At 72.8% G+C, this 227757-nt stretch carries 205 protein-coding genes, 4 tRNA genes, 3 rRNA genes and 6 pseudogenes (2 of these 218 running past the window's edge); 103 read left to right on the forward strand and 115 right to left on the reverse strand.

All coding sequences use genetic code 11. From position 1 onward, the window contains the following. Together ACHZ99_RS11430 and ACHZ99_RS11435 are read left to right on the forward strand one after the other, a co-directional pair. Positions 1-31, forward strand: a tRNA-Asp gene (locus ACHZ99_RS11430); it begins 44 nt to the left of the window's first position. Between the two features lie 144 nt (positions 32-175). Next, positions 176-436 (forward strand): DUF6274 family protein, encoded by a 261-nt coding sequence (locus ACHZ99_RS11435; RefSeq protein WP_420304355.1) that lies wholly within the window; start codon positions 176-178, stop codon positions 434-436. Positions 437-777: 341 nt separating this feature from the next. Here the strand turns inward: ACHZ99_RS11435 and bldC are convergent, their stop codons facing one another. Both bldC and ACHZ99_RS11445 read right to left on the reverse strand, forming a co-directional pair. Next, positions 778-984 carry a developmental transcriptional regulator BldC gene (gene bldC, locus ACHZ99_RS11440; protein ID WP_003949541.1) on the reverse strand — a complete coding sequence of 69 codons (207 nt, stop codon included), beginning with the start codon at positions 982-984 and terminating at the stop codon, positions 778-780. Between the two features lie 604 nt (positions 985-1588). Then, a complete protein-coding gene (locus ACHZ99_RS11445) occupies positions 1589-2422 on the reverse strand; it encodes a hypothetical protein (protein WP_420304356.1) in 834 nt (277 codons plus the stop codon). Positions 2423-2618: 196 nt separating this feature from the next. On the opposite strand from ACHZ99_RS11445, the gene ACHZ99_RS11450 reads away from it, so the two are divergent. After that, positions 2619-3701, forward strand: a complete 1083-nt coding sequence (locus tag ACHZ99_RS11450) for a Leu/Phe/Val dehydrogenase (protein WP_420304357.1) — start codon at positions 2619-2621, stop codon at positions 3699-3701. 352 nt (positions 3702-4053) lie between these two features. Beyond that, on the forward strand, positions 4054-4317 hold the full coding sequence (locus tag ACHZ99_RS11455; RefSeq protein ID WP_420304358.1) for a DUF3073 domain-containing protein: 264 nt from the start codon (positions 4054-4056) through the stop codon (positions 4315-4317). 110 nt (positions 4318-4427) lie between these two features. Here the strand turns inward: ACHZ99_RS11455 and purM are convergent, their stop codons facing one another. Both purM and purF read right to left on the reverse strand, forming a co-directional pair. Continuing rightward, positions 4428-5546 (reverse strand): phosphoribosylformylglycinamidine cyclo-ligase, encoded by a 1119-nt coding sequence (purM, locus tag ACHZ99_RS11460; protein WP_420304359.1) that lies wholly within the window; start codon positions 5544-5546, stop codon positions 4428-4430. A 104-nt stretch (positions 5547-5650) separates the two neighbouring features. Then, a complete protein-coding gene (purF, locus tag ACHZ99_RS11465; protein ID WP_420304360.1) occupies positions 5651-7186 on the reverse strand; it encodes an amidophosphoribosyltransferase in 1536 nt (511 codons plus the stop codon). A 168-nt stretch (positions 7187-7354) separates the two neighbouring features. Between purF and ACHZ99_RS11470 the strand changes: the two genes are divergently transcribed. Beyond that, complete coding sequence (locus ACHZ99_RS11470; RefSeq protein ID WP_420304361.1) at positions 7355-7708, forward strand: hypothetical protein; 354 nt, start codon at positions 7355-7357, stop codon at positions 7706-7708. Positions 7709-7983: 275 nt separating this feature from the next. Here ACHZ99_RS11470 and ACHZ99_RS11475 read toward each other — a convergent pair whose 3' ends face one another. Then, the gene (locus tag ACHZ99_RS11475; RefSeq protein ID WP_420304362.1) at positions 7984-8475 is read right to left on the reverse strand and encodes a GNAT family N-acetyltransferase; all 492 of its coding nucleotides are present in this window, start codon (positions 8473-8475) and stop codon (positions 7984-7986) included. Between the two features lie 224 nt (positions 8476-8699). Next, complete coding sequence (locus tag ACHZ99_RS11480) at positions 8700-9761, reverse strand: hypothetical protein (RefSeq protein ID WP_420304363.1); 1062 nt, start codon at positions 9759-9761, stop codon at positions 8700-8702. Between the two features lie 61 nt (positions 9762-9822). Between ACHZ99_RS11480 and ACHZ99_RS11485 the strand changes: the two genes are divergently transcribed. Continuing rightward, positions 9823-9948, forward strand: a complete 126-nt coding sequence (locus tag ACHZ99_RS11485; RefSeq protein WP_420304364.1) for a hypothetical protein — start codon at positions 9823-9825, stop codon at positions 9946-9948. A 7-nt stretch (positions 9949-9955) separates the two neighbouring features. Here the strand turns inward: ACHZ99_RS11485 and ACHZ99_RS11490 are convergent. The 3 genes and pseudogenes from ACHZ99_RS11490 to ACHZ99_RS11500 form a co-directional block, all read right to left on the reverse strand. Continuing rightward, positions 9956-10148 (reverse strand): annotated as a pseudogene (locus ACHZ99_RS11490) (SDR family oxidoreductase); the annotation flags it as partial. A gap of 66 nt (positions 10149-10214) precedes the next feature. Next, positions 10215-10973, reverse strand: a complete 759-nt coding sequence (locus ACHZ99_RS11495; protein WP_420304365.1) for an SDR family NAD(P)-dependent oxidoreductase — start codon at positions 10971-10973, stop codon at positions 10215-10217. 78 nt (positions 10974-11051) lie between these two features. Then, entirely contained in the window at positions 11052-11318 is a 267-nt protein-coding gene (locus ACHZ99_RS11500; RefSeq protein WP_420304366.1) for an Atu4866 domain-containing protein, read from the reverse strand. 141 nt (positions 11319-11459) lie between these two features. On the opposite strand from ACHZ99_RS11500, the gene ACHZ99_RS11505 reads away from it, so the two are divergent. Beyond that, positions 11460-12308, forward strand: coding sequence for a helix-turn-helix transcriptional regulator (locus ACHZ99_RS11505; protein WP_420304367.1), 849 nt, complete (start codon positions 11460-11462; stop codon positions 12306-12308). A gap of 84 nt (positions 12309-12392) precedes the next feature. Then, positions 12393-13019, forward strand: coding sequence for a TetR/AcrR family transcriptional regulator (locus tag ACHZ99_RS11510; RefSeq protein WP_420304368.1), 627 nt, complete (start codon positions 12393-12395; stop codon positions 13017-13019). Positions 13020-13148: 129 nt separating this feature from the next. Here ACHZ99_RS11510 and ACHZ99_RS11515 read toward each other — a convergent pair whose 3' ends face one another. The 3 genes from ACHZ99_RS11515 to ACHZ99_RS11525 all read right to left on the reverse strand — a co-directional run bounded on the left by ACHZ99_RS11515 (position 13149) and on the right by ACHZ99_RS11525 (position 15568). Further along, complete coding sequence (locus ACHZ99_RS11515) at positions 13149-14057, reverse strand: RNA polymerase sigma-70 factor (protein WP_420304369.1); 909 nt, start codon at positions 14055-14057, stop codon at positions 13149-13151. Positions 14058-14088: 31 nt separating this feature from the next. Continuing rightward, on the reverse strand, positions 14089-14856 hold the full coding sequence (locus ACHZ99_RS11520; protein WP_420304370.1) for an SDR family NAD(P)-dependent oxidoreductase: 768 nt from the start codon (positions 14854-14856) through the stop codon (positions 14089-14091). Between the two features lie 142 nt (positions 14857-14998). Further along, the gene (locus ACHZ99_RS11525) at positions 14999-15568 is read right to left on the reverse strand and encodes a YciI family protein (protein ID WP_420304686.1); all 570 of its coding nucleotides are present in this window, start codon (positions 15566-15568) and stop codon (positions 14999-15001) included. Between the two features lie 195 nt (positions 15569-15763). Here ACHZ99_RS11525 and ACHZ99_RS11530 point away from each other — a divergent pair, with 195 nt between their 5' ends. From ACHZ99_RS11530 to ACHZ99_RS11540, 3 genes are read left to right on the forward strand one after another with little or no spacing between them, the layout of a single operon-like run. Next, a complete protein-coding gene (locus ACHZ99_RS11530; RefSeq protein ID WP_420304371.1) occupies positions 15764-16489 on the forward strand; it encodes a hypothetical protein in 726 nt (241 codons plus the stop codon). Then, a complete protein-coding gene (locus ACHZ99_RS11535) occupies positions 16489-18030 on the forward strand; it encodes a hypothetical protein (RefSeq protein ID WP_420304372.1) in 1542 nt (513 codons plus the stop codon). The genes ACHZ99_RS11530 and ACHZ99_RS11535 overlap by 1 nt, the downstream gene beginning before the upstream one ends. Further along, complete coding sequence (locus tag ACHZ99_RS11540; RefSeq protein WP_420304373.1) at positions 18017-19321, forward strand: hypothetical protein; 1305 nt, start codon at positions 18017-18019, stop codon at positions 19319-19321. Before ACHZ99_RS11535 ends, ACHZ99_RS11540 begins: the two co-directional genes overlap by 14 nt. Positions 19322-19470: 149 nt before the next feature. On the opposite strand, the gene ACHZ99_RS11545 is transcribed toward ACHZ99_RS11540, so the two are convergent. After that, positions 19471-20316, reverse strand: a complete 846-nt coding sequence (locus tag ACHZ99_RS11545; protein WP_420304374.1) for a sterol carrier family protein — start codon at positions 20314-20316, stop codon at positions 19471-19473. Positions 20317-20370: 54 nt separating this feature from the next. Between ACHZ99_RS11545 and ACHZ99_RS11550 the strand changes: the two genes are divergently transcribed. Further along, complete coding sequence (locus ACHZ99_RS11550) at positions 20371-20907, forward strand: PH domain-containing protein (protein WP_420304375.1); 537 nt, start codon at positions 20371-20373, stop codon at positions 20905-20907. A gap of 39 nt (positions 20908-20946) precedes the next feature. Here ACHZ99_RS11550 and purL read toward each other — a convergent pair whose 3' ends face one another. From purL to purS, 3 genes are read right to left on the reverse strand one after another with little or no spacing between them, the layout of a single operon-like run. Beyond that, positions 20947-23205, reverse strand: a complete 2259-nt coding sequence (gene purL, locus ACHZ99_RS11555) for a phosphoribosylformylglycinamidine synthase subunit PurL (protein WP_420304376.1) — start codon at positions 23203-23205, stop codon at positions 20947-20949. Beyond that, complete coding sequence (gene purQ, locus ACHZ99_RS11560; protein WP_420304377.1) at positions 23202-23882, reverse strand: phosphoribosylformylglycinamidine synthase subunit PurQ; 681 nt, start codon at positions 23880-23882, stop codon at positions 23202-23204. Before purQ ends, purL begins: the two co-directional genes overlap by 4 nt. Then, complete coding sequence (gene purS / locus ACHZ99_RS11565) at positions 23879-24148, reverse strand: phosphoribosylformylglycinamidine synthase subunit PurS (RefSeq protein WP_420304378.1); 270 nt, start codon at positions 24146-24148, stop codon at positions 23879-23881. The genes purQ and purS overlap by 4 nt, the downstream gene beginning before the upstream one ends. Before the next feature lie 323 nt (positions 24149-24471). On the opposite strand from purS, the gene ACHZ99_RS11570 reads away from it, so the two are divergent. The 8 genes from ACHZ99_RS11570 to ACHZ99_RS11605 all read left to right on the forward strand — a co-directional run bounded on the left by ACHZ99_RS11570 (position 24472) and on the right by ACHZ99_RS11605 (position 30187). Continuing rightward, positions 24472-24789, forward strand: a complete 318-nt coding sequence (locus ACHZ99_RS11570) for a histone-like nucleoid-structuring protein Lsr2 (RefSeq protein WP_420304379.1) — start codon at positions 24472-24474, stop codon at positions 24787-24789. Between the two features lie 151 nt (positions 24790-24940). Next, positions 24941-25012 (forward strand) — tRNA-Gly (locus ACHZ99_RS11575). A 72-nt stretch (positions 25013-25084) separates the two neighbouring features. Further along, positions 25085-25157: transfer RNA gene (locus ACHZ99_RS11580), tRNA-Gly, on the forward strand. A 153-nt stretch (positions 25158-25310) separates the two neighbouring features. Further along, a complete protein-coding gene (locus ACHZ99_RS11585; RefSeq protein WP_420304380.1) occupies positions 25311-26282 on the forward strand; it encodes an ABC transporter ATP-binding protein in 972 nt (323 codons plus the stop codon). Beyond that, the gene (locus tag ACHZ99_RS11590) at positions 26279-27100 is read left to right on the forward strand and encodes an ABC transporter permease (RefSeq protein WP_420304381.1); all 822 of its coding nucleotides are present in this window, start codon (positions 26279-26281) and stop codon (positions 27098-27100) included. The genes ACHZ99_RS11585 and ACHZ99_RS11590 overlap by 4 nt, the downstream gene beginning before the upstream one ends. A gap of 95 nt (positions 27101-27195) precedes the next feature. Continuing rightward, positions 27196-28443, forward strand: coding sequence for a sensor histidine kinase (locus ACHZ99_RS11595; RefSeq protein WP_420304382.1), 1248 nt, complete (start codon positions 27196-27198; stop codon positions 28441-28443). Further along, on the forward strand, positions 28440-29045 hold the full coding sequence (locus ACHZ99_RS11600) for a response regulator (protein WP_420304383.1): 606 nt from the start codon (positions 28440-28442) through the stop codon (positions 29043-29045). The genes ACHZ99_RS11595 and ACHZ99_RS11600 overlap by 4 nt, the downstream gene beginning before the upstream one ends. A gap of 191 nt (positions 29046-29236) precedes the next feature. Then, entirely contained in the window at positions 29237-30187 is a 951-nt protein-coding gene (locus tag ACHZ99_RS11605; protein ID WP_420304384.1) for an A/G-specific adenine glycosylase, read from the forward strand. Between the two features lie 41 nt (positions 30188-30228). Here the strand turns inward: ACHZ99_RS11605 and ACHZ99_RS11610 are convergent, their stop codons facing one another. From ACHZ99_RS11610 to ACHZ99_RS11620, 3 genes are all read right to left on the reverse strand, one after another. Continuing rightward, positions 30229-30669 (reverse strand): VOC family protein, encoded by a 441-nt coding sequence (locus tag ACHZ99_RS11610; RefSeq protein WP_420304385.1) that lies wholly within the window; start codon positions 30667-30669, stop codon positions 30229-30231. 38 nt (positions 30670-30707) lie between these two features. Then, entirely contained in the window at positions 30708-31115 is a 408-nt protein-coding gene (locus ACHZ99_RS11615; protein ID WP_420304687.1) for a helix-turn-helix transcriptional regulator, read from the reverse strand. A gap of 223 nt (positions 31116-31338) precedes the next feature. Continuing rightward, positions 31339-32925 carry an MDR family MFS transporter gene (locus ACHZ99_RS11620; RefSeq protein ID WP_420304386.1) on the reverse strand — a complete coding sequence of 529 codons (1587 nt, stop codon included), beginning with the start codon at positions 32923-32925 and terminating at the stop codon, positions 31339-31341. A 101-nt stretch (positions 32926-33026) separates the two neighbouring features. Between ACHZ99_RS11620 and ACHZ99_RS11625 the strand changes: the two genes are divergently transcribed. After that, positions 33027-33587: a TetR/AcrR family transcriptional regulator gene (locus ACHZ99_RS11625; RefSeq protein WP_420304387.1), complete on the forward strand. Its 561-nt coding sequence runs from the start codon at positions 33027-33029 to the stop codon at positions 33585-33587. A gap of 113 nt (positions 33588-33700) precedes the next feature. On the opposite strand, the gene ACHZ99_RS11630 is transcribed toward ACHZ99_RS11625, so the two are convergent. After that, on the reverse strand, positions 33701-36229 hold the full coding sequence (locus ACHZ99_RS11630; RefSeq protein ID WP_420304388.1) for an ATP-dependent Clp protease ATP-binding subunit: 2529 nt from the start codon (positions 36227-36229) through the stop codon (positions 33701-33703). Positions 36230-36690: 461 nt separating this feature from the next. Between ACHZ99_RS11630 and ACHZ99_RS11635 the strand changes: the two genes are divergently transcribed. Beyond that, positions 36691-37398: a hypothetical protein gene (locus ACHZ99_RS11635; protein ID WP_420304389.1), complete on the forward strand. Its 708-nt coding sequence runs from the start codon at positions 36691-36693 to the stop codon at positions 37396-37398. On the opposite strand, the gene ACHZ99_RS11640 is transcribed toward ACHZ99_RS11635, so the two are convergent. From ACHZ99_RS11640 to ACHZ99_RS11685, 10 genes are all read right to left on the reverse strand, one after another. Continuing rightward, entirely contained in the window at positions 37337-37663 is a 327-nt protein-coding gene (locus ACHZ99_RS11640) for a histone-like nucleoid-structuring protein Lsr2 (protein WP_420304390.1), read from the reverse strand. The two genes, ACHZ99_RS11635 and ACHZ99_RS11640, sit on opposite strands and share 62 nt — an antisense overlap. A gap of 120 nt (positions 37664-37783) precedes the next feature. Then, the gene (locus ACHZ99_RS11645) at positions 37784-38302 is read right to left on the reverse strand and encodes an amino-acid N-acetyltransferase (protein ID WP_420304391.1); all 519 of its coding nucleotides are present in this window, start codon (positions 38300-38302) and stop codon (positions 37784-37786) included. Between the two features lie 15 nt (positions 38303-38317). Continuing rightward, a complete protein-coding gene (locus ACHZ99_RS11650; RefSeq protein ID WP_420304392.1) occupies positions 38318-38722 on the reverse strand; it encodes a BlaI/MecI/CopY family transcriptional regulator in 405 nt (134 codons plus the stop codon). Between the two features lie 111 nt (positions 38723-38833). Then, positions 38834-39004: a hypothetical protein gene (locus ACHZ99_RS11655; RefSeq protein ID WP_420304393.1), complete on the reverse strand. Its 171-nt coding sequence runs from the start codon at positions 39002-39004 to the stop codon at positions 38834-38836. A gap of 274 nt (positions 39005-39278) precedes the next feature. Continuing rightward, positions 39279-40163 (reverse strand): hypothetical protein, encoded by an 885-nt coding sequence (locus tag ACHZ99_RS11660; RefSeq protein ID WP_420304394.1) that lies wholly within the window; start codon positions 40161-40163, stop codon positions 39279-39281. Between the two features lie 95 nt (positions 40164-40258). Then, positions 40259-41056 (reverse strand): type III pantothenate kinase, encoded by a 798-nt coding sequence (locus tag ACHZ99_RS11665; protein WP_420304395.1) that lies wholly within the window; start codon positions 41054-41056, stop codon positions 40259-40261. Continuing rightward, a complete protein-coding gene (gene nadC / locus ACHZ99_RS11670) occupies positions 41057-42088 on the reverse strand; it encodes a carboxylating nicotinate-nucleotide diphosphorylase (protein ID WP_420304689.1) in 1032 nt (343 codons plus the stop codon). It abuts the gene before it with no gap. 32 nt (positions 42089-42120) lie between these two features. Further along, positions 42121-43854: an L-aspartate oxidase gene (locus tag ACHZ99_RS11675; protein ID WP_420304396.1), complete on the reverse strand. Its 1734-nt coding sequence runs from the start codon at positions 43852-43854 to the stop codon at positions 42121-42123. Beyond that, positions 43851-44756 carry a pantoate--beta-alanine ligase gene (panC, locus tag ACHZ99_RS11680; RefSeq protein WP_420304397.1) on the reverse strand — a complete coding sequence of 302 codons (906 nt, stop codon included), beginning with the start codon at positions 44754-44756 and terminating at the stop codon, positions 43851-43853. The genes ACHZ99_RS11675 and panC overlap by 4 nt, the downstream gene beginning before the upstream one ends. Positions 44757-44768: 12 nt before the next feature. Further along, positions 44769-45677, reverse strand: a complete 909-nt coding sequence (locus tag ACHZ99_RS11685; RefSeq protein ID WP_420304398.1) for a Rossmann-like and DUF2520 domain-containing protein — start codon at positions 45675-45677, stop codon at positions 44769-44771. Positions 45678-45840: 163 nt separating this feature from the next. Between ACHZ99_RS11685 and ACHZ99_RS11690 the strand changes: the two genes are divergently transcribed. After that, positions 45841-46998 carry a threonine aldolase family protein gene (locus ACHZ99_RS11690; RefSeq protein WP_420304399.1) on the forward strand — a complete coding sequence of 386 codons (1158 nt, stop codon included), beginning with the start codon at positions 45841-45843 and terminating at the stop codon, positions 46996-46998. Positions 46999-47012: 14 nt separating this feature from the next. Continuing rightward, positions 47013-48101, forward strand: a complete 1089-nt coding sequence (locus ACHZ99_RS11695) for a DUF5937 family protein (protein WP_420304400.1) — start codon at positions 47013-47015, stop codon at positions 48099-48101. A gap of 81 nt (positions 48102-48182) precedes the next feature. Here the strand turns inward: ACHZ99_RS11695 and ACHZ99_RS11700 are convergent, their stop codons facing one another. Beyond that, entirely contained in the window at positions 48183-48857 is a 675-nt protein-coding gene (locus tag ACHZ99_RS11700; protein WP_420304401.1) for a response regulator, read from the reverse strand. An 81-nt stretch (positions 48858-48938) separates the two neighbouring features. Beyond that, the gene (locus ACHZ99_RS11705) at positions 48939-50165 is read right to left on the reverse strand and encodes a sensor histidine kinase (RefSeq protein ID WP_420304402.1); all 1227 of its coding nucleotides are present in this window, start codon (positions 50163-50165) and stop codon (positions 48939-48941) included. Positions 50166-50259: 94 nt separating this feature from the next. Here ACHZ99_RS11705 and ACHZ99_RS11710 point away from each other — a divergent pair, with 94 nt between their 5' ends. Then, a complete protein-coding gene (locus ACHZ99_RS11710) occupies positions 50260-51363 on the forward strand; it encodes an SAM-dependent methyltransferase (protein WP_420304403.1) in 1104 nt (367 codons plus the stop codon). A gap of 41 nt (positions 51364-51404) precedes the next feature. On the opposite strand, the pseudogene ACHZ99_RS11715 reads toward ACHZ99_RS11710, so the two are convergent. Next, positions 51405-52566 (reverse strand): annotated as a pseudogene (locus tag ACHZ99_RS11715) (ABC transporter ATP-binding protein). Between the two features lie 83 nt (positions 52567-52649). Between ACHZ99_RS11715 and ACHZ99_RS11720 the strand changes: the two are divergent. From ACHZ99_RS11720 to ACHZ99_RS11730, 3 genes are all read left to right on the forward strand, one after another. Next, complete coding sequence (locus ACHZ99_RS11720; protein ID WP_420304404.1) at positions 52650-53396, forward strand: ABC transporter permease; 747 nt, start codon at positions 52650-52652, stop codon at positions 53394-53396. Further along, positions 53396-54184, forward strand: a complete 789-nt coding sequence (locus tag ACHZ99_RS11725) for an ABC transporter permease (protein WP_420304405.1) — start codon at positions 53396-53398, stop codon at positions 54182-54184. The genes ACHZ99_RS11720 and ACHZ99_RS11725 overlap by 1 nt, the downstream gene beginning before the upstream one ends. A gap of 155 nt (positions 54185-54339) precedes the next feature. Continuing rightward, the gene (locus tag ACHZ99_RS11730) at positions 54340-55278 is read left to right on the forward strand and encodes an ABC transporter substrate-binding protein (RefSeq protein WP_420304690.1); all 939 of its coding nucleotides are present in this window, start codon (positions 54340-54342) and stop codon (positions 55276-55278) included. A gap of 239 nt (positions 55279-55517) precedes the next feature. Here the strand turns inward: ACHZ99_RS11730 and ACHZ99_RS11735 are convergent, their stop codons facing one another. The 7 genes from ACHZ99_RS11735 to ACHZ99_RS11765 all read right to left on the reverse strand — a co-directional run bounded on the left by ACHZ99_RS11735 (position 55518) and on the right by ACHZ99_RS11765 (position 61053). Then, entirely contained in the window at positions 55518-56162 is a 645-nt protein-coding gene (locus ACHZ99_RS11735; protein WP_420304406.1) for a hypothetical protein, read from the reverse strand. Continuing rightward, entirely contained in the window at positions 56159-57040 is an 882-nt protein-coding gene (locus tag ACHZ99_RS11740; protein WP_420304407.1) for a hypothetical protein, read from the reverse strand. The genes ACHZ99_RS11735 and ACHZ99_RS11740 overlap by 4 nt, the downstream gene beginning before the upstream one ends. Positions 57041-57104: 64 nt before the next feature. Further along, complete coding sequence (locus ACHZ99_RS11745; protein WP_420304408.1) at positions 57105-58487, reverse strand: WXG100 family type VII secretion target; 1383 nt, start codon at positions 58485-58487, stop codon at positions 57105-57107. A 1-nt stretch (position 58488) separates the two neighbouring features. Then, positions 58489-58791 carry a hypothetical protein gene (locus ACHZ99_RS11750; RefSeq protein WP_420304409.1) on the reverse strand — a complete coding sequence of 101 codons (303 nt, stop codon included), beginning with the start codon at positions 58789-58791 and terminating at the stop codon, positions 58489-58491. Between the two features lie 76 nt (positions 58792-58867). Further along, the gene (locus ACHZ99_RS11755) at positions 58868-59281 is read right to left on the reverse strand and encodes a hypothetical protein (protein WP_420304410.1); all 414 of its coding nucleotides are present in this window, start codon (positions 59279-59281) and stop codon (positions 58868-58870) included. Between the two features lie 84 nt (positions 59282-59365). Beyond that, positions 59366-60181, reverse strand: a complete 816-nt coding sequence (locus tag ACHZ99_RS11760; RefSeq protein WP_420304411.1) for a hypothetical protein — start codon at positions 60179-60181, stop codon at positions 59366-59368. A 224-nt stretch (positions 60182-60405) separates the two neighbouring features. Next, complete coding sequence (locus tag ACHZ99_RS11765) at positions 60406-61053, reverse strand: hypothetical protein (protein WP_420304412.1); 648 nt, start codon at positions 61051-61053, stop codon at positions 60406-60408. 322 nt (positions 61054-61375) lie between these two features. On the opposite strand from ACHZ99_RS11765, the gene ACHZ99_RS11770 reads away from it, so the two are divergent. After that, complete coding sequence (locus ACHZ99_RS11770; protein WP_420304413.1) at positions 61376-62344, forward strand: hypothetical protein; 969 nt, start codon at positions 61376-61378, stop codon at positions 62342-62344. A 24-nt stretch (positions 62345-62368) separates the two neighbouring features. On the opposite strand, the gene ACHZ99_RS11775 is transcribed toward ACHZ99_RS11770, so the two are convergent. The 11 genes from ACHZ99_RS11775 to ACHZ99_RS11825 all read right to left on the reverse strand — a co-directional run bounded on the left by ACHZ99_RS11775 (position 62369) and on the right by ACHZ99_RS11825 (position 74792). Continuing rightward, positions 62369-63463, reverse strand: a complete 1095-nt coding sequence (locus ACHZ99_RS11775; protein ID WP_420304691.1) for an NADH-quinone oxidoreductase subunit D — start codon at positions 63461-63463, stop codon at positions 62369-62371. A gap of 171 nt (positions 63464-63634) precedes the next feature. Further along, complete coding sequence (locus tag ACHZ99_RS11780; RefSeq protein ID WP_420304414.1) at positions 63635-64123, reverse strand: DUF3180 domain-containing protein; 489 nt, start codon at positions 64121-64123, stop codon at positions 63635-63637. A gap of 59 nt (positions 64124-64182) precedes the next feature. Continuing rightward, complete coding sequence (folK, locus tag ACHZ99_RS11785) at positions 64183-64776, reverse strand: 2-amino-4-hydroxy-6-hydroxymethyldihydropteridine diphosphokinase (RefSeq protein ID WP_420304415.1); 594 nt, start codon at positions 64774-64776, stop codon at positions 64183-64185. A gap of 2 nt (positions 64777-64778) precedes the next feature. Beyond that, complete coding sequence (gene folB, locus ACHZ99_RS11790) at positions 64779-65147, reverse strand: dihydroneopterin aldolase (protein WP_420304416.1); 369 nt, start codon at positions 65145-65147, stop codon at positions 64779-64781. Positions 65148-65823: 676 nt separating this feature from the next. Then, entirely contained in the window at positions 65824-66690 is an 867-nt protein-coding gene (gene folP, locus ACHZ99_RS11795) for a dihydropteroate synthase (RefSeq protein ID WP_420304417.1), read from the reverse strand. A gap of 601 nt (positions 66691-67291) precedes the next feature. Beyond that, positions 67292-68404 (reverse strand): formylglycine-generating enzyme family protein, encoded by a 1113-nt coding sequence (locus tag ACHZ99_RS11800; RefSeq protein ID WP_420304692.1) that lies wholly within the window; start codon positions 68402-68404, stop codon positions 67292-67294. Beyond that, the gene (gene folE / locus ACHZ99_RS11805) at positions 68401-68979 is read right to left on the reverse strand and encodes a GTP cyclohydrolase I FolE (protein WP_420304693.1); all 579 of its coding nucleotides are present in this window, start codon (positions 68977-68979) and stop codon (positions 68401-68403) included. The genes ACHZ99_RS11800 and folE overlap by 4 nt, the downstream gene beginning before the upstream one ends. Before the next feature lie 186 nt (positions 68980-69165). Continuing rightward, positions 69166-71241 carry an ATP-dependent zinc metalloprotease FtsH gene (gene ftsH / locus ACHZ99_RS11810; protein ID WP_420304418.1) on the reverse strand — a complete coding sequence of 692 codons (2076 nt, stop codon included), beginning with the start codon at positions 71239-71241 and terminating at the stop codon, positions 69166-69168. A 300-nt stretch (positions 71242-71541) separates the two neighbouring features. Continuing rightward, the gene (hpt, locus tag ACHZ99_RS11815; RefSeq protein WP_420304695.1) at positions 71542-72081 is read right to left on the reverse strand and encodes a hypoxanthine phosphoribosyltransferase; all 540 of its coding nucleotides are present in this window, start codon (positions 72079-72081) and stop codon (positions 71542-71544) included. A 143-nt stretch (positions 72082-72224) separates the two neighbouring features. After that, positions 72225-73442: a tRNA lysidine(34) synthetase TilS gene (tilS, locus tag ACHZ99_RS11820; RefSeq protein ID WP_420304419.1), complete on the reverse strand. Its 1218-nt coding sequence runs from the start codon at positions 73440-73442 to the stop codon at positions 72225-72227. Between the two features lie 195 nt (positions 73443-73637). Continuing rightward, on the reverse strand, positions 73638-74792 hold the full coding sequence (locus ACHZ99_RS11825) for a zinc-dependent metalloprotease (protein WP_420304420.1): 1155 nt from the start codon (positions 74790-74792) through the stop codon (positions 73638-73640). 546 nt (positions 74793-75338) lie between these two features. Here ACHZ99_RS11825 and pstS point away from each other — a divergent pair. From pstS to pstB, 4 genes are all read left to right on the forward strand, one after another. Beyond that, positions 75339-76469, forward strand: a complete 1131-nt coding sequence (pstS, locus tag ACHZ99_RS11830; RefSeq protein WP_420304421.1) for a phosphate ABC transporter substrate-binding protein PstS — start codon at positions 75339-75341, stop codon at positions 76467-76469. Between the two features lie 164 nt (positions 76470-76633). Further along, entirely contained in the window at positions 76634-77632 is a 999-nt protein-coding gene (gene pstC, locus ACHZ99_RS11835; RefSeq protein WP_420304696.1) for a phosphate ABC transporter permease subunit PstC, read from the forward strand. Continuing rightward, positions 77629-78702, forward strand: a complete 1074-nt coding sequence (gene pstA / locus ACHZ99_RS11840) for a phosphate ABC transporter permease PstA (protein ID WP_420304422.1) — start codon at positions 77629-77631, stop codon at positions 78700-78702. Before pstC ends, pstA begins: the two co-directional genes overlap by 4 nt. Positions 78703-78731: 29 nt before the next feature. Beyond that, positions 78732-79508: a phosphate ABC transporter ATP-binding protein PstB gene (gene pstB / locus ACHZ99_RS11845; RefSeq protein WP_420304423.1), complete on the forward strand. Its 777-nt coding sequence runs from the start codon at positions 78732-78734 to the stop codon at positions 79506-79508. A gap of 49 nt (positions 79509-79557) precedes the next feature. Here pstB and ACHZ99_RS11850 read toward each other — a convergent pair whose 3' ends face one another. After that, positions 79558-80556, reverse strand: a complete 999-nt coding sequence (locus ACHZ99_RS11850) for an inorganic phosphate transporter (RefSeq protein WP_420304424.1) — start codon at positions 80554-80556, stop codon at positions 79558-79560. Between the two features lie 6 nt (positions 80557-80562). Further along, positions 80563-81183 carry a DUF47 domain-containing protein gene (locus ACHZ99_RS11855; RefSeq protein WP_420304425.1) on the reverse strand — a complete coding sequence of 207 codons (621 nt, stop codon included), beginning with the start codon at positions 81181-81183 and terminating at the stop codon, positions 80563-80565. Positions 81184-81374: 191 nt separating this feature from the next. On the opposite strand from ACHZ99_RS11855, the gene ACHZ99_RS11860 reads away from it, so the two are divergent. Then, entirely contained in the window at positions 81375-81725 is a 351-nt protein-coding gene (locus ACHZ99_RS11860; RefSeq protein WP_420304426.1) for a metal-sensitive transcriptional regulator, read from the forward strand. Positions 81726-81824: 99 nt separating this feature from the next. Here the strand turns inward: ACHZ99_RS11860 and ACHZ99_RS11865 are convergent, their stop codons facing one another. Further along, the gene (locus ACHZ99_RS11865; protein WP_420304427.1) at positions 81825-81998 is read right to left on the reverse strand and encodes a hypothetical protein; all 174 of its coding nucleotides are present in this window, start codon (positions 81996-81998) and stop codon (positions 81825-81827) included. A gap of 203 nt (positions 81999-82201) precedes the next feature. Further along, a complete protein-coding gene (locus tag ACHZ99_RS11870; RefSeq protein WP_420304428.1) occupies positions 82202-83113 on the reverse strand; it encodes a hypothetical protein in 912 nt (303 codons plus the stop codon). A 91-nt stretch (positions 83114-83204) separates the two neighbouring features. Here ACHZ99_RS11870 and ACHZ99_RS11875 point away from each other — a divergent pair, with 91 nt between their 5' ends. Together ACHZ99_RS11875 and ACHZ99_RS11880 are read left to right on the forward strand one after the other, a co-directional pair. After that, positions 83205-83435, forward strand: a complete 231-nt coding sequence (locus tag ACHZ99_RS11875; RefSeq protein ID WP_420304429.1) for a hypothetical protein — start codon at positions 83205-83207, stop codon at positions 83433-83435. Positions 83436-83506: 71 nt separating this feature from the next. After that, positions 83507-85078, forward strand: coding sequence for an FAD-binding oxidoreductase (locus ACHZ99_RS11880; RefSeq protein ID WP_420304430.1), 1572 nt, complete (start codon positions 83507-83509; stop codon positions 85076-85078). 158 nt (positions 85079-85236) lie between these two features. On the opposite strand, the gene ACHZ99_RS11885 is transcribed toward ACHZ99_RS11880, so the two are convergent. From ACHZ99_RS11885 to ACHZ99_RS11895, 3 genes are all read right to left on the reverse strand, one after another. Continuing rightward, positions 85237-85971 (reverse strand): phosphatase PAP2 family protein, encoded by a 735-nt coding sequence (locus ACHZ99_RS11885; protein ID WP_420304431.1) that lies wholly within the window; start codon positions 85969-85971, stop codon positions 85237-85239. 163 nt (positions 85972-86134) lie between these two features. After that, positions 86135-87121, reverse strand: coding sequence for an NlpC/P60 family protein (locus tag ACHZ99_RS11890; RefSeq protein ID WP_420304432.1), 987 nt, complete (start codon positions 87119-87121; stop codon positions 86135-86137). Positions 87122-87182: 61 nt separating this feature from the next. Further along, complete coding sequence (locus ACHZ99_RS11895; protein WP_420304433.1) at positions 87183-88322, reverse strand: serine hydrolase domain-containing protein; 1140 nt, start codon at positions 88320-88322, stop codon at positions 87183-87185. A 219-nt stretch (positions 88323-88541) separates the two neighbouring features. Between ACHZ99_RS11895 and ACHZ99_RS11900 the strand changes: the two genes are divergently transcribed. From ACHZ99_RS11900 to ACHZ99_RS11930, 7 genes are all read left to right on the forward strand, one after another. Then, positions 88542-89249, forward strand: coding sequence for an SDR family oxidoreductase (locus ACHZ99_RS11900; RefSeq protein WP_420304434.1), 708 nt, complete (start codon positions 88542-88544; stop codon positions 89247-89249). Positions 89250-89675: 426 nt separating this feature from the next. Next, positions 89676-89984 (forward strand): hypothetical protein, encoded by a 309-nt coding sequence (locus ACHZ99_RS11905; protein ID WP_420304435.1) that lies wholly within the window; start codon positions 89676-89678, stop codon positions 89982-89984. Positions 89985-90198: 214 nt separating this feature from the next. Next, complete coding sequence (locus ACHZ99_RS11910) at positions 90199-91056, forward strand: hypothetical protein (RefSeq protein ID WP_420304436.1); 858 nt, start codon at positions 90199-90201, stop codon at positions 91054-91056. Continuing rightward, positions 91046-92395 carry a hypothetical protein gene (locus ACHZ99_RS11915; protein WP_420304437.1) on the forward strand — a complete coding sequence of 450 codons (1350 nt, stop codon included), beginning with the start codon at positions 91046-91048 and terminating at the stop codon, positions 92393-92395. The genes ACHZ99_RS11910 and ACHZ99_RS11915 overlap by 11 nt, the downstream gene beginning before the upstream one ends. 6 nt (positions 92396-92401) lie before the next feature. Beyond that, entirely contained in the window at positions 92402-93937 is a 1536-nt protein-coding gene (locus ACHZ99_RS11920) for an SCO6880 family protein (RefSeq protein ID WP_420304438.1), read from the forward strand. A 127-nt stretch (positions 93938-94064) separates the two neighbouring features. Then, the gene (locus ACHZ99_RS11925; protein ID WP_420304439.1) at positions 94065-95444 is read left to right on the forward strand and encodes an ATP-binding protein; all 1380 of its coding nucleotides are present in this window, start codon (positions 94065-94067) and stop codon (positions 95442-95444) included. Between the two features lies 1 nt (position 95445). After that, positions 95446-97035 carry a type VI secretion protein gene (locus tag ACHZ99_RS11930; protein ID WP_420304440.1) on the forward strand — a complete coding sequence of 530 codons (1590 nt, stop codon included), beginning with the start codon at positions 95446-95448 and terminating at the stop codon, positions 97033-97035. Positions 97036-97102: 67 nt separating this feature from the next. Here the strand turns inward: ACHZ99_RS11930 and rrf are convergent. From rrf to ACHZ99_RS11945, 3 genes are all read right to left on the reverse strand, one after another. Next, positions 97103-97219: ribosomal RNA gene (gene rrf, locus ACHZ99_RS11935) — 5S ribosomal RNA — on the reverse strand. Positions 97220-97298: 79 nt separating this feature from the next. Beyond that, positions 97299-100427, reverse strand: a 23S ribosomal RNA gene (locus ACHZ99_RS11940). Positions 100428-100599: 172 nt separating this feature from the next. Next, positions 100600-102132 (reverse strand): 16S ribosomal RNA (locus ACHZ99_RS11945). The 16S, 23S and 5S rRNA genes sit together here, the layout of an rRNA operon. A 644-nt stretch (positions 102133-102776) precedes the next feature. On the opposite strand from ACHZ99_RS11945, the gene trpS reads away from it, so the two are divergent. Continuing rightward, on the forward strand, positions 102777-103847 hold the full coding sequence (trpS, locus tag ACHZ99_RS11950; protein WP_420304441.1) for a tryptophan--tRNA ligase: 1071 nt from the start codon (positions 102777-102779) through the stop codon (positions 103845-103847). Positions 103848-103859: 12 nt separating this feature from the next. Here trpS and ACHZ99_RS11955 read toward each other — a convergent pair whose 3' ends face one another. Then, positions 103860-105587 carry a sensor histidine kinase gene (locus ACHZ99_RS11955; protein ID WP_420304442.1) on the reverse strand — a complete coding sequence of 576 codons (1728 nt, stop codon included), beginning with the start codon at positions 105585-105587 and terminating at the stop codon, positions 103860-103862. A 110-nt stretch (positions 105588-105697) separates the two neighbouring features. On the opposite strand from ACHZ99_RS11955, the gene ACHZ99_RS11960 reads away from it, so the two are divergent. Further along, positions 105698-106420 (forward strand): DedA family protein, encoded by a 723-nt coding sequence (locus tag ACHZ99_RS11960; RefSeq protein WP_420304443.1) that lies wholly within the window; start codon positions 105698-105700, stop codon positions 106418-106420. A 187-nt stretch (positions 106421-106607) separates the two neighbouring features. On the opposite strand, the gene ACHZ99_RS11965 is transcribed toward ACHZ99_RS11960, so the two are convergent. The 8 genes from ACHZ99_RS11965 to ACHZ99_RS12000 all read right to left on the reverse strand — a co-directional run bounded on the left by ACHZ99_RS11965 (position 106608) and on the right by ACHZ99_RS12000 (position 114235). Further along, on the reverse strand, positions 106608-107357 hold the full coding sequence (locus ACHZ99_RS11965) for a response regulator transcription factor (protein ID WP_420304444.1): 750 nt from the start codon (positions 107355-107357) through the stop codon (positions 106608-106610). A 10-nt stretch (positions 107358-107367) separates the two neighbouring features. Beyond that, positions 107368-108195, reverse strand: coding sequence for a pyrroline-5-carboxylate reductase (proC, locus tag ACHZ99_RS11970; protein ID WP_420304445.1), 828 nt, complete (start codon positions 108193-108195; stop codon positions 107368-107370). Positions 108196-108240: 45 nt separating this feature from the next. Continuing rightward, positions 108241-108978 carry an ABC transporter permease gene (locus ACHZ99_RS11975; RefSeq protein WP_420304446.1) on the reverse strand — a complete coding sequence of 246 codons (738 nt, stop codon included), beginning with the start codon at positions 108976-108978 and terminating at the stop codon, positions 108241-108243. Then, complete coding sequence (locus tag ACHZ99_RS11980; protein ID WP_420304447.1) at positions 108975-109766, reverse strand: ABC transporter ATP-binding protein; 792 nt, start codon at positions 109764-109766, stop codon at positions 108975-108977. Before ACHZ99_RS11980 ends, ACHZ99_RS11975 begins: the two co-directional genes overlap by 4 nt. Positions 109767-109882: 116 nt before the next feature. Then, complete coding sequence (locus ACHZ99_RS11985) at positions 109883-112042, reverse strand: MMPL family transporter (RefSeq protein WP_420304448.1); 2160 nt, start codon at positions 112040-112042, stop codon at positions 109883-109885. 162 nt (positions 112043-112204) lie between these two features. Further along, positions 112205-112495, reverse strand: a complete 291-nt coding sequence (locus tag ACHZ99_RS11990) for a hypothetical protein (protein WP_420304449.1) — start codon at positions 112493-112495, stop codon at positions 112205-112207. Further along, entirely contained in the window at positions 112492-112905 is a 414-nt protein-coding gene (locus ACHZ99_RS11995) for an ArsR/SmtB family transcription factor (protein ID WP_420304450.1), read from the reverse strand. The genes ACHZ99_RS11990 and ACHZ99_RS11995 overlap by 4 nt, the downstream gene beginning before the upstream one ends. A 112-nt stretch (positions 112906-113017) precedes the next feature. Then, positions 113018-114235 (reverse strand): MFS transporter, encoded by a 1218-nt coding sequence (locus ACHZ99_RS12000; protein ID WP_420304451.1) that lies wholly within the window; start codon positions 114233-114235, stop codon positions 113018-113020. A 119-nt stretch (positions 114236-114354) separates the two neighbouring features. On the opposite strand from ACHZ99_RS12000, the gene ACHZ99_RS12005 reads away from it, so the two are divergent. After that, a complete protein-coding gene (locus ACHZ99_RS12005; protein ID WP_420304452.1) occupies positions 114355-114966 on the forward strand; it encodes a TetR family transcriptional regulator in 612 nt (203 codons plus the stop codon). A gap of 30 nt (positions 114967-114996) precedes the next feature. Here ACHZ99_RS12005 and ACHZ99_RS12010 read toward each other — a convergent pair whose 3' ends face one another. Further along, positions 114997-115500: a hypothetical protein gene (locus ACHZ99_RS12010; RefSeq protein WP_420304453.1), complete on the reverse strand. Its 504-nt coding sequence runs from the start codon at positions 115498-115500 to the stop codon at positions 114997-114999. A gap of 99 nt (positions 115501-115599) precedes the next feature. Next, entirely contained in the window at positions 115600-117453 is a 1854-nt protein-coding gene (ilvD, locus tag ACHZ99_RS12015; RefSeq protein WP_420304454.1) for a dihydroxy-acid dehydratase, read from the reverse strand. A gap of 461 nt (positions 117454-117914) precedes the next feature. On the opposite strand from ilvD, the gene radA reads away from it, so the two are divergent. Continuing rightward, positions 117915-119393, forward strand: a complete 1479-nt coding sequence (radA, locus tag ACHZ99_RS12020) for a DNA repair protein RadA (RefSeq protein ID WP_420304455.1) — start codon at positions 117915-117917, stop codon at positions 119391-119393. A gap of 109 nt (positions 119394-119502) precedes the next feature. Further along, positions 119503-120627, forward strand: a complete 1125-nt coding sequence (gene disA, locus ACHZ99_RS12025; RefSeq protein ID WP_420304456.1) for a DNA integrity scanning diadenylate cyclase DisA — start codon at positions 119503-119505, stop codon at positions 120625-120627. Between the two features lie 96 nt (positions 120628-120723). Here the strand turns inward: disA and ACHZ99_RS12030 are convergent, their stop codons facing one another. Beyond that, the gene (locus tag ACHZ99_RS12030; RefSeq protein WP_420304457.1) at positions 120724-121578 is read right to left on the reverse strand and encodes a hypothetical protein; all 855 of its coding nucleotides are present in this window, start codon (positions 121576-121578) and stop codon (positions 120724-120726) included. A gap of 127 nt (positions 121579-121705) precedes the next feature. Between ACHZ99_RS12030 and ACHZ99_RS12035 the strand changes: the two genes are divergently transcribed. Both ACHZ99_RS12035 and ACHZ99_RS12040 read left to right on the forward strand, forming a co-directional pair. Beyond that, positions 121706-122281: a phosphatase PAP2 family protein gene (locus ACHZ99_RS12035; RefSeq protein WP_420304458.1), complete on the forward strand. Its 576-nt coding sequence runs from the start codon at positions 121706-121708 to the stop codon at positions 122279-122281. A gap of 77 nt (positions 122282-122358) precedes the next feature. Continuing rightward, positions 122359-124143: a sigma-70 family RNA polymerase sigma factor gene (locus ACHZ99_RS12040; RefSeq protein ID WP_420304459.1), complete on the forward strand. Its 1785-nt coding sequence runs from the start codon at positions 122359-122361 to the stop codon at positions 124141-124143. A 138-nt stretch (positions 124144-124281) separates the two neighbouring features. Here ACHZ99_RS12040 and ACHZ99_RS12045 read toward each other — a convergent pair whose 3' ends face one another. After that, positions 124282-125178, reverse strand: a complete 897-nt coding sequence (locus ACHZ99_RS12045; protein WP_420304460.1) for a hypothetical protein — start codon at positions 125176-125178, stop codon at positions 124282-124284. A gap of 46 nt (positions 125179-125224) precedes the next feature. Here ACHZ99_RS12045 and ACHZ99_RS12050 point away from each other — a divergent pair, with 46 nt between their 5' ends. The 3 genes and pseudogenes from ACHZ99_RS12050 to ACHZ99_RS12060 all read left to right on the forward strand — a co-directional run. Then, the gene (locus ACHZ99_RS12050) at positions 125225-126151 is read left to right on the forward strand and encodes a Ppx/GppA family phosphatase (protein ID WP_420304461.1); all 927 of its coding nucleotides are present in this window, start codon (positions 125225-125227) and stop codon (positions 126149-126151) included. Between the two features lie 206 nt (positions 126152-126357). Continuing rightward, positions 126358-127164, forward strand: coding sequence for a sugar phosphate isomerase/epimerase family protein (locus tag ACHZ99_RS12055; protein WP_420304697.1), 807 nt, complete (start codon positions 126358-126360; stop codon positions 127162-127164). Beyond that, positions 127161-127790: pseudogene (locus ACHZ99_RS12060) on the forward strand (TetR family transcriptional regulator); the annotation flags it as partial. The gene ACHZ99_RS12055 and the pseudogene ACHZ99_RS12060, both read left to right, overlap by 4 nt. A gap of 145 nt (positions 127791-127935) precedes the next feature. Here ACHZ99_RS12060 and ACHZ99_RS12065 read toward each other — a convergent pair. Beyond that, positions 127936-128853 carry a phosphoribosylaminoimidazolesuccinocarboxamide synthase gene (locus ACHZ99_RS12065; protein ID WP_420304462.1) on the reverse strand — a complete coding sequence of 306 codons (918 nt, stop codon included), beginning with the start codon at positions 128851-128853 and terminating at the stop codon, positions 127936-127938. Positions 128854-128939: 86 nt separating this feature from the next. After that, on the reverse strand, positions 128940-130073 hold the full coding sequence (locus ACHZ99_RS12070; RefSeq protein ID WP_420304463.1) for an alkene reductase: 1134 nt from the start codon (positions 130071-130073) through the stop codon (positions 128940-128942). Positions 130074-130161: 88 nt separating this feature from the next. On the opposite strand from ACHZ99_RS12070, the gene ACHZ99_RS12075 reads away from it, so the two are divergent. Further along, complete coding sequence (locus ACHZ99_RS12075) at positions 130162-132888, forward strand: ATP-binding protein (protein WP_420304464.1); 2727 nt, start codon at positions 130162-130164, stop codon at positions 132886-132888. Between the two features lie 79 nt (positions 132889-132967). Here ACHZ99_RS12075 and ACHZ99_RS12080 read toward each other — a convergent pair whose 3' ends face one another. Beyond that, positions 132968-133846 (reverse strand): alpha/beta fold hydrolase, encoded by an 879-nt coding sequence (locus ACHZ99_RS12080; RefSeq protein WP_420304465.1) that lies wholly within the window; start codon positions 133844-133846, stop codon positions 132968-132970. Positions 133847-133927: 81 nt separating this feature from the next. On the opposite strand from ACHZ99_RS12080, the gene ACHZ99_RS12085 reads away from it, so the two are divergent. Together ACHZ99_RS12085 and ACHZ99_RS12090 are read left to right on the forward strand one after the other, a co-directional pair. Further along, positions 133928-134425, forward strand: coding sequence for a CGNR zinc finger domain-containing protein (locus ACHZ99_RS12085; protein WP_420304466.1), 498 nt, complete (start codon positions 133928-133930; stop codon positions 134423-134425). Between the two features lie 72 nt (positions 134426-134497). After that, positions 134498-135700, forward strand: coding sequence for an epoxide hydrolase family protein (locus ACHZ99_RS12090; protein WP_420304467.1), 1203 nt, complete (start codon positions 134498-134500; stop codon positions 135698-135700). Between the two features lie 132 nt (positions 135701-135832). Here ACHZ99_RS12090 and ACHZ99_RS12095 read toward each other — a convergent pair whose 3' ends face one another. From ACHZ99_RS12095 to ACHZ99_RS12110, 4 genes are all read right to left on the reverse strand, one after another. Further along, positions 135833-136432, reverse strand: a complete 600-nt coding sequence (locus ACHZ99_RS12095; protein ID WP_420304468.1) for a hypothetical protein — start codon at positions 136430-136432, stop codon at positions 135833-135835. Between the two features lie 193 nt (positions 136433-136625). Further along, positions 136626-138743: a tetratricopeptide repeat protein gene (locus ACHZ99_RS12100; RefSeq protein ID WP_420304469.1), complete on the reverse strand. Its 2118-nt coding sequence runs from the start codon at positions 138741-138743 to the stop codon at positions 136626-136628. Positions 138744-139174: 431 nt separating this feature from the next. Next, positions 139175-139396, reverse strand: coding sequence for a DUF397 domain-containing protein (locus tag ACHZ99_RS12105; protein WP_420304470.1), 222 nt, complete (start codon positions 139394-139396; stop codon positions 139175-139177). After that, the gene (locus ACHZ99_RS12110) at positions 139389-140198 is read right to left on the reverse strand and encodes a helix-turn-helix domain-containing protein (protein ID WP_420304471.1); all 810 of its coding nucleotides are present in this window, start codon (positions 140196-140198) and stop codon (positions 139389-139391) included. The genes ACHZ99_RS12105 and ACHZ99_RS12110 overlap by 8 nt, the downstream gene beginning before the upstream one ends. A 208-nt stretch (positions 140199-140406) precedes the next feature. Between ACHZ99_RS12110 and ACHZ99_RS12115 the strand changes: the two genes are divergently transcribed. Both ACHZ99_RS12115 and ACHZ99_RS12120 read left to right on the forward strand, forming a co-directional pair. Beyond that, positions 140407-140985, forward strand: a complete 579-nt coding sequence (locus tag ACHZ99_RS12115; RefSeq protein ID WP_420304472.1) for an ATP-binding protein — start codon at positions 140407-140409, stop codon at positions 140983-140985. Next, positions 140979-141386 (forward strand): ATPase, encoded by a 408-nt coding sequence (locus ACHZ99_RS12120; protein WP_420304473.1) that lies wholly within the window; start codon positions 140979-140981, stop codon positions 141384-141386. The genes ACHZ99_RS12115 and ACHZ99_RS12120 overlap by 7 nt, the downstream gene beginning before the upstream one ends. A 113-nt stretch (positions 141387-141499) precedes the next feature. On the opposite strand, the gene ACHZ99_RS12125 is transcribed toward ACHZ99_RS12120, so the two are convergent. After that, on the reverse strand, positions 141500-142672 hold the full coding sequence (locus ACHZ99_RS12125) for an epoxide hydrolase family protein (protein WP_420304474.1): 1173 nt from the start codon (positions 142670-142672) through the stop codon (positions 141500-141502). 83 nt (positions 142673-142755) lie between these two features. On the opposite strand from ACHZ99_RS12125, the gene ACHZ99_RS12130 reads away from it, so the two are divergent. Then, entirely contained in the window at positions 142756-143343 is a 588-nt protein-coding gene (locus ACHZ99_RS12130) for a CGNR zinc finger domain-containing protein (RefSeq protein ID WP_420304475.1), read from the forward strand. Between the two features lie 163 nt (positions 143344-143506). On the opposite strand, the gene ACHZ99_RS12135 is transcribed toward ACHZ99_RS12130, so the two are convergent. The 9 genes from ACHZ99_RS12135 to purD all read right to left on the reverse strand — a co-directional run bounded on the left by ACHZ99_RS12135 (position 143507) and on the right by purD (position 151608). Next, complete coding sequence (locus tag ACHZ99_RS12135; RefSeq protein ID WP_420304476.1) at positions 143507-144154, reverse strand: class I SAM-dependent DNA methyltransferase; 648 nt, start codon at positions 144152-144154, stop codon at positions 143507-143509. A 65-nt stretch (positions 144155-144219) separates the two neighbouring features. Then, positions 144220-144480 (reverse strand): hypothetical protein, encoded by a 261-nt coding sequence (locus tag ACHZ99_RS12140; RefSeq protein ID WP_420304477.1) that lies wholly within the window; start codon positions 144478-144480, stop codon positions 144220-144222. A gap of 334 nt (positions 144481-144814) precedes the next feature. Next, the gene (locus tag ACHZ99_RS12145) at positions 144815-145177 is read right to left on the reverse strand and encodes a Scr1 family TA system antitoxin-like transcriptional regulator (protein ID WP_420304698.1); all 363 of its coding nucleotides are present in this window, start codon (positions 145175-145177) and stop codon (positions 144815-144817) included. A 6-nt stretch (positions 145178-145183) separates the two neighbouring features. Then, positions 145184-145651, reverse strand: coding sequence for a helix-turn-helix domain-containing protein (locus ACHZ99_RS12150; protein WP_420304478.1), 468 nt, complete (start codon positions 145649-145651; stop codon positions 145184-145186). Next, positions 145635-146159, reverse strand: a complete 525-nt coding sequence (locus tag ACHZ99_RS12155) for a DUF6879 family protein (RefSeq protein WP_420304479.1) — start codon at positions 146157-146159, stop codon at positions 145635-145637. The genes ACHZ99_RS12150 and ACHZ99_RS12155 overlap by 17 nt, the downstream gene beginning before the upstream one ends. Continuing rightward, on the reverse strand, positions 146143-146349 hold the full coding sequence (locus ACHZ99_RS12160) for a hypothetical protein (RefSeq protein WP_420304480.1): 207 nt from the start codon (positions 146347-146349) through the stop codon (positions 146143-146145). Before ACHZ99_RS12160 ends, ACHZ99_RS12155 begins: the two co-directional genes overlap by 17 nt. Positions 146350-146497: 148 nt before the next feature. Beyond that, positions 146498-147949 (reverse strand): N,N-dimethylformamidase beta subunit family domain-containing protein, encoded by a 1452-nt coding sequence (locus tag ACHZ99_RS12165; RefSeq protein ID WP_420304481.1) that lies wholly within the window; start codon positions 147947-147949, stop codon positions 146498-146500. A gap of 148 nt (positions 147950-148097) precedes the next feature. Then, positions 148098-150065 carry a hypothetical protein gene (locus tag ACHZ99_RS12170; protein WP_420304482.1) on the reverse strand — a complete coding sequence of 656 codons (1968 nt, stop codon included), beginning with the start codon at positions 150063-150065 and terminating at the stop codon, positions 148098-148100. 274 nt (positions 150066-150339) lie between these two features. Further along, positions 150340-151608, reverse strand: coding sequence for a phosphoribosylamine--glycine ligase (purD, locus tag ACHZ99_RS12175; RefSeq protein ID WP_420304483.1), 1269 nt, complete (start codon positions 151606-151608; stop codon positions 150340-150342). Between the two features lie 248 nt (positions 151609-151856). On the opposite strand from purD, the gene ACHZ99_RS12180 reads away from it, so the two are divergent. After that, entirely contained in the window at positions 151857-152750 is an 894-nt protein-coding gene (locus ACHZ99_RS12180; RefSeq protein ID WP_420304484.1) for an SLATT domain-containing protein, read from the forward strand. Positions 152751-152768: 18 nt separating this feature from the next. On the opposite strand, the gene ACHZ99_RS12185 is transcribed toward ACHZ99_RS12180, so the two are convergent. Both ACHZ99_RS12185 and ACHZ99_RS12190 read right to left on the reverse strand, forming a co-directional pair. Next, on the reverse strand, positions 152769-153419 hold the full coding sequence (locus ACHZ99_RS12185) for a hypothetical protein (RefSeq protein WP_420304485.1): 651 nt from the start codon (positions 153417-153419) through the stop codon (positions 152769-152771). Positions 153420-153581: 162 nt separating this feature from the next. Next, positions 153582-154262, reverse strand: coding sequence for a GntR family transcriptional regulator (locus ACHZ99_RS12190; protein ID WP_420304486.1), 681 nt, complete (start codon positions 154260-154262; stop codon positions 153582-153584). 113 nt (positions 154263-154375) lie between these two features. Here ACHZ99_RS12190 and ACHZ99_RS12195 point away from each other — a divergent pair, with 113 nt between their 5' ends. From ACHZ99_RS12195 to ACHZ99_RS12205, 3 genes are all read left to right on the forward strand, one after another. Further along, positions 154376-155032 (forward strand): MarR family winged helix-turn-helix transcriptional regulator, encoded by a 657-nt coding sequence (locus tag ACHZ99_RS12195; protein ID WP_420304487.1) that lies wholly within the window; start codon positions 154376-154378, stop codon positions 155030-155032. A 231-nt stretch (positions 155033-155263) separates the two neighbouring features. After that, positions 155264-155620 carry a hypothetical protein gene (locus ACHZ99_RS12200; protein WP_420304488.1) on the forward strand — a complete coding sequence of 119 codons (357 nt, stop codon included), beginning with the start codon at positions 155264-155266 and terminating at the stop codon, positions 155618-155620. A gap of 30 nt (positions 155621-155650) precedes the next feature. Next, the gene (locus ACHZ99_RS12205) at positions 155651-157501 is read left to right on the forward strand and encodes a protein kinase domain-containing protein (RefSeq protein ID WP_420304489.1); all 1851 of its coding nucleotides are present in this window, start codon (positions 155651-155653) and stop codon (positions 157499-157501) included. A gap of 7 nt (positions 157502-157508) precedes the next feature. On the opposite strand, the gene ACHZ99_RS12210 is transcribed toward ACHZ99_RS12205, so the two are convergent. Beyond that, the gene (locus ACHZ99_RS12210) at positions 157509-158792 is read right to left on the reverse strand and encodes an adenylosuccinate synthase (RefSeq protein WP_420304490.1); all 1284 of its coding nucleotides are present in this window, start codon (positions 158790-158792) and stop codon (positions 157509-157511) included. 145 nt (positions 158793-158937) lie between these two features. Here ACHZ99_RS12210 and ACHZ99_RS12215 point away from each other — a divergent pair, with 145 nt between their 5' ends. Beyond that, positions 158938-160275 carry a diacylglycerol kinase family protein gene (locus ACHZ99_RS12215; protein WP_420304491.1) on the forward strand — a complete coding sequence of 446 codons (1338 nt, stop codon included), beginning with the start codon at positions 158938-158940 and terminating at the stop codon, positions 160273-160275. Between the two features lie 104 nt (positions 160276-160379). Here ACHZ99_RS12215 and ACHZ99_RS12220 read toward each other — a convergent pair whose 3' ends face one another. Then, positions 160380-160613, reverse strand: a complete 234-nt coding sequence (locus tag ACHZ99_RS12220) for a DUF397 domain-containing protein (protein ID WP_420304492.1) — start codon at positions 160611-160613, stop codon at positions 160380-160382. 332 nt (positions 160614-160945) lie between these two features. Here ACHZ99_RS12220 and ACHZ99_RS12225 point away from each other — a divergent pair, with 332 nt between their 5' ends. From ACHZ99_RS12225 to ACHZ99_RS12265, 9 genes are all read left to right on the forward strand, one after another. Further along, complete coding sequence (locus ACHZ99_RS12225) at positions 160946-161593, forward strand: hypothetical protein (RefSeq protein ID WP_420304493.1); 648 nt, start codon at positions 160946-160948, stop codon at positions 161591-161593. 44 nt (positions 161594-161637) lie between these two features. Then, positions 161638-162621 (forward strand): hypothetical protein, encoded by a 984-nt coding sequence (locus tag ACHZ99_RS12230; protein ID WP_420304494.1) that lies wholly within the window; start codon positions 161638-161640, stop codon positions 162619-162621. A gap of 74 nt (positions 162622-162695) precedes the next feature. Beyond that, the gene (locus ACHZ99_RS12235; protein ID WP_420304495.1) at positions 162696-163010 is read left to right on the forward strand and encodes a hypothetical protein; all 315 of its coding nucleotides are present in this window, start codon (positions 162696-162698) and stop codon (positions 163008-163010) included. Continuing rightward, positions 163007-164287, forward strand: a complete 1281-nt coding sequence (locus tag ACHZ99_RS12240) for a putative T7SS-secreted protein (RefSeq protein WP_420304496.1) — start codon at positions 163007-163009, stop codon at positions 164285-164287. The genes ACHZ99_RS12235 and ACHZ99_RS12240 overlap by 4 nt, the downstream gene beginning before the upstream one ends. Further along, positions 164284-165003 (forward strand): hypothetical protein, encoded by a 720-nt coding sequence (locus ACHZ99_RS12245; protein WP_420304497.1) that lies wholly within the window; start codon positions 164284-164286, stop codon positions 165001-165003. Before ACHZ99_RS12240 ends, ACHZ99_RS12245 begins: the two co-directional genes overlap by 4 nt. Next, positions 165000-165713 carry a hypothetical protein gene (locus ACHZ99_RS12250; protein WP_420304498.1) on the forward strand — a complete coding sequence of 238 codons (714 nt, stop codon included), beginning with the start codon at positions 165000-165002 and terminating at the stop codon, positions 165711-165713. The genes ACHZ99_RS12245 and ACHZ99_RS12250 overlap by 4 nt, the downstream gene beginning before the upstream one ends. Before the next feature lie 219 nt (positions 165714-165932). After that, a complete protein-coding gene (locus tag ACHZ99_RS12255; RefSeq protein WP_420304499.1) occupies positions 165933-166697 on the forward strand; it encodes a hypothetical protein in 765 nt (254 codons plus the stop codon). A gap of 1025 nt (positions 166698-167722) precedes the next feature. After that, entirely contained in the window at positions 167723-168457 is a 735-nt protein-coding gene (locus ACHZ99_RS12260; RefSeq protein ID WP_420304699.1) for a hypothetical protein, read from the forward strand. Positions 168458-168590: 133 nt separating this feature from the next. After that, positions 168591-169301, forward strand: a complete 711-nt coding sequence (locus ACHZ99_RS12265; RefSeq protein WP_420304500.1) for a hypothetical protein — start codon at positions 168591-168593, stop codon at positions 169299-169301. Between the two features lie 633 nt (positions 169302-169934). Here the strand turns inward: ACHZ99_RS12265 and ACHZ99_RS12270 are convergent. From ACHZ99_RS12270 to ACHZ99_RS12280, 3 genes are all read right to left on the reverse strand, one after another. Next, the gene (locus ACHZ99_RS12270) at positions 169935-170573 is read right to left on the reverse strand and encodes a DUF305 domain-containing protein (protein ID WP_420304501.1); all 639 of its coding nucleotides are present in this window, start codon (positions 170571-170573) and stop codon (positions 169935-169937) included. A gap of 117 nt (positions 170574-170690) precedes the next feature. Beyond that, the gene (locus ACHZ99_RS12275) at positions 170691-172082 is read right to left on the reverse strand and encodes an LVIVD repeat-containing protein (protein ID WP_420304502.1); all 1392 of its coding nucleotides are present in this window, start codon (positions 172080-172082) and stop codon (positions 170691-170693) included. A gap of 127 nt (positions 172083-172209) precedes the next feature. Next, positions 172210-172731 (reverse strand): GbsR/MarR family transcriptional regulator, encoded by a 522-nt coding sequence (locus ACHZ99_RS12280; RefSeq protein ID WP_420304700.1) that lies wholly within the window; start codon positions 172729-172731, stop codon positions 172210-172212. Between the two features lie 234 nt (positions 172732-172965). On the opposite strand from ACHZ99_RS12280, the gene ACHZ99_RS12285 reads away from it, so the two are divergent. Next, positions 172966-173889 (forward strand): ATP-binding cassette domain-containing protein, encoded by a 924-nt coding sequence (locus tag ACHZ99_RS12285; RefSeq protein WP_420304503.1) that lies wholly within the window; start codon positions 172966-172968, stop codon positions 173887-173889. Beyond that, the gene (locus ACHZ99_RS12290) at positions 173889-175556 is read left to right on the forward strand and encodes an ABC transporter permease (protein ID WP_420304504.1); all 1668 of its coding nucleotides are present in this window, start codon (positions 173889-173891) and stop codon (positions 175554-175556) included. The genes ACHZ99_RS12285 and ACHZ99_RS12290 overlap by 1 nt, the downstream gene beginning before the upstream one ends. Before the next feature lie 126 nt (positions 175557-175682). Here the strand turns inward: ACHZ99_RS12290 and ACHZ99_RS12295 are convergent, their stop codons facing one another. Further along, on the reverse strand, positions 175683-176696 hold the full coding sequence (locus ACHZ99_RS12295) for a 2-hydroxyacid dehydrogenase (RefSeq protein WP_420304505.1): 1014 nt from the start codon (positions 176694-176696) through the stop codon (positions 175683-175685). A 162-nt stretch (positions 176697-176858) separates the two neighbouring features. Next, the gene (locus ACHZ99_RS12300; protein WP_420304506.1) at positions 176859-178028 is read right to left on the reverse strand and encodes a pyridoxal phosphate-dependent aminotransferase; all 1170 of its coding nucleotides are present in this window, start codon (positions 178026-178028) and stop codon (positions 176859-176861) included. 121 nt (positions 178029-178149) lie between these two features. Here ACHZ99_RS12300 and ACHZ99_RS12305 point away from each other — a divergent pair, with 121 nt between their 5' ends. From ACHZ99_RS12305 to ACHZ99_RS12355, 11 genes are all read left to right on the forward strand, one after another. Beyond that, on the forward strand, positions 178150-178401 hold the full coding sequence (locus tag ACHZ99_RS12305) for a hypothetical protein (RefSeq protein WP_420304507.1): 252 nt from the start codon (positions 178150-178152) through the stop codon (positions 178399-178401). 223 nt (positions 178402-178624) lie between these two features. Continuing rightward, entirely contained in the window at positions 178625-179143 is a 519-nt protein-coding gene (locus ACHZ99_RS12310) for a DUF2617 family protein (protein WP_420304508.1), read from the forward strand. Between the two features lie 116 nt (positions 179144-179259). Beyond that, positions 179260-180834 carry a polyamine aminopropyltransferase gene (locus ACHZ99_RS12315; RefSeq protein WP_420304509.1) on the forward strand — a complete coding sequence of 525 codons (1575 nt, stop codon included), beginning with the start codon at positions 179260-179262 and terminating at the stop codon, positions 180832-180834. Positions 180835-180969: 135 nt separating this feature from the next. Beyond that, a complete protein-coding gene (locus ACHZ99_RS12320) occupies positions 180970-181956 on the forward strand; it encodes a hypothetical protein (RefSeq protein ID WP_420304510.1) in 987 nt (328 codons plus the stop codon). Positions 181957-182398: 442 nt separating this feature from the next. After that, a complete protein-coding gene (locus tag ACHZ99_RS12325) occupies positions 182399-183154 on the forward strand; it encodes an aldose 1-epimerase (protein WP_420304701.1) in 756 nt (251 codons plus the stop codon). Positions 183155-183243: 89 nt separating this feature from the next. Beyond that, entirely contained in the window at positions 183244-183807 is a 564-nt protein-coding gene (gene pyrE / locus ACHZ99_RS12330; protein ID WP_420304511.1) for an orotate phosphoribosyltransferase, read from the forward strand. A 209-nt stretch (positions 183808-184016) separates the two neighbouring features. Next, positions 184017-185039, forward strand: a complete 1023-nt coding sequence (gene fbaA / locus ACHZ99_RS12335) for a class II fructose-bisphosphate aldolase (RefSeq protein ID WP_420304512.1) — start codon at positions 184017-184019, stop codon at positions 185037-185039. A 149-nt stretch (positions 185040-185188) separates the two neighbouring features. Next, positions 185189-185602, forward strand: a complete 414-nt coding sequence (locus tag ACHZ99_RS12340; protein ID WP_420304513.1) for a DUF3151 domain-containing protein — start codon at positions 185189-185191, stop codon at positions 185600-185602. A 199-nt stretch (positions 185603-185801) separates the two neighbouring features. Further along, complete coding sequence (locus ACHZ99_RS12345) at positions 185802-186656, forward strand: tryptophan 2,3-dioxygenase family protein (protein WP_420304514.1); 855 nt, start codon at positions 185802-185804, stop codon at positions 186654-186656. Then, positions 186649-188046 (forward strand): kynureninase, encoded by a 1398-nt coding sequence (gene kynU, locus ACHZ99_RS12350; protein WP_420304515.1) that lies wholly within the window; start codon positions 186649-186651, stop codon positions 188044-188046. Before ACHZ99_RS12345 ends, kynU begins: the two co-directional genes overlap by 8 nt. Continuing rightward, a complete protein-coding gene (locus ACHZ99_RS12355) occupies positions 188033-188812 on the forward strand; it encodes an alpha/beta hydrolase family protein (RefSeq protein WP_420304516.1) in 780 nt (259 codons plus the stop codon). Before kynU ends, ACHZ99_RS12355 begins: the two co-directional genes overlap by 14 nt. Before the next feature lie 31 nt (positions 188813-188843). Here the strand turns inward: ACHZ99_RS12355 and ACHZ99_RS12360 are convergent, their stop codons facing one another. Then, entirely contained in the window at positions 188844-189392 is a 549-nt protein-coding gene (locus tag ACHZ99_RS12360; RefSeq protein WP_420304517.1) for a YbjN domain-containing protein, read from the reverse strand. A gap of 113 nt (positions 189393-189505) precedes the next feature. Beyond that, complete coding sequence (gene clpB, locus ACHZ99_RS12365) at positions 189506-192112, reverse strand: ATP-dependent chaperone ClpB (RefSeq protein ID WP_420304518.1); 2607 nt, start codon at positions 192110-192112, stop codon at positions 189506-189508. Between the two features lie 900 nt (positions 192113-193012). Between clpB and ACHZ99_RS12370 the strand changes: the two genes are divergently transcribed. The 4 genes from ACHZ99_RS12370 (at position 193013) to ACHZ99_RS12385 (ending at position 197058) form a co-directional block, all read left to right on the forward strand. Next, on the forward strand, positions 193013-194014 hold the full coding sequence (locus tag ACHZ99_RS12370) for a hypothetical protein (RefSeq protein WP_420304519.1): 1002 nt from the start codon (positions 193013-193015) through the stop codon (positions 194012-194014). 27 nt (positions 194015-194041) lie between these two features. Next, positions 194042-195016, forward strand: a complete 975-nt coding sequence (locus tag ACHZ99_RS12375) for a helix-turn-helix transcriptional regulator (protein ID WP_420304520.1) — start codon at positions 194042-194044, stop codon at positions 195014-195016. Between the two features lie 122 nt (positions 195017-195138). Next, positions 195139-196104 carry a helix-turn-helix transcriptional regulator gene (locus ACHZ99_RS12380; protein ID WP_420304521.1) on the forward strand — a complete coding sequence of 322 codons (966 nt, stop codon included), beginning with the start codon at positions 195139-195141 and terminating at the stop codon, positions 196102-196104. A gap of 3 nt (positions 196105-196107) precedes the next feature. Further along, complete coding sequence (locus ACHZ99_RS12385) at positions 196108-197058, forward strand: helix-turn-helix transcriptional regulator (protein ID WP_420304522.1); 951 nt, start codon at positions 196108-196110, stop codon at positions 197056-197058. A 157-nt stretch (positions 197059-197215) separates the two neighbouring features. Here ACHZ99_RS12385 and ACHZ99_RS12390 read toward each other — a convergent pair whose 3' ends face one another. Further along, complete coding sequence (locus ACHZ99_RS12390) at positions 197216-197533, reverse strand: helix-turn-helix domain-containing protein (protein ID WP_420304523.1); 318 nt, start codon at positions 197531-197533, stop codon at positions 197216-197218. 221 nt (positions 197534-197754) lie between these two features. Between ACHZ99_RS12390 and ACHZ99_RS12395 the strand changes: the two genes are divergently transcribed. Next, positions 197755-201015: an NACHT domain-containing protein gene (locus ACHZ99_RS12395; protein ID WP_420304524.1), complete on the forward strand. Its 3261-nt coding sequence runs from the start codon at positions 197755-197757 to the stop codon at positions 201013-201015. A 9-nt stretch (positions 201016-201024) separates the two neighbouring features. Here the strand turns inward: ACHZ99_RS12395 and ACHZ99_RS12400 are convergent, their stop codons facing one another. From ACHZ99_RS12400 to dnaK, 4 genes are all read right to left on the reverse strand, one after another. Continuing rightward, positions 201025-201498 carry a heat shock protein transcriptional repressor HspR gene (locus tag ACHZ99_RS12400; protein ID WP_420304525.1) on the reverse strand — a complete coding sequence of 158 codons (474 nt, stop codon included), beginning with the start codon at positions 201496-201498 and terminating at the stop codon, positions 201025-201027. Between the two features lie 5 nt (positions 201499-201503). Next, on the reverse strand, positions 201504-202694 hold the full coding sequence (gene dnaJ / locus ACHZ99_RS12405; RefSeq protein ID WP_420304526.1) for a molecular chaperone DnaJ: 1191 nt from the start codon (positions 202692-202694) through the stop codon (positions 201504-201506). Positions 202695-202772: 78 nt separating this feature from the next. Then, on the reverse strand, positions 202773-203570 hold the full coding sequence (grpE, locus tag ACHZ99_RS12410; protein WP_420304527.1) for a nucleotide exchange factor GrpE: 798 nt from the start codon (positions 203568-203570) through the stop codon (positions 202773-202775). After that, the gene (dnaK, locus tag ACHZ99_RS12415; protein WP_420304528.1) at positions 203567-205459 is read right to left on the reverse strand and encodes a molecular chaperone DnaK; all 1893 of its coding nucleotides are present in this window, start codon (positions 205457-205459) and stop codon (positions 203567-203569) included. Before dnaK ends, grpE begins: the two co-directional genes overlap by 4 nt. Before the next feature lie 340 nt (positions 205460-205799). Here dnaK and ACHZ99_RS12420 point away from each other — a divergent pair, with 340 nt between their 5' ends. Together ACHZ99_RS12420 and ACHZ99_RS12425 are read left to right on the forward strand one after the other, a co-directional pair. Next, entirely contained in the window at positions 205800-208124 is a 2325-nt protein-coding gene (locus tag ACHZ99_RS12420) for a heterodisulfide reductase-related iron-sulfur binding cluster (protein WP_420304529.1), read from the forward strand. A 375-nt stretch (positions 208125-208499) separates the two neighbouring features. Then, entirely contained in the window at positions 208500-209396 is an 897-nt protein-coding gene (locus ACHZ99_RS12425; RefSeq protein ID WP_420304530.1) for a Yip1 family protein, read from the forward strand. Positions 209397-209402: 6 nt separating this feature from the next. Here the strand turns inward: ACHZ99_RS12425 and dcd are convergent, their stop codons facing one another. Next, positions 209403-209978: a dCTP deaminase gene (gene dcd, locus ACHZ99_RS12430; RefSeq protein WP_420304531.1), complete on the reverse strand. Its 576-nt coding sequence runs from the start codon at positions 209976-209978 to the stop codon at positions 209403-209405. A 402-nt stretch (positions 209979-210380) separates the two neighbouring features. Here dcd and ACHZ99_RS12435 point away from each other — a divergent pair. After that, positions 210381-210454: transfer RNA gene (locus tag ACHZ99_RS12435), tRNA-Gly, on the forward strand. Positions 210455-210583: 129 nt separating this feature from the next. Here the strand turns inward: ACHZ99_RS12435 and ACHZ99_RS12440 are convergent. The 3 genes from ACHZ99_RS12440 to ACHZ99_RS12450 form a co-directional block, all read right to left on the reverse strand. Beyond that, on the reverse strand, positions 210584-211462 hold the full coding sequence (locus ACHZ99_RS12440) for a cyclase family protein (RefSeq protein WP_420304532.1): 879 nt from the start codon (positions 211460-211462) through the stop codon (positions 210584-210586). Between the two features lie 90 nt (positions 211463-211552). Next, entirely contained in the window at positions 211553-212560 is a 1008-nt protein-coding gene (locus ACHZ99_RS12445; protein WP_420304533.1) for a methyltransferase, read from the reverse strand. Positions 212561-212773: 213 nt separating this feature from the next. Beyond that, positions 212774-213577: an SDR family NAD(P)-dependent oxidoreductase gene (locus ACHZ99_RS12450; protein WP_420304534.1), complete on the reverse strand. Its 804-nt coding sequence runs from the start codon at positions 213575-213577 to the stop codon at positions 212774-212776. 122 nt (positions 213578-213699) lie between these two features. Here ACHZ99_RS12450 and ACHZ99_RS12455 point away from each other — a divergent pair, with 122 nt between their 5' ends. After that, a complete protein-coding gene (locus ACHZ99_RS12455) occupies positions 213700-214641 on the forward strand; it encodes a helix-turn-helix transcriptional regulator (RefSeq protein ID WP_420304535.1) in 942 nt (313 codons plus the stop codon). Between the two features lie 297 nt (positions 214642-214938). On the opposite strand, the pseudogene ACHZ99_RS12460 reads toward ACHZ99_RS12455, so the two are convergent. Beyond that, a pseudogene (locus tag ACHZ99_RS12460) lies at positions 214939-215123 on the reverse strand (alpha/beta hydrolase); the annotation flags it as partial. Between the two features lie 235 nt (positions 215124-215358). Here ACHZ99_RS12460 and ACHZ99_RS12465 point away from each other — a divergent pair. The 3 genes from ACHZ99_RS12465 to ACHZ99_RS12475 all read left to right on the forward strand — a co-directional run bounded on the left by ACHZ99_RS12465 (position 215359) and on the right by ACHZ99_RS12475 (position 218455). Next, on the forward strand, positions 215359-216219 hold the full coding sequence (locus ACHZ99_RS12465) for an enoyl-CoA hydratase/isomerase family protein (protein WP_420304536.1): 861 nt from the start codon (positions 215359-215361) through the stop codon (positions 216217-216219). Positions 216220-216373: 154 nt separating this feature from the next. After that, positions 216374-216808, forward strand: coding sequence for an HIT family protein (locus ACHZ99_RS12470; RefSeq protein ID WP_420304537.1), 435 nt, complete (start codon positions 216374-216376; stop codon positions 216806-216808). 21 nt (positions 216809-216829) lie between these two features. Beyond that, entirely contained in the window at positions 216830-218455 is a 1626-nt protein-coding gene (locus tag ACHZ99_RS12475; RefSeq protein WP_420304538.1) for a GMC family oxidoreductase, read from the forward strand. A 79-nt stretch (positions 218456-218534) separates the two neighbouring features. Here ACHZ99_RS12475 and ACHZ99_RS12480 read toward each other — a convergent pair whose 3' ends face one another. Then, a complete protein-coding gene (locus tag ACHZ99_RS12480) occupies positions 218535-220622 on the reverse strand; it encodes a UvrD-helicase domain-containing protein (RefSeq protein WP_420304539.1) in 2088 nt (695 codons plus the stop codon). 74 nt (positions 220623-220696) lie between these two features. On the opposite strand from ACHZ99_RS12480, the gene ACHZ99_RS12485 reads away from it, so the two are divergent. The 4 genes and pseudogenes from ACHZ99_RS12485 to ACHZ99_RS12500 all read left to right on the forward strand — a co-directional run bounded on the left by ACHZ99_RS12485 (position 220697) and on the right by ACHZ99_RS12500 (position 223725). Beyond that, positions 220697-221017: a hypothetical protein gene (locus ACHZ99_RS12485; RefSeq protein WP_420304540.1), complete on the forward strand. Its 321-nt coding sequence runs from the start codon at positions 220697-220699 to the stop codon at positions 221015-221017. A gap of 200 nt (positions 221018-221217) precedes the next feature. Then, positions 221218-221946: pseudogene (locus ACHZ99_RS12490) on the forward strand (serine/threonine-protein kinase); the annotation flags it as partial. Positions 221947-222144: 198 nt separating this feature from the next. After that, positions 222145-222675 (forward strand): annotated as a pseudogene (locus tag ACHZ99_RS12495) (DUF3710 domain-containing protein); the annotation flags it as partial. Positions 222676-223032: 357 nt separating this feature from the next. Next, entirely contained in the window at positions 223033-223725 is a 693-nt protein-coding gene (locus ACHZ99_RS12500; protein ID WP_420304541.1) for a nucleotidyltransferase family protein, read from the forward strand. A gap of 116 nt (positions 223726-223841) precedes the next feature. Here ACHZ99_RS12500 and ACHZ99_RS12505 read toward each other — a convergent pair whose 3' ends face one another. Both ACHZ99_RS12505 and ACHZ99_RS12510 read right to left on the reverse strand, forming a co-directional pair. After that, complete coding sequence (locus tag ACHZ99_RS12505; protein WP_420304542.1) at positions 223842-225497, reverse strand: AMP-binding protein; 1656 nt, start codon at positions 225495-225497, stop codon at positions 223842-223844. 47 nt (positions 225498-225544) lie between these two features. Then, entirely contained in the window at positions 225545-226492 is a 948-nt protein-coding gene (locus ACHZ99_RS12510) for a fatty acid desaturase family protein (protein WP_420304543.1), read from the reverse strand. A gap of 350 nt (positions 226493-226842) precedes the next feature. On the opposite strand from ACHZ99_RS12510, the gene ACHZ99_RS12515 reads away from it, so the two are divergent. Further along, positions 226843-227757, forward strand: partial view of a S1 family peptidase gene (locus tag ACHZ99_RS12515; RefSeq protein WP_420304544.1) — the 5' portion only. Its footprint extends 207 nt past the window's final position; the window shows 915 of its 1122 coding nt (coding positions 1-915); it begins with the start codon at positions 226843-226845; the stop codon falls past the right edge of the window.

Consider the following 227757-nt stretch of genomic DNA (forward strand, 5'->3'; position numbering starts at 1 on the left):
GAGGCCGCGGGTTCAAATCCCGTCAGGACCGCCCTGCATCTCGTCCGACCTCACCGGCCTCCGTCGTCACGGCGGAGGCCTTCCGTCACTCCCGTGTCGCTCCGCCGCTGGTACGCGGTCTAGACCGGCTGCCCGTTTCCTTGACGGGCGTCCGGCCACCCGTTACCCAAGGTCTATGACGACGACCGTGCGGCACGAGACGAAGGCCCTTCTGCGCGCCCACCTGTCCGCCGCGTCGTCGTACGGGCACCTCACCCCCCACTGCGCCGTCTGCAGCCGGCTGCTGCGGCTGGCGATGGAGTCGGCGCCGCCGGAGATCGCAGACGCGAACGGCGCGGAGCACGCGGACCGCACGGACGGTGCGGACGGTGCGGACGACCCGCAGGGGGCGGCCGCGGCCGGTGAGGCGGCGCCGCCGGACCGGGGCACGAGGTGACGGGGGTCAATATCGCAGCATTCCCGACGCCGCAAGCCACCGCGCATGTGACGGGGATCACTGATTCGGTTTCGAATCGGGGGGATTTACACCCCCCTTAGGTCGGGTCAATTTTGTATGTGCCATTGCACCCGTGCCCGGACGGGCACCGGCCCGCCGTCGCCGCGTACGCGAACGGCCCCCGGCAACCGCCCTGGGGAGGGCGGTCACTGGGGGCCGTACATCACCTCGCGCCGGACCCGGCGGAGTCCAGCGCGATCGACGACGCTGCGTCGTCCCGCGTGGCGAAGGCGGTGGGCCGGGCTAGGGGGTCCCGGCGTGCGCCCCGGCGACGCGGCTGGTCAGGCTTCGCTGCGCTGCTGCGGAATGCCCGCCAGCAGTGCGCGGACCTCCGCCTCGCGGTAGCGGCGATGCCCGCCGAGCGTGCGGATCGACGTGAGCTTGCCGGCCTTCGCCCAGCGCGTGACCGTCTTCGGGTCAACGCGGAACATCGTGGCTACTTCGGCGGGGGTCAGCAGCGGCTCGGCGTCAGGGGTGCGAGCGGTCATGAGCGGCCTCCTCGGGAGAACCGAACCTTCTCGGTTCTTTCCTCTAAATTCTGCACCTTGACCCTCGTTGACCGATATGGCCGACGGGGGTCGAGTCGGTAATAGGACGAACGGCTTGTCCTCGGCACTACAACTACACCATCTGTCCAGCGGCGTCGGCCAAACCGATGGAATTGCCCTCTGAGGTGTTCAACCTCGACGGATCCCGCTGGACCGGGCCATAGCGGACAGTCACGCCATCGTGACGATCAGTCACAGCACCACCAGAGGTCACAAGGTCTCCCACGAGAGGATCAATGCTCGGCATTCCACCCTAAGTTGGACGGAACATACCCCATCTGGACTCCTTGCCCTATATCGTCACCCAGGCTACGCGGTGACGGCAAGACCCGGGTACGTGCTTTCCATCACGGTTGACCAATTAGCCGGGTTCGGGACCTTCGTCCGGGACGGAGGTCCCGGGGTGCAGGGGCCGAACGGCCCCTTCCGCGCCGGGGCATGGCGGGACACTAGTCCGGATTTGTTCGTCGCACTAGTGAGCGCTTGTTCAGCGCCCGGCCTCCGGACCCGCCCCGCGGGCCCCGGCGCCAGGGGCGTTCGGCGGCTAGCTCGCGAACTGCCGCTCGCGCACCGCGCCCCAACGGTCCGTCAGCCGCTGGTACGCCCGCCCGGCCCGCTCCTCGTCCCCCTCCGCCAGCGCCGCCAGGCCCTCCGCGACCTCCGCCGCCGACCGGTCCTCCGCCAGGTGCTCCTGCGGCAGCACGTGCACGAGCCCGCCGTAGTCCAGCTCCACCAGCGACCGCGGATGGAACTCCTCCAGCCACTTCCCCACGTCCACCAGCCCCTCGACCAGCGGCGCCTGCCCCACCGCCGACCGCAGCGCCTTCAGCCCGCGCGCCACCCGCCGCCGGGCCTGCACCATCGGCGTGCGGTAGCGCAGCAGCGTGCGCGGCCCCGTCTCGTACTCCCGCTCCTCGTCGGCGAAGAGCACGAACCAGCGCATCGGCACCGTCCACACCGCGGACCTGATCCACGGCCGCGCGTCCGGGTTGTCCACCCGCCAGCGCGCGTGGTCGGCGAGCGCCTGTTCCCGTACGACCTCGGGCAGCGCCGCCTCCAGCACCGGCCGGGGCAGCTCCTCGACCAGCTCGTCCAGCGCCATCCAGCTGCGCAGCCGGGTGCGCCAGGGGCACACGCACGTCACGCCGTCCACCTCGGTCACGAAGGCGTCGCCGCTCTCGTGCGCCGGGGCCGCCGTCGGCGGGGTGCCGGCCAGCCCGGCCAGGGCGCGGAGCAGCTCGTCCTGGCTGGTGGGGGTGGCCTCGCGGGCGGCGTAGCGGTACCAGTGGGTGCGTTCCGGTTCGGGGAAGGCGGCCAGTGGTTCGTACACGCGCAGGTACGTCGCGTACGGGATCACCAGTGACGACACCACGGCCAACGCCCTCTCCCCTCTCCCACGTACGTATCCGAGTCTCCCGCAGACTATGGTGCTGAGTCCTCCCGGGGGACGCTCCCGGGAGCCGAGACCCCGCCGGGGGTCCCCGGAGGCGGGCGCCGTTCTACGCTTGTGCCACCTACCTGCCCTCCCCCACCCCTGGAGGGCAGCAGCCCGCGACCAAACCGGAGTCACCACCGTGACCGACGTTCTCTCCACACTCTTCCGCTCCGACCAGGGCGGCCATGAACAGGTGGTCCTGTGCCAGGACCGCGAGACCGGCCTCAAGGCGGTCGTCGCCATCCACTCCACCGCCCTCGGCCCGTCCCTGGGCGGCACCCGCTTCCACGCCTACGCCACGGCGGACGACCCCGAGCAGGCCGCGGTGCTGGACGCGCTGAACCTCTCCCGCGGCATGTCGTACAAGAACGCCATGGCCGGCCTCGGCCACGGCGGCGGCAAGGCCGTCATCATCGGCGACCCGGAGACCGACAAGACCGAGGACCTGCTGCTGGCCTACGGCCGCTTCGTCGCCTCGCTCGGCGGGCGCTACGTCACGGCGTGCGACGTCGGCACGTACGTTCACGACATGGACGTCGTCTCCCGTACGAACCGCTGGACCACCGGCCGCTCCCCCGGGAACGGCGGCTGCGGCGACTCCTCCGTACTGACGTCGTTCGGCGTCTTCCAGGGCATGCGCGCGGTGGCCGAGCACCTGTGGGGCACGCCGTCGCTGCGCGGGCGGCGCGTCGGCGTCGCCGGGGTCGGCAAGGTGGGGCACATCCTGGTGGACCACCTGGTCGGGGACGGTGCGGAGGTCGTGATCACGGACGTGCGGGCGGCGTCCGTGGACCGGGTGCGGGCGGCGCACCCGGAGGTGGCGGTGGCGGCGGACACGGCCGCGCTGATCCGCGAGCCGCTGGACGTGTACGCGCCGTGCGCGCTGGGCGGCGCGCTGAACGACGACACCGTGCCGGTGCTGGCCGCGAAGGCCGTCTGCGGCGCGGCGAACAACCAGCTCGCGCACCCGGGCGTGGAGAAGGACCTGGCCGACCGCGGCATCCTCTACGCCCCGGACTACGTGGTGAACGCCGGCGGCGTCATCCAGGTCGCCGACGAGCTGCACGGCTTCGACATGGACCGGGCGCGCGCCAAGGCCGCGGGGATCTTCGACACGACCGGGGAGATATTCCGCCGGGCGGCGTCCGACGGGGTACCGCCGGCGGTGGCGGCGGACCGGATCGCGGAGCAGCGCATGGCGGACGCCAAGCGCCCCGCCTGAGTGCCGTACGCCCCTTTGCCCGCCCGGGTGCGCCGGGGCGGGCAAAGAGGCCGTTCGCGCGCCCGCGGAAGCATTCACCAAGGCAAAGGAACGGCGTAGCGTAACGCATGTCACCACCGTGCGGCGGGTCGCTCCTCGTCAGACGATAGAATCGGGTCCTGACCAGCGGGGACGCGGACCTCACCGGGATCGGCGGCGGGGCCCGTACTGCCAGCGACGTACCGTCAGGGTGCAGAAACAGGTACCGTTGAACCCCGATGGACGGTCCCTCACTCAGGAGGGTCCGCTTCCGATCATGAACGCGTGTCAGACTCTGGGGCCACCGAGCCCCGTCGTTTGAGGGGGTCGACCCATGGGGCGCGGCCGGGCCAAGGCCAAGCAGACGAAGGTCGCCCGCCAGCTGAAGTACAACAGCGGTGGGACTGACCTCTCACGCCTTGCCGAAGAGCTGGGCGCATCGACGGCGAAGCCGCCGTCGAACGGACAGCAGCAGCAAGTCGAGGAAGAGTCGCCCGACGACGACCTGTACTCGCGCTACGCGGAGCTGTACGAGGACGAGGACGACGAAGACGGCGAGGACTCGGCCGGCTCGTCGGAGCAGCGACGCGGCGCCTGAACCGCAGGCAGCAAATCGGAGCTCGGCTCGGGGACACCCCCGGACGGGCCCTTTTTGCTGCCCGGAACCGGCGGCCGGCGGGTCGCTGACCGGGCCCCGGGGCGACGGCCTCAGCGGGCATGGTCCCCCGTGAGCTCGACGACACCGGAGCCCGAGCCCGAGCCCGGGCCCTCCTGCCCGTCGCCCACGGCACGCACCTCGCCGGCGACCCAGGCGTCCACCCCGCGGTCCGCGAGCAGCGCGAGCGCCACGTCGACCGACTCCGGCGGCACCACGGCCACCATGCCGACGCCCATGTTCAGCGTCCGCTCCAGCTCCGCCCGCTCCACCCGGCCCACCTCCCCGACCACGTCGAAGACCGCGCCCGGCGCCCACGTCCCGCGGTCGACCACGGCACGCAGCCCCTCCGGGACGACCCGGGCCAGGTTGCCCGCGAGGCCGCCGCCGGTGACGTGCGAGAAGGCGTGCACCGCGGTGGCGCGCAGCAGCGCCAGGCAGTCCAGCGAGTAGATCTTCGTCGGCTCCAGCAGCTCCTCGCCGAGCGTGCGGCCGAACTCCGGCACCGCCCGGTCCAGCGCCCAGCCGGCGCGGTCCAGCAGGACGTGCCGTACGAGCGAGTACCCGTTGGAGTGAAGGCCGGAGGACCCCATCGCGACGACCACATCACCCGAACGGACGCATTCGGCGCCCAGCACGGCGTCCGCCTCGACGACACCGGTACCGGCGCCGGCCACGTCGTACTCGTCCGGGCCCAGCAGCCCCGGGTGCTCCGCCGTCTCCCCGCCGACCAGCGCGCAGCCGGCCAGGACGCAGCCCTCGGCGATGCCCTTGACGATCGCCGCCACCCGCTCCGGCACCACCTTGCCGACGCAGATGTAGTCCGTCATGAACAGCGGCTCGGCGCCGGTGACGACCAGGTCGTCGACGACCATGCCGACCAGGTCGTGCCCGATGGTGTCGTGCACGTCCATGCGCTGCGCGACCGCGACCTTCGTGCCCACGCCGTCGGTCGCGGAGGCGAGCAGCGGGCGCTCGTAGCGCTTGAGGACGGAGGCGTCGAAGAGCCCGGCAAAGCCGCCGAGGGCGCCGACCGACTCCGGCCGCCGCGCCTTCTTCACCCACTCCTTCATCAGCTCGACGGCACGGTCGCCGGCCTCGATGTCGACGCCGGCGGCCGCGTAGGAGCCGGCGGCGGGGGCCGGGGCGGGGGGCTGGCTGGCACCAGACATGGCGTTGGGGTCCTCCGGGTGTGCGGTGCGTCGATGCGATGCGATGCGTCGGGCGTCAGGGCGTCGGGCTTCGGGGCGCGTACGTCGTACGCGTCCGGGAGCGGCTACGGGCGGCGCAGGGGGTCGGCGGCGTCCCGTCCGGCGGCGTCGCGCCCGCCGGCGACCTCGGTCTCCAGCAGGTGCTTGCCCAGCAGCTCGGGGTCGGGCAGCTCCATCGGGTACTCGCCGTCGAAGCAGGCCCGGCACAGGTTGGTCTTCGGGATGCCCGTCGACTCGATCATCCCGTCGGTGGAGATGTACGCGAGCGAGTCCGCACCCAGCGACTGCCCGATCTCCTCCACCGCCAGGCCGTTGGCGATCAGCTCCGCGCGGGTGGGGAAGTCGATGCCGAAGAAGCACGGCCACTTGATCGGAGGCGCCGAGATGCGCACGTGCACCTCGGCGGCGCCGGCCTCGCGGAGCATCCGTACCAGCGCGCGCTGCGTGTTGCCGCGGACGATGGAGTCGTCCACGACGACGAGACGCTTGCCGCCGATGACCTCCTTGAGCGGATTCAGCTTCAACCGGATGCCGAGCTGCCGGATGGTCTGGGACGGCTGGATGAAGGTCCGGCCGACGTAGCTGTTCTTGACCAGCCCGGCACCGTACGGGATGCCGCTGGCCTCCGCGTACCCGATGGCGGCGGGGGTGCCGGACTCGGGCGTCGGTATGACGAGGTCGGCGTCGGCGGGAGCCTCGGCCGCCAGCCGGCGGCCCATCTCGACGCGGGAGAGGTACACGTTCCGGCCGGCGATCTCGGAGTCGGGGCGGGCCAGGTACACGTACTCGAAGACACACCCCTTGGGCTTTGCTTCGGCAAAACGACGGGACCGCAACCCGTTCTCGTCGATCGCGATCATCTCGCCCGGCTCCACCTCGCGGATGAAGCTCGCCCCCACGATGTCCAGCCCGGCGGTCTCCGACGCCACCACCCAGCCCCGGTCCAGCCGCCCGAGCACCAGCGGCCGGACACCCTGCGGGTCACGGGCGGCGTAGAGCGTCTGCTCGTCCATGAACACCAGGCTGAACGCGCCCTTGACCCGCGGCAGCACCAGCGGCGCGGCGTCCTCCACGGTCAGCGGCTTGCCGTCGTCGTCGACCTGCCCGGCCAGCAGCGCGGTGACGAGGTCGGTGTCGTTGGTCGCCACCGGCCGCGGGGCGCGCGAACCGTTCTCCCGGGGCAGGTCCGCGGCCAGCTCCGACAGCTCGGCGGTGTTGACGAGGTTGCCGTTGTGGCCGAGCGCGAGCGAGCCGTGCGGGGTGGCCCGGAAGGTGGGCTGCGCGTTCTCCCACACGGAGGCACCGGTGGTCGAGTAGCGGGCGTGACCCACGGCGATATGGCCCTGGAGGGAGCCGAGGGAAGTCTCGTCGAAGACCTGCGAGACCAGGCCCATGTCCTTGAAGACGAGGATCTGTGAACCGTTGCTCACCGCGATGCCCGCGGACTCCTGTCCCCGGTGCTGCAGTGCGTACAGTCCGAAGTAGGTGAGCTTGGCGACCTCCTCGCCCGGGGCCCAGACGCCGAAGACGCCGCAGGCGTCCTGGGGGCCCTTCTCGCCGGGAAGCAGGTCGTGGCTGAGTCGTCCGTCACCACGTGGCACGTATTCGAGTCTAAGGCAGATCGGCCCGGGCACCCGAACGGTGCACACGTGGCGGGAATCACGTCCCGGCCGCCGGCGGGGGCGGGGGCGGTGGGGCAGGCCCGGGCGGCATAACCCGGTGCGGCGGCGCGGGCGCGGCGGCTACGGTCGCCGGACGAGGAGGGTGAAGTGCCGCAAACAGAAGCCGCCGCCGCCGAACGCGGGGTGTACGAGATCCGGATCCTCACGGACACCGAGGCCGAGGAGACACCGGGCCTGCGGGAGCCGGTGGAGCGCCTCCTGTGCCCGGACCCCGACCACGCGCCCCCGTGCGAGATCCCCTGGAGCATCACGCTGGACGACGACCCCGCGGCGCTGGTCGTGGGGGTGTACGCGACCCGCGAGCAGGCCACGGAGGTGACGGAGCGGGTACGCGCCCTGGCGGGCGGGCGGCGGCCTGTATCGCTGCGGGAGGGGGACGCGGGGCGGTTCGAGGAACTGGTGGAGCAGTACGAGATCGAGAGCGGCGGACGCGGGGTCTGACCCGCGGTAGGCCCGGGCGGGGACACCTGCGCCGCACGGTGGTGTTCGCGCGGTGGTGTAGCCGGTACCGGCGGGCCGCGTGGCGCGGCGCCGGGGTGGGCGGAGCGGCGCCGGAGTGGGCGCCCGTGCGTGAGGGGCGGCGACGGGGAGTCTCCGCCGGTGCGCCGCTTCGCCTCCCGGTAGACGTCGGGGGCGGTGGCGCTCATCTCACCAGGGCACTTCAGATCGTGTTCTGGCTCCAGCTCATCGCTCCGTCAGCAGTTCTGCTGTGGGAGCTACGCGAGGGTCTTGGCGTACCAGTGGTCCGCTTTGCCGTGGCCCTCGTACGGCGCCGTCTCCTCGTATCCGTACCGCGTGTACAGCGCGCGCGCCTCGGTGAGCCCGGTGTTGGTCTCACACACGATCCGGGTGGCGCCCAGCCTCCTGGCCGCCTCCTCCACGGCGACGAGCAGCCCCCGCCCCAACCCCGCACCGCGTCCGGCGGGGTCCACGTACATCCGCTTCAGCTCCGCGGTCGCCGGGCTGCCGCCCAGCAGCCGGACGCCGGCGCAACCCAGAAAGCCGCCGCCGGCGTCGCGGGCGACGAGGAACTCGCCGCGGGGCGGGCCGAGGTCCCGGTGCGGGTCGTCCGCGAGGACGGCCCGCATCTCGGCCTCGGTCGCGGAGCGCCCGAGGACCCGGCGCCCCATCTCGGTGAAGTACTGCCGCATCACGCTGTCCACGTCCGGGCCGGTGACGGGCTCGGCCCGGATCGTCCACGTCTGCATGGGCGCCATGCTCCCGAACCCGCCGCGAGCTGTCGACCGCTTCGTCCGCGCGGCCGGTCACTGGACGCGCTCGACCGCCGCGTACGTCTCCCGGGCCTCCCCCAGCCGCGCCAGGGCGCGCCCCAACGCGCCGGTCGATTGCCTGGTTACGAGCACTTGCCCTCCCGCCTGCCCCCATGCCGGGGAGACGAACGTGGCGGACGATGCACGGGGGCGCGGTGAGTTCAGCCCTGTGGCGCCGCCGGGGGCGTTTCCGCGCCGCGGCGGGCGTGGCCGTACCGCGCGAGGGCGTGGAAGGCGGCCTTCGGTTCCCAGGGCAGGCCCGGGTACGTCGTGCCGGGGCTGCCGTCCGTCAGGACCTTGACCACCCCGTACGACGCCTTGTCGAAGTCGCGGTCGTCGTCGGCGGGCGCGTGCGGGAGGTCGTAGCGGGCGAAGGTGTTGACGAAGGCCGCGTCCAGGGCGGATGCGTCGCAGACGTCGAGGAGTCTCCGCAGGTGGTCCGCCTGCTCCTGTTCGTCGCGTACGACGTGCCCGGTGAACCGCGCCGGGCGGGCGCGCTCGTCCCACTCGACGACCGCCTCGCCGCGTCCGCCCGCCGCCGCGGCCCCGCGGTACGTGGTGCAGCCGAGCTCCGTGACGGCGGCCGGCTTTCCGTGTGCCGTCAGGGCGCGCAGGCCCGCGGCGAGGCTGTCGGCGGATCCGGCCTCGGGGTAGCCGGCGTCGGTGGCGACGACGTCGAACGGGGTCCAGTCGACGCCTTCGAACGGCAGCGAGGCGTACCCGATCCGGCCGCCGAACCGGGCGCGTACCGCCGTGGCCGCCTCGCCGAGGAGGGCGTTGACCCGCGCGGGGAGTGCGGGCAGGGCGGCCCGCAGCCGTTCGCGGTCGGTGAGGAGTGCGGCGCGTTCCGTGTGCGTGTCGCCGGGGAGCAGCCCGGTGGTGAAGAGGGAGACCTCCGAGCCGGTGAGGAAGACGACCTCGGCGCCTCCGCGGCGCAGGCGTTCGGCGCGTGCGGCGCTGTCGGTGAGGAAGTCGAGGAGCTCGGCGGTGGTGAGGCCGTTGGTGAACGGGGAGTACCACACCTCCAGCCGGGCGTCGGCCGCGAGGCGCGCGGCGGTCTCCAGGCGGTCCCGGTCGCCGCCGGTGACGCGTACGGCGTCGCAGCCCAGGTCGTCGCGGATGATCTGCATCTCGCGGCGGACGACGGCGGGGTCGAAGGGTTCGCGGGTGGTGGTTCCGGCGGTGGTAAAGCCGGTGTCGTAGGTGATGCCGAAGATGCGCACCGTTGCCGCTCCTCATTTAGGGTACGGCTCGTACCCTAAACCGGAAGGCCGGTTTCCCGAGGTGCTGGAGGAGGTCCCGCCGGTCACGGTGGAGTACGTCGCCGGTCCGGTGAAGGCCCCGGCCACCGGCATCGCGAAGTACACGCTGCACCTTGAGCCGCCGGGCGGGACCCGGGTGGCCGGCTGATGCGTCGCTAGATCGCGGTGAAACCGCCGTCGGCGGCGACCACGGCTCCCGTGACGAAACGGGAGCGCGGCGAGACGAGGAAGCACAGGACCTCGGCGATCTCCTCGGGCTGCGCCACACGTCCCAGGGGCGCGGCTGTCGGGGCGGATCGTGTCGAGGAAGTCCGCGGCCACGAGGTTGGCGCGGATGCCCAGCGGGCCGCACCGGTGGGCCGCGCTGTTTCGCATTCACGGCAGGCCCACGTGGACGTGGTAGCGCCGGGGTGTTCAGTGCGCGGTGAGCCCGCCGTCGACCACCAGCTCCGCGCCGGTGATGAAGGAGGATTCGTCGCTGGCCAGGAAGAGGATCGCGGGTGCGATCTCGTCGGCGCGGCCGGCTCGGCGCATGGGGGTGCGTTGGATGTCCGGCTGCTGGTCGCCCTGGTCGTCCAGGAGGTCTTGGATCATCGGGGTGGCGATCACCCCGGGGTGCAGTGAGTTGATCCGTACTCCCTGCCGGGCGTACTCGACCGCGGCGGTCTTGCTCAACAGGCGCACGGCCCCCTTGGACGCCTGGTAGGCCGCAGCCGCACCGCTTCCCACCAGGCCGAGCACGGACGACGTATTGATCACCGACGCGTTGCCGCTCGCGCGCAGGAGCGGCATCGCCGCCTTCATGCCGAGCCATGCGCCCTTCTGGTTCACGTCGATGACGCGGTCCCACGCCTCTTCCCGCGTGTCCTCGATACCTGGCCAGTCCAGGATGCCGGCGAGGTTCACGAGCACGTCCAGCGTTCCGAACCGGTCGCGTACGACGGTGATCACTTCGTCCCACTCCCGCGCGGAGGAGACATCGAGGCGGGCAGCGACGACGTTCGCGCCGCGTGCCCCGATCCGGCCGGACAGGTCCCGCAGGGGGCCTTCGGCGATGTCGGTGATCACCAGCCGGGCGCCTTCGCGGGCGAAGAGTTCGGCGGTCGCGGTGCCGAGGCCGCCGGTCGCGCCCGTGATCAGCGCGACCTTGCCGTCAAGCCGTTGTCCTGTCATGGAGATGACCCTTGGTTCTCGTTGCTGCTTGCTTGCTGGCTGCCTGGCTGTGCCGAGGCGGCCGTAGCCGGGCCTCCGCTACGACGGCTTCTGCTCCCGGTAGAGCACGAGGTGCTCGTGATAGAGGACTCCGTCCCGGATGTCGCCCGTGGCGGTGAACCCGGTGTCGTCGACGTAGTCCAGGTGGCTGCCGGTCACCGTGTACCGGCCGGTGTACGCGCTGCGCCGCTCGCCGCGGGCTTCGTCGTAGCGGCCGTCCGGCAGCAGTTCCTGCCGGATGTGACCATCCGCGGTCACCCACATCCCGACCACGTCGACGCGGTCGCCCTCAACGGTCCCGGCCATGGCGGACTCCTTTCCTCGAACGGTGCGGTCCGTCCCGCTCCACCGAGTCTGGGCAGGTCAGCGGCCATCAACCAGGACGCGTGCTGCCTGGGTGCGGCACACCCGGGCAGCACACCGCGCCGCCGCCTAGCCTGGGGGCACATGGACGACAACCACCTGGGAGACTTCCTGCGCGCACGCCGCGCCGGCCTGCGGCCGGAGGACGTCGGCATGGCGAGCTACGGGGCCCGCAGAGTCGCCGGACTGCGGCGCGAGGAGGTCGCCGTCCTGGCCGGGGTGAACGCCGACTACTACACCCGGCTGGAACAAGGCCGCGAGCGCAACCCCTCACCCCAGGTGGTCGACGCGCTCAGCCGCGCGCTGCGCCTCGACGCGGACGCACGCGCGCACCTGTACCGGCTGGCCGGGGCCGCGCCGAACGGCCAGCCCTCCGTCCACGCCGCCGAGCGGGTCAGCCCTTCGCTGCGACAGCTGATGGACGGCTACCCGAACACTCCGGCGTTCGTCATGAGCCGGACCCTGGACCTCCTCGCCGTCAACGCCCTGGCCGACGCCCTCTACGCCCCCTTCGAGCCGGCGGACAACCTGGCCCGCATGACCTTCCTCGACGCCGCGGGCCGCAACTTCTACGCAGACTGGGACCGGGCAGCACAGGCCACCGTCGCCAACCTTCGCGAGGCAGCCGGATTCGACCCGGACAACCCACGGCTGCGCGAACTCGTCCGCACCCTGACCGAGCACAGCGCGGACTTCACCCGCCTCTGGAATGCCCACACCGTGCGCGGCAAGACCCAGGACGCCAAACACCTCCTCCACCCGGACGTCGGCCCCCTCACCCTCACCTACCAGGCTTTCGACGTCCGCGACGCCCCCGGCCAGCAGCTCGTCATCTACCACGCCGAACCGGGCAGCCCCAGCGCCCAGTCCCTCAGCCTGCTCGGTTCCAGCCACGCCACCCGGCGCCGGCCCGCCCCGCGGCCCCACGGCTGATCAGCCGACGAGCGCGTGATCATCCGGCTGGTTCGCGGCTGGTGTCCGAGCCGGGACTTCAGGGCCGGAACGTACGATGCGCTCGTGGCACCGGACGGCAGCAGACGGCCCCCCGCCCCGCGACGCCGCGGGGCCGTGCTGGAGGACGCCATCCTGCGCGCCGCCGCCGAGATCCTGACGGAGTCCGGCGTCCCGGCCCTCACGATGGACGAGGTGGCCCGGCGGGCCGGGACGAACAAGAACGCCCTGTACCGGCGCTGGCCGAACCGCGTCGCGCTCGGCGTGGCCGCGTACCGCCGGCTGGCCGCCGCGGAGACCGCGCCGCCGGACACCGGCTCGCTGCGCGGCGACGCGCTGGAGATGCTGCGGCGCGCGAACAGCACCTGGTCGTCGCCGTACGGGGAGATCCTGCGCGGCCTGATCGCCGCGGCCGGCGGCGCTCCGGAGCTGCTGGCCGAGCTGCGCGACCCGGCGGCGGAGGACGCGCAGGGGGCGGCGTGGCTGGCGCTGCTCGGCCGGGCGGTGGAGCGCGGCGAGGCCGCGCCGGGGGCGGTGCACCCCCGGGTCGCGTCCGCGCCGCTGGCGCTGCTGCGCAACGAGTACGTGCTGCTGGGTTTCCCGGCCGTGTCCGACGACATCCTTACTGAGATCGTCGACGAGGTGTTCCTGCCGCTGGTCCGCGGGCGCGGCCCGCGTCCGGGCGGGACTTGATCCCCCCGGTGGTCCAGGACGTCGACAAGCTCCTACGCGCGCGTGATGCTCGTCCTCGCCCGCGCGACCGGCCGCGCGGAGCGGGCCCGGCTGCGGGAGGTCCCGGGCTGACCCCGCGGGTGCGCGCGCTCAGTCTCCGGTCGCCTCGCGCAACGCCGCCCAGGCGTCCGCCGGCGGGCCGATGTGCCTGAGCTTGTCGGGGTTGTTCACCGCGTGGATCGTCTGGAGTCGCCCGTCGCGCACGTCCAGCGCCCACGTGCTGAGGACCTGGCCCTCCCGGTCCCGGAAGACCGCGCCCGGGCGGCCGTTCACCTGCCGCGGCTCCACGGCCCCCGCCCCCCTGACGACCAGCGGGACGAACACCGCGAGCACCCCTGCCACCTGCTCGGCGCCGCTGACGACGGGCTGGAACCGGGGGGCCTTGCCGCCGCTGTCGCCGATCATCCGCACGTCGGCGGCCAGCAGCTCCGTCAGCGCGTCGACGTCGCCCTCCCGGAACGCGCCGAAGAACCGCTCGGCCAGCTCCTCGCGCTCGCGCCGCCCGGCCTCGAACCGGGTCCGGCCCGCGTTCATGTGCCGGCGCGCCCGTACCGCCAGCTGGTGACACGCCGCCTCCGACCGGCCCACGGCCGACGCGATCGCCGGGAAGTCGAAGGCGAACACCTCGCGGAGCACGAAGACCGCCCGTTCGAGCGGGGAGAGCCGCTCCAGGAGCAGCAGGGCCGCCGTCGACAGCGAGTCCGCCAGCTCCGCCGAGCGCGCCGGGTCCTCGTACGGGTCGGTCAGCAGCGGCTCCGGCAGCCACGGGCCGGCGTACTCCTCGCGCCGGACGCGGGCCGAGCGCAGCACGTCGATGGAGATGCGCGTGACCACGGTCGACAGGAACGCCTTCGCCGACTCGGGCTCGCTGCCGGCGGCCTGGTAGCGCAGCCAGGACTCCTGGACGGCGTCCTCGGCCTCGCTCACGCTGCCGAGGATCCGGTACGCGATCGAGAACAGCAGCGGCCGCAGCTCCTCGAACTCCTCGGTCCTCGTCACGCCGGGCTCTCCTCCGTCTCGTGGGCCACCGTCACCAGGGCACCGGGCCCTCCGCGGCGAAGAACCCGGCGGTCGGCCCGTCGTCGCCCAGGGTGGCCAGCCGCACCACGACCGCGGCGCCCTCCGCGACCGTGAGGAAGCCGGTGTGGTCGTTGCTGTCGGTGTCGACGTAGCCGGGGGCGGCCGCGTTGACGAGAACGCCGTCCTTGCGCAGCTCGTTCGCGTACTGCACGGTCAGCGCGGTGAGCGCGCTCTTCGACGGCGTGTACGCCGCGGAGGGCAGCAGGGCCGCGAAGGGCCCCTCGGGGTCGCTGGAGAGGGTCTGGGAGGCGGCATGCGTACTGACGTTGACGATGCGCGCCGCCGGGGACCGCCGCAGCAGCGGCACCATGGCGTTGGTCACGGCGATCACCCCGAACACGTTGGTCTCGAACACCGCCCGGACCATGTCCAGGTCGACGGTGGTGGGGATCTGGTCGCGCGCGTCGGCGGGCGAGACCTGGCCCGAGCCGGTGATGCCGGCGTTGTTGACCAGCACGTCGAGGCGGCCGTAGCGCTCCTCGACGTGCTGCGCGGCCGCGCGGACGGAGGTCTGGTCGGTGACGTCCAGGGCGACCGGGTGCGCGTCGCCGCCGGCCGCGCGCCGCGCGGCCGCCGCCTCGGCGCCGCGCCCCGGGTCCCGGGCGCCGAGCAGGACGGTCATGCCGAGGGCGGCGAGTTGTTCGGCGACGCCGCGGCCGATGCCCTTGTTCGCGCCGGTGACCAGTGCGATCCCGCGCGGGGGGTGGTGCTCGCTCACGGTGGGCTCCTTGCCTCGAAGGTGGCTTCACCCCCTGGGACGAGACAGCGGGGCCGGGACTGACATCCGGGCGGAATCCCCTGGTCAGGGTCCCGGTCCGGGGACCCGGGCCCGAGGCCCCGGTCGCGGTCCCGGCCCCGGGTCAGGACGGCCGGCCGCCGAACTGCCAGTGGTGCACCTCGACGGCCGCGTACTCCTCGGCGGTGAGCACCGTCCGCGCCGCCGCCGGGTCCGGGGCCCGCAGCAGCGCCGCGGTGCCCAGCCAGGCGGAGCCGTCGTCGGAGAGCAGCGGCCCGTACGCGATCAGCTCGTCCAGGTCCGGCAGCCGGTCGACGTCGACGGCCGGTTCGGCGCCGGTGCCGGGGCCCGGGCCGAGGCCCAGGACGAGGTAGCGGCTGCCGCCCGTGCGGCCGCCGGGGAAGTCCCACATCGTCCGGCCGAGGGAGTTGTGCCAGCGGCGCAGCAGCACGTCGCGGTACGCGCCCGCCTGGTAGCCGGGCTCGTCGAAGGCGAAGGCGCGGGCGGCGGCCGCGTCCGGGAGGTCGAGGATGTGCACGCTGCCGGTGGGCACCTCGCCGTCGTCGGCCAGGGTCGGGCCGCGGGCGATCATCCCGGCCGCGTACCGGTCCATGTACGACCAGTGCTCCTCCAGCAGCTCGTACCGCAGCGCGAAGGACCCGGGCCGGTCACGGTGGTAGCAGAAGAACTCCATGCCCCCAGTCTTCAGCACCGGCCGGGCCGGGAGGGTGCCGGAAGGGTGCCGGAAGGGTGCCGGAACAGGCAATCAGGTCCGCGCCCGGAACCGTCGCGGCTGTCAGGGCCGCGAAGTACAGTCGGGTACCGGAACGCCGGGGAGGGGCACGGGGAGGGCGGGAGGGGTCGAGTCGTGCGAGGGCGCAGGCGTGGGTTGGCGGGGGTCGTGGCCGGGCTGGTGCTGGCCCTGGGGTTCGGTGCCGGGCAGGCCGCCGCCGACGGGGACACCCCGGACGGGGAGACCCAGGCCGCCTATCTCGCCGAGCAGCTGCGCGACGACCCCGTCTACATCTCCGATCAGGTGCCCCGCGAGGTCCCGCGCTCCGCGGCCGCGGAGTTCGCGAGGACGGCGGAGCGGACCGGCGTGCCGACGTACGTGCTCGTCCTGCCGAACGACCCGCTGTACGGCGAGCAGTTGCTCGCCGCCGTGCACGACCGGGTGGGCGAGGACGGGTTGTACGTACTGATCGACGCCGGCCTGCCCACGATCAGGGCCACGTCGTACGGGGTGGACGTCCCCGTACGGGACGCCGTCGCGGTGACGACCTTCGAGCTGCCCTTCGACGCCTGGCCGATCGAGACGTTCCGGCTCTTCGTCGAGGCGCTGAACGACGAGGACGTCGCCGAGCGGGCGGAGGCCGCGCGGGAGAAGTACGGCGGGTCCGACGGGCAGGAGCCGACCGCCACGCCCGAGCCTCTCCACCACGCCCCCCGGGAGACGCCGGAGGACGACGACGAGGTGTCGATCACCGACCGGAAGAACCAGAGCTTCCTCACCGGGATCTCGCTGGCGGGGCTGCCGCTGCTCATCCTCCTCATCGGCGTGTACGTCCGGCGGCTGCGCCGGCTTCCGCACCCGGGCCCGCGGGGGTGGCGCTGATGGTCGCGTGGCTGCGCGGACGGCCGGAGATCGTCGTCGCCGTCCTGGCCGCGGTGCTGGTCGCGGTGCTGATCGCGGTGTTCGCGGCCCTGCGGTTCGGAGACGGCTCCTCGGGCACGGCCGACTCCGGGCCCACGTCCGGACCGACCGCGGCGCACACGCCGACCAAGGCGGACCTGCGGCTGCGGGTGGAGCGGGTCGGCGCGGGCCTCGCCGAGGAACCGCTCTACGAAGACCCGGAGAGCGAGCGGGCGCTGGACGACGCGGAGCGCCGCAGGCTGCTCGACCGGATCCGCGGCCTCGACCACAAGGTCTTCATCGCGATCCTCCCGACGCAGCAGGGGGACGAGTCCGGTGGCGACCCCGTGGAGCTGATGCGGCGGCTGCACGGAGAGGTCCGCCAGGACGGTGTCTACGTCGTCGCCGACGCGTTCACCGGCAGCATCCATCTCGCCAACCACGGCAGCCTCCTGGACAGCGACTACCTCCACTACGACCTGCCGGAGCGGCTGCCGAGCCCCGACGAGGACTCCGGGGTCGGCGACACGATGATCCCCGAAGGGCTCGACACGCTGCTGACCCTGCTGGAGCAGGCGCCGTCGACCGGCACGCCGGGCGAGCCGCCGTACCAGCCGGGCCGCGGGCTGGACGAGGAGGACTACGAGCCGGAGCCGCTGCCGTCGGTGTTCGGCGCGGACTTCGGGCCCGGCCTGGCCATCGGCGCCGGCCTGGCCCTGGCCCTGTTCGGCCTGGTGGTCGCGGCGACCACCCCGCTGCGGACGCGGCGGCGGCACCGCGCCGCGCTGTGGATTCCGCTGCCCGCCCAAGGGCCGGGATGGCCGGGCGGGCCGGGCGCGGCGGACTTCCGCGCGCCGGAGCGGGCGGTGCTGCACCGGGCCGCGCAGGACGCGCTGCGGTCGCTCGCCCAGCGGTACGCGGACGTGGCGGACGGCCCGGGGGGCAAGGGCGTGCCGGGCGGCCACGCCGGGCACGGCGGTCCCGTGGGGGCCGGCGGTCCCGGGGGGCCCGGCGGTCCCGGGGGGCCCGGCGGTCCCGGGGGGCCCGGCGGTCCCTGGGCGACCGGCGCCGTTGACGCCGCCGCTGCCGCGGGCGCCGCCGGCGCCGCCGGCCTCGTACGGGCCGCCGACTGCCTCGATGCCGCGCTGCTCGCGGTGGACGGGCGGCAGGACGGGCGCGTCGACCGCGACGCCGCCGCCCCGGCCCTGGTCTGCGCCCTGGTGCTGGCCCGCGCCGGGCACACCGCGCTCGACGGCGGCCCGCACGCCGTCGGCGACTACCGCTGCTGCTGGACCAACCCGCTGCACGGGCCCGAGGCCGCCGGCTGGCCGCCGGGCTCCGGGCCGCCGCTCTGCGCCGGCTGCCGGCACGCCTCCGTGCCGCTGCCCGGGGTACGGCTGCTGTTGCCCACCGACCAGGGGCCCGTCCCGTACGACGCCGTACCCGGGCCGCTGGCCGCGGCCTCGACCGGGATCACCGAACTCATCCGCCAGGTCCGGGAGTACACCGGTGTGCCGCACTGACTCCGCCGGGCGCCTGCTCGGCGCCGCCCTCGCCGCTCTGCTCGCCGGGGCCCTCGCCGTGCTGCCCGGCTCCGGGACCGCCTCGGCGCAGCCCAGCCCCGCCGAGGAGATCGCCGACGCGCTGCGCCGGTCGCCGGTGTACGTGGACGACGCGTACGAGACCGCGTTCCCGCCCGCCCGGCAGCGGGAGCTGGCCGAGCAGATCGAGGACACCGGGCTGCCGCTGTACGTGGTGGCGGTGCCGCTCACGAAGGGCGACGCCTTCGGCGGCGAGGCCCGGCAGCTCGCCGGTGCGGTGCACGACCGGCTGAACCGGGACGCCGTCCTGCTCACCACCGGTGAGCTCCCCGACGACGTGGAGGGCTGGGAGTGGCCGTACGGCAAGCACCAGGCCGGGTCGGCCGCGGCCGCCGTCTACCACCTCGACGAGATGCAGGACGCCGGCCTCGGCACCCGGATGGCCAAGGCCGTCGAGATCGTCGCCGCGGGCAACGGGGACGAGGTCTACGAACGGGCCACCGAGCACCTGCGCACCCCGACGCCGACGCCGACGGCCACCCCGGAGACCGGGGCGCCGGCCGATGCCGGGTCCGCGGAGGCCGCCGGGGGCGACGGCGGCGTCGGGACCGGCACCGTGGCGCTGATCGCGGCCGCCGCTCTCGCGCTGGCCGTACTCGCCGGGCTGCTGGCGGCGCGCCGCCGCCGGCGGACCGCCGGCCCGGCTCCGTTCACCTTTCCCCGGGCGGTGTTCGCCGCGGCCGCGGCCGCCGACGAGGCGGACCTGCGCCGCCGCGCGGAGGCCGAGGTCGTCGCCCTCGGCGAAGCGGCGCAGGCCCACCCGCACGACACCGCCCCGGCCGCCCTGCGGAGCGCCCTGGACGCGTACGCCGCCGCGGGCACCGTGCTCGACGCCGCCCGCGGCCGCGCCGACCTGGCGGGCGTCCTGGCGCTGGTCCTCGAAGGCCGCGACGCGCTACAGGACTCGCGTACCGCCCTGCCCCTGTGCTTCTTCAACCCCCTGCACGGCCGCGGCACACGCCGCCTCAAGTGGCGCCCCCTCGGCCGCCGCGACCACATCCGCGTCTCGGCCTGCGCCGCGTGCGCCGCGGCCGTCCAGGCCCGGCGGGCCCCGGAGGTGCTGACCGAACGGGTGGACGGCCGCGACCTGCCGTACTTCGAGGTCCCCGCGGAGCGCAGCCTGTGGGCCGCCACCGGCTACGGCTCGCTGGTGAGCGACTCGCTGGCGGCGCGGGTGGCCCGCGGCGACTTCACCCGCGCCCTGGGGCGCTGACCCCGGCACCGGCCCCGCCGGGGCCTCCCCGGCGACGGCCGGAACGCCGGGTGCCGCCGCGTACGCGCCGCGGAGGCACCGCGCCGCCGCGCGTACGCACCGCACGCCCCCCGCACCGCGCCCCCGCGCCGCTGCCCCCGCGCCCCGCGTCAGGCGAGCACCGGGAGGACCTCCGTCAGGTCCGCACGGTCCCCGCTCGCCGTCACCGTCCCCTCCTCCCGCGCCGCCTCCCAGCTCATACGCCCCGTCGCCAGCCGGATCCACGTCAGCGGGTCCGCCTCCACGACGTTCGGCGGCGTGCCGCGGGTGTGGCGGGGGCCCGCTATGCACTGGACCGCCGCGAACGGCGGGATCCGCACCTCCACCGCCGCCCCCGGGGCCTTCGCCGCCAGGGCGTCCGCGAGGACGCGGACGACGGCGGCCGTCGCGCCCCGGTCCAGGGGGACGGCGGCGCCGGTGGCGCGGGTCAGGTCGTCGCTGTGGACGACCAGCTCGACGAGGCGGGTGACCGTCATGTCGAGCGCGGTCATCGGGCCGAAGCGGTGCGGCAGGAGGCGGTCGGTCCGTACGGCCTCGGGACGGGCCGCCGCCAGCCGCTCCGCCGCCGCGTCCACCGCCGCGGCGTACGCCGCCGGGCCGGTCCCGTACTCCGCGGCGATGCGCTCGGCCTCCCGCCGGGCCCGCTCGTCCAGCCGGTCGGCGATGCCCGCCGTCGACACCGCCCACGCCGGCAGGCCGACCACCGCCCGCCCCGCGAGCCCGGGCGGCGCCGGCTCGGCGAGCAGCCGCGGCGTCGCCTCGATCTGGTCGACGACGTGCGCCAGCAGCAGCCCCACGTCCCAGCCCGGCAGCCCCGACGGCAGCGCCGGCGCGCCCTCGTCGAGCCCGCGCGCCGCGGCGCTCACCGCGCGGACCTGCGCCGTGAGCGCCGTCCACGTCTTCTCCGGGTCGTACGTGCGCGCCCTGCGGGCGGCGCTGCGCTTGGCGGTCGGCATGACAGGAGCCTACGACCGAGGTCCGACAACGCCGACCTGTGCCACCATGCGCCCATGCCTATCGCCGACCGCTACCTCGCCGAAGACGAGTCGCTGGTGTACGTGACCCGCCAGCACTGGACCACGCTGGTCAACGAGTTCCTCGCGCTCTGCGTGATCGCGGTGGCCGCCGGGGTGCTCGCGTGGTGGCTCCCCACGGACGAGGACTGGGGGAAGTACACGACGTTCGGGGTGCTGGCGGTGGCGGCGATCTTCGCCTGCTACTTCTGGCTCATCCCGCTGCTGCGGTGGCGCAGCACGATGTACATCCTGACCACCAAGCGGCTGCACAAGCGCAGCGGCTTCCTGTCCAAGTCGGGCCGCAGCATCCCCCTCGCGCGCGTGAACGACGTGTCGTTCCGCGCCAACCTGTGGGAGCGGATCATGCGCTACGGGACGCTCAACGTGCAGTCCGCGTCCGAGCAGGGCGTGATGACGCTCCGGCACGTACCCGACCCGGAGGGGCTGAAGGCCGAGATCTACCGGGCCGTGGACTCCCTCGGGAGCGGGAACGCGGGCGGGGCCGGGGCCGGCCGGCCGCCGGCCCACTGACCCGCGTACCGCGTTGGTGAACCTCTTCAGGAGAGCAGCTCAGGAGAACAGCTGCGGGATCGTCCGCTCGTACGTCTCCCGGAGTTCCGCCAGCGGCAGGGTGAACTCGCCCTGGAGCTCGACGGCGTCCCCGTCGACCACGCCGATCCGCGTCGCCGGCAGCCCCCGCGCGCCGCACATGTCCGTGAACCGCGTCTCCTCGCTCCGCGGCACCGCCACCACCGCGCGGCCCTGCGACTCCGAGAACAGGAACACCGCCGGCTCCAGCCCCTCCGGCACCACCAGCCGCGCGCCGTGGCCGCCCTTCAGGCAGGACTCCACCACCGCCTGCGCCAGGCCGCCGTCCGACAGGTCGTGCGCCGCGTCGATCATGCCGTCGCGCGAGGCGGAGATCAGGATCTCGGCGAGCAGCCGCTCCCGCTCCAGGTCGACCGCCGGCGGCAGCCCGCCCAGGTGCTCGTGGACGACCTGCGACCAGGCGGAGCCGCCCAGCTCCTCCCTCGTCTCGCCGAGGAGGTAGAGCAGCTGGCCCTCCGTCGCGAACGCCATCGGCGTGCGCCGCGCGACGTCGTCGATCACCCCGAGCACGCCGACGACCGGCGTCGGGTGGATCGGCTGGTCGCCGGTCTGGTTGTAGAGGGAGACGTTGCCGCCGGTGACCGGGGTGCCCAGGACGCGGCAGGCGTCGGCCAGCCCGCGGCACGCCTCGGCGAACTGCCACATGCCCGCCGGGTCCTCCGGCGAGGGGAAGTTGAGGCAGTCGGTGACCGCGAGCGGGCGGGCGCCGGTGGCGGCGACGTTGCGGTACGACTCCGCCAGCGCCAGCTGGGCGCCCGCGTACGGGTCGAGCTTGGCGTAGCGGCCGTTGCCGTCGGTGGCGAGCGCGACGCCGAGGCCGGTCTCCTCGTCGATGCGGATCATGCCGGAGTCCTCGGGCTGGGCGAGGACGGTGTTGCCGAGGACGAACCGGTCGTACTGCGAGGTGATCCACGACTTGTCCGCCTGGTTCGGCGAGCCGGCCAGCTGGAGCACCTGCGCGCGCAGGCCGGCGCCGTCCGCGGGGCGCGGGAGCTTCGCGGCGTCGTCGGCCCGGAGGGCGTCGAGCCAGCCGGGGCGGGCCATCGGGCGCTCGTAGACCGGGCCGTCGTGGGCGACGGTGCGCGGCGGCACGTCGACGATCTGCTCGCCGTGCCAGTAGATCTCCAGCCGGTCGCCGTCGGTGACCTCGCCGATGACGGTGGCGGTGACGTCCCACTTCTCGCAGACGGCGAGGAAGCGGTCGACCTTCGCGGGCTCGACCACCGCGCACATGCGCTCCTGCGACTCGCTCATGAGGATCTCCTCGGGCGAGAGCGTCGCGTCGCGCAGCGGTACGACGTCGAGTTCGACGCGCATGCCGCCGGTGCCGTTGGAGGCCAGCTCGGACGTGGCGCAGGAGAGCCCGGCGGCGCCGAGGTCCTGGATGCCGACGACGAGGTCCTCGGCGAACGCCTCCAGGGTGCACTCGATGAGCAGCTTCTCCTGGAACGGGTCCCCGACCTGGACGCTGGGGCGCTTGCTCGGCTTGGCGTCGTCGAACGTCTCCGAGGCCAGGATGGACGCGCCGCCGATGCCGTCGCCGCCCGTGCGGGCCCCGTAGAGGATCACCTTGTTGCCGACGCCGGCGGCCTTGGCGAGGTGGATGTCCTCGTGCCGCATGACGCCGACGCAGAGGGCGTTGACCAGCGGGTTGCCCTGGTAGCAGGGGTCGAAGACGACCTCGCCGCCGATGTTGGGCAGGCCGAGGCAGTTGCCGTAGCCGCCGATGCCGGCGACGACGCCGGGCAGGACGCGCTTGGTGTCGGGGTGGTCGGCGGCGCCGAAGCGCAGCGGGTCCATCACGGCGACGGGGCGGGCGCCCATGGCGATGATGTCGCGCACGATGCCGCCGATGCCGGTGGCGGCGCCCTGGTAGGGCTCCACGTACGAGGGGTGGTTGTGCGACTCGACCTTGAACGTGACGGCGTAGCCCTGGCCGACGTCCACGACGCCCGCCTGCTCGCCGATGCCGACGAGGAGGGCGTCGGACGGCGGGGCCTTGTCGCCGAACTGCTTCAGGTGCACCTTGCTGGACTTGTACGAGCAGTGCTCGGACCACATGACGGAGTACATGGCGAGTTCGGCGCCGGTCGGGCGGCGGCCGAGGATCTCGCGGATCCGGTCGTACTCGTTCTCCTTCAGGCCGAGTTCGGCCCAGGGCTGCTCGGCGCCGGGGGTGCCGGAGGCGTGCTTGACGGTGTCGAGGGGGGTGCGCGTCATGCGTGGACCAGCCTCTTGAGGATGGAGGTGAAGAAGCCGAGGCCGTCGGTGCGGCCGGTGCCGACGAGGGGTTCGACGGCGTGCTCGGGGTGGGGCATGAGGCCGACGACGTTGCCCGCCTCGTTGGCGATGCCGGCGATGTCGCGCAGCGAGCCGTTGGGGTTGCCGTCCCGGTAGCGGAAAACGACGCGGCCGGTGGCCTCCAACTCGTCGAGCGTGGGCTCGTCGGCGGTGTAGCGGCCGTCGATGTTCTTGAGCGGGATGTGGATGTCCTGGCCGGCGGTGTAGTCGGCGGTCCAGGCGGTGCCGGCGTTCTCCACCCGCAGCTTCTGGTCCCGGCAGATGAAGTGCAGGTGGTTGTTGCGCAACATCGCGCCGGGCAGCAGATGAGTTTCCGTGAGCACCTGGAAGCCGTTGCAGATGCCGAGGACCGGCATACCGGACCGGGCCTGCTCGATGACCGTTTCCATCACGGGTGCAAAGCGCGAAATGGCACCGGCGCGCAGATAGTCGCCGTAACTGAAACCACCGGGGAGGACGACGGCGTCCACCTGCTGCAGGTTCTTGTCCCGGTGCCAGAGCGGAACCGGCTCGGCGCCCGCCAGCCGGACGGCGCGCAGTGCGTCGCGGTCGTCAAGGGAGCCCGGAAAGGTGACGACGCCGATACGAGCGGTCACTTCGGCTCTCCCGTGCGTGCGACTTCCTCGACACGTACCGTGAAGTCCTCGATCACGGTGTTCGCAAGGAAGGTCTCGGCCATCGTGTTGATCTGCGCGAGGGCGGTGTCGTCGACCGGGCCCTCCACTTCGAGCTCGAAGCGCTTGCCCTGGCGGACGTCGGCGATCCCGGCGAAGCCGAGGCGCGGCAGCGCACGCTGCACCGCCTGCCCCTGCGGGTCGAGGATCTCCGGCTTGAGCATGACGTCGACTACGACGCGGGCCACTGGCTACTCCCGGTAAGGGTTGTGAAGAAGCGGTGACGACAGCGTACCTTGCGGACAAATCTACCCGGGTAGATATCCGTCGGGACGGTTACGGTTCCGCATCGCCCGTGATATCCACTTGGGTAAAGACCCAATTAAACGTAGGGTCCGCATTGCGACGTGACACGCGGGCCCAATTGCCCGGCTTCCGCATCAAAAGCCGTCGCGATACAAATGTCAACGCACTGATCAAATGAGCCGGCGCTCCCGCAGCCCCGGCCGGCCGCGCAGGTCGCGCGGCCGGTGGGAAAGCGGCAGGCGCGACCGACGGAAGGACCCGTTTCGTGGCGCAGCGCGTAGTGGTCAGCCTCTTCGACGACATCGACGGCGGAGAAGCGACCGAGACGGTCAACTTCGGACTCGACGGGAAGTCGTACGAGATCGATCTCAATGCCTCGAACGCCAAGAAGCTGCGCAGCTCCCTCGCCCCCTTCCTGCGGGCCGGGCGGAAGCGGGCCGCGACCGGCCGGACGTTCACCCGCACCGACGTCGCGCCCAACCCCGCCACCGTGCGCGCCTGGGCCGGATCGCAGGGCATGGAGGTGCCGGCCAGAGGGCGCATCCCGAAGAAGGTCTACGAGGCGTTCGAAGCCGCGCACTGAGACCCCGCGGGGCGGTTTCCGGCCGCCCGGGGGCGGTCCGGCGGGTCTCCGGCCGTCGCGCGTACGGCCGTTCGGCGACCCGGCTTGCCATCCGCCCCCCGGGATCCGATAGAGTCTGGCTACGCGCCAAGGGGCGACCCCCCGAGGCCACGCGGGTGTAGCTCAGTAGTAGAGCGCCCTCTTTCCAAGAGGGAGGCGCAGTGTGCGATTCCTGTCACCCGCTCCGCCACAGAAGCCCTGTCGTCATGGGGTAGAGTGGAGCAAGCGCCGGATGGTGAGAGCTGTCCGGATGCGTGCGGACGTGGCTCAGTTGGTAGAGCATCACCTTGCCAAGGTGAGGGTCGCGAGTTCGAATCTCGTCGTCCGCTCGGTGAGAGCCCCGGCTTCGGCCGGGGCTCTTTTCGTGTTCCGTACCCCCGGGTACTCCTGGCATCGGCGCCGGTGACACCGATGACAGATGTCATCGCGTCCGATGACAGCGTGCACTGCTCCGGCGTCCGCCGCGGCGGAAGTCTGAAGACATGGTCAGTGCAGAGGAGAACGTGATCAGCGCCACGGCGCTGCGGCGCGCGTACGGGGACTTCGAGGCGGTGCGCGGCGTCGACTTCGCGGTGCGCCGGGGCGAGTTGTTCGCGCTGCTGGGCACGAACGGCGCCGGCAAGACCTCCACCGTCGAGCTGCTGGAGGGGCTGGCGCCGCCCAGCGGGGGCGAGGTGCGGGTGCTCGGGCGGGATCCGTACCGCGAGCGCGGGCGGGTGCGCCCGTACACCGGCGTGATGCTCCAGGAGGGCGGGATGCCCGCGCAGCTGACGGTCGCCGAGACGGTACGGATGTGGGCCGGCTGCACGGCGCGGCCGCGGCCCGCGGCGGAGGCGCTGGAGCTGGTCGGGCTCGCCGGCCGCCGGGACGTACGGGTCGCGCACCTGTCCGGCGGCGAGCGGCGGCGGCTCGACCTGGCGCTCGCGCTGCTCGGCCGGCCCGAGGTGCTGTTCCTCGACGAGCCGACGACCGGGCTGGACGCCGAGGGGCGGCACGCGACGTGGGAGCTGGTGCGCGAACTGCGCGCCGACGGCACGACGGTGCTGCTCACCACGCACTACCTGGAAGAGGCGGAGGAGCTGGCGGACCGGCTGGCGATCATGGCCGGCGGGCGGATCGCCGCGGCCGGCACCGTCGGGGAGATCGTCGGCGCCCACCCGGCGACCGTCTCGTTCCGGCTGCCGCCCGGCTGGCTGCCGGGCGACCTGCCGCCGCTGCCGGCGCTGGGCGTGACCGGGCACGAGCTGGCGGGGACAAGCGTACGGCTGCGTACGACCGCGCTCCAGCGGACGCTCACGGGGCTGCTGCTGTGGGCCCAGGACAACGCGGTGGAGCTGGCCGGGCTCGACGCCAGGTCGGCGTCGCTGGAGGAGGCGTTCCTGAGGATCGCGGGCGCCGTGCACGACGACCGCGCCGCCGGCGCGGCCCGTACCGACGAGAGGAAGACCCGATGACCGCCCCCGCCGTCACCGCTCCCCCACCGCACCTCGACGGCCGCGCCGCCGACGTCCCCGGGCCGCTCGCCCGGCTGGCCGCGATCGGCCGCGCCGAGCTGACGCTGATGTGGCGCAGCAAGCTCGTGCTCTTCGGCGCGCTCGTCACCCCGGCGGGCTTCGCGTTCGCCACCCGGTCGGCCGTCGAGGAGATGGACCTGTCCGACACGGGGCTCACCGCGGCCACCGTGGTGCTGCCGAGCGCCGTCGTCTTCGCGCTGGTCTTCGTCGTCTACGCGAACCTCGTCATCGTCTACGTCGCCCGCCGCGAGGAACTCGTCCTCAAGCGGCTGCGCACCGGGCTGCTCACCGACCGCGAGCTGCTCGCCGGCGCCGCGCTGCCCGCGCTGTGCGTGGCGCTGGCGCAGTGCGCGGTGCTGGCGGTGACCGTGAGCGTGGCGATGGGCGCGCCGGCGCCCCGGGCGCCGCACCTGGCGGTGCTGGGGGTGCTGTCGGGGATGGCGGTGCTGACGGTGCTGGCGGCGGCGACCGCGGCGGTGACGAAGTCGGCGGAGAGCGCGCAGCTGACGAGCATGCCGCTGCTGCTGGTGTCGATGTTCGGGTCGGGGCTGTTCGTGCCGTTCGAGGTGCTGCCGGACTCGGTCGCGGAGGTGGCGCGGCGGCTGCCGCTGTCGCCGGTGGTGGAGCTGGTGCGGGGCGGCTGGACCGGGGAGCTGGGCGGCGGCGGGGCCGTCGGGGCGTTCGCGGTGGCGATGGCGTGGACGGCGGCGGGGGCGTGGGCGGTGCGGCGGTGGTTCCGGTGGGAGCCGCGGGGCTGAGCCCGGAGGCGTACGGTACGGCCGGGGTGTGCGGGACGTAGGAGACGGGCGGGCCGGGGCCGGACCCCGGGCCGGGGACGAGGAGAGGAGGCGGCGTGATCCGCTGGATGCAGCGCGCCCGGCGCATGAGCGGACCCGAGCGCTGGCGCCGCTACACCGTCTCCACCATGTACTTCCTCGCCGTCTTCGAGGCCGTGCTGATGAGCGTGTGGCTGCGCGACATCCGCGAGGACGTCGGCGCGGGCCCGTTCGCCGTCGTCGCCGTGCTGCTCGTCGGGCACCTCACGCTCCAGATCAAGCTCTCCCTCACCGCCCCCTACCTCGGCGCCGCCGGCCCCACCCGCCGGCTGCTCGCCCTGCACCTCGCCGTCGTCTCGGCGCTGCTGGCCGCCGGCCTCGCGCTGCGCGCGGCGGACCGGCTGGAACCGACGCAGCTCGGGCCGTTCCTCGTCTGGGTGCTGATGTTCGCCGCCGGGCCCCTCGTGCTGGCGCTGCCACTGCGGCGCGGCGGCGCCGTCGTCGGCGCCCTGTGCGCCGCCACGCTGCTCGCCGCGCTGGTGATCGGGCCGCGCGGGGAGTGGCTGGCGATCACCGCGCTCACCTGCGCCCTGGGCGCGCCCTTCATGGGGCTCACCTACCGCGCCTCCGCGTGGGGCGTAAAACTCGTCGACGAGCTGGACGCGGCCCGCGCCGTGCAGGCCCGGCTGGCCGTCGCCGAGGAGCGGCTTCGCTTCGGCCGCGACCTGCACGACGTACTCGGCCGGAACCTGTCCGTCATGGCGCTCAAGAGCGAGCTGGCGGTGCAGCTGGCGCGGCGCGGACGGCCCGAGGCCGCGGACCAGATGGCCGAGGTGCAGCGCGTCGCCCAGGAGTCGCAGCGCGAGATCCGCGCGGTCGTGCGCGGCTACCGCGCCGCCGACCTGCACGCCGAGCTGGCCGGCGCCCGCGCGGTGCTGCGCGCGGCCGGCGTCGACTGCGCGGTGGACGAGGCGGACGTGCCGGCCCCGGAGGAGGCGCGGTCGGCGCTGGCGTGGGTGGTGCGGGAGGGGACGACGAACGTGCTGCGGCACGCGGACGCCCGGATGTGCACGATCGTGCTGCGGACCGAGGCCGGCCGCGCCGAGCTGACCATGGACAACGACGGCGCCGCCGGGCCCGCCGAGCCCGGCACCCCCGCCGACGGCGCCGGGCTCGCCGGGCTGCGGGAGCGGCTGGCGGCGGTCGGGGGGACGCTGAGCGCGCAGCGCCGGACCGGCGGGCGGTTCCGGCTGGCGGCGCGGATCGACCTGGCGGCCCCGGAGGACCCCGGGCCGCGGCCGCGGACCGAACGGGAGGCATCGTGATCCGGGTACTGCTCGCCGACGACGAGCATCTGATCCGCGGCGCGCTGGCGGCGCTGCTGGCGCTGGAGGACGACCTGACGGTCGTCGCCGAGGCGGCGGGCGGCGACGAGGCGCTGGCCATGGCGCGCGCCCACCGGCCGGATGTCGCGGTGCTGGACCTCCAGATGCCGGGGCTCGACGGCGTCTCCGTGGCGGCCTCGCTGCGTACGGCGGCGCCCGGCTGCGCGGCGATGATCGTCACCAGCCACGGGCGGCCGGGCGCGCTGAAGCAGGCGCTGGCCGCGGGGGTGCGGGGCTTCGTGCCCAAGACGGTCTCGGCGCAGCGGCTGGCGGAGGTGATCCGCACGGTGCACGGGGGCGGCCGGTACGTGGACCCGGAGCTGGCGGCGGACGCCATCGCGGCCGGGGACTCGCCGCTGACGCCGCGGGAGGCGGAGGTGCTGGAGCTGGCGGCGGACGGGGCGCCGGTGTCGGACATCGCCCGGCGCGCGTCGCTGACGCCGGGGACGGTACGGAACTACCTGTCGTCGGCGATGACGAAGCTGAACGCCGGGAACCGCCACGCGGCGGCCCGGATCGCCCGGGAACGCGGCTGGCTGTAGCTCCGGCACGCCCCGCGCCCCCGCCCGCGCACGCGCCCCCGCCCCGAGCCCGAGTTCCGAGCCCCGCGCCGTCCGCCGTCCGCTCCGCGGGCCCCGCGTATCACCCTCTCAGCGTCTCCCCGCGTCACAACACGCAACGCCCCGGGCGCTGCCGGGGCCGCCGCCCCTTTCTGTGCCAGGATCGGGGTGCCATGACTGCGACCACAGCAAGTACCGCATCCGCGCCGCCCACCGCCGGCGCCGCGCCCGCCCACGCTCCCGCGCCCGAGCCCGCGGCGCTGCACGGGCCAGTCCTCCAGTGGTTCCACGAGCACGCCCGCGACCTGCCGTGGCGCCGGCCGGAAGCGGGTCCCTGGGGCGTCATGGTCAGCGAGTTCATGCTGCAGCAGACGCCGGTGAGCCGCGTGCTCCCCGTCTACACGCAGTGGCTCAAGCGCTGGCCCCGCCCCGCCGACCTGGCCGCCGAGGCGCCCGGCGAGGCCGTACGCGCCTGGGGCCGCCTCGGGTACCCGCGCCGCGCCCTGCGGCTGCACGCCGCGGCCACCGCGATAAAGGAGCGGCACAACGGCGACGTGCCCAAGCGGCACGCGCAGCTCCTCGCGCTGCCCGGCATCGGCGAGTACACCGCGGCGGCCGTGGCGTCCTTCGCGTACGGGCAGCGGCACGCCGTGCTCGACACCAACGTCCGCCGGGTCTACGCCCGGCTGGTCGGCGGCACCGAGTTCCCGCCCGGCGCGACGACCGCCGTGGAGCGGCGCGTCGCGCGCGAGCTGCTCCCCGAGGGCGACGCCGAGGCGGCCCGCTGGGGCGCGGCGACGATGGAGCTGGGCGCGCTCGTCTGCACGGCCCGCAAGCCCGACTGCGGCAGCTGCCCGGTGGCGGCGCTCTGCGCCTGGCGGCTCGCCGGCCACCCCGCGCACGCGGGCCCGCCGCGCCGTACGCAGTCGTACGCCGGCACGGACCGGCAGGTCCGCGGGCGGCTGCTGGCGGTGCTGCGGGACGCGGACGGGCCGGTGCCGCAGCAGCGGCTGGACGCCGTGTGGCACGAGCCGGTGCAGCGGGCGCGGGCGCTGGACAGCCTGGTGTCGGACGGGCTGGTGGAGCCGCTGGCGGACGGGCTGTACCGGCTGCCGCAGGGCTGACCCGGGCGCGCCGGGGCCGGCGCACCCGGAGGGCGGGCGCGTCAGCCCCAGGGCTTGCTGTAGTCCAGGCCGCCCTCCCGCAGCTGCGTCAGCGAGTACCAGTTGCCGCTGTCGTCGCGGAATATCGCCTCGGTCCCGTACGGGCGCTCCTGCGGCTCCTGGATGAAGTCCACGCCCCGGTCCCGCAGCTGCTCGTACGTCGCCCGGCAGTCGTCGGTGTGGAACGCGCCGGCGCCCAGCACGCCCTTGCTGACGAGCTTCGTCAGCGCCTCGGCCGACTCCGGGTCGAGGCCGGGGCCGGTGGTGCGCATGAGCGCCAGCATGACCTCGGGCTGGCCCGGGACGCCGACGGTGAGCCAGCGCATGCCCTCACCCAGCTCGATGTCGTCGCGGATCTCGAAACCGAGCTTGTCGGCGAAGAACTCCCGGCTGCGCTCCTGGTCCGTGGTCCACACGGTGCTGATGGCAAGGTTGGTGATCATGACGTTCTCCCTGGTGGGGGCGGTACTCGGTACGGCGATCACGGTAGGCGGGGCGGCCTGTCGCCCGCTTCCTCAGAATTGCGCTCCCCGATGCGCGGGTCGAAGCCGCCGGCCCAGAGCAGCGCGAAGCAGCCGGGTATGAGCGCGGTGCCGCGGCCCACGTGCGCGTCGCGGTAGGCGCTGGGCGACAGGCCCGTACGGCGCTTGAAGCTGGCGGAGAACGTGCCGAGGGCGGAGAAGCCGACCAGGTGGCAGACCTCGGTGACGGTGAGGTTGCAGGTGCGCAGCAGGTGCTCGGCGCGCTCCAGGCGGCGGCGGGTCAGATACTGGCCGGGGGTCTCGCCGTAGGCGGCCTTGAAGGCCCGCAGGAAGTGGTACCGGGAGTAGCCGGCGTGCGTCGCCACCGCGTCCAGGTCGACGGTCGGGTCGGCCCAGTCGCGGTCCATGGCGTCCTTGGCGCTGCGAAGTGCGCGCAGATCGGGGCGAAGCACTCTTCGAGCATGGCACGGGCCACTGACAACGGCCCGGGGCCGCCGGGCCCGGGTTCCGCCCGCGGCCCCCGCCCCGGGGCCGCCCGGGCCCGTACCCGGCACGGACGGGCCGCGTGCCTCCCGCCCGCTACCGCGGGAGGCTCGCGGCCCGTCGTCGGAGCCCGGTCCGGTCTCGCTCTCAGACCTTCGCCGGGGCCTCCGCCTCCGCTTTCGCGGAGTCCGGACCGGCGTCCCCGGCCGGTCCGGCGTCCTTCGGGCCGGCCCCGCGCAGCGGGACCTCCTTGACGAACCAGGCCGCGGCGAACGCGAGCACCGCGACCGCCGCGCCGCAGAGGAAGACCTGGTGGGTGCCGTCGGAGACGGCGTTGAGGTACGCCTCCTTGAGCTGCGCGGGCAGCTGCTCGATCCGCTCCGGGGTGAGCTGCCCGCCGCCGCCCGCGGCCCGCTCGCCCGCGGGCCCGGCCTCCTCGGCCATGGTGTCGGCGACCCGGCTGCTGAAGAGGGCGCCCATCAGCGCGACGCCGAAGGAGCCGCCGATGGTGCGGGTCAGGGTGATCGTCGAGCTGCCGGCGCCCATGTCGCGCATCTCCAGGCTGTTCTGCCCGACGAGCATCGACATCTGGATCATGAAGCCGAGGCCGGCGCCCATCACCGCCATGTAGAGCCCGGAGGTCAGCCGGGAGGTGCCGGTGTCCATCGTGGACAGCAGGTACATCCCGATGATCAGGGCGGCGCCGCCGACGATGGGGTAGACCTTGTACCGCCCGGTCTTCGTCACGGCCCGGCCGACGAACAGCGAGACGACCATGACGGGCAGCATCATCGGCAGCAGCAGCAGGCCGGAGTTGGTGGCCGAGGCGCCCTGGACGCTCTGCTGGAACAGCGGCAGGAAGGTCACGCCGCCGAACATCACGAAGCCGACGATGAACCCGATCATGTTCATCAGCGTGAAGTTGCCGTTGCGGAAGATGCGCAGCGGGATGATCGGCTCGGCGGCCCGGGTCTCGGCCCACCCGAAGGCCGCCAGCGCGGCGGCGCCGAGCAGCGACAGGCCGACGATCTGCGCCGACGCCCAGTCGTACTCCGTACCGCCCCAGGAGGTCACCAGCACCAGGGCGGTCAGCCCGACGGAGAGCAGGGCCGCGCCCGTGTAGTCCACCCGGGCCTTGATCCGCTTCTTCGGCAGGTGCAGCACGGCGGAGATGACGAAGAGCGAGACGGCGCCCAGCGGGAGGTTGATGTAGAAGGCCCAGCGCCAGCCGAGGTGGTCGGTGATCGTACCGCCGACCAGCGGGCCGCCGATGGTGGCGATGCCCATGACGGCCGCCATCATGCCCTGGTACTTGCCGCGCTCGCGGGGCGGCACGAGGTCGCCGATGATCGCCATCACGCCGACGATGAGGCCGCCGCCGCCCAGGCCCTGCACCGCGCGGAAGGCGATGAGCTGGCCCATGTCCTGAGCCATGCCGGAGAGCGCGGAGCCGATCAGGAAGAGGACTATGGAGGACATGAAGATGCCCTTGCGGCCGTAGAGGTCGCCGAACTTGCCCCACAGCGGGGTGGAGACGGCGATGGCCAGCGTGTACGCGGTGACCACCCAGGCGAGGTGGTCGAGGCCGCCCAGCTCGCCGACGATCGTGGGCATCGCGGTCCCGACGATCAGGTTGTCGAGCATCGCCAGCATCATCGTGATCATCAGGCCGAGCATGATCAACCTGATGTTGCGCGGGGGCTCCGGAACCGCCTCCTGGTCCTTCTCCGCCATGGCCCTCTCCCTACTTACTTGCCGCCCGGCTAGTGGGTACCATGTGAAGGTACGCCGCAACTTGCCGGGCGTCAAGTAAGTCACTGACGGAAGCAGGGATCATGGGTACGACCAGGAGCGACACCCGCCAGCGCATTCAGGACGTCGCGCTGGAACTGTTCGCCGACAAGGGCTACGACAAGACCTCCCTGCGCGAGATCGCCGAACGGCTCGACGTCACGAAGGCGGCGCTCTACTACCACTTCAAGACGAAGGAGGACATCCTCGTCAGCATCGTCCGGGACCACTTCGGACGGGTCGACGAGCTGATCGCCTGGGGCCGGGACCAGCCGCCCACGCTGGAGACGCGGCTGGAGCTGCTCGCGCGCTACAGCGCGCTGCTCGCGGGCGGCAGCACGCTCTTCCGCTTCATGCAGGAGAACCAGGCCAGCATGCGCGAGCTGAGCCTCGGCGAGAACTTCAAGGCGCGCATGGGCGACCTCATCGGGATGCTGCGCGACAAGGACGCCGACCTCAAGGACCAGGCCCGCTCCATCTCCGCGATCTTCACCATGCACGCCGGGATGTTCGCCCTCGACGACGCCCCGGGCGACGCGGAGGAGAAGCGGCTCGCCTGCCTGGAGGTCGCCCAGGAGCTGGTGACCGCGGCCTCCCGGGGGTGACGGGCGGCCGCGGGCCCGCACGGCCCGTACGGGCCGGAGAAGCACGACAGAGCCGCCCCTGACCGTACGGTCAAGGGCGGCTCCGGTCGTGCTACGGGGCGCAGGCCGACGCCCTACGCCTCCTTGCTCAGGTTCGGGCCCGCGCCGCCGGCGGCGGCGTCGACCGGCGGGGCGTCGGGCAGCGCCGACTTCTCCTCGCCGCGGAAGGTGAACGTCGCGTCGTCACCCTCGCCCTCGGTGTCGACCACCACGATGTGGCCCGGACGCAGCTCGCCGAAGAGGATCTTCTCCGAGAGCACGTCCTCGATCTCCCGCTGGATCGCGCGGCGCAGCGGCCGGGCGCCCAGCACCGGGTCGAAGCCCCGCTTGGACAGCAGGTCCTTGGCCTCGGTGGACAGCTCGATGGCCATGTCGCGGTCCTTGAGCCGGTTGTCCAGCTCGGACAGCCGCAGGTCGACGATCTCGATGATGTCGTCCCGGGTCAGCTGGTGGAAGACCACGATGTCGTCCACACGGTTGAGGAACTCCGGCCGGAAGTGCTGCTTCAGCTCCTCGCTGACCTTGGACTTCATCCGCTCGTAGCCGGTCTTGACGTCGCCCCCGGCGGCGAACCCCAGGCCGAAGCCCTTGGAGATGTCCTTCGTGCCGAGGTTGGTCGTCATGATGATGATCGTGTTCTTGAAGTCCACGACCCGGCCCTGGGAGTCGGTCAGCCGGCCGTCCTCCAGGATCTGCAGCAGCGAGTTGAAGATGTCCGGGTGGGCCTTCTCGACCTCGTCGAAGAGGACGACCGAGAACGGCTTCCGGCGCACCTTCTCCGTCAGCTGGCCGCCCTCCTCGTACCCGACGTAGCCGGGCGGGGAGCCGAACAGCCGCGAGACGGTGTGCTTCTCGCTGAACTCCGACATGTCGAGCTGGATGAGCGCGTCCTCGTCGCCGAAGAGGAACTCCGCCAGCGTCTTCGACAGCTCCGTCTTACCGACGCCGGACGGGCCGGCGAAGATGAACGAACCGCCGGGGCGCTTCGGGTCCTTCAGCCCGGCGCGCGTACGCCGGATGGCCTGGGAGAGCGCCTTGATGGCGTCCTCCTGCCCGATGACGCGCTTGTGCAGCTCGTCCTCCATGCGCAGCAGCCGCGAGGACTCCTCCTCGGTCAGCTTGAAGACCGGGATGCCCGTGGAGGCGGCCAGGACCTCGGCGATCAGCTCCTCGTCCACCTCGGCGACGACGTCCATGTCGCCGGCCTTCCACTCCTTCTCCCGCTGCGCCTTCTGCGCCAGGAGCTGCTTCTCCTTGTCGCGCAGCCCGGCGGCCAGCTCGAAGTCCTGCGAGTCGATCGCGGACTCCTTCTCGCGCCGCACGTCGGCGATCTTCTCGTCGAACTCCCGCAGGTCCGGCGGCGCGGTCATCCGGCGGATGCGCATCCGCGAGCCGGCCTCGTCGATCAGGTCGATCGCCTTGTCCGGCAGGAAGCGGTCGGAGATGTACCGGTCGGCGAGCTGGGCGGCGGCGACCAGCGCGGCGTCCGTGATGGACACCCGGTGGTGCGCCTCGTACCGGTCGCGCAGACCCTTGAGGATCTCGATCGTGTGCTGCAGGGACGGCTCCGCGACCTGGATCGGCTGGAAGCGGCGCTCCAGGGCCGCGTCCTTCTCCAGGTGCTTGCGGTACTCGTCGAGCGTGGTGGCGCCGATGGTCTGCAGCTCGCCGCGGGCCAGCATCGGCTTGAGGATGCTCGCCGCGTCGATCGCGCCCTCGGCGGCCCCCGCGCCCACCAGGGTGTGCAGCTCGTCGATGAACAGGATGATGTCGCCGCGGGTGCGGATCTCCTTGAGCACCTTCTTCAGGCGCTCCTCGAAGTCGCCGCGGTAGCGGGAGCCCGCGACCAGCGCGCCGAGGTCCAGGGTGTAGAGGTGCTTGTCCTTCAGCGTCTCGGGCACCTCGCCCTTGACGATGGCCTGCGCCAGCCCCTCGACGACGGCGGTCTTGCCGACGCCGGGCTCGCCGATGAGGACGGGGTTGTTCTTCGTCCGGCGGGACAGCACCTGCATGACCCGCTCGATCTCCTTCTCGCGCCCGATGACCGGGTCGAGCTTGGACTCGCGGGCCGCCTGCGTGAGGTTCCGGCCGAACTGGTCGAGCACCAGGGACGTCGACGGCGTGCCCTCCGCGGGGCCGCCGGCGGTGGCGGTCTCCTTGCCGCCCTGGTAGCCGGAGAGCAGCTGGATCACCTGCTGCCGCACCCGGTTCAGATCGGCGCCCAGCTTCACGAGGACCTGGGCGGCGACGCCCTCGCCCTCGCGGATGAGGCCGAGCAGAATGTGCTCCGTACCGATGTAGTTGTGCCCGAGCTGAAGGGCCTCGCGGAGCGACAGCTCCAGGACCTTCTTCGCCCGGGGGGTGAAGGGGATGTGGCCGGAGGGGGCCTGCTGGCCCTGGCCGATGATCTCCTCCACCTGCTGACGGACCGCCTCGAGCGAGATCCCGAGGCTCTCCAGTGCCTTTGCGGCGACACCCTCACCCTCGTGGATCAGGCCCAGGAGGATGTGCTCGGTGCCGATGTAGTTGTGGTTGAGCATCCGGGCTTCTTCCTGAGCCAGGACGACAACCCGCCGCGCGCGGTCGGTGAACCTCTCGAACATCGTTAATCGCTCCTCAGAGCGGTCAGGCAGATCGGGGACGTTCCCCTCCCTGTCCTTCCGCAGCTTAGTCCCGCAAGCGGGGACCGCTCATTCCAACTGCCGACACCCGGACGCTGACTCCCTCAGTCTCCTGCACCGAACAGCCGGCTACTGCTCCAACCCGATGGTGCGAGACGATGTTCCCGCAGGCCAGGCGAATACGCTCAATGCCGCTACGCCCATGGCGAACGCCGCCGCCGAAGACCGCCGGGGCCCGCCGAAGCCACCGCTCCCACCAGCGCCACTAGCCAAGTCTTACCCGCGCCACGGGCGGTGCCATCAGATTTTCCGGCCTCTTCACTGCGCTGACGGCGAACACGGCGGAACGTCTGGGAGAGCCGATGCGGGGAAGAAGAAGCGCGCTATGCGACCGGGGCGCCACATGTCGTAACCAACGCGGGTTCGACCCCGTTGCTCAGGGTGTGACCGGCACCGTGATCCCGCGCCAGACCGGCCCCCGCGGGGAGCCCGCCCCGGCGGGCGGCCACGGCCGGAGCGGGCCGGCGGCGGATCCGGCCGCGGAGCCGGGTCCGGACCGGCCCGGGGCGCTGCGCTGCGACGTGCTGGAGATGCCCGCGGAGGCCGGCTGGGCGGTGCTGCGCGGGCGGCCCGCCACCGGGCCGGTGGCGCTGGGCGCGGGCCGGATGCGCTTCCTCATCGCCGAGGGCGGCGCCGCCGAGCTGCCGGGGCTGCTGGACTGGCTGGAGTGGGGCGGCATCCCGCTGGACCTGAGCGCGGCGCCGGCGGCGCTGCGGACCTGGCCGCCGACGCTGTGGCTGCGGCCGCCGGGCAGGGCCGCGCTGGCACGGCTCCCCGCGGTACGGCTGCCCGTGGGTTCGGGCGCCGGCCGCGGGGGCGGAGTCGTGGACGGGGATGGAATGGATGGGGATGGAGTGGACGGCACGGATGTCCGTGCCGCCGGAGGCGTCGCCCGGTCCGCCGCCGGAGCCGGCGGGAACGGGACGGACGGCGCCGTGGCTCCGGCGCGGCACCGCGGTGCGGACCGGCCGGACCTGGTACGGCTGGTGAGCGCGGCGGCGACGGCCTGCCACCGCCTCGCCCTGAACGTCAGCCGTTCGCCTTTTCGTATGCCTCGCGGATGTTCGCCGGAACACGGCCACGCTCGCTGACCTCGTAACCCTGCTCCTTCGCCCACGCGCGGATCTTCGCCGTGTCCTGGCTGCCGGACGCCCCGCCGCGAGAACGCTTCGTGGCGCGGCCGCCGGTCTTGCGCCCGCTCTTCACGTACTGCTCAAGCGCGCCGCGCAGCTTTTCCGCGTTGGAGGCGGTGAGGTCGATCTCGTAGGACTTGCCGTCGAGAGCGAACGTCACGGTCTCGTCTGCCTCGCTGCCATCGAGATCATCGACGAGAAGGACATGAACCTTCTGAGCCACCGGGCTTCCCTTTCATCGGAACAATGTGTGCTGGCGAAAGCAAACCGCTTTTCAGCGGAAAACTCAAACCCTGCCGGAGAACTTGCTGAACAATATCTTCGCGATTCGGACATAGCGCCATCAGAGATGCAGCAGCATCCTGCTGTTGCCGAGGGTGTTGGGCTTCACCCGCTCCAGGTCCAGGAACTCGGCAACGCCCTCGTCATACGAGCGCAGCAGCTCGCTGTAGACGTCCCGGTCCACCGGAGTCTCACCGATCTCGACGAAGCCGTGCTTCGCGAAGAAGTCCACTTCGAACGTGAGGCAGAAAATGCGGCCGACACCGAGCCAGCGGGCGGTGTGCAGCAACCTGTCAAGGAGTTGGTGGCCGATGCCGGTGCCCTTGCGGGCCGGATCCACCGCGAGGGTGCGTACCTCCGCGAGGTCCTCCCACATCACGTGCAGCGCCCCGCAGCCGACCACGGCGGCGTCCGCGTCCCGCTCCGCCACCCAGAACTCCTGGATGTCCTCGTAAAGGGTCACGGTGGCTTTGCCGAGAAGGATGTCGCGGTGCACGTAGGGGTCGAGCAGCCGCCGGATGGCGGGGACATCCGTGGTGCGGGCGCGCCGGACGGTGACCCCGTAAGAATCGCTGGACATGACAGGACGCTATCGTCACGCGCCGGCTTCGGTGTCACCGGCTTCGGTGTCACCGGGTGAGTCCAGCGACACGACGCGTAGCGCGTCGCGCAGGGCGTCGAGCTGGGCCGGGGACATCATGCCGAAGAAGGCGACGAGCGCGGCGGCGGGATTGTCGCTGGCGGTCCACGCCTCGTTCATGAGTGCGGCGGAGTACGCGGCCCGGGTCGACACCGCTTCATATCGATAGGCGCGGCCTTCGGGAGCACGCCGCAGCCAGCCCTTCTGGTGGAGGTTGTCCATTACGGTCATGACGGTGGTGTACGCGAGAGGGCGTTCCTGCCGGAGGTCTTCCAGCACTTCCCGGACGGTGACCGGGCGGTTCCACTCCCACACCCGGGTCATGACCGTGTCTTCGAGCTCTCCCAATGGCCGGACCACGCCAGCACAATACCCGTGGGAGGGTGAACAATGGGGCGTTTGGGACGGGGAAGGCAGCGGCGGGCGTGGCGATTCGGGGGCCGGAGAGCGCCCCTTACCGGTGGGGCGGGCTTACTCGGCCGACTTCCGCCCCGGCCCCTCGGCCTGCGCGATCGCGGCGTCGACGACGGCGTCTTCCTTGGCCTTGTTCGGGCCGCCCTGGTTCTTGACGATCGTCACGATCATCACGGTGAAGGCGACGGCCATGACGGTCGACGGCAGCAGCGCGGAGAGGTAATCCATGAGAGCCATCCATCGTTGCGGGCTACTGGGCGCGGGCGCCGCGGAGGTGCCGCGGCCTCCAGCGTAGCCCGCCCTCGCCCGGGCGGCGGAGGTGGGTGAGGACCTGCCTTCCGTCCCCCGTCCGCGTCCGGCTCTCCGCCCCGCGGTCGCACGCACCGGCCTCCCCCCGCGCCCGGGGGCGTGGGCGGCACCCCGGCGCCGTCCGCCCCGCGCGTGAACCACGCGCGCGTGAAGGCAGGCCCCCGGGGAGGGGAGGGGACGTACGCCCGGGGGGTCAGGCGGTACGGGCCGCGGGGGGCCGGAGCAGGTGCTCGGCGGGCGGGGCGGGGCGGCGGCGCGGCGGGAAGACCTCCGCGGGCGTGGGCACCGGCCGGTTCGGGGACGCGGGTTCGCGGTCGCGGTCGCTGTCGCGGTCCGGGGGGTTCTCGCGGGGCGGGCGCTGCGGCTGGCCGCCGGGCTTGCGGGGCCGCCGGTCCGGCGCGGGCTCCGACTCCTCGGATCCCCGTACGCCCCGGGCCCCGCGCGTCTCCCTCGCCTGCCGTGTCTCCCGCGTCTCGCGTGCCTCCCGGCCGCCGGGCAGCGCCCGCAGCGCGGGCCGCGGCAGCAGCGCCGGCGGCACGGTGGGCACGGGCGGCGCCGAGGGCCCGGCGGGTCGCGCGGGTGCCGCGGGTCCCGCGGGCGCCGGGCGGCGGCGCGGCGGCACCTGGGCCGCCGTCAGCGCCTCGCAGCGCCGCAGCAGCCGCCGGCGGCGCTCCGCCACGACCGGGTCCGCCGCCTCCGCGCACAGGGCGCGCAGCGCGGCGACGTCCGCCTGCCGCGGCACGTAGCCGGTGGCGAGCGCCTCGTGCAGCAGCTCCGCGTACCCGGACGCGCTCCCGGGCAGCGCGGCGCGGTAGCGGGCGAGGTCGGCGTTGCGGAACAGGCGCATCCGGTCCGCCTCCGCCGCCGTCTCGTCCAACGCCGCGGCCAGCTCCGCGCAGTCCCGTGCGACGGCACCGCGCCGCACCGCCGGCGCGGCGGCCGGATCCGTTCCGTCCCCCCTGGCGGGCCTGGGCAGGCCCCAACTCGACTCGATGGCGATGGCCAGCGCGTCACGCACGACGCGGAGCTCGTCGGCGCTGAGCGCCACACCGCCTCGGGAACCGTATGGCGTAGGCATAATCCGACTTTAGGCCCTGAAAGGTGCTCATGCCGCGAAGGCGCGCGGAACGGGCCATCGCTACGGAGGCGGGCTTTCGGGGCGTACGCGCGCGGTCAGGTGGTCGAGACGTTCCGCTCGTAGACCAGGCGGAGGCCGATCAGGGTCAGCCACGGCTCGTGCTCGTCGATCACCGAGGAGTCGGCCAGCATCATCGGCGCCAGCCCGCCCGTGGCGATGACGGTGACCTCGTCCGGGTCGTCGGCCAGCTCCGCCGCCATGCGGTTCACGACGCCGTCGACCTGCCCCGCGAACCCGTAGAGGATGCCGGACTGCATCGCCTCGACGGTGTTCTTGCCGATCACCGCGCGCGGCCGGGCCAGTTCGATCTTGCGCAGCTGCGCGCCGCGCACCCCGAGCGCCTCCGTGGAGATCTCGATGCCCGGCGCGATGACCCCGCCGACGTACTCGCCGCGCTCGCTGACCGCGTCGAACGTCGTGGCCGTGCCGAAGTCGACGACGACGGCCGGGCCGCCGTACAGCTCGGCCGCCGCCAGGGCGTTGATGATCCGGTCGGCGCCGACCTCCTTGGGGTTGTCCATCAGGACGGGCACGCCGGTCTTCACGCCGGGCTCGACGAGCACGGAGGGGACGTCGCCGTAGTAGCGGCGGGTGACCTCGCGCAGCTCGTGCAGCACCGAGGGGACGGTGGAGCAGACGGCGATGCCGTGGATGCCGTCGCCCAGCTCCTCGCCGAGCAGCGGGTGCATGCCCATCAGGCCCTGCAACAGCACCGCCAGCTCGTCCGCGGTGCGGCGCGGGTCGGTGGAGATGCGCCAGTGCTCGACGATCTCCTCACCGTCGAAGAGACCGAGGACGGTGTGGGTGTTGCCGACGTCGATGGTGAGGAGCATCTAGCCGTCGCCCTCCTCACGGAGGTCGAGGCCGATGTCGAGGATGGGGGTGGAATGGGTGAGCGCCCCTACGGCGAGGTAGTCGACGCCTGTCTCGGCGTACACGCGCGCGTTGTCGAGCGTCAGCCGCCCGGAGGATTCGAGGCGGGCGCGGCCGGCGACGAGCGCCACCGCCTCCTCGGTCTCGCCGGGCGTGAAGTTGTCCAGCAGGATCAGGTCGGCGCCCGCGTCGACGGCCTCGCGGACCTGGTGCAGGGTGTCCGCCTCCACCTCCACGTCCAGGTCCGGGAACTCGTCCCGCACCAGGCCGAACGCCGCCGCCAGACCGCCCGCCGCGACCACGTGGTTGTCCTTGACCAGCGCCGCGTCCGACAACGACATGCGGTGGTTGACGCCGCCGCCGCAGCGCACCGCGTACTTCTCCAGCGCGCGCAGGCCGGGCGTCGTCTTGCGGGTGTCGCGGACCCGCGCCGCGGTGCCGTCGAGGGCGTCGGCCCAGGCGCGGGTGGCGGTGGCGATGCCGGAGAGGCGGCACAGGAGGTTGAGCGCGCTGCGCTCGGCGGTGAGCAGGTCGCGGGTGCGGGTACGGACCGTCAGCAGCCGCTGTCCGGCCGCGACCCGGTCGCCGTCCTCGGCGTGCCGCTCGACCTCCATGTCGTCGGTGCAGACGACGGAGAGCACCGCCTCGGCGACCCGCAGGCCGGCGACCACGCCGGCCTCGCGGGCGGTGAAGTCGCCGGTGGCGACGGCGTCCTCGGGGACGGTCGCGACGGTCGTCACGTCGACGCCGTGGTCGAGGTCCTCCTCGACGGCGAGGTGGGCGACGTCCTCGACGTAGACGGGGTCGAGGCCCGCCTCGGCGAGGAGCTGGGCGAGGCCCGGGTCGAGGCCGCACTCCAGGGGGTCGTGGCCGTACGCCCCCTCGGCGCCGCCGTCCGCGCCGCCCGCGCCGCAGCCGCAGGCGTCGCCGCAGCCGCCGCCGGCGTCGGCGCCCGGGTCCGGGCCGCCGAGGGGCAGGAGGGTCAGCTCCACGGGCTGAGGTCGGTCGGGCTCTGGGGTACTGCTCACGGGGTCTCCCGGTGGAAGGCGGTGCCGGCGGTGGTCCGGACGGCGAGTGCGGGGTCTGCGAGGGCTGCGGGGTCTGCGGGGTCTGCGGGTGCCGCGGGGTCTGCGGGGCGTACGGGACCGGGGGTGAGGGTGACGAGGAAGTGGCGGGCCCAGCGGGCGTCGTCCCGGTCGGGGTGGTCCTCGCGCCAGTGCGAGCCGCGGGTCTCGGCGCGCCGCCGCGCGCACTCGACGAGGACCTCCGCGACGAGCAGCAGGTTCGTGGCCTCCCAGGTCTCCACGCACGGCGCCGCGGCGGCGGGCCGCGCGGTGTCGCGTACCGCGCGCAGCTCGGCGGCGGCCCCGGCGAGGCCGGCAGCGGAGCGGAGGACCCCGGCGCCGACGGTCATCACGCGCTGGATCTCCGGGCGGGCGCCGGGCGGGACGAGGGGGGTCTCCCGGGGCGGATCGTCCTTCTCCGTCAGGAGAGCCGCTCCGCCGGGTGCGGCCGCGGCGGCGACGTCCGCCGCGATGCGCTCGGCGAAGACCAGGCCCTCCAGCAGGGAGTTGGACGCCAGCCGGTTCGCCCCGTGCACGCCCGTGCAGGCGACCTCGCCGCAGGCGTACAGCCCCGGGACGCTCGTCCGCCCGTGCAGGTCCGTGACGACGCCGCCGGAGGCGTGGTGGGCCGCCGGGGCGACCGGGACCGGCTCGTGGACCGGGTCGAAGCCGTGCGCGCGGCAGGCCGCGAAGATCGTCGGGAAGCGCTGCTTCCACATCTCCGCGCCGAAGTGCCGTCCGTCCAGGTACATGTGGTCGGCGCCGCGCTCGGCCATGCGCCGCACGATGCCCTTCGCCACCACGTCGCGGGGCGCCAGCTCCGCCATCTCGTGCTGCCCCACCATGAACCGCACGCCGTCCGCGTCGACGAGGTGGGCGCCCTCGCCCCGTACCGCCTCGGAGATCAGCGGCTGCTGGCCCTGCGCGTCCGGGCCCAGGAACATCACCGTCGGGTGGAACTGCACGAACTCCAGGTCCGACACCTCCGCCCCGGCGCGCAGCGCGAGCGCGACGCCGTCGGCGGTGGAGACCGGCGGGTTGGTGGTCGCGGAGAAGACCTGGCCCATGCCGCCGGTGGCGAGCACCACCGCGGGGGCGTGCACGGCGCCCACGCCGTCGCGCGCGCCCTCGCCCATGACGTGCAGCGTGACGCCGGCCGCGCGCCCTTCCGCGTCCTTGATCAGGTCGAGTACGAGCGCGTGCTCGACGGTCTCGATGCCCGCCGCGCGCACCGCCTCGACCAGCGCGCGGGAAACCTCCGCGCCGGTCGCGTCGCCGCCCGCGTGGGCGATGCGGCGGCGGCGGTGGCCGCCCTCGCGGGTCAGCTCGATGGCGCCGCTGGCGGGGTCGGTGTCGAAGGCGGCGCCGGTCGCGATGAGGCGGCGTACGGCGGCGGGGCCCTCGGTGACGAGGGTGCGTACGGCGTCCTCGTCGCACACCCCGGCGCCGGCGACGAGGGTGTCGGCGAGGTGCTGCTCGGGGCTGTCGCCGTCGCCGAGGGCGGCGGCGATGCCGCCCTGGGCCCAGCGGGTCGAGCCGTCGTCGAGGTTGGCCTTGGTGACGACGACGACCCGCCGGCCCGTCTCCGCGCAGCGCAGCGCGGCGGTGAGGCCGGCGACGCCGGAGCCCACCACGACGACGTCGGTGTGCAGCGCCCAGCCGGAGGCGGGGGCGCCGAGCCGTATCGCGGTCACGGTGTTCTCCCGAAGGTGAGGCGGATGTTGTCGATGAGGCGGGTGGCGCCGACCCGGGCGGCGACGGCGAGGACGGCCTCGCCGTCGTACGGCGCTCCGTCCGCCGCCACCGGCGTGAAGTCCGCCGGGTCCACGAGCGCCACGTAGTCCAGCTCCAGCGGCGGCGTCGCCCCGCCCGCGTCGTGCAGCACCCGCTCCGCCGCCGCCAGCGCCGCCCGCGGGCCGCCGGCCGCGGCGCCGGCCCGGTCGCGCGCCGCGAACAGCGCGCGGGACAGCGCGAGCGCGGTGGTGCGCTCCGGCGCGGAGAGGTACACGTTGCGGCTGGACCGCGCGAGCCCGTCCGGTTCGCGGACGGTCGGCACGCCGACGATCCGTACCGGGAAGTCGAGGTCCCGCACCATGCGCGTGATCAGCGCGAGCTGCTGCGCGTCCTTCTGCCCGTACAGCGCCACGTCCGGCCGGGTCAGGTGCAGGAGCTTCGCGACGACGGTCAGCACGCCGTCGAAGTGCCCGGGGCGGAAGGTGCCCTCCAGCCGCTCCCCCATCGGCCCGGCGCTGACGCGCACCTGCGGCTCGCCGCCCGGGTAGACCTCGTCGCGCGCCGGCGCGAAGACGACGTCCGCGCCCTCCTTGCCCGCGAGCAGGACGTCGGCGTCGAGGGTGCGCGGGTAGCGGTCCAGATCCTCGCCGGGGCCGAACTGCAGCGGGTTGACGAAGACGGTGACCACGACCTGCCCGTACGGGCCCACCTCGGCGCGGGCCGCGCGGACCAGCGCGGCATGCCCCTCGTGGAGCGCGCCCATGGTCATCACCACGGCGCGCGCCGGGCGCCCGGAAGAATCCCCGGGCGCCCCCGGCGGCTCCGGCAGCAGCGCGGCTTCGTGTACGAGCAGAGCGGTCATCGTCGCCGTCCTTCAGCGTGCTCCGTCGGCGAGGACCCCCAGCAGGTCCTCGGCGAGCTCCGGCTTGAGCAGCCCGCCCGCGAGCGCGCGGTCCGCCGTCGCCCGGGCCATCGCGACGTACGCGGGCACGGCCTGCGGCGCGTGCGCGCGCAGCTGTTCGATGTGCGCCGCGACCGTGCCCGCGTCGCCGCGCGCGACCGGCCCGGTGAGGGCCGCGTCGCCGCTGCGCAGCGCGTTGTCGAGGGCGGCGCCGAGCAGCGGGCCCAGCATCCGGTCGGGGGCGCCGACGCCCGCCTTGTCCAGCAGCTCCATCGACTGCGCGACGAGCGTGACCAGATGGTTGGCGCCGATGGCCAGCGCCGCGTGGTACAGCGGCCGGGCGGATTCCTCCACCCACTCCGGTTCCCCGCCCATCTCCACGACCAGCGCCTCCGCCGCCATCCGAAGCTCGCCCGGCGCGGTGACGCCGAAGGAGCAGCCGGCGAGCCGCTGGACGTCGACGGCGGTGCCGGTGAACGTCATCGCGGGGTGCAGCGCGAGCGGCAGCCCGCCGGCGCGGGTGGCGGCCTCCAGCACCCCGGCCCCGTACCGGCCCGACGTGTGGACGAGAAGCTGCCCGGGGCGTACGGCACCCGTGCCGGCGAGGCCCTCGACGAGCCCGGGCAGCACGTCGTCCGGCACGGTGAGCAGCACGAGGTCGGCCCGCGCCAGCACCTCCGCCGGCTCGGTGACGGGCACGTCGGGCAGCATCTCCCCGGCCCGGCGGCGGGCGCCGTCGGAGACGGCGTGCACGGCGACGGGCCGGTGGCCCGCGAGCGCGAGCGCGGCGGCGAGCGGCGGGCCGACCCGGCCCGCGCCGACCACGCCGACGTCGAGCCGGGCGGGCTTCTCCCGCGGCTCGGGGGTGGGGCTGGGGTTCACGGCGCCTTCCGTTCCAGTCCGCTTCGGGTACCGGACGTACGGCTTCATGGTACTTGCGGCGCCGCCGCCCGCCGGTGTGTGTCCGGCCACGCTCTACGGCGCCCGCCGGGCCGGCGCGTAAACCGCTGGGCCGCGGCGGCCGCGGCGGGCATGATCGGGGCCCATGACGGACGCGGACGACCCCATGACCCGCAGGCGCGCGACTTGGGCGGCGGCAGAGCGCACCCTCGCGCCCTCCCTCCCGACCATCTCCGCGCGCCTGTCCCGCCTCGCCACCGCCCGCCCCGGCGGCGTCGACCTCGACCGGACGGTCGACGTCTACGCGGGCGGGATCGTCGCCGAGCTGGAGCAGCGCACGGCCGGGCTGCTCGGCCACGAGGACGCGGCGTTCTTCCCCACCGGCACCATGGCGCAGCAGGTCGCGCTGCGCTGCTGGGCGGAGCGCACCGGCAGCCGCGTCGTCGCCTCGCACCCGCTGGCCCACCTGGAGGTGCACGAGCGCGCGGCGTACGCGGTCGTCAGCGGGCTGCGCGCCGTCCACCCCACGCGCGAGCCGCGGACCGCCACGGCGGCGGAGGTACGGGCGCTGGACGAGCCCTTCGGCACGCTGATGCTGGAGCTGCCGATGCGCGAGCCGGGGTTCGTGCTGCCTCAGTGGGAGGAGCTGGCGGAGACCGTCGCGGCGGCGCGGGAGCGGGAGGCGGTCGTGCACGTGGACGGCGCCCGGCTGTGGGAGTGCACGACGCACTTCGGGCGCGGGCTGGCGGAGATCGCCGGGCTCGCGGACAGCGTCTACGTCTCGTACTACAAGTCGCTGGGCGGGCTGTCCGGCGCGGCGCTGGCGGGTCCCGCGGGGTTCGTCGACGAGGCGCGCGCGTGGCGGCACCGGTACGGCGGGCTGCTGTTCCAGCAGTGGCCGGCGGCGCTGGCCGCGCTGGAGGGGCTCCAGCTGGAGCTGCCGCGGCTGCCGTCGTACGTCGCGCACGCGCGCGTGGTCGCCGAGGCGCTGCGGGAGGGGTTCGCGGCGGCGGGGGTGCCGTTCTTCCGGGTGCACCCCGGGGTGCCGCACACGCACCAGTTCCAGGTCTGGCTGCCGTACGGGGCGGAGGCGCTGATGGACGCGGGGACGGCGCTGGCGGAGGAGACCGGGACGTGCCTGTTCCGGGTGTGGACGGAGCCCGGCGACCCGCCGGGGCTGTCGATGACGGAGGTCACGGTGACGGAACCGGGGCTGGCGTGGACGGCGGCGGACGTGGCGGCGGAGGCGGCGGCGCTGATCGGGCGGGTGGCGGGCGCGGACCCCGCGATGTCGGTGCCGTAGCGGATCATGGCCGCATGAGCGTCACCCTCGACATCACCGGCCTCCCGGCCGAGCGCATCGGCTTCGTGCCGTCGCCGCTCGCCGAGCTGGGCGCCGCGCTGCACGCGCTCGCCTCGCCCGCGCACCACCCGGGCGCGGCCGGCTGGACGGCCGCGACCGCCGCCGGGCTCGACCCCGGGCTCGCGGACCGGCTGAGCGAGGCGGAGTTCCTGTGGAGCGCCGGGCGGGCCGACATCCTGCTGCCCGCCGCGCCGGGCGCGACCCTCGCCGAGGAGCTGGACGCGCTCGACGGGATACCGGACGACCTGTTCGTCACCGCCGCGTTCGAGATCGTGTGCAACCCGACGTACCAGCACGGCAACCCGTCCCCGCTCACCGACCCCGCCACCCGCCGCGCGGCCGTCGAGCGCGCGGCCGCGCGCGGCCCGCGGCAGGCGGCGTTCGTCGACCGGATGCTCACCGACCCCGACGGGCTGCGGGTCTGGCTGCGCCGGCTGCTGGAGGACTGCGCGGACGCGTTCTTCGACGAGACGTGGGAGCGCGTCCGTCACTCCCTGGCCGCCGACGCCCGGCACAAGACGGACCTGCTGCGGCGCAAGGGGCTCAAGGCGGCGCTGGCGGACGTGTCGGGGGCGCTGCGGCTGGACGAGGGCGAGGACGGCTCGGTGCGGATCGTCGCCGACAAGCTGAGCACGGGCCGCGCCGTCGCGCGCGAGAGCGTGACGTTCCTGCCGACGGCGTTCGGCTGGCCGCACATGCTGGTGGTGTACGCGCCGGGCTGGCGCCCGGTCGTCCAATACCCGATACCGGCGCCGGACCTGCCCCGGGCCCCGGCGCTGGACACGTTGCAGCTGCGGCTGGAGGCGCTGGCCCACCCGGTGCGGCTCCGGCTGTGCCGCACGATCTCGCGCACGCCGACGACGACGGGCGAGCTGGCCGCCGTGCACGAGCTGACGGCGCCGGAGGTGTCCCGGCACCTGGCGGTGCTGAAGAAGGCGGGCCTGGTCGTCACCCGGCGCCGCGGGCGGTACGTGCAGTACGAGCTGTCGCTGCCCGAGGTGGCCCGGCTGGGCGGGTCGCTGCTGGAGGGCCTGCTGCGCTGAGCGGACGGCCTGCCGCGTGCGGCCTGCTGCGCCGGCGCGGGGCCCCGGCGGCCGGGGGTCCCGCGCGCGTGCCCGTACGCCTCAGCCCCCGGCCCGTACCAGACCCGTCTCGTAGGCCAGGACCACCGCCTGCACCCTGTCCCGCAGCTCCAACTTCGTGAGGATCCGCCCCACATGCGTCTTCACCGTGGCCTCCGACAGCACCAGCCGCGCCGCGATCTCCCCGTTCGACAGCCCCTGCGCGATCAGCAGCAGCACCTCGCGCTCCCGGTCCGTCAGCCGTTGCAGCTCCGGGTGCGCCCGCTCGCCCGCGGGCGCGGGCATCACGGCGGTGAACCGGTCGATGAGCCGCCGCGTCGTGCTCGGCGCGACGACCGCGTCGCCGCTGTGCACGGCCCGGATGGCGCTCAGCAGGTCCCCCGGCGGCACATCCTTGAGCATGAAGCCCGACGCCCCGGCCTGGAGCGCGGAGAAGGCGTACTCGTCGAGGTCGAAGGTGGTCAGTATCAGCACCTTCGGCGGCGCCTCCGGCGGCTTGTCCGCGCAGATGCGCCGCGTCGCCTCGACGCCGTCCAGGCGCGGCATGCGCACGTCCATCAGGACGACGTCCACCTTCGTGACGCCGAGCAGTTGCAGCGCCTCGTCGCCGTCCCCGGCCTCCGCGACGACGTCCATGTCGGGCTGGGCGGCCAGCACCATCCGGAAGCCGGTGCGCAGCAGCGCCTGGTCGTCCACGAGCATGACCCGGATCGTCACGTGCGTCCCTTCTCTTTACGAAGAGCAGCCTGGGCCGCCCTGGGTTCCCGCCTCTTCCCGCGTCCGGCCGTAGGCCGTCGGTCAGGCGGCCGTCTTCAGCGGCAGCACCGCCCGTACCCGGAAGCCGCCGCCGGGCCGCGGGCCCGCGTCCAGCTCGCCGCCGGTCATCCCCACGCGCTCGCGCATGCCGATGAGCCCGTGGCCCTGGCCGTCGGCGCCACCCTCCTCGTACAGCTCGGGCAGCGAGCCCCGGCCGTCGTCCTCGACCAGCACCTCCAGCTCGCCGTCCCCGTACGTCAGCCGCACCGCCGCGCCCGCCTGCGGCCCGCCGTGCTTGCGCGTGTTGGTCAGCGCCTCCTGCACGATGCGGTACGCCGCCAGCTCGATGCTGCTCGGCAGCTCCCGCGGCGACCCGGCCACCTCGAACGACACGGTGAGCCCCGCGCCGCGCACCTGCTCGACCAGCTCCGCGAGCTGCTCCACGCCGGGCTGCGGCACGTACTCGCCGCCCGCGCCCGGGTCGCCGGTGCGCAGCACGCCGAGCAGCCGACGCATCTCCGCCAGCGCCTGCCGGCCGGTGCCGGAGATGGTGGTGAGCGCCTCCTTGGCCTGCTGTGGCGCGCTGTCCAGCACGTACGCGGCGCCGTCGGCCTGCACGACCATGACCGACACATTGTGCGCCACGACGTCGTGCAGCTCGCGGGCGATCCGCGCGCGCTCGGCCGCGACCGCGATCCGCGACTGCGTCTCCCGCTCCCGCTCCAGCCGGGCGGCGCGCTCCTCCAGCTGCGCGTAGTAGGCGCGGCGGGTGCGCAGCGAGTCGCCGAGCACCCAGGCGAGCAGGAACGGGACGGTCAGAAAGGCGAGGGCGACGACCTGCCCGACGACGGTCTCCTCGGTCTCCCGCCAGCGCAGCGCGTTGATCGCGGGCGCGGCGGCGGCGCCGACGAGCGCCAGCCGCGACGCCCAGGGCACGTCGCCGGCGGCGACGGTGAAGATGACGACGAGCATGGCGAAGTTCGCCGGGCCCGGGGCCGAGTCCAGCGCGACCTGGGCGACGCCGAGGGCGCCGGCGAAGAGCAGCATGCGCTCGGGCCTGCGGCGGCGCAGCGCGACGACGACGGCGTAGCCGATGCCGATGACCAGCGCCACCGTCTTCTCGACGTCGGTGACGGGGGCGTGCGGGTTGCCCTCTTCGGTCATGTCCACGGTGACCAGCCAGCCACCCGTCATCACGACGAGGCAGACAGCCCAGAAGCTGTCGACCAGCGTCGGATGCCGGCGGAGGAAGTCGTAGACACGTTGCACGTCACCCAGCGTAGGCATGCGCGCGTAAGCGGGAGTCAGTCCCCGGGGCGATCCCTGGTCGATGCAACTACTCCGCAGGGTGGAGGATGCGCCTGTGGAGAACGGTGGGACGCGGGGACGGGACGCGGGGGCCGAACCGGGCCGGGCGGGCGAGGCGGGCACCACGCGCGCGGGAGGCCCGCTGCGCTGGCGGGAGGCCATGCGGCGGGCGCTGTACGGGCCGGAGGGCTTCTACCGCCGGCCCGGGCCCGGCGCCGGGGCGGCGGGCCACTTCCGTACCTCGGTGCACGCGTCACCGCTGTTCGCGGCGGCGGTGGCGGAGCTGGCGGAGCGGGTGGCGGTCGCGCTGGGGCGGCCGGCGGAGCTGGACGTGGTGGACGTCGGCGCGGGGCGGGGCGAGCTGCTGACGGGGGTGCTGGCGGCGTACGAAGGGCCGGGGCGGCTGCGGGCGTACGCGGTGGAGGTCGGCCCGCGGCCGGCGGGGCTGGACGAGCGGATCACCTGGCGGGCGGAGCTCCCCCACAGCGCTCCGCGCGTGGGCGGTACCCCCACCGCGGGGATACGGGGGCTGCTGTTCGCCAACGAGTGGCTGGACAACGTGCCGGTGGACGTCGCGGAGACGGACGGGCGGGGCGTCGCGCGGTACGTGGAGGTCGCGGCGGACGGCACGGAGCGGCTGGGCGCGGAGGTCGGCGGCGCCGACGCGGAGTGGCTGCGCCGCTGGTGGCCGCTGGACGGCGCGCCGCCGGGCAGCCGGGCGGAGATCGGCGCCCCGCGCGACGCGGCGTGGTCGGCGGCGGTCGCCGCGGTGACCGCCGGTCTCGCCGTCACCGCGGACTACGCCCACACCCGGGCTGCCCGGCCCCCGTACGGCACGCTGACGGGCTTCCGCGACGGGCACGAGGTGCCCCCGCGGCCGGACGGCGAATGCGACGTGACGGCGCACGTGGCGCTGGACGCGGTGGCGGCCGCGCCGGAGCGGGACGGGCGGCCGCTGCTGCTGTCGCAGCGGGAGGCGCTGCGGGGGCTCGGGCTCGACGGCACCCGGCCGCCGCTGGCGCTGGCCTCCAGCGACCCGGCCGGCTATCTGCGGCGGCTGGCCGCCGCCGGGCAGGCCGCAGAGCTTCTCGACCCGGCGGGGCTCGGCGGCTTCACCTGGCTGGCCCACCACGTCGGCATCGCCCCGGTCCTGCCCTGACGCGGCGGGCACCGCCCGGCCCGTACGCCCGCGCCCGCATCTCACCCCTGCGGCAGCGAGTCCAGCTCCACCTCGGCCCGGTCCACCGCCCGCGCGTCCGCGTCGATCGACCGCCGCAGCGCCTCGTGCAGGCTGGCCGGCGTCAGCACCCCGGCGAACCGCCCCGTCTCCTCGTCGTCCAGCACCGCGATCCACCCCGCGTCGTACTGCAACATCGTCGCGAACGCCTTCTTCAGGCTCGCCCCCAGCGGCAGCCAGGCGTCCATCCGCCGCGCGTAGTCCGAGACGATGCCGCCCCGGGCGATCTCGTCCGCCCCGACCCAGCCGTGCAGATCGCCCGCCTCGTCCAGCACGACCGCCCAGCGCGCGCCCCGGGCCCGGAGCGCCGCGGACGCCTCCCGGGCGTCGTCGTCGAGCCGGACCACCGGCGGCTCCTCCAGGTCGCCGCGCTCGATCTCCGTGACCGACAGCCGCTTCAGCCCCCGGTCGGCGCCGACGAAGTCGGCGGCGACGGGTCGCGGGCGCGCCCAGGACCGCGGCCGGCGAGTCGAACTGCTCGATGCTCCCCGTCCCGAACACCGCGATGCGGTCGCCGAGCCGGACCGCCTCCTCGATGTCGTGCGTGACGAAGAGCACGGTCTTGCGCATCCGCGCCTGTAGCTTCAGGAACTCGTTCTGGAGGTGCTCCCGCACCACCGGGTCCACCGCCCCGAACGGCTCGTCCATCAGCAGCACCGGCGGATCCGCCGCCAGCGCCCGCGCCACGCCGACGCGCTGGCGCTGGCCGCCGGAGAGCTGGTCGGGGTAGCGGCGGCCGTGTTCGTCCGGGTCGAGGCCGACCAGGTCCAGCAGCTCCGCCGCCCGCTCCCGCCGCTTGGCGCGCGGCCAGCCGAGCAGGTGGGGCACGGTGGCGGTGTTGTCGAGGACGGTCTTGTGCGGGAAGAGGCCGACGCTCTGGATGCAGTAGCCGATGTGGCGGCGCAGCTCGACGGGGTCGGTGGCCATGACGTCCGCGCCGTCGACCTCGATGCGGCCGGCGGTCGGCTCGATGAGCCGGTTGACCATCTTCAGGGTGGTCGTCTTGCCGCAGCCGGACGGACCGACGAGCGTCACCAGCTCGCCCTCGGCGGCGTCGAACGACAGGTCGCTCACCGCGTCGGTCCCGTCGGGGTACCGCTTGGTCACGTGCTCGAATCGGATCATGTTTCCTCATTCTGCCCCGCCGTCCGGCCCTGCTGTCAGCGGTGGAGGGTCTAATGGAGCTGCCTACGGGAAGGAGGGGTGGCGTGAAAGCCTCCAGCTGCCTGGCAGCGAACGAGTGGATCTGCGGGGAGTACGTCCGCAGCCGCAGCGACGAGCTCGTGGACGCCACGGTCCAGCACGTCTGGATCACGCTGGCCTCCGTGGCGATCGGCCTGCTGATCTCCTTCCCGCTGGCGCTGGTCGCCCGCCGCTGGCGGGTCCTGACGGGCCCGGTGCTCGGCCTGACGACGGTGCTGTACACGATTCCGTCGCTCGCCATGTTCTCGCTGCTGGTCCCGCTGATGGGTATTTCGGCGTCCGTCGTCGTCACCGGTCTCGTTCTCTACTCGCTGACGATCCTCATCCGCAACCTCCTGGCGGGACTCGACTCCGTACCGGCCGAGACCCGGGAAGCGGCCCGCGGGATGGGGTACGGGCAGACGCGCCTGCTCTTCGCCGTCGAGCTGCCGCTCGCGCTGCCCGCCGTCATGGCCGGGCTGCGGATAGCGACGGTGTCGACGATCGCGATGACGACGGTCGGCGGCATCATCGGCTACGGCGGCCTGGGCAACCTCATCGTCGAGGGCATGCGCAGCCTGTTCAAGGCCCAGGTGCTCACCGCGTCGGTCCTCTGCGTGCTGCTCGCGGTGCTGGCCGACCTGCTGCTCCTGGGGCTCCAGCGGCTCCTCACGCCCTGGGCGCGGACACGGCGGCGCGGGAGCGGTGACGGCGGCGGGGTCCGCGCGCGTGCGCGGGCGGCCGCCGGGCGGCGGCAGAAGGAGGCGGCCTGATGGGGACCATCGCGGACGCGTGGACGTGGCTGACCACCGGGTCGAACTGGTCGGGGCCGAGCGGCGTCGGCGTACGGCTGGGCGAACACCTGTACCTGACCGGCATGTCGCTCGCCATAGCCTGCGCCGTCGCGCTGCCCGTCGCGTTCTGGCTGGGCCACATCGGCAAGGGCGGCACCCTCGCGATCAACATCTCGAACGTCGGCCGGGCCGTGCCCACGCTCGCGGTCCTCGGGCTGCTCATGCTCACCCCGCTGCGGATGCACGGGGACTGGCCGACGGTCATCGCGCTCGTGCTGTTCGCGATGCCGCCGCTGCTGACCAACGCGTACGTGGGCATCCGCGAGGCCGACCGGGACGTGGTGGAGGCGGCGCGGGGCATGGGCATGTCCGGGCCGCAGCTGCTGGGCCGGGTGGAGCTGCCGCTGGGCTACCCGCTCGTGATGACCGGCCTCCGGTCGGCGACGGTGCAGGTCGTCGCCACGGCCACGCTGGCGGCCATCGCGGGGGGCGGCGGCCTCGGCCGGATCATCACCGCCGGCTTCCGCACGTACAACACCCCGATGGTGGTGGCCGGCGCGTTCCTGGTGGCGGTGCTGGCCCTGGTGCTGGAGGGCGTCCTCGTCGTCGCCCAGCGGCTCCTCGACCCGATGCGCGGCCGCAACGGCGGCCGCCGCGGGCACGGACGCCGTACGCCGGCGGGCCCCCCGGGGGCGCCCCAGCCGCCGGGGACGGAGGAGACGGACGTACCGGCGAAGAAAGAAAAGCCGGCGCCGGCGCCGCTGTAGGGTGCGGCGTCACGTCACGCCGCACCCCGGCGGGCGCGCAGGACACCGGCATTCTCCTCCGGAAGCCCCTCGAACCGCCCGCCTCGAATATCAACTCCCTAAGGACGGAGAATCCCTTGATCACCAACCGCGTTCGAGCCCGCGCCGCCGCCTCGGTGCTGGCCGCCGCCGCCCTGACCGCGGGGCTCGCGGCCTGCGGCGGCGACAGCCTGGAGGAGAAGGGCGGCTCGGACTCCGCGGACGACGGCAAGTCGTCCCTGGTCGTGGGCCAGGCCGGGTTCACGGTCTCCACGGTGACCGCCGAGCTGTACTCGGCCCTGCTCACGGACGCCGGCTACGACGTCACGATAAAGAAACTGGAGAACCGCGAGCTGTACGAGCCGGAACTGGAGAAGGGCAGCATCGACGTCTTCCCCGAGTACGCGGCCACCCTCGCCGAGTTCCTCAACGCGAAGGAGAACGGCCCCGAGGCGCCCGACAAGAACCCGGTCGCGTCCAACGACGTCGACGAGACGGTGGCGGCGCTGCGGAAGCTCGCCGAGCCCCGCGGCCTGACGGTGCTCGACGCCGGCGACGCCGTCGACCAGAACGCCTTCGCCGTCTCCAAGGACTACGCCGCCGAGAACGACCTCAAAACACTGAGCGACCTCGGCAAGACCGGCGACCCCATCCGCCTCGCGGCGGGCGACGAGTGCCCGGAGCGCCCCTTCTGCGAACCGGGCCTGGAGAAGACGTACGACATCGACATCACGAAGATCGACCCCCTGGGCGTCGGCACCCCGGCGGGGAAGCAGTCGGTCCAGGACGGCACCAACCAGCTGGCCCTGACGACGACCACGGACGCCACCCTGGACCAGTTCGACCTGGTGCTGCTGGAGGACGACAAGGGCCTCCAGAACGCGGACAACATCCTCCCGGTCCTCAACGCCGACGCGGCCTCCGACAAGGAGATCGGAACCACGCTGGACAAGCTGACCCGGGTGCTGACGACGGAGGACCTGATCGAGCTGAACCGCAAGGTCGACGCGGAGCGCATGAAGCCGGCGGACGCGGCGAAGGAGTACCTCCAGGAGAAGAACCTCATCGACTCCTGACCCGCCCCCGTCCACCCGTCCCCCCTGCCCCGCCGGCTCACCCCGCCGGGGCAGGGGTCCCTCCGCCGGCCGCCCCGGGAGGCCGGCCTCTGTGTCGTTGCGGTCGCGGCGCGGAAGGAACGCCGACGTCCCACCGCCAAGCGGTACCCCTCACGGACCGGACTCGAAAGCGCTCCGGTTCCTCCTCCCTGCCCTTCCTCCCGTGGAGTCGCCGACCGTGCCCTGACAGCCCGCTGCTCTCACTCCGGAGGCGTGGTGAAACTGACGGTCTGCATGATTGCCGCGGTCATCTCGCAGAACTCGCCCCAGTGGTCCAGAGCCGTGGTGTCGAGTGTGAAGACGGCGACATAGGGGCCCGTGGGAAACGGGACGTGAACCTGGATCTGCGCGGCGTGGAGCTTCGTCTCCGCCCCCTCGGCCGCGAGTTCCTCGGGCACGGTGAACTCCCGCAACGTAATGCAGGACACCGCGGGCCCGCACGGCAGATCCACCCACCTCGCATCGTTCATCGGATCCCGGACCAGCACCTCCCGTATTCCGGTGGCCGCCGCCTCCGCCGACCGGTGGCGGGACTCGACGCCCGCCGCGGTCAGCGTGCAGTGCACAACGCCCCCGTCGTCACGCGCGAAGAACCCCATCGCGGAGTAGGAGAGCCCGCTCCGGCCCATGAACTCCCCCACGGCGCCGTAGTACGGAGCGGAGGCGGCCCAGAGCGCGTCGTCACCCTCGGGGTAGAGCTCCCGTACGAAGGTGTCGGCAAGCGCGGTGCGCTCCTCGGGCGTGGCGGCGATGGGCAGGGCGTGGAAGCCGTCGGGGACGGTGAACCACATCGGTGGGATTCCGGTCCCGGGCGGGATCGCGGTGAGGTCTTCGGGCGCGTTCATGAGGCGGGTCCCTGAGGGTCGGCGGAGGCGAAGTCACCGGGGTCGTAGGCCCGTTTGCCGTCACGGTCCATGATGGCGCTCGGGCCGACGGCACCGGAAATGGCGTCAGCCCGCTGCGCCCATGCCTGGAAGAAGTAGTTTCCGCTCGGTCTGCGGGTGACGTTCCAGCCGTCGTAGTCGGTGGGATCCCGCTCGTTGTACCGTGCGTCAGCCGCCACGCATTCAGCGATGGCGGCGAGTTGCCCGGGGGTTAGCTGTTCCTCGGGAACAAGCTGCGGTGGGGCCTGAAAATGCCGGACGAACTGCTCTACCGAGTTCTCGTCGTCCGAATGGAGGCGGCACCACGAACCGTCGGTGAAGTCGACCCGGATGTCGCGCTTCTCGTTGCTGAACCGCTGTCTTTCCACGCGCCCGATGTCGGCCCGGTCGATTTCGCAGAGCACCTCGTCACGCGAGGGATCCTCGTCGGGGAATCCGACAAGGACCAGCCGCTGGTCCGTCGCGATGGCGTGGCTGCCGTATTTCTTCGCACGCCGCTGCGGGTCGAGTTGCCACGGCAGGCGGCGAGCGACGGCGCCCGGCGCCGCCCACATGACGGGGAAGTCCTCGACCTCGTTGGCCGGGTCCTCCGGGCGGCCGCGCAGTCCGGGGCCGAACGCGCCCATGGTCACCGCGCTCAGGGCGAAACTCACCACCATATGGACTCCCACCGACGCCCCACGGCCGGCGCGCCGCGCGCTCCGGCCGGCCCGGTCGCGCACGACGTATCGCGGACCTTCGGGCCATCCGGGTAACTCGTACTGGATGTCCCGGCGTTCGGTGTCACGGAAAAACCGCATACCGGAGACGGGCGCCGCCACCCCGGTGGCGAAATCCATCGGCCCTCGGTACAGGAACGTCTCACCCGGTCGGGGATACCAGGCCATGGAACTCCTCCCTTCGTCAGCTGAACGCACCCTGCAAACGGTCTCCCAGACTCCCTACCGGATCGCCGGGAAGGTGCTCGACAATCGGTGCGGCCAATTGCGGGGCCACCTTGGTTCCCGTATCCAGGAGCCGCCCGCCCACGGACATCGGGTCGACGGCCACCCTTCCCCCGGTGACGATGTCCAGGCCCATGCTGCCGAGCATCCGCCCGCGGCGGGTGGGCTCCGTGATCGCGGCGAGCTTGGTGTTCACCTTGCTGAAGTCGTCCGCCACCATGAAGACGTTGTGGTTCTTCCCCCATAGCGCCACGCCCTTGCCGGCGATGGTGAGTTTGAGGCCACCCTGGACCGTGCCGGCCAGGTCTCCGGTGGAGACGATGTTGCGTACGCTCCCCACCCGCCGCATCGCGAAACGCCCGCCCAGTTGGGCGACGCGCGCTTCCGCCGCGCCGCGGCCCACGATCTTGACGCCTTTGGCGAACAGTCCCATACCCGGGATCAGCCCGAGGGCTTCCAACCCCAGGGTCGCCCAACTGACGTCCGCCCCCGCCGCCTTGGCCACTCCGTGGGTCAGCAGCGTCAGACCGGCGTAGACCAGCGCGGCCGACGCGAAAGCCGCCCCGATCGGCGGGAAGGGCGCGGTGGCGATGGCAAGCACGGTCAGCGCGGCGGTGACGTAGCCGAGAACGTCGCCGATCGCTTTGATCAGGTCCGCGTGGTCCTGGACCCAGTCGAGGGTGTCCCCCAGGACGTCCGACACACCGCTCGCGATCCGGTCGAACAGCCCCGGCTCGTCCGGGGCTATGCCCGCCGCGGTGTCCAGTTGCCGGCAGATCGCGTCGGCCGAGCGGAAGTAGCGCTCCCGCAGCTCCTCCGCCCGCTTCCGTACCTCTTCGAGCGCGTCGCCCGCCGCCTCGGCGGCGGCCTCCCGCTTCTCCTGCTGCTTCTTCTCCCGCTCCGCCTCGCGGTCGTCCGAACCGCCCCCGCCCCGGCCGCCCTCCTCCACCGGGGATTCGAGGTACGGCTTCGCCGCCGCGGCGGCCACGAGGCCCTGGGCCTCCTCAAGAGCCTCCTTCTTCCGCCGCGCCTCACGCTCCAGCCCCCGCGCCTCCTCCTGGAAGCCGTCCAGGTCCCCGGCCCAGCGCCGCAGCGCGGTCGCGGCCTTGTCGAACGACTGGTGCGCCCGCTTCATGTCGGGCGCCACGTCCTCCGCCACGTGGTCGGTGAACGCCGCGGCGGCCTTGCCCTTCCACTGGCCGCCGTCGATGCGGTCCAGCTCCCGTACGGTGGTGCCCAGTTCGTCGGCGAGCTTGTCGATGGCCCGGGACAGCTGCCGCGTGCCGTACACGTCGCCGGGCGCCGGGTCGAAACCGAGGGTGGGGAAGTCCTTGTCGCCCACGTCAGCTCCCTCCCTTCCCCTTGGGCTGAAGCGCCGCCTCAAGCTCGCGCTCCAGGCCGTCGAAGTCCTTGGCTATCTTCCGCAGCATCTGCGCCGCCCCGTCAGCGTGCTTCCCGAGCTGCTCGATGCCGTAATCCCATTCGTCGGCGAAGTCCTGTACCTGCTTGATCAGCGTCCAGGCTCCGACTACCTCGCTGTCCGCGCCTTTCATGGACCGGCCGGCGCGGTCCATACGTTTGGCGATGGTGGCAAACGTGTGATGCAGCTCGTTTAGAGTGTCACCCTTGATCTTTAAGTCAGCCATTTCGTTCCTTTCCGGGTTCGACGCACCGGGCAGCGCAAGCCGGTGGGCAATGCGGCTGCGGCCGATGACCGACGGCTCAGCAATCGGTCATCGACTCACGGCCTGTGCGGAAGATGCCGTCAACGGCATGCTCTACGGCTTGATCGACGACGGCAGGCGGCGCCGACGTCAGCAACGGGGCGGGCAGGCCCGGGCCCCAGGTGTCCCAGCCCGCGAAGAAGTAGTGCTCACCGAGCCATACGCCGGATGCGCCGCGTCCCGCCGTTCTCGAGGTGGCGGTCGTCAGCTCGCGGATCAGCCGGCGGGTCTCGTCAGCGTTCGAGGTCTCGGGTCTGCTGCTCCAGCTTCCCAGCCAGCCGGTTCCCGGCGGGATGTCGGCGTCGCGCAGGCACACCCAGACCCGTTCGGCTGATTCCCGGTCACCGCGGAAGGCGTAGGCGACCAGGCGGAGTTCGTCGTTGATAGGGGTAGAGATGAGAATCGGCCTCATACACGATCCCACTTCAGTATTCGATGCTGCGTAGCCACCGCCTCTGGCGGCGAAGAACAGGCCCTTTGTTACTCTCGCGACCGGTCAGCGGACGACGGACTGGACTTCTCTGACGGTGACGTCCTGCTCGCTGGCGAACGTCCCGGAGGGCAACTCCGTGGGTTCGGGGTTGTTGGTCCCGGTCCAGCTGACGACCCAGGTGACGGAGCCTTCGAACTCGTACGGCCCGGTCGCCTCGGTGGATCGGAGGTACTGCACACCGCACGGCGGCGGCTCTTCGGCGCCGGGCGGCCGCTTCTCACCGACGGTGCCGTCGTCGTTGAGGGGGCATTCGCCGGATTCGGGGAAGGTGACGGCGTCATCGGTGCCGGGGTCGATGTGCAGGCTGCCGGGGGTGGCGGTGGTGGTGGCGGAGATGCCGAGTGCGTCGACGGATGCGGTGACGGACACGGGCTGGAAACCGGCGTCGTCCAGGGACACCCAGGTGTGGAGGTTCACCACCTGGCGGTCGCCGGCGGGTTGCAGCGTGGGGGTGGCTTCCGGGATGCGGATCTGCTCGTAGGCGAGCTGGGCGAGGATCTCGGGGTTGATGGTGTTCTCGATCTCGGCGGGCGGCTCGTCACCCATGTCCACCCAGAAAGGCATCTCGGCACAGTCCGAGGAGGCCTGGCTGCTGTCCGCAGTGGGGTTGGTGTATGCACCCCACCAGTAGCCCTTGTCGTTCTTCTCGACATTGAACGCGCCGTGCTCACCGTCGACGTACTTGTCCTTCATGGCGTCGGCGTTGCCCGCGTCATGCTGAGGGCTCAGGTCGACCATCCCGTCGAGCCGGGTTTGCGCTGCCTCCTCCGCCGTCCACTTGGGCGCGTACCAACAGGCTGGTGGCGACCAATCGCTCATCGGCGTCAGCGATCCACCGGAATTTTCGCCTGAGCCCGTACTGGTCGAGTATGAGATCTTTCCGCCGGCTGCTGCCGAAATAGTGTTGTCCGCGGCCTGGCCTTCCTCAACCGGAGCTGCACCAAAGTCTCCGGCGCCACCCTTTCCCCCTCGTTGTGCAGCAGCAGGATCGGATAACAGCCCGAGCACCGCGAGGGCCGAGCCTAAAGCCACGAAATAACGCCTCACGGCTTGCATTTCGCCGCACCTCGATCTGAAATGACGTTGACCGTCTGCCAGACACCCTGTTCGTTCTGCTCATGGCGCGTGTTGTACAGCACGTACGGCTTTGTTCCGGCGGACGTCTCATTGTCCGCCTCACCCGTCTTGGCATCGATGAGATAGGCGTCGCGCTCGTCTGCGCAGTAGATAACGACTGCCGCACCATCGTCCCGGAAACTCACTTGCCGATCGAAGTATCGGGTGGTTCCGGCCCACGCGTGATTGTCGTCCAGGTAGCCCTTGATGAACTGGGTCGCCTTCATCCTGCCGATATCGGCAAGGAAGAAATTGAGGGCGTCCGTGTCAGTGGAGCCGCGGAAGATTGCGTCGTCGAGGGCGTTGACCATGTCTGCGTTGTCCGCCAGGACCGCGTCCTTCTTCGGGTCGCCGGTCTCGGTGTCCTCGAACACGTTCTTCGCGTCGTCCGGCAGTTCGATCTCCGGTCTTCCCGCGGCGGAGTCGCTCGGTGAGGGCGACGGGGTGGCCGAGTCGGCGCCCTTGATCTTGTCGTCGGCGTTCGCGTTGTCGTCGTCGCTGCCGCCGCAGGCGGCGAGGAGCAGACTCAGTGCGGCAACGGCCGCCGCGGCGGCGGGGAGAGAGCGGCGCTTCACTTCGACTCCGGGGATAGGGGGATCTCTGTGTGTCGTGACGCTATCGAAGGTTGATCCAGTTGCACCAGCGTCGAATTTCCGTCACCTATTGCCTCTTCCGGTAATGATGGAATTTCATTTGGCGCTGGCTCCGGGCCAATCAATTCCTCTCATTCGCTCCTCCCGTGTTGACCGTGGCTCCCGGTCCGGTCCGCCCCGGGCCCACCGGGTCGGCCTCCGGGGTGGCCGGGGGACCGGGATGGTGGGTGGGTGGGACGTAACCGGCGGGAAACGATCGGTTCGGGGCTGCCCATTTGGGGCATCTGCGCGGTAAGTTGCGGCCATGTCTCGTGGACGCCATCGCTTCTCCTCGCCGATGCGCGGGCTCCTGCTGCCCGTGTCGTTCGCCGTGGTCGCGCTGGGCTGCGCGGTCGCGGCGTGGCTGGTTTCCGGGGACGGGCCCGCCGTGCGCTGGCTCGCCGTGGGGGCGGCCGGGGCTGCCGTGGGGGCCTCGGCCTTCTGGCGGTTGCGGGATCGGATGGCCGCGTTGCAGGTCGCCGAGGCCACCGGGGCGCGGGCGCGGGCCGAGCGGCGGCACGAGGAGCGGGTCGCCGAGTTGAAGAGCGATCTCGAAGAGGCCCGGCGTATCCGGGGGGAGTTGGAGAAGCGGCTCGGGTCGCGGCACGTCGACCTCGCGCGGCTGCGTACGGATCACGCGGCGCTGCTCGCGCGCTACGCCACCGCCGAGTCCGAGCGGGCCGCCGCGCTCGAAGGGCGGCGGCAGCTGGCCATCGAGGCCGCGACGCCCGCCAAGGAGCTGCCGCCCGCCGGGGGGCAGCCGCAGGCGCGGCCGCCTTCGCTGAGTTCGTACCTGCGCGCCTCCCGGGCCCTCGACGACCTCGCGGGCAACGCCGCCCGCCAGGGCCACGGGCAGAGCCACGAGCAGGCGCCCGCCGGCGACGCGGGCGGCTTCAGCTACTTCACGCGCGCGGCCAAGCGGCCCGTACCCCCGGGGCAGCGTTCCGGGGGGAGCGAGCCGGCGCGGGACGGGCCGAAGCGGGCCGCCGCGGCGGGCGGCGCTCCGGCCGGCGGGCCGGCGGCGGGCAGCGGCCACCGGCGTACGCCCGAGGAGCCCGGTGACGCCGGTGCGGACCTCGCGGACGTCGTCGGGCCCGAGGTGCTCGCCGAGGCGGAGGCGGAGGCCAGGGCGGACGAGGGGGCCGTCGCCGCTCCGGCGGGTGACGGCGACGACCCCGACGACGACCCCCACGGGCCGGTCGGGCGCGTCATCGACCTGGAGCAGGCCAGCTGAACGGGGATTCGCCCCCGTTCCTCCTCACTTGTCGATGTCCCCGACCACGAAGAACATCGACCCGAGTATCGCCACCATGTCCGCCACCAGCGTCCCCGGCAGCAGCTCGGTCAGCGCCTGGATGTTGTTGTACGAGGCGGAGCGCAGCTTCAGCCGGTACGGCGTCTTCTCGCCCTTCGACACCAGGTAGTAGCCGTTCAGCCCCAGCGGGTTCTCCGTCCAGGCGTACGTCTCCCCCTCGGGCGCCTTCAGCACCTTCGGCAGCCGCTGGTTCACCGGCCCCGGCGGCAGCTCGGCCAGCCGGTCCAGGCAGGCGTCGGCCAGGTCGAGGGAGTTGTGCGCCTGCGCCAGGAGCACTTCGAAGCGGGCGAGGCAGTCGCCCTCCTCGCGGGTCACGACGCGCAGGGTGCCGTCCAGTTCCCCGTACGCCAGATACGGCTCGTCGCGGCGCAGGTCGAAGTCCACGCCGGAGGCGCGCCCGATGGGTCCGCTGACGCCGTACGCGTGGACGGTCTGCGGCGGGAGTACGCCCACGCCGCGCGTACGGCCGCGGAAGATCTCGTTGCCGAGGACCAGCCGGTCGAAGACGTCCATCCGCGCGCGTGCCGCGCGTACGGCCGCGCGCGCCCGGTCCGTCCAGCCGGCGGGCAGTTCCTCCTTCAGGCCGCCGACGCGGTTGAACATGTAGTGCATCCGGCCGCCGGAGACCTCCTCCATGACGGCCTGGAGGTCCTCGCGCTCGCGGAAGGCGTGGAAGATCGGGGTGATGCCGCCGAGTTCGAGGGGGTACGAGCCGAGGAACATCAGGTGATTGAGCACCCGGTTCAGCTCCGCGAGGAGCGTACGCAGCCACACCGCCCGCTCCGGCACCTCCATCCCCAGCATGCGTTCGACCGCCAGGACCACGCCGAGTTCGTTGGAGAAGGCCGAGAGCCAGTCGTGGCGGTTGGCGAGGACGATGATCTGGCGGTAGTCGCGGGCTTCGAAGAGCTTCTCGGCGCCGCGGTGCATGTAGCCGATGACCGGCTCGGCGGTGACGATGCGCTCGCCGTCGAGGACGAGGCGCAGGCGCAGCACGCCGTGGGTGGAGGGGTGCTGCGGGCCGATGTTGAGGACCATGTCGGTCTGCTCGGCGGCGCCGCCGACGCCGACCGTCAGGGGGGCGGCGGCGGTGCCTGCCGCGGGGGCGGCCTCTCCGGGTGCGGCGGGGGCGGCGGGGGCGGCCTCGTCGGCGGCTCCGGTGGGCGCGGCAGTCATGGCGCCGAGCCTAGTGGCCGTACGGACCGTGCCCTAGGCCCGCGGCGGGGCCCCGTCCCCCTCGTCCTCGTCGTCCGGCAGCTTGCACACCCGCTCCAGGAAGAAGGCCGCCGCCACGACCAGCGCCGCCGCGACCACCGCCAGCGCCGCGTACACCACCTGCGAGCCGCGCGTGCCGTAGTCCAGCCCGTCCAGCACCAGGAACAGCCCCAGACCCGCGTACAGCCCCGCCACGAGCGCCGACACCAGCGCGCTCGCCTGCCCCAGCACCACCGCCCGCGCCGCCATCATCGGGTCGACGCCCTTGGCCTGCGGGTCGCGCTCGCGCTGCGCGCCGAGCCGGGCGCGGATGGACAGCGCCGTCGCCGTGAGGATCGTGGCGATCAGGGCCAGCACCACCGGGGCGGCGACGGGGACGCTCGGGAGCGTACCCACCGAGTTCCACAGCCGGGAGCCCGCCCAGGACAGCACCCCCGCCACCACGAAGATGCCGGCCAACACCCCGATGCGCAGTTGCCTCACCGAATGCGCTCCTCCCAGAACTCCCAGAGATCGTAGCCCCGAAGGACCTGCGGAAGCGCTCAGTCGGGCAGTCGCAGTTCGAGATCCGTACGCTCCTGCACGCCCTGCCGCCCGACCTGCGCCAGCAGCTGGGCCACCGGGCCGTGCCCGGGCAGCTCGGCCGCGGCGTCCACGTCGTGCCACGGGACGAGGACGAAGGCGCGCTCGTGCGCGCGGGGGTGCGGCAGGGTCAGGGCGGGGTCGTCGGAGACGACGCCCTGGTACGCCACGATGTCGACGTCCAGCGTGCGCGGGCCCCACCGGGTGTCCCGTACGCGCGAGAACGCCTCCTCGACCGCGTGTGCGCGCTCCATGAGGGAGGCGGGCGGGAGGGTGGTCCGGACGAGGAGGACGGCGTTGAAGAACGTCGGCTGGCTGCCTTCCTCGACGCCCCAGGGGGCCGTCTCGTACACGGGAGAGACGGCTTTGACGCGGAGGCCGGGGGTGTCTTCGAGCGCGTCCACGGCGCCCTGGAGGGTCTCCAGGCGGTTGCCGAGGTTGCTGCCGAGGGAGAGCACGGCGCGTTTCGGGTTCTGCAGGGTCGAGTCGGCCGCGTCGACCTGCTCGACCACGGAACGCGGCACTGGCTGCACGGTCGGGTCGCTGCGATTCAAGATCAACCTCTGCTTCGGGTGATGGTGATGGTCACGTCGTCGAACGGCACGGTGATCGGCGCGTCCGGCTTGTGCACCGTCACCTCCACCTGCTGCACGGGCGGGTGTGTCAGGCACTGGGCGGCGATCCGCTCGGCGAGCGTCTCGATCAGGTCCACCGGCTCGCCCTCGACGAGGGCGGCGGTCTCTTCGGCCACGACGCCGTAGTGGACGGTCTGCGCCAGGTCGTCGTCGGCGGCGGCGCCGCGGGTGTCGAGGTGGAGGACGAGGTCGACGACGAAGGGCTGGCCCTCGGCGCGCTCGTGCGCGAAGACGCCGTGGTGGCCGCGGGCCCTGAGGCCGCGCAGCGCGACTCGGTCGGCTACGGTCATGGCTCGCCTCACCTCCTGCGGTATGCGTTCCGGTCGTGTCCGGTGCGCAGCCTGTGCCGCGCGTGCTGCGGGCAGCGGGCTGCGTGCCGGTGGCTGACGCTGTTCGGTTCGGTTCGGTTGATGCGCGGTCACGGGTGGCCGGGGGCTCGGCGGCCTGGTGGCCCACGGACGCCGTCACCGTGCCGCCGCGATGCCCGGCCCCGACCCCGGGCCCCTCGATCGAATGTACCTGCGGCTGCTGACAAGCCGTACGACCGGGGCCGCCGCGACCGGCCGATCCCCCGCCCCCACTCCGGCCGCGCCTACCCGGAGGGTCGACGGGACAGCCGTATGGGGAGTGACGTCGACTCGAACGGGCTATGAACGCGACCCGGGTCTTGGGAGACACCCGCCGACGTCCCGCCGCCGGATTCCCGCTGGGCCGACCCCCGTACACCGTGTACACGGGTCGCCACCCGTTACCCGCACTCCCGCCCCAGGGTAGGCCGCCGCGCTGACATCGACCGATGGGTGCCGGGGGGCGCGGGGGCGCGGGGGCGCGGGGGCGCGGGGGTGCGGGGGTGCGCGTGCGGGTGGGGGGTACGCGGGCGGGTGCGGGTGCGTGGTCCGTACGCCGGTGTGGTCGCGAGGGCACGCGCGTGGTCCCTGCGCTTGTTCTACGCCCCCTCCCGCCCCGCTACGCCCCGCCGGGCCCCTCCAGCGCCGACGCCACCCGTACCGCGTCCGCCGTCGGCCGCACCTCGTGGACCCGTACCGCCCACGCGCCCTCCCGCGCCGCGATCGCCGACACCGCCGCCGTCGCGGCGTCCCGCTCGCGCGCCGGGGGCGGGGACCCGTCCGGCCCGGCCAGCACCCGCCCGAGGAACCGCTTCCGCGACGCCGCCACCAGCAGCGGCCGGCCCAGATCCGCGCGCAGCCGCGGGAGGCTGTTCAGCAGTACGAGGTCGTGCGGCGCCCCCTTGGCGAAGCCGAGGCCGGGGTCGGCGATGATCCGCTCGAAGGCGATCCCGCCGGCCACGGCCCGGTCCAGGCTGCGGCGCATCTCGTCGACGACCTCGGTGACGGTGTCCTCGTAGACAGCGCGGTTGTTCATGTCGATGGACTGTCCGCGCCAGTGCATGACGACGAACGGCACGCCCGCGGCCGCGACCGCCGGCACCATCGCGGGGTCGGCGAGGCCACCGCTGACGTCGTTGACGAGCCGGGCGCCGGCGGCGACCGCCCGCTCGGCGACGGTGGCGCGCATGGTGTCGACGGAGACCAGCACGCCTTCGGCCGCCAGGCCCCGGACGACGGGCAGCACGCGGCGCAGCTCCTCGTCCTCGTCCACGCGGGGCGCGCCGGGGCGGGTGGACTCGCCGCCGACGTCGACGATGTCGGCGCCGGTGGCGACAAGGTCGATGCCGTGCTTGATGGCGGTCGCGGGGTCGAACCACAGGCCGCCGTCGGAGAAGGAGTCGGGGGTGACGTTGACGACGCCCATGACGGCGCAGCGGCCGAAGTCCGGCAGCCCCGCCACCTGCCCCCTGCGCGCATGGGTCATAGCACCAGCGTAGGCGCCTCCGGGGCGACCGGACCCGGCGGGGAGGCGGCGGGGGGCGTGGGACGGGCGCCGGGGCGGGCGCCCGGGGGCGCGGCACGGGACGGGCCCGGGGGCGGCCCGGCGGGCGCACGGGGGGCCTGGGGCCGGGGCGCGCAGCGGGACCTGGGGCGGGCGCGCGGCGGGGCCTGGGCGGGGCGTACGGCAGGGCCTGGGGGCGGGCGCGCACGGCGCGGCCTGGGGCCAGGCGCACGGCGGGCATGGGGCGGGGCGTACGGCGGGCCATGGGGGCGGACGCCGCACGGGGGCCTGGGGCACGGAGCGAGGGGCACCTGTACGGCGGCGAGGGGCAACCGCACGGCACGAGGGGCGGCCTACGGCTGCGCACGACGGCGTACGGCTGCGTGGAGCAGCCAGCGGCTCTCGGCTTGCTGGCCCCGGGTCGATGTCAGGGGGCGGGCCTACCCTGGGGCGGGTGTGCGGGGATCGGGAGTTTCGGGCACCGGGCACCGCACCGGGCTCCGGACTCCGGGCGCCGCGGGCACCGCACCGGGCTCCGGCTCCTGGCTCCGCAGGCACCGGACTCCGCGGGCTCCGGGTTTGCTCAGGTGGCTCGGACCGGCCGGAAGCCCGTGTTGCCGCTGGAGCTGTCCGGGGTGTTCCCCATCCGCGCCGACGTCCGGTAGCGCAGGCAGTACGACTCGTGGCACATGTGCGACCCGCCCTTCAGCACCCGCGACTGCCCCAGTCGCGGCCCCCGCGGGTTGTCGCGCGGCGCCTTGCGGTGGTGCCGCGGGTGGAACCAGTCGGCGCACCACTCCCACACGTTCCCCGTCGCGTTGTACAGCCCGTAGGCGTTCGGCTCGAAGGCGTCGACCGGGCAGGTGCCGCGATAGCCGTCGGCCGCCGTGTTGCGGTCGGGGAAGCTGCCGCGCCAGATGTTCATCCGGTACGCGCCCTCCGGCTCCCGCTCCGCGCCCCACGGGTACGGCTCGCCGTCCAGCCCGCCGCGGGCCGCGTACTCCCACTCCGCCTCCGTCGGCAGCCGCGCGCCCGCCCAGGCGCAGAAGGCGAGCGCGTCGGCGTGCGAGACGTGCACCACCGGGTGGTCCCAGCGGCCGCGCAGGCCCGAGCCGGGGCCTTCGGGGTGCCGCCAGTCGGCCCGGTGGACCTGCCGCCACCAGGGCGTCTGCGGCGGCGAGGCGGTGGGCGGGAAGTTCTTGGGCAGGAAGCCCGCGAAGACGAAGGACCAGCCGAAGCGCTCGGCGTCCGTGACGTGCGACGTCGCCTCCGCGAAGGCCGCGAACTCCTCGTTCGTCACCGCAGTGGCCGCGACCGTGAACCCGTCGACCGTCACCTCGCGCGCCGGGCCCTCGCCGTCCGCCGGGTACGGGCCGTCGTCGTAGCCCATCCGGAACGCCCCGCCGGGCAGCTTCCGCCAGCCGCCGCGCGGCTCGTACGTCCCCGGGGCGGCCTCGGCCGGGGACGCCGCGGCGTCCCGCGGCGCCGGTGTGCGTCCCGGCGCGACGGGCCCCTCCGGGCCGCCATGCGCGCCTACGCCGCCGCGTCCCGGCGCACAGCACGCCTTCGGCTCCCCCGGCCCCGACACCGACTCCGCCCCGGATTCCGGCTCAGACTCCGGCTCGGACTCCGGGCCCGCGCCGGCGCCCGCTCCGGCCGCTTCCACGTTCCCGCCCTTCGCGCCGTCCGCCATCAGCGCGCCTTGATCAGGCTCATCGCCTCGGCCCGCGTCGCCGGGTCGCGCAGCTGCCCGCGCACCGCCGACGTCAGCGTCTTCGCGCCCGGCTTCCGGACCCCGCGCATCGTCATGCACATGTGCTCGCACTCAAGGACGACGATCACGCCCCGCGGCTCCAGTATCTCCATCAGCGAGTCCGCGACCTGCGTGGTCAACCGTTCCTGCACCTGCGGCCGGCGCGCGTACACGTCCACCAGCCGCGCCAGCTTCGACAGCCCCGTGATCTTTCCGTCGTGCGACGGGATGTACCCCACGTGCGCGGAGCCCACGAACGGCACCAGGTGGTGCTCGCACGTGCTCAGCACCTCGATGTCCTTGACCAGCACCATCTCGTCGTGGCCCAGGTCGAACGTCGTCGTCAGCACGTCCTCCGGCCGCTGCCGCAGCCCCGCGAATATCTCCTTGTACGCGCGCGCCACCCGCGCCGGCGTGTCCAGCAGGCCCTCGCGATCCGGGTCCTCGCCCACGGCGATGAGCAGCTCCCGTACGGCGCTCTCGGCGCGCTTCTCGTCGAAGTCGCCGTACGCGGGCATGCCGGCGGCCGGCCCGCCGGCGCCGTAGCCGCCCCGCTCGCCGTACTCCGGGCCGTCAGCCGGCCGGACAGCCGCATCCGTCATCGTCGTGCCTCTCGTACCTGCGCGTCCTGCGCGTATGGCCGCGCCCCCAAGGCTAGAACCTCGGGGGCGCCGCTCACATTCCAGCAGTATCCGCGGTATCCGCTACGGCTGACCGCCTTCGCTCGGCGACGGCTGGTGCTGCGGGCCCTCGCCCGGCAGCGTGCCGTCCTGGAGCCCCGGCAGCCCGCCGCCGACCGGCGGGGTGTCCGCCTTGTCGAGCATCTTCGGGGCGGTGGGGGCGGCTCCGTTCGTCTCCCGGGGGGAGGAGACCGGCGGCCGGGTGGAGGGGGTACGCCGCGCGGAGCCGGTCCACGCCGGCCGCAGCGGGCGCTTGACCAGCGGGCGGAAGACCTCGGCGATCTCCTCCTTGCCGAGGGTCTCCTTCTCCAGCAGCTCCAGCACCAGGTTGTCGAGCACGTCGCGGTTCTCGACGAGGATCTCCCACGCCTCGTTGTGCGCGGCCTCGATCAGCTTCTTGACCTCCTCGTCGACCAGCGCGGCGACCTCCTCGGAGTAGTCGCGCTGGTGGGAGAGCTCCCGGCCCAGGAAGGGCTCGGACTGGTCGGAGCCGAACTTGATCGCGCCGAGCCGCTCGGTCATGCCGTACTGCGTGACCATCTTGCGGGCGAGGCCGGTGGCCTTCTCGATGTCGTTGGCGGCGCCGGTCGTCGGGTCGTGGAAGACCAGTTCCTCGGCGGCCCGGCCGCCCATCATGTACGCGAGCTGGTCGAGCATCTCGTTGCGCGTGGTGGAGTACTTGTCCTCGTCGGGCAGCACCATCGTGTAGCCGAGGGCGCGGCCGCGGGAGAGGATCGTCACCTTGTGCACCGGGTCGCCGCTGGGAGAGGCCGCCGCGACCAGGGCGTGCCCGCCCTCGTGGTACGCGGTGATCTTCTTCTCCTTCTCCGACATGATCCGGGAGCGCTTCTGCGGGCCGGCGACCACGCGGTCGATGGCCTCGTCCAGCATCTCGTTGTCGATGAGCTTCCTGTTGCTGCGGGCGGTGAGCAGCGCGGCCTCGTTCAGCACGTTGCTGAGGTCGGCGCCGGTGAAGCCGGGGGTGCGCCGGGCCACGGCGGACAGGTCCACGTCCGGGGCGACCGGCTTGCCCTTCTGGTGGACCTTGAGGATCTCCAGCCGGCCCTGCATATCCGGGCTCTCCACGCCGATCTGCCGGTCGAAGCGGCCGGGGCGGAGCAGGGCGGGGTCGAGGATGTCGGGCCGGTTGGTGGCCGCGATGAGGATGACGCCGCCCTTGACGTCGAAGCCGTCCATCTCGACGAGCAGCTGGTTCAGCGTCTGCTCGCGCTCGTCGTGGCCGCCGCCCATGCCGGCGCCGCGGTGGCGGCCGACGGCGTCGATCTCGTCGACGAAGACGATCGCCGGCGCGTTCGCCTTCGCCTGCTCGAACAGGTCGCGGACGCGGGAGGCGCCGACGCCGACGAACATCTCGACGAAGTCGGAGCCGGAGATGGAGTAGAACGGCACCCCGGCCTCACCCGCGACGGCGCGCGCCAGGAGCGTCTTGCCGGTGCCGGGCGGACCGTAGAGCAGCACGCCCTTGGGGATCTTGGCGCCGACGGCCTGGAACTTCGCGGGCTCCTGGAGGAACTCCTTGATCTCGTGGAGCTCCTCGACGGCCTCGTCGGCCCCGGCCACGTCGGAGAACGTCGTCTTCGGGGTGTCCTTCGTGATGAGCTTGGCCTTGGACTTCCCGAAGTTCATGACCCGGGAGCCGCCGCCCTGCATCTGGTTCATCAGGAAGAGGAAGACGAGCACGATCAGGACGAACGGCAGCAGGGAGAGCAGGATGCTGACGAAGGGGTTGTCCTTCGTCTCCTTGACCGCGTAGCCGTCGGGGATCTCGCCCTTGTCGAACCTGTTCTGCAGCAGGTCGGCGAGGTCGGCACCCTGGGTGTCGATGTAGTTCGCCTGGACCTTGTCGCTGCCGTCGATCTCCTTGGCGTCGTCTTTGAGCTGGACCTTGATGGTCTCGCTGTTGCCGGTGGTCAGCTCGGCGGAGCTGACGCGGTCCTCCTCGATCGCGGCCACGACCTTGGCGGTGTCCACGGACTTGTAGCCCTCGGAGGAGCCGACCAGTTGCATCAACAGGACCACGGCGAGGACGGCCAGCACGATCCACATGACCGGCCCACGGAAGTAGCGCTTCACGTCCATCCACACGGGGCGGTGTACGCCCCGTCCCTCCTGCCCAGTGAGGCACGGCTGGCTCCTGACCGAGCCCGTGGCCGTGCGTATGCCTGTATGGGTCCAAACTGAAACGACTGACGTTCGGACGGTACCCCAGAATTGTCACCCGTCCCCGGCGGGGACGGCTAACAAACCGGCTTTCCCATGCTCCAACGGCGGGAAACCCCCCGGTGTTCCCCGGGCGGCGCCCACCGGCCCGGGTCCGGCCGCCCGAAGGGCGGCGGCGGGCGGTCCCCCGAGCCCGCGCGGAAGTCGCCGCGGACCGCGTCAGCCACCGTACACGTGCGGTGCGAGCGTGCCGACGAAGGGGAGGTTCCGGTACTTCTCCGCGTAGTCGAGGCCGTAGCCGACGACGAACTCGTTGGGGATGTCGAAGCCGACCCAGTCCACGTCGATGGGCACCTTCGCCGCCTCCGGCTTGCGCAGCAGCGTGAACACCCGGAGCGAGGCGGGCTGCCGCGAGCCGAGGTTCGACAGCAGCCAGGAGAGCGTGAGGCCGGAGTCGATGATGTCCTCGACGATCAGCACGTGCCGGTCCTGGATGTCGGTGTCGAGGTCCTTGAGGATCCGTACGACGCCGGAGGACTGGGTGCCCGCCCCGTACGAGGAGACGGCCATCCAGTCCATCGTCAGCGGGGTGGACAGGGTGCGCGCGAGGTCCGCCATGACCATCACCGCGCCCTTGAGCACCCCGACGATCAGGAGGTCCTTGTCCGCGTACTCCGCGTCGATCTTCGCGGAGATCTCGGCGAGCTTGGCGTCGATCTCTTCCTTGGTGATGAGCACGTTCTCAAGGTCCGCGCCCATGTCCTTCACATCCACCCGGAGTCACTCTCGTTCGTTCGACGACCACTGCCGGACGAACAGTCTGCCATCCGTTCCCCGGCCGGTCAGGAGCGCGTCGGCGGCGTTCCACGCACGTCCGGGCCCCCGGCCCCGGCCCGTACGGCTCACGGGCCCTCGCGCCGGACCAGCAGCCGGCCCTGTTCGCGACGGGCGGACACCCGCCCGGGGAGGTTGATAGCGCCCTGGCCGCGCCAGCCGGTGATGAGCTTGTCCATCTCCTCGACGTGCCCGCTGAAGAGGGAGCCGCCGGGGGAGCCCGCCGCGAGGGCGGCGCGGCGCAGGATGCGGCGGCGGACGGCGGGCGGGAGCGCGTACAGCCCGCGGACGTCGAGGCCGCCGTCGGGGTCGCGCACGCCGCGCTCCGCGTCGGCGGCCCAGGCGTCGAGGGCGTCGGCGTCGTCGCGGGAGAGCCGGGCGGTCCGGGCCAGGGACTCGACGACGCCGCGGCCGAGGGCCTTCTCCAGCACGGGCAGCGCCTCGTGGCGGACGCGGGAGCGGGTGTAGGCGGGGTCGGCGTTGTGCGGGTCGTCCCAGACGGGCAGGGACTGGACCAGGCACGCCTTGCGGGCGACCTGGCGGTCGATCTGGAGGAACGGGCGGCGGTAGCGGCCGCCGGGCCCGGAGGCGGCGGCCATGCCGGACAGGGAGCGCACGCCGGAGCCGCGGGCGAGCGCCAGCAGCACGGTCTCGGCCTGGTCGTCGCGGGTGTGGCCGAGGAGTACGGCGGCGGCGCCGAGCCGCTGCGCGGCGTCGTCCAGCGCCGCGTAGCGGGCGTCGCGGGCGGCGGCCTCGGGGCCGCCGTCGCGGCCGACGTCGACGCGTACGGACTCGACGGGGTCCAGGCCGAGGGCGCGGAGCCGCGCGGCGACCTCCTGGGCGCGCAGGTCGGAGCCGTCCTGGAGGCCGTGGTCGACGGTGATGCCGCCGGCGCGGGCGCCCTGGCGGGGGGCCTCGAAGGAGAGGGCGGAGGCCAGCGCCATGGAGTCGGCGCCGCCGGAGCAGGCGACGAGGACGAGGGGGGCGTCGGCGGCGCGGTCGCCGGAGGCGGGGGCCGCCGGGGCGTCGGGGGCCGGGGCGTCGGCGGTCGGGGAGGCGGGGGGCGGGGCGGACGCGGCGCCGGTACGGGCGGGGGCCGCGGCGCGGCGGCCGCGGGCGGCCGGGGCGGGCACGGCGGGCAGGGCGGTCGCGGAGGCGGCCGGAGAGGCGGCCGGGTGGGCCCCGGCGGTGGGGGGAGCCTGCGCCGTCGCGTACTCGGTCAGCACGTCGTGCAGGACCCGGCGAACTGCCAGACGTATCGCGGCGACCGCTGGATGGGGACCCATGGCTTTCACTTCACTTTCGCTGGCGGCGGAAAGAGCTCGCTCGGGCTCACCTCAACCACCGTCACTGTATGTGCGTCGATGGTGACAGAGGAGAGCGGGGAACCGAGCATTGCACGCGGCAACGCCGGGTTCGCTCCCTCGGACGGGTGAAAGTCGCACCGAAACCGCCGCCACGGGAACCGCCGGGAGCGAAGCTCAGCTCTCGGCGCGGCTGTGCACCCGAGCGATCCAGTCCGCCGGTTTGGCGATCTCCGACTTCGTCGGCAGCGTGTTGGGCGAGGTCCACACCCGGTTGAAGCCGTCCATGCCGACCTCGTCGACGACGTGCCGGACGAAGCGCTCGCCGTCCCGGTACTGCCGGAGCTTCGCGTCCAGGCCCAGCAGCTTGCGCAGCGCCTGGTCCAGCCGCCCCGCGCCGGCCTGACGGCGCTTGGTGAACTTCTCCCGGATCTCCGCGACCGACGGCACCACCTGGGGCCCGACGCCGTCCATCACGTAGTCGGCGTGCCCCTCCAGCAGCGACATCACCGCGGTCAGCCGGCCCAGGATCTCCCGCTGCGCGGGCGTCTGGACGACCTCGACGATGCTGCGCTCCTCGCCGCCCTCCTCGCGGCCGCCGCTGAGGCTCTGGAGCGCCTCCCGTACGCGGTCCAGCAGGGTGGCCGGGTCGATCTCCGTCTCGCCGAGGAACGACTGGATCTCGCCCTGGAGGTGGTCGCGCAGCCACGGCACGGCGGTGAACTGCGTGCGGTGGGTCTCCTCGTGGATGCAGACCCACAGCCGGAAGTCGTGCGGGGCGACCTCCAGCTCGCGCTCGACGTGGACGATGTTCGGCGCGATCAGCAGCAGCCGGCCCTGGCCCGCGCCGCCGCGGTCGGTGCCGGCATGGGCGGCGGGGCCGCCGGGGAGGTCGCGGGTGGCGGGGGCGAAGGTCTCGTACTGGCCGAGGACGCGGGAGGACAGGAACGACAGCAGCATCCCCAGCTCGACGCCCGTCACCTTGCCGCCGACGGAGCCGAGGAGGGCCCCGCCGGGGATGCCGGAGCGGCGCTTGTCCATCTTCTCCAGCAGCGGCGCGAGGACGGCGCGGAAGCCCGCGACGTTCGCCCGGATCCAGCCGGGCCGGTCGACGACGAGCACCGGGGTGTCGTGCCGTGGGTCCGCGCCCTCGGGATACATCCGGGAGAACTCGCGTACGTGCTCCTCCGCCGACCGGGCGTGCGTCCGCAGTTCGCCGACGATGCCGCGCGCCTCGTCGCGGCTCACCTCGGGACCCGGCCGCACGAGCCGCGTCGCGGTCGCAACCGCGAGATTCCAGTCGACCATCTCCGCACCACCGATGCTCGTCATCTCTTCACCGTACGTGCCCACGCGGCCGAGCGGGAGCGCGCGGCCCCCCGGAACCGCTGCGGGAGGGCCCGTAAGGGACCACGGCTCGGAGACGGGGGCGGGGGCTACGGACGGCGGGCGCAGGGCGGGTGGAGGGCAGAGGGACCGTGCCCACGCGGCCGAGCGGGAGCCCGCGGCCCCCCGGAACCACTGCGGGAGCCCCCGGTAGGGGACCACGGCTCGGAGATCGGGGCGGGCCCACGGACTGCGAGCGCAGGGCGGGCGGGGGGCAGAGGGACCGTGCCCACGCGGCCGAGCGGGAGCGCGCGGCCCCCCGGAACCGCTGCGGGAGGGCCCGTAAGGGACCGCGGGCCGAAGGGGCGGGGCGGTCGCTCGGACGAAGGAGGAGATTCACTTCTCGTTCACTTCAAACGGCGGATCGCTTCACCTGTTCTGCCTAACTTCGGCGACGAAAGGTGAATCAGCGCAGGCGGGACTGATGCGATCGCGCATACCTGAGGAAGAGGTCTCGCTCCCGCACGCAAGAACCGCAAAGGACCCCCCACCGTGAAGCTCCTCCGCACCACCCGGCGGCGTGCCGTCGCCGCCGGCTCGCTCGCCCTCACCGGCGCCCTCGTCCTCGGCGCCTGCGGGTCCGACGACAACACCGGCACCGGCGGCGGCACCGGGGGCGCCCAGGCCGCCCCGGGCGACGTGGACTGCGCCGGTTCCGGCGAGCTGCTGGCGTCGGGTTCCTCGGCGCAGAAGAACGCCGTGGACCAGTGGGTCAGCGACTACCAGAGCTCGTGCCCGGACGTCACCGTCAACTACAAGGCGACCGGCTCCGGCGCCGGTATCCAGGAGTTTCTGCAGGGCAAGACCGGCTTCGCCGGTTCAGACTCGGTACTGAAGCCCGAGGAGGTCGAGGCGTCGAAGAAGGTCTGCAAGGACGGCGAGGCGATCAACATCCCGATGCTCGGCGGCCCCATCGCGGTCGGCTACAACGTCGAGGGCGTGGACGACCTCGTCCTCGACTCCCGCACGCTCGCCCGGATCTTCACCGGTGACGTCACCTCCTGGGACGACCCGGCCATCGCGGACCTCAACCCGGACGCCGACCTGCCGGACACCAAGATCCAGCCGGTGCACCGCTCGGACGAGTCGGGCACCACCGACAACTTCACGCGGTACCTCGCCGACGCCGCGCCCGGGGCCTGGCCGCACGAGCCCGGCAAGAAGTGGCCCGTGCCCGGCGGGCAGTCCGCCGACGGCTCCGCCGGCGTCTCCGCGCAGGTGAACCAGTCCGAGGGCGCCATCTCGTACTTCGAGCTGTCCTACGCCACGGCCAACGACATCGACACCGTCAGGCTGGACACCGGCGCCGCCGAGCCCGTCGAGGCCACCAGCCAGAACGCCTCCAAGGCCATCGCCGCCGCCAAGGTCACCGGCACCGGTAGCGATCTGGCGATGCGGCTCGACTACACCACCGACGCCGCCGGCGCGTATCCCCTGACCCTGCTCACCTACGAGATCGCCTGCGACACGGGCAACGCCAAGGGCAGCCTCGCGAAGGTCAAGTCCTTCCTCGGCTACACGGCCAGCGAGGCCGGCCAGTCCAAGCTGGGCCGGCTCGGCTACGCGCCGCTGCCCGCCGAGGTCGCGGGCAAGGTCCGTACGACCGTGGAGTCCCTCTCCTGACCCCCGGCCCGCGCTCCCGCCGCCTCCGCGCCGACCGGCGCGGCGGGCGGGGCGGCCCGGGCCGGCCATCCGGTGCACCGCCGCCGGGACGGCAGGCGCCCACCCCCGCGCCGCCGCCCCACCCAGACCGGAGATCGAACGTGAGTACCGACACCGAGACCGGCATACGTGCCCCGGCCCCGCCGCCGCCCGGGGCCCCGCCCCCGGCGCGCCGCGGGCGGCGCGGGCGGCGGGGTCCGGCCACCCGCCTCGGCGACCGCGTGTTCGCGGGCCTGTCGAAGGGCTCCGGGATCACCCTGCTGGTGATCATGGGCGCGATCGCGGCGTTCCTGGCGTACCGCGCGGCCCTCGCCCTCGCGAAGAACGAGGGCAACTTCCTCACCACCTTCGAGTGGGACGCCAACGCCGACCCGCCGGTGTTCGGTATCGCGGTCCTCGCCTTCGGCACGGTCGTCTCGTCGGTCGTCGCGATGGTCATCGCGGTGCCGGTCGCGGTCGGCATCGCGCTGTTCATCACCCACTACGCGCCCCGCCGGCTGGCCGGCCCGGTCGCGTACGTCATCGACCTGCTGGCCGCCGTCCCGTCCATCGTCTACGGCCTGTGGGGCGCCCTGTTCCTGGTGCCGCACCTGGTCGGCCCGTACGAGTGGCTGGACGACGTGCTCGGCTGGACCGTCGTCTTCTCGTACGACGGCGGCGCCCCGCGGTCGCTGATGACCGCGGGCGTCCTGCTGGCGATCATGATCCTGCCGATCATCACCAACGTCAGCCGCGAGGTCTTCCGGCAGGTGCCGCAGACGCAGCAGGAGGCGGCGCTGGCGCTGGGCGCCACGCGCTGGGAGGTCATCCGGATGTCGGTGCTGCCGTTCGGGCGCTCCGGCGTCATCTCCGCCTCGATGCTGGGCCTCGGCCGGGCGCTGGGCGAGACGATGGCGGTGGCCACGGTGCTGTCGCCGTCGGCGATCCTCTCGGCGAGGATCCTGGAGCCCGGGGGCGGGACGTTCGCGCAGAACATCGCGTCGGCGTTCAAGGAGGCCGGCGAGTTCGGGCGGGACGCGCTGATCGCCTCCGGCCTGGTCCTGTTCGTCATCACGCTGCTGGTCAACGGCGCCGCCCGGCTGATCATCGCGCGCCGCAAGGAGTACTCGGGGGCCAACGCGTGAGCGCGCCGGGCACGCACGCCGTGACGCGGGCCGACCGCGCCGACGCCCTCGGCATCCACCAGCCGCGGCTGCCCCGCTGGGCGCCCGCCGGCGTCGCCGTCACCGCGGCGGCGGTGGCGGTGGCGGTGGGGCTGGGCGCGGGGCTGGCGAGCCGGGTGCAGTGGGGGCTGATCGCCGCGCTGCTGTTCGTGGCCGGGCTGTACGCGGTCTCCGCGCGCGTGGAGGGCGCCCGTACGGCGCGGGACCGGCTGGCGACGTCGCTCGTGTGGGGCGCGTTCCTGCTGGCCGTCGTTCCGCTGGCGTCGCTGGTGTGGGAGACCGTACGGCAGGGCGTCAAGGTCCTGGACGTCTACTTCCTGACGCACTCCATGAACGGCGTCGTCGCCATCGCCCCCGGCGGCGGCATCTACCACGCGCTGCTCGGCACCGTCGAGCAGGTGCTGATCGCCACGCTCATCGCCACCCCGATCGGGCTGCTGACGGGCGTGTACCTCGTCGAGTACGGGCGCGGGCGGCTGGCGAAGGCGGTGACGTTCTTCGTCGACGTCATGACGGGCATCCCGTCGATCGTCGCGGGCCTGTTCGTCCTCAGCGTGTGGATCATGGGTCTGGGCTTCGGCTACTCCGGTCTCGCCGGCTCCTTCGCGCTGGCGATCCTGATGATGCCCGTGGTGGTGCGCTCCACCGAGGAGATGCTCAAGCTCGTGCCGAACGAGCTGCGGGAGGCGTCGTACGCCCTGGGCGTGCCGAAGTGGAAGACGATCCTCAAGGTCGTCCTCCCCACCTCCATCGGCGGCATCACCACCGGCGTCATGCTCGCCGTGGCCCGCATCACCGGCGAGACGGCACCGCTCCTGCTGCTCGTGTTCGGCAACCCCGCCATCAACGACAACCCCTTCGACGGCGCCCAGGCGTCGCTCCCGCTCTACATCTACGAGCAGTGGGCCAACGGCAACGCCGCCTCCTACGACCGCGCGTGGGCCGCCGCCCTGGTGCTCATCCTGTTCGTCATGCTCCTCAACCTGATCGCCCGCCTCATCGCCCGTTTCAAGGCCCCGAAGACCCGCTGACGGCCGCGTAGAAAAGAGATACCAGTCCCATGGCCAAGCGCATCGACATCGCCGACCTGAGCGCCTACTACGGCGACTTCAAGGCGATCGACGGCATCTCCATGCACGTCGAGCCGAAGTCCGTGACCGCCTTCATCGGCCCGTCCGGCTGCGGCAAGTCCACCTTCCTGCGCACCGTCAACCGCATGCACGAGGTCACCCCCGGCGCGCGCGTCGAGGGCGAGATCCGCCTCGACGGCGAGGACCTGTACGGGCCGGGCGTCGACCCGGTCGGGGTGCGCCGGGTGGTGGGCATGGTCTTCCAGCGGCCCAACCCGTTCCCGACGATGAGCGTCTACGAGAACGTCGCCGCGGGCCTCAAGCTCAACGGCCGCTACCGCAAGTCCGAACTGGACGACGTGGTCGAGAAGTCCCTCCGCGGCGCGAACCTGTGGAACGAGGTCAAGGACCGCCTCAACCGCCCCGGCTCCGGCCTGTCCGGCGGCCAGCAGCAACGCCTCTGCATCGCCCGCGCCATCGCCGTCGAACCCCAGGTCCTCCTCATGGACGAACCCTGCTCGGCCCTCGACCCCATCTCCACCCTCGCCATCGAGGACCTCATAGCCGACCTCAAACAAAGGTTCACCATCGTCATCGTGACCCACAACATGCAGCAGGCGGCCCGGGTCTCGGACCGCACCGCGTTCTTCAACCTGTCGGCGGTCGGGGAGCCGGGGCGGCTGGTGGAGGTCGGCGACACCGACAAGATCTTCTCCAATCCCGACGAGAAGGCCACCGAGGACTACATCTCGGGCCGCTTCGGGTGAGGACAGCGGGCCGGGGCGGGGCACGGAGACGGGGAGAAACGCTTCGGCACTACTCGAAGGCCAGGTGGACCACCCAGTACGCCACCGCCGCCACGCCCGCCGCGGCCGGCATCGTGATGAACCACCCCATCACGATGTTCTTCGCGACCCCCCACCGCACGGCCTTGACCCGCTTCGTCGCCCCGACGCCCATGATCGCCGACGTGATCACGTGCGTGGTCGAGATCGGCGCGTGGAACATGAACGACGCCGAGTACATGATCCCCGCCGCCGTCGTCTCCGCCGCGAACCCCTGCGGCGGTTGCAGGTCGATGATCCGGCGCCCCAGCGTCCGCATGATGCGCCAGCCGCCCGCGTACGTACCGAGCGACAGCATCAGCGCGCTGGCCACCTTCACCCACCACGGGATCGCGTCGCCCTCGTCCTCCACGTCCGCGATGACCAGCGCCATCACCACGATGCCCATCGTCTTCTGGGCGTCCTGGAGCCCGTGCCCGAGCGCCATCCCGGCCGCCGAGACCGTCTGCGCTATGCGGAAGCCGCGCTGCGCGCGCCGCGGGGTGGCGCGGCGGGAGAACCACAGGATCGCGCACATCACCAGGTAGCCGACGCACAGGCCGACGACCGGCGAGACGAACATCGGGATGACGACCTTCTCCAGCACCCCGGACCAGTACACCGTCGACGACGCCGCGAGCGCCGCGCCGACCATGCCGCCGAAGAGCGCGTGCGAGGACGACGACGGCAGCCCGAAGTACCACGTGATCATGTTCCACGTGATCGCGCCGACGAGGGCGGCGAACAGGATCCACATCCCGTGGTCGCCGTGCGGGGTCTCGATCAGCCCCTCGCTGACCGTCTTGGCGACGCCGCTGCCGAGGAAGGCGCCGGCGAAGTTCATCACCGCGGCCATCAGCAGCGCGGCCCGCGGCGTCAGCGCGCGCGTGGAGACGGAGGTCGCGATCGCGTTGGCGGAGTCGTGGAAGCCGTTGGTGTACGTGAAGAAGAGCGCGACCCCGATCGTCACGACAAGCGCGAAGGTGTCCACGAGCGCTCAGGACTCCTTGACCGCGATCGTTTCCACGGTGTTCGCGACCTTCTCGAACGCGTCGGCGGCCTCTTCCAGGACGTCCACGATCTGCTTGAGCTTGAGCACCTCGATGGCGTCGTACTTGCCGTTGAAGAGGTGCGCGAGGAGCCTGCGGTGGATCTGGTCGGCCTGGTTCTCCAGCCGGTTGACCTCGATCCAGAACTCGGGCAGGTGGTTGAGCGTACGGAGGTTGGGCATCGCCTCCGCGGTCAGCTCGGCGGCCCGCGCCAGCACCTCGATCTGCTGCTCCACCCCCCGCGGCAGCTCCTCGATCTGGTAGAGGACGACAAGGTCGACGGCCTCCTCCATGAAGTCCATGACGTCGTCGAGGGAGCTGGCGAGCCGGTAGATGTCCTCGCGGTCGAAGGGCGTGATGAACGAGGCGTTGAGCTGGTGGAGGATCGCGTGGGTGGCGTCGTCGCCGGCGTGTTCCGCAGCGCGCATCCGCTCGGCGATCTCCGCCCGGGCGGAGGAATCCGCCCCGAGCAGTTCCATCAGGAGCTTCGAGCCCGTCACGATGTTGTCGGCCGAGGCGGCGAACATATCGTAGAAGCTCGTCTCCCGGGGGGTCAGACGAAATCGCACGTGGAGATCCTCAGTACTGCGAATATCGGCGAATAGGTCCTGATGATGCTAGGCGAGCCGCACCGGCGGAGCGAACCGGCTGTGCGGGACGACCGCAGGACAGAATGCCACGAACGCGGTATCATATACCCCCTGAGGGTATTTACGCCACGGTTCGCATACGCTGGTACGCACAAAGGGAAGGACGGGCAGTGACCGACACCACGGCAACCACGACCGCCGTCGAGACGGCGGCCGGCGCCTCCGCGCCGGGCTCCGGCCCGCACGGCTACAGCAAGGACAAAGAGGCCCACCTCAAGCGGCTGCGCCGGATCGAGGGCCAGGTCCGCGGCCTGCAACGGATGGTCGACGAGGACGTCTACTGCATCGACATACTCACCCAGGTCTCCGCGAGCACGAAGGCGCTGCAGTCCTTCGCCCTGCAACTCCTGGAGGAGCACCTGCGGCACTGCGTCGCCGACGCCGCCGCCCGGGGCGGCGACGAGATCGACGCGAAGGTCGAGGAGGCCACCGCGGCGATCGCCCGCATGCTGCGCGCGTGACCCCTCCGCGGCGCGCGTCCCCGCGACGCGCGCCCGCCGGTACGGCCACCGCCGCCGCCCGCGCCACGCCCCTCGGCACGCCCTCCGGCCCGCCCGTCGCTACGGCGTGATCTCCTGCCGGCCGCGCCTGCGGCCGCGCTCGCACTCGGAACCGCGCCGCGCGGCCTCCACCCTCAGCACTTCGTCGATACGGTCGTCGCTCAGCCGCTCTTCCGGTGCGCTGGTCGCCGCGATGATCAATTCCCCGCACAACTCGATTTCGGCGAGAGCCACATGGTCCTGAACGGCCGACCCCCGACCCACGTGCAATCACCCCACTTCCCCGTGCACACCCGCCGGCCCGCCGACAGCCGGGCCCACCGCTCAGAGTAGGTAGGGCGGCACAGTCCGCGCATGACACGTCCGGACCATTTACGGCACCGGCTTTCCCGGGCGAATCCCGACGCCCCCGCGCAAACGGCCGGAATCAACTCCGGCTAGGAAGCGGGCCGTTGGCCGCCGTGGCGAACCGTTCCCGCATAGATGTCGCGGCCCGCGGGCAGCGCCACCTCGGCCGGCACGCCGAAGTCGTAGGTTTCGACGGTCGACGCCACCCGCACCGGTGACGCGCCGGACAGCCCGAACTCGTGCCGCACCCGGCGCGGCCGGCCCGCCTCGTCGAGGTACGCGTCGAAGAGCACCGTGTCCCGCACGAACCCGTCGGCCGCGGCGGTCAGCGCCCCGCGCGCGTACGGCGACGCCGAGCGGGCGGCGCGGTCGAGGTCGGCCGTGCCCTCGTAGTGCCGCAGGACGCTGTCGCCGACCCGCTCCTCGCCCACGTACCGCACCTCGCGGGCGCCGCGCAGCAGCTCGGCGGCGGTCAGCGGGTCGGTGGCGCCGTTGGTGACGAGGTTGCCGTCGGCCATCCGGGTCGTGTCGAGCCGCAGCCACTTGTCGGCGGGGACGCCGGCGCCGCGGTTCTTCATGTACAGCCGGCCGCCCGCGTACACCTCGGTGACCGGCTCCTCCGCCGCCTGCGGCAGCACCACGCGCAGCAGGCCGCGCCGCTCCGCGTAGTCGAAGGCGCCGTCGCCGCTGACGGTGACGCGGGTGCCGCCGCTGGTCATCTCCATCGCCGTACGCGCCCGGGAGGTGCCCGCGTCGCTCAGCGCGTCGGCCGCGCGCCGCACCGCGCTGAGCGGGTCGCCGCCGCCCGGGTGCTCGTCGGCCACCGCGCCGCGCTCCGAGCAGCCGGCGGTGGCGGACAGGGCCGCCGCGGCGAGGGCGCCGAGGAGCGCGGCCACGGCCGCGGAGCGGCGGGCCGCGGGGGTGGAGCGGGCCGCGGGGGCGGCACCGGGCCGCGCGGGGGCCGTTCCGGTACGTACGGTCCGCCGCTGCTCCGCCGCCATCTCGCTACCCCCGGCCGGTGTTTTCTCCGGTTCGCTTAACGAGGTGGAGGGAGCGTCGTCACGGTCTGTCCCACCGCGGTACCGTGACCGCGTGCTCAGCGACGGACCCGGCGGCGGGCCGGGCGACCCCCACGCCCCGGACGGCCCGCACGCCTCCCCCGGCCCGTGCGGCGGGGCCGGTGACCCGCACCGGACGTCGACCGCCGAGCAGGGCGCCTTCGCGTTCGCCAGCTGCACCTGCGGCTGGACCGGCCCGGCCCGCCGCGCCCGCTCCCGCGCCCGCGCGGACGCCGACGCCCACCTGCCCGGCGGAGCCGGCTGAGGGGCGCGTACCGCCGCGGCTCCGCTACCGGGGGGTAGCGAAGGGCGGGCACGATGCGCTGTGCTGTCCCGATGGACAGGCGCACAGTGCTCCGTACCGCCCTCGCCACCGCCGCCGGCGTGGGCGCCACCGCCGGCCTCGCCGGCTGCTCGGGCGACGACGGCGGGAGACCGGACCCCAAGCCCACCGGCTCGCGGACCGGCGGCAAGACCACCGGCAGGACCACCGGCCCGGCGGACTGGCCCGCGCTCGCGCAGTCCCTCGACGGCCGCCTCGTCCTCCCCGGGGACGACGACTACCGGGTCGCCGCCCAGCAGTACAACACCCGCTTCGACGACCTGCGCCCCGCCGCCGTCGCGTACGTCGACCACGCCGGCGACGTCGCCGAGTGCCTGGGCTTCGCCCGCGACGCCGGCGTCCCCGTCTCCGTACGCAGCGGAGGCCACTCCTACGCCGGCTTCTCCAGCGGCAACGGCCGCCTCGTCCTCGACGTCTCCGCCCTCTCCGCCATCGACGCCGACTCCGGCACCGCCACCGTCGGCGCCGGCGCGCGCACCATCGACGCGTACGAGGTCCTCGCCGCCCGCGGCCGGACCATACCCGCCGGCTCCTGCGCCACCGTCGGCATGGCCGGCCTCACCCTCGGCGGCGGCCACGGCGTCGTCTCGCGCGCGTACGGGCTCACCTGCGACCACCTGACCGGCGCGACCGTCGTCACCGCCGACGGCAGGACCGTCGAGTGCTCCGCGGACGAGAACGAGGACCTCTTCTGGGCGCTGCGCGGCGCCGGCGGCGGCAACTTCGGCGTCGTCACCGAGCTGCGCTACGACACCCGCGAGGCCGCCGACGTCGTCGCCGCGAACATGGTGTGGCCGTGGTCCAAGGCCGAGGCGCTGCTGACCACCTGGCAGCGGTGGGGGCCCGACCAGCCCGACGAGCTGTGGTCCGCCGTCCACTTCGGCACCACCCGCGGCGGCGAGCCCACGATCTCCGTGGCCGCGCTGTCCCTGGGCACCGAGGACGCCCTGCACGCCGCCGTCGACCACCTCGCCGACCAGCCCGGCGGCCCCGGGCCCGCCGAGGACGTCTCCATCGGCCCGCAGACGTACATCCACGCCATGCGCACCTACGCGGGGTGCGCCCAGGCCGGCCGCGAGCAGTGCCGGCTCCAGGGCCCGGTCCCGGGCCGCAACACGCAGGGCATTCTGCAGCGCGACACGTTCGCCGCCCGCTCCGACTTCTACGACGAGCCGCTGGACGCCAACGGCGTCGGCACGCTGCTGGACCGGGCGGAGAAGGCGTCGCGGGCGGCGGACGCGCTGTTCATCCTCACGGCGCTGGGCGGGGCGGTGAACCGGGTGCCGGTGGCGGACACGGCGTTCGTGCACCGCGGGTCGCGGGTGCTCGCGCAGTACATCTCGTCATGGGACGAGGGCGCGGACGGCGGGCCGGGCGAGCGCTGGCTGGCGGACACGCACGCGGCGATGCGGCAGCACGCCTCGGGGGCGGCGTACCAGAACTACACGGACGCGGGGCTGCGGAAGTGGCGCCGGGCGTACTACGGGCCGGCGGCGGAGCGGCTGGCGAAGGTGAAGGAGCGGTACGACCCGGAGCGGCTGTTCGACTTCGACCAGGCGGTGTAGGCGGCGCGGGCGGTACGGGCGCGGGGTGGCGGGGCGGCGTGCGCGAGGGGCGTGCGCCCCCGGGCGGGGGATGCTGCCGTACGCCCCTGACCCCTCGGGCCGGTACGCACCGTCCGCGCCCTCGTGCCCCCGTGCGCCCCCAGCGCCCGTACGCGCCGCTACGCCGCCAGCTCGTCCCCGTCCCGGCCGCCGCCGTCGCACTCCAGCGGCTCCGTCCGCGGCGCCGGCACCGGGCCCGAGCCGCCCGCGCCGGACTCGGCGTCCGGCGCCTCCGGGTCGCCGACCAGCCACTCCGGCGCCCGCCGCAGCAGCGGCACCAGCGCGGCCGTCGCCGCCGGCGCCAGCAACAGCGCCACCGACGTGCCGAGCGCGATGCCGCCGACGACGTCCGAGGGGTAGTGCACGCCCAGGTACATCCGGCTCAGCGCCTCCAGGAGCGCGAGCGCCAGCGCGGCGAGCCCGTACCGCCGGCTGGCCATGAAGATGCCGACCGCCAGCGCCATGGCGACGGAGGTGTGGTCGCTGACGAACGAGTACCCGGTGGTGCCGGGCAGCAGGACCTCCAGGCCGTCGTGCTCCCGGAACGGCCGCGGGCGCTCCACGATGCCGCGGATCGGCATGTTCGCCAGCCACGCGAGCGCCGCCGCCAGCGGCCCCCACGCCAGCGCGGCCACGGCCGGCAGCGCGCCGGGCCGCCGCCGCACCCGCCACCAGCAGAGGACCAGCAGCACGCCGAGCATGCCGATCAGCCCGTACTCACCCAGAAACGCCGCCCCGCGGTCGAACCAGGGCGGCGTAGAGTCCGCGACGCCGTTGATGTCGTACAGCACGGAAACGTCGGCGTTCGACCCGCTCGGGGGTGCCCCCGCCAGGTGCAGCGAACGCATGTCCACTCGGCTCCTCTCCCCGCCCGTTTCCCCGCTTGCCGGCGTCTGCCGTCTTCCCTATTGCAACGGTGCCGCTCGCCCTTTGCAACGGCGCATCAGGGGCACGCGTTCCGTGTGCTACCGAAAGATCACCGGGAGGTTATCGAAGAGTGACCGCCGGCGCCGCGCCTCAGCGCTCCGGCAGGGCCGCGGCGCCGGCCTCCGTGACGCGTGTCGCACCGAAGTAGTCCGGGGAGTCGATCGGGTCGAAGCGGATCACCGCCCCGGTGTAAGGGGCGTCGATCATGTAGCCGCCCCCTACATACAGCCCGACGTGGTGGATGGAGCGCGAGTCGTTCAGGTCGTACGCGAAGAACACCAGGTCGCCGGGGAGCAGCTCGTCCCGGCCCGGGTGCGGCCCGGCGTTCCACTGGTCGTTCGCCACCCGCGGCAGCTCGATGCCCACCGAGGCGTACGCCGCCTTCGTCAGCCCCGAGCAGTCGAACCGGCCGCCCTCCTCGGGCGTACCGTCGCCGCCCCACAGATAGGGCGTGCCGAGCTTCTCCTGCGCGTAGTGGATGGCGCCGGCCGCCTGCTTCGACGGCGACAGCCGGGAGGTGGGGGCGGCGAAGCTCTGCTCCAGGGCGCGGATGACCTTGACGTAGTTCTCCGTCTCGCGGTACGGGGGCACCCCGCCGTACTTGATGACGGCGTACGGGCCGGCGTTGTAGGCGGCGAGCATGTTGGCGGTGGGGTCGCCGGGCACGTCCTCGACGTAGCCGGCGAGCTTGCAGTCGTACGTCGCCGCCGACGGGATGGCGTCCTCGGGGTCGTTGACATCGCGCTTGCCGTCGCCGTTGCCGTCGATGCCGTGGGTGGCCCAGGTGGCGGGGATGAACTGCGCGATGCCGCGGGCGTCGGCGGAGCTGACGGCGTTGGGGTCCCAGCCGCTCTCCTGGTACAGCTGCGCGGCGAGCAGCGCCGGGTTGAGGGACGGGCAGAGGTTGCCCCACTTCTGCACCAGCGGCTGGTACGTCGCGGGCACGGCGCCCTTCGCCAGGCCGACGCCGCGCCCGGCGAGACCGGACGCGGCGGTGTACGTGCCGACGACGAGGAGCGCCAGGAACGACAGGACCATCCCCGACCCCAGCGCCACGATCACCCAGAGCTTGCGCACCCCTCAACCATCCCCCATCGGGGCCCGGCTGTCTGCCCGATCGCGCCCCGCCGCGCGCCCCTCAACGCCCGTGGCCGGTACGGCCCTTCGCGCACAGCGCCGCGTCCGCCGCCCCTTGCAGGCCGGTCAGCCGGTCGCCCTCGGCGGCCGAAGTGGTGGTGTAGACGGTGACGGTGCCCCGCCCGCGGCCGGCGTGCCCGCCGGCGACCGAGTCGCCGGGCAGGTCGCCGCCGTGGCCCCAGTACGCGCCGCCGCAGCTCAGCGGGAAGGACGCGACGCCGTAGCCGTAGCGGCTGCCCTCGGGGTACGTGTCGAGGCCGCCGACGTCGGTGGTGTCGTGGGTCATCAGGCGCAGCGCCCAGCCGGGCAGCAGCCGGCCGCCGAAGAGGGCCTTCCAGAAGGTGTTCTGGTCCGCCGGGGTGGTCACCAGGCCGCCGGAGGCGCCGAACTCGTGGCCGGGCAGCTCGGTCACGTCGGTGACGCCGCCCTCGGGGTCGGTGGGGTCGACGCCGTAGTTGCGGGCGTGCGGGCCGCGGATCGTGTACTCGCCCTCCGCGGGCCAGTACGTGTCCTTCAGGTGCAGCGGCTCGATAATGGTGCGTTCGATGTACGTGCGGTAGTCCTCGCCGGTGACGTTCTTGATGAGGAGGCCGAGCACGAGGTAGTTGGTGTTGGAGTAGCCCCAGCGGGCGCCGGGTTCGAAGTCGGCGGGGTGGTCGAGGGCCGGCGCGAGGTACTCCTCCTCGGTGGCGTCCCGGCTCCAGTCGACGAACCGCAGGTACTCCGGCAGCCCGCTGGTCTGCTTGAGCAGCTGCCGCACGGTGACGCCGGTGCCGGCGAGCTGCGGCACGTACCGCGCGGCGGGCGCGCCCAGCCGCACCTCGCCCGCGGCGACCAGCCGCATCACGGCGGCGGCGGTGAACGACTTGGTGTTGCTGGCCGCCCGGAAGCGCCCCTCGGCGCCGACCATGGGCCGGCCGGTCGCGGTGTCGGCGACGCCCGCGGTACGGGTGGTGCGGCCGTCGTACGCGAGGGCGCCGGGGACGCCGTCGCGCTCGACGAGGACGTCGAGGCGGTGCTGCACGGGGTCGGGTGCGCCGGGGGCGCCGGAGGCGCCGCGGGCGGCGGCGGGCGCGGCGCCGCCGGCGACGACGGCGGCGGCGGCGAGGAGGACGGCGGCGGTACGGCGGGCGGGCCTCATGTCAGGTCTCCTTGGGGCGCGTTGCGGGGGTCTGTCTCGGCAGGTCTCCACCCTCGCCCCCGCGCGCCGGCCGCTCACTGGTGCCGGCCGCCGGACGGGGGGTGGTACCGGCACCACCCCCGCGAGCGCCCTACCTCCACCGCCGTTGACATAGAGAGCACTCCAAGTGGTGCACTCGGCACCGTCCGACCCGACCGGCACCGGAAAGGCCCGCACCCCATGACCGAACACTCCCCCGTCACGCTCATCACCGGCGGCGGCAGCGGCATCGGCGCCGCCGCGGCCCGCCGGCTCCTCGCCGGCGGCGGCCGCGTCGCCGTCACCGGCCGCGGCGCCGAGCGCCTGCGCCGCTTCGCCGCGGAGGCCGGCGACCCGGCGGAGCTGCTGACCCTGCCCGGCGACGCCTCCGACCACGCGGCCGTGGACGCGGCGGTGCAGGCCACGCTCACGGCGTACGGCCGGCTCGACGCCGTCGTCGCCAACGCCGGCTTCGCCACGCACGACGACCTCGCCACCGGGGACCCGGCCGGCTGGCGCGACATGGTGCTCACCAACGTGCTGGGCCCCGCCCTGCTGATCCGCAGCTCGCTCGCGGCGCTGCGCGAGACGCGCGGGCGGATCGTCATCGTCGGCAGCGTCGCGGGCTTCGTGTACGGCGCGGGCAACATCTACGGCATCACCAAGTGGGCCATGACGGGCCTGGCGGAGAACACCCGCCGCATGGTGACCGGCGACGGCGTCGGCGTCACGCTCGTCGCCCCCGGCCGCACCGACAGCCTCTTCTGGGACGGCATGGGCGGGGCGCCCGAGGGCATGGAGATGATGACGTCCGACCAGGTCGCGGAGTCGATCGTGTGGGCGCTGGGCCAGCCCGCGGGCGTGGACGTGAACACCGTCGTCATGCGGCCGATCGGCCAGCCCGTGTAGGAGCCGCCGTCACGGGCGGGCCCACGCCGGGGCGGTACGCCGCCGCCGTACCCCCCGCCCCGGGCACCCGCACCACCTCGTCGTCCCTTCCGACACATCCGCCGCCTTCCCCGCGGCTTCTTTGCGTCACATCCCCGACGGCACCCTCCCGGCGGCCGTCACCGCGACGACCGCCCTTCACATGCGCCGATTCGGCACAGGCCGGACAAGCCGCCCACCCCACCGCCCCCCAGGCACACAGCGTTGCCAATAGTCACCTAACGTGATACACACAGGAAAGTCGGCGGTTGACGCCGAACACCCTTGTGAAATCCCCGAGGTTGACGCCAAATCGACTCTCACGAGGGCATCATCAGGGAGGATGGAGGGTGACTCCTGCCGTCCGCCCGGGACGGCAACACAGCGCATGGGGCGGTGAGTTACGACATGATCCTGGCAGCCGACAAGGGCGACATCAACACCATCATCGGCGGTATCGCCCCTGACTGGGGCCCCTTCGGAAGCCTGGGCCAGGAAGCGCGCGTGATGATCGAAGTGGTCATGGCGGTCGCGATCCTGCTGTGCCTCGGCATCGCGATCTGGGGCGCGGCCAAGCAGCGCATCGGCGCCACCGCGCTCCGCGACACCTTCAGCGCGGAGCAGGGCAAGGGGCTGATCGTCGCGGGCCTGACCGGAGTGTTCATCATCGGCTCCCTCGGCACAGTCTTCACGATCGTGTACGGAATGGCGGTGTAGGCCGGGCCGTGACTCCAGGGCCAGGCGCACGGCGAACGGCGGTGCGGCACACGGCGACGGCGCGTCGCCCGGCCCCGCGCCCCGGGAGGCGACCACTCCCCGGGCCCGGCGGCCCGGGGACCCCCGTCAGCAGGCCGGCGGCGCACCGCTACCTTCTTGTGCCTACGGGAAGCCGGCGCAACGACGCACCGGCGCGCGGAGGGGGGAACGACGCATGAGCCACGACGACGACCACCCCGACTACGCCGATTACGCGGACTACCCCGTCCCCGGCCCCCGCCCCGGCACCCGCACCCGCTTCGCCGAAGGCGACAGCGACGCCCGCTACGACGGCCCGCGCCGCGGCGGCCGCGTCTCGCCCTCCCGCGCGACGGTCACGGTCGTCGGCGTCGTGGTCCTCCTCATCGCCGCGATCGCCTTCGCGAACCGCAGCGGGAACACCGGCGACGACGGCGAGAACGCCGCCCAACCCGGCCCGAACGCCCAGCCCACGTCCCCCACGGGCGACGCCCCGGTCCGGACCGCCGCCGACGGCATCCCCGCCGGCTTCCCCCGGTCCGCCGAGGGCGCCCAGTCGGCGGCGGCGAACTACGCCGTCGCCCTCGGCGGCGACCAGATGTTCACGTCCGAGGGCCGCCACCGCCTCATCGACGCCCTGTACGTCCCGGACCTGGCGGCGAAGACCAAGTCCGGCATGGACGAGGCGTACTCCCCGGAGTTCCTCGCCAACCTCGGCCTCGACGCCGAGGGCGAGCCCCCGTCCGGCATGACCTTCATCTCCCGGACCGTTCCGGTCGGCACGACCGTCAAGGAGTACGAGGACACCACGGCCACCGTCGCCGTCTGGTACACCGGCCTGATCGGCCTGGCGGGCCCCGAGTCGGACGTCCCCGTACGCACCACCTGGCACACCTGGACCTTCGAACTCCGCTGGTCGGACGGCGACTGGAAGATCACCGCCGACTCCCAGAAGCGGGGTCCCGCCCCCGTCCCCGGCGACGTACCGGCGGCGACCGACGAGCAGATCGAGAAAGCCGTCGAGCAGTTCGGAGGGTTCACCTATGCCCGGTAGCCGGCGGCGCCGCGGCGCCTCGCTCCTGACCCTGCTCGCCGGCGCGCAGGCCGCCCTCCTGCTCGCCGCCCCCCGCGCCCTCGGCACCGCACCCGCGCAGGACGGCGGCAACGCCTGCGACAACCTCATCGGCCCCGCCCGGGACTACTGCGAGAAGGAGGACGACGGCGGCCGCTCCGCGCCCAACTCGCCCGGCGACGTCACCGAATCCGTCGACCCGCTCTCCTCGCTGGCCAAGGGCTGCGCCGAAGCCGCCGCCTGGACCATCGAGAAGCTCTCCGACGCCGTCACCTCCACGACCACCGTCGACTTCACCAACGCCACCTTCCTGCGCCAGTACGCCGTCGTCTTCGCCGCCTCCACCATCCTCACCCTGACCCTCTGGCTCCTCGCCGTCGCCAAGCGCGCCATCCGCGGCGTCCCCCTCGGCGAAGCCCTCGGCGAGGCCATCGGCTTCCTCTGGCTCACCGTCCTCGCGTCCGCCTTCACCCCCCTCGTCCTCTACACCCTCGTCACCGCCACCGACTCCGTGACCGAAGCCATCGCCTCGGGTACGTCGTCCAACACCGACACGTTCTTCGGCGGCTTCGCCGATGCCCTCGAAAAGGGCGAGGACATCGGCGGCGGCCCGATCATGCTCATCGTCGTGTCCCTGGTCTCCGTGCTCGCCGCGGGCGTGCTCTGGCTGGAGCTCGTCATCCGCGCCGCCCTCCTCTACGTCGGCGCCCTCCTCGGCACCGCCGTCTACGCCGGGCTCGTCGACAAGAACATGTGGCACCACGTCCGCCGCTGGGCCGGGATCATGATCGCCGTGATCCTCGTCAAACCGGTCATCGTCATCGTCCTCGGCCTCGCCGGCGCCCTCTCCGCCGAGGAGGGCCCCGACGCCTTCTCCGCCGTCGTCTCCGGCCTCGCGATCATCCTGCTCGCCATCTTCGCCAGCGCGATGATCTACCGCTTCGTGCCCGGCTTCGGCGACGAGATCATGACCGCCAAACAGGGCCGCCGCGCCACCTCCGCCAACCCCGCCTCCGCCGTCATGGCCAGCCCCGCCGCCCTCGTCACCGCCGGCATGAAGACCCACGGCTCCCGCACCCCCGCGCCCTCCGGCGCCGGCGGCAGCGGCGGCGAGTCCCGCTCCGCCGCCCGGCCCGCCAACCCCGTCTCCGGCGGCGTCGCCGCCCACAGCTCCCGCCCGCACCAGTCCGGCTCGCCCGGCCGCAACTCCGGAGGCGGCAGCGGCGCCGGCTCCGGCTCCCGCGGCGGGTCGGGCGGCGGCTCACACGGCGGCGGCAGCGCCCCCCAGCAACCCGCCCAGCAGCCCGGAAACAGGAGGTGACCTGCGGTGACCACGCACGACACACCACCGATCACCCCCCGCCGCACCTACCTCGTCGGCAAGGCCCGCCCCAACGCCATCGTCGGCCGCAACCGCGAGACCGGCGAGATCGGCCTCATCATCGGCGGCGCGTTCCTCGGCATGATGTGCGGCCTCCTCGTCCCCGTGCTGACGCTGCGCATCGTGCTGCTCATGGGCTTCCCGATGGTCGCCCTCGCCGCCGTCTACGTCCCGTACCGCGGCCGCACCTTCTACCGCTGGTTCGAGATCAGCCGCAGCCACCGCCGCCTCCTCCGCTCCGGCGCCGCCGTCTACCGCTCCGGCGCCCAGGAGGCCGGCACGCGCCTCAACGGCGAGGAGGTCGCCGTCGGCACCCCGCCCGGCGTCGGCCGCATCAACTGGCAGGTCGCCCCCTTCGGCCCCGACGAGATCGCCGTCCTGCTGCACGCCGACCGCCGCACCGTCACCGCCGTCATCGAGATCGAGGGCCCCGGCGTCGGCCTGCGCGACAGCGAGGACCAGGAGGCCCTCGTCGACCGCTTCGGCACCCTGCTCAAGCACGCCGCCAACGGCGACGGCTTCGTACGCCGCCTGCAGATGCTCGCCCGCACCCTGCCCGCCGACCCCGACGCGCACGCCAAGGACGTCTCGCAGCGCGGCGACCCGCGCGCGCCGCAGTGGATAAAGGGCTCGTACGACCAGCTCCAGTCGATGGTCTCCACCTCCTCCGAGCAGCACCGCGCCTACCTCGTCGCCTGCATGCCCTACACCCGCGACCTGGGCCAGGAGGCCACGGTGATGGGCCGCGCCACCAAGCAGACCCGCGACGAGTGCATCGCCGTCATCATGGCCCGCGAGCTGGGCGACATCTGCGCCCGTCTCGCCGAGGCCGACATCCGCGTACGGCAGCCGCTGGGCATCGCCCGCCTCGCGGCCCTCGTGCACTCCATGTACGACCCGGACCACCCCATCGACCACATCCAGGCCATGACCGAGCGCAACGCCTGGCCGGCCGAACTGGACGCCGTGGACCCGCAGTACCTGCGCGCCAAGACCCGCGAGTCGGCGACCCGCGACCCCTGGTGCCACGCCACCGCGTGGGTGAAGGAATGGCCGATGACACCCGTCGGCGTCAACTTCCTCGCCCCGCTCCTCGTCCACACCCCGGACGTCATCCGCACGGTCGCCGTATGCATGGACCTGGAGCCCACCGAAGTGGCCATCGAGCGGATGCTGACGGAGAAGACAAACGACGACGCCGAGGCGTCCCGGCAGGCGAAGATGAACCGCGTCGTCGACCCCCGGGACATCGCCCACCACGACCGCATCGACCAGCGCGGCGAAGACCTCGCCTCGGGCGCCGCCGGCGTCAACCTCGTCGGCTACCTCACCGTGTCCGCCCGCTCCCCCGAGGCGCTCGCCCGCGACAAACGCACGATCCGCGCCTCGGCGGGGAAGTCATACCTGAAACTGGAATGGTGCGACAGAGAGCATCACCGCGCCTTCGTGAACACGCTGCCCTTCGCCACCGGGATCAGGTGACTCCATGACCGAGCGGTCGTTGCTCCCCCACGAGACGGAACATCCGGCACCCGGCGCCGGCACCGGCACGCCGCACCACCGTGCCTTCGAGAACGCCCTCCCCCTCGCGACCGGGACCAGGTGACCCATGGCCGACCTCCTCGACCTCGCGACGCGCGCCTTCGCCGGCTTCGTCTTCGGCAAGACCGAGACCCAGCGCCTGCCCGTACGCACCTCCAGCGCCCAGGCGCAGGCCGTCTACCTCCCCACCGCCGCCCCCGGCCTGGGCGACTCCGGGGTCATCATCGGCCGCGAGGTCTACAGCGGAAAGGGCTACATCTACGACCCCTTCCAGCTCTACGGCCAGCAGCTCCCCGCACCGCACTGGCTGGTCCTCGGGGAGTCCGGCAACGGCAAGTCCGCACTGGAGAAGACGTACGTCCTGCGCCAGCTCCGCTTCCGCGACCGCCAGGTCGTCGTCCTCGACGCCCAGGGCGAGGACGGCGTCGGCGAATGGGCGCTCATCGCGCAGGAACTCGGCATCACCCCCATCCGCCTCGACCCCCTCGCCGCCCTCGACAGCGGCATCCGCCTCAACCCCCTCGACCCGGCGATCACCTCCACCGGCCAGCTCGCCCTGCTCCGTACGATCATCGAGGTCGCCACCGGCAGCGGCCTCGACGAGCGCTCCGGCTTCGCCCTCAAGGTCGCCCACGCGTACGTCAACGAGACCGTCACCGACCGCCAGCCGGTCCTCACCGACATCGTCGAACAGCTCCGCCACCCCGCGCCCACGGCCGCCGAGGCGATGAACGTCGACGTCGAGGACGTCCGCAACTGGGGCCTCGACGTCGCCCTCGTCCTCGACCGCCTCGTCGACGGCGACCTGCGCGGCATGTTCGACGGCCCGACGACCGTCGGCATCGACCTCGACTCGCCGCTCATCATCTTCGACCTCTCCCACATCGACCGGAACTCGATCGCCATGCCCATCCTCATGGCGATCGTCGGCGTGTGGCTGGAGCACACCTGGATCCGCCCCGACCGCAAGAAGCGCATCTTCCTGGTGGAAGAGGCGTGGCACATCATCAACTCCCCCTTCGTCGCCCAGCTCTTCCAGCGGCTGCTGAAGTTCGGCCGCCGGCTCGGCCTGTCGTTCGTCGCCGTCGTGCACCACCTGTCCGACGTCGTCGACGGCGCGGCGGCCCGGGAGGCGGCGGCGATCCTCAAGATGGCGTCGACACGTACGATCTACGCCCAGAAGGCCGACGAGGCCCGCGCGACCGGCAAGGTGCTCGGCCTGCCACGCTGGGCCGTCGAGATCATCCCGACGCTGACCCCGGGCATCGCCGTCTGGGACGTCAACGGCAACGTGCAGGTCGTCAAGCACCTGGTGACCGAGGCCGAACGGCCGCTGGTCTTCACCGACCGGGCGATGACGGAGTCCGCCCCGGTACCGGCCCTGGAGGCGGCGGACGCGGACGACAGCGGTCCGGTGGTGATGGCGAAGGAATCGACGGTGGCCTGAGATGGCGCAGGGTCGCGGCGGACGAGAGCGGGCAGAGCCGGAGCGCGGGATCCCCGACGGCCTGCTCGTCGGCGTACTCGCGTTTCTGCTCGGCCTGACGGTGCTGGTGTGGACGGCGACGGGCCTGGCGGGGCTGCTGGCGCACGGGGCGTGGCCGGACGGCGTCACGTTCACGCGGACACCGCTGGCGATGCGGGAACTGGTCGCCGAGCCGCACAACCTGGCGGCCGCCTGGCCGGACACACCGCCGAAGTCCCTGTCGGGCTGGGGGCTGTTCTGGGGCGTGTTCATCAGCCAGCTGATGGTGCTCGTCACGTTCGCGGTCGCGGGGATGACGACGCTGGCGAGCTGGAAGGCGCGCCGCACGGCGGCCCGGCGCAAGGCGGCGGCGGGCGACGAGGCGCTGGAGGAGGGCCTGGGAGAGGGCCGGGGAAGAGGCCGGGGAGAGGGCCTGCGAGACGGTGACGAGGACCCGTACGAGGAGGAAGAGCCCTCCGCACGCCCCCGGCCCCCGCACCGCACCCCCGGCAGGACCCCGGCGAACCTGGACAAGGAGCCGTACCCGCAGCAGCCCCCAGCCCGACCCGCGCCCGCGAGACCGGCAGCCCCCGCGGCACCGACAGCACCGACAGCCCTCACAGCAGCGACGGGGCCACCGGCGCACGCCGGCCCGCTGGTGTTCCGCAAGGGCAGCCCCACGGCCCTCGCCCTCACCCGGGAGACACTCCTGGGCGCGGAAGGACCGGCGGTCGTGGTCACGTCCGACGCCGCCCTGTGGGCGGACACCAAGGACGCCCGCGCCAAACTCGGCCCCGTCCTCGTCTACGACCCGGGCCAGCTCTGCGACACCCCGGACCGCCTCCGCTGGTCCCCGACGGCCGACTGCCAGGACCGCGCGACGGCAGCCGCCCGAGCCGCGGCCCTCCTGCGCCCGGTCCGCCCCCAGCACCGTACGGACACCACGGTCGCCGACACCGCGGAGACCCTCCTGACGTGCTGGCTCCACGCCGCCGCGGTGGCCTCCCGCCCCTTCGCCCAGGTGCACCGCTGGGCCCAGGGCACGGGCGCCCACGAACCGGTGGGCATCCTCCGCTCCGCACCGGAAGCGGCGTCCGGCGCGGCCGGCGAACTGGAGTCGGCGCTGACCGCCCACCCGGACCGGCGGGACGCGGCGGGCGAGCTGGTCGCGACGGTGCTGGAGGGCCTGTCATCGATCCATATCCGCAACGCATGCAAACCCACCCGAGCAGATTCGCTCGTCCTGGAGTCATTCATCGACGAAGGGGGAACGCTTTATCTGGTGGGTGAAGCCATCGAGGGCCCCCGGTCCCGTCCGGGTGCGATGCCACTGCTCACCGCCCTCGCCACAGACGTGGTCGAGCACGGCCGCCGCATGGCCGCAGGGTCATCCACCGGCCGGCTCGACCCACCACTCACCCTCGTCCTCGACGACGTCGCCGCAGTCGCCCCCCTCGCCCACCTCCCCGCCCTCCTCAACGAGGGCGCCCGCGAGGGACTGCCGACCCTGGCCACGCTCCGCTCGCCGGAGCAGGCGCGCAGCCGCTGGCCGGCGCTGTCGCTCGGGGTGTGAGGGGCACCAAAGGGTGCGGAAACGACTGAACCCCCGGACGGTGTCCGGGGGTTGAGTCGTAAAGTTTGTTCGGCGGTGACCTACTCTCCCACACGGTCCCCCGTGCAGTACCATCGGCGCGGTCGGGCTTAGCTTCCGGGTTCGGAATGAGACCGGGCGTTTCCCCAACGCTATGACCACCGAAACACCATGAAACACACAACACGATGCCTCAAAAAAGCTGGGTTGTTGTCTCAGAACCTACACAGTGGACGCAAGCAGCTATGGACAAGCCCTCGGCCTATTAGTACCGGTCACCTCCACCCCTCACAGGGCTTCCAGATCCGGCCTATCAACCCCGTCGTCTACAGGGGGCCTTAACCCCTACAAGGGGGTGGGAGTCCTCATCTCGAAGCAGGCTTCCCGCTTAGATGCTTTCAGCGGTTATCCCTCCCGAACGTAGCCAACCAGCCATGCCCTTGGCAGAACAACTGGCACACCAGAGGTCCGTCCGTCCCGGTCCTCTCGTACTAGGGACAGCCCTTCTCAAGACTCCTACGCGCGCAGCGGATAGGGACCGAACTGTCTCACGACGTTCTAAACCCAGCTCGCGTGCCGCTTTAATGGGCGAACAGCCCAACCCTTGGGACCGACTCCAGCCCCAGGATGCGACGAGCCGACATCGAGGTGCCAAACCATCCCGTCGATATGGACTCTTGGGGAAGATCAGCCTGTTATCCCCGGGGTACCTTTTATCCGTTGAGCGACGGCGCTCCCACAAGCCACCGCCGGATCACTAGTCCCTGCTTTCGCACCTGCTCGACCCGTCAGTCTCGCAGTCAAGCTCCCTTGTGCACTTACACTCACCACCTGATGACCAACCAGGCTGAGGGAACCTTTGGGCGCCTCCGTTACACTTTAGGAGGCAACCGCCCCAGTTAAACTACCCACCAGACACTGTCCCCGATCCGGATCACGGACCCAGGTTAGACATCCAACACGACCAGAGTGGTATTTCAACGACGACTCCACAACCACTGGCGTGGCCGCTTCACAGTCTCCCACCTATCCTACACAAGCCGAACCGAACACCAATATCAAGCTGTAGTAAAGGTCCCGGGGTCTTTCCGTCCTGCTGCGCGAAACGAGCATCTTTACTCGTACTGCAATTTCACCGGGCCTATGGTTGAGACAGCCGAGAAGTCGTTACGCCATTCGTGCAGGTCGGAACTTACCCGACAAGGAATTTCGCTACCTTAGGATGGTTATAGTTACCACCGCCGTTTACTGGCGCTTAAGTTCTCAGCTTCGCCACCCCAAAGGAATGACTAACCGGTCCCCTTAACGTTCCAGCACCGGGCAGGCGTCAGTCCGTATACATCGCCTTACAGCTTCGCACGGACCTGTGTTTTTAGTAAACAGTCGCTTCTCGCTGGTCTCTGCGGCCACCCCCAGCTCCGGCCGTAAAAGCCATCACCAGAAGCGGCCCCCCTTCTCCCGAAGTTACGGGGGCATTTTGCCGAGTTCCTTAACCATAGTTCACCCGAACGCCTCGGTATACTCTACCTGACCACCTGAGTCGGTTTCGGGTACGGGCCGCCATGAAACATCGCTAGAGGCTTTTCTCGACAGCATAGGATCATCCACTTCACCACAATCGGCTCGGCATCAGGTCTCACCCTCATGTTGCACGGATTTACCTGCACAACGGGCCACACCCTTACCCCGGGACAACCACCGCCCGGGCTGGACTACCTTCCTGCGTCACCCCATCACTCACCTACTACAAGCTCGGGTCACCGGCTCCACCACACCCACCACACTCCGAAGAGCCTGGCAGGGGGCTTCACGGGCTTAGCATCACCTGATTCAATGCTGGGCGCTTCACAGCGGGTACCGGAATATCAACCGGTTATCCATCGACTACGCCTGTCGGCCTCGCCTTAGGCCCCGACTTACCCTGGGCAGATCAACTTGACCCAGGAACCCTTAGTCAATCGGCGCACACGTTTCCCACGTGTGTATCGCTACTCATGCCTGCATTCTCACTCGCGAACCGTCCACCACTACCTTCCAGTGCGGCTTCACCCGGCACACGACGCTCCCCTACCCACCCACACACCCGTTAAGGCTCTAGTGTGAGTGACACGACTTCGGCGGTACGCTTGAGCCCCGCTACATTGTCGGCGCGGAATCACTTGACCAGTGAGCTATTACGCACTCTTTCAAGGATGGCTGCTTCTAAGCCAACCTCCTGGTTGTCTCTGCGACTCCACATCCTTTCCCACTTAGCATACGCTTAGGGGCCTTAGTCGATGCTCTGGGCTGTTTCCCTCTCGACCACGGAGCTTATCCCCCGCAGTCTCACTGCCGCGCTCAACTTACCGGCATTCGGAGTTTGGCTAAGGTCAGTAACCCGGTAAGGCCCATCGCCTATCCAGTAGCTCTACCTCCGGCAAGCAACACACGACGCTGCACCTAAATGCATTTCGGGGAGAACCAGCTATCACGGAGTTTGATTGGCCTTTCACCCCTAACCACAGGTCATCCCCCAGGTTTTCAACCCTGGTGGGTTCGGGCCTCCACGACCTCTTACAGCCGCTTCACCCTGCCCATGGCTAGATCACCCCGCTTCGGGTCTAGAGCGTGCAACTCAACGCCCAGCTAGGACTCGCTTTCGCTACGGCTACCCCACACGGGTTAACCTCGCTACACACCGCTAACTCGCAGGCTCATTCTTCAAAAGGCACGCAGTCACGACCGAAGCCCCCAAAAGGACAACGGCGACGCTCCCACGGCTTGTAGGCACACGGTTTCAGGTACTCTTTCACTCCGCTCCCGCGGTACTTTTCACCATTCCCTCACGGTACTATCCGCTATCGGTCACCAGGGAATATTTAGGCTTAGCGGGTGGTCCCGCCAGATTCACACGGGATTTCTCGGGCCCCGTGCTACTTGGGTGGTTCACAACGAGCCGTACACGTTTCGACTACGGGGGTCTTACCCTCTACGCCGGGCCTTTCGCATGCCCTTCGCCTACACGTACGGTTTCTCACTCGCCGACCAGCCGGCAGACCGGTCACGTAAACTCCCACAACCCCGCATGCGCAACCCCTGCCGGGTATCACACACACACGGTTTAGCCTCATCCAGTTTCGCTCGCCACTACTCCCGGAATCACTGTTGTTTTCTCTTCCTGCGGGTACTGAGATGTTTCACTTCCCCGCGTTCCCTCCCAACTGCCTATACATTCAGCAGCGGGTGACAGCCCATGACGACTGCCGGGTTTCCCCATTCGGACACCCCCGGATCACAGCTCGGTTGACAGCTCCCCGGGGCCTATCGCGGCCTCCCACGTCCTTCATCGGTTCCTGGTGCCAAGGCATCCACCATGCGCCCTTAAAAACTTGGCCACAGATGCTCGCGTCCACTGTGCAGTTCTCAAACAACAACCCATAAGAGAAACAGACACTTGCGTGCCCGCGCTCTCAGATACCCAACAGTGTGCCGTGACGCGTAATCGATGTTCCACCCATGAGCTGGCCGTGCGGGACACTTGCCCGCATGCGGCACGGTGCTCCTTAGAAAGGAGGTGATCCAGCCGCACCTTCCGGTACGGCTACCTTGTTACGACTTCGTCCCAATCGCCAGTCCCACCTTCGACGGCTCCCTCCCACAAGGGGTTAGGCCACCGGCTTCGGGTGTTACCGACTTTCGTGACGTGACGGGCGGTGTGTACAAGGCCCGGGAACGTATTCACCGCAGCAATGCTGATCTGCGATTACTAGCGACTCCGACTTCATGGGGTCGAGTTGCAGACCCCAATCCGAACTGAGACCGGCTTTTTGAGATTCGCTCCACCTCACGGCATCGCAGCTCATTGTACCGGCCATTGTAGCACGTGTGCAGCCCAAGACATAAGGGGCATGATGACTTGACGTCGTCCCCACCTTCCTCCGAGTTGACCCCGGCAGTCTCCCGTGAGTCCCCACCACCCCGAAGGGCGTGCTGGCAACACAGGACAAGGGTTGCGCTCGTTGCGGGACTTAACCCAACATCTCACGACACGAGCTGACGACAGCCATGCACCACCTGTACACCGACCACAAGGGGGACCGTGTCTCCACGGTTTTCCGGTGTATGTCAAGCCTTGGTAAGGTTCTTCGCGTTGCGTCGAATTAAGCCACATGCTCCGCCGCTTGTGCGGGCCCCCGTCAATTCCTTTGAGTTTTAGCCTTGCGGCCGTACTCCCCAGGCGGGGCACTTAATGCGTTAGCTACGGCACGGACGACGTGGAATGCCGCCCACACCTAGTGCCCACCGTTTACGGCGTGGACTACCAGGGTATCTAATCCTGTTCGCTCCCCACGCTTTCGCTCCTCAGCGTCAGTATCGGCCCAGAGATCCGCCTTCGCCACCGGTGTTCCTCCTGATATCTGCGCATTCCACCGCTACACCAGGAATTCCGATCTCCCCTACCGAACTCCAGCCTGCCCGTATCGAATGCAGACCCGGGGTTAAGCCCCGGGCTTTCACATCCGACGCGACAAGCCGCCTACGAGCTCTTTACGCCCAATAATTCCGGACAACGCTTGCGCCCTACGTATTACCGCGGCTGCTGGCACGTAGTTAGCCGGCGCTTCTTCTGCAGGTACCGTCACCCCAAGGAGCTTCTTCCCTGCTGAAAGAGGTTTACAACCCGAAGGCCGTCATCCCTCACGCGGCGTCGCTGCATCAGGCTTGCGCCCATTGTGCAATATTCCCCACTGCTGCCTCCCGTAGGAGTCTGGGCCGTGTCTCAGTCCCAGTGTGGCCGGTCGCCCTCTCAGGCCGGCTACCCGTCGTCGCCTTGGTAGGCCATCACCCCACCAACAAGCTGATAGGCCGCGGGCTCATCCTGCACCGCCGGAGCTTTCCACCCCCAGGCATGCGCCCAGAGGTGAACATCCGGTATTAGACCCCGTTTCCAGGGCTTGTCCCAGAGTGCAGGGCAGATTGCCCACGTGTTACTCACCCGTTCGCCACTAATCCACCCCCGAAAGGGCTTCATCGTTCGACTTGCATGTGTTAAGCACGCCGCCAGCGTTCGTCCTGAGCCAGGATCAAACTCTCCGTAAATGCTTCAACAGAATCAAAGCACCACAGAACGAGTCTGCCTCGCTACTGCTGTAATGCTGTGTTTCACAAACACTTGGCATCGACTACTTGGCACACTGTTGAGTTCTCAAAGAACGGACACTTCCTTCAAAACCCTCACGGGCCTCTCCGGGCGTTTCCCTTCGGTATGCCTTAACCGTAGCGGATTGTTCCCGCGGCGCAAAATCCGGCCGCCCGCCGAAAAGAAACGGGCACACCGCTTCTGCCCCGGCGAAAGGGAGTCGATCACACGTCAGGTAGATGGCACGAGCCGCCCCTCCGGGACGGCCACCGTCGCGCTGCGGAACCGAACGGCCCCGTGGCAACCCGGAGAACATTACGGATGCCGGGCGTGCTTGTCAAGGACCACCCGTCTGGTCCCGGCCTCGGGCCTGGGGCGTGCGGATGCCGCGCGCCCGGGGCGGGCCTCCGGGTACGGTAGGGGGCATGACAGCGCACGCGCGAACCCAGCAGTGGTGGGCCGCCTGACGGCGGCCGAACCACCGGGTGCGTGTGTGCGCACGACTTCAACGGCCGCCGCTTCGGCGGCCGTTTCGCGTGTCTCCCTCGCTCGCCGGCCGTCAGTGCGGCGGTCTCCGGCAGAGAGCGAGAGGACGACGATGGCCATGGCGACGGCGACGGTGGACGGGCCGCGGGGTGCGCGGGTGCGGATCTTCAGCGGGGTGAAGCCCACCGGGCATCTGACGCTCGGGAACTACCTGGGTGCCGTGCGGCGCTGGGTGGAGGTGGACCAGCATCGGGCCGACGCGCTGTTCTGCGTGGTCGACCTGCACGCGATGACCGTGTCGTACGAGCCCGCGCGGCTGCGGCGGCTGAGTCGGCAGGCGGTGCAGCTGCTGCTCGCAGCGGGTCTCGATCCGGGGGTGTGCACCGTCTACGTACAGAGTCACGTGGACGAGCACGCGCGGCTGTCGTACCTGCTGGAGTGCACGGCATCGGACGGTGAGATGCGGCGGATGATCCAGTACAAGGAGAAGGCCGCGCGGGAGCGGGCCGGGGGCGGGAGCGTGCGGCTGTCGCTGCTGACGTATCCCGTGCTTATGGCCGCCGACATCCTCGCCTTCGGGACCGACGAGGTGCCGGTCGGCGACGACCAGGCGCAGCACGTGGAGCTGTCGCGGGATCTGGCGCAGCGGTTCAACCAGCGGTACGGGCGGGTGTTCACCGTGCCGCGGGTCACCCGTCCGGCGGTCGCCGCGCGGGTGATGAACCTCCAGGATCCGGCGGCGAAAATGGGCAAGTCCGACGACGCGCCCGCGGCGCGGGCGGGCATCGTGCATCTTCTCGACGAGCCGGACACCGTGCGGCGGAAGGTGATGCGGGCGGTGACGGACAGCGGGGGCGAGGTGACGTACGACCGGGAGGCGCAGCCGGGGGTGACGAACCTGCTGGAGATCCTTGCCGCCTGCACCGGGCGGAAGCCGGTGGAGCTGGCGGGCGGGTACGCGTCGTACGGGCAGCTCAAGCGGGATACGGCGGAGGCGGTGGTGGAGACGCTGCGGCCGGTGCGGGAGCGGCATGCGGAGCTGAGCGCGGATCCGGCGTACGTCGAGGACGTGCTGCGGCGCGGGGCGGAGCGGGCGCGGGGGATGGCGCGGCCGCGGGTGGACGCGGCGTACGACGCGGCGGGGCTGCTGCCGGTGTTCGGTGCCCGCGGCCCGGCGGGCGGTGCGTGAGCGGTTCCGGGGCTAGGGGTCGGCGTCGACCTTGTCCTTGTGGGAGACCCGGCCGTCGGTGAAGCAGAGGCGGTAGGCGGGGTCGAGGGAGAAGAGGGCAGTGCGGTAGATGACGCAGTCGTCGGTGCCGGGCGGGTCGGCGGGGGCGGCGGAGGGGTGGGTGTTGACGTCGGCCTCGTAGGCGGGGAGGCGGCGTTCGACGCTGTCGCGGGGCTGGCCGATGCGTATCCCGTCGTACGTGTCGGCGTCGAGGACGGAGCGGGAGGAGGTGTAGAGGTCGGCGCCGAAGAGGAGGGCGCCGAGGACGAGGGTGCCGACGACCGGGACCCAGATCGCGTCGAGGATGCCGCGGCGGACGCGGCGGCGCGCGGCGGCCAGTTCGCGCTGGGCGGCGTACTCGCGCGGTGGGGCGGGGGCGGCGCCGGGGGTGAGGGGGAGCCGGGCGGTGACGGCGAAGCCTCCGTCCACAGGCTGTGCACGGAGGGTGCCGCCGGCGAGGCGGACGCGCTCGTCCAGGCCCACGAGGCCGTAGCCGCCGGGGGTGGGGGTGGCCGGTGGGGGTTTCGCGTCCGCGGGTGCGGGGTCGTTGGCCACGGTGACCTCGACGTGCTCGGCGTCGCGGCGCAGCCGGACGGTCACGCGGGCGCCGGGGGCGTGCTTGGCGGCGTTGGTCAGAGACTCCTGTACGACGCGGTGGATCGCCCGGTCGGCCAGGGCCGGGAGGGGGTGCTCCCGGTCCCGTTCTTCTCCCTCCCGTACCAGCTCCACCCGCATCCCCGACGCCGCCGCCCGCTGGACCAGCGCCTCCACCCGGTCGTCCGTCGGATGCACCGGCGCGCCCTCGTCGTCCTCGCGCAGCAGGCCGATGACCTCCCGCAGCCGCTCGGTCGCCGTCGCCGCGGCCTCCCGCAGCTCGGCGGCCTCCTTGCGGGCGGCGTCGTCGAGGCCCGGGGAGACCTGGAGGGCGGCGGCGCGGACGGCGATGAGGGTCAGCTCGTGGCCGAGGGAGTCGTGCATGTCGCCGGCGATGCGGGAGCGCTCGCGCAGCCGGGTGCGGTCGGCGGTGAGCTCCTGTTCGCGCTCCAGCCGCTCGGCCAGCTCCCAGCCGGTGCTGACGAGGGCGGCGTGCTGGCGCGCGTACCGGCCGACGAGCCACGGCACCACCATCGCGAAGAGGACGGTGAGCACGAGCGACGCCCACCCGGCGAACGTGGCGCCGGGGACCGCGCGGATGAGCACGAGTCCGGCCGCGGCGATCGCGCCGAAGAGGAGGAGGGCCTGGCGCGGGCGCTCGGTGCGCCGGCCGAGGAGGAAGGAGAGGGCGACCTGGGCGAGGACGAACTGGTTGGTGAACAGCTCGGGGGTCGCGGCGAGCGCGAGTGCGGCGGGGATCGCGGCGGCGAGCAGCGGGCGGGGGCGGCTGACGGCGACCGCGAGGGCGAGGAGGGGGACCGCGGCGATACGTATCCAGCGCAGGTCGACGCCGGCGACCTGCTCGACACCGGGGAGGCCGGCGGTGGTGACGACGGGGAGGGTGAGGAGCAGCCAGAGGAGCAGGTCGGCGGCGCGTTCGCTGCGCAGGAGGCGGCGCAGGGCGGCGGCCGGGGCGCGGCGGGGCGGGCCGGCCGGCGCGGCCGGGGGGTGGGGACGGGCGCGGTGAGCGCGGGGACGGAAGCGGGGGCGGGGGCGGTCGGGCAGCGTGCGACGCAGGGTGCCGTGCGGCCGGTCGGTGCCGGTCATACGGCCACGGTACGGCGGGCGGGGGCCGCCGGGCACCTGACGAAAGTCAGGTGGAGGTCCTGACTTCCGTGCGCGGCGGCGGGGCGGGGCGCGTTCCTAGCGTGAACCGCATGAACGACGCGATCATCCACGCTGTCGAGGACGTGGTCAGCACCCCGTGGGTGTACCTGGCGCTCTTCGGCATCGCCGCCCTGGACGGCTTCTTCCCCGTGGTGCCGAGCGAGACGCTGGTGATCACGCTGGGGGTGTTCGCGGCGGCGGACGGGCAGCCGGACGCGGTGCTGGTGGCGGTGGTGGCCGCCGCCGGGGCGCTGACCGGGGACCACGTCTCGTACGCCATCGGCCGCCGCGCGGGTCCGCGGATCTTCGAGCGGCTGCGGGCGGGGAGCCGGGCGCAGCGGGCGTACGAGCGGGTGGGCCGGATGCTGGCGGAGCGGGGCGGGCTGGTGCTGGTCGTGGCCCGCTACATCCCGGGCGGGCGGACGGCGGCCACGCTGACGACGGGGGCGACGGGTTTTCCGCGCCGGACCTTCACGCGCTACGCGGTCCTGGCGGCCGTGACCTGGGCGGTCTACGGCACGACGCTCGGCTACGCCGGCGGCGCGGCCTTCGAGGACGAGCCGCTGCGGGGCGTGGCGCTGGGGCTGGGGCTGGCGTTCGGCATCACGCTGCTGCACGAGGGCGTACGGGCCGTCCGCCTGCGCCGCGCGGGCCGCGCGGGCGGCGCCGGTGCGGCGCACCCGGCGGGGGGTGGGCCGGGGGCCGCCCTCGCGGCCGGCGGGTCGGTGGAGGAGCCGGAGTCGGGCGGCGGGGCGGGCGGGGCGGGGCGCTGACCCCGGGAGCCGGCCCGGAGGGAGCGGTTCGGGGCGGGGGCCGGCAGCCGGCCGGAGGCGACGGTCGAGGGCCGGTCGCCCAGCGCCGGCAGCGCCGGTGCGGCACATCGGGCCGGGGCACGTCGGGCCGGGGCCTCGCGGCCGGGCCACGACCCGCCGGGACGCCCACCGGGCGGGGGCGCGCGGCTCAGCCGCCCTGGTCCGGGGAGGGGGCGCGCTCCTCGCCCGCCAGGCCCGCCTCGTAGGCGAGGATCGCGGCCTGGACCCGGTTCTTCAGCTCCAGCCGCGCCAGCACCTGGCTGACGTACGTCTTCACCGTGCCCTCCACCAGGTGCAGGCGCCCGGCTATCTCCGCGTTCGACAACCCCGCGCCGACCAGGGCCAGCACCTCGCGCTCGCGCGGGGTGAGCGCCGCGGCGCGCTCGCGCGCCGCCTTCTCGCGGGTCATCCGGCCGCCGCTGACGCGCTCGATGACGCGGCGGGCGACGTGCGGCGAGAGGTACGAGGCGCCGGCGGCGGCGGCGCGGACGGCGGCCATCAGCTCGTACGGATCGCCGGACTTGAGCAGGAAGCCCGCCGCACCGCTGTCGAGCGCGCCGGCGATGTACTCGTCCTCCGAGAACGTCGTGAGCATCACCACCGCCGTGCCCGGCGCCGCGCGGCGCAGCTCCGCGGCGGCGCCGAGGCCGTCGAGCACCGGCATGCGGATGTCGAGCAGGGCGACGTCGGGGCGGTGCCGCCGGGTCAGGTCGACGGCCTCGCGGCCGTCGCCGGCCTCGGCGACGACCTCGATGTCGTCCGCGGCGGCGAGGATGGCGCGGACTCCGCCGCGGACCATGGCCTCGTCGTCGGCGAGCAGGACCCGGATCGTGCCGCTCCCGGGCCCGGCCCCCTCCGGCGGCGGCGGCGACTGCGACGGCTGCGGCTGCGGTGGCATCGCGGGCGCCCTACGCGCGCTTGCCGCCGGAGGCCGGGCCCGAGCCCAGCTCCCTGCTGCGGTCGCGGGCGGCTTCGATCGCGGCGATCAGGGCCGCCCGGACGCCGTGGTTCTCCAGCTCGCGGATCGCGTTGATCGTCGTACCCGCCGGGGAGGTGACCGCCTCGCGGAGCTTGACCGGGTGCTCGCCGCTGTCGCGGAGCATGACCGCGGCGCCGATGGCGGCCTGGACGATGAGGTCGTGGGCCTTCTCGCGGGGCAGGCCGAGGAGGATCCCGGCGTCGGTCATGGCTTCGACGAGGAAGTAGAAGTACGCCGGGCCGGAGCCCGACAGCGCCGTGGCCGCGTCCTGCTGGGCCTCGGGGACGCGGAGCGTCTTGCCGACGGGCTTGAAGATCTCCTCGGTGCGCACCATGTGCTGCTCCACGGCGTGCTTCCCCGCGGAGATGACGCACATCCCCTCGTCCACGAGCACCGGCGTGTTCGGCATGACGCGCACCACCGGCGCGCCCTCCGGCAGCCGCTCCTCGAAGAAGCCGGTCGGGATGCCGGCGGCGGCGGAGACGACGAGGCGGTCCGCCGGCAGGTGCGGGCCGAGGTCGTCCAGGAGCGTGCCCATGTCCTGCGGTTTGACGGTGAGGATGAGGGTGTCGGCGCGCTTGGCGGCGTCGGCGTTGGAGACGGGCTCCACGCCGTAGCGACGGCGCAGCTCCTCCGCGCGGTCCGGGCGGCGGGCGGTCACCAGCAGGTCGTCGGGCGACCAGCCGGCGCGGATCATGCCGGAGAGCAGCGCCTCGCCGATCTTTCCGGCGCCGAGTACGGCGACTTTCTGGGTCATGCCGTCCATCCTCGCACCGCCGCCCGACAACCGGCCCGCCGCGGCTCACGCCGTACGCCGCCGCAGCGTCACCGCCCCCAGGCCGAGCACCAGCAGCGCGCAGCCGCCGACCACCGCCACGTCGCGGAGGAAGTCGCCGGTGACCTCGTCGTTCTTGAGGACCTCGTTCATCCCGTCCACGGCGTACGACATCGGCAGCACGTTCGAGACCGCCTCCAGCACCGGCTGCATCGAGTCCCGCGGTGCGAACAGCCCGCACAGCAGCAGCTGCGGGAAGATCACCGCGGGCAGGAACTGCACCGCCTGGAACTCGCTGGCCGCGAACGCCGACACGAACAGCCCGAGCGCGGTGCCCAGCAGCGCGTCCAGCAGCGCGACGACCAGCAGCAGCCACGGCGACCCGGCGACGCCCAGGTCCAGGAACCACACCGCGAGCCCGGTGGCCAGCGCCGCCTGGACGACGGCCAGGGCGCCGAAGGCGAGGGCGTAGCCGAGGATGAGGTCGCCCTTGCCGAGCGGCATGGCGAGCAGCCGTTCCAGGGTGCCGGAGGTGCGTTCGCGCAGGGTGGCGATGGAGGTCACGAGGAACATGGTGATCAGCGGGAAGATGCCGAGGAGCGAGGCGCCGATGGAGTCGAAGGTGCGCTCGTCGCCGTCGAAGACCCAGTAGAGCAGCGTCATCATGACCAGCGGCACGCCCAGGATGAGGCCGATGGTGCGGCGGTCGTGGCCGAGCTGCCGCAGGACGCGGCGGGCGGTGGCGAGGGTACGGGTGGCGTTCACGGGGCGGCCTCCTCGCCGCGGCCGGGCGGCTCTTCGCCCTCCCGCCGGCGTTCGGCGTCCACGAGCCGCAGGAACGCCTCCTCCACGGTCCCGCCGCCCACCCGTTCGCGCAGCCCGTCGGGGGTGTCGTCGGCGAGGATGCGGCCGGCGCGCATGAGCAGCAGCCGTTCGCAGCGCTCGGCCTCGTCCATCACGTGCGACGAGACGAGCAGCGTGGCGCCGCGCCCGGCGGCGAGGTCGTGGAACAGCCGCCACAGGTCGCGCCGGAGTACGGGGTCGAGGCCGACGGTCGGCTCGTCGAGCACCAGCAGCTCGGGGCTGCCGAGGAGGGCGACGGCGAGGGAGACGCGGGAGAGCTGGCCGCCGGAGAGGCGGCCGGTGAGCCGGTCGCCGTGGTCGGCGAGGTGGACGTCGGCGAGGGCGCGTTCGACCCGGGTGTGGCGCTCGGCGCGCGGGACGTGCGGGTCGAGGACGGCGGCGAAGTAGTCGAGGTTCTGCCGGGCGGTGAGGTCGCGGTAGACGGACGGCTCCTGGGTGACGTAGCCGATGCGGTGGCGCAGGGCGGCGGCGCCGGCGGGCTCGCCGAGCACGTCGAGGGTGCCGGTGGCGCGGGCCTGGGTGCCGACGACCGCGCGCATGAGGGTGGTCTTGCCGCAGCCGGAGGGGCCGAGGAGGCCGGTGACCTGGCCGCGGGGGACGTCGAAGTCGAGGTCGTGGAGCACGGTGGTGCCGCCGCGGACCACGGTCAGCCCGCGGGCGCGCACGGCACCCGGACCGTTGTTCATCATCAGTTGGATACCGCGCGGGGCCGGGGCCCTGTCAAGCAGCGGCGGCGCCCCCGGCGCGCCGGGGGCGCCGCCGCTCTCGTGAACTCCGGCGCGGCTTCCCGTACGGGCGCCGGCCCTCAGGCCCGTACGCGATCCGCCTCCGGCGCCGCGGCCGCCGCCGCACCGCCGGGCGCCCGCTCCGCGCCGCGCCGACCTGCCCGCGCCGTCTCGCGGCGGAACAGGGCGCCCGGCCACCACGTCCACCGCCCCAGGTCGAGCGCCAGCGCGGGCACCATGACCGTGCGGACCAGGAACGTGTCCAGCAGCACGCCCACGCCCACCAGCACGCCCAGCTGCGCCATCGTCACCAGCGGCAGCCCCGCGAAGACCGCGAACGTCGCGGCGAGCACGATCCCGGCGGACGTGATCACCCCGCCCGTCGAGGTCAGCCCGGCGATGACGCCCTTGGCGTGCCCCTGGGCCGCGACCTCCTCGCGGACCCGGGTCACGAGGAAGATGTTGTAGTCGATGCCGAGTGCGGTGAGGAAGACGAAGCCCATCAGCGGGATGGACCAGTCGACCGCGGCGAAGTCGAAGACGTGGTCGAAGAGCAGGTACGACGCGCCCAGCGCGGCGACGTTCGACAGCACGGCGGTCGTGAGCAGCACCAGCGGCGCCACCAGCGCGCGCAGCAGCCCGATCAGCACCAGGAGGACCACCCCCAGCACGATCGGCACCACGGTCCGCAGGTCCCGGTCCGCCGCCCGCTGGGTGTCCAGCGCCTCCGCCGTCGTGCCGCCGACCAGCGCGTCCGCGCCGTCGACCGCGCCCACGGCGGTGCGCAGCGCGTCGACGGTGTCCTTCGCCGCGTCGCTGTCGGGCTCGTCGTCGAGGGTGACGCGCAGGGCGGCGAGTTCGCCGTCGCGGGTCGTCCCGTCGGCCGTCACGCCCGCGACGCCGGGCACCTGCGCGGCGGCGTCGCGTACGGCGTCCTTCCCGGCCGCGTTCGTGACGATGTCGGCCGGATCGGAGGCGCCGGAGGGATAGTGCGCGGAGACGCGTTCCTGCGCGACGACCGACTCGGGCTTGTCCTGGAACATCTCCGACTGCTTGAGCCCGAAGTCCATGCCGACGACGCCGAAGGCGAGCACGGCGGTCACGCCCAGCGACATCAGCCACGACCAGCGCGGCCGGGCCGCCACCGCGGCGCCGATCCGGGACCACACCGTGCGGTGCGCGTGCACGGGGGTGCCGTGGCGCGGGACGAACGGCCAGAAGACCCAGCGGCCGGCGATCACCAGCAGCGCGGGCAGCACCGTGACCAGCGCGAGGAACGCGCACACCGCGCCCACCGCGCCGACCAGGCCGAGGGAGCGGGAGGAGCTGATGTCGGCGAAGTACAGGCAGGACAGGCCGGCCGCGATGGTGGCGGCGGAGGCCAGGACCGCGGGGAAGCAGCGGCGCAGCGCCAGCCGCATGGCCGCGTGCCGGTCCTCGTGGCGGTGCAGCTCCTCGCGGTAGCGGGCGATGAGCAGCAGCGCGTAGTCCGTACCGACGCCGAAGACGAGGACCATCAGGATCCCGGCCGACTGCGGGTCGACGGGCAGGCCGGCGTGCTTGGCGAGCAGGTACGTGACCGCCTGGGTGAGGACGGCGGCGAAGCCGACGGACAGCACGGGCAGGAGCCACAGGACGGGACTGCGGTAGGTGATCAGGAGGAGGACGGTGACGACGGCCAGGGTGGCGAGCATCAGGGTGGCGTCGAGCGAGTCGAAGACGGCGACGGAGTCCGCGAGGGAGGCCGCCGGGCCGCCCACCTGTACGTCGACGCCGGGCGGGGCGCCGTCGGCGGCCACGGCGCGTACGTCGTCGACGACGTCACCGAGGTCGTCCGTGTCGGTGAGGGGGACGACGGTCATCAGCGCGCCGCCGTCGTCGGACGCGACGGGCGGCGTCACGCGCTCGCCGTCGGCGACGTACGGGGCGAACGCCCGCACGTCGGCCGCCGCCTTCTGCCGGCCGGCGTCCGTCATCGTGCCGTCCGCGACGGTGTAGACGGCGACGGCGGGCATGATCTCGTCGTCGGAGCCGCCGCGGAACCTCTCCAGCGCGGTGTTCAGCTCGGCGGACTCCGCGCTGCGCGGCAGGAAGGCGTTGGGGCCGGTCTCCTCGACGTCGCCGAGCTTGCCGGCCAGCGGGCCGAGCGCGGCGACGAGGAGGATCCATACGGCCAGTACCAGCCATTTCGTCCGGCGTCCTCCGGGGGCAGCCACGAGCTGCTTGATCCGAGCGGACATGGGATGGTCTCCTTCAAGAGAAGTGGATCGGGCGCACGACTGCCCGGCACCGCGGCCGCTGTGGTTTGCCGACCAGGCCGTGGCGCAGGGGTGTGCCGGGGGTTTGCTTCGTCTCCGTACGGGCCGGAAGTTGCCGCTTCCGGCCCGTCACGTGTCCTGCCGCTACTCGATCTCGCGCATCATCTTCTCCATCGAGGTGATCGAGCGGCGTGCCTCGGTCAGCTCGTCGATGCTGCGCCGGTGGAGTTCCAGGTTGTCCTCCAGCAGCTGCTGGTACTTGACCACCAGCTGCCGGTACTGCTCCTCGCGGGCGGCGAGCATCTTGGCCCGCCAGGTCGCGGCGATCTGCCAGACCACCACGATCAGGAGCGCGAAGAACCCGGCCGCGCCGATCCCGCCGGCCACGGCACCGACGACCGTGTCGTTGGCGAGGTGCACCGTCTGCTCGTTCATCTGGCTTCCTCTTTCACCGTTTTCACCGTCTCCTGCTTCCCGGCGCCGGTCTGGTCGTTCCCGGGGGGCGGGCCTTCGGGCCCGTCGTCACCGTCGCCGAGGGTGCGGGCGACCTCCTCGATCAGCGCGGGGGTCAGCTCGAACCGGAACGGGACCACCTCGTAGAACTTCATCGCCTTGCCGTCCTCGGACAGCTCCAGCGAGCCGGTGATCAGACCCGCGGCCTCCAGCCGCTGCAAGTGCATGTGCAGCAGCGGGCGGCTCATGCCGATCTCACGGGCCAGCCGGCTGACGTAGTTCCGGCCCTCGTGGAGCGCGGCGACGATCCGCAGGCGGTGCGGGTTGCCGAGCGCGGCGAGGACCTTGAGGAGTTCGTCTCCGTTCGGGGCCGGAGCGGGCGTTCCAGCCATCTGCGGCCCCTTCGTACGTCGGTGTGTCAGTCAAAGCTGACAGGTGTCCGGGAGACCTGTCAAAGATAACTGACACATGTCCGGGACGTCTGGGGGTGAACCCGGGCGGGACTCAGGGTTCCCCCTGAGAGGCGCCGCGCCGGGAGGCCAGGCCGAACAGGGCGAGCGCCACGACCTGCGCCGCCGCGGCGCCGGCGGGCAGCGCGCCGCTGCCCGCCGCGTCGAGCAGGACGCCGCCGGCCGCGCCGCCGGCGGCGACGCCGAAGTAGACGGCGCTGCTGTTGAGCGCGAGGGCCTGGGCGCCGGCCGGGCCGGCGAGACGCAGCAGCCGGGCGCTGGCGGCCGGCGGAATCCACCAGGCCGCCGCCGACCAGAGCAGCAGCAGCGGCACCACGAGCACCAGCGGCGCGGGGCGCAGCGGCCAGCACGCGACGAGCCCGAGCATCACGAGCGCGAACGCCCCGCAGCCCATCAGCAGCGCGCGCTCTGCGCCCCAGCGGTCGGCGGCGGGCCCGCCGAGCTGGCTGCCGGCGATGCCCGCGAGTCCGGCCAGGACGAAGACCGCGCCGAGGCCGGTGGGGCCGATGCCGGCGAGGTCGCGGAGGTAGACGGCGAGGTACGTGAGCACCATCAGGTTGCCGAGTACGGCGACGGCGGGGCCGGCGAGGCCGACGAGCAGCGCGGGGCGGGCCAGCGGCGCCAGCCGGTCGGCCAGCCGCAGGGGCGCGCCGCGGGGCGGCTCGGGCAGCGTCGCGTGCAGGGCGGCGAGGGAGGCGACGCCGAGGAGGCCGCCGAGGACGAACGCGCCCTGCCAGCCGGCGACCGCGCCGGCCCAGGTGCCCAGCGGCACGCCGAGCAGCAGCGAGGTGGTCAGCCCGGCGAAGACCGTGCCCATGTAGCGGCCCTGCCGCTCCCGCGGGGCGAGGGCCGCGGCGGCGCCGAGGGCGCCGGGCAGCACGACGGCGGCGGCGAGCGCGGCGACCACGCGCAGCGCCATGAGCAGGGCGAACGAGTCGACGAGCGGCATGGCGAAGTTCGCGGCGGCGAACACCGTGAGGGCGGCGGTGAACAGGGGCCGGCGGGGCCAGGTGGCGGTGACCACGGCGGCGACGGGGGCGGCGAGCGCGAACACCAGGGAGAAGACGGTGACGAGCTGGCCGACCGCGGCCTCGGCCACGTCGAGGTCGTCGGCGATGCCGGGGAGCACGCCCGCGACGAGGTAGTCGTCGGTGGAGAAGGTGAAGGTCGTCAGCGTGAGCGCGAGCAGCCAGCCCGGCAGGGAGCGGCGGAGGGGGGACGCGGTTGTCGGCAGGGTGGGGTTCTCGTCCATGGCCGTTAAGGTAACAGTCGTTACCTTAACGGTGTCCACCGGATTGCCGACCGCCGTGCGCGTACGGTGGCCTACCCGCGCACGTACGCGGGCGGCCCGTGACACCTGCCAGGAGCGCCATGCCCAGACCCGCCGACCCGGCCCGCAAGACCGCCCTGCTCGACTCGGTCGTCGACTACCTCGTGGACCACGGGCTGGCCACCCTGTCCATGCGGCCGCTGGCCAAAGAGCTGGGCCAGAGCACCCGCGTGCTCACCCACCACTTCGCCGACAAGGCCGACCTGCTGGCCGCCGCCCTGACGCGGCTGGACGAGCGGCAGCGCGAGTGGCTGGCGGGGCTGCCGGGCGCGGACGGCGAGATGGGCATGGGGGAGGTCGTACGAGCCACATGGGAGTACCACCTGACGCCCGAGCACCTGCCGCTCACCCGGCTCATCCACGAGATCGAGGGGCTCGCCGCCGGCGACCGGCTCGGCGGGGCGACGTCGCGGCTGCTGGCGGACCGGGTGGAGCTCGTCGCGGGCTGGTTCCGCGACCGCGGCGTGCCGGCGGAGGCCGCGACGGGCTACGCGACGCTGCTCAACGCGGCCTTCGCCGGACTGCAGATCGACATGCTCAACACCGGGGACCGCGAGCGCACTACGGCGGCGGCGCACCGGCTGGCGGACCTGGCCGACGGGTGGGTGGCCGCGCACGCGGAGGCGCGGGAGGGGGCGGGGGAAGGGGCGTAGGCGGCCTCGGCGCGATCCGGGGTGTGCGCGTCAGCGGCGCTTGCGGCGCTTGCGCTTCGCCGGGTTGCCGGTACGGGCCGAGCGCCGCCGCTCGTACTGCCGCAGCCGGTCCTCGTAGTCCGTACGCAGCATCCCCTCGCCCGGCGCCTCCACGAAACTCCGCACGGTGTAGGCGAGCAGCACCCCGACGAAGCCGATGACCCGGATCGGCCGCCACGAGCTGTCCGCCGGCCCGGCGTCGTGCGGGCGGCTGAAGCCGTTCAGGGTGCGCGTGAAGGCCAGCGAACTGCACACCGCGAAGGCGACGACCATCAGCAGCTGCACGAGACCGCCGCTGTCGGCCAGTTGCAGGCCGTTGTACGACAGCGCCAGCACGAACGCGCCGCCGGCGGCCAGCGCCAGGGCCAGGACCGCGACGGCGACGCGGCGGCCCCAGTAGCCGCCGGAGCGGTCGACCCAGGTGGTGCCGAAGAACCGCAGGGGCTCGGGCGGGGGCGGGCCGCCGGGGCCCTCGGGCTGCTCGTTGTCGCTCACGCACCCGATTATCGCGGAGCGCTCCGCGGAGTGTCGCGCCCCCCTCGCGCCCCCGCGGGCGGGGCCGGGGCGGGGGGGGGGGCGGGACAGGCGGCTCGCTCAGCCTTCCAGCTTGGTGACGTCCCGCACCGCGCCCTTGTCGGCGCTGGTCGCCATCGCCGCGTACGCCCGCAGGGCCGTGGAGACCTTGCGCTCCCGGCTCTTCGGCGCGTACCGCCCGCCGAGGGCCGCGCGGCGCCCGGCGAGCGTCCCCTCGTCGACCAGCAGCTCAATCGTGCGGTTCGGGATGTCGATGCGGATCCGGTCCCCGTCCTCGACCAGCGCGATCGTCCCGCCGGCCGCCGCCTCCGGAGAGGCATGGCCGATGGACAGGCCAGACGTGCCGCCCGAGAAGCGGCCGTCGGTCACCAGCGCGCACGCCTTGCCCAGCCCCCGGCCCTTCAGGAACGACGTCGGATACAGCATCTCCTGCATGCCGGGGCCGCCCTTGGGGCCCTCGTAACGGATGACGACGACATCGCCCTCCTCGACCTGCTTGCCGAGGATCTTGTCGCACGCCTCCTCCTGCGACTCGCACACGACGGCGGGACCCTCGAACGTGAGGATCGAGGCGTCGACGCCCGCGGTCTTCACCACGGCACCGTCCTCCGCGAGATTCCCCTTCAGCACCGCCAGGCCGCCGTCCTTCGTATACGCGTGCTCCAGGGAGCGGATGCAGCCGCCCTCGGCGTCGGTGTCCAGGGACTCCCAGCGCTCGGACTGCGAGAACGCCGACGCCGACCGCACACAGCCGGGCGCCGCGTGCCACAGCTCGACCGCCTCGGGCGACGGGGAACCGCCGCGGACATCCCAGCGCTTGAGCCAGTCCGCCAGCGAGTCGGAGTGGACCGCGTGCACGTCCTCGTTGAGCAGGCCCGCGCGGTACAGCTCGCCGAGGATGGCGGGGATACCACCCGCGCGGTGCACGTCCTCCATGTAGTACGTGCCGCCCGGAGCGACGTTCGGCGCGACCTTGGCCAGGCACGGCACCCGGCGGGAGACGGCGTCGATGTCGGCGAGCCCGTAGTCGAGACCGGCCTCCTGGGCGGCGGCCAGCAGGTGCAGGATCGTGTTCGTCGAGCCGCCCATGGCGATGTCGAGAGCCATCGCGTTCTCGAAGGCGCTACGGCTCGCCACAGTGCGCGGGAGGACGGTCGCGTCGTCCTGCTCGTAATACCGCGAGGTCAGCTCGACGACCGTGCGGCCCGCGGCCTCGTAGAGCGCCTTGCGGGCGGCGTGCGTGGCGAGCACCGAGCCGTTGCCGGGGAGGGAGAGACCCATCGCCTCCGTCAGGCAGTTCATCGAGTTGGCCGTGAACATGCCCGAACAGGAACCGCAGGTGGGACAGGCGTTCTCCTCGATGCGCAGCACGTCGGCATCCGAGACGCCGTCGTTCGCCGCGTCCACCATGGCGTCGATCAGATCCAGCTTGCGGACCGTGCCGTCCACGAGGGTGGCGCGCCCGGCCTCCATGGGACCGCCGGAGACGAAGACCGTGGGGATGTTCAGCCGCAGGGCGGCCATCAGCATCCCCGGGGTGATCTTGTCGCAGTTGGAGATGCAGACCAGGGCGTCGGCGCAGTGCGCCTCCACCATGTACTCCACGGAGTCGGCGATGAGGTCCCGGGAGGGCAGGCTGTAGAGCATGCCGCCGTGGCCCATGGCGATGCCGTCGTCCACGGCGATCGTGTCGAACTCGCGCGGCACCGCACCGGCGGCCTTCACCGCCTCGGAGACGATGCGACCCACGGGAGCCAGGTGCGTGTGGCCGGGGACGAACTCGGTGAAGCTGTTCGCGACCGCGACGACGGGCTTGCCGATGTCCTCGTTCGCTACGCCCGAAGCACGCATGAGGGCGCGGGCGCCCGCCATGTTGCGGCCGTGGGTGACGGTGCGGGACCTCAGCGCGGGCATGTTTCCCTCCCGGGGAGCGGCACATCTGAGCGTCCGAGCCTACGCCTCCCGCCCACGGTACGGACCGGTTGTCCACAGTCCGGGACGAGGGCCCCCGGGGGGGGCGGGGGTAGGGGTTGTTCCCCGATCCCGCCCCTTCCCGAAACCGGGGGCTGCCGCCCCCGGCCCCCCGCCGGGGCTGCCGCCCCGAACCCCACGGGGGCTACGCCCCACACCCGGCCGGGGCTCCGCCCCGCCCCCCGCCGGGGAACCGCCACGGCTCCACCCGACCCAACAAGAGCCCCCTCTGCCCCACCCCACGGGGCTCCGCCCCCACACCGTCCGGGGCCGCGCCCGGCCCCGCCGGGGCTCCGCCCCGCACCGGCCGGGCCCGCCCGGACCACCGCAAATCCGCCCGGCTCCCGCCGCGACCCCGCCCTCGGGCTCGTGGGGATGTCGGCGGGGCCCGCTACGTTGGGCGCATGGCTTCCCGAAAGAGCGGCGGCAGGGACCGCCCCGCGTACCGCTGCGCCGAGTGCGGCTGGTCCACCGTGAAGTGGCTCGGCCGCTGCCCCGAGTGCCAGGCGTGGGGCACGATCGAGGAGGTCGGCGCGCCCGCCGTGAAGACGACGGCCGCCGGCCGGGTGACGACGTCCGCGCTGCCCATCGCGCAGGTCGACGCCCGGCAGGTCGCCGCCCGGAGCACCGGCGTGCCGGAGCTGGACCGGGTGCTCGGCGGCGGGATCGTGCCCGGTGCCGTGGTGCTGATGGCCGGTGAGCCGGGGGTGGGGAAGTCGACGCTGCTGCTCGACGTCGCGGCGAAGGCCGCGGCCGGCGGGGAGCGCACGCTGTACGTGACCGGGGAGGAGTCCGCCGGGCAGGTCCGGCTGCGCGCCGACCGTATCGGGGCGCTGAGCGACGGGCTGTATCTGGCCGCCGAGACCGACCTCGCCGCGGTTCTCGCCCATCTCGACGAGGTGAGGCCCGCCCTGCTCGTGCTGGACTCCGTGCAGACCGTCGCGTCCGGCGAGGTCGACGGCGCCCCGGGCGGCATGGCCCAGGTGCGGGAGGTCGCCGGCGCGCTGATCCGGGCGTCCAAGGAGCGTGGGATGGCCACGATCCTCGTGGGGCACGTGACGAAGGACGGCGCCATCGCCGGGCCCCGCCTGCTGGAGCACCTGGTGGACGTCGTCCTGCACATCGAGGGCGACCGGCATGCCCGGCTGCGGCTGGTCCGCGGCATGAAGAACAGGTACGGGGCGACCGACGAGGTCGGCTGCTTCGAGCTGCACGACGAGGGCATCACCGGGCTCGCCGACCCCAGCGGGCTGTTCCTGACCCGGCGGGACGAGCCCGTGCCGGGCACCTGTCTCACGGTGACCCTGGAGGGCCGCCGGCCGCTGGTGGCGGAGGTGCAGGCGCTCACGGTCGACTCGCAGATCCCCTCCCCGCGGCGCACCACGTCCGGGCTGGAGACGTCCCGGGTCTCGATGATGCTGGCGGTGCTGGAGCAGCGCGGCGACATCCGCGCGCTGTCCAAGCGGGACATCTACAGCGCCACGGTCGGCGGTGTGAAGCTCTCCGAGCCCGCCGCCGATCTGGCCGTCGCGCTCGCGCTGGCCAGCGCCGCGAGCGACTCCCCGCTGCCGAAGAACCTGGTGGCGGTGGGCGAGGTCGGGCTCGCCGGCGAGGTGCGGCGGGTGACGGGGGTGGCGCGGCGGCTGGCGGAGGCGGCGCGGCTCGGGTTCACCCGGGCGCTCGTGCCGGCGGATCCGGGCAAGGTCCCCGCCGGCATGACGGTGCGGGAGGTTGCGGACATAGGGGATGCGCTGCGCGCGCTGCCCACGGGGCGGCGGCGCGCGGGTGGCGGGTCCCGTGAGCCCGGCGGGGAAGGGGAGTCGGGGCGGGGTTCGGGAAGGGAGCCGAGGGAGTCCCGGCAGCCGGAGGAGGCGCGCCGGTAGACTTTGCCCCGGTCTCTTCCGTGCGGGGGAGTGCAGGGGGCTCGTGCGTGTGCCGTCGGCGCACGCGAGGAGCGCCGAAATGACGACCGGAGGACTCCGGAGGATTCCAGTGGCAGCAGGCGACCGGGTAGGCGCCCCGGGCAGAGCCGGCGGCAGTCCCGGTTCCGACGCGGGGGTGCGGGCCGCGCTGAGCGCGGTCGCGCCCGGCACGGGGCTGCGCGACGGCCTCGAACGGGTCCTCCGCGGCAACACCGGCGGGCTCATCGTGCTGGGCACGGACAAGATCATCGAGTCGATCTGCACCGGCGGCTTCGTGCTGGACGTCGAGTTCACCGCGACCCGGCTGCGGGAGCTGTGCAAGCTCGACGGCGCCGTGGTGCTCGACCGGGACATCACCCGCATCGAGCGCGCGGGCGTGCAGCTGCTGCCCGACGCCTCGATTCCCACCGAGGAGACCGGCACCCGCCACCGCACCGCGCAGCGCGTGTCGATCCAGAGCGGCTTCCCCGTCGTGTCCGTCAGCCAGTCGATGCGCCTGATCGCGCTGTACGTCGACGGGCAGCGGCGCGTGCTGGAGGACTCCGCCGCGATCCTCTCCCGGGCGAACCAGGCGCTCGCCACCCTGGAGCGGTACAAGCTGCGGCTGGACGAGGTGGCCGGCACGCTCTCCGCGCTGGAGATCGAGGACCTGGTGACCGTCCGGGACGTCGCCGCCGTCGCGCAGCGGCTGGAGATGGTGCGGCGGATCGCCACCGAGATCGCGGAGTACGTGGTCGAGCTGGGCACCGACGGCCGCCTGCTGTCCCTCCAGCTCGACGAGCTCATCGCGGGTGTCGAGCCCGAACGTCAGCTGGTCGTACGGGACTACGTCCCGGAGCGCACCGGCCGCCGCCCGTACACCGTGGACCGCGCGCTCACCGAGCTGGACCGGCTCTCCCACGGCGAGCTGCTGGAACTGCCCATCGTGGCCCGCTCGCTGGGGTACACGGGGGCGCCCGAGACCCTCGACTCCGCGGTCTCGCCGCGCGGTTACCGGCTGCTGGCCAAGGTGCCGCGCATCCCCAGCGCCGTCATCGACCGGCTCGTGGAGCACTTCGGCGGCCTGCAGAAGCTGCTCGCGGCCAGCGTGGACGACCTCCAGACGGTCGACGGCGTGGGCGAGGCGCGGGCCCGCTCGGTGCGCGAGGGGCTGTCGCGGCTGGCGGAGTCGTCGATCCTGGAGCGCTACGTCTGACGCCGGGCGCCCGCCGCCCGGGGCGTGCCGTCCCGGGGCGGTCCGGGGCCCGGCCGCGCGCCGGCGCGGCCCCGACGTGACGGTCCCGCCGGGCCGTTACGCCTTCTCCAGCACGAACGGCGCCGTCGCCGTCGCGAACCCCGCCGCGCTCACCTCGGCCTCGTAGCTCCCCGCCCCCGCGGTGCCCGGCTCCGGCGTCGCGCAGCGCGGCTCGCTCGCCCGCAGGTCCCACTCGTACGTCCGCGAGACCTCGCTGCCCGCCGGCACCGCCAGCAGGATGGGGTCCGTCGTCCACGGGCAGTCGTCCGACGCCCACCACCGGTTCTCGCCGCCGGCCGCCGTCGAGATCGTGAGCACGGTCGAGGTCGGCGAGAAGTCCAGCTTGCAGTCCTTGGCACCGGAGTTGACGGCGGTCAGCTCGAACACCGGCCGCTCCCCCGGCGCGTACGAGCGCTCCTTGCTGCGCAGCGTCAACTCCACGTCGTCCGCGGCGCAGTCGGCCATCGTCGAGCCGGCGGGCACGCCGTCCGAGCCCACCCCGAAGCCGCCGCCCGCGGACCCGGCGCCGCCCGCAGAGCCGGCGCCGCCGGCGGAGCCACCGTCGCCGTCGCCGTCGCCCGAACCGTCGCCGCCGGAGCCGTCCGAGCCGCCGGCGCCCTCGGAGTCGCCCGAACCGCCGTCCCCGTCCCCGTCGCCGTCGCCGGAGCCGCCGCCCGTCTCGTCGCGTCCACCCGGGGGGTTGTCGATGACCGAAGAGTCGTCGGTCGGCCCCGGGGTGATCGACTCCGCCGGATTCTTGCCCTCCTCGGCGGTTTTCTCGCTGTCCCCGCCCAGGTTGACGACCAGCAGGGCGAAGAGCGCGAGCACAGCGAGCAGGCCGAGCAGAACTGCCCGGCGTCGCCAGTAGATGGAGGACGGCAGCGGACCAACAGGACGGCGGAAAGATCCCACGCGGAAACCTTACGAGACTTGGGGCGCAAGGCGGTCCCGTACCCGCCGCGCGGTCTGACTTTCGTCAGTGGAGCGTACTTACTTTCGCCGGAAGTGGTGAACCGGTCACGCTTCGTACCGTCCCGGGATGAACGACGAGCTGTATCGGGACGTCACTTCCCTCGCCCGCCGCGCCCCCGACTGGCTGCATCTGCTCGCCGAGTTCGGCACGGACGCCGGACTGGTGCTGCTGGCCGCGCTCTTCGCCGCCGCCTGGTGGGCGGCGCCGCGGCGCGCGCCGGTGGTCGCCGGGGCGGCGGGCACGGTGGTGGCGTACGGGCTGAGCGAGTTGCTGAAGACGTGGGTGGAGCGGGAGCGGCCGTGCCGGGCGGTGCGCGGCGCGGTGGAGCCGCTGGCGGAGTGTCCGCCGCCGGGCGACTGGTCGTTCCCCAGCAACCACGCGACGGTCGCCGGCGCCGCCGCGGTCGCGCTGGCGCTGGCGTGGCCGCGGATCGCGGCGTGGGTGCTGCCGTTCGGCGCGCTGCTGGCGGCGTCGCGGGTGGTCGTCGGCGTGCACTACCCCCTCGACGCGGCGGCCGGGCTGGCGCTCGGCGCGGCGGTCGCGGCGGCGGCCGTGACCGTGGTGCGGCTGGCGCGCGTACGGATCCGGGCGGAACGGCCCGTACGCCGCGAACACGCGGACGACGGCGGCGTCGCCCATTGAGTGAGAAAGTCACCCGTAGGGATGAGAGGCGCTCAACTCCCCCGATCCGTCAGCGACTATGTGCCTACCTTCGCGGGGTGACCAGCCGCACCGACCCCGAACCCGCCCGGCAGCCGTCGCCGGCGCCGCACCCGCCCGTGCAGTACGAGCCGTACCTGGACGGTCTGTTCACCTACTGCATGTCGGTGCTGTGCGACCACGACGACGCGGTCGCCGCCCTCGGCGACGTCCTCGCGATCGCCGAACGCCGGCCGCGGCAGCGGCCCGCGACGCCCGCCGAGTGGCGGCCCTGGCTGTACTCGCTGGCGCGCTGGGCCTGTCTGCGCCGCATGGCGCGCAAGCCGGCGCAGCGGGCGCCGCACCGGCCGGGCCACCGGCCGGCGCCGAAGCCCGCGCGCCCGCCGGCCGGGGAGAACCGATCCGCCACCGGCCCCGGGCCCGGGGACGAGCCGGCGGCCGGGCCGGAGCCCGCGCCGGAGGCCGCCGCCGAGGAGCGCCGCCGCGAACTCGCCGCGCTCGCCTGGCCCGAGGCCGCCGGCACCACCCCCGAGCAGCGCGAGGCGCTGGAGCTGGCCGTACGGCACCGGCTGCCGGCCGACGAGGTCGCCACCGTGCTCGGCCGGGACCCCGACTCCGCCCGCGTGCTGCTGTCCACCGCCGCCGCCGAGGTCGAGCGGACCCGGGCCGCGCTCGCCGTCGTCGACCAGCACGGCTGCCCCGCGATCGCCCGGCTCGCCGGCGACAGCCGGCTGTTCCTCAGCGCCGCACTCAGCCGCGAGCTGGTCCGGCACGTCGACGACTGCGCCGACTGCCGCCGCGCCGCCGAGCGGGCCGGCGCCGGCTGGGCCTGGCCGGGTACGCTCCGCGCCGCGCGCCCCGAGGGCCCGCTGCCGGTGCTGCCCGCGCCCCGCGCCGCCGCGCACGCGGCGATGCTGCACGCCCAGCGCACCCGCTTCGCCCACCCGCCCCGCTTCGACCGCCGCGGCTACCCCCGCGACCCCCGGCACCGCGCCGCCCGCCGCGGGCGGCTGCGCTCCCGGGCCGTGACGTCGACCGCCGTGGCCACCGTCCTCGCGGCGCCGGTGCTGGCGCTGTGGGCGGCGAACCGCGGTGCGCCGGTCACCGGCGAGGCGCAGTCCGGCTGGCCGCCGCCGCGCACGGGCGCGGACCAACCGGAGTCGCTGGACGGGCGGCCGGTGGAGAAGGCCGGCAGCGCGCACGACGAGCCCTCGCCGGGCCCGTCCGACCCCCGCGGCCGGCGGCCGGACGTGTCGGTGGAGGTCGTCGACCACGGCGGGCGGTCTCCGGACCGGCCGGGGGTGGGTCCGGGGCGGCTGACGGTGGAGGCGTGGCCGGGCGGGGACGTGACGTACCTCCGGCTGCGCGCGTCCGGCGGCACCGCGGTCGACTGGCGGGTCGGGACGGACGCGCCGTGGCTGCGGTTCAGCGCGGTGTACGGGACGCTGCGGCCCGGTGAGGCGACGACGGTCGCGGTGTCGGTGGCGGCGGGCGCCGAGCCGCGGGGCGGCTGGGAGGCGCGGGTGTACGTGTCGCCGGGCGGGGCGTCGATCCTGGTCAGCGGCGAGGGCAGCGGGCGTACGGGGCCGGGGCGGGGGCCGGGTACGGGGTCGCCGGACCCGTCGCCGTCCGAGCCGTCGCCGTCCGAGCCCGCCCCGAGCCCGTCGGACCCGGACCCGTCGCCCTCGGACCCCGGCCCGTCGCCGTCGGACCCGGGCCCGTCCCCCTCGGACCCCGGCCCGAGCCCGTCGGACCCGGGCCCGTCGCCGACCGCCTCCGACCCGGACCCGAGCCCGCCCGCCTCGTCGCCGCCTCCGGCGCAGCTGCCGTCCCCGGTGGGCTGAGCCGCCCGCTGCGCGGGCTGCTCTGCCCGCGGGTCTGCCCGCCCTCGCCCACGCTCCGGCGGGCGGTACTCAGGCCCTCCCCCGGGACCGGACCGCCCCGCACCGGGCCACCGGACACCGCCCGCCTCCGTAGGCCCCTCAGTCCGCCGGGTGCGGCGCCGGCAGGGCGCCGCGCTCCGCGCCGTGCTCCGCGCCGCTCAGCCGCTCCTCGCAGAGCGCCGCCAGCCGGTCGTACGCCTTCTGCCCCATCAGCTCCACCAGCTCCGGCCGGTACGACACGTACACCGGCCGCCCCCCGCCGTGCGCCGACGGCGCCGACGTGCACCACCAGTGCAGGTCGTGGCCGCCCGGCCCCCAGCCGCGGCGGTCGTACTCGCCGATGGAGACGACCAGCACCTTCGTCTCGTCCGGCCGCGTCACCCACTCGTAGGACCGCCGCACCGGCAGCTGCCAGCAGACGTCCGGCTTGGTCTCCAGCGGCTCCCGGCCCTCGCGCAGCGCCAGCAGGTGCAGCGCGCAGCCGGTGCCGCCGGGGAAGCCGGCGCGGTTGTGGAAGACGCAGGCGCCGTCCACGCGGCGCGTCTTGCGCTCGCCGTCGTCGTCGGTCTCGATCCAGCCGCCGTGGCTCCGTCCCTCGTCGTGGTACTGCCACAGCTCGGGCGTGAGCCGCCGCACGTGCGCCGCGACCCGTTTCTCGTCGTCCTTGTCGGAGAAGTGCGCGCCGAGCGTGCAGCAGCCGTCGTCGGGCCCGGCCGCGTCGATGCCCTGGCAGCCGCGGCCGAAGATGCACGACCAGCGGGACGTCAGCCAGGTCAGGTCGCAGCGGAAGACCTGCTCGTCGTCGGCGGGGTCGGGGAACTCCACCCACGCGCGGGCGAAGTCCAGCCCGACCTCCTCCGCCCGGGCCGACCGGGCCGCCCCGGCCGACCCGGCTGACCGGGCCGTCGCGGCCGTCGCGGCTCCCGGCGGCGCGGCGCTCTCGCGTACGGCGCCCGAACCGGCTTGCGTTTTGCCCTGTTTCTTCCTCTTGCTCACGGGACCCAGCGTACGGCCGCGCGGCGACACGCTAGCGTTTCCCGTTATGCGACTCGGCGTTCTGGATGTGGGCTCGAACACGGTGCACCTGCTCGTGGTGGACGCGCACCCCGGTGCCCGCCCGCTGCCCGCGTACTCGCACAAGGCGGAACTGCGCCTGGCCGAACTTCTCGACGAGGAGGGCGCCATCGGCGACGACGGCGTCGAGCGGCTGATCGCCACCGTCCACGAGGCGCTCCAGGTGTCCGAGGACAAGGGCGCGGAGGACGTCCTGCCGTTCGCCACCTCCGCGGTGCGGGAGGCGGCCAACGCCGAGTCCGTGCTCGCCCGGGTCGCGGACGAGACGGGCGTGAAGCTCACCGTGCTCACCGGCGAGGAGGAGGCCCGGCTGACGTTTCTGGCGGCGCGCCGCTGGTTCGGCTGGTCGGCGGGGAAGCTGCTGGTCCTGGACATCGGCGGCGGGTCGCTGGAGATCGCGTACGGCATCGACGAGGACCCGGACAAGGCCGTCTCCCTGCCGCTGGGGGCCGGCCGGCTGACGACCGCCTGGCTGCCGGGCGACCCGCCCGACCCCGACGACGTGCGGGCGCTGCGGCGCTTCGTGCGCGCGCAGATCGCCCGGGTCGTCAGCGAGTTCAGCCGGCTCGGGGAGCCGGATCACGTGGTGGCGACGTCCAAGACGTACCGGCAGCTGGCGCGGATCTCGGGCGCGGCGCGCTCGGCGGAGGGGCTGTACACGTACCGGGCGCTGACGGCGAAGGCGCTGGAGGAGTGGGTGCCGCGGCTGGCGGCGATGCCGGCGGCGGAGCGGGCGGAGCTGCCGGGGGTGTCGGAGGGCAGGGCGCGGCAGTTGCTCGCGGGGGCGCTGGTGGCGGAGGGGGCGATGGACCTGTTCGGGGTGGAGACGGTGGAGATCTGCCCGTGGGCGCTGCGCGAGGGCGTCATCCTGAAGCGGCTGGACCAGTTGCCGTGACGGGGCGGGCAGCGCGCCGGTCCGCGTACCCTGTCCCCGTGGCAGGAGCATCCCGGTACCGGACCGACGAGCACGACGAAACCGGCAGAACCGGCAGAACTGACGAACTCGGCGAAACGGAAGGCCGCGGCGCGGCCCGGGCGGAAGCCGGGACGCGGGCCGACGGCACCGACGCCGACAGCGACGCTGGCGCCCACGGCGTCCGCGTGCCGGACGCGCGGGTCACCCTCTCCACCGCCTCCGTCTACCCCGAGTCGACCGCGACGGCGTTCGAGACCGCCGCCCGCCTCGGCTACGACGGCGTCGAGGTCATGGTCTGGACCGACCCCGTCAGCCAGGACATCGAGGCGCTGCGCCGGCTCTCCGACCACCACGGCGTTCCGGTGCTCGCCATCCACGCGCCCTGCCTGCTGATCACGCAGCGCGTGTGGTCGCGCGACCCGTGGGAGAAGCTGAAGCGCGCGCGGTCGGCCGCGGAGCGGCTGGGCGCCGAGACCGTCGTCGTGCACCCGCCGTTCCGCTGGCAGCGCGGTTACGCGCGCGAGTTCGTCCGCGGCATCTGGCGCATGGCCGACGAGACCGCCGTGCAGTTCGCCGTGGAGAACATGTACCCCTGGCGGTACCGCGCGAAGGAGATGCTCGCGTACGCGCCCGACTGGGACGTCACCAACCAGGACTACCGCCACCACACCCTCGACCTCTCCCACACCGCCACCGCCCGCAACGACGCGCTGGAGATGGCCGACCGCATGGGCGACCGGCTGTGCCACGTGCACCTGGCCGACGGCTCCGGCTCCGGCAAGGACGAGCACCTGGTGCCCGGCCGCGGCAACCAGCCGTGTGCCGAGATGCTGGAGCGGCTGGCGGCGCGCGGCTTCGGCGGGCAGGTCGTGGTGGAGATCAACACCCGGCGGGCGATGTCGGCGGCCGAGCGCGAGTCGGACCTCGCGGAGTCGCTGGCGTTCACCCGGCTCAACCTCGCGACGGCGGTCGCGCGGGGCGCCTCGTCATGAGGCCGAGGAGAGCCGCCGGCGGCGACCCTCCGAAACGGGGCCGCGGCCGGCCCCGGCGCGGCGCCGTCGAGGACGGGCCCGGCACCCGGGACCGGATATTGGCGACGGCCCGTACGGAGTTCGCCGAGCACGGCTACGACAAGACCTCCATCCGCGGCATCGCCAAGTCCGCGGGCGTCGACCCGGCGCTGATCCACCACTACTTCGGCACCAAGGAGCAGGTCTTCGAGGCGGCCCTGGAGGTCACCTTCGCGCCCGCCATGGCCATACCGGAGGTCGTCGTCGCCGGCCCGATGGACGGCGCGGGCGAGCGCATGACCCGCTTCTTCTTCGGCGTCTGGGAGCACAAGCTCTCGCGCGAGCCTTTACTGGCCGTCATCCGCTCCGCCGTGAGCAACGAGACGGCCGCGGCCATCTTCCGCCGCATCGTCACCCGCAACCTGCTGCGGCGGGTCACGCCGTCGCTGCCGCGGCCGGACGGCGAGATGCGGGCGGAGCTGGCGGTGGCGCAGCTGGTGGGAACGGCGATGCTGCGCTACATCGTCAGGCTCGAACCGATGGCGTCGGCGGAGCCGGAGGACCTGATCCGGCGGCTGGCGCCGATCGTGCAGTACCACCTGACGGGCGCCCCGCCGGAGCAGCCGCAGCCGGAGCCGGAGTCCCAGCCCCAGCCCCAGCCCCGGTCGGAGCCGGAGTCGCAGCCGCAGCCCGAGTCACAGCCGCGGCCCGAGTCACAGCCGGAGCCGGAGCCGCCCGCGGGGGCGTAGCGGCTCAGGAGTCCCAGCGCTCCCCCGTCAGCCGCTCGTACGCCTCCACGTACTTCGCGCGGGTACGCTCCACCACCCCCGCCGGCAGCTCCGGCGGCGGCGCCTCGCCGTGCCGGTCCCAGCCGGACTCCGCGGAGCTGAGCCAGTCGCGCACGTACTGCTTGTCGAAGGACGGCTGCGGCCGTCCCGGCAGCCAGTCGTCGATGGCCCAGAAGCGGGACGAGTCCGGGGTCAGCACCTCGTCGCCGAGGACCAGCTCGCCGTCGCCGACCGCGTCGCCGGTGTAGCCGAACTCGAACTTCGTGTCCGCCAGGATCAGCCCCCGCTCGCGGGCGATGTCCCGCCCGCGCCCGTACACCTCCAGCGTCACCCGGCGCAGCTCCGCCGCGACGACCGGGCCGACGCGGCGGACCACGTCCTCGTACGTGACGTTCTCGTCGTGCTCCCCCACCTCCGCCTTCGTCGCCGGCGTGAAGACCGGCGCGGGCAGGGCGGAGGCGTCGGTCAGCCCCGGCGGCAGGTCGACGCCGCAGACGGCGCCGGAGGCGTCGTACTCCGCGAGCCCCGAGCCCGTCAGGTAGCCGCGCGCCACGCACTCCACCGGCACCATCCGCAGCGGGCGGCAGACGAGGACGCGCCCCGCCCAGTCGGCGGGGGCGCCCTCGGGCGGGTCGGCGGAGAGCACGTGGTGCGGCACGATGCCGGCGATCCGGTCGAACCACCACAGCGACAGCCGGGTCAGGATGCGGCCCTTGTCGGGGATCTCGGTGGGGAGCACCCAGTCGTACGCGGAGATCCGGTCGCTGGCGACCATCACCAGCCGGCCGGCGGAGTCCTCGTACAGGTCGCGGACCTTCCCGGTGTGCAGGTGCACCAGGCCGGGCACCTGGACGGGCTGGGGCTTCTCCACGAATCCGGTCACGGATGATCCCTCCGGGGGGCTTGCCGACGCGACACTCGAATTGTCTCGCATCGCCGCGCCGGCCCGCCGACCAGGCGGTCAGGCGGTCAGCCCGCCGTGGGCGCCAGCGGCGCGAGCGCCGGGTAGTCGGTGTACCCGCGGTGGTCGCCGCCGTAGTACGTGGCCGGGTCGGCCTCGTTGTACGGGCCGCCGGCCCGGGCCCGGTCGAGCAGGTCCGGGTTGGCCAGCCAGCGCTCGCCGAGGGCCACCACGTCGGCGGTGCCCGCGGCGATGAGCCGCTCCGCGTCCGCGACCGGGTCGCCGCCGCCGTGGTGCGCGGAGTTCAGCACCAGCGGACCGGCCCAGTCGCGGCGTACCTGCTCGGTCACGGGGCGCAGCCCCGGGTGGGCCTCCAGGGTGTGCAGGTAGGCCAGCGGATACGGGGCGAGCGCCGCGAGCAGCGCCGCGTACAGCTCGGCGGTGTCGGTCTCGGCGACGCCGTTGGCGTCGTTGCCGGGCGAGATGCGCAGCGCGGTGCGGTCCGCGCCGATCGCCTCGGTGACCGCCCGTACGGCCTCGACGGCGAAGCGTATGCGGTTCTCCGCCGGGCCGCCGTACGCGTCGGTGCGGAGGTTGGAGTTGGCCGAGAGGAACTGGTGGATGAGGTAGCCGTTGGCGCCGTGCAGCTCGACGCCGTCGAAGCCCGCCTCGATCGCGTTGCGCGCGCCGGCCGCGAAGTCCCGGACGATCTCGCCGATGTCGGCGGCGGTCAGCTCGCGCGGCACCGGATGCGGCAGCATCCCCCGGTCGACGGTGAACAGCGACTCGCCGGAGGCGACCGCCGACGGCGCCTCGGGCAGCCCGCCGTCCGGGTAGAGGTACGGGTGGCCGACGCGCCCGCTGTGGAGCAGCTGCATGAAGATCCGCCCTCCCCCATGGCCTCCGGCATGGGCGGTACCCCCTGCGGCGTGCACCCGGTCGGTCACCTGCCGCCAGGCCGCGACCTGCGCGGCGGTGTGGATGCCGGGGGTCTGGATGTAGCCCTGGGCGCGCACGCTGGGCTGGGTGCCCTCGGTGACGATCAGCGCGGCGCCGGCCCGCTGCTCGTAGTACTCGGCGGTCAGCGCGGACACCAGGCCCGTGTCCGCGGTGGCCCGGGAGCGGGTCATCGGCGCCATCGCCAGCCGGTGCGGGAGGTCGAGGCGGCCGACGCGGACGGGTGCGAAGAGTTCGTTCGTCATGCGTCGAACGTACGAGGCGGGGAATGCCCGCCGGATCCGTAGCGCTTCGGTATTCGGCTACGTAACCCGTCATGTAGGTGTGGACCGGATGACTCTGTACGGCCGTGAGAAGGAACTGGCCCGGCTCGACGAGCTGATCGCCGCCGCCGCGGACGGCAGCGGCCGGAGTCTCGTACTCCGCGGCGAGGCCGGCATCGGCAAGTCGTCGCTGCTCGGGCACGCCGAGGACGAGGCGCGGCGGCGCGGCTTCACCGTGCTGCGCGCGGTCGGCTGGGAGGCCGAGCGGGGGCTCGCGTTCGCGGCCGTGCACCAGCTGCTGCGGCCCGTGCTCGACCGCGCCGCCCGGCTGCCGCGGCCGCAGGCCGACGCGCTGGACGCCGCGGTCGGCACCGGCGCCGCCGCCGGGCACAACCGGTTCCTCGTCGGGCTCGCGGTGCTGTCGCTGCTCGCCGAGGCGGCCGAGGACGCGCCGGTGCTGTGCGTCGTGGACGACGCGCAGTGGATCGACGAACCGTCCGCCGACGCGCTGCTGTTCGCCGCCCGCCGGCTGGGCGTCGAGCGCGTCGTGCTGCTCTTCGCCGCCCGCGGCACGCAGCCCGGCGAGGACCCCGGCTTCCCCGCCGCCGGGCTGCCGCAGCTGACGCTGCCCCGGCTCGGCCGCGACGCCGCGCTGGCCCTGCTCGCCGGCCTCGACGTGCCCGCGGCGGTACGGAACCGGGTGCTGCGCGAATCCCTCGGCAACCCGCTCGCGCTGCGCGAGTTCGGCGCCTCCGGGCCGGCCGCCGCCGACCGCCCGCAGGCGGCCGGGCAGCCGCTGCCCGCCGCCGACCGGGTGCTCGCCGCCTACCGCGGCCGGGTGCTACAGCTGCCGGACCGCACCCGGCTGATGCTCCTGATCGCCGCCGCCGACTCCCGCAGCACCCTGCGGTACATGACGGCCGCCGCCGAGCGGCTGGGCGTCGGGCTCGCCGACCTGGCGGCGGCCGAGCAGGAGGGCCTGGTCGCCGTCGTCGGGGAGCACGTCGAGTTCGGCCACCCCCTGATCCGTACCGCCGCGTACACCGCCGCCCCGCTCGCCCGCCGCGTCGCCGTGCACGAGGCGCTGGCCGACACCTCCGGCGACGCCGACTGCCGCGCCCGGCACCTGGCGTCGGCCGCGACGGGGCCCGACGAGGAGGTCGCCGCGGGGCTGGCGGCGTACGCCGAGCGGGCGCTGGCCCGCGGCGGCCCCGCCGCAGCCGCCGACGCCTACGCCGAGGCCGCCCGCCTCACCCCGGCCCCGGAGGCGCGCGTGCGGCGGCTGACGGCGGGGGCGTGGGCCGCGCAGCAGGCGGGGCACGCGGAGCGGGCGGCGCAGCTGGCGGAGGAGGCGTACAAGGAGACGCAGGCCCCGGACCGGCGGGCGGAGCTGGCGTACGTGCGCTCGTTCTGGCTCTTCGAGGAGGACGCCGCCGCCGAGGCCGCCGCGCTCCTCATCGACCACGCGCGGGACGCGCGCGAGCACGGGCGGGACATGCTGCGCACGGCGGCGACGTACGCGTGGTTCGGCGGGGACCTCGCGGCGCTGCACCGGGCGGCGGACCTGCTGGAGGCGTACGGGGACGGGGACGCCGGCGACGGGGACGGGGACGGGGACGAAGAGGACGCCCGGCGGGCGGACCGCGCCGTGCGCGGGCTGGCGCACATGGCGGCGGACGACTTCGCCCGCGGGCTGCCGCCCGTCTCCGACCTGCTCGACGCGGCCCCCGTCGGCGGCCCGCCCCGGCTCCAGGCGATCTCCTCCGCCTCCCTCCTCCCCGACAGCGTGCAACTGCCCCTGATCACCGAGGAGATCGACCACGCCCGCGGCGACGGCATCATCGGCAGGCTCCCGTACCTGCTGCACATCCTGGCCCGCCAGCAGCTCTACGCCGGCGACCACCGCGAGGCGGAGCGGACGGTGGCCGAAGCCGCCGCCATCGCCCGCGACACCGGGCTGACCAGGCGCATCTGGCGGCTCCACAACCTGCTGGCGCGCGTCCCCGCGATCGCGGGCGACGAGCAGCGCGTACGCGACCTCGTCACCCCCGGCATGAACGCCGGCGGCAACTACGGCGTCACCGCCCTCGCCCTCCTCGACCTCGGCCTCGGCCGCCACGAGGACGTGCTCACCCGGCTCGCGGAGGCCCGCGCGGGCGCCGCCCGCTACAGCGCGGCGCTGCTGTTCGCGACGGCCGACGAGGTCGAGGCCGCGGTCCGCCTCGGCGACCCCGCGCGCGCCGAGGCCCCCGCCCGCCGCTTCGCGGCGTGGGCGGCGGCGAGCGGGCAGCCTTGGGCGCGCGCGGTGGCCCTGCGCAACGAGGCGCTGCGGGCGCCGTCGCCGGCGGCGGCGACGGCCGCGTACGAGGAGGCCGTACGCCTGCACGCCGAACCCGCCGGCCGCCCCTTCGAACAGGCCCGCACCGAGCTGCTGTTCGGCGAGCACCTGCGCCGCGAACGCCGCCGCACCGAAGCCCGTACGCACCTGCACACCGCGCTGCGGCTCTTCGACGCCCTCCCCGCCGCCCCCTGGTCCGACCGCACCCGCGCCGAACTCCGCGCGGCGGGCGACGTCCAGGCCACCGCCCGCGCCACCGCCCCGGACCCGGCGGACCGCCTGACCCCGCAGGAACTCCAGGTCGTCCGCCTGGCGGCGGAGGGCACGAGCAGCCGCGAGATCGCGGCCCGGCTGTTCCTGTCGCCCCGCACCGTGGAGTACCACCTGTACAAGGCGTACCCGAAGCTGGGCGTCACCTCCCGCCGCGAACTCCCCGCGGCCCTGGCGGGGGCCGGGTAGCCCTCGACGGGCCCGCGCACGGGCGTACGGCTCCCGAGGTTCGGCCACGCGCCCGGCCCCGCCCCCGGCGGGCCGCCGCCTACGCCGCCGGTGCGGCCACGGTGCGGGGGAGGAATCCGCGGATCGCCGCGGCCACCTCGTCGAGGTGGCTCTCCAGGAGGAAGTGGCCGCCGTCGAGCAGGACGACCTCCGCGTCCGGGGCGTCGCGCCGGAACGCCTCCGCGCCGGCCGGCGCGAAGATCTCGTCGCCCTGGCCCCAGATCGCCAGGACGGGGACGCGGCTCGACCGGAGCCAGTCGTGCACCGCCGGGTACAGCTCGCGGTTGGTGACGTAGTCGGCGAACAGCGCGAGCTGGGCGCGGTCGTTGCCGGGGCGGGCAAGGAGCGCGAGGTCGTGCTCCCAGGCGTCGGGGTCGATCAGGCCGGGGTCGGGGACGCCGTGGGTGTACTGCCACTCGACGGCCTCCCGGCCCAGCGCGGGCCGCAGCCGGGCCTCGTTCTCCGGGCCGGGGTCCGCCCCGTAGGCCCATACGGGCGCCCAGAAGTCCGGTACGAAGCCGTCCTCGTAGGCGTTGCCGTTCTGCGAGATGACGCCGGTGACGGCCTCCGGGTCGGCCAGCGCGAGCCGCCAGCCGACGGGGGCGCCGTAGTCCATGACGTACATCGCGTAGCGGTCGACGCCGAGGGTGGCGAGGAAGCCGCGGGTGACGGCGGTGAGGGCGTCGAAGGTGTACGTGAAGTCGGTCACCGGGGGCGCGGACGAGCGGCCGAAGCCGATGTGGTCGGGGGCGATCACCCGGTACGGGCCGGCCAGCGCCGGGATCAGGCGGCGGAACATGTGCGAGCTGGTCGGGTAGCCGTGCAGCAGGAGGAGGACGGGGGCGTCCGCCGGGCCCGCCTCCCGGTAGAAGACGGTCAGGCCGTCGACGTCCACGGTCCGGTGGTGCACAGCGGTCACGCTAACTCCTTAAATTACTTTAACTGGTTAGGTTACGCTGAGTGTGACGGATTCCCGTTGACGCGTCAAGGAGAGTGAGCCGTGGTCGAGGACGAGGATCTGCTGCTCACCGTGCTCAACAGCGCCGAGGTCATCGACGGGCGCCCCACGGACGCGCTCACCGGAGAGGGCGCCGCGGACCGGACCCGGGCCCTGGGAGGCCGCGGCACGGCGGCGGAGCGCGCCCGGCTGCGCCTCGTACGGGACACGCTCCACCGCCTCATCCGGCGGACGTCCTCCGACGTCGGCGAGCTGGCCGCCGTGCTCGACCGGGCCCGGCTCCGCCCGGCCGTCTCGCCGGCGGGCGTGTCGTGGCAGCTGGAGGCGGAGCCCGAGGAGGAGCTGGCCGTCCGGGTCGTCCTCGCCTGGTCGCGCGTCACCGCGGAGCTGCCGGGACGGCTGCGGGCCTGCGCCAACGAGGAGTGCAACCTGTTCCTCATCGACCACAGCCGCCCGGGAACCGCCCGGTGGTGCTCCATGGCGACCTGCGGCAACCGGATGAAGGCGCGCGCGCATGCGCGCCGGCGGCACCGCGGATAACGGCGGCGCGTTCGGCCCGGGGGCCGGGCCCGGGCGCCGGGTCCGGGCCGCAAGACCGTAGGCTCGCGCGCCATGACCACGGACCCCGCCCTCCGGCCCTTCCGGATCGCCGTCCCGGACAGCGACCTGGACGACCTGCACCACCGCCTCGACCGCACCCGCTGGCCCGACGAGCTGCCCGGGGTCGGCTGGGCCTACGGCGTACCGCGGGACTACCTGCGGGAGCTGGCGCACTACTGGCGGCACGAGTACGACTGGCGGGCGGCCGAGGCGCGGCTGAACCGGTGGCCGCAGTTCATGACCGCCGTCGACGGCGCGGACCTGCACTTCGCGCACATCCGCTCGCCCGAGCCGGACGCCACGCCGCTGATCATCACGCACGGCTGGCCCGGATCCGTCGTCGAGTTCGAGCGGATCGCCGGGCCGCTCACCGACCCCCGGGCCCACGGCGCCGACCCCGCGGACGCCTTCCACCTGGTGCTGCCGAGCATCCCCGGGTTCGGGTTCTCCGGGCCCACGCGCGAGCCGGGCTGGGACCACCGGCGGGTCGCGGCCGCGTTCGCGGAGCTGATGCGGCGGCTGGGATACCGGCGGTACGGGGCGCAGGGGGGCGACTGGGGGGCGGCCGTGTCGCGGGAGCTGGGGCGGCTCCGGCCCGCCGACGTGATCGGCGTGCACCTGAACCTCATCCCCGGCGCCGGGGCCACCGCCGAGCCGACCCAGGCGGAGCTGGCCGCCCTCGGCCCCGCGGAACGTACCCGCACCCTGGCCTCCTGGGCACGCTGGCAGGAGTGGAGCCGCGAGCAGCAGGGCTACGCCGACGTCCAGTCCACCCGCCCGCAGACCCTCGCCTACGCGCTCACCGACTCACCGGTGGGCCAGCTCGCCTGGATCGCCGAGAAATTCAAGGAGTGGACGGACTCCGCCGACCGGCCCGAGGACGCCGTCGACCGCGACCACCTCCTCACCAACGTCATGCTCTACTGGCTGACCGGCACCGCCGGCTCCGCCGCGCGCCTCTACTACGAGCGCGCCCACGCCGCCCGCGGCAGCCGGCCGGCGGAGCGCTCCACCGTCCCGACCGCGTTCGCCGCCTTCCCGCGGGAGAACTTCGTCGTCCTGCGGCACCTCGCGGAACGTACCGAGAACATCGTCCGGTGGACGGAGTTCGACCGGGGCGGTCACTTCGCCGCGATGGAGGAGCCGGATCTGCTCGTCGGCGACATCCGGGCGTTCTTCCGCGGGCTGCGGGACGGCGCGCCCGCCTCCGGCTGACGACATCAGCTCTCGGCGCGGCGGCCCGGCGGTCTCCGGCCGGGCGGCCTCAAACCCGCCCGGGCTCACGGGCGCCGAACCCGCCCTCGCCGCCTCGCTGATCCGGATCCAGACCGACTCGGTCCAGACACCCTAGAGTTGGAAGACCTTGTCGCGTTTCCGCGGCGAGTAGGCAAGCCCGTACTCGGTGTCCTCGCCCGGGTCGCGCACGCCGATGACGTAGCGCTGGGTGAGCTTGAGCTGTCGCGCGACGCGGCGGACAGCGGCGACGCCAAGCCGCGCGTCGATCACACGGCAGAAGAGATTGAGCACGGTGCCGTCGGCGCCGGAGCCCTCGGGCGGCTTGCCGCCGAGGTCGTTGCCGTCACAGTGGCCGACCCCCTGCCAGCCGAGGTGCTCGTCGAGCGCATCCATCGCCTCGGCGTGCACGCGCTCGTCGTCGGGATGCGAAAGATCGGCCGTATGCGTCCAGACCTGGAGGACGACCCAGGCGTGCTCCTCCATCGGCACCTCGCGGTAGCCCTCGCTGGCTGCGCGTTCGTGGAACGCGGCGATGTGCTCCTTCAGCGTCGGGCTGACAGCAAAGGTGCGATCGCGGATCGCGCGCCGCACGTTCGAGCCCTTCGTCCCGACCTTCCCGCGGTGCGTCACGAACGAGCCGCGGTCAGTCCACGCTTCGAGGTAGTGAAGGACGCCATCGTCGTCACGGCGGTAGGTCTTGATGAGCGTCATGCCTGGCCTCCCGTCCGGTCAACCGTACCGTGGCCCTCCCGCCTGCCTCATCGAGTTCCTCCCGTTGTCGGCGATCAGGGCATGCGGACGCACCTCGGTGGCCGCGCGGCCAAGGAGAACCGGCCGAGCCCGCGGCCGGAGCGGGTCTGGACGTCGGCGAGAACGGTGCCGAAGTGGCGGCCCTGCGGTCCGGTCAGGGACGGGTGCGTCGCCACGGCCATCGACGCCGTTGGGTACGCGCGGCTGCGGCCCGTACTTCCGCCAGGTTGTCGCGGCTGTTGAGGGTGTGGGGGTGGTCCGGGCCGAGGATGCGTTCGCGGTCGGTGAGGGTTTGCCGGTGGAGGTCGGCGGCCTCCTGATGACGGCCGAGCGCGCGCAGGGCGTTGGCGAGGTTGTTGCGGCTGGCGAGGGTGTCGGGGTGGTTGGGGCCCAGGGTGCGTTCGCGGTCGGTGAGGGTTTGCCGCTGGAGGTCAGCGGCCTCCTGATGACGCCCGAGCGAGTCCAGGGCGTTGGCGAGGTTGTTGCGGCTGCCGAGAGTGTCGGGGTGGTTGGGGCCGAGGATGCGTTCGCGGTCGGTGAGGGTTTGCCGCTGGAGGTCAGCGGCCTCCTGATGACGCCCGAGCGAGTCCAGAGCGTTGGCGAGGTTGTTGCGGCTGGCGAGGGTGTCGGGGTGGTTGGGGCCGAGGATGCGTTCGCGGTCGGTGAGGGTTTGCCGCTGGAGGTCAGCGGCCTCCTGATGACGGCCGAGCGCGCGCAGGGCGGTGGCGAGGTTGTTGCGGCTGCCGAGAGTGACGGGGTGGTCCGGGCCCAGGACGCGTTCGCGGTCGGTGAGGGTCTGCCGGTGGAGGTCGGTGGCCTCCTGGTGACGGCCGAGGTCGTTCAGGGCGTTGGCGAGGTTGTTGCGGCTGTTGAGGGTGTGGGGGTGGTCCAGGCCGAGGTGGTGGGTTGCGGTGTCCAGGACGCACTGGCGCAGGAGGTGTTCCTCAGTTGCGGCACCCGCGTCGTGGAGGGTGCCGGCGAGGCTGTCGAGCAGGTTGCGGGGGGTGGTGAAGTCGGCGCTGGATGTGCGGTGGAGGAGGGGTGGGAGGTGTGGGGCGAGGAGGCGGGCGGTGGGCCAGCCGGCGCGGCCCGCGCCGGTGGTGTCGTGGACGGTTTGGGTGAGGTGGGCGTCGAGGGCGGCGTGGCAGGTGGTGCGGTCGATCCCGGGGGGCGGGGTGAGGGCGATGACGTCGTGGACCACGGGGTGCAGCACGACCTGCCCCACCGCGAGGGCCTGCCCGCCGTCGCCGTCCGGGGTGGTGATCAGGCCGTACTGGTGGAGCCCGGCGAGGGCGGCGTCGAGTTCGGCCGCGGTGACGGTGCGCCCGGTGGCGTCGGTGAGGAGGGCGGGGGTCAGAAGCGCGCGGGGGACGGGTGCGGGTGCGAGGAGGGCGAGGAGGTACAGGGTGGGGCGGGCGAGGGTGTAGCCGTCGGTGTCGAGTTGAGCCAGGGACAGGTCGAAGGTGTGCCGCACCACGGTGCGGGCGACCTCCGGATCGGCGGCCTGGGGGTGTTCGGCGCCGACGAGGTCACCGAACTCGGTGGCAAGAGCGTTCCGGTAGGCGGTGAAGGTGCGGTAGCGGCTGGTGGGGTTGGCCAGGTAGCGGCCTGCGGTCTCCAGCGCCAGGGGGAGCCCGCCGAGCCGTTGCCCGAGCGCGGTGGCCTCCTGCGCGGTGCCGGCGCCGGGTGCGGCATCCCGCAGCACCTGCCCCGAGGCGTCGTCGGCCAGGGGGTCGAGGGGAACCAGGCGGGCTCTTGGCCCCCAGGTGTCGCGTGCGCCGTCGCGGGTGGTGACCAGCAGGAGCCCGGCCCCGTCAGGGCGCACCCACCCGCGGTAGGAGCCGGGCGGCTCGCTGCCGGGGCCGAGGTTGCGGGGGGTGTCGACGTTGTCGATGACGATCATCCACCCCCGTACCGCCGCCAGGTGCTCCCACACCACGTCCACGAGCGCGGCTTGGCCGCTGTGGGCGTCGTGAAGGCGGGTCTCGGCAAGGCCCAGTTCCTTGACGACGCGGGTGAGGTCGTGGGCGAGGCGGGCGGCGTCGTCCTGCCACCGCACCCAGAACACCGCCCGCCCCCGCGCCTGGGCCTGCCGGGCGGCCTGGGCGGCCAGGGTGGTCTTGCCCAGCCCACCCGTCCCGCAGACCACGACCAACCCGCCCTCCCGACCCGCCGCCACCTGCTCGATATCGGCGAGCTGACTGTCACGGCCACGGACGGGCGACGGGACGGCGTGGGCGCGGTACGAGGCGTGAGTGGCGGCCTCCCGCATCCAACGCCCGCCCACCCCACCGTCGCCCGCGGCAGGGGGAACAGCGGGGGCGGGAGAGCGCAGCGCAAACAGCGAGACGGCGAGACCGACCAGGCCGGCGGCCCCGCCGATCACGCTGGAGAGCTGATCCGCCGTCTCCAACCCGACCCGTGCGACCGCCCACGCAATCCCACCCGCCACCACGCCGCATAACGGCGCCCACACCAGCCGGGCAGGCATCCACCGCCACCGGCCCCGCCCCACATGCCTCGCCACGCCCGCAGCCCTCTCCACGCCTGGCCTCTCCCGTACGCCGAGAATGCCGCTCCGCCGTAGATCAGCAAGCACGACTGAGGGCTTCGGTACGTAGCCGTGACAGCACCACCCGCTGGCCCCGGCCGGTAGCGTGATGCCGCAGGTTCCGGGGCCGTGTTCGGGAACGGGGCGTCAGGTCAGACTGCGGGGAACTCGTCCGCCTTGACCGCCGCCACGAAGGACCGCCAAGCCTCGCCGGTGAACACGAGGGCCGGGCCATGGGGGTCCTTGGAGTCGCGAACGGGGACGGCGGGCTGGCCGTCAGCGACCTCCACGCAGCTGCCGCCGCTGCCCCCGCTGTAGCTCGACTTACGCCATGACGACAGGGTCGACGCCACGGCGATGACGTTGTCACGCATTCCGGAACTCCTCTGCTGCCGCCTCTAGGAGAGTGATGGACGCACGGTGAGGCAGTGCGTCCCCCAGTGCGAGACCGTAGTACGTGTTGCACGTAGCCACACGCGCCGGGTCGTCGAGCAACTGCCCCGTGATCACGCCCTCAATGTAGGCCACCGGTGCCATGGCGTCGAACGACATAAGGCTCATCATGCCTTCCATCAGCGAGTGCGCCCCGGCAGAGAACGGGATCACGTGTAACCGGATGCGCCCGGCGTCAGCAAGGTTCGCGATGTGTTCCACCTGCGCTGCCATGACCTCGCGGCCTCCGACCACACGCCGGATGACCCCTTCGTCGAGCATCGTCCATACGGCAGGAGACTCGGGATCGTCGAGAATCCGAGCCCGTTCAAGCCGGTTGACAACCCGACGGTCAAGCTGTTCCACAGTGTGGTTGGGTCGGACGGCCTTGAAGACCGCGCGGGCGTAGTCCGGGGTCTGGAGCAGACCGGGTACCGCGGAGACCGCGAACTCGCGGATTTCGGTAGCCAGTCGCTCCAGCTCCGCGGCCTCCGCAAAGTGATCGGGGTATCGCCCCTCCAGGTTCACCAGCCAGCGGGCGAAGAATCCATCCGTGCCCAGCGCCTTGTCGATCCGCTGGGCGTCCTCCATCCTCGGCAGCCGCCGCCCCGCCTCGAAGTGGCTGATCAGCGTGGGAGAGCACACCACCACCTCGGCCAGCGCCTCCTGCGTCATGCCCTTCGCCAGCCGCCGGAGCCTCAGCTCCTCGCCGTACTTCTGCCGCGGGGTCTTGTACGTCTCCATGGCACCTCCCACTTGAATGACGAGCCGTCAGCCGAACACCCCTGGTGCAACGTAGTGGCACCCGGTCACGCTTTTTGCACGGAAAGCAATGATTCGACAGAAAGAGCGAATTCATGGGTGAGGAAGGCCGGTGCAGGGAACGCCTGCGATTCGCCGTGCATGTACGCAACACCGGTCGGCGGCGCGCCTGCCGGGAGCGGGTGCGCTCATGACCCGCCAGCGAGACGCGGCCATCGCCGGTGCCGTCGCCGGCGCCCGCACCGGTCACGGCCTTCTCGCGGTACGCGCGGCTGCCCCAAGCGGCCTTCGACGGGCCTCCGTCGTGCTGCCCGGCGCCTCCACGGCAACGCCCCGGTGTGCTCGGGAGATCATCCGGGCCTGGCTGGCCGCCTGGCAGGTCCCGGCCGGGCGGACGTACGACACCCTGGTGGTCGTCGGCGAGCTGACGACCAACGCGCTGCTGCACACCGACAGTTCCCAGATCGTCGTGGGCGTGCAGCTCACCGGCCGGGAGCTGCGGCGGCTGACGGTCCAGGTGGTCGATCAGGGGCCGTCCCCGGCGGGCTGGGCCGATCGACGGGATGCCCCCGGTGGCGACGGCTCCGGTGGCGACGGCTCCGGTGGCGACGGTTCCGGTGACGACGAGGCCGTGTCCGGGCGCGGGCTGGCCGTGGTCGCGGCGCTCGCGGACCGGTGGGGTGCGGCTCGGCGGCTCGCCGGGACCAGCGTGTGGGCGCAGTTGGCCGTCCCCGCGATCCGCTCCCGCCGCGGGGAGGGTCCGTGGTGATCACGGTCGAACGGCCCGTCGCCGTGCGGCTCGTGAGCTTCGGCTACGCGCACGGGCGGCCCGTCCCCGACGCGCACATCGTCCTCGACCTGCGCGCCCACTTCGGCGACTCCTCCGCGCCCTGCGACTTCACCGACCCGGAAAGCCTCGTCGCGGAGACGGACGGGCTGCCCGAGCTGGTCGAGGGCGTCATCCCCGTGCTGGCCGCCTTCCGCAGCGGGTGCGGGGCCGCGGCGGGCGACGCGCCTGTCGCCGTGGCGGTGGCGGTGGGGTGTGCCGACGGGCGGCTGGCCGCGGGTGTCGCGGCGGCGGTGCGGCGGCGTACGGACAGCCGCCTCGTCCGCGTCGCCGTGGAACACCGTGGGCCCGGTGGCCGACAGGGACGGGGGCAGGGGTCGTAGACGTGCCCCCCAGGCCGGGCGGACGGCGCGTTCCAGCGGCTCGCGGGCCCGGCGGGCGGCGGGCGTCCGGCAACGCGCGGAAGGCAGCGCGCGGCTGGTCGCGTTCCGCGCCCTCACCCCCGCGCGGCCAGCACCGCCGCGAGGCCCTCCCGCAGGTCGTTCACGAAGTACTCCGGGACCTCCAGCGACGGGAAGTGCCCGCCGCTTTCGGGCTCCCCCCACCGGACGATCCGCCGGTACCGCTCCTGCGCCCAGGGGCGCGGGGCCTTCTCGACGTCGTACGGATACATGGTGATCGCCGAGGGGACGTCGACCCGGAGTTCGGGGTCGACGGAGTTGTGGCTCTCGTAGTAGATACGGGACGACGACGCGCCGCTCCGCGTCAGCCAGTAGAGGGTGACGTCGTCGAGGATCCTGTCCCGGGAGATCCGCTCGAACGGGCTGTCGTCGGTGTCCGACCACTCGGCGAACTTGTCGAGGAGCCAGGCGAGGAGGCCGACCGGGGAGTCGGTGAGCGCGTAGCCGATGGTCTGCGGGCCGGTCGCCATCAGCTTCGCGTACGCCCCGCGGCGGCGCCAGAAGTCGCGGGTTCCCTCGGCCCACCGGCGCTCGGTCTCCGTCAGCCCGTCCGTGGTCAGCCCGGGGGGCGCCTCCGCGAACGTGGAGTGGACGCCGAGGACGTGCGCCGGGAACCTGCCGGCGAGGACCGAGGTGATGTTGCCGCCCCAGTCGCCGCCGTGGGCGAGGAACGTGCCGTAGCCGAGCCTGCCCATCAGCTCGACCCAGGCGGCGGCGATCTTCTCGGTCCCCCAGCCGGTGACGGCCGGCTTGTCGCTGTAGCCGAAGCCGGGCAGCGACGGGACCACAACGTGGAACGCCGGGGCGTCCGCGTCCTTGGGATCGGCCAGCTCCTCCACCACATCGATGAACCGGACGACGCTGTCCGGCCAGCCGTGCGTCATGATCAGCGGCGTGGCGTCCGCGCGCGCCGAGCGGCGGTGCAGGAAGTGGATTCCCAGGCCGTCGATGTCCGTACGGAACTGGCCGATGGTGTTGAGGCGCGCTTCGAAGGGCCGCCAGTCGTAGCCGGTGCGCCAGTACTCGACGACGTCGGCGAGGTCGGCGAGGGGCACGCCCTGCGCCCACCGGCCGGGGCCGGGCGGGGCGCCGCGGACGGTCTCGGCCTCCGGCAGCCGGGCGGCGGCCAGCCGGGCGCGCAGGTCGTCGAGGTCGGCGTCGGCGGCGCGGGCTTCGAACGCGCGCACGTCGCTGCTCGGACGGGACATGGGGGCCTCCTGACCACTCGTGAACCACCTATGACGGTTCTAGCATGTCGCCATCCCGCCCCGCAACCGGCTAAGGTGGTTCCATGCGTGTGACCTTCCCCGAATTCCGGCTCGGCAGCGTGCTGGCGACCAGCTTCACGGCGACCCTGACGGAGCGCCGCGGCACTCCCGTGGAGCGCATCCCCACCCCGCAGCGGCTCGCCGACTGGCTGGCGGTCAGCGGCCTCGCCGTGGACTCCTGCACCGCCGCGCAGCTCGACCTGGCCCGGGAGCTGCGGGAGTCGATCCACCTCGCCGCGACGGCGGCCGCGGCCGGGGAGGCGCTGCCCGCGGCCGCCGTCCGGGTCATCAACGACCGCAGCGCGGAGGGCCGGGCCGCGGCGGTCCTGACGCCGGAGGGGAAGCGCGAGTGGCGGCTCGGCGCGGCCCCGGACGCGGTGTCCGACGTGGCGGACGCGCTGGGCGTGATCGCGGCGGACGCGGTCGCCGTCGTCTCGGGCGCACGGGACGGCAGGCTGGCGCTGTGCGCGTCACCGACCTGCCGGGCGGCCTTCTTCGACACCAGCCGGAGCCGCAGCCGCCGGTGGTGCGAGATGAACACGTGCGGAAACCGCGAGAAGAAGGCCCGCTTCCACGCCGGCCGGCGCGGGCAGCCCGGCCCGGCGGACTGACCGCGCGGGGGACCGGCGGACGCCGTACGTCCCTGAGGAGAACGCCCGCTCGCCCGCCGGCCGCCGCCCGCTCAGTCGCGTTTGCAGATTCGATCCAGCAGGTTCGCTGTCGCCCGCTGGATCACCGGGTTCACGTGGTCCGGGCGGTCCAGGGCCGACGCCGCTACCCCCCTGCGTAAGCCATGACGAGGAGGGTTCCCGTGTCCTTGCCTTCCGGGGGAGCGACCGTCTCCGCACTGATCCCCCGGAACCCGGCCGCGGTCAGGCACGCGGACCACTCCTGTGGGCCGTAGTCCCACCTGGTCACCGCTCTGGCCGTCCGCAGAGTCCCCACCGCCGGAATACCGGGCTCCGGGGGCTCGTGGGAGAAGACCAGTACGCCACCGGGCGAGAGTCTCGTACGGATCAGCGGGAGGAGCAGTTCCGGGTCCGAGAACCAGACAGGGCCGAAGATCGACAACACCACGTCGAACGACCCGGCAGTACGGGTCAGATACTCGGTCACTTCTGCCGTGTGGAAGGCGAGGCCGGGAAGGTGGCCCCAACGGGCTACGGCCTTCCCGCGCTGGCTGGGGGCGATGTCCACGCCGGTACAGGTGGCCCCGAGTGTGGACAGGTGGGCCAGGTTGCAGCCGGTGCCGGAGCCCAGTTCCAGGACGGTGCGGTTCTGGAGGTCACCGAGGATCGATTCGTCGGGGCCGTGGTCCGGGTACTGCGTCCAGTTCAACCACGTGCGGGCACCGGTAGCGTTCGCCTCCCGCCGTCGTGCCCGGCCCCGGGCGTACCGCTCCCAGGCGTCGACCAACTCCACGCAGAACCTCCTCGTCATGCCGACCCCCCGTTCTCCGGAGGGTCGGCACCTACCGCACTACGTCGCTACTTCCCGCTGTTGGGACTGTCCGAGCACCCGGCGTGGCACTGGGAGCAGTCGGCCGCGTCCTTCATCCTCCACAGCTCCGGGTCGATGACGAAGCCGCAAGCCTGGATCGCCCTGACCGTGTCCCGCAGGGCGGTCGGTTCCTGCGTACCCTCCCCGGGCAGGTGCGGCACATGGTGGATGTAGCGTCCCGCGTGCCGGTTGCAGAAGGCCATGTAGTTGATCGAGTCGAGCACGAAGGAGTGGACACCCAGGTCCACAGTCGGCGAGGGTGCCACGCGGACCTCGGGGCACTCGGCAGAGGCCACCAGGTAGGCGATGGCCTGATCGAGGATGCGCTCAGCCAGATCACGCCCCGTGGCGTGATCCCGCATGATGAGTCGGACCTCCCGCTCCCACACCTGAGTGGGCACGCAGGTTCGGGTGTCTCGGACGTGTACGGCTGTTGCCATCGCTGGTTCCCTTCACGTGGTCGTGCCCGGGTGGTGGAACCCGCCCCGCCACTCGAAGGTGCCCAAGCGGTCAAGGCGGTGTTGGGATACGTTCCCCCGATTTCGGCGCAGCCCGCCCGACATGCACGTTGTCGAATAAAGATCAGTGGCGGAGTTTTGCCGCCCAGGTTGCAAGGTGCTCTCTGGCCTCTTCACCGAAGACCGCGTGATCGGTGTATGCGGTGAAGCGCCGGATGAGCTCCAGCACATCTCGGTGGTCACGGAACACGATGGCGCCCAGATCCAGCTCAGCGGTTGCCAGGGTCTCGTCGTAGACCGTGAACGTGTTCAAGGCGCCAGAGGTGAAGGGAACTCCCATAGGGATGACCCCGAGTCGGATATTCGGCTGGTGCGTGAAGGATGCAAGCCGCTCCATCTGCATGGCTAGGCCGTCAGGTGGGATCAGCGGGTACCTGACGGCCTGTTCCGTAAGAATGAAAGTAAACCGCTTGGATCGGTCGAACAGGACGCGCTATCTGTCCAACTTCATGGCCACGGCTTTGCCCTGCTGCTCCGGGGGCGCCCGCGTCAGGCTGGCACGAACATATTCAGGGGTGGCCAGGAGCCCGGTGACCATGGACAGCATAAAATATCGGAACGTTGTGGACGTTGCTTCAAGTCCCGCTAGTTGCAGTTGCTTCTTGTCGAGACCCTTTCTGCGGAGTTGCCTCCCGTCCTGCCATTCCGTCTGCACGATTCGAGCCATGGCCATCGCTTCTGCTGCGACATCGCAGGGGGCGTCAAGTCCGCGAAGGAGTTGCTCCACGTCCAGGAGCGATGGACGACATTTGTTGCTCTCGATCCGGCTGATCTTGGATTGCGACATGTTGCAACGGGCGGCAAGCCGGGCCCCGGAGAGTCCGACTTGCTTTCGGAGCTGCCTGAGTACGGCCGCAAGTTCACGCCCCGACCGGTCCAGCTCGTCAGGCTCGATGGCCACCGTTGACGTACTCCCTGAACGGCATGGATTCCATGAGGGCGATCCGCTGGTATTCGACATACGGTGCCGGGTCGCCGTCGTACAGTTCCCGGCTGGTCTGGGTGCCGTCCGCATCATAGTTCATGAGGACGACTTCCGACCTGTCGAACAGCCAAAAATCCTGAACTCCGTCAAGAGGGTTGGGGCGGTCCGTCACATCCAGGATGCGAATGTCATCCCCGGCTCGCGCATGTACGTCGTAGTACATGAACTCAAAGCGGAGGTAATCCGTCAGCGGCCGCCTGACGATGTGGACCCGCCCTTTCGATTTTCCAGCTGACTTGATCCTCCGCAGACCCTCCGTGTAGGCCGAGGAGTAGCTCTCGGGATCCAGTCGCCGCCCGGCCATGAAGTCCCTGATGTCTCCGTCCTCGCCGGGCACCCGGTACACGGGAAGTGTTTCAAGCCGCCACGCTTCACGCGTGAACCCCTGAACCCTGGATGTCCAGGCTTCACCATCCAAGAGCACGGAACGCCTCCCTCAAGGTCTCTTCTGGGATTTCCACCAGCCCTTCGCCGTCCGGCGCGATGAACACCTGGGATACGTCGCCCTGGACCACGAACGAGCCGGAGGTCGTGCGGTAGACGTTCGGGCAGTCGTCGTTGTTGCAGTTGCCGTTCCCGGTGCCGGTCAGTCGAGTCAGTTCTTCACGAGCCACAGCTGCGAACCCCCTGATGCAGGCCCCGGTACGGGCCGGTCGTCACGACGGTACGAGCACGGCGGGCGAGCCGTCTATGCACGAACGCGGCTATTCACGTTCTTGCATAAACCCGGTCGGTGCCGCGCGGGCGAAGGGTTCAGGGTGTTCAGTCGCGTTTGCAGATTCGATCCAGCAGGTTCGCCGTCGCGCGCTGGATCACCGGGTTCACGTGGTCCGGGCGGTCCAGGGCCGGGGACCAGGCGAACGTGCCGGCCGCGAACACCAGGCCGCCCGCCGGGGTCTCGTACAGCGACGTCTCCTGGTAGCGGCGCACCCCGCGGCCGTCGGCGTACGGCGAGTGGGCCAGGAGCCGGCGTTCCGTGTGGTCGGGGAGGGGGGCGCGGGGGAAGTAGCGGTCCGCCTCGCCGGCCACCAGGCCGGGGAGTTCGGTGCCCTCGCGGGCGCCGGTCGCCTCCCACAGCCAGTGGTCCGCGTTCCGTACGACCAGCGGGCTCGGCTCCGGCACCCGGCCCACGTACTGCACGCCCAGCAACTCCTGCTCCGGCTCGCCCCGCTCCCGCCAGAGCGCCGGGCGGCCCGGGCCCTGGCGCTTGGCGCAGCGCAGCAGCCGGTCGGGCTCCCCGGCCGCCGAGGCGGCCAGGTCGACCCGCCAGTACATGGTGTTGGCGGAGAGGAACACCAGCGACGTGCCCGCGTCGCGGGCGCGCTCCGCGGCCCGGCGCATGCGCGCCGACCAGTACTCGTCGTGGCCGGGGAAGACGACGCCGCGGTAGCGGGTGGGGTCGACGCGGCCGGCGTGCAGGTCGCGGGCGTCGGCGTACGCCAGGTCGTAGCCGTAGCGCTCGGCCCAGCGGATGAAGTCGTAGGCGTGGCCGGCGTGCAGGGGCAGGCCAGCGCCCGCGTAGGGGCGGTCGAAGGAGACCGTGGTGGCCGCCTCCGGCTCGCCGAGGAGGCGGCCCTCGTCGTCCCAGGCGTGGTAGAGGCTGGCGCCGGTGCGGCCGTCCTCGGGGTAGAGGTTGTACGCCTGCCACGTGACGTCCGGCAGCAGCAGGAGCAGGTCGGCGGGGTCGGTGGAGCGGACGGTGAAGGGCGCGTGGGAGCGGTGGCCGTCGGCGGTGGTGAGGACGGCGACGTACGCGCCCGGGGAGAAGTACGTCGGGATCGGCAGCCGCCAGGACAGCCACCAGTGGTGGCAGGAGACCGTGCGTCCGGCGGCGAGCGGCACCGGCTGCACGATGCCGGCCAGCCGCGGGCTGCCGGTCACCTTGGCGGCGCCGTCGCCGGCGTAGTGGCCGATGCGGTAGACGTCGACGCCGAACTCCTGGGGCGGGTCGACCGAGACCCGGAAGTCGACGGACTCGCCGGGCGCGACGGACGACGGCGCGGCGAAGCCCTTGATCTGCTGGAGCACGTCGTTGGCGAGGTGGACGCCGCCGTCGCCGGTGGTGGCGGCGTCCACGTACCACGGGACGAGGCGGCCGTCCTCGAAGGACTCCTCCCCGGCGTGCAGCCACGGCAGCGGGCCCGCCGCGAACGGGTCCGAGACGGCGTGCGCGAGCGCCCCGGACTCCCACCGCCGGATGCTGTCGTGAACCACGGGCCGATTCCCTCCCTCGCCCCCGCGCGGGTCGGCGAAGTCCAGGACATCACACAACGCGAATGCCCCCTCACGGAACGCAGACGTTCGTTCGACATGACGCCCGTACGAGCGGCGGCGGTTCCGCTTCCGGTGGTGGAAGCGGACGTCAGACCAGCAGAACCGGCTTGTCCGGGCGGACGCCGACGGTCGCCAGCCAGGCCCGGAGCTGGCTGTCGTCGCGGGTCTCGACCAGGGTGCGGACCGCCGCCGCCGGGCTGCCGCCGCGGCGGGTGCGCAGCACCGGGCCGTCCAGCCAGTCGAGTCCGGGGGCGGCGCCGGCGGTGTCGACGGCGGCGCAGCAGACCATGGCGAGGACGTGGTCCACGAGGAGTTCGCGGCCGGTACGGGGCGGGGCCAGGGGCGTCGCGGCGGGGTCCGGCGGCGCACCCGGCGGCTGCCACGGCTCCTGCGGCTGCTGGGCGCGGGCCAGGGCGGCGCCGATCCGGTCCGCGTCCCCCGGGCCCGCCGTCAGCCGGTCCACGACCCGCGCGAGGGTGCCGCGGTCGGGGCGGCCGGCGGGCTCGGGGCAGTCTTCGAGGCGGTCGAGGACGGCGTGCAGCCGGGCCGCCTCCAGCCGCCACTTGCGGTCCACGACCTCGTCCGGGTACTGGTCCCAGCTCACCCCCGCGAACCCCGCCGCCGGCTCGCCGCCGACCACGGCGCCCACCGCCGCGCCGCCCGGCCCGCTGAACAGCTCCGCCGCGAGCAGCGACGCCGCCTCGTCCACCATGCCGGGCTCCTCCAGCAGGTCGCAGGCGGGGCGTTCGCCGAGCCGGGAGGCGAAGCCCTCGGCGAGGCGGTCGCGGCGGGACAGCTCGGTGAGGGCGGAGACGACGCCGGCGTTGAGCCGGGAGGGCCAGCGGCCCATGCGCCAGGCGGGCAGCGCGACCCGGGTCAGCAGCCGGTCCCAGCCGGCGTACGCGAGGCCCACCTGCTCCTGCGCGACGATCCGCAGGCCGTAGTCCACGGCCTGCGCGCGCTCCGCCGCGGCGGTGGCGACGGCGCGCTCCATCTCGACGGGGTGGTCGCCGCAGGCGCGCAGCAGCAGCCGCGCGACGCCGCCGGTGAACCGCCGCCAGAGGCGGGCGCCGCCGGCGCGGGGGGCCGGGCCGGGGTGGTCCGTCGGGTACGGACCGGGGAAGCCGGGCGCCGCGTACGGGTCCGGCCCGCCCGCCGCCGGCGCCCGCGGCGGCGCCGCCGCCGCGTCCAGGGCCCGTACGAAGCGGCGCGCGGCGGCGATGTCGGGCTGGGCCGAGGCCGCCGTGCCGGCGACGACCGGGGCCAGGACCGCGCGCAGCTCGCCGACGCGCATCCACCACAGGAAGGGCGAGCCGATGACGAGCACCGGGCCGTCGGGGTCGGCGGTGGCACGCTCGACGACCTCGCGCCAGTTCGGGGCGTACGACGCCTCGGCGGACGCCTGCCGCCGGGCCGCCGCGGCGGCGGCGTGGCTCTCGGCGGCGGGGCCGCGGGCGGCGCCGGTGCCGAACATCCCGGCGGTGCCGTACGTGTCCGGTGCGCCCGTGCCCGTACCGGAACCGGAACCGGAACCGGAGCCCGGGCCCTGGTCCTGGCCGGGGACGCGGCCGAAGCCCGGGCCGCCCTTCCCGCGCGAGCGCGCCAGCCTCCGCCCCACCCACCGCAGCCAGCTCCGCACCCCCGCCGGCGCCGGCGCCGGGTCCTCCAGCCAGCTGTCGCAGTCCGGGGTGAGCGCCACCGCCGCCGGCACCGGCACGCCGAGCCGCTCGGCGAGGTCGCCGACGAGGCGGTACAGGTCGGGGGCGGCCCGGCGCGGCACCGGGACGGTCAGCGTGGCCGCGGGCTCCGCGCGCGAGAGGGACCGCGCGACGGCGCCGGCCAGCACCGGCACCAGCACGGCGAGGGCGACGGCGGGCCAGCGCAGCGCCGCGAGCACCCCGTCCACCCGGCCCATGGCCGAGCCGGCCAGCAGCACGACGGCCGCCGCCGCGGGCAGCAGGGCGACGGCGAGGGCCGTGCCCCGTACCCGCAGGACGGCGAGGGCGCGGACGCGGGCGGCCTGCGCCGCCGCCTCCGTACCGGTCGCTGTGGACACGTCCGTACCTCACCCCCTTGGGCCGCCGACGGGTAGGCAACGGCCGCAACGAGGCGAAACGGCCGTACCCCACCACTGTCGCACCGGCCCCGGCCCGTGCAATGCCGGTAGGCCAGTTGGCCTGATCAGGCCCCCTCCGCCCGGACGCGGCCGACCGGACGGCCGGTGCGTCGGGCAGGTGCACCATAGTTCGGGGGCGCGGTCACGTCAGCCGGACCGCCGCCCGGTCACCCGATGGAATGGCCTTGGGCAAAGGTCGAGACGCCGCGCGAAGTCAGCCGGCGGCGGCCTCCGCGGCGCGCGCGGCGATGTCCCCGCGGTAGTGCGCACCGTCCAGCCCGATGTGGCGAATCGCCTCGTAGGCGCGGTCGCGGGCGACGGCGAGGTCCGCGCCGACGGCGGTGACGCACAGCACCCGGCCGCCGGCGCTGACGACCCGGCCGGCGTCGTCGAGCTTGGTACCGGCGTGGAGGACGTACGCGTCGTCCGAGACGCCCGCGGCGGCGTCCAGCCCGGTGATGACGTCGCCGGTGCGCGGCTGCGCGGGGTAGTCCCGGGCGGCGAGGACGACGGTGACGGCCGCGTCGTCGCTCCACACCAGCGGCGGGAACGCGGCGAGCCGGCCCTGCGCGGCGGCCCGGAGCAGCCCGGCGAGCGGCGTGCGCAGCCGGGCGAGCACGGCCTGCGTCTCGGGGTCGCCGAAGCGGGCGTTGAACTCCACCACCCGTACGCCGCGCGAGGTCAGCGCCAGGCCCGCGTACAGCAGCCCGGCGAAGGGCGTGCCGCGGCGGCGCATCTCGTCGACGGTCGGCTGCAGCACGGTCTCGACGACTTCGTCGACCAGCTTGGGGTCGGCCCAGGGCAGCGGCGAGTACGCGCCCATGCCGCCGGTGTTCGGGCCGGCGTCGCCGTCGTAGGCGCGCTTGAAGTCCTGGGCGGGCGACAGCGGGACGACGGTCTCGCCGTCGGTGACGGCGAAGAGGGACACCTCGGGCCCGTCGAGGAACTCCTCGATCACCACCTGCCCGGCGGCCGTGCACGCGCGTGCGTGCGCGCGTGCCGCGTCGGCGTCCTCGGTGACGACGACGCCCTTGCCGGCCGCGAGCCCGTCGTCCTTGACGACGTACGGCGGGCCGAAGGCGTCGAGCGCGGCGTCGGCCTGCTCGGGGGTGGTGCAGACGTAGGAGCGGGCGGTGGGCACGTCGGCCTCGGCCATCACGTCCTTCGCGAACGCCTTCGACCCCTCCAGCCGGGCCGCCGCGGCGCCCGGCCCGAAGCAGTCGATGCCGCGCGCCCGTACGGCGTCGGCGACGCCGGCGACGAGCGGCGCCTCCGGGCCGACGACGACGAGGTCCGCGCCGAGGCCGGCGGCGAGCGCGGCGACGGCGTCGCCGTCGAGGGCGTCGACGGCGTGCAGCCGGGCGACGGCGGCGATGCCGGCGTTGCCGGGGGCGCAGTGCAGCTCGCGGACGCCGGGGTCGAGGGAGAGGGCGCGGCACAGGGCGTGTTCGCGGGCGCCGCCGCCGATGACGAGGACCTTCACGGGGTCAGCCTAGCGGTCGGCCCGGGGCCACCGGTCCGGGTGACGGCCGGTTCGCCCCCATACCCGATCAACCACTCCTTACGAGGGTAAATAGCGCCATTTTCGGCTCGTGTCCCCTCGTTCGGCGGTAAGAAGGCCGCCGCGGGCGCACCATCCGATTGCCCAGTCATCACAGTCATCACACGGCACACGCGCCACAACGAGCAGGTCAGCGGCGCGCGGCCGGCAGCGAGCGAGGAGAGCGACACGTGAACCACTCGGAGGAGACCCGGACGACCGGCCCCGCGGCCGGTGGCAGCCGAGACGGCAGGGGCGGGCGCGGCGGGCGCGGCGGCCGCGGCCTGTTCGGCCGCCGGAGCCGGGCGGGCGCGACGGGCCACCCCGGCGGCTACGGGCCCGGCGGCCCCGGCGGCCCCGGCGGCCCCGGCGAGCACCCCGGCAGGCACCCCGGCGACCTGCTCGCCCGGCCCTTCCCCCTCGGCGACTGGGGCGACCCGGCCAAGCGGCTGGACGAGCTGTACCTGTGGGTCGAGGAGGGCGCCCTGCGCACCGCCCGCTCGTACCTCGCCGCCCGCCGCGTCAAGCGCCGCGCGGCGCGGACGCTGCGCACCGGGGCGGCGCTGGGCGCGGCGGCGGGCGCGGCGCTGCCGGTGCTCGACCTGACGGAGACCGTGCCCGACGGCTTCGCCGCCTGGGCGTTCGTGGCGCTGTTCGCGGCGCTGGCGTGCCTGGCGGCGGACCGGGTCTTCGGGCTGACGTCGGGCTGGATGCGCGACGTGGCCACGGCGCAGGCGGTGCAGCGGCGGCTGGAGGCGCTGCAGTTCGACTGGGCGTCGGAGTCGGTACGCGAGGTGCTGGGCCCGACCGAGGGCACGGCGAGCGAGGCGGCCGAGCGGTGCCTGGCGGTGCTGCGCCGCTTCACGGAGGACGTGACCGACCTGGTACGGGCCGAGACCGCGGACTGGATGGTGGCGTTCGGCGGCGGCCGCGCGGCGCTGGCGACGCAGTCGCTGGCGTGGGTGTGCTGCCCCGGGACGCAACCCCAGGCCCCGACCCAGCCGCAGGCCCGCGCGCCCCTCCCCCCGGCGGGCATGCGCCCCACGATGCCGCGCCAACGCCCCCCGGAACCGCCGAGTCGTTAGCCGCCGGCGGCCGGGCCGTCAGCTGAAGACGATCATCGAGCCCTGCGCCAGGCTCCGCGTCGCCGCCGCGTGCAGCCCCAGCCACACGTGCCGCTCCTGCGCGAACGCCCCGCCCTCCACCGGCCCGTTCACCGCCGGCTCCGACAGCTCCGTCGGCCCCGGCGGCGGGGCCGGGGGCGGGGGCGGGTTGCCGGGGTCGATGCCGATGGCCGGGGCGACGGCGGCGAGCTCGCGCACGAGGCCCTGCGCCGAGCCCAGCGGGCCGCCGCCCGCGAGCAGCTCGTCCGTGACCAGCGGGTGCGGGAAGTCGACGGGGACGTAGGCGCCGGCGTGGTCGTAGTGCCACACCAGGTGCGACTGCTGCGCCGTGGACTCGAACATCTCCAGCAGCTGTTCGTAGTCCCCGCCCAGCTCGCCGACCGGCGTGACCTCCAGGCCGCACAGTTGCAGCAGGTACGCGCGGCGCAGGAAGTGGAGCGCGTCGTAGTCGAAGCCGGCGACCGGGGCGACGTCCCCGGACAGCCCCGGCATGTAGCTCTGCACCGGCACCGGCGGGAGCCCCGCCTGCGCGAGCGCGGCGTCGTAGGCGGCGATCTCCTCGGCGAAGGGGTTGTCGGGGCTGTGGCACAGCACGTCGACGAGGGGCACGAGCCACAGGTCGCAGGCCAAGCGGAACGCTCCTTAACTGCGCGGTCCGGCTCAGCGTAGCCGCTGACGGCGGCCCGGCAGCACCCCCCGGCCGGGTAGCGCCCCCGCCCCCGCCGGGTCTCGGCCACGGTGCCGCACGCCGGCGGCGGGCGATCGGGCCGCCGGTGGCGCGCGGCCGCGGGCTCAGGCGGTCGCGAGGCGCTCGATCAGCTCCACCGAGTGCCGGTTGTACGTGCGTACGACCGCCTCCGCCGCCGCCACGTCGCGCCGCTCTATGGCCTCCACGAGTTGCAGGTGCCCCTGCCAGAACGTGTCGGGTACGCACCCCTCGCAGGCCCCCCGCAGGTACGGCACCGCGAACACCCAGCAGTGCACCCGTACCCGCTCCAGGAACTCGGTGATGTAGTCGTTGCCGATCAGGCTGGTGATCTCGCGCCAGAAGCGCAGGTCGTAGTGGACGAGCACGTCGAGGTCGCCCGCCTTCGCCGCCCGCTCGGCCTCCTCGCCGCGCCGCCGCATCGCGGTCAGCACGGCCGGGGTGGGGTCGACGATGTGCGGCGGGTCGGCGCGGAAGACGCCGAGCTGGACGACGGTGCGGGCGTCGGCCATGGCGCGGAAGTCGTCGAGGGTGAAGGCGTGGACGCGGTAGCCGCGGTGCTGCTCGACGTCGAGGAGCCCCTGGGCGGAGAGGTCGACCAGGGCTTCGCGTACGGGGGTGGCGGAGACCCCGTACTGCTCCGCTATCTCGCCGACCGTGATGTGCTGCCCGGCCGCGAGCCGGCCGGCCAGGATCTCGTCGCGCAGGGCGTCGGCGATCTGTGCACGCAGCGTGTCGCGCCGGACCACGGCGCCTGCGGGGGTCATGCGGTGGCCCTTCCTGATGGGGGATGCCCCCACACGATAAGCGCAGCGCGCGGGGGTGATTGACAGCACACTGTCCTGTTGCCAGCCTGCTGTCACAGCCGGAGGGAGGCCCCATGGCCCGCAGAAACGTTCACGCTGAGGCCGCGCGAGCGGGTGTCGGCACGCGTGCCGGGGGTGCGCCCGGCGGCGTACCCGACGAGGACGACCCGGCCCCGTTCGACCCCGCCGCCCTCCTCGACGCCGTCGCCACCACCGCCTTCCGCCTCAACGGCCAGTTCCTCGCCCGCGGCGACCGGCTGGCCGCGCCCGCCCGGCTGACCACCTCCCGCTGGCAGGTGCTCTACGCCGTGTACCACCGGCCGCTGCCCGTCGCCGGCGTCGCGCGCGCCCTGGGCGTGACCCGGCAGAGCGTGCAGCGCCTCGCCGACGCGCTGGTCGCGCGGGGGCTCGCGGCGTACGAACCGAACCCCGCCCACCGCCGCGCCAAGCTGCTCCGCCCCACCCCCGCGGGCCGCCGGGCGCTGGCCCGGCTGGGGCCGGGGCACGCGGAGTTCGCGGCCCGGCTGGGGCACCGGCTGGGGGGCGAGGAGCGGTTCCGGGAGACGCTGGCGGGGCTGCGGCGGCTGTCGGCGGCGATGGAGGCGTTGCAGGCGGAGGACGCGGAGGAGGCCGCGGAGGTCGAGGCGGCGGAGGTCGAGGCGGCGGACGTCGAGGTGGCGGACGCGGAGGACGCGGGCCCGCCGCCCGCCGCGGGAGGAGCGGACGGCTGAGCCGGTCCGGGGAGCGGCGCCGCGGGCGGATCCGGGGCCGGACCCACCGCCCCGGACCCGGCGCCGCCGGGCCCCCGCACGGCCCGTACCCCCGCTGAATCGCCCCCGCCGAGGTCACCGCCTCGCGACGGTGGTGTGACAGCACCGCTACGAGAATCGCGGCCCCCCTCATCCCCGGCCCCGGCCACCGCATACGCTCTCCGGGATGACCGGGGGACGGGAATGAAGAGCGTGGAACCGCAGGCTCGGCCGCAGATCGGCGCGCACCGGCTGCCCGGCGGGCGCAACAGGCTCGGCAGCGGCGGTAGGGGCCGGGTCCGCCGGGGCCGGACCGCGGGCGGCGGAACGGCCGCCCGCAAGCCGGCCGGGCCGGAGCTGCCCGCCGCGGAGGAGTGCCGCGCCCGCTTCCGCACGGAGGTGCGCGCCGCGGCCCGCGTCGGCGGCCGGTGGACGGCGCCCGTGCCCGGCTCCGGGGCGCCGGGGCCGTGGATGGCCACCGGGTACGTCCCCGGGCCGACGCCGCCGGGCAGGCGGCGCACCCGGCACTGCACGAGGGCGGACGGCCCGACCGCCGGCCCGACACAATAAGCTCGCCCGACGACGGGGAAGGGGGGCGGCATGGACAGCCTGGGACCGGACGATCCGCGCCGCGTCGGCTCGTACCAACTGCTCGGACGGCTCGGCGAGGGCGGCATGGGCCGCGTCTACCTCGCCCGCTCCGAACGCGGCCGCACCGCCGCGGTGAAGCTGGTGAAGGAAGAGCTGGCGCGCGAACCGGAGTTCCGCCGCCGGTTCACGCAGGAGATCACCGCCGCGCGGCGGGTGGGCGGCGAGTGGACCGCGCCCGTGCTCGACGCCGACACGCACGCCGCGACGCCGTGGGTCGCCACCGGGTACGTCGCCGGCCCCTCCCTGCACGAGGTCATCGCCAAGGACCACGGCCCGCTGCCCGACGCCTCCGTGCACGCGCTCGCCGGCGGGCTGGCGCGGGCGTTGCAGGCGATCCACGCCGCCGGGCTCGTGCACCGCGACCTCAAGCCGTCCAACATCCTCGTCACCATCGACGGGCCGCGCGTCATCGACTTCGGCATCGCCCGCGCGCTGGACTCCGTCACGGCCGCCGGCGACGGCCTCACCCGCACCGGCGCCGTCATCGGCTCGCCCGGCTTCATGTCGCCCGAGCAGGTGCGCGGCGAGCGGGTCACGGCCGCCAGCGACGTGTTCTGCCTGGGTACGGTGCTGGCGTTCGCGGCGACCGGGCGGATGCCGTTCGGCACGGATGACAGCGGCGCGCACGCGCTGATGTTCCGTATCGCCGCCGAGGAACCGGAACTGTCGGGCATCGACGGCGGGCTGCGCGCTCTGGTCGAGCGCTGTCTCGCCAAGGACCCGGCCGCCCGGCCGCAGGTGGCGGAGCTGGTCGCGCTCACCGAGGAGGCGGCGGGGCTCCGGCCGTGGCTGCCGGGCGAACTGCTGGAGCTGCTGGCGCGGCGGGCGGTGGAGCTGCTGGACGCGGAGACGCCGCACGGCGCCGCCGCGGGCGGGGCCGCCGCGGGCGGGGCCGCCGGCGCCGCGCCGGGCCCCGCGTACGGGCCGCCGCCGGCGGGCGCCGCCCCGCAGGCGGGCCCGTACACCCCGACGGGCATGCAGCCCCCGCCGCAGCAACAGCACCAGCAGCAGTACCAGCAGCACTTCGGTACGCCGCCCCAGCAGCCCGCCTACGGCGCCCCGCCCACCGCCCACCAGCCCCCGTACGGCACCCCGCCGCCCTCGCCCCCGTACGGCCAGACCGGCTGGCAGACCCCCCGCCCCGGCACGCCGCGCCCCATCCGCCCCCTCGCCACCGCGCTCCAGGTGCTCCTCGGCGTCTACACGGCGTACGTCTGCCTCCAGGCCGTCCAGGAACTCAGCCTCATCGGCAAGCTGAGCGACGCCGGCAGCACCTGGTCCATGGGCGGCGACCTCGACCGGATGGAGAACCTCACCGCCGGCAACTTCCTCATCTTCGCGGTGGTCGCCGTCCTGTGGTCGGTCTGGTTCTACCGGCTGCGGACGAACGCCGAGGCGTTCGCCCCCGGCCAGGTGCGCTACTCCCCCGGGCTGGCGATCGGCTCCTGGTACATACCGGTCGCCCAGCTGTGGTTCCCCCTCCAGATCGTCAACGACATCTTCCGGGTCAGCAGCCCCTACCCGCACCAGGCCCGGCCGCCCGTCGGCTACGGCCCGCGGCCCGTGACGTACGGGAAGGGCGTGGTGTACGCCTGGTGGACGCTGTGGATCGGCTCCATGGCGCTCGCGGTGGGCACCGCGGAGGACTGGGAGCCCGGCAGCGACATCGACGCGGCGGGTCAGCTCGTGCTGCTCGACCTGCTCTTCTCGGTGGTGCTGATCGTGACGAGCGTGCTGGCGCTGCTGGCCGTGCAGCAGCTGACGACGCTCCAGGACCAGCGGCTGAAGGGCCGGGCCTGACCGCCGCTCACAGGAACGAGTTGATCTGGATCGTCTCGTTCCGGCCGGGGCCGACGCCGACCGCCGAGATCGGCGCGCCCGACATCTCCTCCAGCGCCTTGACGTACGCCTGCGCGTTCTTCGGCAGCTCCTCGAAGGCGGTGGCCTTCGAGATGTCCTCGGACCAGCCCGGCAGCATCTCGTACACGGGGGTGGCGTGGTGGAAGTCGGTCTGGCTGTACGGCAGTTCGGTGACGCGGCGGCCGTCGATCTCGTACGCCACGCAGACCGGGATCCGCTCCCAGCCGGTCAGCACGTCGAGCTTGGTGAGGAAGAAGTCCGTCAGGCCGTTGACGCGGGTGGCGTAGCGGGCGATCACCGCGTCGAACCAGCCGCAGCGCCGGTCCCGGCCGGTGGTCACGCCGCGCTCGCCGCCGATGGTGCGCAGCCGGTCGCCGTCCTCGTCGAGCAGCTCGGTCGGGAACGGTCCGGCGCCCACGCGCGTTGTGTACGCCTTGAGGATGCCGATGACCCGGCTGATCCGGGTGGGGCCGACGCCGGTTCCCGTGCAGGCGCCGCCCGCGGTCGGGTTGGACGAGGTGACGAAGGGGTACGTGCCGTGGTCGACGTCGAGGAGCGTGCCCTGGCCGCCCTCGAAGAGGACCACCTTGCCGCCGTCGATGGCCTCGTTGAGGACGAGGGTGGTGTCGGCGACGTACGGACGCAGCTGCTCCGCGTAGCCGAGGAGCTGCTCGACGACGGCGTCGGGGCAGATGGCGCGGCGGTTGTAGAGCTTGGCGAGGATCTGGTTCTTCTGGTCCAGCGCCGCGTCCACCTTCTGCCGCAGGATCGACTCGTCGAAGAGGTCCTGGACGCGGATCCCGACCCGGTTGATCTTGTCGGCGTAGGCTGGGCCGATGCCGCGGCCGGTGGTGCCGATCTTCCGCTTGCCGAGGAACCGTTCCGTCACCTTGTCCAGGTCGGTGTGGTACGCCGTGATGAGGTGGGCGTTTCCGCTGATCAGCAGCTTGGACGTGTCCACGTCGCGCTCCTGCAACGCGCTCAGCTCCCCCAGCAGCACCTCGGGGTCGACGACGACGCCGTTGCCGATCACCGGCGTGCAGCCGGGCGACAGGATGCCCGACGGCAGCAGGTGCAGCGCGTACGTCTGGTCGCCGACCACCACCGTGTGCCCGGCGTTGTTCCCGCCCTGGAAGCGCACCACGTAGTCCACCGAGCCGCCGAGCAGATCGGTGGCCTTCCCCTTGCCTTCGTCACCCCACTGAGCACCGAGCAGTACGAGTGCGGGCACAGGCGTACACCCCTTCCGGGCGGGGCATGTCCAACGTGCGGTGCGCCGTGCACCGGGGATCGGACCGGGCCCCGGATAGACGAAGCCCCTGGCACAAGTGCGACAGGGGCTCTTGCACCGAGAGATTACCTGAGGAAGGACCGTGGTGTCGGCTCCAGACCCCACCGGGCGCTCACTGCTCGTGCTCATCGACCCCGCTGCACGGCGGGCGGACGGGGAAGCGGTACGGATCGCGCGTGACGTGCTCTCCGCGGCGGCGGCCACGAAGATCTGCCTGCCCGAGAGCGCGGCGGAGCTGGCCCGCGCGCTCGCCCGCCGGGGCGGACGGCGGCCGGTGGTCATCGGCGACGACCGGGCGTTTCTGCGGGTGGTGAGCGAGCTGCGCCGGCAGGAGACGCTGGCGGAGGCGCCGCTGTCGCTGGTGCCGGTCGGTACGGCACGGGCGCTGGCCGCGACGCTGGGGGTGCCGACAGGGACGGTGGCGGCGGCCCGGACGGTGCTGGCGGGGCAGGAGCGGCGGCTCGGGCTGCTGGTGGACGACGGCGGCGGGGTGGTGCTGGACGCGCTGCGGCTGCCGGCGGCGGGCGCGGGCGCGGCGTACGGCGCGGCGCCGGGGGACGCGGGGCTGGAGGACGGAGAGGGGCACGGGGCCCCGGAGGCGCTCGGAGGGCTCGGGCGCGTCGGGACGCCGGGCGCACACGACGCCGGCGGCCCGGGCGAGCCCGGACCGGGCCGGCAGGGCGGCGGAGGCGGCCCGGGCGGAGACGGGGCCACCGGCGCTCCCGGCGGCTCCGCGGCACCGGCGGGCACCGACGGCACGGGCAGCGGCGGCGGCGCGGGCGGCACGGGCGGCTCCCGGGCGGCGCTGGCCGGTCTGGCGCAGCGGGCCCGCGCCGGAGCGGGCGGCCCCGGACGGCGCTGGACCCCGGCGGCGGGCCTGCGCGCGCTGGCCGCGCGCGCGGTCGGCCAGCGCAACGGGGGCGGGCGAACGCCGGGCCCGGCGCCGGCGGTGGTCACGGAGTGGGGCGCGGAGGACGCCACGGGGGGCTGGGAGTCCGGCGGCGCGGACGGCGCGGGGCGGACACCGCCGGGCGGACACGGCACGGAGGAGTGGGACGACGCGGGCTGGCCGCCGACCCCGTACGACGAGGAAGAGGACGCCCCGGCCGCCCCGGACGCCGCCGGCCCGCCCCCGGAGGAGGGCTTCCGGCTGCGCGTCGAGGCGGACGGCGTGCTGCTGGCGGACCTGGACCGCCCGGCGGCCCAGGTCCGGGTCGTCACGGACCCGGCGAGCGGGCTGGCGCAGGTCGTGGTCCTCCCCCGCGGCGACCGCGACCCCCTGCACGCCCAGGCCCGCAGCGTACGAGTCTGGGGCAGCGACTTCCGCTACCGCGCCGACGCCCTGCTGAGCCCCCCGGTCCGCCAGCGCACCTGGACGGCCCACCCCGACGCCTGGCGCCTGATCACCGCCCCAACCCACTAACCACCCCCGCCCCCACCCCCTGACCCCACCGCAGACCGACCGAACCGACCACCCGAATCGCCGCCCCTCCCCCCGCCACGGAGGACGGCAATGCCAGCCCCGCGTCAGACGTCGAACCGGCCGCCCCGCACGTCGGCAACGAACGCGGCGAACATCTCCGGCGTGAACAGCAGCGCCGGACCGTCGGGGTCCTTGGAGTCCCGCACGGCGACACCGCGACGGTCGGTCCGGGTCAGGTCGGCGGCCTCGACGCAGGCCGTCCCGTTGTCGCTGTAGGAGGACTTGACCCAGTCGGCGTCGATGTCCTGGGCGGAGAGGGTACGGATGGACGTGGTCATCCTTCGATCTCCCGGGATAGGCGGTGCAGGAACGGCGAGGTGTCTTCCGGCGGCAACGCGGACCTGGGCCGAGTGCCTGTCCGATTCTCCCGGAGAATTCGACTGGCCCGTGGCCAGCCTTCGATGGAATTCCATGTGCCTCAAGAGGCAATGCCGGGCTGAAAATCGACGGTGGTGCGGCAACGTACCCGCTCGATAGCGTCAGATCACGAGCATCTTCCCTTCACCACCCGGAGTTGACTGTGACTGGCCGCCCTTTCTCCGCAGCCACGGCGACCGCTGCCGGCGCCAAGCCCACCCCCCACTGCGGGAGACGCGCCCGATCCCGGACCGTGCTGCGGAGCCGGACGTCCACCGGCGCCCTGGCGATCGCGGCACTCCTGCTGCTCGCCGCCTGCGGCGGCAGCGACGACGACGGCGGTGACGACGGCGACAAGATCGCCGGGGCGAAGCCGTCGTCGACGCCCTCCGAGTCGCCGACCGAAACGGAAGAGTCAGGCCGACCGGAGATCAAGCTGCCGGACGGCTCGAAGAACGTCTTCGAGGACACCGAGACCGGCGACCCGAAGAAGGACGCCGTCCTCGCGGACAACCAAGCGTGGGTCAACGCAGTTGACGATGCCATCCTTCGCGGGGAAGAGAGCACCGACGCCGTGCGCTTCTACACCGATGGAGTCGCGTTCGGCCCCACCGTTCAGTACATCGAAGGCTGGGTACAGGAAGGGGACACCTGGGTCGGCACGGCGCGGTATTTCGACCGCAAAGCGACCTTTCGCGACGACGGCGCGGCGTCAGTGATTTACTGCATTGACGAGAGTCAAGCTTTCGTGAAGGACGGCAAGACGGGTGAGGTTGACCGCTCTCCGGCCACGAAGAACGCGTACGTTCTCTACAACACACGTCTGGAGAAGAACAAAGAGGGCGTGTGGAAGACCGTCAATGTGCTCTCGGACAGGGGCGCGGAACAGTGTCAGCCATGAGGAAGCAGGTCGGCCTCCTGGCCGTCTGCTTAGCGTCAACCACCTTGCTCTTACCCGGGCAGGCACACGCCGAACGAACCGAACACGGAGGAATCTCGTCGGTCGAGGAAAAGGGCGACACCGGTGACGGAGAAGTCTCGTCGACCGTCGGCGTGGAGATCAGCAGCGGCGGCTCGGACACGGAGACGAGCGGCTCCGGCCAGTTGACCCCCCTCGGGGGATGGTCACCTCCGGCGTGCTGGTACGCGCCGAAGTGGACCGCTCAGGAAGCCGCCCAGAGCCGGCTGGACGGGATGGTCGACCTGAGCCCGCAACACGATGCGGGCAACGCGGAGTCGATGAAGGACAAGTACATCAACGGCGAGCACGGCGCCTTCAACGTCGAGAAGAACGACGAAGGCTACTGGTGGGGCGCGTACAAAAACCCTGACCGCTTAGGCGACTCCGCGGCAATGGAGTGCAACGACATGCCGTTCTGGGTGGACACCGGGGACGAACCGCCGGCGGACATCGAGAACGCCATCACCCCAGAGATCCTCGCCCAGCTCGCCTACGAAGAGATCCGCATCCCCGAGGGCACCGCCACCCTCCAGCCCGCCGACGACAGGCAGGTCGTGAACCTGCCCACCTGGGTCTCGCTGGACGACGCGACGTTCCACCCGGTATCGGCAACCGCCTCGGTCGACGTGCTCGGCATCTCCGCCACCACCACCGCCCGGCCCGCCGGGATCCACATCGACCCCGGCACCGATGACGCGCTCACCTACCCCGAGTCGGGCGACTGCCCCCTCGGCGACGACGGCGGCATCGGCCAGAAGCGGCCCGCAGGGGCCGAGGGCCCGCCGCCGTGCGGGGTGAAGTACCTGCGCTCCTCCGAGGCCACCGGCCCGTACCCCTTCCAGGCCACCGTCACCTGGAAGGTCAGCTGGACCGGCACCCACCACCCCGAGCCCACCGACCTGCCGTCGGGGACCTTCGGCACGCCGCAGGACGTCACCGTCAACGAGATCCAGTCCATCGTCCGCTGATCTGACCGCGGGCGCTGGCCCGACCGAACCAGTCACGTCACAGCGGCCGGCCCGGCCGAGGGAGGGAGATCCCCATGGGGGACTTATACGTCGACGGCGAGATGCTCGACCGTGTCAGGCACGACTTGCTCCACATCGTGAAGGTGCTCAAGAAGCCCGGCGAGGAGATGGATCAGCTCGACGGCACGGACATGGGGGTGGCAAAGCTCGCCTCACGGATGGACGACTTCGGCGACGAGTGGTCCTACGGCATCAAACAGCTCACCAAGTTTTCGGACAGAGCGGCCGACGCGCTGCTGGAGATCAAGAAGTCTTTCGCCGGCCTGGACGACGACCTCGCCCAGGCCCTGCGCCAAGGCGGCAAGGGCGGGGGGTCGGGGTCCGCATGAGGGACTGGTACCAGGTAGACCCCGGCCATACCGAGGAGGCCAAGGCCCGCTTCCCCGGGCTCGGGTTCGACCCCTGCCCGGGCGATCCCCGTGCCGCCGAGTGGGTCGCGGGCGTCGTCCGCCGTGCGGCCCGCTCACTGGACGAGATATCGCAGGTGCTCAACGGCCGCGGTGACGGCGAGTGGCGAGGCAAGGCCGCCGAGGAGTTCCGCCGCCAGTTCAACGACGACTTCAGACCGAAGATCGACAAGGCCCGCGAATCCTTCACCCAGTCCGCCAAGGCGCTGGAGGAGTGGGCCGCGTACATGCCTCCCGAGCAGGACAAGGCACGGGAGTACGAAGAACAAGCGCACGCCGCCAGGGAACGGGCCGAAGAAGCGAAGAACAACTTGGCAGGGCTACCCCCGGAGCCTTCATGGTTCGCCCTCCCCAAGAACGACCGGGAAGAGCGTGAAGCCAAGGAGCAGGAAAAGGTCCGCTCAGAGGCGGAGAACGCGGTCGGCAATGCCGACCGTGCCCTCGAAGCCATCCGCGACGACGCCAAAAGACTGGCCGACAGGTACCGCACCCAGGGCGAGGACATCGCCGACCGCCTCAAACGCGCCATGGACATCGCCCCCAACGAACCGGGCTTGTTCGACAAGATCGGGAGCGCGGTGGCCGCGCTCGACGACGTCCTGGTCATGGCACTGGATAACGCACTTGGGGAGCTCAAGAAGTTCCTCAAGGAGAACGCCTGGGTCTTCAAGATGATCGGCGACATTGCCGGAACGCTAAGCGTCATCACGGGATTGCTCTCTCTTGCGTTCCCTTGGATGGCACCGTTTGCTCTCGGCCTGGGGGCGCTTGCCCTGACCAGTCACTATCTCATGGCGGTGGGTACAACAGGGAGTTTCCAGGCCGCGCTTACAGACCAGACGGTCCTCATTGACGCCGCAGGTCTGGCCTTCGGAGGCGGCGCATTCGCCGCCGGAAAGGCACTCACCAGGATTGTAGGGCCAGGGACCTCCGGGCTGTTCAAGACTGCAATCACCCAGCCAGGTCGAGCCGTGGGCGGTTGGGAACTCAGCGCTTCAACCCTGCAGTTCACCGGAAACTGGATGGGAAATTCCGTCGGCGCCCTACCAGGCGGCGGAGCGCAGAACACTCTGGATACTGTCGAAGCTGGTTTCGAGGTCGGCAAGGAGGAATTGGGATTCGACGGCAAGCCCAAGTTGCCACCGTTCCTCGATCCGAATGTGGCAAAGAAGGCGACCAGAGAGGCCATGGCACAATGACGGAGGACGAATTGAAGCATCGGGTCACTGTTCCGCTGTCCGGGCCGCCGATAGGCGAGGTGCACCTCTACGCCCCCAGCGACTGGCTCGACATTCTCGAAGACCCGAAAGACGAGGAGGCCGCCCAGGCGCGCTTCGAGGAACTGGCTCGGCTCACCTTCCCCGGCCACACACCCGATGTCCAGCAGGCAGTCGCCGCCGGGGTTATGAACACCCGACGGATCTTCCTCGCGGACGGAATGCTCTCCTGCGGTCTGGTAGCGCTGCCACGGACAGAGGACGGACCGGTGCTCTGGGAGATTTGCAGCGGCGTAGTCGAGTTGGGGACGCTCGAAGCGAACCTCGACAGCGGCACCGTCCTCGCTCGCTTCCTCGGTGAGGAGCTCACCGACGGGGACGCATATATCGAGAGCTTTCCTACCAAACTCGGTGCCGGCGTCGGCCTGATCAGTAAGCCCCAGCTGTTCCCAGACGGCTCTGTTGCCCTAGCCCCCGCGTCGACGCGCACCGACGACGATGGCGGGGCGGCCCCAGTGACGACGCTCGGGTTGGCTGTCGGCCTGGCCATACCTCCTGGCGGAGGCCACAGCCTGCTTGTCATAGGTCAGTGCCTCGACCCCGGTCAGGTAAACGAGTTGGCGGGCATCATCGCGCTCATCGCAGGGAATTCGACCATCGAGGTCTACGCACAGCAGGAGGCGAGGATCAACACATGAAACAGATGACGTGGACCGAGCGAGTGCGGCACTTCGAGCGAACTGCGCCGAAGTCCCGCCTGCTCGCGGCGGGGTTCGCGCTCGGAGCCACCATGTGTGCCCTCTACGCGCCCTTGTTTCTCACCACGCTGACGAGGGAGGACGCGCTCAGTTATGCCATCGGTCTACCCTTCTTAGCCATCGGCAGTTTTGCTTTCCTGCGTCTCCGCGCCTTCGCCCGTCAGTGGGTCGCTTTGCTTTTCCTGATTTTCTTCGCAATGTTGCTTATCGGCTTCTGGGTCGTCAGCGAAGACCGGATCCTCGACGTCCGGGGTGAGCGTACTGCGGCGGTCGTCGTCGAAACGGTGCCGCAGGTCCGCTCTGGCACTACGTACAAGCTGGCGAAGCCGAACGGCGAGCACATTCTCGGCGAGTTGTCGGGGGGTCCTTTCGACGTGGGTGACCGGGTCGAAGTTGTAGTTGATCCTGTGGGCAGAGCCGACCCTGTCCTCGTGGACGGTCAGGAAGATTCGACGTCATCGTCTCTCCGCTTCGCTCTCACCTTTGGCCTCATATGTGTTTCGCTCTTGGTCTTCACCACCTGGGGTGCGGCCTCCGTCTACGAGAACCACCGGAGATCACGTGCCTCACCACTCCCCTCACACCCGATCCCCCCTCCGCCACCTCCCCCGGGGACCGACGGCTTCGGGCCAACGCCTCCACCCCCATGAGAATTCAATGACGGTCCTGCGCGAGATGCTACTTGAACATGTCAGGCTCTGGTGCGCCGAGGGCGTCTTCAAGTTCCGTCAACGTGGGTCGGTTGTGGATGGCGGCCATATCTGCCGCGGTCGGTGCGGGGGTAATGATGAGCGGCGGTCTAGCTCATCAAGCCGGTTCCGCGTTGAGCGCGGCGCGACAGAGGCAGAAGATTCCACATCTCTGCACTGATGGAGATTGGCTTGAATTACTGGCACGCGAATCCCTCAGAAACTTACACCTCGGAACCCAGTTGGGCCTACCGCATCGATCACTTCGAGCAGACCGCACCCGGGAAGCAGGTATGGGGAGCCGCTGTCATTCTCGGGCTTCTGGTCTGCGGGCTGTTCGCCCTCCTCATGCTGATGGGGCTCACCATCGAGGATTGGCGAGCTTACGCGGTTGCCGGACCACTGACTGCTCTGGCCTACTTCATCCTCCGGCGCCTTCACCACTTCGGGCATAGCGGGTTTGCGCTGCTGCTTTTCTTGTTCACCGTTCTTGCGATGGGGCTCCTCTGTGTCACCAGTAGTGACGCCATCCTTCTGTATCGCAGGGGGGTCGAGACCGAGACGATCGTCACCCGGGTGGAGAACCGTGCCCGAGCTCCTCTGGCCTGCCATTTGGAGAGGCCCGATGGCGCCCCAGTCCTCGGGACCATCAGCTGCGGGCAGCTCCGAGTGGGGGACAGGGTCACCGTGACAATCGACCCCATCGGCCGTGTCGGACCCATGCGCGGCAGTGTCAGCCCGGCGCCGGATTACACGGCGTTTTCAGCTGGCAGCGGGCTCATCATGCTCTCGGTTCTCCTCGGCACCGCCTCCGGTATCCGCAAGCGTGGAACCATCCGACGCTGGTGGCCGCCTGCCGAACCCCCACGCAACTACGGGCAACCCTCGTCCCCGTTTCCGCCGCCGCCACCGCCCGTCCTCCGGCCGCGGGAGCCGGAAGGCTGACGTGTACGGGCGAGGACCGTTGGCTTGTTGGGGAAGCGTGGTCGGCGGCATACGTCGTACGGAACTCAGCCCGGGGAAGGGCCCTATCCAGGACGGCACCAACGCAAATCACCCACCAGGGTCGAGCTTCGCCCGGTGGCGCGCACGCGCGGGCCGATCGGTGCCGTATCAGGCCCCGGAGGGTGCTCGGTGTGCACGTGGCGGTGACGAACCCGGGGTAACCCACCCCAAAATCAGCCCAAACCGGCCATGAGGTCCGAGTTTCGCCCGCCTGCGTGCACGCGGCGGCGCCTCCTGGCCGCGCCGGGGCGCGTAGGGCGCCCGGAGGGCGGTGCGATCGGGCGCCGCAGGGCGGGGAGCGGCCCCCGGGCAGCGGTGCGGGCGGGATACGAGAGCCGAACGCCGCTCGGTCCGTCCTTATCGCCAGCCGAGCCCGGAGGCGAGCCGTCGTGGATAGCCGGGCAGTGAGGTCCCGGGGGCAATGCTCCACCCCCCGTTACCGCGGTCTCTTACGCACGGCCGCTCACCCCGACGCTGCCCCAACCGCCCCGGCACCGGGCCACCCGCCGGGGCCGGCACCCCCGGCGCAGGCCCCCCGTCACCGCGTCCCACGCACGGCCGCCCACCCCGGCGCCACCCCGTGCACCCCGACACCGGGCGGCGCCCACCGCTCCCGGCCACCCTGGCGCGGGCACCGTCGCCGCCTCACATGCACGGCCGCCGACACCGCCGCCCGCCCCCGGCACCGGACCACCACCCGCCGCCGGCCACCCCGGCGCCGCGGACCGGCTGACGTTCGGCAAGCGCGTACGGGGCGACCTCTCCCGGCAGCCCGCCCGGTAGGACCACGGCCCGGCCGCCCGTCCGATTCCGCCGGAGAATTCGACTGGCCGTGGCCGGCCCTCGATGGAATTCCATGTGCCTCAAGAGGAAATGCCGGGCTGAAAATCGACGCTGGTGCGGCCACATACCCGCTCGATAGCGTCAGATCACAAGCATCTTCCCTTCACCACCCGGAGTTGACTGTGACTGGCCGCCCTTTATCCGCAGCCACAGCGACCGCTGCCGACGCCAAGCCCACCCCCCACTGCGGGAAACGCGCCCAATCCCGGACCGCGCTCCGGAGCCGGACGTCCACCGGCGCCCTGGCGATCGCGGCGCTCCTGCTGCTCGCCTCCTGCGGCGGCAGCGACGACGGCGGTGACGACGGTGACAAGATCGCCGGAGCGAAGCCGTCGTCGACGCCCTCCGAGTCGCCGACCGAAACGGAAGAGTCAGGCCGACCGGAGATCAAGCTGCCGGACGGCTCGAAGAACGTCTTCGAGGCTTGGGAGGTCGGAGACCCGAAGAAGAACGCTGTGCTTGCGGACAGTGCCGAATCCATCAACTCCGTTGACGACGCCATCTTCCAGGGCAAGGCGCAAACTGAAGCATTGGCGTTCTATAACAGCGGTACAGCTCTCCAGGACTCGATCGACTACATCAAGCGGTGGGTCGGCGAGGACGACACGTGGATCGGCAGCACACGCTACTTTGACCATGAAGTCAGCTTTCTTGACGACGGCTCGGCAGTGGTCATCTACTGCATTGATCAGAGCAAGGCGTTCATCAAGGATGGAAAGACGGAAGAGGTCGACAGGTCGCCCGCCTCGAAAGATTCGTACGCCTTGACCAATACCCGACTCGTCGAGAACGAGGAGGGCGTGTGGCAAACCGTCGAGATCGAGGCGAAGAGGGGGGCATCTGAATGCCACCCGTGACGACACCTCCGGGTGGCGGCGTTGGTCTCTTGGTGACCGAATACTTCCTGGACCCGACCCAAGTCCTTCCGCTGGCGGCGGTCGTCGCGACAACCGGTGGAAAGTCCCGCTCCACGGACGGTGAGTCGAACCCATGGCCTCAGAAGTGTACGGTGTGGAACCCGAGAGACCCGGCCCTATCGAGCACTTCGAGCAGACTGCCTCCACAAGCCAGGTGCTGTGGGCAGCCGTGGTGCTCGGGCTAGTCATCTGTGGCCTCTTTGCGTTACTGATCTTCGGTGGAGTAACCAAAGAGGACTGGCAAGCATACGCGATCGGAGCCCCCCTGCTTGCGCTTCTGATCTTCGCAGGGCGGCGGCAGTACCGCTTCGCTCGAAGTCCCTTCACCATCCTACTTCTGGCGCTCTCTGCCGTTTCCTTGCTATTCATCTTCATGGGGGCCAGTGACGAGATCGTGCTGAACAAGCGGGGATACCGGACTGATGCCGTCGTGACAGAGGTGGAAAAACATGCCCGTCGCTTTCCCACGTGCAAGCTGGCGGAGCCGGACGGCGATCCCATCCATGGCTCCGTTCCCTGTGGTGACCGCAACGTAGGGGACCGCCTCACCGTCACCGCCGATCCCTTGGGGAAGGTTGACCCCGCAGAGGGGTCGACGGACTGGAAACGAGTATCCGTGGGTTTCGCAGTCTGCATTTACCTCATTATGTTCTCCACCGTTCTCGGCGCTGCGCAGGGCATCCACAGGCGTGGAACCATCCGGCGCTGGTCGCCGCCTGCCGCACCCCCGCGCAACTACGGGAGACCGTCCTTCCCGTTTCCGCCACCGCCCCCTGAAGGCTGATGCCTACGAGGCGGGGACCGGTTCGCCCGTTGGGAAGCTTTTGGCAGGACAGCAGAGGCGTGAGCTGCCATCGTGTGCATGATGCGGTGCGGGCCGATCATGCGGTCGGTCCGCCCGACCGCTCCGGCCACCGCGGGCTGATGCCGGTCAGCCGACGGGCCGCAGGCGCCGGTGGGTGATCAGGCAGCAGGCGCGTTTGAGAAACGCGTCGCAGAGTGGTCGGCTCGCTTCCAAGGTGGTGTCCCACCGAGTGGTGTAGGTTCGTTCGACTCGCTGTGCCCCACGGACACCAAGCTGCCGGTCCGCGCGCCGAGTTCGTTCGAATTGGCCAGCGTCTCTACACCACTCGACGGGGCACCATCGCTTCCAAGGCGTCAGAGCGATTTCATCGGCGGAAGGTTCTTTCAGCAGTCCCCCCGTGCGACACGTACGGCCGCCCGCCGGATCGGGCAGCCTCGTGGGCGCGCGCCAGGTCGACCGGCTCCACCGGGGCGTCCGCGGCGGTCTCGGCCACCGCCTGAGTCCACCGCTCGGCCTCCGATGCGCCGGGGCGGCGCGTCTCCGCGCCGCGCACGGCCCGCCCGTGGCGTGGGCCGGCCGTGCGGGGGCCGGGTGGCAGCGCGGGGTGCGGCGTTACGTGGTGCCCGTGGGGGTCTTGTCCGCCAGCATCGCCTCCATCTGCGCGATCTGGGTCTTCTGGGTGGTCAGCATGTCCGTGGCCCACTGGCGCAGGGTCTCGTCGCTGCCGTTGATGATGACGTCCCGCAGCATGCGGACGGCGCCCTGGTGGTGCTCGATCATCAGTGTCAGGTACTGCACGTCGAACGCCGTTCCCGAGGATGCGCCGAGCGTGTCGATCTCCGCCGGGGTTGCCATGCCCATCCGTTCGAGCATTTCCGGGTTCTGCAGCAGGCGCTGGTACGCCTGCTCGGCGTCGGTCACCGTGAGGTCGTGCCATCCCTGCCAGGACTGCATCATGTAGATCTCAAGGTCCTGCTCGACGTCGATCCGTTCGGCGAGCGCGAGCACGGCGTCGTCGGTGGACCGGGTCGGGGCCAGTCGGCTCATGACGAGCGCCTGGTAGTGGTGCGGGATCATCATGGTGACGAACTGGGCGTCGGCTTCGTTCGCCGCGGCCTGTGCCGCGGCCGCGGGTGCCCGGGCGCTGTCCGCCGCCGCGGGTGTCGTCCCTTCGGCGTGGGCGGCCCCGGTCGCGAGGGCGGCCAGGCAGACGGCGGACAGCAGCGTGCCCGTGGCTCTCCGGTGCTTCACGGTGTGCCGTTCCCTTCCGCCCCGCCACGCGGTGGGTTCGTGGCCGCGCGCGTGGCGGGCTGCGTCAGTGGGTGGAACGGGCCCCGCCGGGCGCACCGGCGGGGCCCGTGGGAAGGGTCAGTCCTTGGTGATGCTGTACTGGGTCTGCGCGTTCAGGTAGTCCAGCCTGATCTTGTTGGCCTTGCCGAATCCGCGTCCCTTGACGCGGAGGACGTCGAGGCCCTTGGTCATGTCGCTGGAGTAGACGAAGCCGTTGTACCAGTACGCGGACCAGGAGCCGCCGCCCGTCAGCTGGTCCTCCGAGATCGGGCCGCGCTCGAAGTAGCCGATCTCGGCCGGGTTGTCCGGGTCCGTGAAGTCGACGATCGAGACGCCGCCCTGGTACCAGGACTGCACGAAGATGTCGCGGTCCTTGACCGGGATCAGGGAGCCGTTGTGGGCGACGCAGTTCTCGGTGTCGGCCTGGTGCCGCGGGATCTTGAAGTAGCTACGGAACTTCAGTTTCCGGTTGTCGCCGACGCCGGTGATGTCGAAGATGGAGTCGGCGCCGCGCTCCGGCCCGATCCGCTCGTTGCAGGTGGGTGCGCCGCCGCCGCCCAGTTCGTCGGTGAAGATGACGCGGCTGGCGTCGTTGTTGAACGTCGCCGAGTGCCAGAAGGCGAAGTTGGGGTCGGAGACGGTGGTGATGACCTTCGGGGCCACCGGGTCGGAGATGTTCATCAGGACGCCCTGGCCCATGCAGGCGCCCGCGGCGAGGTCCTTCTGGGGGAAGACGGTGATGTCGTGGCAGCCCGCGGTGCCGGGGGCGCCGCCGTCGGGGAAGAGGACCGGCTCGGCGACCACGGAGGCGGACTCGGGGTCGTCCAGCGGGACTTCCACGACCGAGATCGAGTCGTGCGGGGGCTGGCAGTTCGGGAACGCCTCGTCCGGGCCGTAGGAGGAGACGTAGAGGTGGGCCTTGTCCTTGCCGGGCACCAGGGTGTGCGTGTGGGAACCGCACTTGGTCTGGATCGACTTGACGTACTCCGGCTCGGTCACGTCGCTGATGTCGAAGATCCGGATGCCTTCCCAGGCGTCCGGGTCGGCCGGTGAGGTGGAGTCGGAGGCGCAGGAGTCGTCGGTCCGTGCCGAGTCGACGGAGAAGAAGAGCAGCTTTCCGTCTTCGGAGACGGTGGGGTCGCCCTGCCCGCCGGGGCACGAGAACTGGGAGATGATCCTCGGGCGCCGGGGCTTCGTGACGTCGTAGATGGTGAAGCCGCCGTAGCTGCCCTGGATGGCGTAGTCGCCCCAGAACGCGAGGTCGCTGTGGGTGGCGTTGACCAGCGGGCCCTGCCTGGGGATGTGCGCGACCGGTTTGACGTTCTTGCTGTGCGATATCTCGTTCTCGCCCAGGTCGGTCTGGGCGGTGGCCGGGCCTGCCAGCCCGACCGACGTGATCACTAAGGCGCCGGCGACCACGGCCGCCTGGAGCGCGCGGCGGGTTCTGCGGCCGACTGCGGAGATGTGCATACGAGCCCTCCCCTTGCGTACGGCAGTCCAGATCACCGCAATATAGATCCATGTAATGAACAGATCAATGCCATGCACCTGTCGGGCGTCGGGGGCGGGCCCTGCCCCGCGGCCTGCGGCCCGCCGGCTACGGGACGGGCCCCTCCCCCGCCGCCCGGGCCTCCTCGCGCCGCTTCACGTAGTCCCACCAGCGCTGCTCCAGCCGGCCGTTCTCGTCCCGCAGGAACGCGAAGAACTCCGCCGTCTCCTCGACCCGCCGGCCCGCCGGCGTCTCCGGCCCCAGCACGGCGATGCCCGCCTGGAGCGTCTGCTCGAAGTGCCTGATGCTCTGCTCCCGCTGCGCGAAGATCTGGTACCAGCGGTCGCCCTCCACCCGGTACCGCTCGCGCCGCGAGCCCGGCTCGCGCTCGCGGGTGATGAGGCCGACCTGCCCCAGGTAGCGCACCGCGCCCGAGACCGCCGCCGGGCTGACGTGCAGCCGCTCGCCCACCTCCGCGGCGGTGAGCGCGCCGGCGTCGTCCGCCAGGATGCACGCGAAGACCCGCGAGGCCATCCGCTGCATGCCCATCTCGGTCAGCTCGCCGGCCACCCGTTCGACGTACCGCGCGACCGCCTGCCGGTCGCGCCCGGGACGCCCGTCCCCGACCACGTCCCTGTCCCCGTCCCCGTTTCCGTCCCCGTACGTGTCCTCGCGGCCCACGCGCGCATCGCCTCCGGCGCGCCCGGCGCGTCTTTCACGCTCCGCGCCCGCCTCGCGCTCCTCGCGCCCGTCACGCTTCTGATCTGCCACTTCTCTACGTTCTCCCCGTCGGATCCCCGCCGTGTTCGATACTAACGGTTTCTTAACTTCACAAGTTTGTGAAGATTCGGGTAGCTTCATTCTATGACCAAGGCAATCACCGTCTCCGGCCTCACCAAGACATTCGGCCGGACCCGTGCGCTCGACGGCCTCGACCTCGACGTGGAGACGGGCGAGGTGCACGGCTTCCTCGGCCCGAACGGGGCGGGCAAATCCACCACCATCCGCGTGCTGCTCGGCCTGCTGCGCGCCGACACGGGCACCGCCCAGGTGCTCGGCGGCGACCCGTGGACCGACGCCGTCACCCTCCACCGCCGACTGGCCTACGTGCCGGGGGACGTCGAGCTGTGGCCCAACCTCACCGGCGGTGAGGCTATCGACCTGCTCGCGCGGCTGCGCGGCGGCATCGACCAGAAACGGCGCGACGACCTCATCGAACGCTTCGACCTGGACCCGACCAAGAAGGGCCGGAGCTACTCCAAGGGCAACCGGCAGAAGGTCGCCATCGTCGCCGCCCTCGCCTCCGACGCCGAGCTGCTCCTCCTCGACGAGCCCACCGCGGGCCTCGACCCCCTCATGGAGGTCATCTTCCAGGACGTCATCACCCAGGCGAAGGCCGACGGCAAGACCGTCCTGCTCTCCAGCCACATCCTGGCCCAGGTGGAGAAGCTCGCCGACCAGGTCAGCATCATCCGGCTGGGCAAGGTCGTGCAGTCCGGCACCCTCAGCGAGATGCGCCACCTGACCCGTACGACCATCGAGGCCGAGACCGAGCGGGCCCCCACCGGCATCGACGAGCTGCCGGGCATCCACCAGCTGCGTACCGACGACGGCCGGGTCCGCTTCGCCGTGGACGGCGAGCACCTGGACGCCGCCGTGCGCCGCCTCGGCGACTTCGGCATCCGCAGCCTGGTCAGCCATCCGCCCACGCTGGAGGAGCTGATGCTCCGCCACTACGGCGACGAGCTGGAGCACAACGGCCACCACTCGGAGGCGGGAGCGGCCTGATGTCTGCCACCTCCGCTACGGACACGAAGACCCGCGCCCCCGCGCCCCCGCGCGCCCCGGAGAGCGGGAGCGCGCTGGCCGGCACCCGGACGCTGTTCCGGTTCGCGCTGCGCCGGGACCGCGTGCGGCTGCCCGTCTGGGTGTTCGCGCTGTTCCTCGGGACCGTCTCCAGCGTCAACAGCTTCGACACCTCCTACCCCGAGCCCAAGGACCGGGCGGACATCGCCGAGACCATCGACAGCCCGGCCGGCCTGGCCATGACCGGGCCCGAGCACTACCTCGACGACTACAACATCGGCTCGATGACCGGCCACCAGATGCTCGCCTTCACGGCGGTGCTGGCCGGCATCATGAGCGTGCTGATCATCTCCCGGCACACCCGGACCGAGGAGGAGACGAACCGCGCCGAGCTGGTCCGCTCCGCCGTCGTCGGCCGGCACGCCTACCTGACCGCCGCGCTCGCCGTCGCCGGCGTCGCCAACCTGGCGCTCGGGCTGCTCCTGGCCGCCGGCCTGAGCGGCATGGGCGTCGACGGCATCGACGGCCAGGGCGCCCTGCTCTACGGGCTCGCGCACACCGCCATCGGCATGCTCTTCGCCGCCGTCGCCGCGGTCACCGTGCAGGTCACCGCGTACGCCCGCGGCGCGTCCGGCATGGCGATGGCGGTCATCGGCGCGGCGTACGCGCTGCGCGCCGCCGGCGACGTCGGCAGCGACTGGGTGTCGTGGCTCTCGCCGATCGGCTGGATCCAGCGCACGTACGTGTTCGTCGACAACCGCTGGTGGCCGCTGCTGCTCGTGGTCGTCGCGGCCGCGGGCACCGCCGCCGCCGGCTACGTCCTCAGCACCCGCCGGGACGTCGGCGCCGGACTCAAGGCCGCCCGCCTCGGCAGCCCCACCGGCTCCGAGGGCCTCACCAACCCGCTCGGCTTCGCGCTGCGCCTGCACCGCGGGCTGCTCACCGGCTTCGGCGCCGGCGCGCTGCTGCTCGGCGTGATGTACGGGTCGATCCTCGGCGACGCCGAGGAGATGATCGAGGGCATCGACGAGCTGGAGGAGCAGCTGGCCGAGGTCGGCGGCGCCAACGTGGCGGAGTCGTTCGCCTCGGTGGTGATGATCGTCATCGCCGTGGTCGCCGCGATCTACGTCGTGATGGCCGCCCTGCGCCCCCGCGCGGAGGAATCCGCGGGCCGCGCCGAGCCGCTGCTCGCGACCGCGCTGTCGCGCAGCCGCTGGGTCCTCAGCCACACGATCGTCGGCGCGCTCGGCGGTACGGCCATGATGCTGCTCGCCGGCATCGGCTTCGGCGCCGCGGGCGCCGCCTCCACGGGCGACGGCGAGCTGTTCTTCAAGCTCGTCGGCGCGGCCCTGGCCTACTCGCCGGCCCTGTGGGTCGCCATGGGCCTGGCGGTCGCGCTCTTCGGGTGGATCCCGCGGGCCGTGGCGGTGGCCTGGGTGGTGCCGGTGTACGGCTTCGTCGTCGGCTACCTCGGCGAGATCCTCAAGTTCCCGGACGTCCTCAACGACCTGTCCCCCTTCGGGCACGTGCCGCAGCTCCCGGCGAAGGACATGTCGTGGACGCCGATGCTGGCGCTGACCGCGATCGCGGTGGGGCTGGTGTGGCTGGGCCTCGCGGGGTTCCGCCGGCGGGACCTGGAGACCAAGTAGCGGACCGGCCGGAACACGGACGAGGGGGCGGGCGCCCCGCCGGGGAGGCGGGGGGCCCGCCCCCGACGCGTGCGGTGCCGCCGGCCGCTCACGCGTCCCGGTCCGCGGGAAGCCGTCACGCCGTGATCACCGGGGCGGGGGCGGGAGCAGGAAGTTCTCGCCCGTACGGCCCGCCAGGTGGTCGCGTACGTTGCGGAGGGTCGCGTCGACGATCTGGCCCACCGCGTCGGCGGTGAAGTACGCCTGGTGGGAGGTGACCAGGACGTTGCCGAAGGTCATCAGCCGGGCCAGCCGGTCGTCCGTCATCACCTCCAGCGACCGGTCGTGGTGGAACAGCCCGGCCTCCTCCTCGTACACGTCCAGGCCCACCCCCGCCAGGCGGCCGGCGCGGAGTGTCTCGACGAGGGCGTCGGTGTCGACGAGGCCGCCGCGGCTGGAGTTGACGAGGATCGCGTCGTCCTTCATGGCCGCCAGCGCCGCCGCGTCCACCGTGTGATGCGTCTCGGGCAGCAGCGGCACGTGCAGGCTGACCAGGTCGGACTCGGCGAACAGCCGATCCGTGCCGACGTAGGTCATGCCCAGCGCCAGGCACTCCGGGTTCTCCGCGACGTCGCTGCCGAGCAGCCGCATGCCGAAGCCGTGGGCGATCCGGGCGAAGGCCGCGCCGATCTTGCCGGTGCCGAGGACTCCGGCCGTACGGCCGTGGAAGTCGCGGCCCATCAGCCCGTCGAGACGGAAGTCGAACTCGCGGGAGCGGGTGGCGGCGCGGACCAGGCGGCGGTTGACGGCGAGCGCCAGGGCCCAGGCGAACTCCGCGACGGAGTGCGGGGAGTAGTGGGAGACGCGGGCCACGGAGAGGCCGGCGTCCCGGGCGGCGTCGAGGTCGATGTTGTTGTAGCCGGTGGAGCGCTGGGCGACGAACCGGGTGCCGCCGGCCGCGAGGCGGTGCAGGACGTCGCCGTCCAGCTCGTCGTTGACGCCGGTGAGGACGATCCCGTAGCCGGCGGCGGTGGGCACGGTGTCGCGGTTGAGGAACAGGTCGAGGCAGCGCAGCGGGTGCGCGTCGCCGAACTCCGCCGCGAAGGCGGGTTCGATCACCGGGCGCTCGTCGGCCGGCACGCCGTACGCGACGATCTCCATTCCCGTGCCTCCTCCGGCCCTCCGGCGCGTAGCCCCCTGTCCCCATGTTCGGCCCCGGCGGCCCCGGCTGCCTCCCGGCCTACGCCGAACGCACCGCCCGGACCGCCCGCTCCCGGCCGAGGAGCGGCCCGGCCGACGGGCTCCTTGCGCGGCGGTGACGGTTCAGCCCGCCCGGAGCCGCCGCAGGCGCCCGGTGGCCTCGCGCAGGACGTCCTCGCGTTTGCAGAAGGCGAAGCGCACGTGGCTGCGCGCCGGGCCGGGGTCGTCGTAGAAGACCGACGTCGGGACGGCGACGACGCCGATTCGTTCCGGCAGGGACAGGCAGAACGCGACGCCGTCCTTCTCGCCGAGCGGGGTGATGTCGGTGGTGATGAAGTAGGTGCCGGACGGGCGGAAGACCTGGAAGCCCGCTTCCGCGAGGCCGTCGGACAGCAGGTCCCGCTTCGCCTTCAGGTCGTCGCGCAGCGCGGCGTAGTAGCTGTCGGGGAGTGCGAGCGCTTCGGCCACCGCGTACTGGAAGGGGCCGGCGCTGACGTACGTGAGGTACTGCTTGGCCGTGCGCACGGCCGCGAGCAGGGGTGGCGGCGCCACGACCCAGCCCACCTTCCAGCCGGTGAACGAGAAGGTCTTGCCCGCGGACGAGATGGACACCGTGCGCTCGCGCATGCCGGGCAGGGAGGCGATCGGCAGGTGTTCGCCGTCGAAGACCAGGTGTTCGTAGACCTCGTCGGTGACGACGAGGAGGTCGCGTTCGACGGCGAGTTCGGCGATGGCGGTCAGCTCGGCGCGGGTGAGGACGGTGCCGGTGGGGTTGTGGGGGGTGTTCAGGAGCAGCAGCCGGGTGCGGGGGGTGACGGCGGCGCGCAGGGCGTCGAGGTCGGGGCGGAAGTCGGGGGCGCGGAGGGTGACCGGGACGCGCTGGGCGCCGGCCATGGCGATGGTGGCGGCGTACGAGTCGTAGTACGGCTCCAGGGCGACGACTTCGTCGCCGGGTTCCAGCAGGGCGAGCATCGCGGCGGCGATCGCCTCGGTGGCGCCCGCGGTGACGAGGATCTCGGAGTCGGGGTCGAACGTCAGCCCGTAGAACCGCCGCTGGTGCTCCGCGACGGCGTGGCGGAGCTCGGGGATGCCGGGGCCGGGCGGGTACTGGTTGCCGTGGCCGTCGCGGACGGCGCGGGCCGCGGCGTCGGCGATCTCGGCGGGGCCGTCGGTGTCGGGGAAGCCCTGTCCGAGGTTGAGGGCGCCGGTACGCGCCGCGAGGGCGGACATCTCCGCGAAGATGGTCGTGCCGTGGCCCTCCAGCCTACGGTTCAGCAGCGGCCGTGCACGCATCGTGGCTCCTCGTCTCGGGTCCGGTGACCATCCTCATGATGAGGGTTGAGGAGCACTCGCGCCGGGAACATCCGGTGGTACACCGGACCTCCGCGGGGGCGGGGGAGATTGGGAGGTTCCGATGGGATTCCTCATTTTTGCCGTGGTCGCGATCGGGTTAGTCGTGGGTCTGTCCGCCGCCGCGAGCAGGCGCAGCACCCACCGCCGCTCGATGTACGGCGGGACGAGCCGCTGGGGCGGCCTGGGCGGCGACAGCGGCGGGACGGACGCGGTCGGCTGGAACGGTGACTTCGGCGGCGGCGGCAGCGGCGGCGACGGAGGGGGCAGCGGCGGCGGCGGTGGCGACGGGGGCGGGGGCGGCGGCGGCTTCTAGTCGGCGGAAAAGAACAACTGACCAGTCTCGCGCCCGTACGACGGAACCCGGTGAAGAAGGGTAAAAACGCTGTCGGCGGGCGGCACTTCGTGATTCCGTATTTCCCGGGCGCATTCCCCAGTTGCCGGGTGTGCACGCGTACGTCCCGGCCTGCGCCCGTACCGTGGTCCCGCCATGCGGCGGGCGGCCCGATGTCTTTCCACCCTGCCTGCGGAGCCGACCCATGCTCACCACTCTCACCACCTCGTACACGGACACCCGGGCCCAGGACCTCGCGTGGCGGCTCGGGCTGGACCCCATGCCGGCGCTCGCGCTGCTCGACCTGCGCCTCGGCTCCGCCGACGTGCAGCTGCGGCTGCTCGGGGCCTCGCACCAAGTGCTGCTGCGGGACGGCGACTCGGCCTGTTCCGAGACCGTCGCCTGCCTGCCCGGCAGCACCACCCCGCTCCCCCTCGGCGTGGCCAAGCAGGTCGCCGGGTGGGAGTACGAGTTCGCCGCGCGGGTCGAGACGCTCTCCCGCGGCGCCTTCGAGTCCCGCGCGCAGGAGCTGCTGGCGCTGGTCGCCGACCATCCGCGCGGGCTCGCCGGGACCTTCCCGGGCAGCCCGTACGCGTTCACGGCGCTGCTGGTGCACCGCCAGGACGACGTCGTCGGCTGGCGCACCTGGCACTCGTACCCCCAGGAGGGGCGCCTGGTGGCGACCCGGACGACGATGGCCGCGCGGGTCGCGGAGCCGGTCTAGCGGCGTTCCGCGGGCGCCGCCGGACCTTCAGCTTAGGGCAATTTGCCTATGCCTAGGGCATATTGCACACGTGTGGGTGACAATGGGCGGCACCAGCGCAAACGTATCGTTCCTCCGTGATCGAACCGTACGAGCAGACGACGCGCGCCCCCGGCCGCGCCCCCGCGCTGCCGGGCGCGCCGCCGCCCGCCCTCCCGGTGCGGCCCGCCACCGGGCGGTTCCTCGTGCTCGCCACGGTCTTCGTCTGCGCCGCCTGCGGGCTGGTGTACGAGCTGGAGCTGGTCGCCCTCGGCTCGTATCTCATCGGCGACTCCGTCACCCAGGCGTCCGTCGTGCTGTCCGTCATGGTCTTCGCGATGGGCGTCGGATCGCTCCTGGCCAAGCGGCTGCGCATCCGCGCCGCGGTCGCCTTCGGCGCGGTCGAGGCGGTGCTCGCGCTGCTCGGCGGGCTGTCGGCGATGGCGCTGCACGCCTGCTTCGCGTGGTTCGGCCAGCCGCGGTTCATGCTCGTGGGGTACGCGCTGGCGATCGGCGTCCTCATCGGCGCCGAGGTGCCGCTGCTGATGACGCTGATCCAGCGCGTCCGGCGGCAGGACGCGGGCGGCGCGGTGGCCGACCTCTTCGCCGCCGACTACGTGGGGGCGCTGGCCGGCGGGCTCGCCTTCCCGTTCGTCCTGCTGCCCTGGCTCGGGCAGCTCTCCAGCTCGCTCGTCACGGGGGCGGTCAACGCCACGGCGGGGTGCGCGCTGGTGCTCTACCTCTTCCGGTACGACCTGAGCCGGCGCGCGCGCTGGGCGCTCTGCGCGGCGAACGCGACCGTCCTGGCGCTGCTCGCGCTGGCCGCGCTGCTGTCCGCCCCCTTCGAGAGCGCGGCGCGCCACGCGGTGTACGGCGCGGGGGTGCGCTTCGCGCAGCGGACGGACGTCCAGGACATCGTCCTCACGGCGGACCGGGACGGCTCCGTGGCGCTGTATCTGGACGGGCAGCTGCGGGTCGACTCCGCGGACGAGCGGCGGTACCACGAGGCGCTGACCCGGCCGGCGCTGGCCGCGCCGGACTCCCGGCGGCGGGTCCTCGTCCTCGGCGGCGGCGACGGCCTGGCGGCGCGCGAGGCGCTGCGGCACGCGGACGTCGCGGAGGTGACGGTGGTCGAGCTGGACCCGGGCCTGAGCCGGCTGGCCGCCGAGGACCCCCGGCTGACCCGGCTCAACGAGCACGCGTACGGGGACCCGCGGCTGCGGGTCGTGCACGCGGAGGCGTTCGACTGGCTGCGGCGCGAGGCGCCGGACGGGCGGTACGACGTGATCGTCTCGGATCTGCCGGGCCCGGAGAACACGCGGAGCGCGAAGCTGTACTCGCAGGAGTTCTACGGGCTGGCGGAACGGGCGCTGGCGGACGGGGGGCGGCTGGCGGTGCACGCGGCGTCGTGGCCGGGGGACGGCCCCGGTGCGCCGGGCGGGGGTGCGGCGGACCGGCTGTGGACGGTCGCGGCGACCGTACGGGCCGCGGGGCTGACCCCGTCCGCGTACGAGGCGGGCGACGCGAAGGGCGACGACCGCTGGGGTTTCGTGCTCGCCGCCCGCCGGCCCTCCGCCCCGGCGCTGCCCCCGGGCGCCGCGCCGCTGACGCCGCCGCCGGACGCGGCGGAGCTGGCGCCGTCGACGCTGCTGCACCCGCGGTATCCGGGGTGAGACGGCGCGGCACGGGGGGGACTTTGCGCTGGTAGGAGGCCGTACGGCGCCTCCCGGCGGTGGGCGGGCGACCCGTTCCGCCACCCGCCGCAGAACCCTGTGCCGACCACGTTCCCCGTGGGTAGGCTCCGGTCCATGGAGCGAGAGGTCTACGTACCGCAGCCCGCAGAAACCGTTCGCCGCGCCCTGTCCGACGCCGAGCGGGTCGCCCGCAACGTCCCCGGCCTGGCGCTCGACGCCGGTGAGGAGGCGGCGGCGGCCGAGCCGGGCACGCTGCGCGGCCGGCTCCGGCTCCGCGTCGCCGGCTCCAGCATCACGTACCGCGGCACCCTGCGGGTGACCCCGCGGGGTGACTCCGTCGCCGTCGAGGCCGAGGGCGGGGAGTCGCGCGGGAGCGGTTCGGTGACGGTGTCGCTGACCCTCACGCCGCGCGCCGGGGCCGAGCCGGGGACGACGGCGCTGCTGTGCGCGGGCACGGTGTCGAGCACCGGGCGGCTGGCCGCCGTGGCGCCGGCGCAGGCGGGCGCGGCGGGCGTACGGCTGCTGGAGCGGTTCGCGGACGGCCTGGCGGCGGACCTGACGGCGGAGCCGCTGGCGGAGGCGGCGGACGAGCCGGTGAAGGGGCCGGTGGAGCTCGGCGAGCCGGCGGAGCCGCCCCGCCCCGACGTCGGCCCTGACGTCGGCCCCGACGTCGGACTCGGCGACGACAACGAGCGCGCCATCCCCGGCATCCCGGCCCCCGAGCAGTCCGGTGAGCAGTCCCCCGAGACCCCGCCCGCCAACGGCACGGGCACCGGTAAGGTCTTCGACGCCGAGGTGCCGCCGCCGTCGCTCGACCCGCTCGCCGACGAGGTCCTCGACGCCCTCGCCGACGAGGAGGAGAACGCGGACGAGCCGGTCGACGACCTGCTGGAGGAGCCGGAGGCCGCGCACGCCCGGCGCACGATGATCGGGCGCAGCGCGGAGGAGGTCGACCACGCCCCGCCGCGCGGCCGGTACGCCCCCACGCCGGCCGCGGACGCGCCCGTGCCCACGGCCGGACTCCGCTGGATGGCGCCGGCCGCGGCGCTGGCGGTGGCGACGGCGGTCATCGTCAGCCGCGCGCTGCGCCGCCGCCGCTGACCGCCTCCGGCGGGGGCGGTGGGCTCGCCGGGCGCCGGTGTGGACCGCCCCGTTCCGGCGACGCGGACCCCCTGGATCCGCCCCGTCCGGGAACCGCACCGCCTTCGCTCGGCGCGCCGCTGCCCGGCAGCGTGGGCGCCCACGCACCGCTCGCCGCGCGGACGCCCGCGCCCCGACCCCAGCCGCGGACGCCCGCCACGCGCCGTCGCGACGCCTCAGCCCGCACCCACGCCCGGGCCGCGCCCGGCTCCCGCACACGCCCACCACCCGGCCACACACGGGCTCCCGCTCCCGGTCCGCGCCCCACGCTCCACCCCGCCGACGCAGCCCCACCCCCGGCCCCACGCGGCGACCCGCGGGTCCTGCGCGCCGGTCCGTCCCCGCCCTCGTCTAGGCTCTGGACGTGCCCACACGTCTCACCGCCGGCGACGCCGAGTTGACGATGGACCCGCGCAACGGCTGCCGCGTCGCGAGCCTCCGCGTCGCCGGCACCGAACTGCTCCGGCCCGGCGACCGCTACGGCTGCTTCCCCATGGTCCCCTTCTGCGGCCGCCTGGAGCTCGGCGAGTTCCGCAACGGCGGCGTCAAACACCGCCTCCCCGCCGACGCCCCGCCGCACGCCATCCACGGCACCGGCCGCGACACCGCCTGGCGCACCCTGCGCGCGGACGACGCCGCCGCGGCGTTCGCGTACGACCTCGCCGACCCCTGGCCGTACCCGGGACGGGTGACGCAGCTGGTCGAGCTGGAGCCCGGCCAGGTGACGCTCACGCTCGCCGTGGAGACCGCCGGCGACTCCTTCCCCGCGCAGGCCGGCTGGCACCCCTGGTTCGTACGCCACCTCCCCGGAAGCGGCGACGACGGCGGCGTACGCCTCGGCTTCGACGCCGCCTGGCAGGAGGAGCGCGGCGCGGACCACCTCCCCACCGGCAAGCGCATCGACCCGCGGCCCGGCCCGTGGGACGACTGCTTCGGCATGCCCGACGGCGTCGAGGTGACCCTGACCTGGCCGGGTGCGCTGGAGCTGACCGTCAGCAGCCGCGCGGAGTGGGTCGTCGTCTACGACGAGCAGCCCGAGGCCGTCTGCGTCGAACCCCAGTCCGGCCCGCCGAACGGGCTCAACACCCACCCCCGCCTGGTCACCCCCATCGAGCCGCTGGAGGTGTCGACCACCTGGGCCTGGCGCGCCCTCGGCTGAGCGCCCCGGCTCCCCCGGGCCTCCGCGGGCCTCCGCGGGCCTCCCCCCGGCCTGTCCCGGCCGGCCCGGAACCGCTTAGGCTCGGCGCCATGAGCGACGCGCGTGCCGACCTGCTGGGTCAGATCAAGGACAAGGCCGTGGTGCACGGCAAGGTGACCCTCTCCTCCGGCATGGAGGCCGACTACTACCTCGACCTCCGCCGGATCACCCTCGACGGCACCGCCGCGCCGCTCGTCGGCCGGGTCATGCTCGACCTCGCCGCGGCCGCAGGCCTCACGTACGACGCGGTCGGCGGCCTCACCCTCGGCGCCGACCCCATCGCCGACGCCATGCTGCACGCCTCCGCCGCCGCGGGCGACCGCGCCCGCCCGCTCGACGCCTTCGTCGTGCGCAAGGCGAGCAAGACCCACGGCATGCAGCGGCGCATCGAGGGCCCGGACGTCGCGGGCCGCCGGGTGCTGGTCGTCGAGGACACCTCGACGACGGGTGGTTCGGCGCTGACCGCCGTGGAGGCGGTGCGGGAGGCGGGGGCGGAGGTGGTCGCGGTCGCCACGATCGTGGACCGCGACACGGGCGCGGCGGAGCGGGTGCGGGACACCGCCGGCGTGCCGTATCTGTACGCGTACGGCCTGTCCGACCTGGGCCTCGGCTGACGCGTACGGCAAGGTCCTGCCGGTTGGCGCAGGGTTGTCCACAGGGCGGGGAAGCGCGGGGCGACATCTGGGAGGATGGGGGGCACTCCAGGGGCGCCACGGCAACGGAGCCGGCCGCACTCGTACACGCACGCAGTCAGAGCGGTGCCTGCGGTGACCGCAGTGATTGCCTTCATCCAGACACCCGCACGTCTCCAAGGAGCGGACAGATGCCCATCGCAACCCCCGAGGTCTACAACGAGATGCTGGACCGGGCGAAGGCAGGCAAGTTCGCCTACCCGGCCATCAACGTCACCTCGTCGCAGACCCTGCACGCCGCGCTGCGCGGCTTCGCCGAGGCCGAGAGCGACGGGATCGTCCAGATCTCCACCGGCGGCGCCGAGTTCCTGGGCGGGCAGTACAGCAAGGACATGGTGACGGGCGCCGTCGCCCTCGCCGAGTACGCGGCCATCGTCGCCAAGAAGTACCCGGTCAACGTCGCCCTGCACACCGACCACTGCCCCAAGGACAAGCTCGACGGGTACGTGCGCCCGCTGCTCGCCGCCTCCGAGGAGCGCGTCGCCCGCGGGGAGAACCCGCTGTTCCAGTCGCACATGTGGGACGGCTCCGCCGAGACCCTCGCGGACAACCTGTCCATCGCGGCGGAGCTGCTGCCCCGCGCCGCCGCCGCGAAGATCATCCTTGAGGTCGAGATCACCCCGACCGGCGGCGAGGAGGACGGCGTCACCCACGAGATCAACGACGAGCTGTACACCACGGTCGACGACGCGCTGCGCACGGCCGAGGCGCTGGGCCTGGGCGAGCAGGGGCGGTACCTGCTCGCGGCCTCCTTCGGCAACGTGCACGGGGTCTACAAGCCGGGGAACGTCGTGCTCCGCCCCGAGCTGCTGAAGGACCTCCAGGAGGGCGTCGGCGCGAAGTACGGCAAGCAGAGCCCGTTCGACTTCGTCTTCCACGGCGGCTCCGGCTCCTCCGCGCAGGAGATCGCCACCGCCCTGGAGAACGGCGTGGTCAAGATGAACATCGACACGGACACGCAGTACGCCTTCACCCGCCCCGTCGCGGCGCACATGTTCCAGAACTACGACGGCGTGCTGAAGATCGACGGCGAGGTCGGCAACAAGAAGGCGTACGACCCGCGCGCCTGGGGCAAGCTCGCCGAGGCGTCGATGGCCGAGCGCGTGGTCACCGGCTGCGAGCACCTGCGGTCGACGGGCACCAAGCTGAAGTGACACCCCCGCGGACACGCCCCGCGGCGCCGGATCCGGGCCGGGGCCGGGGGGTGTCCGCAAGGTGATCGGCGCGTAAGGATTCCCCGAAACCACCCTCCGGTCCCTACGCGACGGTCACCGCCGGCCGCGGCCGTGGCAGGCTGGAACCCATGGCGATTCACGAGAACCTCCTCGGAGGACCACCCCCCACCCACCTGCCCGAGGACCCCGGGCCGCGCGACCTGCTCGCGAGCGGCGCCGCCCCGTCCGAGGTGGCGGCGAAGTTCCCGGCGTCCTCGCTGGCCTGGGCCCAGCTCGCGGACGACGCCTTCGAGGGCGGCCGCGCCGTCGAGTCGTACGCGTACGCGCGCACCGGCTACCACCGGGGGCTCGACGCGCTGCGCCGCAACGGCTGGAAGGGCCAGGGCCCGGTGCCGTGGGAGCACGAGCCGAACCGCGGCTTCCTGCGCGCCCTCGCCGCCCTCGCCCGCGCCGCGCAGGCCATCGGCGAGACCGAGGAGTACGAGCGCTGCAGCGCGTTCCTGCGCGACAGCTCCCCGACGGCCGCCGAAACCCTCTCCTGAGCCGTACCCCTCTCCACAGCGGCCGGACCGACCCGGCCGTACCCGGTCGGATCGGCCGGTCTTGCCACTCACCGCCGAGCCGCGGATGATGCGAAGTGGGTACGGCGCACCATATGTGCCGTACCCGAGGGGACCGGGGCCCTGTTGCCGGCAGGAAGGGGCGGACCGCTACCCGGTGGCTCTTGTGTGGAGACAGCTCATGAACAGCCGTGCTCACGAACCCCTGCCCGCGTCGGCCGACGGGCACCAGCCCCCGAACCTCGACTTCCGGGGCACCACCCCGTACGAGGACTACGTCCAGGCGGACGTCCTCACCCATCTGCAACACCCGCTCTCGGACGACCCCGGCGAACTCGTCTTCCTGGTGACCACGCAGGTCATGGAGCTGTGGTTCACCGTGGTCGTCCACGAGTGGGAGACCGCCGCCGAGGCGCTGCGCGCCGACGACCTCCCGGTCGCGCTGGCGGCGCTGCGGCGCAGCACGTACGAACTGCGCTCGCTGAACGCCTCCTGGGAGCCGCTCGCGCGGCTCACGCCGCGGCAGTTCAACTCCTACCGCGCCGCCCTCGGCGAGGGCTCCGGCTTCCAGTCGGCGATGTACCGGCGGATGGAGTTCCTGCTCGGCGAGAAGTCCGCGTCGATGCTCGTGCCGCACCGCGGCGCGCCGCGGGTCCACGACGAGCTGGAGAAGCAGCTCGCCGAGCCCAGCCTCTACGACGAGGTGCTGCGCTACCTGGACGCGCACGGACACCGCCTGTCCGCCGCCGTCCTGGACCGCGACCCGGCGCGGCGGTACGAGCCGCACCCGGAGGTGGAGGAGGCGTGGGCGGCCGTCTACGCCGGGCCGCAGGACTCCGGCCTGATCGAGCTCGGCGAGGTGCTGACGGACATCGCGGAGCTGGTGTGGCGCTGGCGCAACGATCACCTGGTGGCCACGCGGCGCGCGATGGGCGGGAAGGTCGGCACCGGCGGCTCGGCGGGGGTGCCGTGGCTGGAGAAGCGGGCCGCGAAGCAGGTGTTCCCGGAGCTGTGGACGGCGCGGAGCCATGTCTGAGGCGTACGGGCCCGCGGCGCGCCCGGGCGCGCCGCGGGCGGGCGGCGGCGGTGCGGGGGCGGCGGCCGGGGGGCCGGCCGGGGGCCCGGACGGGTTCGCGGAGCTGGCGGGCCGGGCGGCGGCGCTGGACCTGGCGGATCCGCTGCGGGGGAAGCGGGCGGAGTTCGTACTCGACGACGCGGAGCCGCCCGGCGCGGGCGCCCCGGACGATGGCGCCCCGGGCACGGGCCCGGCCGGCGCGGAGGGCGGCGGCGCGCCGCCCCCGCGGGTCGTCTACCTCGACGGCAACTCCCTCGGCGCCCTGCCCGCCGCCGTCCCCGCCCGGGTCGCGGACGTCGTGGCGCGCGAGTGGGGGCGGCTGCGGATCCGGTCCTGGACGGAGTCCGGCTGGTGGACGGCGCCGGAGCGGATCGGCGACCGGATCGCGCCGCTGCTGGGCGCCGCCCCGGGCCAGGTGGTCGTCGGCGACTCCACCAGCGTCAACGTCCTCAAGGCCGTCGTCGCCGCGGTGCGCCTCGCGCGGTCCGGCGCCGGGGCGGCCCGCGACGAGCTGCTGGTCGACGCGACGACGTTCCCCACCGACGGCTACGTCGCCGAGTCCGCCGCCCGGCTGACCGGCTGTGCCCTGCGTGCCGTGGAGCCGCACGAGATCGCCGCCACCGCCGGGCCGCGGACCGCCGCCGCGCTGGTCAACCACGTCGACTACCGCACCGGCCGGCGCCACGACCTGCCCGGCACCACCGCCGCCCTGCACGCCGCGGGCGCGCTCGCGGTGTGGGATCTGTGCCACAGCGCCGGCGCCATGCCGGTCGGGCTGGACGAGCACGGCGTGGACCTGGCGGTGGGGTGCACGTACAAGTTCCTGAACGGCGGCCCGGGCGCGCCCGCGTACCTCTACGTACGGCGCGGGCACCAGCCGCGCTTCGACTCCCCGCTGCCCGGCTGGAACTCGCACGCCGACCCCTTCGCCATGTCCGCCGACTACCGCCCGGCGGACGGCGCGGTGCGCGGGCGCGTCGGCACGCCGGACATCCTGTCGATGCTGGCGCTGGAGGCGGCGCTGGAGGTGTGGGACGGCGTGGCGGTCGAGGCGGTGCGGGAGAAGAGCCTGGCGCTGTCGGACTTCTTCCTGGAGTGCGTCGCCGCCCTGCCCGGCGGGTCCGCGCTCACGCCGCTGACCCCGCTGCCGCACGCCGAGCGCGGCAGCCAGGTCGCGCTGCGCTGCGCGGACGCGGAGGCGGTGATGGGCGAGCTGATCGCGCGCGGGGTGGTCGGCGACTTCCGGGCGCCGGATGTGCTCCGCTTCGGCGTGACGCCGCTGTATACCTCGTTCTCGGACGTGTACCGGGCCGCCGGAGTGCTGGGAGAGGTGCTGGATGACCGCCGTTGACGACGTGGACGACGTGGACGACGTGGACGAGGGGGACGAGGCGGACGACGAGGCCCGGGCGCTGTTCGCCCTGCCGCGGGTCGCGCCCGCCCGCACGCTCGCGTACGGGGACCATCCGTCGCAGGTCGTCGACCTGTACGGGGACGAGACGGCGCGGCCGGTCGTGGCGCTGCTGCACGGCGGCTTCTGGCGGGAGCGCTACGACCGGTCCTACCTGACGCCGCTGGCGGCGGCGCTGGCAGCGGACCTGGGGCGGTGCGTGGCGCTGGTCGAGTACCGCCGGGTCGGCGGCGGGGGCGGGTTCCCCGCGACGTTCGACGACCTGCCGCCGGCCCTGGCCGCGCTGCCCGGCGCCGGGCCCGTGCTGCTCGCCGGGCACTCCGCGGGCGGCCACCTCGCGCTCTGGGCCGCCTCGCGGTGCCCCACCGCCGTCTCCCGCGTCGTCGGCGTCGCCGCGGTCGCGGACCTGGCCCGCGCCCACGAGCTGAGCCTCAGCGACGGCGCCGTCGCCGGGCTGCTCGGCGGCGCCGACCGCGTGGCGGAGCGCCTCGACGAGACGGACCCGCTGCGGATGCCGGCCCCCGCGGCGCCGGTGGTGCTGCTCCACGGCGACGCCGACGCCGACGTACCGGTGGAGCTGTCCCGCCGCTACGGCCGCGCCGTGGGCGCCCGGGTGCGGGAGCTCCCCGGCGCCGGCCACTACGCGGCCGTCACCCCCGGCACACCGGCGTACGAGGCGCTGCGCGACGCGCTGGCGGACACCTGACCCCGCCTGGCGCGGCCCGGCACCCGCGCTCTCAGCCCTCCTGCGGCTCGCCGCCGCCTTCTTCGCCCTTCTCGCCGTCCACCTCCTGCTGCAGCCCCAGCGTCTCCACGAGCCACTTGTCGAACTCGATCGACGCCCGCACCCAGCTCACGGTGCTCGACACGAAGTGCTCCAGCGCCACGCCCGTGCCGATCAGCATCTGCGCCTCGCCGATCAGCCGGACGGAGCCGTCGTCGTGCGTGTGCGTGTAGACCTTGGGCCACAGCGTGCGGCGGTTCCAGTCGTCGATGGCCTCCAGCAGCTGCGGCTTGACGTCCAGCTCGTGCTGCCGGTCGTAGAAGGTGCGTACCGAATAGAGCTGCTGCTCTCCCTCGCCGCGGAACATGAAGTACGTACGGAAGTGTTCCCACGGCGCCGCAAGGTCCCCCTCCTCGTCGACGACGTACTTGAGCTCCATCTGGTCGAGCAGCTGCTTGACCAGATCCTGGTCGGGCACGATGGGCCCCTGCGGGCCGCTGCTGCCGGAGGATTCGGGCTGCTGGCCCCCGAAATTCGGAATCGAGGACGGGTCGATGCTCACGTGGGGTTCCCTTCGAACGGTTCCCGCCCATCCTCCCCCACCGGGGCCCCGTGCCCGCAACCCGGCGACGACACCCTGTGGACAACCCGCGACCGCACCCGTACGGCGCCCGCCTACTGCGCCGGGCCCACCAGCAACTGGTCCCCGAACACGTCCACCCGCACCGTGTCCCCGTCCCGCACCTCGCCCGCCAGGATCTCCTTCGCGAGCTGGTCGCCGATCGCCGTCTGCACCAGCCGCCGCAGCGGCCGTGCCCCGTAGCTGAGGTCGGGCTCCGGCTCGTCCGCCGGCACGCCGAGGCGCGCGAGCCACGCCAGCGCCGCGTCGCTGACCTCCAGCGTGAGCCGGCGCTCGGCGAGCCGGTCCTGCAGATGGCCGATCTGGATGCCGGCGATGCGCTTGAGCTGGTCGCCGCCGAGGGCGTGGAAGACGACGAGGTCGTCGAGCCGGTTGAGGAACTCGGGCCGGAAGACCTTCCGTACGGTCTCCAGCACCCCCTCCCGCTTCTGCTCGTCCTTGATCATCGGGTCGACGAGGAAGGTGGAGCCGAGGTTGGAGGTGAGGATGAGGATGGTGTTGCGGAAGTCGACGGTCCGGCCCTGGCCGTCCGTCAGCCGGCCGTCGTCCAGCACCTGCAACAGGATGTCGAAGACCTCGTTGTGCGCCTTCTCGATCTCGTCCAGCAGGATCACCGAGTACGGGCGCCGCCGCACGGCCTCGGTGAGCTGCCCGCCCTCCTCGTACCCGACGTAGCCGGGCGGGGCGCCCACCAGCCGCGACACGGCGTGCTTCTCGCCGTACTCGCTCATGTCGATGCGGACCATGGCCCGCTCGTCGTCGAAGAGGAAGTCGGCCAGCGCCTTGGCCAGCTCGGTCTTGCCGACGCCCGTGGGGCCGAGGAAGAGGAACGAGCCCGTCGGCCGGTTGGGGTCGGCGATGCCGGCGCGGCTGCGGCGCACGGCGTCGGAGACGGCCCGTACGGCCTCGTCCTGGCCGATGAGCCGGCGGCCCAGCTCCTCCTCCATGCGCAGCAGCTTCTGTGTCTCGCCCTCCAGCAGCCGGCCGGCGGGGATGCCGGTCCAGGAGGAGATGACGTCGGCGATGTCGTCGGAGGCCACCTCCTCCTTGACCATCGTGTCCCGCTTGACCTCCTCCTCCGCCGCGGACGCCTCCTCCAGCTCGCGCTCCAGGGCGGGCAGTTCGCCGTAGAGGAGCTTGGAGGCGGTGTCGAAGTCGCCGTCGCGCTGCGCCCGCTCGGCGGTGCCGCGCAGCTCGTCGAGCCGCTCCTTCAGCTCGCCGACCCGGTTGAGGCCCTGCTTCTCCTTCTCCCAGCGGGCGGTGAGGCCGCGCAGCTCCTCCTCCTTGTCCGCGAGGTCGCGCTGCAACCGCTCCAGGCGCTCGCGGGAGGCGACGTCGGACTCGTTCTTCAGCGCCAGCTCCTCCATGCGGAGGCGGTCGACGGCGCGCTGCAGCTCGTCGATCTCGGTAGGAGACGAGTCGATCTCCATACGGAGCCGGGAGGCGGCCTCGTCGACGAGGTCGATGGCCTTGTCGGGGAGGAAGCGGGAGGTGATGTACCGGTCGGAGAGGGTGGCGGCGCCGACGAGCGCGGAGTCGGCGATGACGACCTTGTGGTGGGCCTCGTAGCGCCCCTTGAGGCCGCGGAGGATGGCGATGGTGTCCTCGACGGTGGGCTCGGCGACCAGCACCTGCTGGAAGCGGCGCTCCAGGGCGGCGTCCTTCTCGATCCGCTCGCGGTACTCGTCGAGGGTTGTGGCGCCCACCATGCGCAGCTCGCCGCGCGCGAGCATGGGCTTGAGCATGTTGCCGGCGTCCATGGCGGACTCGCCGCCCGCGCCGGCGCCGACGACGGTGTGCAGCTCGTCGATGAACGTGATGACCTGGCCGTCGCTCTCCCGGATCTCGGCGAGCACGGTCTTCAGCCGCTCCTCGAACTCGCCCCGGTACTTCGCCCCGGCCACCATGGCGCCGAGGTCGAGCGCGACGAGCCGCTTGTTCTTCAGGCTCTCCGGCACGTCGCCCTTCACGATCCGCTGCGCCAGCCCCTCGACGACGGCGGTCTTGCCGACGCCGGGCTCGCCGATGAGGACGGGGTTGTTCTTCGTACGCCGGGAGAGCACCTGCACGACGCGCCGGATCTCCTGGTCCCGCCCGATGACCGGGTCCAGCTTGCCGTCGCGGGCGGCGGCGGTCAGGTCCGTGCCGAACTTGCCGAGCGCCTGGTACGTGCTCTCGGGGTTCTTCGTGGTCACGCGCCGGTCGCCGCGGATCTTCTCGAAGGCCTGCACGAGCGCCTTGGCGCTCGCGCCCTGCTCCTTCAGCAGGTCCTTGGCCGCCCCGCCCTCGGCGGCGACCCCGATGAGCAGGTGCTCGGTCGACACGTACTGGTCACCGAGCTTCCTCGCCCGCTCGGTGGCGTCCCGCACGGCGGCCAGCAGCTCCCGGTTCGCCTGCGGCGGCGACACCGTGGCCCCCTGCACGCTGGGCAGCCCGCCGAGCAGCGCCTCGGCCCCGGACCGCACGGCGGCCTGGTCGGCGTCGACGGCGGCGAGCAGGTCCTGGAGGTTCTCGTTGTCCGCCACGTCCAGCAGCGCGAGCAGCAGGTGGGCGGGGGTGATGTCCGGGTGCCCGCCGGATACGGCGCGGCTGTTGGCGCCGGCGATCGCTTCCTGGCTCTTGTTGGTCAGCTCCGCGTCCACTGCTGTGTGCCCCTCCTTGCCGGGGTGCCGGTATCGGGATGCGCCTCGGCGCCTCGGCCCGCGCTCGGCGTGCCTGAGGCGACGTAAGCTAAGTTGAGTCTACTCCACTCAACCCCGGCCGGGCACCGAGCGCCGGGCGCGGGTCACCGAAGCCGGGCCACCGAAGCCCGGTCACCGACCCCCAGCATGCGCGTCCGGACACGCAAAAGCGGTGCCATCGCGGGGTTGCGTCCGCGATGGCACCGCTGGTGTGCCCTCGGGCGATCTGGACACGGGGGATACCGCCCGGTCAGGCACAGTGGGGGGTGATGCTCTCGCTATTTGGTACGCAGTCGGCTGCTACGGGGACGTGATCCTCTTCGCCAAGGTTGACGAAGATCACGCCGCAGCGCACCACGCAGCGTACATACCGTCCTGGCCTCCGGCGGAAGGCCCTGACGCTCCCGCCCCGGTCGCGAAGGATGGTGATCGGCTCGCCCAGCAGGGCCACCGTCATCCTGTCCCCGGGGTGGGGAACCGCCGTAGCGAGATCGATGGAGAGCCACTGGTTCTCCATCTTTCGGCGGTCGTCTGAATTCATCCCTTCACCTGCGTCTAAGTTGTCTGGCTTACCTACACCTCGTTCAGGTTCAACTCCATATGGGGTCCTGCTGTGCCGCCGGCGGCGCCGCTGAAGACTCATTCCCCAGCTCGCCGGCCTGCAGCCCGGCCTGAGAGTCGACCGCCACGCCTACCGAAACCGCTACAGCAAGCGCGACAGCCCAACGAATCAACGCCCTCATGGGAGTCCCGGCCTCCCTCACATCGCTTCCCTGTGAAGAAGGTGCCGCACGTAGGAGCCGTTCACCACCTTCGCATTGCATCATGTTCCTGAATCACAGCTTCCTGTGGGACGGATAAATGAGCGTTAAGCGTGGCGAATCAGACCATTCGCATGGATACTTGGACCTGTGCGAGGAGGGTGCAGAGCTGTACGCCAGGGCGCTCCGAGCCGGCCGTGTCGCCCGATCCGAAGGAGAGAGCGCACCGTGCCTGATGGACCTCAGGCTTCTCCACCCGGACCCCGACGATCCGCAGCAGCTCCGTCCCGCCCCACCGTCCGCAGTGCTGGCGCGACTTGAGCACCCTCTCGAACGGGAGATTCTTGAGCGCAGAAAGCAGACCCTTGCCCTGGCCGGCGCGTTCGAACCGTTCCTCGCCATCAGTGAAGAGCACCCTAAGGTCAGTCGCGTCATCACGGAACTGGAGGGCGTCGACCACATCGACGCGACCATCGGCCGGGCCACCCAGGCGTGCGCAGAGGAACTCCTGACAGTACAGCCCGGCGGGAGACGTCCCGCGGACCTGCTGAACCGCGCGGTCGATCGGGTACGCCCCCTGATCGACCGCGGCGTTCACATACGAAGCCTCTACCAGCACACCGCCCGGCACAGCTACGGCTTGCTGGCCTACCAGGAACGTGTCGGCTCGGAACACATGGAGCTGCGGACCCTGGAGGAGTTGGTCGACCGGCTGATCATCATCGACCGGAAGGTCGCCTTCATCCCCGCGCAGCGCGACCGCCCTGTGATGTTCAACCGGCACGCCGCCCTGGAGGTACGCCACCCCGGCCTCGTCGCCTACCTCATCGGCCTCTTCGAACACCTCTGGCTGCACGCCACTCCTCTGGAGGAGGAGGTGCAGTACGAACACACAGAGCCCGACGGCGTCACCGGCGTGCAGCGAAGCATCGCCAAACTGCTCGTCGAAGGCCACGTGGACGAGGTCATCGCCGACCGACTCGGCATGAACGTCCGTACCTGCCGCGGTCACATCGCCAAACTCGCCACCGCACTCGGCAGCAACGGGCGAGCCCAACTCGGTTACCTCATCGCCCGCTCCGGCATTCTCGACCGACCCTGATCACGGACGCCCCCGGAGAGTACTGAGATGTCCCGCAGGCACGAACACCCCCACCGGCCCGACGAGCCGTGCCCGGAGGCCCAGACCCTCTACACCGACGCGCTCAACGCCGGCCGCGTCGCCCGGTCAGCGGTCCAGTCCGTGCCATGCCTGACCGACCTCGCCCTGCTCCAGCCCGACCCCGACGACCGGCAGTGGCTACTCCCCGTCCCCGCATCCGACGCCATGACCCAGCTCATGCTCAACCACGAGCAGGACATCAGAGAAAGGCAGCAGGAGGCGGCGGACCTGGCCGAATCCTTCGGACCGTTCATCGAGATCAGCGCGGAAGCAGCCTCGGTCTCCTCTCCCCTCACCGTTCTCGACGGCCTCGGCACGATCAACACGGCACTGGACCAGGCCGTCAGCGAATGCTTCTCCGAACTGCTCACCATCCAACCCGAGGCGTCCTCGCGCGGCGCCCGGGCCCTCGGCGAAGCCCTGCGCCGGGTGCGGCCCCTCGTCGAGCGCGGTGTACGGATGCGCAGCCTGTACCAGCACGCGGCGCGAGAGGCCCCGATGACGTTGGCCTACCTTCGGTTCGTCGGTCCGCAGCGCGTCGAGGTCAGGACACTCGAAGAGATCGTCGAGCGAATGATCATCATCGACCGCAAGGTGGCCTTCGTCCCCGCCCAGCCGGACCGCCACGTCGCACTGGAACTCCGGCACCCGGGGGTCGTCGCCTACCTCGTGGGCGTCTTCGAGCAGTTCTGGCAACTGGCCACACCGATGGAGGAGGCGGCGTACACCGAGGTCACCCACGCGGGCATCACCGGAGTGCAGCGCAGCATCGCCCGCCTCCTCGTCGAAGGCCACCTCGACCAGAACATCGCCCGCCGCCTGGGCATGAACGTCCGCACCTGCCGCGCCCACATCGCCGCCCTCGCTTCCGCCCTGGGCAGCAACAGCCGCGCCCAACTGGGCTATCTCATCGCCCGCTCCGGAATCCTCGACGAGGCGTGACGTGACGGCGCACACCCCCGCCCGACGCCCGTATGTCACATACGCCGCCGCTTTCGGTGTCCTAGCTCCGAGCAGTCACGTCCCCGCCGACCGCTCCAGCACACTCAAGGAGACCTGGCAGCATGGAGCACCCCCACCCTGAAACCGCCCTCTGCGACGTGGGCAGAAAGCTCTACACCTCCGCCTTACGCGCCGGCCTGCTCTCCCACGAGGCCACCGGAAGCGCACCCTGCCTGATCGACACCGGGCTCCTGCGCCCCGACCCCGGCGAGCCCCAGTGGCTCGTGCCCGCACCGCCGTCCGAGGCGGTCGCCGGCCTCATCCGGCCGCTGGAGCGGGAGCTGTCCGAGTACCGGCGGTTCGCCGCCGCGCTGGCGGGCACGGTCGAGCAGCTCACCGCGTTCACCCCCGAGGAGACGGCTCCGTCCCTGCTCACCCTCTGGAAGGGCAAGGACCGGATCGAGGCGGCGCTGCTGCGCGCGCTCGACGAAGGGGCGGAGGAGTTCCTCGCGATCCAGCCCGCGAGCGGCCGCACCAACCGCACCGAGGAGACCATCCGCGCGGCCGCCGAGCGCGTCCGGGAGCTGCACGAACGCGGAATCACGCAGCGGACGCTGTACAACCACACCTACCGGCACCATCCGGCCACGCTCGCGTACCTGGACCGCCTCAAGGACACCGGCCTGGAGGTGCGCACCATGGAGGAGACCCCGGAGAGACTCCTCATCATCGACCGTGCCGTCGCGTTCGTACCCGTGCAGCCCGACCGCGAGGCGGCACTGGAGATCCGGCACCCGGGCCTGGTCTGGTTCCTGGTCTGCGTCTTCGAACGGTTCTGGCAGATCGCCGTCCCGTGGGGCCACCCGGTGCCGTACCGGGACACCCCGCCGGGCGTCACGGGCGTCCAGCAGAAGATCGCGCAGCTCCTCGTCGAGGGCCAACTCGACGAGGCCATCGCCCGCCGCCTCGGCATGAACGTCCGCACCTGCCGCGCCCACATCGCCAAGCTGGCCGCCGCGTTCGGCAGCGACAGCCGCACCCAGCTCGGCTACCTCCTCGCCCGCTCCGGCATGCTGGAGGAGGTCTGAGGCATGGGACACTCCCCGCACCCCGCCCCGCGCATCTGCGAGACCGGACGGCTCGTCTATGCCAAGGCGCTGCAGTCCGGCCGCGTGACGGCAGCGGCGGGCGCAACGGCCCCCTGCCTCGTCGAGTCCGGTCTCCTCCGCCCCGACGGCGACTGGCTCGTTCCGGCACCGCCGGCAGAGGCCATGGGGCAGCTCTTCGCGCTCGTGACGGAAGAGATAGGCGGCTACCGGGACCTCGCCCTGACGCTCGCCGGCTCTCTCGGTCAGTCCACACCGTCCGACTCCGGCACGGCCGCAGCCCCCTCGATCACGGTCTGGGAGGGAAAGGAGCGGATAGACGCGGAGCTGGTACGGGCCCTCGCGGAGTGCACCGAAGAGCTGCTCACCGCCCAGCCGATGGGCCAGCGGCCGGCCTGGGTGTACGAGGCGGCCGTCCAGCGCGTACTGCCGCTGGTCGAACGGGGAGTGCGCGTGCGCAGCCTGTACAGCCACACCGCCCGGCACACCCCGCAGGCGCTGGACTACATGGCACGGATGCAGCACACCGGCCTGGACGTCCGCACCCTTGAGGAGAACATCGAGCGGGCCATCATCATCGACCGGGAGGTCGCCTTCATTCCCGCGCGGGCCGACCGCACGGTGGCCCTTGAGGTTCGTCATCGCGGCGTGGTCTGGTATCTCGCGGCCACGTTCGACCACTTCTGGCGCACCGCGACACCCTGGGGCGAGGAGATCGACGTCCCGGGGGCGCCGGAGGGGATCACGAACGTCCAGCTGAAGATCGCGCGGCTCCTCGTCGAGGGCCACCTCGACGAGGCCATCGCCCGCCGCCTCGGCATGAACGTCCGCACCTGCCGCGCCCACATCGCCAAGCTGGCCGCCGCGTTCGGCAGCGACAGCCGTACCCAGCTCGGCTACCTGCTCGCCCGCTCCGGCATGATCGACGGCTCCTGACCGCGGCCGCCGGCGGCCGCCGGCGGAGGGAACGGAGTCGCTGGTGTGTATGAGGCCGGGAAGCGAACACACCAGCGCTCCGCCCGAGGGGTGCCGCAGGCGTCCGCGGGCGACGAGGCAGGTCGCGCCGACAGAGCATCCATGGCACTCGCCCTCATCATTCACGAGCTGTCGGACACCTTCTATTGCCTCTTACGGCAACCCGGCCCGTGTCCACCACGTCCGGCAGGAGCTCCCGCCGGTTGCGGTCGCCGACCAGCGCGGCCTGCACCCTGGACTCCACGTTCAGCTTGCGGCAGATGTTCGTCAGATGGGCCCGTACCGTACGCTCCGCCACCCCCAGCTGCGATGCCAGCCGGCGGTTGGTCGGACCGTCGGCGAGCAGCAGCAGCACCTGTCGTTCTCTCTCGGAGAGCAGCGCGAGACCGACCGGTGGAGCTTCTCGCGCCGTGTTGACCGAACCCTGGGACCTCACTTGTATTGACTCCCGGACCAAATGGGCCGTACGCGACTTACGTTCGGCGTCCTCTCCCCCGTCCGTGAACAGAACATTGGCTCACCGTCCGTATCAACTCCACCCGAACCCAGCATCATCTTCATGAAATTCATGATGATGAGGGGGTACATATCCGAGCGAACCGGATCTTCGGCGAACACCGCGGGTGACGCCCCGCCCCCCGCTATATCGTCGGCCGCATGGAACCCACAGCCGTCGGCGCGCGGCTCGCCGCCGCCGTCGCCGCGCCCCTCGTCCGGCGGCTCTTCCGCAGCGAGGGGCCCGGGGCGGGGCTGGCGGGGCGGCCGGTGCGGATGGCGGCGCTGGTGTCGTTCCGGGGCGAGCGGCGGGAGTTGGACGAGGCGGGTCTGCGGAAGCTCGCGGAGACGCTCGTACGGCGCGCGCTCCCCGGCGACGGCGGGCCCGGCGGCCGGGGCCGGGGCCGCCGTGAAGCGCCCGTCGCCGACGACGAGGTACGCGCCGTCGCCGACGCGCTCGCCCGCAGCCTCACCGCCCTCGGCGACCTCGACCTCGACGACGTCCAGGCCGTCCAGCTCGGCCACGAGGCCCTCGCCCGGCGGCTGCGCCGCACGGCGGCGCGGAGCACCGGCGGCGACCCCGCCCGCGAACTGTCCACCGACGCCGCCGCCTTCCACGACGCCCTCCTCGACACCGCCTGCCTGCACATCCTCCACTTCTTCACCCAGCGCTCCACCTTCGTCCCCCGCACCCTCGTGGAGCAGTCCCGCCGCCAGGCGGACCAGGCCGCCCGCCTCGACGCCCTGATCGCCCGCACGCCCCTCCCCGACGCCCGCGACGCGGCCTTCGAGCGCGACTACTTCGCGTACGTGGCCCGCAAGCACGGCAAGCTCACCATCTACGGCGCCGACCTCGCCGACTCCCCCGCGAAGTGGCCGCTGGACGTGGCGTACCTGCGGCTGGAGGCGTCGGGGTCCCCGTCGCACGAGCCGCTCCGGAACAGCGGCATCGGGAGCTGGCAAGACTTCGGCCTCCTCGACGACAGCAACCCCCTCCCCGAGCCCGCCATCCCCGCCGACCAGGCCCTCGCCACCCACGAGCGCGTCCTCCTGCGCGGCGCCGCCGGCTCCGGCAAGACCACCCTCGTGCAGTGGCTCGCCCTCTCCGCCGCCCGCCCCGACGCCCCTGCGGCGGACGGCATGGGCTACCTCACCGGCCGCGTGCCCTTCGTCCTGCCCCTCCGCACCCTCACCCGGCACGGGCAGCGCCTCCCCCCGCCCCGCGACTTCCTCGCCGCCACCGGCAGCCCCCTCGCCGGCGCCCAGCCGGACGGCTGGGAGCACCGCGTGCTCACCGCCGGCCGCGGCCTGCTCCTCGTCGACGGCATCGACGAGGTCCCCCACACGGAGCGCGCCCGCGCCCGCGGCTGGCTCTCCGACCTCGCCGACGCCTTCCCCGGCAACCGCTGGCTCGTCACCTCCCGCCCCTCCGCGGTCGGCGAGGACTGGCTCGCCGCCGAGGGCTTCACCGAGCTGACCCTCGCCCCGATGCGCCCGGCGGACCTCGCCCGCTTCATCACCCGCTGGCACGAGGCCGTACGCACCGGCGACCCGGCGGCGGACGACGCCCAACTGGCGGCGTACGAACAGCAGCTCGCCGCCGCCGTACGGCACACCTCCGACCTCGGCCGCCTCGCCACCAACCCGCTCATGTGCGGCCTGATGTGCGCCCTGAACCGCGCCCGCCGCGGCTACCTCCCGCGCGGGCGCAAGGAGCTGTACGAGGCCGCCCTGTCGATGCTGCTCACCCGCCGCGACCGCGAACGCGACATGGCCGTCCCCGACCTCCGCGAGGAACCTCAACTACAGGTGCTCCAGCGCCTCGCGTACTGGCTCATCCGCAACGGCCGTACGGAGCTGGACCGCCCCCGCGCCGAGTCCATCGTCGCCGCCGCCCTCCCGGCCGTCCCGGAGATCGCCGCACTCGGCGACGCGGCGGCCGTGCTGGAGCACTTCCGCGACCGCAGCGGCCTCCTCCGCGAACCGGGACCGGACGCGGTCGACTTCGTCCACCGCACGTTCCAGGACTACCTGGGTGCGCGGGCAGCGGTGGAGGAGGGCGACATCGGCGTGCTGGCGGCCCACGCGGCGGACGACCAGTGGGAGGACGTCATCCGCATGGCGGTGGCGCAGGGGCGCCCGCGCGAGCGCGAGGAGATCCTGCGGGAGCTGCTGAAGGCGGCGCAGGCGCGGGAGGGGGTACGTATCCGGCTGCTGGCGGCGGCGTGCCTGGAGCAGGCGGCGGAGCTGGCCCCGGCGGTCCGGGAGGCGGTGGAGCGGGAGACGGAGGGGCTGATCCCGCCGGCGACGACGGTGGAGGCCCGGGCGCTGGGCGCGGTCGGCGGCCCGCTGGTGCTGGACCTGCTGCCGGGCCCGGAGGAGACGGACGTCCCGGACCTCGTCACGGTCGCCGCCAGCCACGTGGACTCGGAGCGCGCCGTCCCGTTCCTCGCCCGCTACGCCACGCACCCCTCGCTGGCGGTCCGCCGGCAACTCGCCTGGGCCTGGCACCGGTTCGACACCGAGGAGTACGCGCACGAGGTCATCGACCGCCTCGACCCCGACGGGCTGTTCTTCACCGTCACCTCCGACGCCGAGCTGCGGGCCCTGCGCGGGCTCGGCGGGCGCCCGATGGTCGACGTGCGCGGCGGCCCGCTCGACCCGTACGAGCTGCGCGAAACCCTCGCCACGTTCCGGCTCACCGAGCTGATCATCCGCAACCAGCACGCGCTGGGGGACCTGGACTTCCTGCGCGGCCAGCACGAGCTGGGCCACCTGCGGCTCACCGAGTGTCTCGGCCTGCGGTACGCCTCGGCCCTCGCCGACCTGCCCGTACGCCACCTGATCCTGGACGGGGTGCCGGAGCTGGGCGCCAGCACCCCCGAACTGCTCCCCGCACTGCCGCGGCTGAAGTTCCTCTCCCTGTCGCCGGACCGGACGCACCCGCTCGATCTCGGCACGCTGCCGCCGCTGCCGGAGCTGACGAGCCTCAACCTGCTGACCGCCCGCACCTCCGGCCTTCGCCCCCTGGCCAGGCACCCCAAGCTCACCGACGTGTACCTCGGCTGGCGGCACGAGGCCGCCGCGGACGACTGGGCGGCGCTGGCGGCGCTCCCGGGGCTCGACGCCCTGCGGTCCCGGCCGGACCTGCTGGCGGTCGCCCCCGCCGGCGCCGCGCTGCCGGGTGTCCGGTTCCTCGGGCTGATCGACGACCGGCCCGCCGGTGAGCGCGACCTGGCCCGGCTCCCGCAGCTCTTCCCCCGGCTCGACCACCTCGTGCTCGACCTGCCCCCGGAGAGCCCGCTCGACCTCTCCCCGCTCGCCGGACTCGACCTGCTGGAACAGGTCACCCTGCGGGACCACATGCGAAACCTCCACGCCGGGCTCCCGCCCCACGTGGAGGTCACGTACCTCGCCGACTGAGCCGCAGGCTCAGCCCCGCTTCTTCTTCGGCTTCCACACCACCAGCGCGCTCGTCTGCTGCACCTGCTGGTACGGCACCAGGTCCCGCCGGTACGACGCGTGCACCTGCGCCTCCCGCTGGGCCATCGCCGACGCCGCGCCCTCCACCGCGTCCGTCAGCTCCGCCACCTTCGCCTGGAGCGCGGCGACCTGCGTCTCCAGCTCGATGATCCGCTTGATGCCGGCCAGGTTGACGCCCTCCTCCTGGCTCAGCGTCTGCACCTGCCGCAGCAGCGCGATGTCCCGCGCCGAGTACCGCCGGCCGCGCCCGGCCGTGCGGTCCGGGGAGACCAGGCCGAGGCGGTCGTACTGGCGGAGGGTCTGCGGGTGCAGACCGGAGAGTTCGGCGGCCACGGAGATGACGTAGACCGGCGTCTCCTCGGTCAGCTCGTACGGGTTGCGGCCGCGGGCGCCGCCGGCGCCGCCGCCGTTCCTGCCGTTCATCGTCGTCAAGCTCCCTTCGCGGCCTTGAACAGCTCCGCGCGCGGGTCTTCACCCACGGTCGCCTCCCGGTACGACTCCAGCGACTCGCGTGCCGTGCCGTCCGTCTCCTTCGGCACCGCCACCTCGACGGTGACGAGCAGGTCCCCGCGCGTGCCGTCCTTGCGGACGGCGCCCTTGCCGCGGGCGCGCATCGTACGTCCGTTGGGGGTACCCGGCGGCAGCTTCAGGGTGACCGGCGGGCCGCCGAGCGTGGGCACCTTGATCTCCGCGCCGAGGGCCGCCTCCGGGAAGGTGACGGGGACCGTCACCAGCAGGTTGTCGCCCCTGCGGCCGAAGACCGGGTGGCCGTCGACGTGGACGACGACGTACAGGTCGCCGCCCGGTCCGCCGCGCTCGCCCGGGCCGCCCTTGCCGCGCAGCCGTATCCGCTGCCCGTCCTGCACCCCGGCCGGGATGCGGACCTGCATCGTGCGGGACGACTTGGCGCGGCCGCTGCCCTTGCAGACGTCGCAGGGGTCCTGGGCGATGAGCCCGCGGCCCTTGCAGTCGACGCACGGGTCGGTGAGCGAGAAGCCGCCACCGCCGCCGCGGGAGACCTGACCGGTGCCCACGCAGGTCGGGCAGACCCGCGGAGAGCCGTTCTTGTCGCCCGTGCCGGCGCACGTCTTGCAGGGGGCCGACGACGACATCCGCAGCGGCACCGTGGCGCCCTCGATGGCCTCCGTGAAGCTGAGGGTGACCTCCGACTCGATGTCCTGGCCGCGGCGCGGCTGGGTGCGGCCGCCGCCGCGGTTGAACAGCCCGCCGAAGACGTCGCCCAGGCCGCCGCCGAAGCCGCCGGTGGTCGTCTGGCCGCCGGGGCCGCCGGCGCCGCCGGGGCCGGAGCCGCCGAAGAGGTCGCCGAGGTCGAAGTTGAACGAACCGCCGCCCGCGCCGGGGCCCGGGCGGAAGCCGCCGTTGCCGAAGAGCGTGCGCGCCTCGTCGTACTCCTTGCGCCGCTTGGGGTCGCCGAGTACGTCGTTGGCCTCGGAGACCTCCTTGAAGCGCTCCTCGGCCGCCGCGTCGCCCTTGTTGGCGTCCGGGTGGAACTGCCGGGCGAGCTTGCGGTACGCCTTCTTGATCTCGGCCTCGGTGGCGTCCTTCGGGACGCCGAGAACCTTGTAGTAGTCCTTCTCGATGAAGTCCTTCGTACTCACTCCCGGCGTCCCTCCTCTCGGCCCTCGGCTCCCTCGGCGACGGCTCCGGCGGCTGTGACGGCTGCGGCGGCTATGGCGTCACCCCTCGTCCGGGCCACCGCTGTCCGTTTCTTCCCCGGCGGACCCGCCCTTCGCGGACCCGGAGGCGTCCGGTCCGCCCGCGTCCGCGGCGCCGGGGGACTTCGTCCCGCCGCCGTCCGCGTCGGCCTGCTTCCCGTCCTCCGCGTCGTCCGTTCCCTGCGCTCCCGACACCGTCGCACCCGGCTGCGGCTCCGCCACGGCGACCCGCGCGGGGCGGATCGTCCGCTCGCCGATCCGATACCCAGGCTGCAGAATCTGCACGCACGTGGTCTCGGTGACATCCGGCGAGTAGCTGTGCATCAGCGCCTCGTGGATCAGCGGGTCGAAGGGCTCGCCCTCCTTGCCGAACTGCATGAGCCCCATCTTGGCGACGACGGTCTCCAGCGACTCGGCGACCGACTTGAACCCGCCGACCAGCTCCTCGTGGTCCCGGGCCCGGCCGATGTCGTCGAGCACCGGCAGCAGCTCGGTGAGCAGGTTCGCGATCGCGATCTCCTTGACCGCGACCCGGTCCCGCTCCACCCGCCGGCGGTAGTTCTGGTACTCCGCCTGGAGCCGCTGCAGGTCCTTCGTCCGCTCGTCGAGCGCCTTGCGGGCCTCGTCCAGACGGCCCGACAGGGGGCTGTTCGCGTCCCCGCTCCCGGCGGCCCCCGACCCCGGCCCGGCTCCGTCGGCGCGCCGGGCGCCGGCGGGCGGGGTGCCCGCGCCGGCCTGGCCGCCCGGCTGTGCCTCCGCTGCCTCCGCGTCGTCGGGGACGTCGGGCTTCTCCTCGAAGCCCGGGGTCTCCTCCGTCACGCGGCACCGTCCTTGGGCTTGTCGTCGTCGACGATCTCGGCGTCGACGACGTCGTCATCGGCGCCGCCGGCGGGGCCGGAGCTGTCGCCCGCGGCGCCCGGGGCGTCGCCCTGCGCCTGCTGCGCGCCCTCGGCGCCGGCGGGGCCGCCGGCGGCCTGGGCGTCGGCGTACAGCGCCTGGCCGAGCTTCTGGCTGGTGGCGGCGGCCTTCTCGGTCGCCTCCCGGATGGCGGCGGTGTCGTCGCCCTTCAGCGCCTCCTTGAGGTCGCCGACCGCGGACTCGACCTCGGACTTCACGTCGCCGGGGACCTTGTCCTCGTTGTCCTGGAGGAACTTCTCGGTGGTGTAGACGACCTGCTCCGCCTGGTTGCGGGTCTCGGCCGCCTCGCGGCGCTTGTGGTCCTCCTCGGCGTACTGCTCGGCGTCGCGCATCATGCGCTCGATGTCGTCCTTCGGCAGCGCGGAGCCGCCGGTGACGGTCATCTTCTGCTCCTTGCCGGTGCCGAGGTCCTTCGCGGCGACGTGCATGATGCCGTTGGCGTCGATGTCGAACGTGACCTCGATCTGCGGCACGTTCCGCGGGGCCGGGGGCAGGCCGGTCAGCTCGAACATGCCGAGCTTCTTGTTGTACGCGGCGATCTCGCGCTCGCCCTGGAAAACCTGGATCTGCACCGACGGCTGGTTGTCCTCGGCCGTGGTGAAGGTCTCCGAACGCTTCGTCGGGATGGTGGTGTTGCGCTCGATGAGCTTGGTCATGATGCCGCCCTTGGTCTCGATGCCGAGGGACAGCGGGGTGACGTCGAGCAGCAGGACGTCCTTGACCTCGCCCTTGAGGACGCCGGCCTGGAGGGCGGCGCCGACGGCGACGACCTCGTCCGGGTTGACGCCCTTGTTGGCCTCCTTGCCGCTGGTCAGCTCCTTGACCAGCTCGGCGACGGCCGGCATGCGGGTGGAGCCGCCGACGAGGACGACGTGGTCGATCTCGGACAGCTCGATGCGGGCGTCCTTGATGACGTTGTGGAACGGCGTCTTGCAGCGCTCCAGGAGGTCCTGGGTGAGCTGCTGGAACTGCGCCCGGGTCAGCTTCTCGTCCAGGTGCAGCGGGCCCTCGGCGGACGCGGTGATGTAGGGCAGGTTGATCGTCGTCTCGGTGGACGAGGACAGCTCGATCTTCGCCTTCTCGGCGGCCTCGCGGAGCCGCTGGAGCGCCATCTTGTCCTTGGACAGGTCGACGCCGTGGCCGTTCTGGAACTGCTTGACGAGGTAGTCGACGACGCGCTGGTCCCAGTCGTCGCCGCCGAGGTGGTTGTCGCCGTTGGTCGCGCGGACCTCCACGACGCCCTCGCCGATCTCCAGCAGCGAGACGTCGAAGGTGCCGCCGCCGAGGTCGAAGACCAGGATGGTCTGGTCTTCCTTCTCCATGCCGTACGCGAGGGCCGCGGCGGTAGGCTCGTTGACGATGCGCAGGACGTTCAGGCCGGCGATCTCGCCGGCCTCCTTGGTCGCCTGGCGCTCGGAGTCGTTGAAGTACGCCGGGACGGTGATGACCGCGTCGGTCACCTTCTCGCCCAGGTACGCCTCCGCGTCCCGCTTGAGCTTCTGCAGGATGAACGCGGAGATCTGCTGCGGCGTGAACTCCTTCTCGTCGATCGGCTGCTTCCAGTCGGTGCCCATGTGCCGCTTGACGGACCGGATGGTCCGCTCGACGTTGGTGACCGCCTGGCGCTTCGCCACCTCGCCGACGAGCACCTCGCCGTTCTTGGCGAAGGCGACGACGGACGGCGTGGTCCTGGCGCCCTCGGCGTTGGTGATGACGCTGGGTTCACCGCCCTCGAGAACACTGACGACAGAATTCGTCGTGCCCAGGTCGATGCCGACCGCACGTGCCATGTTGTCTATCCTCCGGATTCAGGTGCTCTGCCTTGAGCTGGTCAGGCTCAAGAGTGCCATGGGCGGCCCGCCAGGCGCAATTCAGCTGAGTCAATCAGACTCAAGTTTTGTGCGTCAGCCCAGGTGGGAACGGGTTTTCGGGGTACGGGCCGGAGGTCGCGCCGACGCCGGAGGCGCGACGCACGTCACCGGCCGGGCGGCTTCAGCGGCCCGGGCCGCCCGGGTACCCTCAGGCGGGGAAACGGTAAGTTACCGCTTAGTAGTAGCCGGGTAGGCCGAGACCGGGCACAGCAGAGCAGGACAGCAGCACACACGCAGCAGACAGGCCGAGGAGCCCTCCATGCAGCTCGCCGCCATCGTCGTATCGCTGGTGATCACCGCGGTCGGCGTCGCGCTCTTCGCTCGCGCCGTCGGGCAGATCGTCGCCTTCATCCGCCTCGGCACACCGGTCCCCGCCGGCAGCCGCACCGACGACCCGGTCGCGCGCAGCGCCACCCTGGCCAAGGAGTTCCTCGGCCACACCCGGATGAACCGCTGGGGCGTCATCGGCTTCGCGCACTGGTTCGTCGCCATCGGCTTCCTCACCCTGGTGCTGACGCTCGTCAACGCCTTCGGGCAGCTCTTCCAGGCCGACTGGCTGCTGCCGGTGATCGGCGGCTGGCTGCCGTACGAGCTGTTCGTGGAGTTCATCGCGCTGATGACCACGGTCGGCATCCTCACGCTCATCGCGATCCGGCTGCTGAGCCTGCCGTCGAAGGCCGGCCGCAAGTCGCGCTTCGCGGGCTCGACGATGTGGCAGGGGTACTTCGTCGAGTACGTCATCCTCGTCATCGGAATCTGCATCCTGGTGCTGCGCGGGCTGGAGGGCGCGCTGCACCACGTGGACTCGTACGAGGCCGCCTACTTCGTGTCGTACCCCGTGACCGCCGCCGTCGACGGGATGGACACCGGCTCCGTACAGAACCTCGTCTACCTCGTCGCGATGGTCAAGATCTCGGTCTCCTTCATCTGGGCGACCGTCCTCGGCCTCCACACCACGATGGGCGTGGCCTGGCACCGCTTCCTCGCCTTCCCCAACATCTGGTTCAAGCGCAACGCCGACGGCGCGGTCGCCCTCGGCCCGCTTCAGCCGATGGTCTCCGGCGGCAAGCCGATCGACTTCGAGACCGTCTTCGACGACGAGGGCGGCGAGGAGGCCGTCTTCGGCGTCAGCCAGGTCGAGCACTTCTCCTGGAAGGGCATCCTCGACTTCTCCACCTGCACGGAGTGCGGCCGCTGCCAGTCGCAGTGCCCGGCCTGGAACACCGGCAAGCCGCTGTCGCCCAAGCTGCTCGTCATGTCGCTGCGCGAGCACGCCGCCGCCAAGGCCCCGTACCTGCTCGCCGGCGGCGGCAAGACCGCCGAGGGCGAGGAGAAGGCCACCGCCGAACAGCTGGCCGACGTCCCCGCCGGCGCGCTCGCCGAGGCCGAGCGCGCGCTGATCGGCACCGCGGCGGAGCAAGGCGTCATCGACCCCGACGTGCTGTGGTCCTGCACCACCTGCGGGGCGTGCGTCGAGCAGTGCCCCGTCGACATCGAGCACGTCGACCACATCGTGGACATGCGCCGCTACCAGGTGATGATCGAGAGCGCGTTCCCGTCCGAGGCGGGCACGATGCTGAAGAACCTGGAGAAGAAGGGCAACCCCTGGGGGCTGGCCAAGAAGCAGCGCCTCGCGTGGACGAAGGAGCTGGCGGCGGACACGGGCATCGAGATCCCGGTCGTCGGCAAGGACGTCGAGGATCTCTCCGAGGTCGACTACCTGTACTGGGTGGGCTGCGCGGGGGCGCTGGAGGACCGCGCGAAGAAGACCACCAAGGCGTTCGCGGAGCTGCTGCACATCGCGGGCGTGAAGTTCGCGATCATGGGCGGCGACGAGAAGTGCACCGGCGACTCGCCGCGGCGCCTGGGCAACGAGTTCCTCTTCCAGCAGCTCGGCGAGGAGAACGTCGCGATGCTCAACACGGCGTTCGGCGCTGCGTCTGACAGCGGCTCCGCCGCGGGCTCGGACGAAGGGGTGACGGTCGAGAAGGCGAAGAAGAAGATCGTCGCCACCTGCCCGCACTGCTTCAACACCATCGCCAACGAGTACCCGCAGCTCGGCGGCCACTACGAGGTCATCCACCACACGCAGCTGCTCCAGCACCTCGTGGACGAGGGCCGGCTGGTCCCCGTCACGCCGGTCGAGGGGATCATCACGTACCACGACCCCTGCTACCTGGGCCGGCACAACAAGGTCTACACGCCCCCGCGCGAGATCATCGCCAAGGTCCCGGGCGTACGGAACGAGGAGATGCACCGGCACAAGGAGCGCGGCTTCTGCTGCGGCGCCGGCGGCGCCCGCATGTGGATGGAGGAGCGCATCGGCAAGCGGATCAACGACGAGCGCGTGGACGAGGCGCTGTCGCTGGATCCGGACATTCTGTCCACCGCGTGTCCTTTCTGCCTCGTGATGCTTACGGACTCCGTAAACGGCAAGAAGAACGCGGGGGCGGCGAAGGAGTCGCTGGCCGTCGTGGACGTGGCGCAGCTGTTGCTGGACTCGGTGAAGACGCCGGCGGACGAGCCGCCCGCGGACGGCGGCGGGGCGGCGGAGAGCGAGCCGGAGCCGCAGCCGGCGACGTAAGGGCACGGTACGGCGAGACTGTTCGACGAGCGGAACGCGGAACGGGGGTACCACAGGCAACCCCCCACGGCGGCCGGTCCCGTGCACCTGCGGGGCCGGCCGCGGGGGTGCCGGAGCGGGGAGCACCCCGGGCCGTACACGGAATGCCACCTTCTGTCACCGTGCAAGTCAACTGGGCATATTCGTACAACCTTTGGCCACGGCAGGCGGTCTTCCGAGCACGGCCAGGGCCCGGACCTCCCCCGGGCCGGGTCCTGGCCACCCCGCGTCCCGTAGGGCGGAACCCCTACGGGACGGGCCGGTCCGGCCGCAAAGGTCCCCCGTATTCCGGGGCACCGGTGACCCGGGCCCGGAAGACCGGGTACGTTCGACTGCGTGGCAGGATTCAGAAGGGGCCGGGGACACCAGTCCCCCGGCGGCGGGCAGCAGGGACCACCGCGGTACGGGCAGGGGCAGCCGCCGCACGGCGGCGGCCAGTGGCAGCAGCCCCATGGCGGCCAGGCCCCGGGCCCCGAGTACTACGGCGGCGGCCCCGACCCGTACGCCGCCGACCGCCCCGGCAACACCCAGCCGTACGGCATCGGCGCGGCGCCGGACGCCTACGGCCCGTACGACGACGGCCGGTACGGCAGCCACCACGACGGGCGCTACGACGACGGGCGCTACGACGACAGGCGCTACGACGATGGCCAGGTCTACCGCGCCGGCCAGGCCGCGGCCCCGCCCATAGGCCCGCGGCTGCACTGGAAGGACCTGCTCCGCGGCATCGTCCTCCACCCCAACCGCACCTTCTGGCAGATGCGGGACCACAGCATGTGGGGCCCCGCGGTGACCGTCAGCTTCCTCTACGGCCTGCTCGCCGTCTTCGGCCTGGAGCAGGCGCGCGACGAGGTGCTCGACTCGACGATCTCCACGAGCATCCCGTGGATCATCGCCACCGGCGTCGCGGTCACGCTCAGCGGCCTCGTCATGGGCACCGTCACGCACACCCTCGCCCGCCAGCTGGGCGGCGCGGGCGCGCTGGCCCCGACCGTGGGCCTGGCGATGCTGGTGGTGGCGGTCACGGACGCGCCGCGGCTGCTGGTCGCGATGTTCATCGGCGGCGAGCACACGTTCGCGCAGGGCGTGGGCTGGCTCACGTGGCTGGCGGCGGGAGTGCTGCTGACGTCGATGGTGAGCAAGTCCCACGACCTGCCGTGGCCGCGGGCGCTGGGAGCGTGCTCGATCCAGTTGGTCGCGCTGCTCTTCCTGATCAAGCTGGGCACCCTGTAGGGCCCGTCAGACGGCCGTCCGGTGGAAGTTGAGGTACGACCGCGACGGCGTCGGCCCCCGCTGCCCCTGATACCGGGAGCCGTACTTCGCGGACCCGTACGGATGCTCGGCGGGCGAACTCAGCCGGAACATGCACAGCTGCCCGATCTTCATGCCCGGCCACAGCTTGATGGGCAGGGTGGCGACGTTGGACAGCTCCAGCGTCACGTGCCCGCTGAACCCGGGGTCGATGAACCCGGCGGTGGAGTGCGTCAGCAACCCGAGCCGCCCGAGGCTGGACTTGCCCTCCAGCCGGGAGGCGATGTCGTCGGGCAGCGAGACGACCTCGTAGGTGGAGGCCAGCACGAACTCCCCGGGATGCAGGATGAAGCACTCGTCGCCCTCCGGCTCCACGAGCCGCGTGAGGTCGCTCTGCTCGACGGCGGGGTCGATGTGGGGGTAGCGGTGGTTCTCGAAGACCCGGAAGTAGCGGTCGAGACGCACGTCCACGCTGGACGGCTGGATCATCACGTCGTCGAAGGGCTCGATCCGCACCCGCCCCGCGTCGACCTCGGTCCGGATGTCCTTGTCAGAGAGCAGCACGCCCCGACCCTACCGGCTGCCCGCCCGGCTACCGCGCCTCGCCCTTCCCCACCGGCACGACGTTCCGCAACCGCGCACAGCGCGGACACCGTACGAGCCCGCCGGACCCGATCCGCCGGGCGGCACCGACGTTCTGCATCGGGAGCGAGGTGGTGCTGAAGACGTGCCCTTCGGCACATCGGACGACGGTGGACTCCATCAGACTCCTTCCCCGTAACGCAACAAAAGCCACACTACGGGACCATTCGCCCCCACCCAACCCCGGCCGCGCCCCCACCGTAACCCCAACTCCCGCCCACACCCGCCCCCTCCACCCCGGACACGGCCACGCCCCCCGACGGCCTCGCCGGGGGGCGCAGATACGGTAGAGTGGCAGCGACGAAGCGCCCCGAGGGGCGCTGCGCGGGCGTAGTTTAATGGTAGAACATGAGCTTCCCAAGCTCAGAGCGCGGGTTCGATTCCCGTCGCCCGCTCCACATCGAATCCCCAGGTCAACGGCCTGGGGATTGTTCGTTGTCCGGACCAACAGGGGTTCATCGCGTCGGTGCAATGGCAGCGCCCGGGGTGGGAGTGCCCGAAGATCGTGACGGTGGTGAACTGCGCGGTCAGAACATCGCGAGGGGGTTGACCGGTACGCCGGTCAGGCCGTGGACGCGGGGTGGAGCGACGGTGAGCAGGAAGCTGTGGCGCTGCAGTCGCGTGCACAGCTTCGCGAGGTCATCGAGTTGGGGCACGTCGATCAGGGGCATCGCCATCCGGCCGAGCGCCACCCCGTGCAGCGGGGAGGGTTCGTCCGGGTTCAGGGGCGGATGCGCGTCACCCCTGTCCGGGGCGACGAGGGCGACCCCTCGGCGGTGCATCCATCGAACCGCGTCCATGCTGATTCCCGGGCTCGGTACGTCGTGGGGCGCGCGTCCCGTCCAGCCGAGTCGGACCACCAGTGCGTCACCGGAGCCCACCGTGACTCCCTGCCGCTTCTCGGCCTGTTCGAAGTCGTGTGACGTCACCGCGTAGGCGGGCGGAAGGGGGCCTTCGACGGCCAGGTCGAGCAGGACCCCACGTGTCACTATCCCGGCGGCGAAGGCAGCCGTCGACGCGTGCGTGATGCCGACGGGGGTGACGACCTGTTCCCTCGGGCGGCCCGGGTAGACCTGGCCGTCGGTCGACCAGTGTGCGAGGGCGTCGAGGTGCGTCGACTTCCAGTGGTGGTGGTGGACCACCGACAGATCGGCTGCCACCGGTCCGCCGGTGTGGGACACCATCTGCTGCACCGGCGACGACTCGACCGTCTCGGGCGAGAACGGGCTGAAGAACATCGCGTTCGGCGTGATCGGCTGCGCCAGTGACACCCACTGGCCGGTCCGCGCCTCCGCGGCGGCCCTGGCGCGTACCTCGTCGGTGATGAGGTTGAGGGTGCCCAGTTCGTCGTCCGGCCCCCATCGGCCCCAGTTGTCCGGCAGGTTCGCCTCACTCGTACCGGTCATGTGCACGGCCCCTTTCTTCACGTTGTCTTGCGGCAAGCCGCGGCTTGCTTCCGGGGTCTTCTTCCTTACGCTGCCGGCCGCCTTCGCCGTTCACGCACGCCGCGCGTCCGCGCCGGACGAGGCAGGTACGGCCTCCAGCACTGACACCAGAGAGGCAGAGGCGGACATCCTGGAGAGAGTCAGGCCCGCCCGCTGGAAGAGGCGCTGGAACTCGTCGACGCTCCGTTCCCGTCCGGTCGCCAGAGCCATCATGTTCAGGTCCATCAGTGGTGGGAGCCCGGGCTCTCCCGGCCGGTCGACGATGAGTTCCGCGATCAGCACCCGCCCACCGGGGGTGAGCGAGTCGCGGCAGTTCTCCAGGATGCGCACGGCGGAGTCGTCGTCCCAGTCGTGGAGAACGAACTTCAGGAGGTGTACGTCGCCGGCCGGGACCTTCTCGAAGAAGTCGCCGTCGACGAAGGTGAACCGGTCGGCCACGTCCAGTCGCTCAGCGGAGGCCATGGCTTCGGCGTGGGCGTGGGGCAGGTCGAGCACCACGCCGGTCAGCTCCGTGTGGCGCAGCATGAGGGTGTGGATGAAGTTGCCGCTGGCGCCTCCGACGTCCACGGCGGTCCTGGCGTCCTTCAGGTCGATGACGTCGGCCAGTTGATGGGCCAGACCCTGGGTCATCGCGTTCATGGAGGCGGTGAAGACCGCGGCTTCCTCCGGGTGCACGGCGAGCCAGTCGAAGATGGGGGCGCCGAGGGTGGCCACGGTCTGCGGCGAGCCCGTGCGTATCGCCTTGGACAGGTTTCCCCAGGGCGCCCAGTGGGAGGCCGTGCCGTCGTACAGTGCCAGGTCGCGCAGTGAGCCGGGCCGACCGGCGCGCAGGGTCCGCAGCAGCGGCGTGGCGGTGAACCGCTCACCGTCCTGGCAGCGGGCCAGACCGACCGAGGCGCACGCGCGCAGGAACCGGAACGTCGCCTGGGGATCGAGTGACTCGGCGTCCGCCACCTCCGCGGCGGTGGCTCCAGCCGGGTGCAGATGGTCCGCGATGCGCAGTTCCGCCGCGGTGCGCACGACCTGAGTCACCCAGTATCCGGTGATCATCTGCAGCATGCGGCCGGTGTCTCCCACCGGCGGTTCAGCGGCCCCGGCAGGGACGAGAGGATGTTCGAAGAGTGCCATGTCATTCTTTCTGGATGAGTGCCGTCGCACGGGGTTACGGCGCTGCGCCTGAGGACCGTCGGCCGTGGCGGTGCACGCCGGCACGGGGAGGCCCGGCCACGGCGGCCCCGCGCCCCTTGCAGGCGAGGCCGCGGTCAGGTCGCGTCAGCGGTAGAGATCGGTCTGACCGTTCGACGCGGTCAGACCACCGTCCACGGGGATGTGCGCGCCGTTGACGTACGAGGCGCCGAAGCCGGCGAGGAACGCCACTACGGCGGCCACCTCGGTGGGGGCGCCAGGCCGGCCCATCGGTACACGGTCGTCGAACCGCTCGCGCAGCGGCGTGCCTTCGGCGAGCGCCGCCCGGATCGTCTCGGTGCTGGCCGTCACTCCGGGGTGGACGGCGTTGACCCGGATCTCCCGGCCGTGGTCGAGGGCCATCGCGTTGGTCAGGTTGACCACCGCTCCCTTGGCCGTGTTGTAGACGGCCTGCCTCCAGTCTCCGCGCACGCCACCGACGGAGCCGATGTTGACGATGGACCCGCCGACCACGCGCAGGTGGGGCAGGGCGGCGCGGGAAGCGAAGAACACGCCGTCGACGTTCACGCTCATCATGGCGCGGTAGTCGTCCTCGCTCGTGCTCTCCACGGTGCCCGGCAGCGCGAGCCCCGCGTTGTTGACGAGGACGTCGAGATGCCCGTAGCGCTCGGCCACCCCGTCCATGAGGGCGGTGATCGCGGTCAGGTCGGAGACGTCGCCGACCCACGGGTGCATGTCGCCCCCGTCCGGGCCGCTCTCGACGGCCCTGCGCAAGGTCGATTCGGTACGCCCCACCAGTACCGTGGTGTATCCGTCGGCGGCGAAGCGGTGTGCGATGGGGACGCCGAGGCCGCCGCCCGCACCGGTGATCACAGCCACGCGGCCGTTGTGGTCGCGTTCGTCGCACTGGTGGTAGGGCTGCTCGTTCACCAAGTCCTCCTGATCTGTCAGTGCTTCGCACACTAGGGAGATCACGTAAGCCTCGGCATGAACCCATGCGACAACCGACTGGAACATCAGCGACACACATCCTGGATGCAGACTTGTGGACCATGGACGACAAGCCCGCATCCTTCTCACTCGACTCACGTCGTGTGGCCGCCGCCGGTCGGCACGACTACGAGCAGAACTGGTGCGCCCACATCGGAGAGGAGTTCCCTCTCCCCACGTTCAGCGCGGCGACCGCGGCCGACTTCCGGCTGCGCTTCCGTGCCGCGAAGGTGCAGGACGTGGCCCTCACCACCGTGGACGGTGTGTCGCCGGCACAAACGGCGGAGGGGCCAGTTCCGGATACCGATCATGTCCGCCTGTGGCTGGTGCACAGAGGAGCCTGGGCCCTGGGCAGCAGGCGAAGCAGCGTGGAACACACCGTGGCGGCGGGAAAGTTCCTGCTGCGGCACGCCGGGGGGATACCTCACTTCTCGCTCCCCCCGCGCACGAGAGCGCGGTGCATCGTCATGCCCGCCGCCCCTTTCTCCCCGGCCCTCGCCGGCCGTCAGGTCGCCGGCCACGCCGACGCCGCCGAGGTACGCCTCCTGGTGGCGCACGCCACGATGGTGGAGGAGGTACGGCCCGAGCTGAGCCCGGCCGGCGTCCGGGCCGCGCGGGACACACTGGTCGAGTTGGCCCTCGCGGTGGCACACGGCGGATTCGACGATGTGAACACGCGCCTCGCCCCGGCCCTCGCCCAAGCGGCCAAGAACCTCGCGCGGCAGCGGCTCGCCGACGCCGATCTCTCGCCGACGATGCTGGCCCGGGAGCTGAACGTCTCCGTACGCACGCTGCAACGCGCGTTCGCGGCGGGCGGGGAATCGGTGGCCGCCTACATCCGGGAGAGACGTCTGGAGTCGGCCAGGCAGGCGCTGTCGGCGTCTCGGCTGACCGTCTCGGAGATCGCCGCGCACTGGCAGTTCGCCGACAGCGGCCACTTCAGCCGCGCTTTCAAGCAGCGCTACGGACTCGCACCCACCGAGTACGCCCGGCAGAACTCCTGACCGGAAGGGCACGGCTGGTCAGTCGCGGGTCTGCCGGCGGACCCCGCCGGCAATGGGCCGGTGCCCGCGTCGTCGGTGAGTGATGCGGCTCTCCTTTGATCGGGCGCCGGCCGGAACCGGCATGTACGGGTGCGGGAGTCGGCGGGTGATCGTCATCGTGGTGTCCAGGGGGTGATGTCGCGGTGGGTCTTGGCTCTGACGCTTTCCCCGAACCACATGTCATACAGGGCCCGCGCGGCGTCGCCTTGGACTGCCGGCGTGGTCACCACCCTACCTTCCATTAGACCAGTCGCCTATGCGGTGACGTACGTCGACGGGCAGGGTGCGGTCGGCCGTGCCGTGCGGGATCAGGGCGGGGACGTCGATGCGGGGGATGTCCGCCCGGAAACTGGTCGGCCAGGTCGGCGGGCAGCGGCCGAGGCGATCGGCCCCGCACCCGCCGCCACGTTCCAGGCGTTGCGCACGGCCTCTTCTCCGTAGCGACCTTGACGCGTCCCATGACGCCCGCTCCTTCGGGAAGTTCGACGTCTACCCTGTTCTGGAGTACTATACGACCGGTCTACTCGCCCGCGACCCCTGCCGGTGCGAGCGACTCGCGTCACCCGGTGCGTACGTACCGGACCGCGGCACCACGGAACCGCCCCCACCGGTTCCGCAACGTACGCAGAACCACGTCGGGCGGAGACCGTCGGGCCGCCGCCCAAAGGAGCGCAAGCGATGAGCTACAGCGGATACACGTCCCTGGTGGTCCGGGTGGAGGACCGGATCGCCTGGGTGACCCTCGACAACCCGCCGGTCAACACCGTCGACGCCGTACTGGCCGGCGACCTCAAGGCGTTCGCGGACGAGGCCGCGTCCGACGAGGGCCTCGCCGTGATCGTGTTCCAGTCGGCCAACCCCGAGTTCTTCTCCGCACACGCCGACTTCGAGTGGTCCTTCGACCCGAGCACCCTCCTGGCCCTGGCCGACCCCGACGCCGACCCCGCCCTCAACCCCCTCCAGCAGCTCGACGAGCGGCTGCGCACCCTCCCGCAGGTGACGATCGCGAAGCTGCGCGGATACGCCCGCGCCGGCGGCGCCGAACTGGCGATGACCGCCGACATGCGCTTCGCCGCCGCGGACCGGACCTGGCTGGGCCAACCGGAGTCGCTGATGGGCATCTTCCCCGGCGGGGGCGGCACCCAGTACCTCAACCGGCTCGTCGGCCGCGCCCGCGCCCTGGAGATCGTGCTCGGAGCCGACCTGTACGACACCTCCGTCGCCGAACGCTACGGATGGATCAACCGCGCCATCCCGGACGAACACCTCGACGCCTTCGTCGACGCCCTCGCCCGCCGGATCGCCGCCCTGCCCGAGGGCGTGGCCGCCGCCGCGAAGGAGGCGCTGGACGCCGCCGAGGCCAGCGGCCCCGTACCGAACCTGGCCGAGGAAGCCGCCGCCCACGCGAAGGTCTACCCCTCCCCGGACGACGTCGTCGACCGCCTCCGCGTACTGATGGACCACGGCGGGCAGACCCGCGACGGCGAACGGCAACTGGAGCGCCTGCTCACCGCAATCCCCTGGGCCCACCGCTCCTGAAAACCGCCGACCACGCCCGCCGGACACCGCACCGCCGGGGATCCGGCGCCCCCGGCACCTGTGGCCTGAACTTCCCGTCCGTCCCTCGGACTTCCCCCCGGACCCGGGGACCCGGCGGTTGAGCCGCCCGCCGTATGTGAAAGGAACCTCAGTCGTGCCCACCCTGTTCTCCCGCATCATCGCCGGCGAGCTGCCCGGACGCTTCGTCTGGCGGGATCCCGAGGTCACCGCGTTTCTCACCGTCGCGCCCCTGCGGCCCGGGCACACCCTCGTCGTCCCCCGGCGCGAGATCGACCGGTGGACGGATGCCGACGGTGCGCTTCTGGCGCGGTGCATGGAGGTCGCCCAGGCCGTTGGGCAAGGGGTGCGGCGGGCCTGGGACGCCCCGCGGGCCGGCCTCGTCATCGCGGGCTTCGAGGTGCCGCACCTGCACATCCATGTCGCTCCCGTCTGGGACATGTCCGACTTCGACTTCACCAAGGCCGAGCCGGAGGAGGACCAGTCCGCTCTGGACGACGCCGCGGGGAAACTGCGTGCCGCCCTGCTCGAACTCGGTTATGAACAGGCCCGGGACACCGACCGCGGCTGATACTCCAAGGAGACGCTGAACATGAGGAGCCACCCCGCCGACGCCGCGGCGATCCCGGCCTCGGCCCGGACCACGCACCGGCTCGCACTCGCCGACCACCTGGACGACGGTGCCGCGTTCGACTACATCGTGAGCGGAGCCGGTCCGTCGGGTTCCGTTCTCGCGGGCAGACTTGCGGCCGATCCGGCCGTCTCGGTACTGCTCGTCGAGAGCGGCGGCGGTGACGACGACGAACGTGTCCGCGATCCCGACCTGTGGCCGGCCAACCTGGGCAGCGAGCGGACCTGGGACCACGTCACGGAGCCGAACCAGCATCTGAACGGGCGCCGGCTCGCGTACGCGACAGGCCGCGGGCTGGGCGGCGGAGGAGCTGTCAACGCGGGTGTGTGGGCCCGTGGCCACCGGAGCGACTGGGACTCGTACGCCGAGGCCGCGGGCGATCCCGCGTGGGGCTACGCGCACGTACTGGAGCACTACCGCGGCATCGAGGACTGGCAGGGCGCGCCCGACCCCGAGCGCCGGGGCACCGGCGGGCCGATGCGGATACGGCCGGCGAAGGACGTCCACCCGCTCTTCACCGCCTTCCTCGACGGCGCCGAGGCCACCGGCATCCCCCGATTCGGCAGCGCCAACGGCGCCCTGATGGAGGCGAACTCCGGTGGCGCCGTACGGGACGAGAACATCCACAACGGCGTGCGGCAGAGCCCCTTCCGCCGCTACGTCGCCGACCGCGCGGCGCAGCCGAACCTCACCGTACTCCCGCACACGACGGTCTCCCGCGTCCTGCTCTCCGCAGGCCGCGCCCGCGGCGTCGAACTCGTGCGCGACGGCAGGCCGCTGCGTGCTCACGCGTCGCGAGAGGTGGTGCTGTCGCTCGGTGCGCTCGGCACCCCGGCCGTACTCATGCGGTCCGGGATCGGAGACGAGCGCGAACTGCGGAACGTGGGCATCCCGGTGGCCCAGCACCTGCCCGGCGTCGGCCGCAACCTCGACGACCACCTGCGCCTGCCCTGCATGTGGGAGGCCACGGACGCGCGGCTGCCGGTACCCACTCGCAGCCAGGCCGTCTGCTTCCGGGAGGACGAAACGCGGCCGGGCGCGCCGGAGTTCGTCATGTACGTCTCGCCGGCGCCGTCCGTCTCCCCCGAGAGCGCGGCGCAGTACCCGCCGCCGGAGCGGTGCTTCACCCTGATGCCCGCGATCCGGCCGCGTCCCGGCAGCCGCGGCCGGGTCCGCCTGGCGAGCACGGACCCGCTGGCCGGACCGCGCATCGAGACGAACTTCCTCGCCGACCCCGACGACCTGCGCTCGGCCCTCTCCGCCGTCGCCATGGCCCGCGAGGTCGGCAACTCCGCCGCGCTCCGCCCGTTCGCCAAGCGGGAGGTGTCCCCCGCGTCCGCCGCGACGGACACGGTCGAGCCGTTCGTACGGAACGCCGGGGAAACCTTCTGGCACCAGAGCGGTACGTCCCGGATGGGACGGGACGAGGGAGCCGTCGTGGACGCGAGGCTCAGGGTGCACGGCGTCGAGGGCCTCCGCGTCGCCGACGCCTCGATACTCCCCCACGTGACCGTCGCCAACACCATGGCCCCCGCCCTCGTGGTCGGCGAGCGGGCAGCCGAGATCCTCACCGCCGAGCAGGGCTGAGGAAGGGCCGGACCCGCTCGCCGCAGACGCGAAGGAGGCCCGGGTGGTGGGCGCCGGCCGTCGAGGCGGGTGGCATCCGCTAGCGGGGCTCCGGGGCCACCCTGCCGAGCCAGAGGCGGTCGCGGGCCCGGGTCATGGCCACGAAGAGCTGGCTGCGCGCCAGCTCGTGCCGCTCGCGTGCGGTCTCCGGCGCCTCCGGGTCACTCGCCCCCGCGGCCGCGGACACGCGCGCGTCGTGCCGCGGGAGGAACACGTTCTTGAACTCCAGGCCCTTCGCCCGCCGGTAGCTGCCCAGCTTGACGCCCTCGGCGGGGTGCCCGTCGTAGTGCTCCAGCAGGCAGACCGGTATGCCGGCGCGGGTCAGGAGCCGCTGGTAGTGCGCGATGGCCTTGATGGAGGGGCAGAGCACCGCGGAGTCGGCGCGGGCCGCGGGCGGCAACGCACGTAACGCGGCGAGGAGAGCCTCGTCGTGCTCGGCCGGGGTCGGCTTCGACACCCTGGCCACGCTGCCGTCGTGGTACGTGAGGTCGACCTGCCGGCGGCCACTGGTGCGGAGCCCGTCGATGTCCTCGAACGAGTCGTCCGCGACGACGGCGAGAGCGGCCTCCAGGACCTGCTTGCTGTTGCGGTAGTTGGTACGCAGCACCTGCCCGCGATCCCCGCGGATGTCGATTCCGGCCTCGGAGAGGCGGAAGCCGCCCGGGTAGACGGCCTGCTGGCCGTCGCCGATCAGCAGGAGGCCGTTGGGCCGGTCACCGGCCAGGGTGTGCAGCAGCCGCAGCCCGACGAGGGTGAGGTCCTGGACCTCGTCGACGATCACCGCGTCGTACGGGGGCCGTTCCGCGCCGCGCGCCTCGGCGAGCGCGCGTGCCAGTACGTCGTCGAAGTCGTCCACGCCGCGCTCGGCGCGGATGGACTCGTACGCCTCGTAGAGGGTCCACACGGCCTGCCGATGGTGGCGGCGCAGGCTGGCACGGCGGCGCCGGCGGGACAGCAGGGCGTACTGGTCGAAGGTGGTGATCCCCCTGCCCTTGATGACGTACGCGATCTCCTCACGCCAGTAGCCGTGCCCGGGATCGATCTCGGCGAGGCAGCTGTCGCGGCCTACGTTCTTCCAGGCGAGGCTGAAGGCGGTCTCGGCCTTACCGCCGTGCAGCCGGGTCTGTACGCCGCGACTGTGCAAGTACTCCTGCGCCCAGGAGTGCAGGCTGCGGAACTCCACCCGGTCCACGACGGACGGCGCCATGGACGCGAGGAACGTGGCCTGGACCCGGGGGAGGTTGTTGGCGAAGGTGACGTAGAGAACGCGCCCTGTCGTGCGCTGCGCGAGGTACGCCGCGCGGTGCAGCCCGACGACGGTCTTGCCCGTGCCGGCCGGGCCGCTGATACGGGCCGGGCCGGCCCAGTTCCGGCGGACGAGGGTGACCTGGTCGGGGTCGAGGAAGGTCATCCACCGCTCGATCGGCGCCCGGCGGGCGTCGTTCAGTACCGCCTCGCGGAGCCCGTCGATGTCGAACAAGCCCTGCGACGGCTCCTCCCCAGCCGCTGATCGTTCCGTCGTTGTCCCAGGGACGGCGGAATCCTCGTACTCCGGGAAGACCCGCTCCAGATGATCGGCTATGGCCCGTACGGACTCCTTCCGCAACCGGCCGCGTTCGGCCATGAGCCACGGCCCGACCTCGTGCTCCCCCAGCAGCCTGATCCGGCCGAGTTCCACGTGCACGCGCCGGCCCGCGAACACCATCAGCGGCTGCACCCCCACCGGCGACAGCCCCAGGGACGCCACGGCCCCCTCCGCCGCTCTCGTGACGGCCAGGAGCTTGGCCGCGTGGCTGTCACGCGACTCGCCCCCGGCGCGCAGCGACCTTCCGTCCACGACCTCCGGGGCCGACCGCCAGTTCTTGACATCGACCACGAACACGCCCCCGGGCCCCACCAGCAGCATGTCCACGTTGGCCGCACGGGTCCCCGGCCACCTGCGGTCGACCAGCAGGCGCCATCCCCGCTCGGTGAGCACCAGCAACTGGGCGGCGACCAGGCGCTCCCCCTCGCTCGCAGCCTCCCAGCGGCGCGCCTCCTCCCGGGCCGCCCGCCACTGCGCACGCAACAGCCCCTCCTGCCGCCGCGCCTCCTGCGCCCGCCGCGTCGCCGACCCGCCGGCCACCATGCAACCACCCCCTCTCACACAGCGTAACGATCATAGAACCGCGGGCAACACCCCGACAGACGACCCGCGAAGCCTTGTGGCGGCCGGGCGCCGACGAAGGACAGCTATCCGCGGGGACCCAGGCGATCGGCGGCTACCGGACCCGCACCAACGACCCGGAGATCGGTCTCGGCGCCGACCGCTCCCCCGTCGCCAAGAAGATCACCTTCGTGGGTTCGGTCAAGTGGCTGGAGAAGAAGCCCTTCGACGACCGCGACCTCGCCCGCCTCCTCACACACCGATCCCGGCTTCCCGGCGCCGACGACACCACCCCCCTGCTCGCCGTCACCCGCAGTGGCCGCACAGCCGACATCCCCACCCGCACGCCCCAGGACCTCCACGCCGCCTGGGCATGAATCTGTGACCGGCCGTGCCGCTGCGTACCGGTTGCGGAGTCGGCCGTTGCCGACGGTGAGGGGGTGCGCCGTCGCGCTCGTCCGGGCGGCCGGGTGGTGGTTGGGTAGGGGGTCCGTGGTGGACTCGGGTGTGTCCTGGGCGGGAAGGGGGCGGGGTGGAGGCGTTGAGGGCCGGGGACCCGGAGCGGGTGGGCGGGGTCGTGTTGCGCGGTCGACTCGGTGCCGGGGGGATGGGGGAGGTGTTCCTGGGCCGGTCACCGGGCGGGCGCGCGGTGGCGGTGAAGGTCGTGCATCCGCACCTGGCCCGGCAGCGGGAGTTCCGGCGCCGGTTCGCCCGTGAGGTGGCGGCCGCGCGGGCGGTCAGCGGGGCGTTCACCGCTCCTGTCGTGGCCGCCGGGCCGGAGGACGATCCGCCGTGGGTCGCGACGGTCTACGTCCCGGGCCCCGACCTGGCCGAGGCCGTGGCCAGGGCCGGGCCGCTGCCGGAAGGCTCGGTCTGGCTGCTGGCGGCCGGGCTCACGGAAGCGTTGCAGGCCATCCACGGCGAGAGGCTCCTTCACCGCGATCTCAAGCCGTCGAACGTGCTCGTGGCCGCGGACGGGCCCCGTGTGATCGACTTCGGGATCGCCCGGGCGTCGGAAGGGACCGTCCTGACCGGGACCGGTCAGGTGATGGGTACCCCCGGCTTCATGTCCCCGGAGCAGGCCGAGGGCGGCAACGTGGGGCCCGCCAGTGACGTCTTCGCTCTCGGCGCGGTGATCGCCTACGCCGCCGGCGCCACCGCGCCGTTCGGGCAGGGCCCGCCCCTTCAGGTCCTCCACCGCGTCGTCAACGGTCAGCCGCGCCTGGACGCCCTCCGGGGCCCGCTCCACGAGCTCGCCCGCGCGTGCCTGGCGAAGAATCCCGCCGATCGACCCAGCCTGCCCCAGCTGCTCGACCGCATCACGGCGCACTGGGACCCGCCGGACGAGGACCCCGGCGTGTCCCCCTGGCCCGCCGCCGTGATCGCCCTCATCCCCCACCGGACGACACCCCCGACCGCGCCCTACACCCGGCCCGACGCCCCCGCACCGACCCACTCCGCACCCACCGTCGCCGCACCACACGCCCGGGGACTGGAGCGGCCGGGGCCGGGGCCGCGTTCCGACGGGCCCTGGGACAGCGGCGAGGTACGCGACCCGGGCGAGGGCCGGGTGGATCTGGGCGGCCTGTTCGTGCCGCGCGTCGACAGCATGGAGGTACGGGTCGACGTCTCGGACGGCGAGATCGTCGCGGCGACCGTGATCCTGCGCGACAGCGCCATCCAGTTGCAGGCATTCGCCGCACCCGGGCAGCAGGGCATCTGGGACGAGGTGCGGGAGGAGATCGGTTCCGGCTTCACCGGGCGGGGCGGTGTCGTCGACGAGGTCGAAGGACCGCTGGGCCGGGAGCTGCGGGTGCGGGTACCGGAGCGGCTGCCGGACGGCACGGACGGCTTCCAGGTCGTGCGGTTCGTCGGCGTGGACGGGCCCCGCTGGTTCCTGCGAGGCGTCATCTCCGGTCGGGGCGCGGTGGAGCCGCAGGCCGCCGGGCTGCTGGAACAGGTCTTCCGGGACACGGTCGTGGTCCGCGGCGACGGCCCGATGGCGCACCGCGCCCCGATCGTCCTGACGCCCCCGGCAGCACCCACCGCGACCGGCCGGCGTCGGCCCTCGCGGAGCCCCTGAGGCTTCGATCGGGCGGCGGAGCCCGGACGCTGAGCTTCCTCGGCGTTGCGGACGGACCGTCGGGCACCGCCGCTGTCCGGTTCGCCCGACGTGCGCCACGGATGTGCACACGATCCGTCGCACCTCGGCCAATATGCCGAATCAGGGGATTTCGCGGCAGTTGAGCAGGGTAGCTCTGACGCGGCGCGTGGGGTGTCGGCCGGGAACCGTCCGCGGATTTCGCACCCCCTGTCACGGGGCGTGTTCCGCCGTTGCTCTGGGAGGTAGTGGGTGTCGCAGCCGCGGGCTTCTCACCCCATCCGTCAGGCCGTGATCCTTGCGGGCGGACGCGGGCGGCGCCTCGCTCCGTACACGGACCGGCGTCCCAAGGCGATGGTGGAGGTCAACAGCACGCCGCTGTTGCGTCACCAGATCGACTGGTTCGCCGGCGCGGGCGTGGAGACGGTGGTCGTCTCGGCGGGCCACCGCTCGCAGGTGATCACCGACTACGTGTGCGCGGAGACGCTGCCGGTGCGCACCATCGTGGTCGTGGAGGACCACCCCTTGGGGCGGGGCGGCGGGTTGAAGCTCGCCGCCCGTTCGCTTCCGGCGCCGAAGGAGCCGTGGTTCGCCAGCTACGGCGACATCTGGACCGACTTTCCGCTCGCCGAGATGGGCGCTCATCACCTGCGCTGCGGAGCGCTGGCCACGGTCGCGCTGACGCCGCCGTGGCTGCCGCACGGCGCGGTCGTGTGCGACGCCCTGGGGAGGGTCGCCGACCTGGCCGCGCCGCCCCCGCTCGCCTGCACGGTCAACGGCGGTGTCTACGCCTTCGCACCCGGGATCGTTCCCCTGCTGCCCGATCGGGGGGATCACGCGGACACCACGCTGCCGAGCCTGGTGCGGCGGCGGCAGCTGGCGGGCTACCGCATCGACGGATTCTGGTGCGCCGTCAACACCCCTCAGGACCTGAGCGAGCTGAGCGCCCGAGTGGCGCCGGTTCCGCCGTCGCCGGGCCGGTAGCCGGCCGGGTCAATCGCTTCTCCTTCGCCGGGTCGCGGAGCGGCTGACGCGGTGGTGGCTCCCGCCCTCGGGATGTACGCGCCGAGGGCCACGACCGGCTTCGACCGTTGGCCGGGTCAGGTGTTGGTGGGGGGCTTGGCGGCGTTTGTGCGCAGGGCGCGCTTGTCCACTTTGCCGAGGTGGGTGCGGGGCAGTTCCGCGCGCAGTTCGAGGCGGGAGGGCTGGTACCACTCGGTCATGCCCCGGGTGGTGAGGTGCGCGCGGAGTTCCGCCAGGGTGGGCGGGGTGGTGCCGGTTTGTGGGACCACGACGGCGCAGGGCAGTTCGGAGTGCTCCGGGTCGGGGTAGCCGACGAGGGCGGCGTCCTGGACTCGTGGGTGGGTGCGCAGTTCGTCCTCCACGTCCTGCACGGGGATCAGCTGGGAGTCGGATCCCTTCACGCGGTCCGCCGCGCGGCCGCGGAAGCGCAGGCCGCCGCGGCCGTCGTCGTCGACCAGGTCGCCGGTGTCGTACCAGCCGTCCGTGCTCGCGCTGCTCCAGCGCAGCCGGCCCGTGTCGCGGTCGGCGGTTGCCAGGCAGGTGGCGGGGCTGCGGACGAACAGGTGGGAGGTGCCGTCGCCGGAGGGTTCCAGGCGCAGTTCGACTCCCGGCATGGCCCGGCCGATGCTCAGGGCCGGCCAGTCGTCGGGGTCGTCGTGGGCGGTGGCCGTGCCGCCGCCGAGTTCGGTCATCCCCCACTCGTTGACGAGGCGTTCGCACAGGGTGGCGCGGATACGGGGCACGAGGGGGCGGGGCAGCGGCGTGCCGACGCTGACCACGGTGCGCAGGGTGCCGAGGGGGCGGGGGGAGCGGTGCTGTTCGGTGACGAGTTGCGCGAGGGCCCAGGGGACGGCGAGCAGGACCTGCGTGCCGTTGCGGGCGAGCATGTCGAGGTAGGCGCCGGGGTCCCAGAGGTCGGCGAAGTGCGCGGGTGCGCGGTGGACGAGCGGGGCGAGGGCGAGGTTGCACAGGCCGACGGAGTGGCTGATGCCGCCGGGGGTGGTGCGGGAGGCCGCCGATCCGTTCTCGCGTCGCGGGGCGGCTTTGATGGCGGCGTAGAGGGTGTTGGGGCTGTGGAGGACGGCGGTCGGGGCGCCCGCGGTGCCGGAGGTGAAGACGATCACGGAGGGCTCGTCGGGGTCGAGGGGGGTGGGGGGCGGTGCCGGGGCCGCGCTGTGCAGCAGGTGGGTGGTGAAGGAGAGGGCGCCGGTGGCCTCGGCGGGGCCGAGGACGATGCGGTGCCCCAGCCCGGGCAGCCGGCCGGCGGCCGCGGCGGCGGCCACGGACGTCGCGGGGGTCGCGCCTTCCCACTCGTGGACGAGCACGCACGCGCGCGCCCGCGTGCCGGCCAGGACGCGTTCGAGTTCGCGGGGACCGGTGCTCTGCGGGACGAGCGCGGCGACGACGCCGATCCGGTCGCAGGCGAGGGCGAGGGCGGCGGTCTGCCACCGGCTCGGGAGCTGGATGGCCAGGACGTCCCGGCGGCGCAGGCCCAGCGCGCTCAGCCCCGCGGCGATCCGCTCCACCCGGTCGGCGAGGCGGTGGTACGTCACGGTGACGTCGCGTCCTTCGCGTACGCGGTGGCCGACCATCGCGACCCGGTGCGGCGTCTCGCGGGCGGCGCGCAGCAGGTCTTCGGTGAAGCTGCCGTCCCTCCAGTGCCCGGCCGCGCGGTGGGCCGCGGCGGCCGGGTCCGTGGGACGTACGCGGGACAGCAGGTCGTGCATGGACATGGACTCGCTCCTCCTCGGGGGGCGCGGCGCTCGGTGCCGGGGGCGTTCTAGGTGGTGGCGTTCAGGCGCGCGACGATGTCCTCGATGACGCACGGCTGGTCCGGCGTGGACCTGCGGCGGAAGAAGTAGCCGCTGCACCAGGGGGTCTCGCCCCACCGGTCGAGCTTCCGGGCGGCCAGGGCGGCGGCCTCGGGGAGGCGCCGCCAGGGGATCTGCGGGCACCAGTGGTGGATCGGGTGGTACATGTCGTCGAGGTGGTTGCCGAGAAGGTGCCGGGTGAGCCGGTGGGAGGTCCAGCCGCGGGTCTGCCGCAGCGGGTCGGTGTTCTCGATGACGCCGGCGTGGTTGCCGAGGTCGGTGAGCCAGTTGACGACGGGTCTGATGAAGATCGCCGGCAGCGCCCAGTAGAGCAGGAAGTACGGTGCGGCGCCCAGCGGCCAGCACACGGCGACGATGCCCGCCCACAGCGCCGTCCGTGCCGCGAACGCCCGCCACGCCTCGTCGGGCGCCTTGGTGACCAGGGTGAGGACCGCGTTCTTCGGCAGCGGCCAGAGGGCGTTGCGCACGATGACGCGCAGGACGAAGGAGCGCCGCGTGGGCTTGGCCGCGCGTATGTTGCCGGCGCGGTAGGACTGGAACATCGGGTCGTCGTCGGAGCCGAGCCTGGCGTGGTGCACCAGGTGGCCGGTGCGGTACGGCAGGAAGCCCTCCCCGAGGAGGGCTGTCAGCAGGTGCCCGACGAGGCGGTTCGCCCTCCGGTCGGCCAGCAGCTTGGAGTGGACGCACTCGTGCACCAGGTTGGCGAGGTGGCGTTGGCGTATGCCGATGTAGCAGGCGGCCACGAGCGGGCCCCAGACGTTCCCGGCGAGGTTGCCGAGGAGAGCCGCCGCGGCGATGGCCGCGAGGTCCGTCAGGACGTCGCGCATCCCCACGTCCGGCGGGCCGCAGAGGTCCTCCAGTTCGGTGACGAGGTCCCGGCCCAGGATCCTGCGCATCTGCCCGGAGGCTCCGGTGCCGTACCGCGTACGGCGGCGCCGCGCCGTCCGGCGTGCGGTGCGGGGGGGTCCTCATGCTCATCCGGCTCCTCCTGACACAGGGGGTCCCGGGCGGCAAGCCGGGAGCGGACGCGTCACAGGATGACAGCTGCCTGACCACTGCTTATCGCTAGAAATCATAAGAGATCAGGATGAAAGCTGCTCAGTCGGGCACTGCGGCGCGATGCGCGGACGGAGCCGCCCGCGCCCTCGGCTTCTGCCGTTCAGCATCCATTCATAGGCTTTTAGTGAATTACCAATAATGTTCCCGGGCCAGCTCAACTACCCCTCGACGAAGAGGAGTTACAGCCATGGCCCGCAGTCTTACCGGCCTCAGGCGATGGGCGACGGTCCTCGTGGCCCCGGCGCTGCTCGCCGCCGCCACGACCGGCGCCTCCGCCGCCCCGCCGGCCGGTGACGCGCCCGACCCCGCCCCCGGCGCCGTGGAGGTCGCCGCCGGCATCTCCGCCACCCGGGCGCAGGACCTCGCCGGCGCACTCGGCGAGGACCGCACCGGCGGCTTCTACCTCGACCGGGAGAGCCGGCGCATGGTGGTCACCGTCACCGACGACGCCGCCGCGGAGCGGGTACGCGCCGCGGGCGGGGTCGCCCGGCACGTGGCGTACAGCGCCGCGGAGCTCCGGGACGTCACCACCGCGCTCAACCAGAACCCGGACGCCCGGGTCACCAGCACGGCCTGGGGGACGAACCCGGTGACCAACCGGGTCGAGGTCGAGGCCGGGGACGCCGTCTCCGACGCCGAGTTCGCCGGGCTGAAGGAGATCGCCGCCGGGTTCGGCGACGCCGTGACGCTGCGGCGCGTCGACGGCGACGTCACGACGGACGCCACCGTCCTCCAGGGCGGCAAGTACATCGCCGCTCACAACCTCTCGTGCTCGGGCGCCTTCAACGTGCGCGAGAAGAGCGACAACAGCAGCAAGTACCTCCTCACCGCCGGCCACTGCACCAAGGGGGCCACCGGGGTCGCCGACTGGTACAACGCCAACGGCGTCTACTTCGGCTACGACGCGGGCGGCTACTTCCCCACCCACGACTGGGGCATCATCAAGCACTACAACGCCTCGGTCAGCAAGCCGGGCACCATCTGGCTGCACCAGTACCAGAAGGAGCGGGACGTCACGTACTCCCGGGACCCGGTGGCGGGCGAGTCCGTCCAGCGCAGCGGCTACCGCACCGGCCTGCGGAACGGCCGGGTGATCCAGCTC

This window comes from Streptomyces sp. MAR4 CNX-425 (assembly GCF_048656465.1).
Taxonomy (GTDB): domain Bacteria; phylum Actinomycetota; class Actinomycetes; order Streptomycetales; family Streptomycetaceae; genus Streptomyces.

Coding starts and splice junctions, on each gene's coding strand:
- ACHZ99_RS11435 (WP_420304355.1), top strand. CDS start 176: ATGACGACGACCGTGCGGCACGAGACGAAGGCCCTTCTGCGCGCCCAC.
- bldC (WP_003949541.1), bottom strand. CDS start 984: ATGACCGCTCGCACCCCTGACGCCGAGCCGCTGCTGACCCCCGCCGAA.
- ACHZ99_RS11455 (WP_420304358.1), top strand. CDS start 4,054: ATGGGGCGCGGCCGGGCCAAGGCCAAGCAGACGAAGGTCGCCCGCCAG.
- purM (WP_420304359.1), bottom strand. CDS start 5,546: ATGTCTGGTGCCAGCCAGCCCCCCGCCCCGGCCCCCGCCGCCGGCTCC.
- ACHZ99_RS11475 (WP_420304362.1), bottom strand. CDS start 8,475: ATGCAGACGTGGACGATCCGGGCCGAGCCCGTCACCGGCCCGGACGTG.
- ACHZ99_RS11495 (WP_420304365.1), bottom strand. CDS start 10,973: ATGACAGGACAACGGCTTGACGGCAAGGTCGCGCTGATCACGGGCGCG.
- ACHZ99_RS11500 (WP_420304366.1), bottom strand. CDS start 11,318: ATGGCCGGGACCGTTGAGGGCGACCGCGTCGACGTGGTCGGGATGTGG.
- ACHZ99_RS11505 (WP_420304367.1), top strand. CDS start 11,460: ATGGACGACAACCACCTGGGAGACTTCCTGCGCGCACGCCGCGCCGGC.
- ACHZ99_RS11525 (WP_420304686.1), bottom strand. CDS start 15,568: ATGGAGTTCTTCTGCTACCACCGTGACCGGCCCGGGTCCTTCGCGCTG.
- ACHZ99_RS11535 (WP_420304372.1), top strand. CDS start 16,489: ATGGTCGCGTGGCTGCGCGGACGGCCGGAGATCGTCGTCGCCGTCCTG.
- ACHZ99_RS11545 (WP_420304374.1), bottom strand. CDS start 20,316: ATGCCGACCGCCAAGCGCAGCGCCGCCCGCAGGGCGCGCACGTACGAC.
- ACHZ99_RS11550 (WP_420304375.1), top strand. CDS start 20,371: ATGCCTATCGCCGACCGCTACCTCGCCGAAGACGAGTCGCTGGTGTAC.
- purL (WP_420304376.1), bottom strand. CDS start 23,205: ATGACGCGCACCCCCCTCGACACCGTCAAGCACGCCTCCGGCACCCCC.
- ACHZ99_RS11585 (WP_420304380.1), top strand. CDS start 25,311: ATGGTCAGTGCAGAGGAGAACGTGATCAGCGCCACGGCGCTGCGGCGC.
- ACHZ99_RS11590 (WP_420304381.1), top strand. CDS start 26,279: ATGACCGCCCCCGCCGTCACCGCTCCCCCACCGCACCTCGACGGCCGC.
- ACHZ99_RS11605 (WP_420304384.1), top strand. CDS start 29,237: ATGACTGCGACCACAGCAAGTACCGCATCCGCGCCGCCCACCGCCGGC.
- ACHZ99_RS11610 (WP_420304385.1), bottom strand. CDS start 30,669: ATGATCACCAACCTTGCCATCAGCACCGTGTGGACCACGGACCAGGAG.
- ACHZ99_RS11615 (WP_420304687.1), bottom strand. CDS start 31,115: ATGGACCGCGACTGGGCCGACCCGACCGTCGACCTGGACGCGGTGGCG.
- ACHZ99_RS11620 (WP_420304386.1), bottom strand. CDS start 32,925: ATGGCGGAGAAGGACCAGGAGGCGGTTCCGGAGCCCCCGCGCAACATC.
- ACHZ99_RS11625 (WP_420304387.1), top strand. CDS start 33,027: ATGGGTACGACCAGGAGCGACACCCGCCAGCGCATTCAGGACGTCGCG.
- ACHZ99_RS11630 (WP_420304388.1), bottom strand. CDS start 36,229: ATGTTCGAGAGGTTCACCGACCGCGCGCGGCGGGTTGTCGTCCTGGCT.
- ACHZ99_RS11645 (WP_420304391.1), bottom strand. CDS start 38,302: ATGTCCAGCGATTCTTACGGGGTCACCGTCCGGCGCGCCCGCACCACG.
- ACHZ99_RS11655 (WP_420304393.1), bottom strand. CDS start 39,004: ATGGATTACCTCTCCGCGCTGCTGCCGTCGACCGTCATGGCCGTCGCC.
- ACHZ99_RS11660 (WP_420304394.1), bottom strand. CDS start 40,163: ATGCCTACGCCATACGGTTCCCGAGGCGGTGTGGCGCTCAGCGCCGAC.
- ACHZ99_RS11665 (WP_420304395.1), bottom strand. CDS start 41,056: ATGCTCCTCACCATCGACGTCGGCAACACCCACACCGTCCTCGGTCTC.
- panC (WP_420304397.1), bottom strand. CDS start 44,756: ATGACCGCTCTGCTCGTACACGAAGCCGCGCTGCTGCCGGAGCCGCCG.
- ACHZ99_RS11690 (WP_420304399.1), top strand. CDS start 45,841: ATGACGGACGCGGACGACCCCATGACCCGCAGGCGCGCGACTTGGGCG.
- ACHZ99_RS11695 (WP_420304400.1), top strand. CDS start 47,013: ATGAGCGTCACCCTCGACATCACCGGCCTCCCGGCCGAGCGCATCGGC.
- ACHZ99_RS11725 (WP_420304405.1), top strand. CDS start 53,396: ATGGGGACCATCGCGGACGCGTGGACGTGGCTGACCACCGGGTCGAAC.
- ACHZ99_RS11735 (WP_420304406.1), bottom strand. CDS start 56,162: ATGAACGCGCCCGAAGACCTCACCGCGATCCCGCCCGGGACCGGAATC.
- ACHZ99_RS11740 (WP_420304407.1), bottom strand. CDS start 57,040: ATGGATTTCGCCACCGGGGTGGCGGCGCCCGTCTCCGGTATGCGGTTT.
- ACHZ99_RS11750 (WP_420304409.1), bottom strand. CDS start 58,791: ATGGCTGACTTAAAGATCAAGGGTGACACTCTAAACGAGCTGCATCAC.
- ACHZ99_RS11755 (WP_420304410.1), bottom strand. CDS start 59,281: ATGAGGCCGATTCTCATCTCTACCCCTATCAACGACGAACTCCGCCTG.
- ACHZ99_RS11760 (WP_420304411.1), bottom strand. CDS start 60,181: ATGAGCGATTGGTCGCCACCAGCCTGTTGGTACGCGCCCAAGTGGACG.
- ACHZ99_RS11770 (WP_420304413.1), top strand. CDS start 61,376: ATGTCTCGTGGACGCCATCGCTTCTCCTCGCCGATGCGCGGGCTCCTG.
- ACHZ99_RS11775 (WP_420304691.1), bottom strand. CDS start 63,463: ATGGTCCTCAACATCGGCCCGCAGCACCCCTCCACCCACGGCGTGCTG.
- folB (WP_420304416.1), bottom strand. CDS start 65,147: ATGACCGTAGCCGACCGAGTCGCGCTGCGCGGCCTCAGGGCCCGCGGC.
- folP (WP_420304417.1), bottom strand. CDS start 66,690: ATGACCCATGCGCGCAGGGGGCAGGTGGCGGGGCTGCCGGACTTCGGC.
- folE (WP_420304693.1), bottom strand. CDS start 68,979: ATGCCCGCGTACGGCGACTTCGACGAGAAGCGCGCCGAGAGCGCCGTA.
- ftsH (WP_420304418.1), bottom strand. CDS start 71,241: ATGGACGTGAAGCGCTACTTCCGTGGGCCGGTCATGTGGATCGTGCTG.
- hpt (WP_420304695.1), bottom strand. CDS start 72,081: ATGGGCGCGGACCTTGAGAACGTGCTCATCACCAAGGAAGAGATCGAC.
- tilS (WP_420304419.1), bottom strand. CDS start 73,442: ATGGGTCCCCATCCAGCGGTCGCCGCGATACGTCTGGCAGTTCGCCGG.
- ACHZ99_RS11825 (WP_420304420.1), bottom strand. CDS start 74,792: ATGACGAGCATCGGTGGTGCGGAGATGGTCGACTGGAATCTCGCGGTT.
- pstB (WP_420304423.1), top strand. CDS start 78,732: ATGGCCAAGCGCATCGACATCGCCGACCTGAGCGCCTACTACGGCGAC.
- ACHZ99_RS11870 (WP_420304428.1), bottom strand. CDS start 83,113: ATGGCGGCGGAGCAGCGGCGGACCGTACGTACCGGAACGGCCCCCGCG.
- ACHZ99_RS11880 (WP_420304430.1), top strand. CDS start 83,507: ATGGACAGGCGCACAGTGCTCCGTACCGCCCTCGCCACCGCCGCCGGC.
- ACHZ99_RS11895 (WP_420304433.1), bottom strand. CDS start 88,322: ATGAGGCCCGCCCGCCGTACCGCCGCCGTCCTCCTCGCCGCCGCCGCC.
- ACHZ99_RS11900 (WP_420304434.1), top strand. CDS start 88,542: ATGACCGAACACTCCCCCGTCACGCTCATCACCGGCGGCGGCAGCGGC.
- ACHZ99_RS11905 (WP_420304435.1), top strand. CDS start 89,676: ATGATCCTGGCAGCCGACAAGGGCGACATCAACACCATCATCGGCGGT.
- ACHZ99_RS11910 (WP_420304436.1), top strand. CDS start 90,199: ATGAGCCACGACGACGACCACCCCGACTACGCCGATTACGCGGACTAC.
- ACHZ99_RS11915 (WP_420304437.1), top strand. CDS start 91,046: ATGCCCGGTAGCCGGCGGCGCCGCGGCGCCTCGCTCCTGACCCTGCTC.
- ACHZ99_RS11925 (WP_420304439.1), top strand. CDS start 94,065: ATGGCCGACCTCCTCGACCTCGCGACGCGCGCCTTCGCCGGCTTCGTC.
- ACHZ99_RS11930 (WP_420304440.1), top strand. CDS start 95,446: ATGGCGCAGGGTCGCGGCGGACGAGAGCGGGCAGAGCCGGAGCGCGGG.
- trpS (WP_420304441.1), top strand. CDS start 102,777: ATGGCGACGGCGACGGTGGACGGGCCGCGGGGTGCGCGGGTGCGGATC.
- ACHZ99_RS11955 (WP_420304442.1), bottom strand. CDS start 105,587: ATGACCGGCACCGACCGGCCGCACGGCACCCTGCGTCGCACGCTGCCC.
- ACHZ99_RS11960 (WP_420304443.1), top strand. CDS start 105,698: ATGAACGACGCGATCATCCACGCTGTCGAGGACGTGGTCAGCACCCCG.
- ACHZ99_RS11965 (WP_420304444.1), bottom strand. CDS start 107,357: ATGCCACCGCAGCCGCAGCCGTCGCAGTCGCCGCCGCCGCCGGAGGGG.
- proC (WP_420304445.1), bottom strand. CDS start 108,195: ATGACCCAGAAAGTCGCCGTACTCGGCGCCGGAAAGATCGGCGAGGCG.
- ACHZ99_RS11980 (WP_420304447.1), bottom strand. CDS start 109,766: ATGATGAACAACGGTCCGGGTGCCGTGCGCGCCCGCGGGCTGACCGTG.
- ACHZ99_RS11985 (WP_420304448.1), bottom strand. CDS start 112,042: ATGTCCGCTCGGATCAAGCAGCTCGTGGCTGCCCCCGGAGGACGCCGG.
- ACHZ99_RS11990 (WP_420304449.1), bottom strand. CDS start 112,495: ATGAACGAGCAGACGGTGCACCTCGCCAACGACACGGTCGTCGGTGCC.
- ACHZ99_RS11995 (WP_420304450.1), bottom strand. CDS start 112,905: ATGGCTGGAACGCCCGCTCCGGCCCCGAACGGAGACGAACTCCTCAAG.
- ACHZ99_RS12000 (WP_420304451.1), bottom strand. CDS start 114,235: ATGGACGAGAACCCCACCCTGCCGACAACCGCGTCCCCCCTCCGCCGC.
- ACHZ99_RS12005 (WP_420304452.1), top strand. CDS start 114,355: ATGCCCAGACCCGCCGACCCGGCCCGCAAGACCGCCCTGCTCGACTCG.
- ilvD (WP_420304454.1), bottom strand. CDS start 117,453: ATGCCCGCGCTGAGGTCCCGCACCGTCACCCACGGCCGCAACATGGCG.
- radA (WP_420304455.1), top strand. CDS start 117,915: ATGGCTTCCCGAAAGAGCGGCGGCAGGGACCGCCCCGCGTACCGCTGC.
- ACHZ99_RS12035 (WP_420304458.1), top strand. CDS start 121,706: ATGAACGACGAGCTGTATCGGGACGTCACTTCCCTCGCCCGCCGCGCC.
- ACHZ99_RS12050 (WP_420304461.1), top strand. CDS start 125,225: ATGCGACTCGGCGTTCTGGATGTGGGCTCGAACACGGTGCACCTGCTC.
- ACHZ99_RS12070 (WP_420304463.1), bottom strand. CDS start 130,073: ATGACGAACGAACTCTTCGCACCCGTCCGCGTCGGCCGCCTCGACCTC.
- ACHZ99_RS12075 (WP_420304464.1), top strand. CDS start 130,162: ATGACTCTGTACGGCCGTGAGAAGGAACTGGCCCGGCTCGACGAGCTG.
- ACHZ99_RS12090 (WP_420304467.1), top strand. CDS start 134,498: ATGACCACGGACCCCGCCCTCCGGCCCTTCCGGATCGCCGTCCCGGAC.
- ACHZ99_RS12095 (WP_420304468.1), bottom strand. CDS start 136,432: ATGACGCTCATCAAGACCTACCGCCGTGACGACGATGGCGTCCTTCAC.
- ACHZ99_RS12100 (WP_420304469.1), bottom strand. CDS start 138,743: ATGCGGGAGGCCGCCACTCACGCCTCGTACCGCGCCCACGCCGTCCCG.
- ACHZ99_RS12105 (WP_420304470.1), bottom strand. CDS start 139,396: ATGCGTGACAACGTCATCGCCGTGGCGTCGACCCTGTCGTCATGGCGT.
- ACHZ99_RS12110 (WP_420304471.1), bottom strand. CDS start 140,198: ATGGAGACGTACAAGACCCCGCGGCAGAAGTACGGCGAGGAGCTGAGG.
- ACHZ99_RS12115 (WP_420304472.1), top strand. CDS start 140,407: ATGACCCGCCAGCGAGACGCGGCCATCGCCGGTGCCGTCGCCGGCGCC.
- ACHZ99_RS12125 (WP_420304474.1), bottom strand. CDS start 142,672: ATGTCCCGTCCGAGCAGCGACGTGCGCGCGTTCGAAGCCCGCGCCGCC.
- ACHZ99_RS12130 (WP_420304475.1), top strand. CDS start 142,756: ATGCGTGTGACCTTCCCCGAATTCCGGCTCGGCAGCGTGCTGGCGACC.
- ACHZ99_RS12190 (WP_420304486.1), bottom strand. CDS start 154,262: ATGACCCCCGCAGGCGCCGTGGTCCGGCGCGACACGCTGCGTGCACAG.
- ACHZ99_RS12195 (WP_420304487.1), top strand. CDS start 154,376: ATGGCCCGCAGAAACGTTCACGCTGAGGCCGCGCGAGCGGGTGTCGGC.
- ACHZ99_RS12205 (WP_420304489.1), top strand. CDS start 155,651: ATGGACAGCCTGGGACCGGACGATCCGCGCCGCGTCGGCTCGTACCAA.
- ACHZ99_RS12220 (WP_420304492.1), bottom strand. CDS start 160,613: ATGACCACGTCCATCCGTACCCTCTCCGCCCAGGACATCGACGCCGAC.
- ACHZ99_RS12235 (WP_420304495.1), top strand. CDS start 162,696: ATGGGGGACTTATACGTCGACGGCGAGATGCTCGACCGTGTCAGGCAC.
- ACHZ99_RS12240 (WP_420304496.1), top strand. CDS start 163,007: ATGAGGGACTGGTACCAGGTAGACCCCGGCCATACCGAGGAGGCCAAG.
- ACHZ99_RS12245 (WP_420304497.1), top strand. CDS start 164,284: ATGACGGAGGACGAATTGAAGCATCGGGTCACTGTTCCGCTGTCCGGG.
- ACHZ99_RS12250 (WP_420304498.1), top strand. CDS start 165,000: ATGAAACAGATGACGTGGACCGAGCGAGTGCGGCACTTCGAGCGAACT.
- ACHZ99_RS12255 (WP_420304499.1), top strand. CDS start 165,933: ATGGAGATTGGCTTGAATTACTGGCACGCGAATCCCTCAGAAACTTAC.
- ACHZ99_RS12265 (WP_420304500.1), top strand. CDS start 168,591: ATGGCCTCAGAAGTGTACGGTGTGGAACCCGAGAGACCCGGCCCTATC.
- ACHZ99_RS12275 (WP_420304502.1), bottom strand. CDS start 172,082: ATGCACATCTCCGCAGTCGGCCGCAGAACCCGCCGCGCGCTCCAGGCG.
- ACHZ99_RS12285 (WP_420304503.1), top strand. CDS start 172,966: ATGACCAAGGCAATCACCGTCTCCGGCCTCACCAAGACATTCGGCCGG.
- ACHZ99_RS12290 (WP_420304504.1), top strand. CDS start 173,889: ATGTCTGCCACCTCCGCTACGGACACGAAGACCCGCGCCCCCGCGCCC.
- ACHZ99_RS12295 (WP_420304505.1), bottom strand. CDS start 176,696: ATGGAGATCGTCGCGTACGGCGTGCCGGCCGACGAGCGCCCGGTGATC.
- ACHZ99_RS12300 (WP_420304506.1), bottom strand. CDS start 178,028: ATGCGTGCACGGCCGCTGCTGAACCGTAGGCTGGAGGGCCACGGCACG.
- ACHZ99_RS12305 (WP_420304507.1), top strand. CDS start 178,150: ATGGGATTCCTCATTTTTGCCGTGGTCGCGATCGGGTTAGTCGTGGGT.
- ACHZ99_RS12310 (WP_420304508.1), top strand. CDS start 178,625: ATGCTCACCACTCTCACCACCTCGTACACGGACACCCGGGCCCAGGAC.
- ACHZ99_RS12320 (WP_420304510.1), top strand. CDS start 180,970: ATGGAGCGAGAGGTCTACGTACCGCAGCCCGCAGAAACCGTTCGCCGC.
- ACHZ99_RS12325 (WP_420304701.1), top strand. CDS start 182,399: ATGGACCCGCGCAACGGCTGCCGCGTCGCGAGCCTCCGCGTCGCCGGC.
- pyrE (WP_420304511.1), top strand. CDS start 183,244: ATGAGCGACGCGCGTGCCGACCTGCTGGGTCAGATCAAGGACAAGGCC.
- fbaA (WP_420304512.1), top strand. CDS start 184,017: ATGCCCATCGCAACCCCCGAGGTCTACAACGAGATGCTGGACCGGGCG.
- ACHZ99_RS12340 (WP_420304513.1), top strand. CDS start 185,189: ATGGCGATTCACGAGAACCTCCTCGGAGGACCACCCCCCACCCACCTG.
- ACHZ99_RS12345 (WP_420304514.1), top strand. CDS start 185,802: ATGAACAGCCGTGCTCACGAACCCCTGCCCGCGTCGGCCGACGGGCAC.
- kynU (WP_420304515.1), top strand. CDS start 186,649: ATGTCTGAGGCGTACGGGCCCGCGGCGCGCCCGGGCGCGCCGCGGGCG.
- ACHZ99_RS12355 (WP_420304516.1), top strand. CDS start 188,033: ATGACCGCCGTTGACGACGTGGACGACGTGGACGACGTGGACGAGGGG.
- ACHZ99_RS12370 (WP_420304519.1), top strand. CDS start 193,013: ATGAGCGTTAAGCGTGGCGAATCAGACCATTCGCATGGATACTTGGAC.
- ACHZ99_RS12375 (WP_420304520.1), top strand. CDS start 194,042: ATGTCCCGCAGGCACGAACACCCCCACCGGCCCGACGAGCCGTGCCCG.
- ACHZ99_RS12380 (WP_420304521.1), top strand. CDS start 195,139: ATGGAGCACCCCCACCCTGAAACCGCCCTCTGCGACGTGGGCAGAAAG.
- ACHZ99_RS12385 (WP_420304522.1), top strand. CDS start 196,108: ATGGGACACTCCCCGCACCCCGCCCCGCGCATCTGCGAGACCGGACGG.
- ACHZ99_RS12395 (WP_420304524.1), top strand. CDS start 197,755: ATGGAACCCACAGCCGTCGGCGCGCGGCTCGCCGCCGCCGTCGCCGCG.
- ACHZ99_RS12400 (WP_420304525.1), bottom strand. CDS start 201,498: ATGAACGGCAGGAACGGCGGCGGCGCCGGCGGCGCCCGCGGCCGCAAC.
- dnaK (WP_420304528.1), bottom strand. CDS start 205,459: ATGGCACGTGCGGTCGGCATCGACCTGGGCACGACGAATTCTGTCGTC.
- ACHZ99_RS12420 (WP_420304529.1), top strand. CDS start 205,800: ATGCAGCTCGCCGCCATCGTCGTATCGCTGGTGATCACCGCGGTCGGC.
- ACHZ99_RS12440 (WP_420304532.1), bottom strand. CDS start 211,462: ATGACCGGTACGAGTGAGGCGAACCTGCCGGACAACTGGGGCCGATGG.
- ACHZ99_RS12445 (WP_420304533.1), bottom strand. CDS start 212,560: ATGCTGCAGATGATCACCGGATACTGGGTGACTCAGGTCGTGCGCACC.
- ACHZ99_RS12455 (WP_420304535.1), top strand. CDS start 213,700: ATGGACGACAAGCCCGCATCCTTCTCACTCGACTCACGTCGTGTGGCC.
- ACHZ99_RS12465 (WP_420304536.1), top strand. CDS start 215,359: ATGAGCTACAGCGGATACACGTCCCTGGTGGTCCGGGTGGAGGACCGG.
- ACHZ99_RS12475 (WP_420304538.1), top strand. CDS start 216,830: ATGAGGAGCCACCCCGCCGACGCCGCGGCGATCCCGGCCTCGGCCCGG.
- ACHZ99_RS12480 (WP_420304539.1), bottom strand. CDS start 220,622: ATGGTGGCCGGCGGGTCGGCGACGCGGCGGGCGCAGGAGGCGCGGCGG.
- ACHZ99_RS12505 (WP_420304542.1), bottom strand. CDS start 225,497: ATGTCCATGCACGACCTGCTGTCCCGCGTACGTCCCACGGACCCGGCC.
- ACHZ99_RS12510 (WP_420304543.1), bottom strand. CDS start 226,492: ATGCGCAGGATCCTGGGCCGGGACCTCGTCACCGAACTGGAGGACCTC.